158 protein-coding genes, 7 tRNA genes and 1 pseudogene (1 of these 166 running past the window's edge) are annotated in these 163,892 nt (G+C 74.5%); 68 read left to right on the top strand and 98 right to left on the bottom strand.

The features are described 5' to 3' along the window. Window position 1: 1 nt before the first annotated feature. From Ae331Ps2_RS20525 to Ae331Ps2_RS20500, 6 genes are all read left to right on the top strand, one after another. Window positions 2-74, top strand: a tRNA-Gly gene (locus Ae331Ps2_RS20525). A gap of 30 nt (window positions 75-104) precedes the next feature. Next, a tRNA-Cys gene (locus Ae331Ps2_RS20520) sits at window positions 105-176 on the top strand. Between the two features lies 1 nt (window position 177). Next, window positions 178-252, top strand: a tRNA-Val gene (locus Ae331Ps2_RS20515). Window positions 253-497: 245 nt separating this feature from the next. Continuing rightward, a tRNA-Gly gene (locus tag Ae331Ps2_RS20510) sits at window positions 498-570 on the top strand. A 30-nt stretch (window positions 571-600) separates the two neighbouring features. Further along, window positions 601-672: transfer RNA gene (locus tag Ae331Ps2_RS20505), tRNA-Cys, on the top strand. Window position 673: 1 nt separating this feature from the next. Further along, window positions 674-748 (top strand) — tRNA-Val (locus Ae331Ps2_RS20500). 67 nt (window positions 749-815) lie between these two features. Here the strand turns inward: Ae331Ps2_RS20500 and Ae331Ps2_RS20495 are convergent. Continuing rightward, window positions 816-1,562, bottom strand: a complete 747-nt coding sequence (locus Ae331Ps2_RS20495; protein ID WP_075307029.1) for an SDR family oxidoreductase — start codon at window positions 1,560-1,562, stop codon at window positions 816-818. 113 nt (window positions 1,563-1,675) lie between these two features. Here Ae331Ps2_RS20495 and Ae331Ps2_RS20490 point away from each other — a divergent pair. Beyond that, window positions 1,676-1,751, top strand: a tRNA-Gly gene (locus Ae331Ps2_RS20490). Between the two features lie 2 nt (window positions 1,752-1,753). Here Ae331Ps2_RS20490 and Ae331Ps2_RS20485 read toward each other — a convergent pair. The 3 genes from Ae331Ps2_RS20485 to Ae331Ps2_RS30560 all read right to left on the bottom strand — a co-directional run bounded on the left by Ae331Ps2_RS20485 (window position 1,754) and on the right by Ae331Ps2_RS30560 (window position 3,703). After that, on the bottom strand, window positions 1,754-2,572 hold the full coding sequence (locus tag Ae331Ps2_RS20485; protein ID WP_198932197.1) for an SDR family oxidoreductase: 819 nt from the start codon (window positions 2,570-2,572) through the stop codon (window positions 1,754-1,756). A gap of 59 nt (window positions 2,573-2,631) precedes the next feature. Then, window positions 2,632-3,225: a helix-turn-helix domain-containing protein gene (locus tag Ae331Ps2_RS20480; RefSeq protein WP_075329775.1), complete on the bottom strand. Its 594-nt coding sequence runs from the start codon at window positions 3,223-3,225 to the stop codon at window positions 2,632-2,634. Between the two features lie 73 nt (window positions 3,226-3,298). After that, the gene (locus Ae331Ps2_RS30560; RefSeq protein ID WP_139318757.1) at window positions 3,299-3,703 is read right to left on the bottom strand and encodes a hypothetical protein; all 405 of its coding nucleotides are present in this window, start codon (window positions 3,701-3,703) and stop codon (window positions 3,299-3,301) included. 74 nt (window positions 3,704-3,777) lie between these two features. Here Ae331Ps2_RS30560 and Ae331Ps2_RS20470 point away from each other — a divergent pair, with 74 nt between their 5' ends. Together Ae331Ps2_RS20470 and Ae331Ps2_RS20465 are read left to right on the top strand one after the other, a co-directional pair. Next, a complete protein-coding gene (locus Ae331Ps2_RS20470) occupies window positions 3,778-4,032 on the top strand; it encodes a type B 50S ribosomal protein L31 (RefSeq protein ID WP_020624102.1) in 255 nt (84 codons plus the stop codon). Window positions 4,033-4,052: 20 nt separating this feature from the next. Further along, window positions 4,053-4,349 carry a hypothetical protein gene (locus Ae331Ps2_RS20465; RefSeq protein ID WP_075307032.1) on the top strand — a complete coding sequence of 99 codons (297 nt, stop codon included), beginning with the start codon at window positions 4,053-4,055 and terminating at the stop codon, window positions 4,347-4,349. Between the two features lie 65 nt (window positions 4,350-4,414). Here Ae331Ps2_RS20465 and Ae331Ps2_RS20460 read toward each other — a convergent pair whose 3' ends face one another. Next, on the bottom strand, window positions 4,415-5,758 hold the full coding sequence (locus Ae331Ps2_RS20460; RefSeq protein ID WP_020624104.1) for an FAD-dependent oxidoreductase: 1,344 nt from the start codon (window positions 5,756-5,758) through the stop codon (window positions 4,415-4,417). Between the two features lie 56 nt (window positions 5,759-5,814). Continuing rightward, window positions 5,815-6,690, bottom strand: coding sequence for a metallophosphoesterase (locus Ae331Ps2_RS20455; protein ID WP_075307033.1), 876 nt, complete (start codon window positions 6,688-6,690; stop codon window positions 5,815-5,817). 123 nt (window positions 6,691-6,813) lie between these two features. Between Ae331Ps2_RS20455 and Ae331Ps2_RS20450 the strand changes: the two genes are divergently transcribed. Then, the gene (locus tag Ae331Ps2_RS20450; RefSeq protein WP_043278555.1) at window positions 6,814-8,154 is read left to right on the top strand and encodes a cytochrome P450; all 1,341 of its coding nucleotides are present in this window, start codon (window positions 6,814-6,816) and stop codon (window positions 8,152-8,154) included. 2 nt (window positions 8,155-8,156) lie between these two features. Here the strand turns inward: Ae331Ps2_RS20450 and Ae331Ps2_RS20445 are convergent, their stop codons facing one another. The 5 genes from Ae331Ps2_RS20445 to Ae331Ps2_RS20425 all read right to left on the bottom strand — a co-directional run bounded on the left by Ae331Ps2_RS20445 (window position 8,157) and on the right by Ae331Ps2_RS20425 (window position 11,890). Beyond that, on the bottom strand, window positions 8,157-8,642 hold the full coding sequence (locus Ae331Ps2_RS20445; protein ID WP_075307034.1) for a DUF6069 family protein: 486 nt from the start codon (window positions 8,640-8,642) through the stop codon (window positions 8,157-8,159). 102 nt (window positions 8,643-8,744) lie between these two features. Then, complete coding sequence (locus Ae331Ps2_RS20440) at window positions 8,745-9,872, bottom strand: phosphotransferase family protein (RefSeq protein WP_233147584.1); 1,128 nt, start codon at window positions 9,870-9,872, stop codon at window positions 8,745-8,747. A 95-nt stretch (window positions 9,873-9,967) separates the two neighbouring features. Continuing rightward, window positions 9,968-10,399 carry a DUF3037 domain-containing protein gene (locus Ae331Ps2_RS20435; RefSeq protein ID WP_083695807.1) on the bottom strand — a complete coding sequence of 144 codons (432 nt, stop codon included), beginning with the start codon at window positions 10,397-10,399 and terminating at the stop codon, window positions 9,968-9,970. Beyond that, complete coding sequence (locus Ae331Ps2_RS20430; protein WP_075307036.1) at window positions 10,396-11,277, bottom strand: HipA family kinase; 882 nt, start codon at window positions 11,275-11,277, stop codon at window positions 10,396-10,398. The genes Ae331Ps2_RS20435 and Ae331Ps2_RS20430 overlap by 4 nt, the downstream gene beginning before the upstream one ends. Before the next feature lie 145 nt (window positions 11,278-11,422). Continuing rightward, window positions 11,423-11,890, bottom strand: a complete 468-nt coding sequence (locus tag Ae331Ps2_RS20425) for a DoxX family protein (RefSeq protein WP_075307037.1) — start codon at window positions 11,888-11,890, stop codon at window positions 11,423-11,425. Window positions 11,891-12,360: 470 nt separating this feature from the next. Between Ae331Ps2_RS20425 and pgi the strand changes: the two genes are divergently transcribed. Next, window positions 12,361-14,031 (top strand): glucose-6-phosphate isomerase, encoded by a 1,671-nt coding sequence (gene pgi, locus Ae331Ps2_RS20420; RefSeq protein WP_075307038.1) that lies wholly within the window; start codon window positions 12,361-12,363, stop codon window positions 14,029-14,031. Window positions 14,032-14,078: 47 nt separating this feature from the next. Continuing rightward, window positions 14,079-14,750 (top strand): phosphatase PAP2 family protein, encoded by a 672-nt coding sequence (locus Ae331Ps2_RS20415; protein ID WP_075307039.1) that lies wholly within the window; start codon window positions 14,079-14,081, stop codon window positions 14,748-14,750. An 18-nt stretch (window positions 14,751-14,768) separates the two neighbouring features. On the opposite strand, the gene Ae331Ps2_RS20410 is transcribed toward Ae331Ps2_RS20415, so the two are convergent. Both Ae331Ps2_RS20410 and Ae331Ps2_RS20405 read right to left on the bottom strand, forming a co-directional pair. Further along, entirely contained in the window at window positions 14,769-15,347 is a 579-nt protein-coding gene (locus Ae331Ps2_RS20410) for a hypothetical protein (protein ID WP_075307041.1), read from the bottom strand. A 125-nt stretch (window positions 15,348-15,472) separates the two neighbouring features. Further along, window positions 15,473-16,279 (bottom strand): Fpg/Nei family DNA glycosylase, encoded by an 807-nt coding sequence (locus Ae331Ps2_RS20405; RefSeq protein WP_075311979.1) that lies wholly within the window; start codon window positions 16,277-16,279, stop codon window positions 15,473-15,475. A 77-nt stretch (window positions 16,280-16,356) separates the two neighbouring features. On the opposite strand from Ae331Ps2_RS20405, the gene Ae331Ps2_RS20400 reads away from it, so the two are divergent. Continuing rightward, entirely contained in the window at window positions 16,357-18,132 is a 1,776-nt protein-coding gene (locus tag Ae331Ps2_RS20400) for an NHL domain-containing thioredoxin family protein (RefSeq protein WP_075307043.1), read from the top strand. On the opposite strand, the gene Ae331Ps2_RS20395 is transcribed toward Ae331Ps2_RS20400, so the two are convergent. Continuing rightward, the gene (locus Ae331Ps2_RS20395; RefSeq protein ID WP_075311981.1) at window positions 18,129-18,770 is read right to left on the bottom strand and encodes a response regulator transcription factor; all 642 of its coding nucleotides are present in this window, start codon (window positions 18,768-18,770) and stop codon (window positions 18,129-18,131) included. The two genes, Ae331Ps2_RS20400 and Ae331Ps2_RS20395, sit on opposite strands and share 4 nt — an antisense overlap. Before the next feature lie 20 nt (window positions 18,771-18,790). Continuing rightward, window positions 18,791-20,230 carry a sensor histidine kinase gene (locus tag Ae331Ps2_RS20390; RefSeq protein WP_020628297.1) on the bottom strand — a complete coding sequence of 480 codons (1,440 nt, stop codon included), beginning with the start codon at window positions 20,228-20,230 and terminating at the stop codon, window positions 18,791-18,793. A gap of 140 nt (window positions 20,231-20,370) precedes the next feature. Here Ae331Ps2_RS20390 and Ae331Ps2_RS20385 point away from each other — a divergent pair, with 140 nt between their 5' ends. Further along, complete coding sequence (locus Ae331Ps2_RS20385; RefSeq protein WP_075307045.1) at window positions 20,371-21,528, top strand: acyl-CoA dehydrogenase family protein; 1,158 nt, start codon at window positions 20,371-20,373, stop codon at window positions 21,526-21,528. A gap of 36 nt (window positions 21,529-21,564) precedes the next feature. On the opposite strand, the gene Ae331Ps2_RS20380 is transcribed toward Ae331Ps2_RS20385, so the two are convergent. Beyond that, window positions 21,565-22,137 (bottom strand): TetR family transcriptional regulator, encoded by a 573-nt coding sequence (locus tag Ae331Ps2_RS20380; RefSeq protein ID WP_020628299.1) that lies wholly within the window; start codon window positions 22,135-22,137, stop codon window positions 21,565-21,567. Window positions 22,138-22,233: 96 nt separating this feature from the next. Here Ae331Ps2_RS20380 and Ae331Ps2_RS20375 point away from each other — a divergent pair, with 96 nt between their 5' ends. Beyond that, window positions 22,234-23,145, top strand: a complete 912-nt coding sequence (locus Ae331Ps2_RS20375; protein ID WP_075307047.1) for an SDR family oxidoreductase — start codon at window positions 22,234-22,236, stop codon at window positions 23,143-23,145. A gap of 68 nt (window positions 23,146-23,213) precedes the next feature. On the opposite strand, the gene Ae331Ps2_RS20370 is transcribed toward Ae331Ps2_RS20375, so the two are convergent. Both Ae331Ps2_RS20370 and Ae331Ps2_RS20365 read right to left on the bottom strand, forming a co-directional pair. After that, entirely contained in the window at window positions 23,214-23,612 is a 399-nt protein-coding gene (locus Ae331Ps2_RS20370) for a cytochrome c oxidase subunit 4 (protein WP_020628301.1), read from the bottom strand. 16 nt (window positions 23,613-23,628) lie between these two features. Beyond that, the gene (locus tag Ae331Ps2_RS20365) at window positions 23,629-24,579 is read right to left on the bottom strand and encodes a cytochrome c oxidase subunit II (RefSeq protein WP_020628302.1); all 951 of its coding nucleotides are present in this window, start codon (window positions 24,577-24,579) and stop codon (window positions 23,629-23,631) included. Window positions 24,580-24,873: 294 nt separating this feature from the next. Here Ae331Ps2_RS20365 and asnB point away from each other — a divergent pair, with 294 nt between their 5' ends. Beyond that, window positions 24,874-26,820 (top strand): asparagine synthase (glutamine-hydrolyzing), encoded by a 1,947-nt coding sequence (gene asnB, locus Ae331Ps2_RS20360; RefSeq protein WP_075307049.1) that lies wholly within the window; start codon window positions 24,874-24,876, stop codon window positions 26,818-26,820. Between the two features lie 66 nt (window positions 26,821-26,886). Here the strand turns inward: asnB and Ae331Ps2_RS20355 are convergent, their stop codons facing one another. The 3 genes from Ae331Ps2_RS20355 to Ae331Ps2_RS20345 form a co-directional block, all read right to left on the bottom strand. Next, window positions 26,887-27,822 (bottom strand): carbohydrate kinase family protein, encoded by a 936-nt coding sequence (locus tag Ae331Ps2_RS20355; RefSeq protein ID WP_139319023.1) that lies wholly within the window; start codon window positions 27,820-27,822, stop codon window positions 26,887-26,889. A gap of 124 nt (window positions 27,823-27,946) precedes the next feature. Further along, complete coding sequence (locus tag Ae331Ps2_RS20350; RefSeq protein WP_020628305.1) at window positions 27,947-28,318, bottom strand: iron-sulfur cluster assembly accessory protein; 372 nt, start codon at window positions 28,316-28,318, stop codon at window positions 27,947-27,949. Between the two features lie 125 nt (window positions 28,319-28,443). Next, entirely contained in the window at window positions 28,444-29,559 is a 1,116-nt protein-coding gene (locus Ae331Ps2_RS20345) for a glycerate kinase (RefSeq protein WP_075307053.1), read from the bottom strand. Window positions 29,560-29,597: 38 nt separating this feature from the next. On the opposite strand from Ae331Ps2_RS20345, the gene Ae331Ps2_RS20340 reads away from it, so the two are divergent. Then, window positions 29,598-30,263, top strand: a complete 666-nt coding sequence (locus Ae331Ps2_RS20340; protein ID WP_020628307.1) for a DUF3043 domain-containing protein — start codon at window positions 29,598-29,600, stop codon at window positions 30,261-30,263. A gap of 24 nt (window positions 30,264-30,287) precedes the next feature. On the opposite strand, the gene Ae331Ps2_RS20335 is transcribed toward Ae331Ps2_RS20340, so the two are convergent. After that, on the bottom strand, window positions 30,288-30,902 hold the full coding sequence (locus tag Ae331Ps2_RS20335) for a VOC family protein (RefSeq protein WP_075307055.1): 615 nt from the start codon (window positions 30,900-30,902) through the stop codon (window positions 30,288-30,290). A 42-nt stretch (window positions 30,903-30,944) separates the two neighbouring features. Between Ae331Ps2_RS20335 and Ae331Ps2_RS32615 the strand changes: the two genes are divergently transcribed. Next, window positions 30,945-32,807, top strand: coding sequence for a bifunctional adenosylcobinamide kinase/adenosylcobinamide-phosphate guanylyltransferase (locus Ae331Ps2_RS32615; protein ID WP_170918288.1), 1,863 nt, complete (start codon window positions 30,945-30,947; stop codon window positions 32,805-32,807). Further along, entirely contained in the window at window positions 32,804-33,628 is an 825-nt protein-coding gene (locus tag Ae331Ps2_RS20325; RefSeq protein ID WP_075307057.1) for an adenosylcobinamide-GDP ribazoletransferase, read from the top strand. The genes Ae331Ps2_RS32615 and Ae331Ps2_RS20325 overlap by 4 nt, the downstream gene beginning before the upstream one ends. 16 nt (window positions 33,629-33,644) lie before the next feature. Here Ae331Ps2_RS20325 and Ae331Ps2_RS20320 read toward each other — a convergent pair whose 3' ends face one another. Then, window positions 33,645-35,087, bottom strand: coding sequence for an FAD-dependent monooxygenase (locus Ae331Ps2_RS20320; RefSeq protein WP_233147585.1), 1,443 nt, complete (start codon window positions 35,085-35,087; stop codon window positions 33,645-33,647). Window positions 35,088-35,202: 115 nt separating this feature from the next. Between Ae331Ps2_RS20320 and Ae331Ps2_RS20315 the strand changes: the two genes are divergently transcribed. After that, complete coding sequence (locus Ae331Ps2_RS20315) at window positions 35,203-36,192, top strand: Lrp/AsnC family transcriptional regulator (protein ID WP_075307061.1); 990 nt, start codon at window positions 35,203-35,205, stop codon at window positions 36,190-36,192. Window positions 36,193-36,215: 23 nt separating this feature from the next. On the opposite strand, the gene Ae331Ps2_RS20310 is transcribed toward Ae331Ps2_RS20315, so the two are convergent. The 3 genes from Ae331Ps2_RS20310 to Ae331Ps2_RS20300 all read right to left on the bottom strand — a co-directional run bounded on the left by Ae331Ps2_RS20310 (window position 36,216) and on the right by Ae331Ps2_RS20300 (window position 39,906). Continuing rightward, window positions 36,216-37,337 carry a branched-chain amino acid aminotransferase gene (locus Ae331Ps2_RS20310; RefSeq protein ID WP_075307063.1) on the bottom strand — a complete coding sequence of 374 codons (1,122 nt, stop codon included), beginning with the start codon at window positions 37,335-37,337 and terminating at the stop codon, window positions 36,216-36,218. 63 nt (window positions 37,338-37,400) lie between these two features. Further along, the gene (gene gcvT, locus Ae331Ps2_RS20305; protein ID WP_020623028.1) at window positions 37,401-38,528 is read right to left on the bottom strand and encodes a glycine cleavage system aminomethyltransferase GcvT; all 1,128 of its coding nucleotides are present in this window, start codon (window positions 38,526-38,528) and stop codon (window positions 37,401-37,403) included. 19 nt (window positions 38,529-38,547) lie between these two features. Next, window positions 38,548-39,906: an amino acid permease gene (locus Ae331Ps2_RS20300; protein ID WP_139318758.1), complete on the bottom strand. Its 1,359-nt coding sequence runs from the start codon at window positions 39,904-39,906 to the stop codon at window positions 38,548-38,550. A gap of 215 nt (window positions 39,907-40,121) precedes the next feature. Between Ae331Ps2_RS20300 and Ae331Ps2_RS20295 the strand changes: the two genes are divergently transcribed. Then, window positions 40,122-41,630 (top strand): leucyl aminopeptidase, encoded by a 1,509-nt coding sequence (locus Ae331Ps2_RS20295; protein ID WP_075311985.1) that lies wholly within the window; start codon window positions 40,122-40,124, stop codon window positions 41,628-41,630. Between the two features lie 6 nt (window positions 41,631-41,636). On the opposite strand, the gene Ae331Ps2_RS20290 is transcribed toward Ae331Ps2_RS20295, so the two are convergent. Then, on the bottom strand, window positions 41,637-42,209 hold the full coding sequence (locus Ae331Ps2_RS20290) for a hypothetical protein (protein WP_212611727.1): 573 nt from the start codon (window positions 42,207-42,209) through the stop codon (window positions 41,637-41,639). A gap of 80 nt (window positions 42,210-42,289) precedes the next feature. On the opposite strand from Ae331Ps2_RS20290, the gene Ae331Ps2_RS20285 reads away from it, so the two are divergent. After that, window positions 42,290-43,138: an SDR family oxidoreductase gene (locus Ae331Ps2_RS20285; protein WP_075307067.1), complete on the top strand. Its 849-nt coding sequence runs from the start codon at window positions 42,290-42,292 to the stop codon at window positions 43,136-43,138. A gap of 26 nt (window positions 43,139-43,164) precedes the next feature. Here Ae331Ps2_RS20285 and Ae331Ps2_RS20280 read toward each other — a convergent pair whose 3' ends face one another. Beyond that, on the bottom strand, window positions 43,165-43,572 hold the full coding sequence (locus Ae331Ps2_RS20280; RefSeq protein WP_020623515.1) for a hypothetical protein: 408 nt from the start codon (window positions 43,570-43,572) through the stop codon (window positions 43,165-43,167). A 201-nt stretch (window positions 43,573-43,773) separates the two neighbouring features. Between Ae331Ps2_RS20280 and lpdA the strand changes: the two genes are divergently transcribed. The 5 genes from lpdA to lipB all read left to right on the top strand — a co-directional run bounded on the left by lpdA (window position 43,774) and on the right by lipB (window position 50,046). Next, the gene (gene lpdA / locus Ae331Ps2_RS20275) at window positions 43,774-45,165 is read left to right on the top strand and encodes a dihydrolipoyl dehydrogenase (protein ID WP_075329774.1); all 1,392 of its coding nucleotides are present in this window, start codon (window positions 43,774-43,776) and stop codon (window positions 45,163-45,165) included. Window positions 45,166-45,219: 54 nt separating this feature from the next. Beyond that, the gene (gene sucB, locus Ae331Ps2_RS20270) at window positions 45,220-47,022 is read left to right on the top strand and encodes a 2-oxoglutarate dehydrogenase, E2 component, dihydrolipoamide succinyltransferase (protein ID WP_075307071.1); all 1,803 of its coding nucleotides are present in this window, start codon (window positions 45,220-45,222) and stop codon (window positions 47,020-47,022) included. 138 nt (window positions 47,023-47,160) lie between these two features. Further along, the gene (locus Ae331Ps2_RS20265; RefSeq protein ID WP_075307072.1) at window positions 47,161-48,051 is read left to right on the top strand and encodes a TIGR01777 family oxidoreductase; all 891 of its coding nucleotides are present in this window, start codon (window positions 47,161-47,163) and stop codon (window positions 48,049-48,051) included. Continuing rightward, a complete protein-coding gene (locus tag Ae331Ps2_RS20260) occupies window positions 48,048-49,313 on the top strand; it encodes an NAD(P)/FAD-dependent oxidoreductase (RefSeq protein WP_075307074.1) in 1,266 nt (421 codons plus the stop codon). Before Ae331Ps2_RS20265 ends, Ae331Ps2_RS20260 begins: the two co-directional genes overlap by 4 nt. A gap of 10 nt (window positions 49,314-49,323) precedes the next feature. After that, window positions 49,324-50,046, top strand: coding sequence for a lipoyl(octanoyl) transferase LipB (gene lipB / locus Ae331Ps2_RS20255; protein WP_020623520.1), 723 nt, complete (start codon window positions 49,324-49,326; stop codon window positions 50,044-50,046). A gap of 16 nt (window positions 50,047-50,062) precedes the next feature. Here lipB and Ae331Ps2_RS20250 read toward each other — a convergent pair whose 3' ends face one another. Beyond that, on the bottom strand, window positions 50,063-50,995 hold the full coding sequence (locus Ae331Ps2_RS20250; RefSeq protein ID WP_075307076.1) for an LLM class F420-dependent oxidoreductase: 933 nt from the start codon (window positions 50,993-50,995) through the stop codon (window positions 50,063-50,065). Window positions 50,996-51,077: 82 nt separating this feature from the next. Between Ae331Ps2_RS20250 and Ae331Ps2_RS20245 the strand changes: the two genes are divergently transcribed. From Ae331Ps2_RS20245 to Ae331Ps2_RS20235, 3 genes are read left to right on the top strand one after another with little or no spacing between them, the layout of a single operon-like run. Continuing rightward, window positions 51,078-52,004 (top strand): SDR family NAD(P)-dependent oxidoreductase, encoded by a 927-nt coding sequence (locus tag Ae331Ps2_RS20245; protein ID WP_075307078.1) that lies wholly within the window; start codon window positions 51,078-51,080, stop codon window positions 52,002-52,004. Then, entirely contained in the window at window positions 52,001-53,005 is a 1,005-nt protein-coding gene (gene lipA, locus Ae331Ps2_RS20240; protein WP_020623523.1) for a lipoyl synthase, read from the top strand. The genes Ae331Ps2_RS20245 and lipA overlap by 4 nt, the downstream gene beginning before the upstream one ends. A 45-nt stretch (window positions 53,006-53,050) precedes the next feature. Further along, the gene (locus Ae331Ps2_RS20235) at window positions 53,051-53,788 is read left to right on the top strand and encodes a DUF4191 domain-containing protein (protein WP_020623524.1); all 738 of its coding nucleotides are present in this window, start codon (window positions 53,051-53,053) and stop codon (window positions 53,786-53,788) included. Window positions 53,789-53,879: 91 nt separating this feature from the next. Here Ae331Ps2_RS20235 and Ae331Ps2_RS20230 read toward each other — a convergent pair whose 3' ends face one another. From Ae331Ps2_RS20230 to Ae331Ps2_RS20185, 10 genes are all read right to left on the bottom strand, one after another. Continuing rightward, window positions 53,880-54,683 carry a (2Fe-2S)-binding protein gene (locus Ae331Ps2_RS20230; RefSeq protein ID WP_075307080.1) on the bottom strand — a complete coding sequence of 268 codons (804 nt, stop codon included), beginning with the start codon at window positions 54,681-54,683 and terminating at the stop codon, window positions 53,880-53,882. Further along, entirely contained in the window at window positions 54,680-54,898 is a 219-nt protein-coding gene (locus tag Ae331Ps2_RS20225; protein ID WP_075307082.1) for a hypothetical protein, read from the bottom strand. Before Ae331Ps2_RS20225 ends, Ae331Ps2_RS20230 begins: the two co-directional genes overlap by 4 nt. Beyond that, on the bottom strand, window positions 54,895-55,338 hold the full coding sequence (locus Ae331Ps2_RS20220) for a glycerol dehydratase reactivase beta/small subunit family protein (protein ID WP_075307084.1): 444 nt from the start codon (window positions 55,336-55,338) through the stop codon (window positions 54,895-54,897). Before Ae331Ps2_RS20220 ends, Ae331Ps2_RS20225 begins: the two co-directional genes overlap by 4 nt. Further along, entirely contained in the window at window positions 55,335-57,203 is a 1,869-nt protein-coding gene (locus Ae331Ps2_RS20215) for a diol dehydratase reactivase subunit alpha (protein WP_139318759.1), read from the bottom strand. Before Ae331Ps2_RS20215 ends, Ae331Ps2_RS20220 begins: the two co-directional genes overlap by 4 nt. Before the next feature lie 10 nt (window positions 57,204-57,213). Continuing rightward, window positions 57,214-57,804 (bottom strand): propanediol/glycerol family dehydratase medium subunit, encoded by a 591-nt coding sequence (locus Ae331Ps2_RS20210; RefSeq protein WP_233147586.1) that lies wholly within the window; start codon window positions 57,802-57,804, stop codon window positions 57,214-57,216. After that, window positions 57,801-59,522, bottom strand: coding sequence for a propanediol/glycerol family dehydratase large subunit (locus Ae331Ps2_RS20205; RefSeq protein ID WP_075307086.1), 1,722 nt, complete (start codon window positions 59,520-59,522; stop codon window positions 57,801-57,803). The genes Ae331Ps2_RS20210 and Ae331Ps2_RS20205 overlap by 4 nt, the downstream gene beginning before the upstream one ends. A gap of 3 nt (window positions 59,523-59,525) precedes the next feature. Beyond that, window positions 59,526-59,951, bottom strand: coding sequence for a diol dehydratase small subunit (locus Ae331Ps2_RS20200; protein ID WP_020626176.1), 426 nt, complete (start codon window positions 59,949-59,951; stop codon window positions 59,526-59,528). Next, window positions 59,948-60,808: an MIP/aquaporin family protein gene (locus Ae331Ps2_RS20195; protein WP_075307087.1), complete on the bottom strand. Its 861-nt coding sequence runs from the start codon at window positions 60,806-60,808 to the stop codon at window positions 59,948-59,950. The genes Ae331Ps2_RS20200 and Ae331Ps2_RS20195 overlap by 4 nt, the downstream gene beginning before the upstream one ends. Then, window positions 60,805-61,206, bottom strand: a complete 402-nt coding sequence (locus Ae331Ps2_RS20190; RefSeq protein ID WP_075307088.1) for a heme-binding protein — start codon at window positions 61,204-61,206, stop codon at window positions 60,805-60,807. Before Ae331Ps2_RS20190 ends, Ae331Ps2_RS20195 begins: the two co-directional genes overlap by 4 nt. A 245-nt stretch (window positions 61,207-61,451) precedes the next feature. Further along, a complete protein-coding gene (locus Ae331Ps2_RS20185; RefSeq protein ID WP_083695802.1) occupies window positions 61,452-62,522 on the bottom strand; it encodes a LuxR C-terminal-related transcriptional regulator in 1,071 nt (356 codons plus the stop codon). Between the two features lie 95 nt (window positions 62,523-62,617). Here Ae331Ps2_RS20185 and Ae331Ps2_RS20180 point away from each other — a divergent pair, with 95 nt between their 5' ends. Next, window positions 62,618-63,295, top strand: coding sequence for a GntR family transcriptional regulator (locus Ae331Ps2_RS20180; protein ID WP_075307090.1), 678 nt, complete (start codon window positions 62,618-62,620; stop codon window positions 63,293-63,295). A 10-nt stretch (window positions 63,296-63,305) separates the two neighbouring features. Here the strand turns inward: Ae331Ps2_RS20180 and Ae331Ps2_RS20175 are convergent, their stop codons facing one another. Then, window positions 63,306-63,776, bottom strand: a complete 471-nt coding sequence (locus Ae331Ps2_RS20175; protein ID WP_075307091.1) for an RDD family protein — start codon at window positions 63,774-63,776, stop codon at window positions 63,306-63,308. Window positions 63,777-63,960: 184 nt separating this feature from the next. On the opposite strand from Ae331Ps2_RS20175, the gene glnA reads away from it, so the two are divergent. Next, entirely contained in the window at window positions 63,961-65,382 is a 1,422-nt protein-coding gene (gene glnA / locus Ae331Ps2_RS20170) for a type I glutamate--ammonia ligase (RefSeq protein ID WP_020626170.1), read from the top strand. Between the two features lie 117 nt (window positions 65,383-65,499). On the opposite strand, the gene Ae331Ps2_RS34000 is transcribed toward glnA, so the two are convergent. From Ae331Ps2_RS34000 to Ae331Ps2_RS20135, 8 genes and pseudogenes are all read right to left on the bottom strand, one after another. Beyond that, window positions 65,500-66,219, bottom strand: coding sequence for a cold-shock protein (locus Ae331Ps2_RS34000; RefSeq protein WP_304442463.1), 720 nt, complete (start codon window positions 66,217-66,219; stop codon window positions 65,500-65,502). Window positions 66,220-66,249: 30 nt separating this feature from the next. Beyond that, window positions 66,250-66,447: pseudogene (locus Ae331Ps2_RS33430) on the bottom strand (cold-shock protein); the annotation flags it as partial. Between the two features lie 211 nt (window positions 66,448-66,658). Then, a complete protein-coding gene (locus Ae331Ps2_RS20160; RefSeq protein WP_139318760.1) occupies window positions 66,659-67,210 on the bottom strand; it encodes a barstar family protein in 552 nt (183 codons plus the stop codon). 182 nt (window positions 67,211-67,392) lie between these two features. After that, window positions 67,393-67,659 carry a GlsB/YeaQ/YmgE family stress response membrane protein gene (locus Ae331Ps2_RS20155; RefSeq protein ID WP_075307093.1) on the bottom strand — a complete coding sequence of 89 codons (267 nt, stop codon included), beginning with the start codon at window positions 67,657-67,659 and terminating at the stop codon, window positions 67,393-67,395. Between the two features lie 731 nt (window positions 67,660-68,390). Then, window positions 68,391-68,825: a heme-binding protein gene (locus tag Ae331Ps2_RS20150; RefSeq protein ID WP_020626168.1), complete on the bottom strand. Its 435-nt coding sequence runs from the start codon at window positions 68,823-68,825 to the stop codon at window positions 68,391-68,393. Window positions 68,826-68,857: 32 nt separating this feature from the next. Then, window positions 68,858-69,280 carry a nitroreductase/quinone reductase family protein gene (locus Ae331Ps2_RS20145; protein ID WP_075307094.1) on the bottom strand — a complete coding sequence of 141 codons (423 nt, stop codon included), beginning with the start codon at window positions 69,278-69,280 and terminating at the stop codon, window positions 68,858-68,860. Between the two features lie 12 nt (window positions 69,281-69,292). Continuing rightward, complete coding sequence (locus Ae331Ps2_RS20140; RefSeq protein WP_226361971.1) at window positions 69,293-70,006, bottom strand: M50 family metallopeptidase; 714 nt, start codon at window positions 70,004-70,006, stop codon at window positions 69,293-69,295. Window positions 70,007-70,032: 26 nt separating this feature from the next. Further along, a complete protein-coding gene (locus Ae331Ps2_RS20135; RefSeq protein ID WP_075307095.1) occupies window positions 70,033-70,926 on the bottom strand; it encodes a TIGR03619 family F420-dependent LLM class oxidoreductase in 894 nt (297 codons plus the stop codon). Between the two features lie 38 nt (window positions 70,927-70,964). On the opposite strand from Ae331Ps2_RS20135, the gene Ae331Ps2_RS20130 reads away from it, so the two are divergent. After that, a complete protein-coding gene (locus tag Ae331Ps2_RS20130; RefSeq protein ID WP_075307097.1) occupies window positions 70,965-71,933 on the top strand; it encodes a MerR family transcriptional regulator in 969 nt (322 codons plus the stop codon). Here Ae331Ps2_RS20130 and Ae331Ps2_RS20125 read toward each other — a convergent pair. Further along, window positions 71,912-74,947: a bifunctional [glutamine synthetase] adenylyltransferase/[glutamine synthetase]-adenylyl-L-tyrosine phosphorylase gene (locus Ae331Ps2_RS20125; protein WP_075307099.1), complete on the bottom strand. Its 3,036-nt coding sequence runs from the start codon at window positions 74,945-74,947 to the stop codon at window positions 71,912-71,914. The genes Ae331Ps2_RS20130 and Ae331Ps2_RS20125 overlap by 22 nt on opposite strands. A 67-nt stretch (window positions 74,948-75,014) precedes the next feature. Between Ae331Ps2_RS20125 and Ae331Ps2_RS20120 the strand changes: the two genes are divergently transcribed. Continuing rightward, complete coding sequence (locus tag Ae331Ps2_RS20120; RefSeq protein ID WP_075307101.1) at window positions 75,015-76,229, top strand: flavin-dependent oxidoreductase; 1,215 nt, start codon at window positions 75,015-75,017, stop codon at window positions 76,227-76,229. Here the strand turns inward: Ae331Ps2_RS20120 and Ae331Ps2_RS20115 are convergent, their stop codons facing one another. The 3 genes from Ae331Ps2_RS20115 to Ae331Ps2_RS20105 all read right to left on the bottom strand — a co-directional run bounded on the left by Ae331Ps2_RS20115 (window position 76,230) and on the right by Ae331Ps2_RS20105 (window position 79,780). Next, window positions 76,230-76,718, bottom strand: coding sequence for a cupin domain-containing protein (locus tag Ae331Ps2_RS20115; protein WP_020626665.1), 489 nt, complete (start codon window positions 76,716-76,718; stop codon window positions 76,230-76,232). Next, on the bottom strand, window positions 76,715-78,058 hold the full coding sequence (locus Ae331Ps2_RS20110; protein ID WP_075307103.1) for a glutamine synthetase family protein: 1,344 nt from the start codon (window positions 78,056-78,058) through the stop codon (window positions 76,715-76,717). The genes Ae331Ps2_RS20115 and Ae331Ps2_RS20110 overlap by 4 nt, the downstream gene beginning before the upstream one ends. A 93-nt stretch (window positions 78,059-78,151) precedes the next feature. Beyond that, window positions 78,152-79,780, bottom strand: coding sequence for an alpha/beta hydrolase (locus Ae331Ps2_RS20105; protein WP_233147587.1), 1,629 nt, complete (start codon window positions 79,778-79,780; stop codon window positions 78,152-78,154). Window positions 79,781-79,957: 177 nt separating this feature from the next. On the opposite strand from Ae331Ps2_RS20105, the gene panB reads away from it, so the two are divergent. After that, window positions 79,958-80,812, top strand: coding sequence for a 3-methyl-2-oxobutanoate hydroxymethyltransferase (gene panB / locus Ae331Ps2_RS20100; protein ID WP_075307105.1), 855 nt, complete (start codon window positions 79,958-79,960; stop codon window positions 80,810-80,812). A 184-nt stretch (window positions 80,813-80,996) separates the two neighbouring features. Here panB and Ae331Ps2_RS20095 read toward each other — a convergent pair whose 3' ends face one another. Continuing rightward, window positions 80,997-82,100 carry a glutamate-cysteine ligase family protein gene (locus Ae331Ps2_RS20095; protein ID WP_075307107.1) on the bottom strand — a complete coding sequence of 368 codons (1,104 nt, stop codon included), beginning with the start codon at window positions 82,098-82,100 and terminating at the stop codon, window positions 80,997-80,999. A 182-nt stretch (window positions 82,101-82,282) separates the two neighbouring features. Here Ae331Ps2_RS20095 and Ae331Ps2_RS32130 point away from each other — a divergent pair, with 182 nt between their 5' ends. Both Ae331Ps2_RS32130 and Ae331Ps2_RS20090 read left to right on the top strand, forming a co-directional pair. After that, on the top strand, window positions 82,283-82,450 hold the full coding sequence (locus Ae331Ps2_RS32130) for a hypothetical protein (RefSeq protein ID WP_020624352.1): 168 nt from the start codon (window positions 82,283-82,285) through the stop codon (window positions 82,448-82,450). A 4-nt stretch (window positions 82,451-82,454) separates the two neighbouring features. Continuing rightward, the gene (locus tag Ae331Ps2_RS20090; RefSeq protein WP_020624351.1) at window positions 82,455-83,255 is read left to right on the top strand and encodes a hypothetical protein; all 801 of its coding nucleotides are present in this window, start codon (window positions 82,455-82,457) and stop codon (window positions 83,253-83,255) included. Here the strand turns inward: Ae331Ps2_RS20090 and Ae331Ps2_RS20085 are convergent. From Ae331Ps2_RS20085 to Ae331Ps2_RS20075, 3 genes are all read right to left on the bottom strand, one after another. Continuing rightward, window positions 83,238-83,972: a maleylpyruvate isomerase family mycothiol-dependent enzyme gene (locus tag Ae331Ps2_RS20085; RefSeq protein ID WP_240051623.1), complete on the bottom strand. Its 735-nt coding sequence runs from the start codon at window positions 83,970-83,972 to the stop codon at window positions 83,238-83,240. The genes Ae331Ps2_RS20090 and Ae331Ps2_RS20085 overlap by 18 nt on opposite strands. A gap of 47 nt (window positions 83,973-84,019) precedes the next feature. After that, a complete protein-coding gene (locus Ae331Ps2_RS20080; protein ID WP_075307109.1) occupies window positions 84,020-84,859 on the bottom strand; it encodes a fumarylacetoacetate hydrolase family protein in 840 nt (279 codons plus the stop codon). Window positions 84,860-85,212: 353 nt separating this feature from the next. After that, complete coding sequence (locus Ae331Ps2_RS20075) at window positions 85,213-87,588, bottom strand: xanthine dehydrogenase family protein molybdopterin-binding subunit (RefSeq protein ID WP_075311998.1); 2,376 nt, start codon at window positions 87,586-87,588, stop codon at window positions 85,213-85,215. Between the two features lie 111 nt (window positions 87,589-87,699). Here Ae331Ps2_RS20075 and Ae331Ps2_RS20070 point away from each other — a divergent pair, with 111 nt between their 5' ends. Next, entirely contained in the window at window positions 87,700-89,349 is a 1,650-nt protein-coding gene (locus tag Ae331Ps2_RS20070) for a fumarate hydratase (protein WP_020624347.1), read from the top strand. Between the two features lie 345 nt (window positions 89,350-89,694). Here Ae331Ps2_RS20070 and Ae331Ps2_RS20065 read toward each other — a convergent pair whose 3' ends face one another. Genes Ae331Ps2_RS20065 through Ae331Ps2_RS20055 form a run of 3 tightly spaced genes read right to left on the bottom strand, consistent with a single transcriptional unit; the run spans window position 89,695 to window position 94,554 of the window. After that, on the bottom strand, window positions 89,695-92,421 hold the full coding sequence (locus Ae331Ps2_RS20065; protein WP_075307111.1) for a bifunctional GNAT family N-acetyltransferase/acetate--CoA ligase family protein: 2,727 nt from the start codon (window positions 92,419-92,421) through the stop codon (window positions 89,695-89,697). 8 nt (window positions 92,422-92,429) lie between these two features. After that, complete coding sequence (locus Ae331Ps2_RS20060) at window positions 92,430-93,602, bottom strand: acetoin utilization protein AcuC (protein WP_075307113.1); 1,173 nt, start codon at window positions 93,600-93,602, stop codon at window positions 92,430-92,432. Window positions 93,603-93,636: 34 nt separating this feature from the next. Beyond that, window positions 93,637-94,554: a sulfurtransferase gene (locus Ae331Ps2_RS20055; RefSeq protein ID WP_083695801.1), complete on the bottom strand. Its 918-nt coding sequence runs from the start codon at window positions 94,552-94,554 to the stop codon at window positions 93,637-93,639. A gap of 93 nt (window positions 94,555-94,647) precedes the next feature. On the opposite strand from Ae331Ps2_RS20055, the gene Ae331Ps2_RS20050 reads away from it, so the two are divergent. Both Ae331Ps2_RS20050 and galE read left to right on the top strand, forming a co-directional pair. Next, window positions 94,648-95,364 (top strand): metal-dependent transcriptional regulator, encoded by a 717-nt coding sequence (locus Ae331Ps2_RS20050; RefSeq protein ID WP_075307115.1) that lies wholly within the window; start codon window positions 94,648-94,650, stop codon window positions 95,362-95,364. Window positions 95,365-95,379: 15 nt separating this feature from the next. Beyond that, entirely contained in the window at window positions 95,380-96,348 is a 969-nt protein-coding gene (gene galE, locus Ae331Ps2_RS20045; protein WP_020623755.1) for a UDP-glucose 4-epimerase GalE, read from the top strand. 104 nt (window positions 96,349-96,452) lie between these two features. Here the strand turns inward: galE and Ae331Ps2_RS20040 are convergent, their stop codons facing one another. Next, window positions 96,453-97,586, bottom strand: coding sequence for a DUF4192 domain-containing protein (locus Ae331Ps2_RS20040; protein ID WP_075307117.1), 1,134 nt, complete (start codon window positions 97,584-97,586; stop codon window positions 96,453-96,455). A gap of 195 nt (window positions 97,587-97,781) precedes the next feature. Here Ae331Ps2_RS20040 and Ae331Ps2_RS20035 point away from each other — a divergent pair, with 195 nt between their 5' ends. Continuing rightward, on the top strand, window positions 97,782-99,275 hold the full coding sequence (locus Ae331Ps2_RS20035; protein WP_075307119.1) for an FGGY-family carbohydrate kinase: 1,494 nt from the start codon (window positions 97,782-97,784) through the stop codon (window positions 99,273-99,275). Between the two features lie 57 nt (window positions 99,276-99,332). Beyond that, complete coding sequence (gene sthA, locus Ae331Ps2_RS20030) at window positions 99,333-100,763, top strand: Si-specific NAD(P)(+) transhydrogenase (protein WP_139318761.1); 1,431 nt, start codon at window positions 99,333-99,335, stop codon at window positions 100,761-100,763. Window position 100,764: 1 nt separating this feature from the next. On the opposite strand, the gene Ae331Ps2_RS33425 is transcribed toward sthA, so the two are convergent. Continuing rightward, window positions 100,765-101,763 carry a M23 family metallopeptidase gene (locus tag Ae331Ps2_RS33425; protein ID WP_233147588.1) on the bottom strand — a complete coding sequence of 333 codons (999 nt, stop codon included), beginning with the start codon at window positions 101,761-101,763 and terminating at the stop codon, window positions 100,765-100,767. A 492-nt stretch (window positions 101,764-102,255) separates the two neighbouring features. Between Ae331Ps2_RS33425 and Ae331Ps2_RS20020 the strand changes: the two genes are divergently transcribed. The 3 genes from Ae331Ps2_RS20020 to Ae331Ps2_RS20005 all read left to right on the top strand — a co-directional run bounded on the left by Ae331Ps2_RS20020 (window position 102,256) and on the right by Ae331Ps2_RS20005 (window position 105,255). After that, window positions 102,256-103,074 (top strand): SGNH/GDSL hydrolase family protein, encoded by an 819-nt coding sequence (locus Ae331Ps2_RS20020; protein ID WP_158071505.1) that lies wholly within the window; start codon window positions 102,256-102,258, stop codon window positions 103,072-103,074. Between the two features lie 111 nt (window positions 103,075-103,185). Then, window positions 103,186-104,013: a glycerophosphodiester phosphodiesterase family protein gene (locus Ae331Ps2_RS20015; RefSeq protein ID WP_198932200.1), complete on the top strand. Its 828-nt coding sequence runs from the start codon at window positions 103,186-103,188 to the stop codon at window positions 104,011-104,013. A gap of 774 nt (window positions 104,014-104,787) precedes the next feature. Then, entirely contained in the window at window positions 104,788-105,255 is a 468-nt protein-coding gene (locus tag Ae331Ps2_RS20005; RefSeq protein WP_043279148.1) for a hypothetical protein, read from the top strand. Here the strand turns inward: Ae331Ps2_RS20005 and Ae331Ps2_RS20000 are convergent. Next, window positions 105,231-105,626 (bottom strand): YkvA family protein, encoded by a 396-nt coding sequence (locus tag Ae331Ps2_RS20000; protein WP_020624642.1) that lies wholly within the window; start codon window positions 105,624-105,626, stop codon window positions 105,231-105,233. The two genes, Ae331Ps2_RS20005 and Ae331Ps2_RS20000, sit on opposite strands and share 25 nt — an antisense overlap. Window positions 105,627-105,746: 120 nt before the next feature. Further along, window positions 105,747-106,190, bottom strand: coding sequence for a CBS domain-containing protein (locus Ae331Ps2_RS19995; RefSeq protein WP_020624641.1), 444 nt, complete (start codon window positions 106,188-106,190; stop codon window positions 105,747-105,749). A gap of 120 nt (window positions 106,191-106,310) precedes the next feature. On the opposite strand from Ae331Ps2_RS19995, the gene Ae331Ps2_RS19990 reads away from it, so the two are divergent. Beyond that, entirely contained in the window at window positions 106,311-106,808 is a 498-nt protein-coding gene (locus Ae331Ps2_RS19990; protein WP_075307127.1) for a MarR family winged helix-turn-helix transcriptional regulator, read from the top strand. A gap of 150 nt (window positions 106,809-106,958) precedes the next feature. On the opposite strand, the gene Ae331Ps2_RS32125 is transcribed toward Ae331Ps2_RS19990, so the two are convergent. After that, window positions 106,959-107,258 (bottom strand): hypothetical protein, encoded by a 300-nt coding sequence (locus tag Ae331Ps2_RS32125; protein WP_075307129.1) that lies wholly within the window; start codon window positions 107,256-107,258, stop codon window positions 106,959-106,961. A 291-nt stretch (window positions 107,259-107,549) separates the two neighbouring features. Here Ae331Ps2_RS32125 and Ae331Ps2_RS32120 point away from each other — a divergent pair, with 291 nt between their 5' ends. Beyond that, the gene (locus tag Ae331Ps2_RS32120) at window positions 107,550-108,248 is read left to right on the top strand and encodes a PadR family transcriptional regulator (RefSeq protein ID WP_170917048.1); all 699 of its coding nucleotides are present in this window, start codon (window positions 107,550-107,552) and stop codon (window positions 108,246-108,248) included. A gap of 249 nt (window positions 108,249-108,497) precedes the next feature. On the opposite strand, the gene Ae331Ps2_RS19975 is transcribed toward Ae331Ps2_RS32120, so the two are convergent. Beyond that, on the bottom strand, window positions 108,498-109,796 hold the full coding sequence (locus Ae331Ps2_RS19975; RefSeq protein WP_075307133.1) for a nitrate/nitrite transporter: 1,299 nt from the start codon (window positions 109,794-109,796) through the stop codon (window positions 108,498-108,500). 147 nt (window positions 109,797-109,943) lie between these two features. Here Ae331Ps2_RS19975 and Ae331Ps2_RS19970 point away from each other — a divergent pair, with 147 nt between their 5' ends. Next, window positions 109,944-110,921 (top strand): proteasome assembly chaperone family protein, encoded by a 978-nt coding sequence (locus tag Ae331Ps2_RS19970; protein WP_020624380.1) that lies wholly within the window; start codon window positions 109,944-109,946, stop codon window positions 110,919-110,921. Window positions 110,922-110,940: 19 nt separating this feature from the next. Here Ae331Ps2_RS19970 and Ae331Ps2_RS19965 read toward each other — a convergent pair whose 3' ends face one another. From Ae331Ps2_RS19965 to amiA, 5 genes are all read right to left on the bottom strand, one after another. After that, window positions 110,941-111,969, bottom strand: coding sequence for a hypothetical protein (locus tag Ae331Ps2_RS19965; RefSeq protein WP_075307135.1), 1,029 nt, complete (start codon window positions 111,967-111,969; stop codon window positions 110,941-110,943). Further along, window positions 111,966-113,327 (bottom strand): YcaO-like family protein, encoded by a 1,362-nt coding sequence (locus tag Ae331Ps2_RS19960; RefSeq protein WP_083695794.1) that lies wholly within the window; start codon window positions 113,325-113,327, stop codon window positions 111,966-111,968. Before Ae331Ps2_RS19960 ends, Ae331Ps2_RS19965 begins: the two co-directional genes overlap by 4 nt. Next, window positions 113,324-114,853 carry a CocE/NonD family hydrolase gene (locus Ae331Ps2_RS19955; RefSeq protein ID WP_075307137.1) on the bottom strand — a complete coding sequence of 510 codons (1,530 nt, stop codon included), beginning with the start codon at window positions 114,851-114,853 and terminating at the stop codon, window positions 113,324-113,326. The genes Ae331Ps2_RS19960 and Ae331Ps2_RS19955 overlap by 4 nt, the downstream gene beginning before the upstream one ends. Then, window positions 114,850-115,662 (bottom strand): hypothetical protein, encoded by an 813-nt coding sequence (locus Ae331Ps2_RS33995; RefSeq protein ID WP_283160282.1) that lies wholly within the window; start codon window positions 115,660-115,662, stop codon window positions 114,850-114,852. Before Ae331Ps2_RS33995 ends, Ae331Ps2_RS19955 begins: the two co-directional genes overlap by 4 nt. Before the next feature lie 100 nt (window positions 115,663-115,762). Further along, window positions 115,763-115,882 (bottom strand): streptamidine family RiPP, encoded by a 120-nt coding sequence (amiA, locus tag Ae331Ps2_RS33415; RefSeq protein ID WP_020625778.1) that lies wholly within the window; start codon window positions 115,880-115,882, stop codon window positions 115,763-115,765. Window positions 115,883-116,040: 158 nt separating this feature from the next. Between amiA and Ae331Ps2_RS19945 the strand changes: the two genes are divergently transcribed. Beyond that, a complete protein-coding gene (locus tag Ae331Ps2_RS19945; protein ID WP_075307141.1) occupies window positions 116,041-117,282 on the top strand; it encodes an MFS transporter in 1,242 nt (413 codons plus the stop codon). A gap of 156 nt (window positions 117,283-117,438) precedes the next feature. Here the strand turns inward: Ae331Ps2_RS19945 and Ae331Ps2_RS19940 are convergent, their stop codons facing one another. The 6 genes from Ae331Ps2_RS19940 to Ae331Ps2_RS19915 all read right to left on the bottom strand — a co-directional run bounded on the left by Ae331Ps2_RS19940 (window position 117,439) and on the right by Ae331Ps2_RS19915 (window position 124,570). Then, window positions 117,439-118,236, bottom strand: coding sequence for an ABC transporter ATP-binding protein (locus tag Ae331Ps2_RS19940; protein WP_020625137.1), 798 nt, complete (start codon window positions 118,234-118,236; stop codon window positions 117,439-117,441). Further along, window positions 118,233-119,312, bottom strand: coding sequence for an iron ABC transporter permease (locus tag Ae331Ps2_RS19935; RefSeq protein ID WP_075312008.1), 1,080 nt, complete (start codon window positions 119,310-119,312; stop codon window positions 118,233-118,235). The genes Ae331Ps2_RS19940 and Ae331Ps2_RS19935 overlap by 4 nt, the downstream gene beginning before the upstream one ends. Continuing rightward, window positions 119,309-120,322 carry an iron chelate uptake ABC transporter family permease subunit gene (locus Ae331Ps2_RS19930; protein ID WP_233147590.1) on the bottom strand — a complete coding sequence of 338 codons (1,014 nt, stop codon included), beginning with the start codon at window positions 120,320-120,322 and terminating at the stop codon, window positions 119,309-119,311. Before Ae331Ps2_RS19930 ends, Ae331Ps2_RS19935 begins: the two co-directional genes overlap by 4 nt. Beyond that, entirely contained in the window at window positions 120,319-121,416 is a 1,098-nt protein-coding gene (locus Ae331Ps2_RS19925; protein WP_083695792.1) for an ABC transporter substrate-binding protein, read from the bottom strand. Before Ae331Ps2_RS19925 ends, Ae331Ps2_RS19930 begins: the two co-directional genes overlap by 4 nt. Next, on the bottom strand, window positions 121,413-122,201 hold the full coding sequence (locus Ae331Ps2_RS19920; protein WP_075307143.1) for a sugar phosphate isomerase/epimerase: 789 nt from the start codon (window positions 122,199-122,201) through the stop codon (window positions 121,413-121,415). The genes Ae331Ps2_RS19925 and Ae331Ps2_RS19920 overlap by 4 nt, the downstream gene beginning before the upstream one ends. A gap of 68 nt (window positions 122,202-122,269) precedes the next feature. Beyond that, entirely contained in the window at window positions 122,270-124,570 is a 2,301-nt protein-coding gene (locus tag Ae331Ps2_RS19915; protein ID WP_075307145.1) for a pyruvate dehydrogenase, read from the bottom strand. 173 nt (window positions 124,571-124,743) lie between these two features. Between Ae331Ps2_RS19915 and Ae331Ps2_RS19910 the strand changes: the two genes are divergently transcribed. The 5 genes from Ae331Ps2_RS19910 (at window position 124,744) to Ae331Ps2_RS19890 (ending at window position 131,506) form a co-directional block, all read left to right on the top strand. Beyond that, entirely contained in the window at window positions 124,744-125,286 is a 543-nt protein-coding gene (locus Ae331Ps2_RS19910) for an Lrp/AsnC family transcriptional regulator (protein WP_020621786.1), read from the top strand. Then, the gene (locus Ae331Ps2_RS19905; RefSeq protein ID WP_020621785.1) at window positions 125,283-126,104 is read left to right on the top strand and encodes a DNA/RNA non-specific endonuclease; all 822 of its coding nucleotides are present in this window, start codon (window positions 125,283-125,285) and stop codon (window positions 126,102-126,104) included. The genes Ae331Ps2_RS19910 and Ae331Ps2_RS19905 overlap by 4 nt, the downstream gene beginning before the upstream one ends. A gap of 10 nt (window positions 126,105-126,114) precedes the next feature. After that, window positions 126,115-127,473 carry a serine hydrolase gene (locus Ae331Ps2_RS19900; protein ID WP_075307147.1) on the top strand — a complete coding sequence of 453 codons (1,359 nt, stop codon included), beginning with the start codon at window positions 126,115-126,117 and terminating at the stop codon, window positions 127,471-127,473. A 158-nt stretch (window positions 127,474-127,631) separates the two neighbouring features. Further along, complete coding sequence (locus Ae331Ps2_RS19895; protein WP_083695790.1) at window positions 127,632-129,422, top strand: BCCT family transporter; 1,791 nt, start codon at window positions 127,632-127,634, stop codon at window positions 129,420-129,422. Between the two features lie 287 nt (window positions 129,423-129,709). Next, entirely contained in the window at window positions 129,710-131,506 is a 1,797-nt protein-coding gene (locus Ae331Ps2_RS19890; protein ID WP_075307149.1) for a hypothetical protein, read from the top strand. A gap of 6 nt (window positions 131,507-131,512) precedes the next feature. Here the strand turns inward: Ae331Ps2_RS19890 and Ae331Ps2_RS19885 are convergent, their stop codons facing one another. The 3 genes from Ae331Ps2_RS19885 to Ae331Ps2_RS19875 form a co-directional block, all read right to left on the bottom strand. Next, the gene (locus Ae331Ps2_RS19885) at window positions 131,513-132,478 is read right to left on the bottom strand and encodes an NADPH:quinone oxidoreductase family protein (RefSeq protein WP_075307151.1); all 966 of its coding nucleotides are present in this window, start codon (window positions 132,476-132,478) and stop codon (window positions 131,513-131,515) included. 85 nt (window positions 132,479-132,563) lie between these two features. After that, a complete protein-coding gene (locus Ae331Ps2_RS19880) occupies window positions 132,564-132,872 on the bottom strand; it encodes a hypothetical protein (protein WP_075307153.1) in 309 nt (102 codons plus the stop codon). A 191-nt stretch (window positions 132,873-133,063) separates the two neighbouring features. Further along, on the bottom strand, window positions 133,064-133,489 hold the full coding sequence (locus Ae331Ps2_RS19875; protein WP_075307155.1) for a hypothetical protein: 426 nt from the start codon (window positions 133,487-133,489) through the stop codon (window positions 133,064-133,066). Window positions 133,490-133,774: 285 nt separating this feature from the next. Here Ae331Ps2_RS19875 and Ae331Ps2_RS19870 point away from each other — a divergent pair, with 285 nt between their 5' ends. Next, window positions 133,775-134,341, top strand: coding sequence for a hypothetical protein (locus Ae331Ps2_RS19870; RefSeq protein WP_075307157.1), 567 nt, complete (start codon window positions 133,775-133,777; stop codon window positions 134,339-134,341). Between the two features lie 40 nt (window positions 134,342-134,381). On the opposite strand, the gene Ae331Ps2_RS19865 is transcribed toward Ae331Ps2_RS19870, so the two are convergent. Beyond that, window positions 134,382-134,879 carry an ester cyclase gene (locus Ae331Ps2_RS19865; protein ID WP_075307159.1) on the bottom strand — a complete coding sequence of 166 codons (498 nt, stop codon included), beginning with the start codon at window positions 134,877-134,879 and terminating at the stop codon, window positions 134,382-134,384. Window positions 134,880-134,997: 118 nt separating this feature from the next. Between Ae331Ps2_RS19865 and Ae331Ps2_RS19860 the strand changes: the two genes are divergently transcribed. From Ae331Ps2_RS19860 to Ae331Ps2_RS19850, 3 genes are all read left to right on the top strand, one after another. Then, on the top strand, window positions 134,998-135,621 hold the full coding sequence (locus tag Ae331Ps2_RS19860; RefSeq protein ID WP_075307161.1) for a TetR/AcrR family transcriptional regulator: 624 nt from the start codon (window positions 134,998-135,000) through the stop codon (window positions 135,619-135,621). A 74-nt stretch (window positions 135,622-135,695) separates the two neighbouring features. Continuing rightward, window positions 135,696-136,052, top strand: coding sequence for a hypothetical protein (locus tag Ae331Ps2_RS19855; protein WP_020622387.1), 357 nt, complete (start codon window positions 135,696-135,698; stop codon window positions 136,050-136,052). Window positions 136,053-136,077: 25 nt separating this feature from the next. Next, window positions 136,078-137,457: an MFS transporter gene (locus tag Ae331Ps2_RS19850; protein WP_233147591.1), complete on the top strand. Its 1,380-nt coding sequence runs from the start codon at window positions 136,078-136,080 to the stop codon at window positions 137,455-137,457. A gap of 94 nt (window positions 137,458-137,551) precedes the next feature. Here the strand turns inward: Ae331Ps2_RS19850 and Ae331Ps2_RS19845 are convergent, their stop codons facing one another. The 3 genes from Ae331Ps2_RS19845 to Ae331Ps2_RS19835 are packed head-to-tail and all read right to left on the bottom strand — an operon-like array spanning window position 137,552 to window position 139,281. Then, window positions 137,552-137,920, bottom strand: a complete 369-nt coding sequence (locus Ae331Ps2_RS19845) for a hypothetical protein (protein ID WP_020622389.1) — start codon at window positions 137,918-137,920, stop codon at window positions 137,552-137,554. A gap of 52 nt (window positions 137,921-137,972) precedes the next feature. After that, window positions 137,973-138,797 (bottom strand): Fpg/Nei family DNA glycosylase, encoded by an 825-nt coding sequence (locus Ae331Ps2_RS19840; protein ID WP_075307163.1) that lies wholly within the window; start codon window positions 138,795-138,797, stop codon window positions 137,973-137,975. A gap of 28 nt (window positions 138,798-138,825) precedes the next feature. Beyond that, window positions 138,826-139,281 (bottom strand): DoxX family protein, encoded by a 456-nt coding sequence (locus Ae331Ps2_RS19835; RefSeq protein WP_075307165.1) that lies wholly within the window; start codon window positions 139,279-139,281, stop codon window positions 138,826-138,828. A gap of 150 nt (window positions 139,282-139,431) precedes the next feature. On the opposite strand from Ae331Ps2_RS19835, the gene Ae331Ps2_RS19830 reads away from it, so the two are divergent. From Ae331Ps2_RS19830 to Ae331Ps2_RS19820, 3 genes are read left to right on the top strand one after another with little or no spacing between them, the layout of a single operon-like run. Next, the gene (locus Ae331Ps2_RS19830) at window positions 139,432-140,658 is read left to right on the top strand and encodes a threonine synthase (RefSeq protein ID WP_075307167.1); all 1,227 of its coding nucleotides are present in this window, start codon (window positions 139,432-139,434) and stop codon (window positions 140,656-140,658) included. Further along, complete coding sequence (locus tag Ae331Ps2_RS19825) at window positions 140,655-142,178, top strand: AbgT family transporter (protein WP_075307169.1); 1,524 nt, start codon at window positions 140,655-140,657, stop codon at window positions 142,176-142,178. The genes Ae331Ps2_RS19830 and Ae331Ps2_RS19825 overlap by 4 nt, the downstream gene beginning before the upstream one ends. Window positions 142,179-142,197: 19 nt before the next feature. Continuing rightward, window positions 142,198-142,680: a hypothetical protein gene (locus Ae331Ps2_RS19820; protein WP_075550130.1), complete on the top strand. Its 483-nt coding sequence runs from the start codon at window positions 142,198-142,200 to the stop codon at window positions 142,678-142,680. Between the two features lie 3 nt (window positions 142,681-142,683). On the opposite strand, the gene Ae331Ps2_RS19815 is transcribed toward Ae331Ps2_RS19820, so the two are convergent. Beyond that, on the bottom strand, window positions 142,684-143,616 hold the full coding sequence (locus Ae331Ps2_RS19815; RefSeq protein WP_020622395.1) for a TauD/TfdA family dioxygenase: 933 nt from the start codon (window positions 143,614-143,616) through the stop codon (window positions 142,684-142,686). Between the two features lie 374 nt (window positions 143,617-143,990). Here Ae331Ps2_RS19815 and Ae331Ps2_RS19810 point away from each other — a divergent pair, with 374 nt between their 5' ends. Continuing rightward, window positions 143,991-145,970 (top strand): M13 family metallopeptidase, encoded by a 1,980-nt coding sequence (locus Ae331Ps2_RS19810; RefSeq protein ID WP_075307183.1) that lies wholly within the window; start codon window positions 143,991-143,993, stop codon window positions 145,968-145,970. A gap of 50 nt (window positions 145,971-146,020) precedes the next feature. After that, window positions 146,021-146,239: a DUF2945 domain-containing protein gene (locus tag Ae331Ps2_RS19805; RefSeq protein ID WP_020622397.1), complete on the top strand. Its 219-nt coding sequence runs from the start codon at window positions 146,021-146,023 to the stop codon at window positions 146,237-146,239. On the opposite strand, the gene Ae331Ps2_RS19800 is transcribed toward Ae331Ps2_RS19805, so the two are convergent. Both Ae331Ps2_RS19800 and Ae331Ps2_RS19795 read right to left on the bottom strand, forming a co-directional pair. Then, window positions 146,208-147,587 (bottom strand): amino acid permease, encoded by a 1,380-nt coding sequence (locus tag Ae331Ps2_RS19800; RefSeq protein ID WP_075307185.1) that lies wholly within the window; start codon window positions 147,585-147,587, stop codon window positions 146,208-146,210. The two genes, Ae331Ps2_RS19805 and Ae331Ps2_RS19800, sit on opposite strands and share 32 nt — an antisense overlap. A gap of 132 nt (window positions 147,588-147,719) precedes the next feature. Next, on the bottom strand, window positions 147,720-148,250 hold the full coding sequence (locus Ae331Ps2_RS19795) for a GNAT family N-acetyltransferase (RefSeq protein ID WP_212567638.1): 531 nt from the start codon (window positions 148,248-148,250) through the stop codon (window positions 147,720-147,722). 53 nt (window positions 148,251-148,303) lie between these two features. Here Ae331Ps2_RS19795 and Ae331Ps2_RS19790 point away from each other — a divergent pair, with 53 nt between their 5' ends. Beyond that, window positions 148,304-149,602: an MFS transporter gene (locus Ae331Ps2_RS19790; RefSeq protein ID WP_075550131.1), complete on the top strand. Its 1,299-nt coding sequence runs from the start codon at window positions 148,304-148,306 to the stop codon at window positions 149,600-149,602. A 122-nt stretch (window positions 149,603-149,724) separates the two neighbouring features. Beyond that, window positions 149,725-151,104 carry a ParB/Srx family N-terminal domain-containing protein gene (locus Ae331Ps2_RS19785; RefSeq protein ID WP_212567637.1) on the top strand — a complete coding sequence of 460 codons (1,380 nt, stop codon included), beginning with the start codon at window positions 149,725-149,727 and terminating at the stop codon, window positions 151,102-151,104. A gap of 50 nt (window positions 151,105-151,154) precedes the next feature. On the opposite strand, the gene Ae331Ps2_RS19780 is transcribed toward Ae331Ps2_RS19785, so the two are convergent. Beyond that, the gene (locus Ae331Ps2_RS19780; protein ID WP_075307189.1) at window positions 151,155-152,174 is read right to left on the bottom strand and encodes a hypothetical protein; all 1,020 of its coding nucleotides are present in this window, start codon (window positions 152,172-152,174) and stop codon (window positions 151,155-151,157) included. Window positions 152,175-152,344: 170 nt separating this feature from the next. Here Ae331Ps2_RS19780 and Ae331Ps2_RS19775 point away from each other — a divergent pair, with 170 nt between their 5' ends. Both Ae331Ps2_RS19775 and Ae331Ps2_RS19770 read left to right on the top strand, forming a co-directional pair. Beyond that, complete coding sequence (locus tag Ae331Ps2_RS19775; RefSeq protein WP_083695781.1) at window positions 152,345-152,686, top strand: PE domain-containing protein; 342 nt, start codon at window positions 152,345-152,347, stop codon at window positions 152,684-152,686. Beyond that, window positions 152,686-153,240 (top strand): DUF3558 family protein, encoded by a 555-nt coding sequence (locus Ae331Ps2_RS19770; RefSeq protein WP_075307191.1) that lies wholly within the window; start codon window positions 152,686-152,688, stop codon window positions 153,238-153,240. The genes Ae331Ps2_RS19775 and Ae331Ps2_RS19770 overlap by 1 nt, the downstream gene beginning before the upstream one ends. Window positions 153,241-153,242: 2 nt before the next feature. Here Ae331Ps2_RS19770 and Ae331Ps2_RS19765 read toward each other — a convergent pair whose 3' ends face one another. From Ae331Ps2_RS19765 to Ae331Ps2_RS19745, 5 genes are all read right to left on the bottom strand, one after another. Further along, complete coding sequence (locus Ae331Ps2_RS19765) at window positions 153,243-153,671, bottom strand: pyridoxamine 5'-phosphate oxidase family protein (RefSeq protein WP_075307193.1); 429 nt, start codon at window positions 153,669-153,671, stop codon at window positions 153,243-153,245. A gap of 17 nt (window positions 153,672-153,688) precedes the next feature. After that, window positions 153,689-154,084, bottom strand: a complete 396-nt coding sequence (locus Ae331Ps2_RS19760; RefSeq protein ID WP_020622404.1) for a transglycosylase family protein — start codon at window positions 154,082-154,084, stop codon at window positions 153,689-153,691. Between the two features lie 198 nt (window positions 154,085-154,282). Continuing rightward, a complete protein-coding gene (locus tag Ae331Ps2_RS19755; protein ID WP_233147593.1) occupies window positions 154,283-155,503 on the bottom strand; it encodes an MFS transporter in 1,221 nt (406 codons plus the stop codon). 160 nt (window positions 155,504-155,663) lie between these two features. Continuing rightward, window positions 155,664-156,578 carry an alpha/beta hydrolase gene (locus tag Ae331Ps2_RS19750; protein ID WP_020622406.1) on the bottom strand — a complete coding sequence of 305 codons (915 nt, stop codon included), beginning with the start codon at window positions 156,576-156,578 and terminating at the stop codon, window positions 155,664-155,666. Between the two features lie 41 nt (window positions 156,579-156,619). After that, entirely contained in the window at window positions 156,620-157,255 is a 636-nt protein-coding gene (locus tag Ae331Ps2_RS19745) for a YoaK family protein (protein ID WP_075307195.1), read from the bottom strand. Window positions 157,256-157,301: 46 nt separating this feature from the next. Between Ae331Ps2_RS19745 and Ae331Ps2_RS19740 the strand changes: the two genes are divergently transcribed. Next, window positions 157,302-157,796 (top strand): hypothetical protein, encoded by a 495-nt coding sequence (locus Ae331Ps2_RS19740; protein WP_075307197.1) that lies wholly within the window; start codon window positions 157,302-157,304, stop codon window positions 157,794-157,796. A 127-nt stretch (window positions 157,797-157,923) separates the two neighbouring features. Here the strand turns inward: Ae331Ps2_RS19740 and Ae331Ps2_RS19735 are convergent, their stop codons facing one another. From Ae331Ps2_RS19735 to Ae331Ps2_RS19710, 6 genes are all read right to left on the bottom strand, one after another. After that, window positions 157,924-158,415 carry a DNA starvation/stationary phase protection protein gene (locus tag Ae331Ps2_RS19735; protein ID WP_060714524.1) on the bottom strand — a complete coding sequence of 164 codons (492 nt, stop codon included), beginning with the start codon at window positions 158,413-158,415 and terminating at the stop codon, window positions 157,924-157,926. A 180-nt stretch (window positions 158,416-158,595) separates the two neighbouring features. Further along, the gene (locus Ae331Ps2_RS19730; RefSeq protein ID WP_075307199.1) at window positions 158,596-159,639 is read right to left on the bottom strand and encodes an LLM class flavin-dependent oxidoreductase; all 1,044 of its coding nucleotides are present in this window, start codon (window positions 159,637-159,639) and stop codon (window positions 158,596-158,598) included. Continuing rightward, entirely contained in the window at window positions 159,636-160,526 is an 891-nt protein-coding gene (locus tag Ae331Ps2_RS19725) for a hypothetical protein (RefSeq protein WP_233147594.1), read from the bottom strand. The genes Ae331Ps2_RS19730 and Ae331Ps2_RS19725 overlap by 4 nt, the downstream gene beginning before the upstream one ends. A 75-nt stretch (window positions 160,527-160,601) precedes the next feature. Beyond that, a complete protein-coding gene (locus Ae331Ps2_RS19720) occupies window positions 160,602-162,407 on the bottom strand; it encodes an NAD(P)/FAD-dependent oxidoreductase (protein WP_139318763.1) in 1,806 nt (601 codons plus the stop codon). A 197-nt stretch (window positions 162,408-162,604) separates the two neighbouring features. Beyond that, window positions 162,605-163,438 carry a DUF1684 domain-containing protein gene (locus Ae331Ps2_RS19715; RefSeq protein WP_075307203.1) on the bottom strand — a complete coding sequence of 278 codons (834 nt, stop codon included), beginning with the start codon at window positions 163,436-163,438 and terminating at the stop codon, window positions 162,605-162,607. Between the two features lie 50 nt (window positions 163,439-163,488). Next, window positions 163,489-163,892: the end of a hypothetical protein gene (locus tag Ae331Ps2_RS19710; RefSeq protein WP_075307205.1), read on the bottom strand. It continues 424 nt past the right edge of the window; 404 of the gene's 828 nt are visible here — the last part of the coding sequence; its start codon lies off the right edge, out of view — the gene reads right to left on this strand; the stop codon is at window positions 163,489-163,491.

The following is a 163,892-nucleotide window of genomic DNA, read 5'->3' as shown; positions in this document are numbered from 1 at the left end:
TGCGGACGTAGCGCAGCTGGTAGCGCATCACCTTGCCAAGGTGAGGGTCGCGGGTTCGAATCCCGTCGTCCGCTCTGCCGGGCCGCGACAGCAGGCCGGTTTCCGGCGGCGTGGCCGAGTGGCTTAGGCAAGGGCCTGCAAAGCCCTGTACGCGGGTTCGATTCCCGCCGCCGCCTCGCGCGATTAGCTCAGCGGGAGAGCACTACCTTGACACGGTAGGGGTCACTGGTTCAATCCCAGTATCGCGCACCATTTCCCAGATCCCCGGGGCCGCACGTCGGCCTCGGGGATCTTGCTTTTCCCGAACGTGACCGGATGGCCGACACGGCCCGCGAGAGGCCGGCAGCGCGCTCCCCCGGACGCCTCCGGCCGTCATAGCGCCGCCGACCTGGGCAGACGATCATCGGGTACCCCCTCGACAGCGGCCACGGACCGTGCGCTACTGTTCTCCCAACGCACCGGGAACTCGCGGAAACGCTTCGGGAACGGTGCGACATGCGGACGTAGCGCAGCTGGTAGCGCATCACCTTGCCAAGGTGAGGGTCGCGGGTTCGAATCCCGTCGTCCGCTCTGCCGGGCCGCGACAGCAGGCCGGTTTCCGGCGGCGTGGCCGAGTGGCTTAGGCAAGGGCCTGCAAAGCCCTGTACGCGGGTTCGATTCCCGCCGCCGCCTCGCGCGATTAGCTCAGCGGGAGAGCACTACCTTGACACGGTAGGGGTCACTGGTTCAATCCCAGTATCGCGCACCATGTCCCGGATCCCCGGGGCCGGAATCCCGGCCCCGGGGATTCTGCGTTTCCGGGCTCCGCGCCGAGGTCACCGCACCTGTTCCACCGGCCGCACCAGCACCTCGTTGACCGCCACGTGCCGCGGTCGGGTCACGATGTAGACGACGGCGTCGGCGATGTCGGCCGGCTGCAGCACCCCGCGCTCGCCCGTCGAGGTCACGTCCGGCGCGTACTGCGCACCCGAGGTCGTCATCTCCGAGGTGACGAGGCCGGGCTCCACGAGGCCCACCCGCACGTGGCGTTCGGCGTACTCCTGGCGCAGCGCCTCGCAGAACGCGCCGACCCCGTGCTTGGTGGCCGCGTAGACATTGCTGTGCGGGGAGGGGACCCGTCGTCCGGCCGCCGAGCTGATCGTCACCACGTCGGCGACGCCGCGCGGGCCACCGGCTGCCGACGCCAGGTGCGGCAGGGCCGCGTGCGTCGCCGACAGCACACCCATGAGGTTGACGTCGATCATCCTGCGCCAGTCCGCGACGTCGGCCTCGGCCGCCGGGCCCCAGGCCCCGACGCCGGCGTTGTTGACCAGCACGTCCAGCCCGCCGTGCTGCTCGACCACGGCCGCCACGGCGGCGTGCAGCGCGTCGTCGTCGGCGACGTCCACCGGGTGCACCGACGACCCCGGCAGCGAGTCCGCCAGCTCCTCGAGCCGCTCCCGGCGCCGGGCCAGCAGCGCCACCGTCGCACCCTCGGCCGACAGCGCCCGTGCGGTCGCCTCACCGATGCCGCTCGACGCTCCCGTCACGATCACCGTCGTCCCGTCCAACCGTCCGCTCATGACGGCGGTGTACCCGCACCCCGGGCGCAGTAATGATCATCGCCGGGGTGCGGCGCGGAGACCAGGATCCGGTGGGCTATCGTGGTCGGGCACGCACCGGGGACGGTGCGCATGCGGACGTAGCGCAGCTGGTAGCGCATCACCTTGCCAAGGTGAGGGTCGCGGGTTCGAATCCCGTCGTCCGCTCCACCTCACCCGGGGCGCCACCCGTTCCGGTGCCGCGCGAACCCACCTTCGGAGTCGATCACCTGTCCGGTGATCCAGGCCGCCTCGTCGGTGCACAACCAGGCGATTAGCCGGGCCGGGTCGTCCGGCTCACCGAACCGGCCGAACGGGAACATCGGGGCCATCTCGCGGAACGCGTCCGCGCCGAGGTAGCCGGTGTCGACCGGCCCCGGGTTCACCGTGTTGACCCGCAGCCGCCGGTCCGCGAGCTGGTCGGCCAGGGTCGGGGTGATCCCCGCGACGGCCGCCTTCGCCGCGGCGTAGGCCACCTCACCGGGCATCGGCCCGCGTGCCTGCCCCGAGGTGAGCAGGACGGCCGCGCCACCGGGACGGGTGTCGTCGTGCGCGTTCGCCCACGCCTGGACCAGCAGGATCGAGGCACGCGCGTCGACCGCCCAGTGCCGGTCCAGCTCCACGGACAGCTCCCCCAGCGGGCCGTCGGACCCCGACAGCGCCTGGTTGGCGACGAGCAGATCCACCGGCCCGGCGAGCTCACGGGCGGTGTCGAGCAGCCGCTGCGGCGCGGACGGGTCGGCGAGATCGGCGTGCACCCCGGCGACGGGCGCCGTCGCGTGCGTCCGCACCTCGGCCAGCACGTCGTCGACGTCGTCGGCGCCCCACGGCTGCGCCGCGTCGTGCGGGGCGAAGTGGTGCACGACCACGGCCGCGCCGTACGCGGCGAGCCGGCAGGCGGTCGCGTGCCCGATCCCGCCGCGACGGCCACCGCCGGTCACGAGCGCGGTCCGGCCGCGCAACGGCATCGGGTCCCGGCGCAGGGTGCTCACACCCCGACCCTGCCCGACCACGCCCCGGCCGCGCGAGGGAGAAAGTGGGCGGACCGGGCTCAGCGGCGGCCCGGACCCGCTGCGCCGTGGCTGAGGTGTGCGTGCTCGCTCTGCAGGCTGAACAGCGCGAGCGTCTCGGCGGGCCGGTCGTCGGCGCTGCCGATCCAGTGCGGTGTGCCGGTGTCGAACTCGACGACCTCGCCGGGGTCGAGGAGGTGCTCGGTGTCGTCGAGGACCAGCCGCACCCGGCCGTCGAGGACGTAGAACCACTCGTAGCCCTCGTGGGTCTGCAGGGCGGTCGTCGCGGACGCGGCCGCCGGAGGGTAGATCACCTTGAAGGCCTGGACCCCACCACCGCGCCGGGTCAGCGGGACGAACACCAGCCCGCGGTGACGCACCGGGCGCAGGTGGATGCGGGGATCGCCGGTCGGTGGTGCCTGCACCAGGTCGTCGAGCGGGACCCCGTGGGCCCGGGCCAGCGGCAGCAGCTGCTCCAGCGTCGGCCGCAGCTTTCCGGTCTCCAGCCGGGACAGCGTGCTCGCGGTCAGGGAGGTCTCCGCGGCGAGCTGGTCGAGGGTGGCGCCGCGGCGACGGCGCAGGTCCCGCAGCCGCGGGCCCACCCCGGCGAGCACGTCGCGTCCGGTGTCGTCCACACCGCCAGATTGCCGATCGGCAAGGTTCCTTGCAAGACGGAGCGGCGGGCCCGGCCTCTCGGAGAGGCAGGCATCAGCCCCGAGCCGTCTCCGGGGTGATCGCGCAACGCAGCCGTGCGGGCAGTGCCTGCGGGTCGGGCGCGCCGTCCTGGAGCCAGCGGGTCACCGCGCGGACGTCGTCGGTGCTGCGGACCGGGCCGACCGCGACCACCGGCGACTCGGGACGGGTGCGGGTCGCGTCGCAGGCCTGCACCAGCAGCATCAGCCCGGGCCGGCGGACCGCACAGACGCCCGGCCCGAGCCGGCACCCGGTGGTCACGAGCACCCCGTGGGCGCTGTCCTGCACCACCGCGCGCAGGCCCTCCACCAGCACCTCGTCGATGCCGGGCAGGGCCGCGACGGTGCCGTGCGCGTCCTCGTCGAATCCCGACGGCGCGTGGGCACAGGCCCCGCACCGGACCACCGTGAACCCGTCCACCGGCACCCCTTCCTGTAAACAGTAATCATTGTCGATTACTATGACGGTAACACCCGCGACGCAGGAGGAACACCGTGAAGCCCGGCATCCACCCCCCGTACGGCCCGGTCGTCTACCGCGACACGTCCACCGGCGACGAGTTCCTGACCCGGTCGACCGAAACCTCGCGCGAGACCGTCGAGTGGTCGGACGGGAACACCTATCCCCTGATCAAGGTGGACACGACCTCGGCGTCGCACCCGTTCTGGACGGGCAACGCGCGGGTGCTCGACGCCGCCGGCCAGGTCGAGAAGTTCCGCCGCCGCTTCGGGGAGCGCACGCGCGGCTGACCCCGCGTAGCGTCGCCGGCATGCGCCGCCGTCGCGAACGGGTCCAGGTCGTCACCGACCTGACCGAGCCGCTGGCGGTCGAGCACGGTCGTCGCATCCGGATCCGGCTCGTCGCGATGGCGGTGTGGATCGCGGGCTGGCTCGTCGCCGGCGCCCTGTGGCGCGACGGGTGGCTGGCCACCGCGATCCTGCTGGCCAGCGGCCCGGGAGTGTGGGTGCTGTGGCTGTTCGTCCCGTCCCGGGAGCGCGGACGGCGCGAACCGGTCGGCCGCCGGCCCCCGCGGGCACTGCCCGCGCCGCGGGAGCCGCGGGAGTGATCGGGTGGGCGGCCGCGGAGTTCCGCGACCACCCACCCCGGCATCCGGCGTCGTGGGCCGGAGGGTCATCCCGTTCTGCTGATCTCCACCATGTCCTCGCGCGGCACGACCTTCGTCCGCTCGCGGCCGCGCGCCTCGCCGAGGCTGCGCTCGTGCTTGTCGAGCGCGAGCCAGCCGCTCCAGGTCGTGTAGGCCACGCCCCGGCGCTCCAGCAGCGCCTCGACCTCCGCCGGATCGCGGCGGGGCGCCCGGGGCAGCTGCGGGGCGTCGGCCAGCAGGCTTGCGACGGTCTCCGACGCGCAGCCCTTGGTGTGCCCGATCAGCCCGACCGGTCCGCGCTTGATCCAGCCGACGGCGTAAACGCCGGGCAGCTCCTGGCCGTCGATGTCGTGCACCCGCCCCTTGCGGTGCGGCAGCACGCCGTGCTCGTGGTCGAACGGCAGATCGGCCAGGTGCGAGCCGGTGTAGCCGATCGCCCGGTAGACCGCACCGACCGGGAAATCGGTGAACCGGCCGGTGTCGCGGACGTCGCCGTGGCCGGTGTACTCGGTGCGCTCGATCCGGATGCCCTCGACGCGGTCGGTGCCGAGGATCCGCTCGGGGCGCGAGAGGAAGTGCAGGTGCACCCGGCGCGGATCGCCGCGCCGGTCGCGCAGCGCCCACCCCTGCAGGGTCCGCACCACCATCTCGACGTGCTTGGCGGAGCGGACCTCGGCGGCGGCGACGTCGTCGAACTCGACGTCGGCCGGGTCGACGATCACCTCGACACCCGGGACGTGGTCGAGCTCGCGCAGCTCCATCGGGCTGAACCGGGCGTGGGCGATCCCGCGACGGGCGAACACGTGCACGTCGGTGGCCGGGTTGCGGGAGAGCCCGGCGTGGACCGAGTCCGGGATCTCGGTGCTCGCCAGGTCCTCGGCGGTGCTCGCCAGGATCCGGGCGACGTCCAGGGCCACGTTCCCGGCACCGATCACCGCGACCGACGACGCGTCGAGCGTCCAGTCCCGGGGTACGTCGGGGTGGCCGTCGTACCATTGCACGAAGCTGGCGGCACCGTGGCTGCCCGGCAGGTCGATCCCGGGGACGTCGAGGTCCCGGTCCCGCTCGCAGCCGGTGGCCGCGACGACCGCGTCGTAGTGCTCGCGCAGGTCGGACAGGGTGATGTCGGTCCCGACGTGGACGTTGCCGAACAGCCGCACACCGGGGCGGTCCAGCACGCGGTGCAGGGCGTGCACGATCTGCTTGATCCGCGGGTGGTCCGGGGCGACGCCGTAGCGGACCAGCCCGAACGGTGCGGGCAGCTTCTCGAACAGGTCCACGGTGACGTCGGCGTCGGACTTCAGCAGGGTGTCGGCGGTGTAGACGGCGGCCGGACCGGCACCGATCACGGCGACGCGCAGCGCAGTCATCGTTCTCCTCGGGTGTCGACGGACCCCGAGGCTATAGCAAGGTAAGCCTTGCCTAACTATGATGCAGGCAACACCGTGCGCGGCAACTGGTCCGGGAAGTGCCCGCCGACCCGTTCGGAATGGCGTCGCCACTCCCGCGGGTAGCCCAGCGACACCTCGACGAACGGCACGCCGTCGACGGTGACCGTGCGCGGGATGTGCAGGTGACCGTGCACGACCGCCCGGGCCCGGTAGCGGCGGTGCCAGTCCGCCGTCGCCGTCGTCCCGCACCAGAGCGCGAACTCCGGGTACCACAGGACGTCGCAGGGCTCGCGGACCAGCGGCCAGTGGTTCACCAGGACGGTCGGCAGGTCCGGGTCGAGCGCGTCGAGGCGGGCGACGGTGGCGGCCACCCGGGCCGCGGACCACTCCGCCCGCGTCGCGTACGGGTCCGGGTGGAGCAGGTACTCGTCGGTGCAGACGACACCCGCGGCGTGGGCCGCGGCCAGCCCCTCCTCCGGGGTCGAGGTGCCGGCGGGCAGGAACGAGTAGTCGTAGGGCACGAACAGCGACGCGACGACGACCGGTCCGCCCGGCCCGTCCCACACCGGCCACGCGTCCTCCGGGGTCAGCACCCCGATCTCCCGGCAGCGGCGGACCAGCTCGTCGTAGCGGGCGACACCGGAGAGCCGCTCGACCGAGTCGGCCCGGACATTCTTGGCGCGGGTCCAGAGCTCGTGGTTGCCCGGTGTCCACAGCACCCGGGCGAAGCGGTCGCGCAGCGCGGCGAGCGTCGCGACGACGCTCTCGATCCGTTCGTCGACGTCACCTGCGACGATCAGCCAGTCGCCCGGGTGCGACGGGCGCAGCCCCGCGGCGATGTCACCGTTCTCCGCGTACCGCACATGCAGGTCACTGACCGCGAGCAGGCGCGGCTCCCCGACGGCGGTCACCCGTCATTGGTACCCGGTGACACCGGGGCCACCCCCCGCCGGGGCGGCGAAACGCGCCTACCCGCGGTAACTTACCCCTGGTAGCTTCGGATTCGAGCTCGACGACGAGGCGGGGAGGCCGGCATGGCGGCATCGCGAGGCGTACGACGGTGGATCCGGTGGGTGCTGCGGCACGGGGCGATGCGCCAGGAGGTGACCCGCCAGGCGGGCAAGGGCGACCTGGGCGCCCACATGATCATCAGCCCGGAGGTGGTCCGGGACCCGTACCCGGCCTACGAGCAGATCCGTGGTCAGGGCCGGATGGTGCGCTCGGCCCTGACCTGGACCACGGTCGACCACGAGATCACCACCGAGGTGCTGCGCAGCCCCGACTTCTGCGTGGGCATGCGCATGCCGGAGAACGCCCCGGGCCTGCTGCGCGCGCTGCTCGCGGCGGGCGGGACCTGGCCGCTCGGGCCGGCCGAACCGCCGTCGCTGCTGGCGATCGACCCGCCGGACCACAACCGGATCCGGAAGCTGGTCACCCGCTCGTTCAGTGCCAAGGCGATCTCATCGCTGCGCGGACGCACCGAGGAGATCGCGGCGCAGCTGCTCGCGGACCTCGAGGCCCGGGCCGGCGCCGACCGGCGCACCGACGTCATCTCCGGCTACGCCTCGCTGCTGCCGGCCACGGTCATCACCGAGATGCTCGGCGCTCCGGTGGAGATGCGGGAGCAGTTCCTCGAGTGGGGCGCCGGCGGGGCCTACTCCCTGGACATGGGACTGGACTACGCGAAGTTCCGCCGGTCCGAGCGCGACATCGACGCGCTCACCGAGTGGATGGCCGAGCACTTCGAGCGGCTGCGCCGCGAGCCCAACGACTCCATCCTGTCCTCCCTGGTCGCCACCTACGACGAGGAGGAGGGCCGGCTCACCCACGACGAGCTGCTGTCGCTGGCGATGCTGCTGCTCGCCGCTGGGTTCGAGACGACGGTCAACCTGATCGGCAACGGCACCCGCCTGCTGCTGACCCACCCCGACGAGCTCGCCCGGCTGCAGGCCGACCCGGCACTGTGGCCGAACGCCGCCGACGAGATCCTGCGCTACGACTCCCCCGTCCAGCGGACCGCGCGCGTCGCCGCCCGCGACACCGAGGTGTGCGGGTTCCCGGTCGAGCGGGGCGCGCTGGTGGTCACCCACCTCGGCGGTGCGAACCGGGACCCGGAGGTGTTCGCCGACCCGGCCCGCTTCGACGTCGGGCGCGAGGGGGCTGACCGCCACGTCGCGTTCAGCCAGGGCATCCACTACTGCCTGGGTGCGGCACTGGCGAAGATGGAGGGCGAGGTCGGGCTCCGGGCGCTGTTCGACCGCTACCCCGACCTGCGTGCCGACGGCCCCGCCGAGCTGCGCGGGACCCGGGTGCTGCGCGGCTACCGGACGCTGCCGGTCCGCCTGGGCGACGCCCGGGTCCCCGTCGACGTCTGAGCTCAGGCCCGGTTGGTGGCGCTGGTGACCGTCGTCGTCACCAGGCTGATGATCGACATCCCGATGACGAGGTGGATCACCGCGGTGGCGATGCGGACCGTCCAGGGCTGCTCGGTGAGGATCAGCGGCGACACCGCGGCCAGCGCGGTGAGCAGCCCGGCGATCCAGCCGAAGTAGGACATGGGGCTGGGCACCGCGACCAGCAGCAGGTGCGCGAGGCCGGTGGCCGCGAGACCGGCGACCGCCGCCCAGCTCGCGAGGCTCTGCGCCGCGGCCCACCCGTCGAGCGGCTCGGAGACGGCCGGGGCCAGGTACGGGATCTGCAGCAGGACCTGCAGGATCAGCAGCCCCACCAGGGCGATCAGCGCGGCGGTCACCGCCGTCGCCACACCGCCGGCCCACAGCCGGCCGGGGTTCACCCCGCTGCGGGGACGCGGCCGGGCGGTCTCCCGGCTCATCTCTCGGGTGCGGTCGTCGGCCTCGGACATCGTCGTACTCCCCCGGTCGCGGACGGGCCGTGCGCGGCGTCGGTGCGGCGCCGCGCGGCGGTGACCACCCGCGCCGGGTGATCACCTGTGGTGGGCAGAAGACTACGCCCCGCGACGACGCCCCGTCCGCCCGCGGCGCAACGCGGCGAGTGCGGCCTCCGCGTCGGCGACCACCCGCTCGCCACGGCGTTCCAGGGCCTCCCCCGACTCGGCGCCCGAGCCCATGTTGCCCTGGGCGTACCGCGTCCAGACCCCGGCCCCGATGCAGGCGCAGCGCCAGTGCGCGAACGCCACCCAGTACGGCAGCTGGTCCAGCGCCCGCCCGGAGCGGGCGGCGTAGCGGGCGGCGACGAGGTCACGGTCGGGCCAGCCGGGCGCCGCGGTCGGGCCGCTGGTGATCGCCGGCAGGGTGTCGCCGGGACGCTCCCAGGACGCCAGCAGCCACCCGAGGTCGGCCAGCGGTTCCCCCAGGGCCGCCAGCTCCCAGTCGAAGACACCGGTGATCCGGCCGCCGCGGAACGACAGGTTGCCCGGCCGGTAGTCGCCGTGCGCGATCCGCGGACCGTCGGACGGCTCCGGCGGCATCGCCTCGACCAGTGCGGCGTGCGCGGCGTCGAGCGCGGCGAGGTCGGTGAACGCGCCGGCGTGCGCCTGCCGGTGCCAGCGGCGCAGCTGCCGCTCCAGGTAGCGGCCGGGCCGCGCCAGGTCGGCGAGCCCCACCTCGGTGGGGTCGACGGAGTGCAGTGCGGCGAGCACCTCGGCGGTGTCGAGACCGCAGGCCCGCCGTTCCGGTTCGGGGACGGCCTCGCCCGCGGCGCGGTCCCCCGGGACGACACCGTCGACCCAGCCCATCAGGTAGAAGCCGGCGCCGAGCACCGCGGTGTCCGTGCAGAGGGCGACCGGCTCCGGCACCGGGACCGCGGTGCCGGCCAGTGCGGTCAGGAAGCGCCACTCCCGGCCCATGTCGTGCGCGGTGGCGAGCACACCCCCGGTCGGTGGGCGGCGCAGTGCGTACGGCGTGCCGCGGGCGTCGGTGACCCGGAAGGTGAGGTTGGAGTGTCCGCCGGAGATCCGCTCCACGGCCACCGGGCCGTCGCCGAGCTCGACCTGCGGCACCTCGGCCGCCAGCCAGCGGGTCAGGGCGACCGGGTCCACCCCGTCGTGTGCGTCGGTCATCCCCCGATGCAACATGATCGCCCCCGCGCCGACCAGCCCCCGGACGGAGAACACCGGCACGTCCTCCGGGCCGGACCGCGCGACCAGTGGCACCGGCGGCCCCGGCGGCACGGCCCTGGGTTTCCCGGCACCGGCCGAGGCGTCCGCTCCTAGGACGGTGGCAGGACGAGCCGGGCCAGCAGGCGTTCGGCCTCCGCGGCCGGGTCCGCGGTGAGCCCGGTGTGCACTGGGCCGGGGCACACGATGGTGCTGCGGGCGGTGGTGAGGCGCCGGAAACGGCGTCCGATGTCCTCCCCCGCGCCGGGGCCGCGGGCGGCCAGCGCGCCGGTGGCGTGCCGGTCCGACCGCGGCGGCTCGGGCACCGCGGCGACCGCGGCCACGGTCGCCAGCAGCTCGTCGACGGCGTCGGCGTCGGCGGTCGGGTCGAGCGCGGCCAGCCGGGCACGGTCGAGGTGGACGCGCACCGCGAGGACGTCGCGGGCCCGGCAGTGCAGCAGCACCCCGGCGTTCATCGACTCCCCGCGTTCCACCCGCGGCACGACCCGCAGCAGCGCGTACTCGTAGGGGACGAGGTCGCTCACCGGCCCTCCCCGCCGCCGACGCCACCGATCCGCAGCCACGGTGGACGGCGGGGCGCCCGGTCGACCGGCCGGGGTCTGCCCGCGGCCACCGTCGCGGCGACGCCCGGCAACCAGTCCCCGCGTGCCGCGACCCGGGCCAGCAGGGCCTCGGCGTAGGCGGCACGGACGGCGTCGGGACCGCCGACGCCGTCGACGTCGGCGATCCACTCGTCGGGGACGAGTGCCAGCACCTCGTCGAGCAGGGCCGGGGTGACCTGCGGGGCGAGCGCGGCGTCGGCGGAGTCGAGGTCGGGGTGCGCACCGAGCAGCACGTGGTCGCCGGCGTCGAACGGACGGTGGGCGAACCGCGACGCGGCCGACCAGTCGTGGGCGAAGGTGAGCGTCGCGCCGTGGTCGATCAGGTAGGGCCTGCGGTGCCAGAGCAGCATGTTCGAGTTGCGCCAGGAGCGGTCGACGTTCCCGACGAGCGCGTCGAACCAGAGCACCCGCCCGGCGAACCCGGGCCCGACGTCGAACGCGACCGGGTCCAGGTCGAGCGCCCCCGGCAGGAAGTCGACGGCGAGGTTGAGCCCGTCGGAGTTCCGGAGCAGCTCCTGGACCTCCTCGTCGGGCTCGGTGCGCCCGAGCGTCCCGTCGACGACGATCGTCGCGATCCGCGGGACGGGCAGGCCCAGCGCGCGGGCGAGCTCCCCGGCGACGATCTCGTTGACCAGCACCGGACGGCCCTGCCCGGCGCCGGTGAACTTCACCGCGTAGGTGCCGAGGTCGTCGGCCTCCATCAGTCCGGGCAGCGACCCGCCCTCGCGCAGCGGGGTCACGTACCGGATCGCGGTCAGCCGGGGCAGGGCCCGCTTCTCGGTCGTCGGCTCCTGGCTCACCCGCGGAGGTTAGCGCCGGACGTGCGAACGGCCCGCACCCCGTGGCGTCGGGGTGCGGGCCGTGGTCGCGCTCGCCGGCCGGGCCGGTAGGAGGATCACCGGCCCGCCCGGCTCCGGGGCGCGCGGGCGGGCCGGGAGGTACGGGTCAGACCGAGACGGTCTGGCGCGGGATCGCCTGGGTCTGCTCCATGCGGCGGGCCGCCTGGCGGGCCAGGAGCTCGTCGACGCTGAACCGGCCCGGGCCGCTGGACATGAGGATCAGCGTGGCGCAGATGATCGTGCCGACCGGCGCCCAGCCGTTGTCGGCCATGAACAGGCCGTTCTTGCCGTGGACGAACCAGATCGCGCCGGCCATCACGAAGGTCATCAGTGCACCGGGGACGACCATGCGGACACCGAGGGCGACCGACAGCGAGAACACGAGCTCGACCACGATCGTGAACGACGCCGCGCCGATGGCCAGCGGGATGCCGAACTTCGCGAACACGGCGGCGGTGTCGAACAGACCGGCGTCGATCTTCTTCCACGAGTGCATGACCATGATGTAGGCCAGCAGCAGACGGGCGACGAGCAGCGCGACGTCGCGCGGGGTTCCGGTCAGGGAGCGGTACACGGTTCCTCCAGGAGCGAGTTGGTCACCGCGGGTGAGCTCGTCACCACGGAATGCACAAGACCTAAGCGCACGAACGTGCTACTCCGCCGAGTTCAGCAACTCTGCGCGACGAAATGGCCGCACGGCGCGACGAGGCGCACCGGACGGCCGGTCACCCGACCGGGGAGCGCTGCGGCCGGTGCGTCACGCGGTACGACCGGACGAGCGGTCGCCGCACGGGCGCATCACCGCAGGTCACGAGCACGGAGGGTCGCACCTTCCGGGCGGCCATCACCCGTATGTCGCAGTGGTTCGACGACCACTCCGCAGGGGGTCACCGACGGTCGTCACGTCGTGCAGCCCGGCGTTCCGGACGTGCCGCTCGTCCCGCGGATCGTCGCGTACGACGGGCGGTTCGCCCGAGCGGCCCAGCGACGCGCCCCGGCTCGTGCCGGCGCGCTCGCGCCGGGGTGCTGCGCCATGATGGCCGCGTGTCCGACACGAACAGCCACGACATCACGGCGACCACGGAATGGACGGCGCTGACCGAGCACGCGGCGGAGGTCGAACCCCGACACCTGCGGTCGCTGTTCGACGACGACCCCGACCGCGCCGCCGCCCTCACCGCCACCGGCGCCGACCTGGTGCTCGACTACTCCAAGCACCGCATCACCCGAGACACCGTCGGTCTGCTGACGGACCTGGCGCGCGCGGCCGGACTGCCCGCGCGCATCGAGGCGATGTTCACCGGTGAGCACGTGAACACCTCCGAGGACCGGGCGGTCCTGCACACGGCCCTGCGGCTGCCGCGGGACGCGTCGCTCACCGTCGACGGCCAGGACGTCGTCGCCGACGTGCACGCCGTGCTGGACCGGATGGGCGAGTTCACCGACGCCGTCCGCTCCGGGGCGTGGACCGGGTTCACCGGGCAGAGGATCCGCACCGTGGTCAACATCGGCATCGGTGGCTCCGACCTGGGCCCGGTCATGGCCTACGAGGCGCTGCGGGACTACGCCCAGCGCGACCTCGAGTGCCGGTTCGTGTCCAACATCGACCCGACCGACCTGTACGAGAAGACCCGCGACCTCGACCCGGCGACGACCCTGTTCGTCGTCTCGTCGAAGACGTTCACCACGCAGGAGACGCTCACCAACGCCCGCAACGCGCGGTCCTGGCTGCTGTCCGGGCTTGGGACGGACGACACCGGAGCGGTCGCGAAGCACTTCGCCGCGGTCTCCACGAACGCCGAGAAGGTGGCGGAGTTCGGCATCTCCACCGACAACATGTTCGGGTTCTGGGACTGGGTGGGCGGGCGCTACTCGGTGGACTCGGCGATCGGCCTGTCGCTGATGTGCGCGATCGGCCGCGAGCACTTCGCGGAGTTCCTCGCCGGCATGCACGCCATGGACGAGCACTTCCGCCACACCCCGCTCGAGCAGAACCTGCCGGTGATCTCCGGGCTGCTCGGCGTCTGGTACTCGAACTTCTTCGGCGCCGACACCCGCGCGGTGCTGCCGTACTCGCAGTACCTGCACCGGCTGCCGGCCTACCTGCAGCAGCTCACCATGGAGTCCAACGGCAAGTCGGTGCGCGGTGACGGCACCCCGGTCACCACGACCACCGGCGAGATCTTCTGGGGCGAGCCGGGCACCAACGGCCAGCACGCGTTCTACCAGCTGCTGCACCAGGGCACCCGGCTCGTGCCGTGCGACTTCATCGGCTTCGCCCGTCCGCACCACGACCTGCCCGGCGAGGACGCGGCCGACTCCCACGACCTGTTCATGGCGAACCTGTTCGCCCAGTCCGCGGCGCTGGCGTTCGGCAAGACCGCCGCGGAGATCGAGGCCGAGGGCACCCCGGCCGACGTCGTGCCGCACAAGGTGATGCCGGGCAACCGGCCGTCGTCGACGGTCCTGGCCGAGAAGCTGACCCCGTCGGTGCTGGGGCAGATCATCGCCTTCTACGAGCACGTCACCTTCGTCGAGGGCACGATCTGGGGCATCGACTCCTTCGACCAGTGGGGGGTCGAGCTCGGCAAGGTCATGGCCAAGCAGTTCGGGCCCGCGCTCTACGGCGCGAACCCGCCGGACGCCGCCGAGTCCGGTCTCGACGCGTCCACCGCCGCGCTGATCGGTCGCTACCGCGCCTGGCGCGGTCGCTGAGACCCCTCGCCCGGCGGGGCCCCGTCCCGCCGGGCGAGAATCGCCCGGTGAACGATCCACGGTCGGCCCCGCTGCGGGCCCGCGTCACCGGTCCGGTCGCTGCGGCCCTGCTCCTGCTCGCCGGGGTGCTGATCGCCCTGGCAGCGACGGGGGTGCTGCAGAGCGGTGACACCGAGACCGCGATCGGACTCGCCGCGGACCGGATCCCGGGGGTCACGGTGGTGGCGCTGGTGGTCACCGAGCTCGGGAACACCGTCGGCAGCACCGCGGTCGCCCTGGTCGGCGCGGCCGTGCTCGGGCTGCGCGGCCGGGCCGCCGAGGGGCTGTGCCTGGCCGCGGTGCCGCTCGTCGCGAGCGTGGTGTTCACGGTGATCAAGCAGCTGCTCGACCGGGCCCGCCCACCCGCGGACCTGCAGGTCACCTTCATCGCGAACGAGTCCCTGCCCTCCGGACACGCGACGATGGTCGCCGCCGCCTGGACGGCGCTGGTGCTCGTGCTGTGGCCGGTACTGCGCCCGCGCGGCCGGGTGCTGCTCACCGCGTTCGCGGTGCTGTGGGCCGGAGCCGTCGGGTTCACCCGCATCTACCTGGGTGTGCACTGGCTGTCCGACGTGCTCGCCGGATGGACGCTCGGGGCGGCGCTCGCGTTCACCGGGGTGACGGTGCTGTCGCTGGTCCTCTACCGGCGGACCCGGCGACGGGACGTCACCGCGGCCTGACCCGGCCACCGGCGCCGGTCAGGCCCCGGGGTCGGCGTCCGGTGTCCCGGCGCCGGTCAGGGCGCCGGTGACGCGCGTGGCCCGCTCCCCCGCCGCGGCGAGGGTGCGGGCGTGGTCGTGCCAGGCACCGATGTCCTCGCGCAGCCACGCCGCGCGCAGTGCCTCCGTCGCCGTCGTCCACTGCCGCAGCAGCGCGACCCCCTCGGCGGCGCCCGCGGCCTTCCGGTGCGTGCGCAGCGCACCGGTCATCGCGAGCACGGCACGCGTCGCGGTCGCGACCTTCCCGGTGATCTCGATCGGCACCGGGAGTCCCGCCGTGGCCTGGGCGACGGCGGCGGCGCGGGTCAGCAGCAGCACCGCGGCCACCACCGCGACCAGCACGACGACCGCCGTCGCCCAGAACGCCGCGCCCGCCACCGGGGTGAACGCGAGCACCAGCACGACGAGCAGCAGCGCGGGGACCGCCCACCGGACCCCGCGGGCGGTCCGGGCCAGGAGGTGGGCCCGGCGCTGGACCCCGGGGTCGGGTGGGGTGTCGTCGGCGCGCACGAGGCCGCGGTCGACGTACAGCAGAGCGGTGTCGGACGCGTCCGGCATGGGGTGATTGTGCACGGCTCCCGGGAGGACGGAACCGCGGGATTCGCGTACCCGGTGAGCGAGCTCGCCGACGTCACGTCCGGCCGTGGGGACGGGGCGGGCACGTGCGGTCGCTCCGCCCGGGTTCAGACCTGCTCCCGCGGGCACCACCAGGTCGACCGCCCGCCGACGGTCCCGTGCACCATCTCCGTCCCGCAGCGCGGGCAGTGCCCGCCCGGACGCCGGTGCTCGACGACCTCACCGGTGTGGACGCCGCCGTGGGCGATGGCCCGCTCCAGCGTGCGGCCGAGGTCGCGGTGCAGCCGATCCAGGTCGGCGCGGGTCAGGTCGCGGACCGGGGCCGTCGGCGAGATCCTCGCCTGCCACAGTGTCTCGTCGGCCAGCAGGTTCCCGACGCCGGCCAGCACGGACTGGTCGAGCAGCCGGGCCTTCACCGCCGACGTGCCGCGCAGCAGGCGTTCGCGGAACTCGGCGGGGTCGATGCCCTCGGCGTCGGGTCCGAGGCCGGACAGGTCGGGGTCGAGCCGGACCCGGCCGAGACGGCGCTTGTCGAACAGCCGGAGCTGCCCGCCGTCGTCGAAGGTCAGGGTGAACCGGTCCCACTCGGCCTTGCGCGGCTGCCGGTCGAGGCGGGCGGGGCCGCCGCCGATGCGCTCACCGTCGGAGTCGGTGACCACGATCCGTCCGCCCATCCCGAGATGCACGCCGAGCGCGGGCCCCGCCTCGCCGTCGGCGGTCTCGGTGTCGCACCACATGGTCTTGCCGATCCGGTTCGCCCGGGTGAGCCGCCCGCCCTTCAGCGCCGAGGCGATGTCACCGGGCCGGTGCGGGCGGCAGACCCAGTCGTCGCGGTCGTCGACGGCGGTGATCGTGCGGCCGACGGCCTCGGCGAGGACGGTGCGTGCGTTCTCCACCTCGGGCAGCTCCGGCATGACGGTCAGTGTGGCGTGGCCGGGGAACACGCGCGCGCCGGTCCGTCGTTGGGGCCGGTGTGACTGCTGGTGAACGGATGAAGGTGCGGGCGCCCGAACTGCGCGGACGGCGGTGGCTCAACACCGGCGGCGAGGACGTGACCCTCGCCGGGCTGCGCGGGCGGATCGTGGTGCTCGACTTCTGGACGTTCTGCTGCGTCAACTGCCTGCACGCGCTCGACGAGCTGCGGCCCCTGGAGGCCGAGTTCGGCGACGTCCTGACGATCATCGGGGTGCACTCGCCGAAGTTCGTGCACGAAGCGGACCCGGCCGCCGTCGAGGCCGCGGTGGAGCGCTACGACGTCACCCACCCCGTCCTCGACGATCCCGAGCTCACCACCTGGGACGCCTACGCCGCCCGCGCCTGGCCGACCCTGGCCGTCGTCGACCCGGACGGGTTCGTCGTCGCCCGGATGGCGGGCGAGGGCCACGGCCCCGGCCTGGCCGCGCTGGTCCGGGAGCTGGTCGCCACGCACGGCGACCGGCTGCGCCGCGGGGACGACCCGTACGTCCCGCCGCCCGCGCCGGACACCGCGCTGCGCTTCCCCGGCTCGGCCGTCGCGCTGCCCGGCGGCACGTTCCTCGTGTCCGACACCGCCCACCACCAGCTCGTCGAGCTGGCGGGCGACCTGGAGACCGAGGTGCGGCGGATCGGGGCCGGGGAGCGCGGGTTCGCCGACGGCGCGGCGTCGGCGGCGCGGTTCTCCGAGCCGCAGGGGCTGCTGGTCCTCCCCTCCGGCGACGCCGTCCTGGTCGCCGACACCGTCAACCACGCGGTCCGGCGGGTCGACCTGGCCGACGGCACCGTGTCCACCCTGGCCGGGACCGGTGAGCAGCTGCGCGAGCGGGTCGCGGTGGGCGCCACGTCGACGCTGCTGTCCTCGCCGTGGGACCTCGCGTGGTGGGGCGGCACGGTCGTCGTCGCCATGGCGGGCCCGCACCAGCTGTGGACCCTCGACCCCGCCACCGGCGAGGCCCGGGTGCTGGCCGGGACCACCACCGAGGGGCTGCGCGACGGGGCGTTCGACGAGGCGTTCTTCGCCCAGCCCTCCGGGCTCGCGGTGGGCCCCGACGGGACGCTGTGGGTCGCCGACTCCGAGATCTCCGCGCTGCGACGGATCGGGGACGGCCCCGGGGCCGCGGTCGCGACGGCCGTCGGGCAGGGGCTGTTCGAGTTCGGGCACCGCGACGGCCCGGCCGCGCAGGCGCTGCTGCAGCACCCGCTCGGGGTGACCGTGCTGCCCGACGGCTCGGTCGCCGTCGCCGACACCTACAACGGTGCCGTGCGCCGGTTCGACCCGGCCACGAACCGGGTCTCGACGCTGGCCGAGGGGCTCGCCGAACCGTCGGACCTGCTCGTCGACGGCGAGACACTGGTCGTCGTCGAGTCCGCGGCGCACCGGCTGGTGCGGCTGCCCGTCCCGGCCGGGTCGCTCGTGGCCGGCGACGCCCACGTCGTCCGGCGTACCCCGACGACGCTCGCCCCGGACGTGACGCTGCGGATCGGGTTCACCCCGCCCACCGGCCAGCACCTCGACGACCGCTACGGCGACCCGACGTCGCTGACCGTGGTCGCCGACCCGCCGTCGCTGCTGCGGGGCGGCGGCGGCACCGCGACCGGGCTGACCCGCGAGCTGCGTCTGGACCCGTCCGTCGGCGCCGGGGTGCTGCAGGTCGCGGTGACCGCGGCGGCCTGCGACGACCCGTCGGACGGGTTCGCCGCCTGCCACCGCTACCAGCAGGACTGGGGCATCCCGGTGACCGTCGGCGACGACGGCCCGGCCGAGCTGGAGCTCGACCTGCGGTCGGTCTAGCCCTCCATCCAGGCGAGCACCGCCATCACGCGGCGGTGGTCGTCCGAGGACGGCGGCAGTCCGAGCTTGGTGAAGATCGAGGAGATGTGCTTCTCCACCGCGCCCTGGGTGATCACCATGAGCCGCCCGATCGCGATGTTGGTGCGGCCCTGGGCCATGAGCTCCAGCACCTCGCGCTCGCGCGGGGACAGCGCGGCCAGCGGGTCACGCCGGCGGCGCTTGGTGAGCAGCGCGGAGACGACCTCCGGGTCCAGCACGGTGCCGCCCGCGGCGACCCTGCCGAGCGCGTCGGACAGGTCAGCGAGCTTGGAGACGCGGTCCTTGAGCAGGTAGCCGACCCCGCCACCGGCCTCCAGCAGGTCGGTGGCGTAGGACTCCTCGACGTACTGGGACAGCACGAGGATCCCCACCGACGGGAACCTCCGGCGGATCTCCAGCGCGGCCCGCAACCCCTCGTCGGTGAACGACGGCGGCATCCGGACGTCCACGACGGCCACCTCGGGCTGGTGCTCCTCCACCGCCGCGACCAGCGCGGTGCCGTCCCCGACGGCGGCGAGCACCGTCGCGTCCGCCTCCTCCAGCAGCCGGACCAGGCCCTCGCGCAGCAGCACCGAGTCCTCGGCGAGCACCACCCGCATCGTCATGGACCCATCCTGGGTCACGCGTCGCCGAGGCCGGCGACCGGGACCTCCGCGGTCAGGACGGTCGGGCCACCGGGCGGGCTGTCGACCTCCAGGCGTCCCTCGACGATCTCCAGCCGGTCGGCGAGCCCGGCCAGGCCGTGGCCCTTGCCCGGGTGGGCGCCGCCGCGGCCGTCGTCGCGGACGCTGACCCGAAGCAGCGTCTCGTCGACGGTCACCGTGACGGTCACCGCGGTCGCGCCGGCGTGCTTGGCGATGTTGGTGAGCGCCTCGGTCACCACGAAGTACGCGGTGTTCTCGACCAGGGCGGGCAGCCGGGCACCGTCGTCGAGGCCGACGTCGAGGTCGACCGGGACCGGGCAGCGTCCCGCGGCGGCCCGCAGCGCCGGGCCGAGCCCGCGGTCGGCGAGGATCGGTGGTGCGATGCCCCGGGACAGCGCGCGCAGCTCCGAGAGCGCCTCACGGCTCTGTTCCAGTGCCTCGTGCAGCAGCGGGCGGGCGCGCTCGGGATCGTCGTCGAGGCGCCGGACGGCGGACTCCAGGTCCATGCCGAGCCGCACCAGCCGCTGCTGCGGCCCGTCGTGGATGTCGCGTTCGAGCCGGCGCAGGGTCTGTGCCTCGGCCGCGACGGCCGCCCGCCGCCCGGCGGCCAGAGCCAGCGCGCGGGCCCGCAGTGCGGCCGTCTGGTTGGTGAGCAGGCCGCGGGCGAGCAGTGCGCGCATGTCGGTCAGCCACCGCACGACCGTCGGCAGGGTCACGAGCAGCAGAACCCCGAGCCCGGTGTTGAGCGCGACGTCGCCGAGGGTGGAGTCGATGCCGGTGACGGACCCGAACAGCGTCCAGTTCTCCGGCCCGCGCGGCAACGACCACTGCCAGAACACGTAGAACAGCCCGCCGAGCCCGGTGACCGCCCACACCAGCGCGACCACCGCGGTCAGGATCCGGACCGGCAGGGCGGCGACCGCGTGCGCCACGTCGCGCCAGCTCTGGGGGTCGGCCAGCGCCCGGAACAGCCGTCCCATCAGCGAGCGCCCGCGGTTGGGCCGGTAGTGGTGCGGCGGGAGCGGACCGCCGGTCGCGCCCTCGGTGGCCCGGCGCTCCAGCTCGGCGAACCCACGCGCCGCGGCCAGCAGACCGACGGTGATGGGCAGCCCGATCCAGATGACGAACGTGCTCGCCCCCAGCACCAGCCCGACCAGCACCACCACCCCGCTGACGACCGCCAGCGGCAGCCCGGCCAGCAGGTAGGCCATCTGCGCGCCGAGCCGGGTGCGTCCCGGCCACGTCGACGGCCAGCCCGGCGCGTGCGGCAGGTGCAGGCCGCCGTCGCGCAGCAGGTACTCGCGCAGCGCGCCGTTGCCCCAGCCCTCCAGCGCACGGACCAGGTGCGGGTCCAGGTGGCTGCCGCCCGGCTCGTCGGGGTCCGGCCGCGGCCGGACGGCCTGCTCCTCCGCCATCACGGTCCACCTCCTCGCCTGCCGGTCGTCCCCTGCGCAGGATAGGCGGTGACGAACGCCGCGCCGGGGTCGCGTGGGGCGGGGGCGACATGGTGAGCTACCACTCGGTAACAGACGCGACGACGCGAGAAGGTGTGCCCGTGGACCCCGCCGACCTCACCGACGTCCTGGACTCCGTCCGTGACTTCATCCGCACCGAGGTGGTGCCGCAGGAGGAGCGGATCGACGCCGAGGACGCCGTCCCCGAGCGCATCGTCGCCCAGTGCAAGGAGATGGGCCTCTACGGCTTCACCATCCCCGAGCAGTACGGCGGCCTCGGTCTGACCGCCTCACAGGAGGTCCGGCTCGCGTTCGAGCTCGGCTGGACGACCCCTGCGCTGCGTTCGTTGTTCGGCACCAACAACGGCATCGCCGGGCACGTGCTGCTGGAGGGCGGCACCGAGGAGCAGAAGAAGCAGTGGCTGCCCCGGCTGGCGTCCGGTGAGGTCACCGCCTCGTTCGGGCTGACCGAGGCCGACGCGGGCTCCGACCCGTCGTCGCTCACCACCAGGGCCGTCCGCGACGGCGACGGCTGGGTCCTCAACGGCTCCAAGCGCTACATCACCAACTCCCCCGTCGCCGACGTGATCATGGTGTTCGCGCGGACCGACCCGGACGCCCCCGGCAACCGCGGCATCTCGACCTTCCTCGTCCCGAAGGGCACCCCCGGCCTCTCGGTCGGGCCGAAGGACCACAAGATGGGCCAGTTCGGCGCGTGGACCGCCGACGTGTACCTCGACGACGTCCGCGTCCCGTTCGAGAACGTCGTCGGTGGCGAGGACGGCATCGACAAGGGCTTCCTCGTCGCCGCCAAGTGCCTGGCCCACGGCCGGCTGCACATCGCCGCCGTCTGCGGCGGGATGGCCGACCGCCTGGTCCACGAGACCGTCGAGTTCGCCAGGACCCGGGAGCAGGGCGGCAAGCCGATCGCGCGGTTCCAGCTGGTCCAGGGCCTGGTCGCGGACTCGGTCACCGACGCGCGTGCCGGCCGCGGTCTGGTCCTCGACGCCGCTCGCAGCTTCGACGACGGCACCGACATGGTCTCCGGGCCCGCCGCCGCGAAGTACTTCTGCTCGGAGATGGTGGGCCGGGTCGCCGACCGCGCCGTCCAGGTGCACGGCGGGGCGGGTTACATGCGCGGGGTCGCGGTCGAGCGGTTCTACCGCGACGCCCGGCTCTTCCGGATCTACGAGGGCACCAGCCAGATCCAGCAGGTGATCATCGCCCGCGACGCGCTGGGCCGCGCCGCCCGCGGCTGACCGTTCGCCTGCGGTCCGGCCCGTCCGGGCCGCCGGTCACCCGCCGGCGAGCACCCGGCGCAGCGCCGCGGAGACCACCCGGATCTCCGCCACCAGGTCACCCGGCACCGGGGCGGAGACCCAGCGGGTGAAGGCCGTGCGGAACACCGCGACGCCCGCCTCGGCCGCCACGGTCGCACCCGGCTCGCCCACGCCCCGGTCACGCAGTCCCTCGGCGAGCACCCGCGTGACCGCCTCCATCTTCACCAGCTCCCGCTCGCGCAGCGAGACGTTCGCCATCAGCACCCCCTGCCGGCGCCGCGCGAACTCCCACCCCGGGTCGAACGCGCCGGCCGCGTGTTCCAGCGCGGCGCTCAGCGCACGCTCGGGTGGCACGTCCGGGCCCACGGCGGCCAGCCCCGCGGCGAACAGGGCCACGAACGACTCCCCCGAGTCCCCGCCGAACAGCACCTCCCGCTTGTCGGCGTAGTGCCGGAAGAACGTCCGCTTGGTGACCCCGGCCCGGGACGCGATGTCCTCCACCGTCGTGCCGTCGAAGCCGTGCTCCTCGAACAGGTCCAGGGCCGCTCCACGCAGCCGTCCGGCGGCGTCCGGCTCCCATCTGCCCATGCGCGCAGCCTACGTGATGACACCTCGTGTCATCCCGGTGTACGGTGATGTCATCAGGTGACATCACCTGGTCGTCATCACTCACGGAGGCACCACATGCGCATCCTCGTCACCGGGGCGACCGGCTGGATCGGCTCCGCCCTCGTTCCCGAGCTCCTCGGGGCGGGCCACCGCGTCGTCGGACTGTCCCGGTCCGACGCCGGCGCTGCCGCTCTCGACTCGGCGGGAGCCGAGGTCGTCCGGGGCGACCTGGACGACCTCGACCTGCTGTCCGCCACGGCCGCGCAGGTCGACGGCGTCGTCCACCTCGCCTTCAAGCACGACCTGGCCTTCGGTGGCGACTTCCCCGCCGCGGTCGCCGCGGACCGGGCGGCCGTCGCCGCACTCGCCGCACCGCTGAAGGGCACCGGCCGCCCGCTCGTCATCGCCTCCGGACTGGCCGGACACCATTCCGGCACGCCCGTCACCGAGGACGACCCGCCCGCCGCCGACAGCCCGGCGGCGCACCGCATGGCCACCGAGCGGGACGTCCTGGCCCTCGCCTCGGCGGACGTGCGCTCGACGAGCGTGCGGCTCGCCCCCACCGTGCACGGCGCGGGCGACACCGGCTTCGTGTCCGTGCTCGTCGAGACCGCACGCCGGACCGGGATCAGCGCCCAGGTCGGCGACGGGAGCACCCACTGGCCCGCCGTGCACGTCACCGACGCGGCACGGCTGTTCCGACTGGCCTGCGAGTCCGCCCCGGCCGCGACGGTGCTGCACGCCGCGGACGAGCAGGGCGTGCCGATGCGCGAGATCGCCGGCGCGATCGGCCGCGGGCTCGACGTGCCGGTGCGGGAGGTGCAGCCGGAGCACTTCGGCCACCTGGGCGCCTTCGCCGCGCTCGACATCGTCGCCCTCAGCGACCGGACCCGGGCGCTGCTCGGCTGGCGGCCGGAGGGGCCCACGCTCGTCGAGGACATCGAGCGGCACTACACCAGGGCCACCACGGCACAGCCGACGAGCTGAGGCACCGGCCAACGACGAACGGCCCCGCCCGGGATTCCCGGGCGGGGCCGTTCGTACGGTGCGGTGGATCAGTGGGCGGCGGGACCCCGGTGGTACTCGAACACCAGCCCGCCGACGGCGATCAGCACCAGCGTCATGCCGACGACGATCATCCAGGCGTACCAGAACGCCACACCCAGCGCGGCGAACGCCGCCGCGGCGGCCAGACCCAGGGGCCAGTAGCTGCCGGGCGAGAAGAAGCCCACCTCACCGGCGCCGTCGGACACCTCGGCCTCGGGGTTGTCCTCGGGACGCTCCTCCAGGCGGCGCGAGACGAACCGGAAGTACGTGCCGACGATCAGCGACAGACCCGCGGTCAGCCACAGCGCGGTCACGCCGACGACCTCACCGGCGATGAACATGTACGCCAGCGCGGCCAGGATGAAGAAGCCGGTGACGATCTCGAAGAGCCGGGACTCGATCTTCATGGGTGCGCGTCCTCCCTCAGCCCGTGACCTGCGCGGCGAGCTGGCCGCGGTCGGTCGAGAACGGCTGCGTGCTGATCGCCTCCGGCGCGCACCACTCGCCGCAGTTCAGCGCCTGCAGCGCCTCGCCGGTCGAGTAGGCCTGCCCGGTCTGCGGGTTGATCTCCTTGCGGAGCTGGATGTACCGGTCGAACAGCGCGGGCTCCAGGGCACGCACCTCGAAGTTCATCTGCGAGTGGTACGTGCCGCACAGCTCGGCGCAGCGACCGACGAACGCACCCTCACGGTCGATCCGGTCGATGATGTAGGTGTTGTCCTGCTCGTTCCGCTCCGGGAACGGGAAGACGTCGCGCTTGAAGAGGAACTCCGGCACGTAGAACGAGTGGATGACGTCGGGCGAGCGCTGCGTGAACTGGATCGACCGGTCGGTCGGGAGGACCATGATCGGGATCGTGTCGCTCGTGCCCAGCGTGCTCACCGGGCGTCCGCCCGGGCCGGCCTCGTCGGGGTAGGAGAACTCCCAGTTCCACTGGAACCCGACGATGTCGACCCGCAGGTCGGCCGGGCCACCCGCGGTCGGGTTCTCCTTGTCGACGAAGTTCTGCACGTTCACCGTGAAGCCGAAGAGCACGGCGACGATGACGGTCGGGATGGCGGTGAAGACGAGCTCGACCGGCAGGTTGTACTGCGTCTGGCGCGGCAGCGAGCCGTCGTCGTCCTTGCGCTTGCGGTGCAGGATCATCGCCCAGAACATCGCGCCCCAGGTGATGACACCGACGATCAGCGCCGCGATCGCGGACCAGGTCCACAGGTGGCGCATCGACTCGGCTTCGGGGGTCACCCCCTCGGGCCACCCGAACCGGATGACCTCCTGGACCGAGCAACCGGCCAGAGCCGGCGCCGCCAGCAGGCCGACCACGGCCACCTTCGCCGCCCGGGCGATCCGGGAGCGGCCTTCGGTTCGGGCCACTGCACGCCGCCTTCCTGTCGTCTCCTGCGTACGCCGCACTGCCAGCACGTTCTTCCTTGCTCCGCCGTCACGACACCGCGGCCGAAGGGGATCTTGTGCCACCCGTATGGAGCACCGTCTTCGACCTCGCGTAGAGCCTAGACGAACCCCGGTCGGGCCGCGCCCCCCGGGGGTTCCCGGCCGGCGAGTGAACGTCGTCACCGCCGCAGGGGAAACCGGCAGTCTCTCAGCGGGAAGACCGTTTCGCACCGGGGCGCGCGAGACCCGTCCGGCTGACTCGGCATACTGACCGGTGTGTGCGGACTGCTGGGATTGCTGACCGCCGGGGCGGACGCCGCGACCCGGGTCGAGCCGATCGCCGACGGGCTGCGCTGTGCGCGGCACCGGGGACCCGACGAGAGCGAGACGTGGAACGACCACGACCTCGTCCTGGGGTTCAACCGGCTGTCGATCATCGACGTCGACCATTCCCACCAACCCCTGCACTGGGGGCCGGTGCCGGGAGAGGACACCCGCTACACGATCGTCTTCAACGGCGAGATCTACAACTACCTCGAGCTCCGTGAGGAGCTGATCGAGACCTACGACGCGGCCTTCGCCACCGACGGCGACGGCGAGGTCATCGTCGCGGCGTTCCACTACTGGGGCCCCGACGCCGTCCAGCGCCTGCGCGGCATGTTCGCCTTCGCGATCTGGGACGTCGTGGAGCGCGAGCTGTTCCTGGCCCGCGACCCGTTCGGCATCAAGCCGCTGTTCCTGGCCACCACCCCGGTCGGCACCGCGTTCGCCAGCGAGAAGAAGTCGCTGCTGTCCCTGGCCGGTGAGCTCGAGATCGGGCTCGACCTGGAGCCGGCCGCGCTGCAGCACTACCTGACCCTGCAGTACGTGCCCGAGCCGATGTCGCTGCACCGGATGATCTCGCGCGTCGAGTCCGGCACGCACGTCACCGTGCGCCCCGGCGAGGAGCCGCTGCACCAGCGCTACTTCGCGCCGAAGTTCATCTCACTGCCCAGCCACGCCCCGGCCAGCGCCGAGGCGGAGGCGATCGTGCACGGCGAGATCGCCGACGTGCTGCGCGACTCGGTCGCCAAGCACATGCGGGCCGACGTCACCGTCGGCGCGTTCCTGTCCGGCGGGATCGACTCCACCGCCATCGCGGCGCTGGCCAAGGAGCACAACCCGAACCTGATCACCTTCACCACCGGGTTCGAGCGCGAGGGCTACTCCGAGGTCGACGTGGCCGCCGAGTCCGCCGCGGCGATCGGCGTGCGGCACGTGGTGCGCACCGTCAAGCCGGACGAGATGATGGAGGCCCTGCCGCTCATCATCTGGTACCTCGACGACCCGGTCGCCGACCCCGCGCTGGTCCCGCTGTGGTTCATCGCCCGCGAGGCCCGCCAGCACGTCAAGGTCGTCCTGTCCGGCGAGGGCGCCGACGAGCTGTTCGGCGGCTACTCGATCTACCGCGAGCCGCTGTCGCTGTCGCCGTTCGAGAAGGTCCCCGGCACGCTCAAGCCGCTCATGCGCCGGGCCTCGCGCAAGATGCCCGAGGGCATGCGGGGCAAGGACCTGCTGCGCCGCGGGTCGCTGTCGATGGAGCAGCGCTACTACGGCAACGCCCGCATCTTCCGTGACGACCAGCTCCACGAGGTCCTGCGCGGCTACGACCCGCGGGTGTCGCACCAGGACGTCACGGCGCCGCACTACTTCGCCAGCCACGACTGGGACCCGGTCGCCCGGATGCAGCACGTGGACCTGTTCACCTGGCTGCGTGGCGACATCCTGGTCAAGGCCGACAAGATGACGATGGCGCACTCGCTGGAGCTGCGGGTGCCGTTCCTCGACCCCGAGGTCTTCGACATCGCCTCGTCGCTGCCGCAGTCGCAGAAGATCACCCACGGCTCGAACGGCACCACGAAGTACGCGCTGCGCCGGGCCTGCGAGGGCATCATCCCGCCGCACGTGCTGAACCGGCCGAAGCTGGGCTTCCCGGTGCCGATCCGGCACTGGCTGCGCGACGAGATGTACGCCTGGGCGCGCGATATCCTGCAGAACTCCGGGGCCGGGCACCTGATCGACCTGCAGGCCGTGCACCGCATGCTCGACGCGCACCGCGAGGGCCCGGTCGACCACTCCCGCCGGATCTGGGCGGTGCTGGTCTTCCTGCTGTGGCACGGGATCTTCGTCGAGAAGCGGATCGTTCCCGAGGTCCCGACCCCGACCTACCCGGTCAAGATCTGAGCGGTCCCGCACGACGACGGGCCGGCACCCCTGGGGGTGCCGGCCCGTTCGGCCACTACGGCGGGGTCAGCCGGGCAGGACGGCCCGGATCTCGTCGGCGGCGGCGTCACCGAACGCGGCGCGCAGCCGGATGAGGGCAGCGTCGCGGTCCCAGGTCCACTCCTGCGGGCCGTCGGACTCCAGGACGTAGGTCGCGATGAGCGCGCCCAGCTGGGCCGAGCGCTCCAGCGACAGCCCGGCGCCGAGCGCGGTGAGGAACCCGGCGCGCCAGGCGTCACCGACGCCGGTCGGGTCGACCAGCTCGGTCGGCGGGACGACGTCGATCCGGGTCTCGGTGCCGTCGGCCTCGACGATCAGCGCACCCCGCTCGCCGAAGGTGGTGATCCGGGTGCCGACCTTGGCGCCGATCTCCTCGGCGGTCCAGCCGGTCTTCTTGAGCAGCAGCTCGAACTCGTAGTCGTTGGTGACCAGGTAGGTGGCGCCCTCGATGAGGCGCTTCACCTCGGGACCCTCCATGCGGGCCAGCTGCTGGGACGGGTCGGCGAGGAAGGGGTAGCCCTGGGCGCGGCACTCGTCGGTGTGGCGCAGCATCGCGTCGGGGTCGCTGGCGCCGATGAGCACCAGGTCGAACCCGCCGACGCGCTCGGCGATCGGGGCGAGCTCGATCTCCTTCGACTTGGCCATCGCGCCGGTGTAGAAGGACGCGATCTGCCGCATGTCGTCGTCGGTGGTGCAGACGAAGCGGGCGGTGTGGACGTCGTCGTGGGTGTGCACCCCGGAGGTGTCGACCCCCAGGTCGTCGAGCACCTTCCGGTACTCGGCGAAGTCGGCGCCGACGGCGCCGATCAGCACCGGGTTCTGGCCGAGCACACCGAGCGCGAAGGCGATGTTGCCGGCCACGCCGCCCCGGCGGATCGTCAGGTCGTCGACCAGGAAGCTGACCGAGATCCGGTCGAGCTGCTCGGCCAGGATCTGCTCGGAGAACTTCCCGGGGAAGTGCATGAGATTGTCGGAGGCGATCGACCCCGTCACGGCAATAGGCACACGGGGGAGCCTACGTCACCCGAGCCGAAGGGCCCCGCCGGAGATCACCGGCGGGGCCCTTCGGAGGTGCTGTCGTGCGACGTCAGTTGAAGCTGTCGCCACAGGCGCAGGAGCCGCCCGCGTTCGGGTTGTCGATCGTGAAGCCCTGCTTCTCGATGGTGTCGACGAAGTCGATCGTGGCGCCCTGCAGGTACGGGGCGCTCATCCGGTCGACGCCGACCTTGAGACCGTGGAAGTCACGGAAGAGGTCACCGTCGAGCGACCGGTCGTCGAAGAAGAGCTGGTAGCGCAGGCCGGCGCAGCCACCGGGCTGCACGGCGATGCGCAGGTGCATGTCGTCACGGCCCTCCTGCTCGAGCAGGGTGCGCGCCTTGACGGCAGCGGAGTCGGTCAGCTCCACGCCGTGCGTCTGCTCCGTGGTCGCGCCCGCGTTCACGGTGTTGTCAACGGTCATGACTCTCCCAACAACGTGCGTGGTCCGCCCTGTTCCCACCGGGCGTCGGAATCCATAGTACGACGTCCCGCAGGTCCGCATCCGCGCGGAGACCGTGCGATTCGTCGCCGGGAGGGTGACGGGGATCACCGACTCCAGCGCGGAGCGACACGTTCGGCCAGGTCGGCGAGGGTCCCGGCCGGGTCGGCCAGCGAGGCCTCCAGCCCGAACTCCTCGGCCACCCCGAACGCGGCGTCGACCCCCGCCGCGGCGGCCTCCCGGCGCCCGACGCTCACCTGACCGGCCAGCACCACGCACGGCGTGCCGCGCTCGGCCGCGCCCCGGGCGACCGCGGTGACGAGCTTGCCGCGCAGCGACTGCCAGTCGAAGCTGCCCTCCCCGGTCACCGCGACGTCGGCGGCGTCCAGCTCGGCGTCGAGCCCGACCAGGTCGCGGACCAGTCCGGCACCGGACTCGACCCGCGCGCCGAGGGCGAGCAGCGCGGCACCGAGACCGCCCGCGGCCCCTGCCGAGGGCAGGTCGCTCACGTCGCGCCCGGCCAGGCCGGCGAGCACCCCGGCAAACACGGTCAGCGCGCGGTCCAGCTCGGTGACCGCGGCGTCGTCGGCGCCCTTCTGCGGGCCGAACACCGCGGCGGCGCCGTGCGGTCCGAGCAGCGGGTTGTCGACGTCGCTCGCCGCGACCAGGGTCATCCCACCCAGGTCGGGTGTGCCGTCGAGGCGGGCACAGCAGTCCAGGGACGCGCCGCCGGGTGGGAGCGGGAGACCGTCCTCGTCGACGGGGACGGCGCCGAGGGCGGCCAGCAGGCCGGCGCCGCCGTCGGTGGTGGCGGACCCGCCCAGCCCCACGACGGCGGTGGTGACCCCGGCGTCCCGGGCGGCGGCGAGCAGCTCCCCCACGCCGGAGGTCGTCGCGGTGCGGGCGACCCCGGGGATCCGGTCCTCGCGCGGGACGTGGTGCAGGCCGCACGCCGAGGCGCACTCCAGGTAGGCCGTGTCCCCGACGCGCAGCCAGGACCCGGTCACCGGGTCGCCGAGCGGACCGGTGACCTCCTGCTCGTGCAGGGTCCCGCCGAGCGCGGTGTGCAGCACCTCCGCGAAGCCGGTGCCGCCGTCGGCGAGAGGGACGATCGCGACGTCGGCGCCGGGCACCCCGCGACGCCAGCCCGCGGCGATCGCCTCGGCCGCCTCCCGTGCGCTCAGCGTTCCGCCGAACGAGTCGGGAGCCACCACGATGCGCATGCGGGGCAGGCTAGCGGCGGCCCGTATTGTGGGCTCCTGTGAGGTTCCTGCGCCGCTCCGAGAGTTCCGACCAGGCCGGTCAGACGGCCGTCGAGTCCCCGGCGGACACGGACGCTGCGGAGACGGAGGACGAGGGCGCGACCCGCTCGCGTCCCCGCACCACCCCCGGCAAGGGCCGGGCGACGCCGAAGCGCCGTGACGCCGAAGGCAGGCGGCGCGGCCCCGCGCCGCCCCCGCCGCGCACCCAGCGGGAGGCCGCGAAGCTGGCCCGCGCCACCCGGCCGTCGAAGGACGAGCGCCGGGCGAAGGCGCTGGAGCGCCGCAAGCGGATGGACGCCGGTGACGACCGCGTGCTGCTCCCCCGTGACCGCGGCAAGGTGCGGGCGTACGTGCGTGACATCGTCGACTCGCGCCCGCACGTCATCGGGCTGTTCCTGCCGCTGGCCGCGCTCGTGCTGGTCGCGGCGCTGATCCAGAACCCGATGATCCAGCAGTACGTCACGCTGTTCACGTTCCTGATGCTGATCGTGATGGTCGTCGAGGGCACGCTGCTGGGCATGCAGGTCCTGAAGAAGGCCCGCGCGAAGTTCCCCGACGAGGAGATCAAGGGCCTCGGCACCGGGTGGTACGCGTTCTCCCGCGCCACCCAGCCGCGACGGATGCGGGTGCCCAAGCCGCGCGTCAAGCGCGGCGACACGGTCTGACACCGTCCCGGCGGGCCCCTGCTCTCAGAGCACGAGCGGCCCGCCGGGCAGGTCCAGCACGGCCTGCAGCGACGGCGTCTCCCCCGCGACGACCTCGGCCTCCCCGCCCGCGCCGAGCGCGTCGAGCAGCGCGGTCACCCGCTCCGGCTCGGGGTGGGTCAGGCGCAGCGTCCGCAGGCTCGCCGGGACCGGGAGGTCGGCGGCCGGGTGCCGGGTGGTGCCCCAGTCGATGAGGAACGGCAGCACCCCGCCCGCGTCGTCGGGCGGGAACGCGAGCCGCCACGCCAGGAGCGTGCCGTCCGGGCGTCTGCGGGACATGTCCCGGGCCGGTCCCGGGTCGTGCCCGGCGGCGCGGGCCGCGGCGAGCGCGGCGTCGAGGTCCTCGACGCGCACCGCCCAGGTCACCAGGGCGGGCGCGGTCAGGGTGTCGATCCGGAACGGGCGCGGTGCGCCCGGCTCGTCCTGGGCGGGGTCGGGGCCCACGACCTCCAGGTAGCGGCCCGGCCCGATCCCGGCCAGCCGGTTGCGGGTGCCGACACCGACGTGCGGTCCGCCCTCGATCGTGTGGAGATGACGTCCGGCCAGGTCAGCGGCGGTGTCGTCGACGTCGGGGGTGGCCAGGACCAGATGATCGAGCACCTTCGCGACGCTACCGGGGACCGGTAGGACACGATGTGCGGCGTGACTCCTCCCGTCGAACTGCGGACACTCGTCCTCGGGGGCACGCGCTCCGGCAAGTCGCGGCACGCCGAGGAACTGCTCGAGGGGCTGCCCTGCGACGCGGCGGTCCGCTACCTGGCGACCGGTCGGCGGATCCCCGGCGACACCGACTGGGACGCGCGCATCGCCGCGCACGCCGCCCGGCGCCCCGCGCACTGGACCACCGAGGAGGTCGTCGGCACCGAGCTGGCCACCGCGCTCGCCCGGCCCGGCCCGGTGCTGGTCGACGACCTGGCGACCTGGCTGACCGGTGTCCTGGACGACGCCGGCGCCTGGGCCGCCCCGGTCGTGCCCGCCGGCGTCGACGCCGCCGTCGACGGGCTGGTCTCCGCGGTCGCCGCCGCGCCCGGGCCGCTGGTGCTGGTGTCCGCCGAGACCGGGCTGGGCGTCGTGCCGGACACCCGTGCCGGGCGGCTGTTCCGCGACCGCCTCGGCGAGCTGAACGCCGCCGTCGCGCGGGTGTGTGACGACGTCGTGCTGGTGGTGGCGGGGCGGGCGCTCGCGCTGCCCCCGGGTGGCACCGCCGGGACTCCGGCCGTCGCTCCGGCTCCGGTCACCGAAGTCCCGGCAGCAGAGACCCCGGAGCCCGAGGTCCCCGCTGCCGGGATCGCCGCGACGGAGGTCGCGGATCCCGCCGGGGACGTCGCCGGCACCCCGGCCGGGGTGCCGGGTGCGGTCGTCCCCGCGACCGGAGCCGCCGCGGGCGCCGTCGCCGGGGCCGCGCCGACGCCCGACTCGGTGTCGGAGTCCGACGTCGAGATCGTCCCGGTCACCGTCGGGCGGCCGGACTCCCGCAGCCGCCGCGAGGCCGTCGCGCTGGTGGACGGGCTCGCGATGCCCACCGGTGGGCTCGGCAGGCTCGGTGAGCTGGGTGTGTGGCTGGCCTCCTGCCAGGGCGTCTGCCCGCCGCAGGCCCCGGTGCGCGCCCGGGTGCTGCTGCTCGCCGCCGACCACGGCATCGCCGCGAACGGTGTCTCGGCCTACCCGCCCGAGGTGTCCGCGGTGCGGGCGACCGCCGCCGCGGCCGGACGGCTGCCGGTGACCGTCGCCGCGCGGGCCGCCGGGGCGACCGTGCGGGTCGTCGACGTCGGGCTGGTGTCCGGGGCCGAGGGTGCCGAACCGGGCTGGCTGGTCGCCCACGGCACCGGCCGGATCGACCGCGAGGACGCCCTCGACGGTGAGCGCGCCACCACCGCGTGGCTGACCGGGCGCCGGCTGGCCGACGCCGAGATCGACGCCGGGGCGGACCTGCTGATCCCGGCGACGCTCGCCGTCGGCGTCACGACCCCGGCCGCGACGCTGGTCGCGGCCGTGACCGGGGCCGAGCCGGTCGCCGTCGTGGGGCGGGCGTCGGGGATCGACGACCGCGCCTGGATGCGCAAGGCCGTCGCGATCCGCGACGCGCTGCGCCGGGCCCGTCCGCACCTGCGCGATCCGCTGGCGCTGCTGCGCACCGTGGGCGGCACGGACCTGATCGTGCTCGCCGGGTTCCTCGCCCGGGCCGCGGAGCGGAAGGTGCCCGCGGTGCTCGACGGTCTGGCGGTCGGCGCGGCGGCGCTGCTGGCCGACGAGCTGGCCCCCGGGGCGAAGGACTGGTGGGTCGCGGCGCAGCCGTCGACCGAGCCGGCCGCGACGCTCGTCCTGGAGCACCTGTCGCTGGTGCCGCTGCTGGACCTGGCGGTGCGCACCGAGGACGGCACCGCCGCGGTGACGGCGCTGCCGCTGCTGGTGACCGCGGCGCGGCTGCTCGCCGAGACCGGGACGGCGCGCGACACCGGCGTCGTGCCGGGCGACGTGACCGCGGCGGCCGGCGCCGGGCGGTGAGCGGACCCCGGCCGGGCCCCCTCGCCGGGCTCGCGCTGGCGGTCAGCTGGCTGACCGTCGTGCCGGCCCGGGTGCGCACCGCCGACGACGGCGCGCTGCCCGACGGCGTCGCCGCGGCCGCGCTGCGCTGGGCGCCGCTGGTCGGTGCCGGGCTCGGCGTCGCGGGCGGGGCGCTGCTCACCGGTCTGGTCGCGGCCGGGGTGTCCCCACTGGTCGCGGGCCTGCTCACGGTCGGGGCGGGTGCCCTGGCGACGCGCGGGATGCACGTCGACGGCATCGCCGACACCTCTGACGGTCTGGGCAGCTACGGACCGCCGGAGCGGGCGCTGCGGATCATGGCCGACGGCGGGGCGGGGCCGTTCGCCGTCGTCACGCTGCTGGTGGTGCTGGGCGCCCGCGCCGCGGCACTCGCCCAGCTGGTGGCCGCGCCACCGGTCGTCGTGCTGGTGGTCTGTGCGCTGGCCGCGGCGACCGGGCGCGCCGGGTTCTGCTGGGTCGCGCGCCGCGGCACGCCCGCCGCGCGCCCGGGTGGTCTCGGTGCGACGGTCGCCGGGTCACAGCCGGTGTGGGTGGCGCCGCTGTGGTGGGCCGGGCTGGCCTCGGCCGCCACCGTGACGCTGGCCGCGACGGGTCCGGCGGGCACCGTCGTGACGACGGCGGCCGTGGTGGGGGCGGTCCTGCTCGCGGCGCTGCTGGTGGTGGGGCTGGCCCACCACACCCGGCGCCGGTTCGGCGGGATGAGCGGCGACGTGCTGGGCGCGGCCTGCGAGGTGGGCGGCACCGCCGTCCTCGTCGGGCTGGCGGCCGCGCTCCCGGGCTGACGGGCCGCCGAGCGGGTCACCGCGGTTCCCCGAACCAGCGGCCGAGGGCGACGTCGAGGGTCGAGGGGTCGCCGGCCCAGCAGACGTAGCCGTCGGGCCGGACCAGCAGGGCGTCGGTGTCGGCGCCCCGGCCGGCGCGCTGGATCCGGCCGCTCCAGCGGCGCTCCTGCTCGCCGTAGTGGCCCCGGGGATCGACGAGCACACCACGACCGGCGCGCAGGAGCTCGTGGAGCCGGGCCGGACCGAGGTCGACGTCGGGGGCGGGACGACCGACCAGCGGGTGCTCTCCCACGCCGGGCATCGGATAGCGGACGGTCCGGCCGGAGAGCGTCTCGGTCAGCCTCCGACGCACCTCAGGCAGCGCGGCCAGCTCGACGACGAGGTCCCGGGCCGCCGTGACGCCGGGGGTTCCGGTGCCGGCCCAGTCCATCAGCAGGCTCTGGGCCGCGACGTTGCGCAGGACCGCGGCGCCGACCGGGTGGCGCTCGTCGTGGTAGGTGTCGAGCAGTCCGGGCCCGGCCCAGCCGTGCACGGCGGCGCCGAGCTTCCACCCGAGGTTCATCGCGTCCTGGATGCCGGTGTTCATGCCCTGGGCGCCGAGGGGCAGGTGGACGTGGGCGGCGTCGCCGGCCAGGAACACCCGTCCGTGCCGGTAGCGGGCGGCCTGGCGGGCGGCGTCGGTGATCCGGTAGGCGTAGCTGGTCTCCAGCAGCTCCACGGCCGTCCCGTACACCGCCCGCAGGCCGTCGCGGATCTCCTCCTCGGTGACGGGGACGTCGCGGGGCCGCGAGCGTGGCCCGCCCAGGGCCAGGCGGTGCAGTGGGCGCCCCTGCCGGTCGGTGCCGAGGGGGAAGATCTCGGTCCAGGTCCCGTCGTCGCCACGGGTGTGGGTGACGAGCTGGTACTCACCGCTGAGCCGGACGTCGGCAGCGACGACGGTCACCGTCCCCGGAGTGCCGGGGAACCGCTCGTCGAGAAGGGAGCGCACGGTGCTGCGTCCGCCGTCGGCGGCGACGAGCCAGCGTGCGCGCAGTGTGGTGCCGTCGGCGCAGAGGGCGGTGACCGCGTCGTCGTCCTGGGTGAGCGCCGTCAGCTCGCACGCGCGCCGGGCACGTACGCCGTGCGTGGCGAGGTGCCCCTCCAGCAGCTTCTCGATCTCCACCTGCGGCGCGGTACGCCACGCCAGCCGCTCATCGGGGTCGTCGAGCCGGATGCCGGCGAAGTGGGCCGGGACCGGCCGGGCGAAGTCCTGGGCGAGCAGGAGCTCCAGCAGGCCTCGCTGGTCGAGCGCCTCCTGGGTGCGGGGCTGGATCCCCCCGGCCTTGGACAGCGTACTGCGCTCGGCCAACCGGTCGACCAGGACGAACGGCACCTGGGCGAGGCGCAGCTCCTCGGCCAGTACGAGACCGGTGGGCCCGGCCCCCACCACGAGTACCTCGGTGTCCACGGGGTCTGTCATCGGAAGCTCCTCGGGTCGGTGTGTCCGCGTCGAGCCGACTGTTCACCGTGTTCGGTGATCACCGCCGCTGAACCGCACGGATCCGGCGGATTCCGGCGCCGTAGGCTCCGAGGTGATGGATGACGACTTCGACGAGATCGACCGTCGGCTGGCGCACGCGCTGGCGCTCGACGGCCGGGCCCCGTTCAGCCTCATCGCGGAGGTGGCGGAGGTCTCCGAGCGGACGGTCGCCCGGCGCTACACCCGGCTGCGCTCGACCGGAACGATCCGGGTCGTGGGCCGCCCGGCCGCCGTCGCGACCGGCGCCGTGGAGTGGTTCCTGCGCGTGCGCTGTGCGCCGTCCGCCGCCGTCGCCGTCGCGGAGGCACTCGCGCGGCGACCGGACACCTCGTGGGTGATGCTCACCTCGGGCGGTACCGAGATCGTGTGCGCAGTGCGCGCCGAACACGACACGGACAGCGAGACGTTGCTGCTCGACCGGCTCCCCCGCACGTCACGGGTGGAGGCCGTGAGCGCGCACTCGGTGCTGCACACCTTCTACGGCGGCGCGGAGAGCCCGGTGGCCAAGCTCGGGCCGCTCGACGCGGCTGCCGCCGCCCGCCTGCGACCCGCACCGCCGGACGGACCGGGCGGGCCCGTCCGCCTCGACGACGGCGACCGCGAGCTCGTCGCCGCACTGGCCGACGACGGACGCAGCACCTACGAGCAGCTGGCCGCACGCACCGGCTGGTCCGCCTCGACCGTGCGTCGCAGGCTGCACGAGCTACGTCGCCGCGGAGCGGTTCATGTCGATCTCGATGTCGACCCGCGCCTGTTCGGCCGCGGTGTGCGCACCCTGTGCTGGTTCTCGGTGCCGCCGGCAGACCTCGCTCCCGTCGGCGAGGCCCTCGCCGGGCACGCCGAGGTCGCCTTCGCCGCCGCCACCACGGGCCCGACGAACCTGTGCGCCACGGTGCTCTGCGCCGACCAGCGGGGGGTCTACCGATATCTGACCGAGCAGGTCGCGACGCTGCCGTCCGTCGCCCACGTCGAGACGGCGCCGGTGATCCGGATCGTCAAGGAGGTCGGCGGCGGAACCGTGCCACGGGCACGGCCCCGCCACTAGACCGCGCCGCCCGACTGCGCGTCTCAGACCGACGCGGAGGCCGGCACCAGCGTGTGCATCCAGCCGTGCGGGTCCGGGGCCGCACCCCGCTGGATCGCGGTCAGCGCGTCACGCAGCTGCAGGGTGACCGGGCCGGGCTCACCGTTGCCGATGGCCACCTCGCCGCCGCTGTGCTTGACCGTCCCGATCGGGGTGATCACCGCGGCGGTGCCACAGCCGAACGCCTCGGTCAGCACGCCGCTCGCGGCACCACCGAGCCACTCCTGGCCGGAGATGCGGCGCTCGACCACGGACATCCCGAGGTCCTCCGCCACGGTGATCAGCGAGTCCCGGGTGATGCCGGCGAGCACCGAGCCGCGCAGGTCCGGCGTCGCGATCTCGACCGAGCCGTCGTCGCCGCGGAAGACGAAGAACAGGTTGTTCGAGCCCATCTCGTCGATCCACTGGCGCTCCTCGGCGTCGAGGTAGGCGACCTGGGCGCAGCCGTGCTGGGCGCCGACCGACTGCGGCAGCAGCGACGCCGCGTAGTTCCCGCCGCACTTGGCGGTGCCGGTGCCGCCGAGCGCGGCGCGGGTGTACTCGGTCTCCAGCCACACGTCCATCGGCTGGACCCCACCGGCGAAGTACGGCCCGGCGGGCGAGGCGATGACCGCGTAGAGGTACTCCGACGACGGCCGCACCCCCAGCCCGACCTCGGTCGCGATCATGAAGGGCCGCAGGTAGAGCGAGTCCTCGCCGCCCGCCTCGGGCACCCACTCGGAGTCCACGGCGAGCAGCTCGGACAGCGAGGCGAGGAACAGCTCCTCGGGGAGCTCTGCCATCGCGAGCCGGCGCGCGGAGCCGGCGAACCGGGCGGCGTTGGCGTCGGGGCGGAACGAGGCGATCGAGCCGTCGGGCTGGCGGTAGGCCTTGAGCCCCTCGAAGATCTCCTGCCCGTAGTGCAGGACCATCGACGACGGGTCCAGTGTCAGCGGGCCGTAGGGCACGACCGCCGGGTCGTGCCAGCCGGTCCCGGCGGTCCACCGGATCGTCACCATGTGGTCGGTCATGTACCGGCCGAAACCAGGGGCGGCCAGTACGTCGGCGCGCCGCTGGGGGGACGCCGGGGCGGGGTTGCGGGTCACGGAGAACTTCGGCGCGCTCATGACACGAACGGTATCGCCGGCGTCCATCCGGCAGACAGTCGGATTCCCGACCATCGGAACGGGTCACCGCACGTGCGAGGGCACCAGGGGCGGCTTCACGACCTCCACCGGCAGCGCACGGCCCCGGACGTCGATCACCAGCGTGTCCCCGACGGCCACCTGCGGTGCGGTGTCGACCAGGGCCAGCGCGATGCCGGTGCGCAACGTCGGCGAGAACGTCCCGGAGGTGACGACGCCGACCGGGTTGCCGCCCTCGCCGTCCAGGACGGTCATGCCCGCCCGCGGGACACCGCGCCCGGTCGCCCGCAGCGCACGTAGCCGCCGCGCCGGGCCCGCCGCGCGCTCGGCCAGCAGCGCGTCGCGGCCCCAGAACGCGGGCTTGTCCCAGCCGACCGCCCAGCCGCTCCCGGCCTGGACCGGGCTGATCTCGGTGGACAGCTCGTGGCCGTGCAGCGGGTAGCCCATCTCGGTGCGCAGGGTGTCCCGCGCGGCGAGCCCGCAGGGCCCGCCGCCGACCGCGCGGACGGCGTCGAGCAGGGCGTCCCACATCGCGGGGGCGGCCCCGGCGGCGAGGACGACCTCGTAGCCGAGCTCGCCGGTGTAGCCGGTGCGGCAGATCCGCACGCCGCCGTCGCCCAGGCCGCCCTCGATGTCGGTGAAGGCCATGTAGTCCAGCCCGGCGACGGCGTCGCCCGCGGCACCGAGCGCCGCGACCAGCGCCTCGCGGGACCGGGGGCCCTGCACCGCGAGCACCGCGAGCTCGCGGTGCCGGTCGGTGATCACGACCCCGGGCGGGGCGTCGGCGGCGAGCGCGGAGACGATCCGGGTGGAGTTCGCGGCGTTCGGGACGAGCAGCAGGTCGTCGTCGGCCGCCAGGTACACGATCATGTCGTCCTCGACGCCGCCGCGGGCGTCGCAGGCCAGGGTGTACTGGGCCCGGCCCGGGCCGATGCGGCCGAGGTCGTTGGTGAGGCAGGCGTTCAGGTGCGCGGCCGCCCCCGGCCCGGTGACCGGGACGGTCCCGAGGTGGCTGACGTCGAACAGTCCCGCCGTCTCCCGGACCGAGGTGTGCTCGGCGACGGTGCCGCCCGGGTAGGAGATCGGCATCGACCATCCCCCGAACTCGCCGAGGGTGGCGTCGAGGGCGACGTGCCGGTCGTGCAGTGGGCTGGGCAGGAGCTCGTCGGTCACGCGCCCGACCCTATCGGCCTCAGGCCGCCTGCTCCTCGGGATCGGTGCGGCGCACGGGTTCCTCGTCCGCGGCACGAGCACGGGAGCGCGCGGTGACCGCGCAGAGCAGCCAGCCCGCGGCGAGCGCCCCGACGGTCGCGAGCAGCGGCCACAGCGGCATCGCCGCGGCGACGACCAGGCACCCCACCCCACCGGCGACGGCGACGACCGCCGCCCGCACCGGGCGCCCCGGCAGCCGGAGCACCGCGGCGTGCACCACCGCGTGGTGGACCAGGGCCGCGACCACGGTGACCACGATCGCCGTCGTCGCGGACAGCAGCAGGGTCATCGCCAGGGTCAGCGCCCCCAGCGTCAGGTCGGCCACCCACGGCGTGCCACGCGACCCGCCCCGCCCCAGGAACGCGGGCAGCTCCCCCTCGCGGGACAGCCGGGCGGCCCCGGCCGCGGCCCGCGAGAGCGCACCGAGCAGCGCGGCGATCGTGGCGGCGGCGGCCCCGATCCGCACCAGCACCCCGACCTGGGCGCTGCTGCTGGTGTCCATCAGTGCGGCCAGCGGAGCCGACGCCGACGCCAGCCCGGACGCCCCGAGCCCGCGCAGCAGCGCCGCCGACAGCAGGAGCAGCAGCAGCGTCGTGATCATGACCGCGAGCGCGGGGGCCCGGCGGATCGCCCGCACCGGGTCCCGCAGGCTGCCACCGAGCTCGGCGACGCGCGACAGACCGGTGAAGGCGAGGAAGACGAACCCGGCGGCCGCGAGCACCCCGAGCGGGCCCGGTTCGATCGCGGCCTGCAGCGTGGCGACGGCCGGGTCGTCGGGCGTCCCGGCGCCGTCGCCGGCGATGCCGGCCCCGGTCGCCGCGGCGGGCATCGCCGAGGACAGCACCGCCTGCGGCCCCTCCGAGCTCAGGCCCACCGCGATCGCGACGGTCAGGGCGAGCAGCGTGCCCACCACCAGACCGCGCGCGGCGCCGTGCGAGATCCGCACCCCGAAGGCGTTCACCGCGACGACGGCGAGCACCGCCACCACCGCGATCGTCACCGGCTGGGTCGGCAGCACGTAGGCGCCGAACACCAGTGCCGCCGCCGACCCGGCGGCGACCCGCGAGGTCACCCGCGCGACCGCCCCGAGCCGCAGCGCCGGGGCGGGCAGGTCACCGCGGGCCAGCACCGGACCGGCCGGGCGGGCGAGCGACAGGTGCGCGGTCGAGGCGACCACGCCGAGCGCGAGCAGCGCGGCGAGCAGCACCCCGAGCGGGAACCAGGTGCCCGCCGACGCCGCAGCGGGCCCGAGCGCGGCGTACAGCCCGGTACCGAACGTCGCCGCGAGGGCGACGACGACCGCGGTCACGGTCGGCATCCGGTACGGGGGGCGAGGCACCCGTTCACCTTCCCATCCACCCCTGTGCCGCGCGGCGCCGCGGGGGTGTCATTACCATCTCGGTCCGGTCTCGTCGTCCCGCCCGCCACCCGGCTCCCCACCCGCCCGGCGCACAGGACACGCGCACCGGCCACGCAGGGTGAGATCGGGCGAGGCGGAACCACTCGTCCGATACCCACCGTTCCCGTCCGACCCGAGGAGTGCCACCCGTGCCGATCGACGTCCCGACCCTCCCCCAGACCGCCGCGCACAGCGGTGCCGAGACGGAGGCGGTCGTCGACGCCGTCGTGGTCGGTCTGTACGCCCCCGCGGCCGACGCCGCCGACGGCACCGGCCCGGCCCTGGCCGCGGGCGCCGACGGCGTCGACGCCGCGTTCTCCGGGGAGCTGCTGGAGCTGCTCACCACCGTCGGCGCGACCGGCAAGGCCGAGCAGGTCGTCTCGCTGCCGACCCGCGGGGCGCTGTCCGCGCCACGGCTGGTCGCGGTCGGTCTGGGCCGCCCGGCCGAGGGACCGAAGGCGTCCGAGGCGGTCCGGCGCGGCGCCGGTGCCGCCGCCCGCGCGCTGGCCGGGACCGGCTCGGCGCTGAGCACGCTGTCCGCGGTCGACGCCGAGGCCGCGGTCGTCGGCGCCGTCCTGGGCGGCTACCGCTTCGACCGGCACCGGACCTCGACCGACGCCGCGGCCGCCCCGGTCGGCAGCTGGTCGTTCACCGGCACCGACGACCGGTCCGTGCAGCGGGCGACGCTGGTCGCCGAGGCCGTCGTCACCGCGCGGGACCTGGTCAACACCGCGCCGAACGTGCTGGTCCCGGAGACCTTCGCGGCGCACGCGGTCGCCCTCGGCGAGCGTGCCGGCCTGGTCACCGAGGTCCTCGACGACGCGCAGCTGCGGGAGAACGGCTACGGCGGCATCACCGGCGTCGGGAAGGGGTCGGCGAACCCGCCGCGGCTGGTCCGCCTGACCTGGAACGGCGGCGCCGCCCCGTCGAAGCGGGTCGCGCTCGTCGGCAAGGGCATCACCTTCGACACCGGCGGCATCTCGCTCAAGCCCAACGCCGGCATGGCCGACATGACCTCGGACATGGGCGGGGCGGCCGCGGTCGTCGCGACCGTCGTGCTGGCCGCGAAGCTGGAGCTGCCGGTCACCGTGACCGCGACCGTGCCGATGGCGGAGAACATGCCGTCGTCGACGGCGTACAAGCCCGGCGACGTGCTGACCATGTTCGGCGGCACCACCGTCGAGGTGCTCAACACCGACGCCGAGGGGCGGCTGATCCTCGCCGACGCGATCGTCCGCGCCGCCCAGGACGACCCCGACTACCTGGTGGAGACCTCGACGCTGACCGGCGCGCAGCTGGTCGCGCTCGGCATGCGCACCGCCGGGGTGATGGGGTCGGACGAGCTGCGCGACCGGGTCGCCGCGCACGGTGCCGCCACCGGCGAGGACGCCTGGGCGATGCCGCTGCCGGAGTACCTGCGCAGCGACCTGGACTCGCGGGTGGCCGACATCAGCAACGTCAGCGGGCAGCGGTTCGCCGGGATGCTGCTGGCCGGGGTGTTCCTCAAGGAGTTCGTGCCCGCCGGGCTGCCGTGGGCGCACATCGACATCGCCGGGCCGTCGTTCAACACCGGCGGGCCGCGCGGCTACACGACCAAGGGCGGCACCGGTGTCCCGGTGCGCACCCTGCTGGCGTTCCTGGAGGACGTGGCAGCGAACGGCTGACCGGCCTCAGCGTTCCTGCAACGCGTCCAGCGCGACGGCGAACGCGGCGGCCAGGCGGAAGTCGACGCGCGGGTCCGGGACGGCGACGTCGTAGGAGTCGCGCAGCGACCACCGCCGGTCGCTGCTCATCAGCAGGGTGCCGTCGGCGTCGTCGGTGACGTCGAAGTGGTACGACAGCGGCAGGTTCTCCGCGACCCGGCGCAGCAGCGCGACGCCCAGGCTGCGTTCGCGCCCGGTCGCGGCGATCCCGGGCGCGGTCAGCGTCCAGGTCGAGCGCAGCAGGCTCGCCCCGAACCGCTTGCCGAAGGTGCCGATCACCTGGCCGTGCTCGTCGAACACGTCGTGCTCGGCGCGGACGTCGAGGCGTTGGCGGGCGCGGAAGGAGAACACCGCGCGGGAGCGGGTGTCGTCGGACCAGAAGGTGACCTGCTCCTTGAAGGCGAACCGCTTCTGCTGGGCGAACGCCATGAGCGCCCCCGCGCTGCCGTCGGGGTTCGCGGCGTGCACGTCGTAGCGGTTCACGCCGAGGGTGATCCGCTGGCGGACGAGGAAGCGGGGCAGGTGCATCGCGGCGGTCACGGGTCCGGAGTCTGGCCCTGCCGGGCACCGGCCGCGACACCGGGCCGGGGGTTACCCGCGGGTAGGGCATACTGCCGCGCATGAGCCGGCAGCGTCGTCGACACGAGGTCCCCGCGCACTCGCCCCGCTCCGCGGTGGTCACCGGCGCGGCCCGCGGCATCGGCGAGCAGATCGCCCGGGAGCTCGTCGGGCGCGGCTACCGGGTGCTGGTCACCGACCTCGACGAGGCAGCGGCACGGGCCACCGCGGCCCGGATCGGGGCGGCCGCCGGCACCGCCTGCGACGTCACCGACCCCGCGGCGTCCGCGGCGGCGGTGGCCCGGGCCCGCGAGCTCGCGCCGCTGGGCGCCTGGGTGAGCAACGCCGGCGTCGGGTTCGACGGCACCGGCACCGACATCGCCGAGGACCGGGCCCGCGCGCTGGTCGAGGTCAACCTGCTGGGCCCGATCTGGGGTGCCCGGGCCGCGGTGACCGCGTTCCGCGAGCAGGCCGACGCGGGGACCACCCGGGGCGGCGAGATCGGGGTGACCGTGTCGCTGTCCGGCCTCGGGCCGGTACCGGGACTGTCGGTGTACGCGGCGTCGAAGGCAGGCGCGCTGTCGGTGGTGTCCGCGCTGGCCTCGGAGGTGCGGCGGGAGGGCATCGGGGTGCACGCGGTGTGCCCGGACGGGGTGAACACCGAGCTGCTGCGGTCGATGACGCCCGGCGGCCAGGGCCAGGCGCTCGTGCGGTCCGGGGTGCTGGTCACCCCCGAGCAGGTCGCGACGGCGCTGGTCGGGATGTTCGGGACCGGCCGGGTCTACCGGACGCTGCCCGCCTGGCGGGGTGCGCTGCTGCGGCTCACCGCACTGGCCCCCGGGCCCGCGCTGCGCCTGGAGCCCGCGATGCGCGCGCTCGGCGAGCGACGCGCCCGCTCACTGCGCCCCTGACCCGGGTCCCACCTACATCCGCACCGTCAGGCGTCGCGGTCCTTGGCCCGCAGCTCGCGCAGCATCCGCTCCTGGCGCTCGCGCTTGCGCAGGGCGCGGTCGCGGGCGTCGTGCTCGCGCATCCGGTTCGGGTAGCCGACGAGCTGCACGTCGTAGATCGGCATCTGCAGCGACCGGGCCAGCTTCTTCGCCGCGTTCGGGCTCGCGACCCGCCTGCGGGTCCACTCGCCGTCGTGCGCGACGAAGACCACGGTCGTCTCCGTCACCGTGGTGCGGGGCTCGACGAAGGCCTCGACCCCGATCCGGGCGGCCGACCACGCACGCAGGTGCGCCTCCCCCTCCGCGTACGCGCCACGCCTCCCCCCGGAGCCGGATCCCCGGCCGGACCTGGCACCCGACGGTCCCCGTGACCGGAACAGGTCGAGCAGACCCATGCGCGTCATCCTCTCCTCGATCCGGTCCCACCCCTACGAACCGGACACGGTAGCTCCAGGTGCCCAACGAACGGGATCACCGTTTTGCTCCCGACACCCCAGTGGCGCAGCCGCGACCGGATGACAAGATGGTCGCCGCGTAGCGGGGTCCCGTCCGGCGGAGCCGGTCCACCGGCGGTGACCCCCGGAGGGAGCTGATCGGTGTCCGACCCGGGCGCTCGTTCCGCCGACCTGGTGATCCTGGGTGGCGGCTCCGGTGGCTACGCCTGCGCGCTGCGGGCCGCGGAGCTGGGCCTGTCGGTGGTCCTGGTCGAGAAGGACAAGCTCGGCGGCACCTGTCTGCACCGCGGCTGCATCCCGACCAAGGCACTGCTGCACGCGGCCGAGGTGGCCGACCACGCCCGGGACGGCGCGCAGGTCGGCGTCCGGTCCACCTTCGACGGCATCGACATGGCCGGGGTGAACGCCTACAAGGACGGCGTGGTCTCCCGGCTGTACACGGGACTGCAGGGCCTGGTCGCCTCCCGCGGGATCACCGTGGTGCCCGGCGCGGGCACCCTGGAGGGCCCCGGCACCGTCCGGGTGGGCGACGAGCGGATCACCGGCCGCCACGTCGTGCTCGCCACCGGCTCCTACGCCCGGTCGCTGCCCGGCCTGGAGCTCGACGACCGCATCGTCACCTCCGACGCCGCGATCTCCCTCGACGAGGCCCCGCGCCGGGTCGTGGTGCTCGGCGGCGGCGTGATCGGCGTCGAGTTCGCCAGCGTCTGGCGCTCGTTCGGGGCCGAGGTCACGGTCGTCGAGGCGCTGCCGCGGCTCGTGCCCCACGAGGACGAGTTCTGCTCGACCCAGCTCGCGCGGGCGTTCCGGCGTCGCCGGATCACCACCCGCACCGGGGTGCGGCTCGCGACGGCGACCCGCAGCGGCGACACCGTCACCGTGTCGCTGGAGTCCGGCGAGGAGATCGAGGCCGACCTGCTGCTGGTCGCGGTCGGCCGCGGCCCCAACACCACCGGTCACGGCTTCGCCGAGGCCGGCGTCGCGATGGACGGCGGATTCGTGACCGTCGACGAGCGGCTGCGCACCAACCTCGACGGCGTGTACGCCGTCGGGGACGTCACCCCCGGCCTGCAGCTCGCCCACCGCGGCTTCGCCCACGGGATCTTCGTCGCCGAGGACGTCGCGGGGCTCGCGCCCCGCCCGGTCACCGACGACCGCATCCCACGCGTCACCTACTGCGACCCCGAGGTCGCCTCGGTCGGGCTGACCGAGCAGGCCGCGCGGGACCGCCACGGCGAGGTGCACACCCTGACCTACGACCTGGCGGGCAACGGGAAGTCGCAGATCCTGAAGACCTCCGGGGCGGTCAAGCTCGTCGCCCAGGGACCCGCCGGACAGGGCGGACGCATCCTCGGCGTACACATGGTGGGCTCCCGGATCGGGGAGCTCGTCGGGGAAGCGCAACTGGTCTACAACTGGGAGGCTCTGCCCACCGACGTCGCCGCCCTGATCCACGCCCATCCCACGCAGAGCGAGGCCCTCGGAGAGGCCCACCTCGCACTGGCCGGGAGACCGCTGCACACCCACGGCTGATCCCGGCCCCCACGACCCGAACACCCACGCGGAACAAGAGGAGCTCCACCCGACATGGCCGTCACCGTTGAGATGCCCGCCCTGGGCGAGAGTGTCACCGAGGGCACCGTCACCCGCTGGCTCAAGGCCGAGGGCGACACCGTCGAGGTCGACGAGCCGTTGCTCGAGGTCTCGACCGACAAGGTCGACACGGAGATTCCGTCGCCCGCCGCGGGCGTGCTGAAGCGCATCATCGCGGGCGAGGACGACACCGTCGAGGTCGGCGGTGAGCTCGCCGTGATCGGCGACGCCGACGAGGCCGACGGCGCCGGTTCCGACTCGTCCTCCGAGAAGGCCTCCTCCGAGAAGGCCGAGGAGCCCGCGGAGACCGAGCCCGAGCCCGAGCAGGCCGAGGAGGAGGCCCCGAAGCCGTCCTCCGGTGGCTCGTCGTCCGGTGGGGGCTCCGGCACCCCGGTGACGATGCCCGAGCTCGGTGAGTCGGTCACCGAGGGCACCGTGACCCGCTGGCTCAAGCAGGTCGGCGACACCGTCGAGGTCGACGAGCCGCTGCTCGAGGTCTCCACCGACAAGGTCGACACCGAGATCCCCTCGCCGGTCGCGGGCACCGTGCTCGAGCACACCGTCGCCGAGGACGAGACCGTCGAGGTCGGCGCGCAGCTCGCGCTGGTCGGCGACGGCTCCGCCGCCCCGGCGCAGGACGAGGCGCCGAAGCAGGAGAAGGCGCCCGAGAAGAAGGAGGAGCCGAAGAAGGAGGCTCCGAAGCCCGAGCCGAAGCCCGAGCCCAAGGCCGAGCACCCCAAGGCCGAGGAGAAGCAGGAGAAGGCCCCGGCCGGCTCCGAGGACTCCCCCACCGGGAGCATCGAACCCTCCTCGAACGGCTCTTCGGGCGAGAAGCCCTACGTGACCCCGCTGGTGCGCAAGCTGGCCCAGGAGCACGGCGTCGACCTCGACTCGGTCACCGGCTCCGGCGTCGGCGGCCGCATCCGCAAGCAGGACGTCCTCGCTGCCGCCGAGCAGGCGAAGGCCCCCGCGAAGGAGACGCCGGCCGCCGCGTCCGCCCCGGCTGGGCAGCCCGCCTCCGGTGGCGCGCCGAAGACGCCGCAGGCCGTCCCGACCCGCGCGGACGACGCGCCGGAGCCGGGCACCACGGTCAAGCTCCCGCGCCTGCGCCAGGTCATCGCGCAGCGGATGAACGAGTCGCTCGCCACCTCGGCGCAGCTGACCACCGTCCAGGAGGTCGACCTCACCCGCATCGTCAAGCTGCGGAACCGGGTCAAGGAGGACTTCAAGCGCCGCGAGGGCGCCAACCTCACCTTCCTGGCCTTCATCGCCAAGGCGACCATCGAGGCACTCAAGGCGTACCCGTCGCTGAACGCCTCCATCTCCGAGGACAACAAGCAGGTCACCTACCACGGCTCGGTCCACATGGGCATCGCCGTGGACACCCCGCGCGGCCTGCTCGTCCCGGTGATCAAGGACGCCGACGACCTGTCGCTGGCCGGGATCGCCAAGAAGATCGCCGACGTCGCGGCCCGCACCCGGGCCTCGAAGATCGGCCCGGACGAGCTGTCCGGCGGCACCTTCACGATCACGAACATCGGGTCCGCCGGCGCGCTGTTCGACACGCCGATCATCAACCAGCCCCAGGTCGCCATCCTGGGCACCGGCGCGATCTCGAAGGAGCCGAAGGTCGTCACCGGCCCCGAGGGCGACGACGTCATCGCCGTCCGCTCGGTGTGCTTCCTGCCGATGACCTACGATCACCGCCTGGTCGACGGCGCCGACGCCGGCCGCTTCCTGTCCGCGGTCAAGGCCCGTCTGGAGGAGGGCGCCTTCGAGGCCGAGCTCGGCCTGTAGGCACCCCGCACGACACACGGCGGCCCGTCCCGGTTCCCCCGGGGCGGGCCGCCGTCGTCACCGGTCCGGGTGACCGGTGACGACGGTCGCGGTATGTCCGGCTCGCGCGTCCGCCCGGGACCGGGAAGGATCTCCGCCGTGCGAGTCGTCGTGGCCGGTTCGTCCGGACTCATCGGAACAGCCCTGGTCGCCCACCTGAGGGGCGCGGGGCACGAGGTGCTGCGCCTGGTGCGGCGCACCCCCGCCGCCCCCGACGAGCGCGGCTGGGACCCACCGGCCGGCACCCTGCAGGACGGCACCCTCGACGGTGTCGACGCGGTCGTGAACCTCAACGGCGCCGGCATCGCCGACCGGCCGTGGACCGGCGCCCGCAAGCAGCTGATCCGCGACTCGCGCAACGTCCCCACCGAGGTCCTCGCCGAGGCCGTGGCCCGGCATCGGGTCCCGGTGCTGGTCAGCGGCTCGGCCGTCGGCTACTACGGCGACACCGGCCAGGTCGTCGTCGACGAGTCCGCGCCGTCGGGCTCGGGGTTCCTCGCCGACGTCTGCCGCGACTGGGAGGCCGCCACCGCCCCCGCCGTGGACGCCGGCGCCCGGGTGGTGCTCGTCCGCACCGGTCTGGTCCTGTCCCCGTCCGGTGGGCTGCTCGCGATGCTGCGCCCGCTGTTCAAGGGCTTCCTCGGCGGGCGGATCGGCAAGGGCACCCAGTACATGCCCTGGGTCTCGCTCGACGACCAGGTCGCCGCGATCCGGTTCGCCGTCGAGACCGAGTCGCTGTCCGGCCCGGCGAACGTGACCGGCCCGGTACCGGTCACCAACGCCGAGTTCACCAAGGAGACGGCCGCCGCCGTCGGGCGTCCCGCGCCGTTCCCGGTCCCCGGCCCGGTCATCTCCACCGTGCTCGGCGAGATGGGCCGCGAGATGCTGCTCGGCGGTCAGCGGGCGGTGCCGGCGGCGCTGCTCGACGCCGGGTTCCAGTTCCGCCACCACACCATCGGCGACGCGCTCTCGGCCGCGGTCGGGTCATGACCCCGTCCGGGGTCGACGTCCTGGTGGTCGGGGCGGGCCTCGCCGGCCTGCGCGCGGCCACCGTCCTGCACCGGCGCGGGCTGACCGTGCGCGTGCTGGAGGCCGCCGACCGGCTCGGCGGCCGGATGGCGACCGACGTCGTCGACGGGTTCCGCTGCGACCGCGGGTTCCAGGTGCTGAACAGCTCCTACCCCGCGCTGCACGCCGCTCTCGCCCCGCACGGGCTCGACACCCTGGGCGCGCGGGCGTTCGAGCCCGGGGCCGCCGTCCGGGCCGGCGACGGCGAGCTGCACCGCTTCGTCAACCCGCTGCGCCGGCCCGCGTCCGCCCCGGCCACCGCGCTGGACGACCTGTTCGGCCCGATCGACAAGGCCAAGCTCGTCGCGTGGACGGCGAAGGTGCTGGCCTCGCCGCCGTCGCGGACCGCGACGCTCGTCGGCTCCTCCGCCGCCCAGGACCTCGACGCCGCGGGCCTCGGCGGCGCGGTCACCGACCGGTTCCTGCGCCCCTTCCTGTCCGGGGTGCTCGCCGAGACGGCGCTGGAGACCTCGACCGCGTTCGTGCGGCTGGTGTGGCGCAGCTTCGCCCTGGGCACGATCGTCGTCCCCGACGACGGCATGGAGGCACTCCCCCGGCGCCTCGCCGCGGCCCTGCCCGAGGGCACGGTGACGCTCGGGACCCGGGTGCACGCCGTCCGCGGCGGACCCGCGCCCGAGCTGGACACCGACGGCGGCACCCTGTCGGCGCGCGCGGTCGTCGTCGCGGCGGACCCGCGGACGGCCGCCGCGCTCCTGCCCGGGGTCGCCGAGCCGCGGATGAACGCGCTGACCACGTTCTTCCACGTCCCGCCGCAGGCCCCGACGGCCGCTGCGCTGCTGCACCTGGACGGCACCGGCGGGCCGGTCGTCAACACGATGGTGCTGACCGCGGCCGCGCCGGGCTACTCCGCCGACGGGCGCCCACTGGTGGCGTCGTCGATCGTCGGGACCCCGGGGTCCACCGGGCTCGACGAGCCCGCGGTGCGTCGCGAGCTGGCCCGGATCTGGGGGGTCGGCACCGACGACTGGCTGCACCTGCACACCGCCCAGGTCGACGAGGCGCTGCCGCTGTTCGAGGCGGGGCGCCCGGTCCGCCGCGACGTCGACCTCGGGGAGAACCTGTTCGTCGCGGGCGACCACCGCGACACCCCGTCCACCCAGGGTGCGCTGGTGAGCGGTCGCCGGGCCGCGCAGGCCGTCCTCGCCCGGCTGGGTGCGGCGTAGGCTCGCCGCCATGGCCGCTCCGCACCTGTCCTGCCGCGCCCGCACCGACGACGTCCGGGTCGACCGGCTCGGGCGGGTGGAGTACCAGGCGGCGTGGGACACCCAGAAGGCGCACGCGCAGGCCCGCAAGAACGGCGGGCCGGACGTGCTGATGCTGCTGGAGCACCCGCCCGTCTACACCGCGGGCCGGCGCACCCGGCCGGAGGACCGGCCCACCGACGGCACCCCGGTCGTCGACGTCGACCGGGGCGGGCGCATCACCTGGCACGGGCCGGGGCAGCTCGTCGGCTACCCGATCGTCGCCCTCGGCGAGCCGATGGACGTCGTGGACTACGTCCGCCGCCTGGAGGAGGCCCTCATCCGGGTCTGCCACGACCTCGGCGTCACCGACGCGGGCCGCGTCGAGGGGCGTTCCGGCGTGTGGCTGCCCGCGCAGGGCTTCACCCCCGAGCGCAAGGTCGCCGCGATCGGCGTCCGGATCGCCGGCGGGGTCACCCAGCACGGCTTCGCGATCAACTGCGACGCCGACCTGGGCGACTTCGGCAGGATCGTGCCGTGCGGGATCGCCGACGCCGGTGTGACCACGCTGAGCGCGGAGCTGGACCGTGCGGTGACCGTCGACGAGGTCGCCGGCCCGGCGGCCGCCGCCGTGCTGGACGCGCTCGACGGGCGGCTGCCGGTGACCGAGCACCCGGTCGTCCGCCAGGTCGACCTGATGTCCGGCCTGGGCTGACCCCGGCCCCGGTGCCTCAGGTCAGCTGCGGCATCACCGTCGCGGCGAAGTCCTCGATGTGGGCGAGGTCGGACAGGTCGAGGATCTGCAGGTAGAACCGGGTCGTCCCGGTGACCTCCGACCACCGGCCGAGCTGGTCGACGACCTGGCCGGGGGTGCCGGCCAGGCAGTTCTCCCGGACCTCGGCGGCGTCGCGGCCGACCGAGGCGGCACGGCGTTCGACCTCGGCGTCGTCCTTGCCCAGGCACAGCATCTGCGCGGTCGACCAGGTCAGCGTGCCAGGGTCGCGCCCGGCCGCGGTGCAGGCCTCGCGGACCCGCCCGAACTGGTCGGCGACGGCCTCGGGCTGCTGGAACGGCACGTTGAACTCGGTGGCGAACCGGGCGGCCAGCGCCGGGGTCTTCTTCTTCCCCATCCCGCCGACGATCACCGGCGGCGCGTCCTGCACCGGGCGCGGCAGCGCCGGGGAGTCGGTGAGCGTGTAGTGCCGCCCCTGGTGGGTGAAGCGCTCGCCGAGCGGGGTCGCCCACAGCCCGGTGAGGATCTCCAGCTGCTCGGTGAGGATCTCGAAGCGCTCGGCCAGCGGCGGGAACGGGATGCCCAGTGCCCGGTGCTCGGCCTCGAACCAGCCCGAGCCGAGCCCGACCTCGATGCGGCCGCCGGACATCTCGTCGGCCTGGGCGACGGCGACGGCGAGCGGGCCGGGCAGCCGGAACGTCGCGCTGGTCACCAGGGTGCCGAGCCGGATCCGCTCGGTCTCGCGGCCGAGCGCGGCGAGGGTCACCCAGGCGTCGGTCGGGCCGGGCAGGCCGCTGCCGTCGCCCATCGCAAGGAAGTGGTCGGAGCGGAAGAACGCGTCGTACCCGGCGTCCTGCGTGGTGCGCGCGACCCGCAGGAGGTCGGTGTAGCGGGCGCCCTGCTGGGGCTCGGTGAAGATCCGGAAGTCCACGGACGCCGACGCTAGCTGCCCCGCCCGGCGCCCGCCCGGCCGCCGTCGTATCGCTGTCGGGGTCTGCCGCTACGGTGCCGCCGTGCAGTCCTTCCCCGACCTGAGCGGCCGTACCGTCGTCGTCACCGGCACGACCTCCGGCCTCGGCCGCGCGCTGGCGGCGCGCTTCGTCCGCGCCGGGGCGCGGGTGCTGATGACCGCCCGCGACGACACGCGGGGCCGGGCCGCGGCCCGCGAGGTGGGCGGCGAGCTCGTGCTGCTCGACCTGGCCGACCTCGCCTCGGTGCGGGCCGCGGCGGCCCGGATCCGCGAGCGCACCGGGGACCGGCTGGACGTGCTCGTGAACAACGCGGGCGTCGCGGTGGGGCCCCGCAGCGAGACCGCGGACGGGTTCGAGCTCCAGATCGGCACCAACCATCTGGGCCCGGCCGCGCTGACCTGGCTGCTGATGCCCGCGCTGTGCGGCGCCGGGGACCCGGAGCGCCCGTCGCGGGTGGTGTCGACCTCCAGCATCGGGCACCGCAGCGCCCGTCTCGACCTCGACGACCTGCACTGGCGGCGGCGCCGGTACTCCCCGGTGTTCGCCTACGGCGCCTCGAAGCTGGCGAACCTGCTGTTCGCCGCCGAGCTGGACCGGCGGCTGCGGCTGTCCGGGCAGCCGGTGCTGTCGGTGGCGGCCCACCCGGGGATGACGGCGGCGCAGCTGCTGGCGAACTCCTACCGGCGTGCGGGCGGCGGCGGCCTGCGGGCCCGGGTGCTGCTCGCCGCCGAACGGCTGGTCGTGCAGCCGGTGGAGGACGGCATCGCCGCGCAGTGGGCCGCCGCGACCGGGCCGGTGCACGGTGGGGACTACCTGGGCCCGTCCGGTCCCCTGGAGGCGCACGGACCGGCCGGTCCGGCCCGCCGGTCCGCTGCCGCGCAGGACCCGGTGCTCGCCGCCCGGTTGTGGCAGGTCACGGCCGCCGCGACCGGCGTCACACCCGACCCCGGGCGTAGGCTGGGCGCGTGACCATCGCACCCGAAGGCCGCAAGCTCCTCCGCCTCGAGGTCCGCAACAGCGAGACCCCGATCGAGCGCAAGCCGTCCTGGATCCGCACCCGCGCCAAGACCGGTCCGCAGTACACCGAGCTGAAGGGTCTCGTCCGCTCGGGCGGCCTGCACACGGTGTGCGAGGAGGCCGGTTGCCCCAACATCTACGAGTGCTGGGAGGACCGGGAGGCGACGTTCCTCATCGGCGGGGAGCAGTGCACCCGTCGCTGCGACTTCTGCCAGATCGACACCGGCAAGCCGGCCGACCTGGACACCGACGAGCCACGCCGGGTGGCGGAGTCGGTGCAGCAGATGGGGCTGCGCTACTCCACCGTCACCGGTGTCGCCCGCGACGACCTGGACGACGGCGGCTCCTGGCTCTACGCCGAGACCGTCCGCAAGATCCACGAGCTGAACCCGGGTACCGGCGTCGAGCTGCTGGCCCCCGACTTCAACTCGATCGACGACCAGCTCGTCCCGGTCTTCGAGTCCCGCCCCGAGGTGTTCGCGCACAACCTCGAGACCGTCCCGCGGATCTTCAAGCGGATCCGTCCGGCGTTCCGGTACGACCGGTCGCTGGAGGTCATCGGCAAGGCGCGCGCGTTCGGTCTGGTCACCAAGTCGAACCTGATCCTGGGCATGGGCGAGACCCCCGAGGAGGTCACCTCGGCGCTGCAGGACCTGCACGACGCGGGCTGCGAGATCATCACGATCACCCAGTACCTGCGCCCGACCAAGCGCCACCACCCGGTGGAGCGCTGGGTCAAGCCCGAGGAGTTCGTGGAGCACTCGAAGGCCGCCGAGGAGATCGGCTTCGCCGGTGTCATGGCCGGTCCGCTGGTCCGCTCGTCCTACCGGGCCGGCAGGCTCTACGCGCAGACCGTGGCCCACCGCGGCGAGGAGCTCTCCCCCGCTCTGGCGCACCTGGCCGACTCCGGCCCGGCCGCGCAGGAGGCCAGCTCCCTGCTGGCACGCAGCTGACACCTGCTCGCACCGTCGATCACCGGTCGGACGTAGGCTGGTCACATGCCCGGCAAGCCCCGTAAGCCCTCGCCCGACGAGAAGAAGGCGCTCAAGGCCCAGAAGAAGGCCGCGTCGAAGCAACGCCGCCAGCAGATCTGGCAGGCGTTCCAGATGCAGCGCAAGGAGGACTCCAAGCTCCTCCCGATCATGATCGGCGTGTTCGTCGGGTCGATCGTGGTCGTCACGCTCATCGGCTGGCTGCTGGGCCTGGTCTGGTTCTTCGTGCCCTTCGGCATCCTGATCGGCGCGCTGGCGGCGTTCAGCATCTTCGGCCGCCGCGTACAGCGCTCGATCTACGTGAAGGCCGACGGGCAACCGGGTGCCGCGGGCTGGGCGCTGGACAACATGCGCGGGCAGTGGCGGATCACCCAGGGCGTCGCGGGCACCACCCACCTCGACGCGGTGCACCGGGTCATCGGGCGGCCCGGGATCATCTTCGTCGCCGAAGGGGCCCCGCACCGGGTGAAGACCCTGCTCGCGCAGGAGAAGAAGCGCACCGCGCGGGTCGCCGGCACCACCCCGATCTACGACGTGATCGTGGGCAACGAGGAGGGTCAGGTCCCGCTCAAGGGGCTGCAGCGCCACCTCATGAAGCTGCCCCGCAACATCTCCGCCGCCGAGATGGACTCCCTGGAGGGCAAGCTCAACGCCCTCGGCAGCCGCGCCGCGGCGATGCCCAAGGGGCCGATGCCCCAGGGCGCGAAGATGCGCAGCATCCAGCGCACCGTCCGCCGCCGCTGACCCTCCCGCTGCTGACCCGGCCGCCGGTCCCACCGCCGGCCGGGCCGCTCCGCGCCCGGCCGCGCGGCCCGCAGCGGCGACGGCCGTCGGCTCAGTCGGCCGTCTCGCCGGACGCCGGCTCGCCGCGCAGGTCCGCGAGGACGCAGTCGGCGCACGTGCTGCCGCCGGGCACCCGGTAGTACAGACAGCAGGACCGGCGCCGGAACGTCCAGGCGTGGTCCGGGGCCACCGGAGCGCGCCGCTCCCCGGTACCGGTGAGCCGCGGGTGCTCCAGCAGGTCGGTGGCGACGGCCGCGACGGCGTCCGCGGCGTCGGGGCGCTGGATGTCGAGCACCCGCTTCGCTCCCGCGACCGACGACGCGACGTTGCCCCACAGCACCGTCGCGGACACCCCGAAACGCTCGCCCGCGATCTCCACCAGCGGGGTGAGCACCTCGTCGACGAGCGGGGCCAGCGCGTCGGCCCCGGGGACCCGGCGGCGGACCATCCGCGGCGGGTCCAGCGCGACGACGTCGCCCAGCGGCGTGGCGGACCACCACAGCGTCTGCGGCCGCAGGTCGACCAGCACGCCGTACAGGGCGAGCGCCGCGACCGGCCCGGACAGCAGCTTCGCCGCGAGCCCCTGCACCGCGATCGACGCGGCGATCCGCCGGCCCAGCGGCGGCTCGGCCCCGAGTGCGATCCGGGTTCGTTCGACCCGGTCGAGCAGCGCGTCGGGGGCCAGGACGGCGGCGAACGGGCGGACCGACCGCCCTGCCGCCCGCTCCTCGGTGACGTCGAGGAGCTCGAAGAACGGTCCGACCGCCGCGAGCCCGGCCAGCACCTCGCTCACCTGCGGGGCGGTGGCCGGGCCCGCGAGGTCGGTGTGGTCGGTGCTGTGGGTCGGGCCGGTCACCGTGGCAGCCTCGCATCCCGGATCGTCCCGGGCGAGCCGTTCGCGAGGGTCCCGGCGAGCGGCCCGATCCACAGCACCGCCCCCGCCGCGGCGACGACCGCGACCGCCTGCGCCGCCGTCGACGACGTGACCAGCGCGGCGAGCACCGTCAGCCAGAGGAGGCCCCGGGCGGTCACCCGTCCCGTCAGCGTCGCCGACGGCGGCAGGTGCGTCACGGCCGGACACCGGCCGGTCCGGGCAGCGGCAGCCCGGTCACGATCCGGGCCGCCGCCGCGCCCGCGTGGCGCCCGTGCGGCCGGTCCCCCGAGCCCGACCCGCCCGGACCGCCCGACCCGGCCGGCGCGGCCGGGCCGTGTGCGGGTTCGGTGAAGGCGGGCCGGTCGGTGGGCAGCTTCGTGTGGTGCACGACCACCGAGCCGTCGGCGTCGATCCCCACGCCGACGTCGAGCCGGGACCGCTGCGCCGCCCGGTGGGCCAGTGCGACGAGCCCGTCGGGACCGCCGGCCGCGGCGGGGTCCGGCCAGGTCGTGACCGGGACGCCCTCCTCCTCGGCGCCGGCGAGGACCTCGCGCAGCACCGGGGCCGGGGTGTCCGGGTGGTGACCGACGACGACCGACGGCGGCTCCGGGGCCGACGCCGGGCCCGGCCGGCTCATGCCGCGGGCTCCCCGCTGCCGACCAGTGCGCTCGCGTGCGCGTCGACCAGCCCGGACGCGACGGCGTTGCGCGGCCCCTCGGTGCCGTGCACGTTGCCGGTCCCGCACACCACGCCCTGTCCGGCGAGGGCGTCGGCGACCATCTGCGGGATCTCGAAGTCCAGCGCGGACCCGCCGAGCAGCACGACGAAGTCGAGCATGCGCAGCGAACCGCCCGGCGCGACCTGGCGCAGCGCCCGCAGGGCGTTCACCACGAAGACCCGGCGCTTGGCCTCGCGGCGCACCCGCACGACGTGGTCGATGGAGTGCCGGGTCCTGATCGGGACCGGCCCGTCCGGGGTCATGACGACCACCCGGGCGAACACGTGCGAGGGCAGGGGCTCGGTGAAGAACTCGACCGAGCCGTCCTCGTGGCGGAGGTGGAAGAAGCTCTCCACCTTCGCCAGCGGGTACCACTTGACCTGCTCGGCGGTCTCCCGGTCCTCGAGCGCCAGCTCCGAGTCGATCAGCTTGGTGACCAGCTCGCCCGCGCCGGCCACGTGCACCGCGGTGCACGTGCCGTCCCGCAGGAGCAGCGCCGCGTCGGTGGAACCGCCGCCCATGTCGAGGATCGCGATCGGGGTGTCGGTGCCCGGGGTGGTGAGCGCCCCGCGGACCGCCATCTCGCCCTCGATGCCGCCGATCCGGGCCGAGCAGCCGAGGCTCTCGGCGACCCGGTCGGCGACGACCTGCATCCGGCTGCGGCTGGTGCGCACCATCGCGGCGAGCGCGACCGCGTTCTCCAGCGACACCTCGCCGGCCAGACCGCCCCGCACCTCCCGCGGGACGAACGTGTCGATCGCCAGCACGTCGCGGATCCGGATCTCCGCGGCCGGTTGCCCGGTCACGTCGGTCATCGTGTCCCGGACCTGCGCGAGCATCCCGCCGACGTGCGTGCCGGGCTGCCCGGTCGCGTCGTCGAGGGGCTGCACCCTGGCCAGGGTGTCCATGATCGCCTCGGCACCGGCGTCGACGTCGATCCGCAGGGTCTTCCCGGCCCCGGTCAGGACCAGCTCGCCGACCGGGACGCGCCGGTCGGTGACGTCACCGGCCGGGGTCCGGACGACGACCGCCGACCGGTTGCCGGTCAGCGCCCGCGCGACCGGGGAGACCTGACGGGTCTGGTCGGGGTCGAGCCCGAAGACCGTGGCCAGGCCGTAGGAGTCCGACAGGGTCCGGATGGTGCGGCCCGGCAGGGCGACCTCCACCGCCGCGACCATGTCCAGCGGCACCCGCTCGACCGCGCCGACCTCGTCGACGATCGGGATCGCGACCGGGACCCGGTTCGCGACGAGCACCGCGTCGTCCTGGGCCAGGACCGCCGCGACCAGCTCGCACCCGCGCTCGTGCGCCGCGGTGAGAACCTGCGCGACCCGGTCGAAGTCCCACCCCCGCCCGACGACGACGATCACCGGCCCGTCCGGGAGGGGGCCGTTGCCGGTGAGGTCGTCGATCGACACCGTGGTCCCGACCCCGAGGCCGCTACCCCCGGGCGTCGACGGGTTGTGCCCGATCATCGTGGACTCGGTGATGATCGTCTCGGTGATGGTCTCCATGGCGAGACCGCTGATCACCGGGGTCGCCTCGTTGAGCAGCACCTCGTCGAGGTCGGCCACGGCCCGCCGGGCCCCCTCCAGCGCCCGGCGGACCGCGGTCACCGCACCGGCGGTGTTGTCCGGGGTCCCCTTGACCCCGGTGGTGCGGGTCAGGGCGGTCCCGAGGTGGTCGACCCGGCCGTGCGCGTCGATCGAGGCCACGCAGGCCTCGGTCGTCGAGTTGCCGATGTCCACGCCCACGACCAGCCGCGAGCCGTCCGTCCCGTGCACCGTGTCTCCTTCAGCCCGCGTCGACCGACGTACCGAGGGTGACCTCGACCGGACGCACCCCGTGGCGGATCTGCTCGAACTCCTTGAGGTGCAGCAGCGCCGCCTTGGCCTGCCAGCGGGGACGGGCCATCTGGTCGTTGCGCGTCGGAACCGGCTGCGGCGACTCCCCCTTGGCGTACTGGGCGGCGTTGGAGCCGATGCCGCGGAACACCTCGGCGTCGAGCAGCGGCGACTGCGGGAACAGCTCCAGGTTCGACAGCCGTGCGAGGTCCTTCTGGTGGATCATCGTGGTGCCCCGCGACAGCAGGCCCACGCAGATCCCGGAGCCGGACAGCTTCGCGCCGGTGTGGGCGATGGCCGCCAGGTCGGCGGTGTCCCACACCCGGATCAGCCGAGAGATGACGCCCTGCTCCTCGATGCCCGCCATGAGCTGGCGCAGCACCTCGGCGTGCGGGACGTTCACGATCGTGCGGGTGAAGAACCCGGCGAACGCCGGGGACACCGCGATGACGACCTCGTCGGGGCGGGTGCCGCGCTCGGCGGGCCCGACCTCGGTCAACGACAGCGGGGTCGGGGCGGGGTTGTCGGTCGCGATGCTCACGAGACCTCCTCCTCGGGGTTCTCGGCACTGGTGACGTGACGCAGCTTCTTGAGGGCGTTCCACCGCTCACCGGTCAGGCGGTAGCCGGTGCCCGGGCCTGCGTAGTCGTTGGCGTCGTTGATGGCGGCCTGCGGGACGAAGTTCCCGTCGAGGATCGCCGAGGTCTGGAGCAGGTCGCCCGACACCCGCTGGCGCAGGACCTGCAGCAGGTTCTCCGCGACGTCGTGGAAGCTGGTGCGCTCCAGGATCTTGACCAGGTCGAGTCCGGTGATGCCGCGGTCCATGACCGACTGGGCGCCCTTGAGGTCCTCCAGGACCTCGCGCAGCGGGTAGTCGGCGCTGGAGTTGGCGTAGGTTGCCGCCTCGACCTCCTCGTCGGTGATCCGCGGCAGGTCCAGCTCGGCGAACACGGCCTGCATCGCGCGGGCGGCCTTCTCCCGCACGGCGAGGATCTCCGGCTCCCGGACGTGGCGCAGGCCGCCGTCGATCTGCAGGTCGCGCTGGATGGTGTTCCAGTCGTCGTAGTCCTCGACGTCGAGGTTCGACCCGGCGAACATGTTGTCCGAGTTCGGGACGCCGGAGAAGCCGGAGCACACCAGGTCCTGGCCGGAGAGCAGCTGCGGCATGAGCCGGCTGGTGCGGCGCATCGCCGAGTGCGAGAACGACTGGTCGTTGCCGGCCGCGCACTCCAGGTCGACCATGTTGCAGACCAGGTTCTCCGCGGCGACGGCGCGGATGCCGCCCGGGACCGCTCCCGGTACGCCGATGCAGCTGATCGAGCCGTTCTGCAGGCCCTGCACGCCAGCGCCCTTGGCCATCAGGATGCAGCGGATCTCGAGGAACAGCATGGAGCGGCCCTCGGCGTTGCCCATCTGCACCTCCGACCCGGTGCCCGAGGTGAAGCGCATCTTGATGCCGCGGGAGGCGTAGGCGCTGGCGAGGAACGACTTCGACCACGGGGTGTCGTCGCCGTCGACGAACACGGACTCGGTGCCGTAGACCGAGATCGTCTCGGCGTAGCCGGTGATGCCGCGCATGCCCAGGTCGAGCTCGGTGGCCTCCTCCAGCGCGCACTGGGTGATGACGCCGCCGCGCCCGGACTGGGCGCCGACCTGCAGGCCGATGGCGACGAGTGGGGCGTAGCGCAGGACCCCGAGGGTGGTCTCCATCTCGGCGAAGCCGCGCAGCGCGGCCTCGGCGGCGTCGGCCGCGACCTGGATGGGGTTGTCCCGGGCGCTGGTGGAGTGCGCCTGGTTGGCGGGGCTGCGGCGGGCCCGCATCTTCTGCATCGACATCATGATCTCGACGACGTTGAGCAGCTTGACGACGTCGAGGAGCTTGGCCGGGGTGAGGCCGCGGGTGATGTCGAGGAGCTCGGCCCGGGTCACGCCCGGGTCGACGAGCATCCGGGCGATGTCGGTCGAGGGGATCGCGGTGGCGCGCTCGGCGACCTCGACGTCGATCGCGTGGTCGGCGATGAAGGTGTCCATGAAGTCGAACGCGGCGCGCTCGCGACCGTCCATCTCGACGATCACGCCGTTCTCGACCCGCACGCTCGGCGCGGGGTCGAAGTCGCTCTCCATCGCGACGAGACCCTTCTCGGGCCACTCCTCGACGAACCCGTCGAGGTTGACCGGGCGGGACTCGAGCATGTCGGTGCGCTTGGAGGTCCTGGCCCCGGTCGCCGGGGTGGCCGCCTCGGGCAGGGTGCTGGTCATCGGTCAGTCTCCTTCGCGGGCGAGCAGGTCGCGGGCCGCGTAGACCTGTGCGGCCTCGCGGACGAGCGCGGCGCAGGTGGTGGCGGCGTAGTCGTTCTCCAGCCGGTCGGCGATCTCCGCGAGCCGGGCGGCCGACGACGCGCGGGGCCGCAGCGCGTTGTAGATCGCGAGGACCTCCTCGTCGGGGACGGTGGTCAGCTCCGCGGCGCGCCGCATGTTCTCGGCGAGCTGGCGGCGGCCGACGGCGTCGGAGATCTCGCCCTGCAGCGTCAGCGTCTCCGCCGAGATGCGGAGGTCCTCGTTGCGGATCTCCCCGGACACGACGGCGGCCATGGTGACCTCCGAGAGCGGCCGGCCGGTCGGGGTGCGCAGCAGGTCGGGCCGCTGCACGGACAGCGGGTAGTCGGCGGGGCCGAGGGTGGTGCTCATCGGGTCTCCTCCAGGCGGGACGCCACGGCCGGCTCGGCCGGGACCTCCGGGTGTGGGATGCGGCCGACCGGCACGTCGCCGGTGGCGGCGGCCTCCAGCTCGGCGGGGGCGAGGAAGCGCTCGACCAGCAGGACGAACGCGCCGCCCCCGATCAGGCCGCCGAGCAGCGGAGCGACGATCGGCAGCCACCAGTACGGGACGCCGGTGCCCGTGACGAACGCGGTGTCGTAGCCGGTGACGAACGAGGCCAGACGTGGGCCCAGGTCACGGGCCGGGTTGATGGCGTAGCCGGCGTTGGCACCGAAGGCGATGCCGATGCCGACGACCAGGAAGCCGATCATGAACGGGGCCATGTTGGCGCCGGGCGGGTTGTTGAGCGCGTTGGTCAGCGCGAAGATCACGAACACCAGCAGGGCGGTGCCGACGATCTGGTCACCGAACGCGGCGAGGATCGAGACGTGCTCACCGGGCAGGGTCGAGAAGATGGTCTGGGTGGCGACGGTGTGGCCGGGGTCGACCGCCGCGATCGGGCCGGCGTAGACGGCGCGCACGACCAGCGCGGCGAGGAACGCGCCCGCGGTCTGGGCCAGCCAGTAGGGCGCGACCTTGCGCCAGGCGAAGCCCTTGAACACGGCCAGTGCCAGGGTGACGGCCGGGTTGAGGTGGGCGCCGCTCACCCGGCCGGCGACGTAGACGCCCATGGTGACCGCGACACCCCAGCCCCAGACCAGGGTGCCCCAGTCGCCGTTGGCGCCCTCGGAGGTCACGACCTGCGCGACGGTGCCGCAGCCGATGAGGATCAGGACGAAGGTCCCGGCGAACTCGGCTGCGAGCTCGCCGGTGTCCCCGCGGCTCACGCGAGTGCCGTGACGGCGGCCTCGGCCACCGTCACGTCCTGCTCCACCGAGCCGGCGCTGACCCCGACCGCGCCGACGAGCTCACCGTCGCGGTGGATCGGGATGCCGCCGCCGAAGATGACCATGCCACCGGCGGTGTGCTCCAGGCCGTAGAGCTCGGCACCGGGCTGCACCAGCGGGGTCAGCGCCGCGGTCGGCAGGTCCATCAGGATCGAGGTGCGCGCCTTGCGCTGGGCGATGTCGATGCTCGCGCGGATCGCACCGTCCTGGCGGGCGAAGGCCAGCAGATGACCGCCGTCGTCGACGACCGCGACGTTCATCGGCTGGCCGATCTCGGTCGCCTTCGCCAGTCCGGCGGCCAGCGCCTTCTCGGCGTCCTGGAGGGTCAGTCGTGCCATCCGGGCCTCACTCCTCGTCGAGTCGGGCAACCCGGTCCGTACCGGGTACGTCGACGACGCTAGGAGCGCGAGCACCCGCGAGGTATGAGGACTCTCCCTACCTCACCCCCACCCCCACACCCTCCGGGGAGGGCCGTACGGCCCAGCCGTCCGGCGCGGACGCCTCGCTCGTGCGGGGTGACCCTGTGGAGTGTCGGAAGGGATCCGCGGCGGGGGGCCGGGCGTGCTCGGGGAGCTGGGAACGCTCAGGTGGCCGCACCGAAGCGGGCGAGCATCGTCCGGTTGCGGGCGCCGGTCTTGCGCAGCACCGCGCCGACGTGCTTCTCCACCGTCTTGACCGAGATGGCCAGCCGGGTGGCGATCTGCTTGTCCGCCAGGCCCTGCTCGACGAGCGCGCGGACCTCCCGCTCGCGTAGGGTCAGCAGGTGCTGGCCGCGGGCCGGCTGCAGACCCGTGGGGGGCGCCGCGAGCGGGCCGGCCGGATACGGGGTAGGTGGATCGGGCCAGCAGGCCCGCACCCGCGTCCCCCAGCCCGGGACGCTGTCGATCTCCAGCCGGCCACCCGCGGCGCGCACGGTGGACTCGACCCGGTCCAGCCCGGACCGGGGCGCGGTGACGGGGTCGAAGCCGCGGCCGTCGTCGTCGACGAGCAGGCGGACCTCGCCCGCCTCGAACGCCAGCCCCACCCGCAGCGTGCCCGCGCCGGAGTGGAGCACCGCGTTGTCGAGCAGCAGCCGCGCGACCTCGCGCACCCCGGTCGCGACGACCGGGTCCGGCACCCGCTCGGTGCCCAGGGTGACGACGCCGCCCCGGGCCCCGAGCGCGCGCAGGGCACGGTCCAGCTCGGCCCGCAGCTCGGGGAGCAGCCGGTGCCCGGCGTCCGCGGTCGTAGCGACCGGGGCCTCGGTGAGCAGCCGCGCCGCCATCACCGCGACGGCGGCCTGTGCGGCGAATCCCTCGACCGCGGCGACGTCGCTGGCGGAGAAGGATCCACCCCCACCGAAAGCACAGGCCCCGAGCAGTTCGTCGTCCCACCAGAGGGGGGTGCCGAGCACGTCCGACCTGCCGGGGCCGTCCCCCTCCATCAGGAGGGTGCGCGGTTCCCGGACCAGCCGCGCCAACACGTCGTCGACCGGGGGCAGGGGCTCACGGTGGACCACCGGCGCCCGGTCACCGAGCAGCGTCACGGCCCCGCCACCTCCGCCGAGGCGCTGGGTGGTGCGCCGGACGAGGTCGTCGAGGAGCGGCGTCACACCCCGGTCCTGCACCGCACCGTGAGCGAGGATCACCCGGTCCTCCCGGTATCCATCTTGCATCTATGCCGCGTCCTTGGGGATGAACGGTAGGGACGTCGACCGGGGCGGGCAAGCCTCTCGGATCCGGGGCGGTCGCGGTCAGGCATGATTCGGACGTGGACGACGGGTCACGGGCGGGCGGGACCGCCGCCGAACGGGCGTACCGGTTCACCAAGGCCGGCATCCTCGACGGGACCCTGCCCGCGGGCGAGCTCATCAGCGAGGGCCAGGTCGCACGGCCGCTGCAGCTGAGCCGGACCCCGGTCCGCGAGGCGTTCCTGCAGCAGCAGGCCGAGGGGCTGCTGAAGCTCTTCCCGAAGCGCGGCGCGCTGGTCGTGCCGGTCTCCCCCGGCGAGGTGGACGCCGTGGTCGAGGCCCGGGACGTGATCGAGTCGCACGCGATCGCCACCGTCGTCGGGGTCGACGACGAGACCCTCGCCCACATCGCCGCCGCGATGGACGCCGCGATCGAGGACCAGCTCGCCGCCGTCGCCTCCCGCGACGAGCTCGCCTTCGTCGAGGCCGACCGGGCGTTCCACACCGTGCTGGTGCGGGCCGGGTGCCGCAGCATCCTGCTGGAGGTCTACGGCTCGCTGCGCGACCGGCAGCTGCGGATGAACATGGGCGCCCTCGGCGGGCGCTTCCCCGGCCGCGCCGAGCGTCTGGTCTCCGAGCACCGGCAGCTGCTCGCCGGGCTGCGCGCCCGCGACACCGAGGCGGCGGTGGCCGTGCTGCGGGTGCACCTGGCCGGCACCCGGGCGTCGGTGCTGGGCACTCCCCCGGTGAGCGTCTGACCCGCCGGGGTCAGCCCCGCAGCACCCGCACGACGACCGTACGGCTGGCGCGGTCGTGCCAGCCGCGGCCGTCGGCGTCGCGCAGGAACGGCGGCAGCACCACCGCGATCATCGCGGTGCGCAGCAGCGCCCGCGGCACGCCGACGTGGGTCGCCATGTCGGTGCGCGCGACGCGCATGCCCAGCGCGAGGTGCCCCGGCGCGGTGCCGAGCACCGACACGGTCAGCGCGGTGATCACGAACCAGGTCCCGAGGACCCACCAGCCGAACTCCGGGGAGCCGAGCGCGTCGACCCCGGCGACCAGCAGCACCAGCAGGTAGGCCAGGAACCAGTCGAGGACGACGCCGGCGATCCGGCGCCCGAACCCGGCGACCGAGTAGTGGCCGGTCGCGGGCAGCCCGAAGCGCTCGCCGGGGTGTCCGGCAGGGGCGGAACCTCCTGCGGATGAACCGGGGAGCCAGGACTCGATCCAACGGGCCATGCTCTCTAGCGTAGGCGGCGTAACCGCAGCACCGAGCGGGACCGGACCGGACACCGATGACGAACGTGATCGATCTCGCGGTCGGGTCAGTTAACGTCGGTGAAACAGATGAGTGATGGGTGAGCAACACGCCGCTCCTACCGTCACCCACGATCTCCACCAGCGAATGAAGGAGCCCGAGAGAGTGTTCAGCAACGCCGAAGAGGTACTCAAGTACATCTCGGACGAGAAGGTCGAGTACGTCGACATCAGGTTCTGCGACCTGCCCGGCGTCATGCAGCACCTCACCGTCCCCGCCAAGACGGCCGGCGACCTCCTGGAGAACGGCGCCGCCTTCGACGGCTCCTCCGTCCGCGGTTTCCAGGCGATCAACGAGTCCGACATGGCGCTGTTCCCGGACACCACCACCGCGCGCGTCGACCCGTTCCGCAAGCACAAGACGCTGAACATCAACTTCTTCGTCCACGACCCGATCACCGGTGAGCCGTACTCCCGGGACCCGCGGAACGTGGCCCGCAAGGCGCAGGAGTACCTGGCCGCGTCCGGCATCGCCGACACCGCCTACATGGCGCCCGAGGCGGAGTTCTACGTCTTCGACTCGATCCGGTTCGGCACCGACCCGCACCAGGCCTACCACCACATCGACTCCGCGGAGGGCTGGTGGAACACCGGCCGCGAGGAGGTCGGGGGCAACCTGGGCTACAAGGTCAACTACAAGGGCGGCTACTTCCCCGTCCCGCCGGTCGACCACTACGCCGACCTGCGCGCCGACATCGTCACCGCGATGCAGGCGTCGGGCTTCGAGGTGGAGCGCGAGCACCACGAGGTCGGCACCGCCGGCCAGGCCGAGATCAACTACAAGTTCGACACGCTGCTGCGTGCGGCCGACGACGTCATGCTCTTCAAGTACCTGGTGAAGAACGTGGCGTGGCAGAACGGCAAGACCGCCACCTTCATGCCGAAGCCGCTCTTCGGCGACAACGGCTCGGGCATGCACGTGCACTCGTCGCTGTGGAAGGACGGCCAGCCGCTGTTCCACGACGAGTCCGGCTACGGCGGCCTGTCCGACACCGCCCGCTACTACATCGGCGGCCTGCTGCACCACGCGCCGTCGCTGCTGGCGTTCACCAACCCGACGGTGAACTCCTACCACCGCCTGGTCCCGGGCTTCGAGGCGCCGGTCAACCTGGTGTACTCCGCGCGCAACCGCTCGGCCTGCATCCGGATCCCGCTGACCGGTGACAGCCCGAAGGCCAAGCGCGTCGAGTTCCGCTGCCCCGACTCGTCGGGCAACCCGTACCTGGCGTTCTCGGCGATCCTGATGGCCGGTCTCGACGGCATCAAGAACAAGATCGAGCCGCCGGCGCCGATCGACAAGGACCTCTACGAGCTCCCGCCCGAGGAGGCCAAGGACATCGCGCAGGTCCCGTCCTCGCTGGGTGCGGTCATCGACAAGCTCGAGGCCGACCACGACTACCTGCTCGAGGGCGGCGTGTTCACCCCGGACCTGATCGAGACCTGGATCTCCTACAAGCGGGAGAACGAGATCGACCCGCTGCGGCTGCGCCCGCACCCGTACGAGTTCGCCCTGTACTACGACGTGTGATCCACACCTGACCCACGTCACACCGAGGCCCGGCTCCCGCGAGGGAGCCGGGCCTCGGCGCGTCCTGCCCGGTGCGCGACCGGTGGGCGGGCCGCCTCGTCGGAGGCGTTCGAGACGTCAGAGACGTTCGACGCGGTCGGCCTGCGGGCCCCGGTCGCTCTGGCGCACCGCGTACCGGACCCGGTCGCCCTTCTGCAGCGCCTCGGCGTCCCGGATCACGGACACATGGACGAACAGGTCGTCCCCGCCGGCGTCCGGGGAGATGAACCCGAAGCCACGCTCCTCGTCATAGCGCACGACGACGCCCTCGCCGCCCCGTGCCGGAACGTCCCGCGACGCCGGTCCGGCGGCGGGAGCGGGCCGGCGCGGCGTCGAGGGCTCGCCGCTGCGAACCAGGTGCACGTCACGGGCCTGGGGGCCCTTCTCCGCCTGCGCCACCTCGAAGGCGATGCGGTCGCCCTCCGCGAGCCAGGTCAGTCCCTCGGCCAGTGCCCTGGCGTGGACGAAGACGTCCTCGTCGCCGGAGTCGGGGGTGACGAAGCCGAAGCCCTTGCCCTCGTCGTACCAGGTCACCGTTCCGTCGGCGCCGTCGTCGCCGTCCGCCTCGCCGTTCGCGGCGGGCAGGCCCGCCCCCTCCCCCAGCGGGATCACGTGCCCGGCCTGCGGGCCGCGCTCACCCTCGACGATCAGGAAGGCCACCCGCTGGCCCTCGGCGACCACGCCGCCGGTCACGATGGCGGAGCTGTGCACGAAGATGTCGGCGCCGCCGCCGTCCGGCGTCGCGAAGCCGTAGCCCTTGGCCGGCTCGTACCAGCTGACGGTGCCGAGCAGGCCCACCGCGCTGCCGGCGGCCGCGTCGGCGGTGACCCGGACGCGCAGCGCCTGCGGGCCGCGGTCGTTCTCGCCGAGCTCGAACTCCACGGCCTGACCCTCGCGGAGCACGGGTGCGCCGCCGCCCCCGACGATCTCCGAGGCGTGCACGAACACGTCCGGCGAACCGTCCTCGGGGGCGAGGAAGCCGAAACCCCGTTCGGCGTCGAACCAGCGGACGGTCCCGTGCGGCATGAAGAGCTCCAGATCGGAAAGGCGGATACCGGCCCAGTCTCCCCGACGGCCCTCGCGGTGCGACGGGCCGGGCCCACGAAGAGGCGGGACGAGTCGGCCGCCGACACCCGGTACCGAGATGCCACGGGAGATGTCGGGCAGCACGCTCATCGACGCGAGAGCGACCGCACAGAGGAAGCGGGACCACCGAGGACCGGTCGACGAACGCCCCTCAGCTGTTCCTCTCCGACCCTCGACTGAACAGCAGGACGTCGAACGAACCGGTCCGCGGCTCAGGTCGACCCAGCGGATCCGGCAATGGATGCGCGGCCCGTTCGAGTACCGACATCAGCGTGGCGAGTTCCTGAGGGGGCTCCTCGGCCAGCAGGTTCTCGGCGTAGTCGATCACCACCAACAATCCGGAGGCCGGGCGCCCCACTCGATCCCCGAAGACGGCCCCCAGGTGACCATCGTCGATTTCCAGCAGCTCCCTGAGGCACTCGTCGAGCGCGTCGTAGTTCTGGCCGTAGTAGCCCGGCAGCTCGAGAGCGTCCCCCAGGCTGCGGAGCGCATCCTTGTACGTGCGACACCGTTGCCCCTGGACCAGGACCCGGTGAATCCCCTTCCGTCGCGCCACCCGTGCGACAGCAGAGTCGATCACCCGGTTGTACTGCGACCGGCGCAACCAGTCGCCGTCCGCCGCATCCTTCGTCGACAGCTCCATTCTTGCGACACGCGAGATCTCGGAGTGAACATCGAGCCAGAACTCCGACGTGGTCGACAACGCTTCTCCCTCCGACACGGCAAGCACAGAGAACTGGAGGACGTTCTCGCGATGACAGCACGGCACGTCGTCCTCGATCGACCGGACCGCTACCCGCCTCGCTCGCAGGATCGGGTCCGCACATACGTCGGAGCCCGCCCGAAGAGTTCCGGGCGGGCTCCGACGAGGGTGTTACGCGCGTGTCAGGCGCGGACCTTGCGGCCCACGATCACGCGGTAGATCGCCAGCAGGATCAGCGCACCCACGATGGCGAGCAGCCAGGTGGAGATGTTGAAGAACCCGCCGAGACCGACGCCGAACACGGCGCTGCCGATCCAGCCGCCGAGCAGCGCTCCGACGACACCCAGGATCAGGGTGACGATGATTCCGCCCGGGTCCTTGCCCGGCATGATGGCCTTGGCGATGGCGCCCGCGATCAGCCCCAGCACGATCCACGCGATGATGCCCATGTCTGTCTCCCTCGCTTACGGTCCGTTCGTGACGAACCGAATCTGACCGGTCGGCATCGAGTGACCCGTGGGGGTCGTGGCGAAACGTCCCCGGTGGTCACCGTTCGGATGCGATCAGGCGACGACAGGACGTCGGCCCGCTCCGAACGGCACCGTGGAGACGCCCGGTGCCGCCGGTGTACACCCGTCGCCACCACGCAGTTCCCGATGTCGTGTAGGACGTCGACGACGCTAACCACCGACGGTCACGGGAACATCGCGGAACACCCCTGCCCCACCATCAGGTGCCGGAGTTCCCACGGTCGGGGTCCTCCCCGATGCGCACGCGTCACGCGACCGGCACGACCGGGCCGGCGACACCCGCTCGTGGTCAGGGCCGCTCGGAGCATCCCAAACGCGGAATCGGTGCAGCGATCCTCTCACCGACCGCGTCCGCGGACTCGTTGACAGGAGTGGAACTCGGATGCTTGACTCAGACCTACCGTGTTCCAGGTCACACGGAGTGCGGGCCACACCGGCCCACCCACTCCGTTCGATGACATCGACCGGGTGTCCAAGGAACGGCACCGGCCACGCGCGCACCGCAGCCTCGCTCCGTGCCCTCCGGGGCGACCACGCACGTGCACGATCCTTCCTCGGCGGCAGGATCGTGTCCCCTCCGCGTCCCCGGGTTGACCTCGTCGCCCGGGGGCGCGGCACATAGAGGGACTCGTGGGAACAACCCGCGGGGACTACTCGGCGCCGGTGACCGCGACCAGACCGGCGGCCTCGATCCCCGCGACGGCGGCCGCCTCGTCGTTCAGCGAGGCGTCACCGGTCACGCCGACGGCACCCAGCAGCGTGCCGTCGGCATCCTTGACGAAGACACCGCCGGGCACGGAGAGGATCTTGCCGCCGGCGAGGTTCGCCACCGAGGTGAAGAACTCCGGGGAGTCCGCGGCGCGGGCGGCGATCGCGCGGTTGGTCATGCCGAGGGCGAGCACCCCGCTGGCCTTGCCGACGGCGAGGTCGGGACGCAGGAAACCCGAGCCGTCCTGGCGGGCCAGCGCGACGATCGCGCCGCCCGGGTCGAGCACGGCGACCGTGAGCGGGTTGAAGCCCTGCTCGGTGCCGTGGGCCAGGGCAGCGGCGGTGATGGTCTGGGCCTGCTCGAGGGAGATGGTCATGCCGGGAACCCTGCCATCACCACGGGCGGCGGTCAGCGCCGGGTGAGGCCGACCAGCGGGATCCTGCGGTCGGTCTTCTGCTCGTAGTCGGCGAAGCCGCCGTTGTTCTCCTTGATCCACGTCCAGACGCGGTCGCGGTCGGCGTCGTCGAGCTCGGCCGCGTGCACCTGGACGGTCTCGACCGCGCCGTGACCGTCGGCGATCTCGGCGGTCACGTCGGGGTGGGCGAGCAGGTTGTGGAACCACGCGGGGTGCTGCGGTGCGCCCGCCGCGGAGGCGACGACGACCCATCGGTCGCCGTCGGCGAACCAGCGCAGCGGCGCGATGCGCTCGGTGCCGCTCTTCGCGCCGATGTGGTGGAGCAGGATCATCGGGAGCCCGGTGAACGGCTCCCCGACCCGGCCGTCGTTCTCGCGGAACTCGCGGATCACCCTGGTGTTGAAGTCCTCTGCCATGACCCCATGCTGTCAGGCCGGTGCCCCGCCGGGGGCGAACACGACCCAGCACGCGGCGAGCGTGGCGGCGACCGCGAGGAGGACGAACAGTGCCGCCCACGCCCCGCCGCCGAGCGGGGTGAGCTCGGCGAGGCGGTCGGCGTCGGAGTGCCGCAGCCTGCCCCCGCGACGACCCCGGCGCAGCTCCAGGCAGGCCTTCACCCCACCGAACAGCAGGAACCAGGTCAGCGCGGCGGCGAACCCGGTGCGCAGGTCGGCCGGGGCGCGTAGCGCGACGAGCACGAGCACCGCCCCGGTGGCGACGACGGCCAGCCCGCCGTAGAGGTTGCGGATCTGCAGCAGCGTCGCCGCGAGCAGCACCACGGCGATCCACAGCATCGCCTGCGCGGCGTCGGCGGCGACCAGGACCGCGCCGCCGAGGCCGAGCAACGGAGGGAAGACGTACCCGGCGAAGAACATCGCGACCACGCCGGGCCCACGCCCGGCGCCGGTGGAGTGCGTGACCCCGGAGGAGTCGGCGTGCAGCCGGATCCCGGCCAGACCACGCCCGACCAGCACCGCGACGAGCGCGTGCCCGCCCTCGTGGGCGATCGTCACCGCGGTGCGCGTCAGCCGCCAGGTCGGCCGCCACGCGACGACCACCAGTGCCAGCAGCGCGGCCAGCAGCGACGCCGGCCGGGCCGCGACGAGCTCGTACCCGCGGGTGATCACGTCCAGGTCTGCCACGGCCCCAGTGAACCAGCGGGGTCCGGTCAGACCGCGCCGAGGATCTCCTCGACCGCCGCCAGCGCCGAGTCGGTGTCCTCGGCCAGGTACATGAGGTCGACGAAGGCGTGGTCGACGTCGGTGTCGGTGCCGACCCGGCGCACCAGCGCGGCCGCGTCGGCGGCGGTCTCCCCCGGCTTCGGGTTCACCCGCAGCACCGCGCCGACCGCGTCGGCGGGGCGGCCCGCCGCGGCCGCGGCGGCGCGCAGGTCCGCCCAGGGCGCCGAGACCGCGGCGTCGAGGTCGGTGACGTCGGAGGTGACGACCGGCAGGAACCCGTCGGCCCGTTCGGCGATCCGCCGCCGCGCCCGGGGGCTGAACCCGGCGAGGTAGACCGGCACGTGCCGCGGCCTGGCGTGCACGTGCGACGGTGCGACGCTCGCGAAGCGGCCGGTGAACTCCACCGGGTCGTCGTGCCACCAGGCGTCGAACAGGTCGAGAGTCTCGTCGAGCCGGGCGCCGCGCTCGCGCATCGGGACACCCACGGCGTCGTACTCCTCGGGTGACCAGCCGGTGCCGAGACCCAGCAGCAGCCGGCCGCCGGACAGGTTGTCGATCGTCGTCGCCTGCCGGGCCAGCAGCGCCGCCGGGTACCAGGGTGCGTTGAGCGTGCTGGTACCGAGCTGGACCCGCGCGGTGACCGCGGCCGCAGCGGTCAGCAGCGCCAGCGGGTCGTGCGCGGCGGTGAACTGCTCGGGCACGCTGCCCGGGCCGCCGGGCCCGCCGCCGTAGCCGACCGTCGGGTCGACGGCCACCAGCAGCCGGTCGCCGGCCCACAGGCTCGCCGCGCCGCGCTCCTCGGCGCCCGCGGCGAACCGCATGGTCCCGTCCACGTGGGCAGCGGCCGCACCGAACTGCGGGATCCCGAATCCGATTCGCACTTGACCTCCAGTCGCTGGAACCCCCGAGGCTGTACCCCGTGACCGCACCACGTACCGATGACCACCTTGTCACGCTGACGATCGGGCAGCTCGCCCGGCGCAGCGAGGTTCCCGTGCGCACGCTCCGCTTCTGGTCCGACGAGGGACTCGTCCCCGCCGACCGCAACGGCGCGGGCCACCGGGTCTACGGACCGGCCGCGGTCGCACGGCTCGACCTCGTCCGCACCCTGCGCGAGCTCGGGCTGGGCCTGGACGACGTGCGCGCCGTGCTGTCCCGCCGACGGGGGGTCGGCGAGATCGCGGCGGCACACGTCCGGGCCCTGGACGACCGGATCCGGGAGCTGCGGGCGCAACGCGCGGTGTGCACGTTGCTGGCCCGCACCGGAGACGGCGACACCCCACCCGACGAACGGAGCGTGACCCTGATGAACGACCTCGCCCGGCTGTCCGCGGCCCAGCGGCAGCACCTGATCGACGACTTCGTGAACGAGGCCTTCGCCGGCATCGACGCCGGCGCGCCCGGCGCGGGCATCGCCACCGCGATGCGGTCGATGCCGGCCGAGCTGCCCGACGACCCGACCCCCGAGCAGGTCGGGGCCTGGGTGGAGCTGGCCGAGCTCGTCGGCGACCCGGGCTTCCGGGCCCGCTGCCGGGAGATGGCCGTCGCCGGCGCCACCGTCTCCGAGCACCGCGAGCGGCAGGCCGACCCGGTCGCGGTGGCCGAACACGCCGGCGGCGCGCTCGCCGCGGGGGTCGACCCGGCCTCACCCGCGGCGGCCGCGGCGCTGGAGCGGATCCCCGGCGTCGCCGGGCTCTCGGTGGTCGACCGGGCCGCCTGGGCGGACACGGTCGACCTGTTCGCCGACCGCCGCGTCGAGCGCTACTGGACGCTGCTCGGTGTCCTCAACGGGTGGCCGCCGGCCCGGGAGCCGACGATCCCGGCGTTCGAGTGGTTCGCCGCCGCCCTGCGCGCCGCACCGGTCGGTCAGTCCTCGGACCAGCCGTAGAACACCCGCTCGACGACCGCGCGGGCCCGCCGGGTGACGCGCTTGTAGTCGTCGAGGAACTCCCCCGGGTCGCCGCCGGCGGGGTACCCGAGCGCGACGGCGACGGCGGCCAGCTCACGCCCCGAACGCGGGAGCTGGTCGCCGGGCTTGCCCTTCACCAGCATGATCGCGTTGCGGGCCGCGGTGGCGGTGCGCCAGCCCTCCTCCAGCTCGGCGGCGTCCTCGGCGCCGATCAGACCGGCCTCCGCGGCCTCGTGCAGCCCCTCCAGCGTCGAGGGGGTGCGCAGCTCGGGGACGTCGCCCGCGTGCTGGAGCTGCAGCAGCTGCACCGTCCACTCGACGTCGGCGAGCCCGCCCAGGCCCAGCTTCGTGTGGGTGGAGCGGTCCGCGCCACGGGGCAACCGCTCGGCGTCGACCCTGGCCTTGATCCGCCGGATCTCCGACACCGACGCCGCCGACAGCCCGTCCGCCGGGTAACGGATCGGGTCGACCAGCGCGGTGAACTCGCGGCCCAGCGTCCGGTCCCCCGCGATCGGCCGGGCCCGCAGCAGCGCCTGGGCCTCCCACACCTCGCCCCAGCGGGCGTAGTACTCGCGGTAGGAGGCCAGGGTGCGCACCATCGGCCCGGAGCGACCCTCCGGGCGCAGGTCCGCGTCGACCGGCAGCGCGGGGTCCGGGCTCGGCGAGCCCAGCAGCCGTCGCACCCGTTCGACGACGCGGGTCGCCCACCGCACCGCGGTGTGGTCGTCGACCCCCTCGGCGGGCGCGCAGACGAACATGACGTCGGCGTCGCTGCCGTAGCTCGACTCCCCGCCGCCGAGACGGCCCATCCCGATCACCGCCAGGGCGGCCGGGCGCTCGGTCTCGGCGCGGAGCACCGCGTCCAGGGTCGCGGCCAGCACCGCCTCGTTCACCGAGTTCAGCGCCGCGCAGACGGCGTCGACCGGCAGCAGGCCGAGCAGGTCGGCGCAGGCGACCCGCAGCATCTCGTGCCGGCGGTAGGACCGCGCCGACGCCACCGCGATCTCCGGTGTGGCCTGCCGGGCCACGGTGGTGCGCAGCGCCATCGACACCTCGGCCGGGTCCCGGGTCAGCTCCGGGCTCTGCACCCCCGAGGAGATGGCGAGCATCCGCAGCACCTCCGGAGCGCGGGCCAGCAGGTCCGGGACCAGCGCCGAGGTGCCGAGCAGGGTCATCAGGCGCTGCGCGACCGCGCCCTCGTCGCGCAGCAGCCGCAGGTACCAGGGGGTGTCGGCGAGTGCCTCGGAGACCCGCCGGTATGCGAGCAGGCCGCGGTCGGGGTCGGGGCTGGTCGAGAGCGAGTCCAGCAGCACCGGCAGCAGGGCGCGCTGGATCGACGCGGCCCGCGACACCCCGCCGGTGAGCGCCCGCAGGTGCCCCAGCGCCCCCTCCGGCGACGCCCAGCCCAGCGCCTTCATCCGTGCCTTCGCCGCCTCCGGGGTCAGCACGGCGTCGGCGCCGTCGGCGGCCAGCCGGGACACCGCCGACAGCAACGGCCGGTAGAACAGCTTCTCGTGCAGCCGGGTCACCCGGCGGGCGTTGCGCTGCCACTCGTCGACCAGCACCCCGACGACGTCGCGGCGCCCGTCCGGGCGGATCCGCGCGGCCCGGGCGAGCCAGCGCAGCCCGTCGGTGTCGTCGACGGCCGGGAGCAGGTGGGTGCGACGCAGCTTCTGCAGCTGCAGCCGGTGCTCCAGCAGGCGCAGGAACCGGTAGGACGCGGCGAGGTTGGCTCCATCGTCGCGGCCGACGTAGCCGCGCTCGGACAGGGCGGCCAGCGCGACCAGGGTGTTGCCCGAGTGCAGGGTGTCGTCGGTCCGGCCGTGCACCAGCTGCAGCAGCTGGACGGCGAACTCGACGTCGCGCAGCCCGCCGCGGCCGAGCTTCAGCTCGCGTTCGCGCTGATCGGAGGGGATGTTCTCGATGACCCGGGCACGCATGGCCTGCACCTCGCCGACGAAGTCGTCGCGGGTGCACGCCTGCCACACCATCGGGTCGAGGGCCTCGACGTAGGAGCGGCCCAGCTCGGGGTCCCCGGCGATCGGACGGGCCTTCAGCAGCGCCTGGAACTCCCAGGTCTTGGCCCACCGCCGGTAGTAGGACACGTGCCCGTCCAGGGTCCGCACCAGCGCACCCTGACGGCCCTCGGGGCGCAGGTTCGCGTCGACCTCGAAGCAGGCCTCCCCCGCGACGCGCATGACCCGCGACGCGAGCTTCGTCGCGGCCGGGGTGAGGTCCCCGCCGGGCTCGGCGACGAACACGACGTCGACGTCGGAGACGTAGTTCAGCTCCCGGCCGCCGCACTTGCCCATGCCGATGATCGCGAGACGCAGCTCGTCCGGCGGGTCCTGCTCGGCCGCGGCCACCGCCAGCGACGCCGCCAGCGCGGCCTCGGCGAGGTCGGCGAGCTGGGCCGCGACGTCGTCGACCTCCATCACCGGCAGCTCCGGGTCCCCGACGGCGGCCAGGTCGGCCGAGGCGAGGCCGAGCAGCTCGTCGCGGTAGGCCGTACGCAGCGCGGCGACGGCCTCGGCCCCGGTCAGCGACGCCCGCGCTCCCCCGACCGTCCCCGGCGTCGGCGCATCCGGGTCGGCGCCGACCGCGCGCAGCAGGTTCGCGGTGCGCCGGGCCAGGTCCGGCGGTGGGTCCCCGCGCTCGGCGGTGTCGGCCAGCAGCGGCCAGCGGTCCGGGTGGCGGACGAGGTGGTCGCCCAGCGCCGTCGACGATCCCAGGGTCGCGAACAGCCGCCCGCGCAGCCCCCGGTCGGTGCGCAGCGCCCGGTCGATCGCGGGCCACGGGGCGGTCTGCGCCAGCCGCTCGACCGCGCGCAGCGCGAGGGACTGGTCGGGGCTGCGGGCCAGCGCCCACATGATCTCCTCGCAGCCGGGCACCGGTCCGTCGGTCGCCCACCAGCCCAGACCACGCAGGGTCGTGGCCGCGTCCTCACCGGTGAGGCCGAGCCGGGCCAGCGAGGTCCCCGTGCGACGGTCCATGACCGGTGATCCTGCCCCATTGCGGGCGGCCCTTCCCTCAGGGGCGCTCAGCGGTCAGGCTCGGGGAATGCACGTCCTGATCGTCGGTGGGGGTATCGGAGGACTGACCACGGCCCTCGCGCTGGAGCGGGCCGGGATCAGGTCCACGGTCCTCGAGCAGGGCTCCGGCGCGGGCGAGCTCGGTGTCGGGTTCAACCTGCTGCCGCACGCCGTGCGGGTCCTCGACGGGCTCGGCCTGTCCGCGGAGCTGGCCGAGGTCGGGGTGGCGACCACCGACCTCACCTACGCCCACCGGCTCGGCCGGCCGATCCTGCGCAGGCCCTGCGGGGTAGCGGCCGGGTTCGCGTTCCCGCAGGTCGCCGGGCACCGCGGCCGGGTGCACCGGATGCTCGCCGACGCCGTGCGCGCACGGCTGGGGCCCGACGCGATCCGTACCCGGCACCGGGTCGACGGCGTCGAGCGGTCCGCGGACGGCGTCCTGGTCCGGTTCACCGACGACGCGCTGCCCACCGTAACCGGCGACGTGCTGGTCGGCGCGGACGGCATCCACTCCGCGGTGCGCGCGGGCCTGTTCCCCGACGAGGGACCGCCGCACTGGAACGGGGTGTCGATGTGGCGCGGCGCGACCGACTGGCCGGCGTTCCGCGGGGGCCGCTCGATGGTCGTCGCGGGCGGGAACGCGGCGAAGCTGGTGGTCTACCCGGTCGGCGCCGGAAGCGCCCCGGGGACGGTCCTCACGAACTGGGCGGTGTGCATCGCGACCGGGGCCGACGGCGACCCCGCCCCCCAGCGTCAGGACTGGTCACGGCCCGCCGACCGCGACGAGACCCTCGCCCACGCCCGCCGCTTCCACCTCGACGACGTCGACCACCTCGCGCTGGTCGCGGCGACACCGGAGATCTTCGAGTTCCCGATGTGCGACCGCGACCCGCTGCCGCGCTGGTCGCACGGCCGGGTCACGCTGCTCGGCGACGCCGCGCACCCGATGGTCCCGATGGGCTCCAACGGCGCCGGGCAGGCGATCCTCGACGCCGAGTCCCTCGCCCGGCACCTGGCCGCGGGCGACGACCCGGTGGCGGCGCTGGCCGCCTACGAGGCCGAGCGGCTGCCGATGACCGCCGACGTCGTGCTCCGCAACCGGGCGGGCGGCCCGGAGCGGGTCATCGACGAGGTCGAGCGCCGCGCGCCCGACGGCTTCGACGACCTCGACGCGGTGATCACGCCCGGGGAGCTGGAGGAGATCTTCGCCGGCTACCACCGGGCGTCGGGCAACACCCGCTGACTAGTCGGCGCCCGGGACGCTGCCCGGGGGCAGGAAGTCGACGTCGTGCAGGGCCGACTGCCGGACGACCTCGGCCGGGTCGGTCAGGTCGTGCAGCCGGTCGAACAGGTGGGCCAGCCGGCCGGCCGGGCTCACCCAGAACAGGGCGCGCGCGTCGCCCTGCTCCTTGTTGTAGTAGGCGTGCGGCAGACCCCTGGGCATGAGGACGGTGTCGCCCGGCCCGGCCTTCTCCCACTGCCCGTCCAGGTAGAGCGTGAACACCCCGTCCAGGACGTGGATGTGCTCGTCCTGGGTGGTGTGCACGTGCGGCGGCACCCCGGTGCCCGGCGGGTCGAGGGTCTCGAAGGCGAAGCTGGTCTCGCTGACCGCCTTCGCCCAGTAGGTGTGGCCCAGCACGTTCCACACCCGCTTGTACTGGCCCTCGCCGGCCCGCGTGATGCCCTTCGGCAGCGGGCCCAGGATGATCTCTTCTTCGTCGAAGCCGCTCACAGGACCGGAAGGTACGTGGCGAGCTCGTGCGGTGTCACGTTCCGGCGGTAGGCGTCCCACTCGGACCGCTTGTTGCGCAGGAAGAAGTCGAACACGTGCTCGCCGAGGTACTCGGCGACGAGCTCGCTCTTCTCCATGACGTCGAGCGCCTCGGTGAGGTTCTGCGGCAGCAGCTCGTAGCCCAGCGCCCGGCGCTCGGTGTCGGTCAGGGCCCACACGTCGTCCTCGGTGGGCGGGGGCAGCTCGTAGCCCTTCTGGATGCCGGTGAGGCCGGCGCCCAGGATGACCGCGTAGGCGAGGTAGGGGTTGCACGCGGAGTCCAGGGTGCGGACCTCCACCCGGCGCGACGACGACTTGCCCGGCGAGTACATCGGGACCCGGACCAGCGCGGAGCGGTTCGCGTGGCCCCAGGACACCGCGGTCGGGGCCTCGCCACCGGTGATGAGGCGCTTGTAGGAGTTGACCCACTGGTTGGTGACGGCGGTGATCTCCCGGGCGTGCTTGAGCACCCCGGCGACGAACGCCTTGCCGGTCGCGGACAGCTCGTAGGGGTCGTCCGGGTCGTGGAAGGCGTTGTGGTCGCCCTCGAAGAGCGAGAAGTGCGTGTGCATCGCCGAGCCGGGGTGCTCGGAGAACGGCTTGGGCATGAACGAGGCCCGCACGCCCTGGGTGAGCGCGACCTCCTTCACGACGTAGCGGAACGTCATGAGGTTGTCGGCCATGGTCAGCGCGTCGGCGTAGCGCAGGTCGATCTCCTGCTGGCCGGGGCCGCCCTCGTGGTGGGAGAACTCCACCGAGATGCCCATCGACTCCAGCGTCTCGATGGTGTTGCGCCGGAAGTGCGGGGCGACGTCGTGGCTGGCCTGGTCGAAGTAGCCGCCGGAGTCCGCCGGGACGGGCCGGCTGCCGTCGCCGGGCAGGTCGCGGAGCAGGTAGAACTCGATCTCCGGGTGCACGTAGCAGGTGAACCCGGCCTCGCCGGCCTTGTTCAGCGCGCGGGTCAGCACGTGGCGCGGGTCGGCCCAGGACGGCGACCCGTCGGGCATGGCGATGTCGCAGAACATCCGCGCCGAGTAGTGCTCACCCGAGGCGGTCTCCCAGGGCAGGACCTGGAACGTCGACGGGTCGGGCTTGGCGACCATGTCGGACTCGTAGACGCGCGCGAAACCCTCGATGGCCGAGCCGTCGAAGCCGATGCCCTCGGCGAAGGCGCCCTCCAGCTCGGCCGGGGCCACCGCCACCGACTTGAGGTAGCCGAGCACGTCCGTGAACCAGAGACGGACGAAACGGATGTCGCGTTCCTCGAGTGTGCGGAGCACGAACTCCTGCTGGCGGTCCATGCGGCGGAGCCTAGGAAGCCCGTGTTACACGGATGTTTCGGAAGTGTGCGGCCGACCCGGTCGTGGTCGCCCGCACACCCCCGGCGACGGCCCTCAGCTGGGCGCGAGCGTGCACTCCGCGCCCTGCGGCGGGAGCGTGAGGTTCACCAGATAGTCGATCGCGAGCTTGTCGGTGCACGCGTCACCCTGCAGCGATGCGGTGTGCTGATTGCCGTTGACCTTGATCAGGCTGCCGTTCAGCTGCTGCGCCAGGTCCACCCCGGCCTGGTACGGCGTGGCCGGGTCACCGGTGACCGACACCACGACGACCGGCGGGAGCCCGTCGACCTTCGGCGTGTGCGGCTCGCTGGTGGGCGGGACCGGCCAGAACGCGCAGGCGTCGCGGGCGCCGACCGGGCCGCGGCCGGTGGAGCGGAACGGTGCGGCCTCGTCGGCCCGCTTCGCCAGCTCCAGTGCCTGCGCCGGCTCCGTGATCGCCGGCTGGTTGACACAGCTGATCGCCTGGAAGGCCTGCAGCATGTTGGAGTAGCGGCCCTGCTCGTCGCGCTCGTAGTAGAGGTCGGCCAGGCGCATCAGCAGGTCGCCGTTGCCGTTCGCGACCTGCGAGATCCCCCGCTGCAGCGCCGGCCACAGCTGGGACACGTACAGCGCCTGGCTGACCCCGGTCTGGGCGTCGGCGAAGCTCAGGATGCGCCCGTCGCCCACCCGCGCGGGCCGGTCGATCAACGGGCGCATGATCGCCTGGAACGCCTGGGTCGCCTTCTCGGGGTCGGTGCCCAGCGGGCAGCCGGGGCGGCTGGTGCAGTCCTTGGCGAAGTTGTCGAACGCGAGCTGGAACCCGGCGTTCTGCTTGACCGCGGAGTCGATGGTCGACTGCGTGGGGTCGATCGCGCCGTCGAGCAGCAGCGCGCGGACGTTCTGCGGGAACGCCTCGGCGTAGGCGGTGCCGAGCTCGGTGCCGTAGGAGAAGCCGGCGTAGGTCATCTTCTGGTCGCCGACGGCGGCGCGCATGACGTCCATGTCCTTCGCGACGTCGCGGGTGCCCACGTTGGCCAGCACGTCGGCGCCGGTGCGCTGGGTGCAGCGCTCGGCGAACTGACGGCTGTCGGCCTCGGCGGCAGCGATCCCGGCGGGCGAGGGGTCGGCGAAGACCTTCGTGCGCTCCTCGTCGTTCTCGGCGTCGGTGAGGCACTGGATCCGCGGCTGGCTCGCTCCGGTGCCGCGCGGGTCGAACCCGACCAGGTCGAACCGGTCGCCCAGGCCGTTGGTGGCCCAGGTGGCGGCCTGGCGCGCGACGAACGAGGTGCCCGAGGCGCCGGGGCCGCCCGGGTCGGCGAACAGCGAGCCGATCTTCGCGCCGGTCGCCTTCTTGCGCAGCAGCGCGATCTGCATGGTCTTCCCGTCGCCGGGCTGCGCGTAGTCCTGCGGGACGGTCACCCGGGTGCAGTCGAACTGCGGGTCGGCGTAGGTCTGCGCGTCGGCCGCGGTGGGGGCGTAGTCGTTGCAGGGGCCCCACTGCAGCTGCTGGTCGTAGAACTGCGCGAGATCCGGCGGGTTCTGCGCGGCCTGCGACCGGTCACCGGTGCCCGCGTCGGCGCACGCACCGACCAGGACGAGGGTCGCCGCGCCGAGCACGGCGAGCGCGGCCGGGCGCATCCGCCGGCCGGCCGGGGCCGGTGCCTCTGGTCGGTGGGCACGTGGTCGCAACAGCCGAGGGAGCATGACCGTGAGCATGCCACCGACCTCCGACGGTGACCGGTCGCGGGTCACGGCGCGGGTGAGGGTGCCCACACCACGGGGCGGTCCGGGCCCTGCGCTGCCACCCTGGCGTCCGCCATCGACGGCGAACCCGGGGACCCACGACCAGCGTGGGCCTCGAGGCACGGAAGGAGCTCACCGGTGAGCACACAGGAGAGCGGAGAGGTGGCGGCCCCGTACCGGGCGCCCGCGACCCCGCCGAAGCGGACCCGCGTCCACCACCTGCTGCAGTGGAAGCAGGAGGGTCGGCGCTGGCCGATGCTGACCGCCTACGACGTCTACTCCGCCGAGATCTTCGACGACGCCGGCATCCCGGTGCTGCTCGTCGGCGACTCCGCGGGCAACAACGTGTTCGGCCACGACAACACCATCCCGGTCACGGTCGACGACCTGATCCCGCTGACCCGGGCCGTGGTGCGCGGCGCCCGCAGCGCGCTCGTCGTCGCCGACCTGCCGTTCGGGAGCTACCAGATCTCCCCCGCGCAGGCGCAGGAGACGGCGTTCCGGTTCATGAAGGAGGGCGGGGCGCACGCGGTCAAGCTCGAGGGCGGTGCGCGGTTCGCGCCGCAGGTCGAGGCGCTCACCGCGTCCGGTGTGCCGGTGATGGGCCACCTCGGGTTCACCCCGCAGAGCGAGCACGCGCTGGGCGGGTTCCGCATCCAGGGCCGCGGCGACGCCGCCGACCGGCTCGTCGAGGACGCGCTGGCCGTGCAGGAGGCGGGCGCGTTCGCCGTCGTGCTGGAGATGGTGCCCGCCGACGTCGCCAAGCGGGTGACCGGGGAGCTGCGCATCCCGACCGTCGGGATCGGCGCGGGACCCGACTGCGACGCCCAGGTGCTCGTCTGGTCGGACATGGCCGGGATGAACCGCGGGAAGGTGCCGCGCTTCGTCAAGAAGTACGCGGAGCTGGGCTCGGCGCTGCACGACGCGGCGGCCGCGTTCGCCGCCGACGTGGCGCACGGCGAGTACCCCGCCGAGGAGCACAGCTACCGCTGAGCCGGACCGGGGCCCCGGCGCGCGTCAGCCGGGGCCCCGCTGGTCCGCCGACCCGCTCCGGTCCGCGCCGACCCGCTCCGGCACGCGGCTCCGCCGTGTCCGCGTCGGCCCGCGGGTCAGCCGGTCCGCGGGTCAGCCGGTCCGCGCCGGCCCGCGGCTCTGCCCGTCTGCGCTGGCCCGCGGGTCAGCCGGTTCCGCGTGGCACCGGGTGCCCGAGACCCGGGATGCCGCCGCCCGCGCGGTGGCGGGCCAGCATCCGGTCCGCGGGGGTCTCCCGGCGCGCCAGCCGCCGGGCCAGCGACGCCAGCCGCGCGAGGTGGGCGTCGTCGCCGGCCAGCGCGGTCGCCGCGGCATCGAGGACGGCCTGGGACCCCACCCGGACCGCCGCGTCCGACCAGCCCCGCAGCGCCGAGCGGCGGTGCGCCGCCGCGTCCGGGGTGCGACGACGGCCGGGCAGCGTGTCGTCGCGCAGCAGGCCGGTCAGCAGGCTCAGCAGCGCCGCGGGCAGCTCGGTGCCCACACCCTCGGCGGGCTCCTCCCCCACGACCACCGGTACGGCGTCGAACGCCTTGAACTCGAGCCGCCCCACCTCGCCGGGGATGCCCGCGTGCCGCACCAGGCTGGGGTCGGTCGCCAGCAGCGGGGCGCCGGGCGGCAGCCCGCCCCACGGACGGCCGTCGCGGAACGGTGAGGAGAACGACCACGGCACCAGGTACGGGCTGTAGAAGGTCAGCTTCGCCGCCGCGTCGGCCAGCACACGGGGATCGGTCCCCGACTCCGGGAACGACAGGTTCAGGTCCGGGCCCCAGGTGACCATGTGCAGGTGGGAGGTCCGCTCCTCCGGCGAGGCCGCCATCAGGGCCCGCTCGTGGGCGTTGGGCGGCGGGTCCAACCGGTAGGCCGACAGCTCGGGGTGGTGGCCGAACGCGACCGGTCGCAGCCCGTGCCGGGCCGCGACCCCGGCCAGGGTGACGGCGTCGGCGGCCAGCGCGTCGACTGCGGCCTCGACCGAGTCGTGCACACAGGTCCGGATCTCGATGCCCTTGGGCTCGAACCGGAGCAGCTCGCCGTCGGGGTCGAGACGCTCGTAGCCCTCGGCGTACCAGCGCTTGCAGCGGATGCCGGCGGCGCCGATCCGCAGGTCCGACTGGTCGTCGGGCAGCTCCGGCAGCTCGTCGACGACGGCCGCGACCTCCGCGTGGGTCAGCGACCGGTGGTCGGCGACCGTCCCGTCGTCCCGCAGCAGCGCGAGCTCGTGCTCGAGCCCGTAGCGCGCCTCGCCCCGCATCGCTGACCCCCGGTCCCCGTCCCGGCACACGACGTTACCGACGCCGGTCCGGGCGCCGGCTGTGATCCGTCCCGTCTGCTCCTCACCCGTTCCGCCCTGGACAACCCCGCGACGAACGGTCAGCCTGGTGATGGCGGCCACGTCCACCAGGTGGCCGGGACCCGGAGCACACGGGAGGCGTCATGAGGCTGGGCCGCAAGATCTCCGAGGGATTCGCCGTGGACCACGAGGCCGACCGGGTGGCCGACGCCCAGGAGCGCCCGCGTCCGGGGCGCACCGTCGAGCCCGAGTTCACCGAGTGGACGCCGGCGCTCGAGCAGCCGGCGCACTCGGGGTCCCGCGAGGACTGACCGGGTGCGCGGGCTGTTCCGCCGAACCCCGCTGGAGTACCCGACCGGCCCGCTGGAGGGCCACAAGCTGGCCTTCCCCATGCTGTCCGCGGACGGCACGACGGCGGGCTTCAGCGGTGTGACACTCGGGCGGGCGCACGTCTACCGCACCGTCGACGACGCGGTGTGCGCGCACGGTTGCCGGCACGCCTGCCCGTCGCGGTGGTGCGACTGCGGGTTCTACTGCTTCCACACCGCCGACGACGCCCGCGAGCTGGCGTGTGCGCCCGAGCACCAGGGCGCGGTCCTGCTCGAGGTGGCCGCCTCCGGCCGGTTCCGCCGCTACGAGCTGGGCCTGCGTTACGCCCGGCAGCGGGTGCGCACGATCCGGATGCGACCGTGCCGCTGCGGGGCACGGGTCGCGGTGCTGGCCGACACCGGCTCCGGGCAGCACGGCTGGCGCCGGCTGGAACCGGTGTGCCTGCGCTGCGCCGGGGCGCGTCCGGTGCTGTCGGCGCAGCGCTTCGCCGAGCTGGCCGAGCTCACCCTGCTGCCCGACGACGTCGCGGCGGGCCCGCTGACCACACCCGACGCGGCGGGGTTCGGCGAGCGCCCCGACCCGCACGGGGACGAGGCGGCCGACGGGGTGATCGGCGACCCGGTCGCCGCCGCGGGCGCGGTCGCCGTGCTCACCGCGGAGATGGCGCTGTTGCAGGCCCGGCTCGACGAGATGGCCCGCCAGCTCGGCCGGGCCACCGCGCGCCTGGACGAGCTCGAGGGCCGCGACCGGCCCGCGGCGGAGCCGGGGTCAGAGCCAGACCGGTAGCGGCGGCGGGATCTTCCCGTCGGCGTCGCGCAGCCCCTTGTCGAACGGGCGGCCCAGCAGCCAGGCCATGATGTCGTGCGCCTTGCCGCGGACCGTGCCGAGATCCCGCGGCTCGGCCCCGTCCGGCCCGGCGGGCCCTGGACCGAACTCCAGCGTCGCGCCGGTGCGGACCTCCTCCAACCGCACGTGCGGACAGCCGGGCTTGCGCTCCAGCCGCGCGACCACGTCGGCGACCAGCACCTCCCGCATGGGGATCGGCAGGTCCTTGAACGAGGCGCCGACGTCGAGGTCGACGGCGTGGATCCACACCTCGCGGGCCCGGTTCCACGGCACCGCCGTCACCGGCATCTCGACGCCCTGCGGATTGCGCACGGTCGCCGACCACGCCTTCTCCGGCATCGCGCGGACCGCGTCGGCGAGCCGGTCGGAGGAGGCGATGACGTCGGCGCGGATCTCGTCGGAGCTGCGCCCGGCCCCGGCCTCGATGTCGGCGTCGCGGGACGCGAGGTCGGGGTAGGCCGGGGTCTCGACACCGGTCCGCGCCCAGGTCAGCAGGTTGACCATGGCGTCGGCGTTGCGGGCGAGGTGGGTGAGCACGTGCGCGCGGGTCCAGCCCGGCAGTGCCGACGGGGCGCGGAACGCCTCGCCCGCCATCCGGGTCATCAGCCCGCGCAGGTGGGCCTGACCGTCGCCGGCCCAGGCCAGTGCGTCACTCACTGGCGGCGGGACGACGGCACGGCCGTCCCCGGGTGGGTGTACGGACGTCACCGCACGGCCCGGCACACGTTGCGGCACTCGCCGATCCCCTCCACCGCGGTGACGATCTCGGCGCCGTCGGTGAGGTAGCGCGGAGGCGTGCGTGCGTCGCCGACACCGCCCGGGGTGCCGGTGGCGATGACGTCACCGGGGTTGAGGGTGAGGATCTCCGACAGGTAGACCACCAGGTCCACCGCGCCGAACACGAGCTGGTCGGTCGTGGAGTCCTGCATGGTCTCCCCGGACAGCTCCGAGGAGATCCGCAGCGCGCCGCCGGCAGCCGGGTCGGCGGGCAGCTCGTCGGGCGTGACCAGCACCGGCCCGAGCGGCGTCGAGTGCTCCCAGGTCTTGCCCTGCAGGAACTGCTTGGTGCGCCGCTGGTAGTCGCGCATCGACACGTCGTTGAGCACCGTGTACCCGGCGATGGCGGCGGCCGCAGCCTCGCGGTCGGCGCGGCGGACCGAACGCCCGATGACGACGGCCAGCTCGGCCTCGTAGTCCACGCGGTCGGACTGCTCGGGCAGCTCGATCTCGTCGTACGCGCCGATCAGGGCGGGCGCGTACTTGCCGAAGACCGTGGGGTACTCGGGCAGCTCGTTGCCCATCTCGAGCACGTGGTCGCGGTAGTTCAGCCCGATGCAGATGATCTTCTCGGGCGACGGCACCAGCGGCGCGTAGTCCAGGCCCGCGGTCTCGTGCACCGGGCCAGCGGCGCCCGCGGCGTGCTCGGCCCAGTCGGGACGCTCCAGCAGCGCCCGCACGTCCGCCTCCCCCGTCTCGACGGCGGTGTCGCCGTCGACGCGCACCGCCCGGTGCCCGGTCGCGGTCCGGATCGTCGCGAGCCTCATCGTGCGGGTGCCTCCCGGTATCGGTTGCCGTCCGGCGAGAGTCTGCGCCACCGGGGGGCCGCGGAACAGTCGGGGGGTGGGTTGGCGCGCATCCCGGCCGGTGGACGCGCCGAACTCACCCGTACGGGCGATTCCGCGACGGAGCGCGACCCCCGTTCCGCCGGCCCGGCGACGGACACCCCCGTCCGGGAACCGCCCCCGCCGGCGCGCCGCCACCCGCCCCGCCCCGCCCGGCGGCGTGGCGCTCCGCAACCACACCCGCTGTCCGGTGCCCACACCCGTTGCAGCAGGTGTGGATGCCGGACAGCGGGTGTGGATCCGCCACGGCACCACCGGCCTGGGCCGGTGCCGGGTCAGATCGCGGCGTCGTCCTCGGCGCCACCGCCGCGCACCGGCAGGTCGTCGAAGACCGCGGGCGGCTCGCGCCACGCCTGCTCCGGCTCCCCGGCGCGGGCAGCGGTGACCGCCCGCCACACCCGCTCGGGGGTGCAGGGCAGGTCGATGTGCCGCACCCCCAGGTCCGACAGCGCGTCGACCACGGCGTTCTGCACCGCGGGCGTCGACCCGATCGTCGCGGACTCGCCGATGCCCTTGGCGCCGAGCGAGTTGAGCGGGGTCGGGGTCTCGGTCGTCGAGGTCTCGAAGGAGAACAGGTCGGCCGCGGTCGGGATCGTGTAGGCGGCGAGGCTGGAGGTCAGCGGCTGGCCCTCGTCGTCGAACAGGACCTCCTCGTGCAGCGCCTGCGCGACGCCCTGGGCGAGTCCGCCGTGCTGCTGGCCCTCCACGAGCAGCGGGTTCAGGATCCGCCCGCAGTCGTCGACGGCGACGTGCCGGAGCGGCGTGACCCGCCCGGTCTCGGTGTCGACCTCGACGACCGACAGGTGCGCCCCGAACGGGAAGGTCGCGCCGTCCTGCGCGGAGTCGAGGCCGACGTGCAGCTCCTCCCCCGTGGCCTCGGCCTGCCGGTGCACGTCGCTCCAGCTCACGGTCGGCCCGCCGGGCACCCCGGCGACCCCGAAGGTGCCGTCGCCGGTGATCTCGACGTCCTCCGCGGCGGCCTCCAGCAGGTGCGCGGCGAGCTTGCGGGCCCGCTCGTGGAGCTCGTGCGCGGCCTCGGACACCGCGGTCCCGCCGAGCTGCAGCGACCGCGAGCCGCCGGTCCCGGCGCCGCGCGGGACGAGCGCGGTGTCGGACTGGACGTAGCGGATCCGGTCCATCGGGATGCCGAGCCGGTCCGACACCAGCATCGCGAACGAGGTCGCGTGTCCCTGACCGTGCGCCGAGGTGCCCGCCGACACCGTCGCCGAGCCGTCGGCGTGCACGGTCACCGAGCCGTACTCGCCGCCCCCGCCACCGGCGGTGACCTCGACGTAGACCGCGATGCCGATGCCCAGGCGCACCGGGTCGCCCGCCTCGCGGCGGCGGGCCTGCTCGGCGCGCAGCTCGTCGTAGCCGGCGATGCGCAGGGCCTCGCGCAGCGGCAGGTCGTAGTCGCCGACGTCGTACCGGGCGCCGGTCGGGGTGGTGTACGGGAAGACGTCGGGCGCGAGCAGGTTCCGCCGGCGCAGCTCGACCGGGTCGATGCCCAGCTCGACGGCGGCGAGGTCGACCAGGCGCTCCAGGTGGGCGGCGGCCTCGGGGCGGCCCGCGCCGCGGAAGGCGCCCATCGGGGTGGTGTTGGTCAGCGCGGAGACCGCGTCGTAGCGCAGGTTCGTGATGTCGTAGACGCCGGTCGCCATGAGGTAGGTCGTGCGCAGCGGGAGCGCGCCGCCGAACCCGGCGTAGGCCCCGGAGTCGCCGACGACCCGCACACGCAGGCCGGTCATCCGGCCGTCGCGGGTGAGGCCGAGCTCGTAGTAGCCGACCTGTCCGCGGCCGTGCGGCATCGAGACGAGGTTCTCCGAGCGGGTCTCGATCCAGGCCAGCGGCCGCCCGAGCGCCCGGGCGGCGACGACGGTCGCGGTGTGCTCGGCGAGCACACCGGCCTTCGCGCCGAACCCACCGCCGACGTGCGGGGCGACCACGCGGACCTGCTCGGTCTCCAGCCCGGTCAGCCCGGCGAGCTGGGTGCGGAAGCCGTGCGGCATCTGGGTGGAGACGTGCACGGTCAGCGGGAAGTCGGTGGTCGTCGGGTCGGCGGCGATCGCGTTGCCCTCCATCGGGACGGCCGCGACGCGCTGGTTCACCATCCGCGCGCGGACGACGACCTCGGCGCCCTGCAGCGGGTCGCCGGTCCCCCGCTCGCCGGCGGCGAGGTTGCTGCCCTGGTCGGGGAACTGCAGCGGGGCGTCGTCGGCGAGCGCGGCCTCGATGTCGGTCACCGCGGGCAGCGGGTCGTAGTCGACCTCGACGAGCTCGGTGGCGTCGACGGCGGCGGCGCGGCTCTCGGCGACGACCAGTGCCACCGCCTCGCCGACGAACCGGACCCGGTCGGTCGCCAGCGGCGGGCGCGGCAGCGCGGGGTTGAGGACCATCAGGCCGTGGTGGGCGGGCAGGTCGAGGTCGGCCGCGGTGTAGACGGCGAGGACGCCGGGCGCGGCCGCGGCCGCGGTGGTGTCGATGCCGGTGAGCAGCGCGTGCGCCACCGGCGAGCGGACGAACGCGACGTGGGCGAGGCCCGCCGGTGCGTCGGCACCGAGGACCAGGTTCCCGACGAAGGTGCTCGCACCGGTGATCAGGTCGGCGTCCTCGACGCGGCGGACGGAGGTTCCCAGGATCGAGCCAGGCATGTGGTCCACACTACAACACTAACCGGAGGGTCGTCCGGTTAGTGCGTCTCACACGTCGCCTGCGTCTCCACCTGCGGTGCCCGCCCGGCGACGGCCGGTAGCGTCCCCGCCATGCCCGAGTTCCACCACACCGATGTGCTCCCGCTCGGCCCGGACGACACCGAGTACCGCGAGCTCGACCTGCCCGCGGGAACCGTGACCGAGGCCGCGGGCCGCACCTTCCTCGAGGTCCCGCCGGAGACGATCACCGGTCTCGTCCGCGCGGCCGTCTCCGACATCCAGCACCTGCTGCGACCCTCGCACCTGAAGCAGCTGCGCGCCATCATCGACGACCCCGAGGCCTCCGGCAACGACCGGTTCGTCGCCACCGACCTGCTGCGCAACGCCTGCGTGTCCGCGGGCGGGGTGCTGCCGATGTGCCAGGACACCGGCACCGCGATCGTCGTCGGCAAGAAGACCGAGACCGTGCTGACCGGCGGCGACGACGAGGCCGCGGTGTCGCGCGGGGTCTTCGAGGCCTACCAGGAGCTGAACCTGCGCTACAGCCAGATGGCGCCGATCAGCTTCTGGGACGAGAAGAACACCGGCACCAACCTGCCCGCGCAGGTCGAGCTGTACGCCAAGCCGGGCCGGGACCCGTACTACGAGTTCCTGGTCATGGCCAAGGGTGGCGGCTCGGCCAACAAGACCTTCCTCTACCAGGAGACGAAGGCGCTGCTGAACCCCAAGCGGCTCGCCGCGTTCCTGGACGAGAAGCTGCGCAGCCTCGGCACCGCGGCCTGCCCGCCGTACCACCTGGCGATCGTCGTCGGCGGGATGTCGGCGGAGTTCAACCTCAAGGTCGCCAAGCTCGCCTCGGCCCGCTACCTGGACACCCTGCCGACCGAGGGCTCGCCGCTCGGGCACGCCATCCGCGACACCGACCTGGAGCAGCAGGTCCTGGAGCTGACCCGCAACTTCGGGATCGGCGCCCAGTTCGGCGGCAAGTACTTCTGCCACGACGTGCGCGTCATCCGGCTGCCCCGGCACGGCGCCTCGCTGCCGGTCGGCGTCGCGGTGTCCTGCTCGGCGGACCGCCAGGCCAAGGCCAAGATCACCCCGTCCGGGGTGTACCTGGAGCAGCTGGAGCGCGACCCGGCGCAGTACCTGCCCGAGACCACCGACGGCGACCTGTCCGACGAGGTCGTGCGCATCGACCTGAACCGGCCGATGGACGAGATCCGCGCCCAGCTCTCGCAGCTGCCGGTGCGGACCCGGCTGTCGCTGACCGGGCCGCTGGTCGTCGCCCGCGACATCGCGCACGCCAAGATCGCCGAGCGGCTCGACGCGGGCGAGCCGATGCCGCAGTACCTGCGTGACCACGCCGTCTACTACGCCGGGCCGGCCAAGACCCCCGAGGGCTACGCGTCCGGCTCGTTCGGACCGACGACGGCCGGGCGGATGGACTCCTACGTGAAGCAGTTCCAGGAGGCCGGTGGGTCCCTGGTGATGCTGGCGAAGGGGAACCGGTCGAAGCAGGTCGTGGACTCCTGCGCCGCGAACGGTGGCTTCTACCTGGGCTCCATCGGCGGCCCGGCCGCCCGCCTGGCGCAGGACTGCATCCGCAAGGTCGACGTGCTCGAGTACCCGGAGCTCGGCATGGAGGCGGTCTGGAAGATCGAGGTCGAGGACTTCCCGGCGTTCGTCGTGATGGACGACAAGGGCAACGACTTCTTCGCCGACACCAGCGCACCGACGCTGCAGGTCACCTTCCGCACCTGAGCCCGACGCTGCCCTGGCGTGCTCCGCCGGGGCGCTCCGGCACCGGGCGTGCCACCGCGCCGTGGGCACCGCGCCGTGGGCACCGCGCCGTGGGCACCGCGCCGTCGCACCCCGGGACGTCGTGTGGCACCCCTCGCGTGGGGTGCCGCGCGCGGTCGCGGGGTGCGGCGGCGTCATCTGGCGCGGTTGGCGGCGCGGCACGGTCGGCGGCGCGGCGTTCTCCGTGGCGCGGGGGTCTCCGTGGCGCGGGGGTCTCCGTGGCGCGGGGGTCCCCGGCACGGCGTCCCCGGGGCTGCGGCCTCCCCGGGGCCGCGGCTCGGCGTCCGCGCGGGCGCGCAGGCAGCGTCAGCGCAGGCGGCGGGGGCCCGCGTCGCGGCGGTCGGGCACCGGGCCGATCGTCACCCGTGCGCCGGCCACGAACGCGCCCTGCGGCGAGGCCAGTACCGGGTCGAGTGCGAGCGAGCGGACCTGCGGCAGGTCCTCGACGAGCCGTCCGATCCGCAGCACGACGTCCTCCAGCGCGGCGAGGTCGACCGGGTCGGTGCCGCGGTAGCCGGTGAGCAGCGGCGCCGCCCGCGGGGCCCGCACCAGCCGGGCCGCGTCCTCGGTCGAGACCGGCAGGACGCGGTAGGCACGGTCGTCGAGCAGCTCGGTCGCCATCCCGGACAGCCCGAACGCGACCAGCGACCCGAACGACGGGTCGTCGACGACCTCCACCGTGCACGAGGTGCCCTTCGGCGCCATCCGCTGGACGTAGACCTCGTCGGAGCCGGTGACCCGTGACAGCTCCGCGTGCGCGGCGCGCAGCGCCTCCTCCGAGACCAGGTCCAGGCGCACCCCGACGAAGTCACCGCGGTGACGCCACTGGTCCGCGGTCGACTTGATGACGACCGGGTAGCCGAGCTCCCCGGCGGCGGCGACGGCGTCGTCGGCGCCCTTCGCCCGGCGGAAGGTGATCACCTCCAGGCCGTAGCAGGCGAGCAGGTCGACCGCCTCGTCGTCGGTGAGGGGGTGCGTGACGTCCGGCCCGAACGACGCCACGAGGTCGCGCGCCCGGTCGGCGTCGATGCCCTCGGGCACGACGAACTCCCCGACGGCGGTGTCGCGCCACTGCGCGTAGCGGCTGACCCGGCCCAGCGCCGACGTCGCCCGCTCGGGACTGGCGAAGCTCGGCACCGACCCGCGGCCGGGGGTGCCGTCGGTCCCGGGGACCGACAGCTCGGCCGGGATGCCCTCCGCGGCCAGGAACACCGCGACGACCGGGACCCCGGCGCCGGCCGCCGCGTCACGCAGGGCGCGCGCGTGGTCCCGGCCCGCCACCGCGACCGGCGGGACGAACACCGCGATGAGTGCGTCCGGGCGGACGTCGCCGTCCAGGGTCGCGCGGACCGCGCCGGCGAACGCCTCCGGCGAGGCCTGGGTCCCGACGTCGACCGGGTCCCCCGCCAGCTCCAGTCCCTCGTCGAGCAGCCCGTCGAGGACCAGCAGGTTGACCGCGGTGGAGTTGCCGACGACGGCGACCCGGCGGCCCTTCGGCAGCGGCTGGTGGGCGATGAGCAGGGCGGTGTCGAACATCTGCGGCAGGGTCTGCACGCGGATGACGCCGGCCTGCTCGAACAGCGCCTGCACGCTGGACTCGTCGATCGGCGCCGCGACCGAGGCGAGCGACGGCAACGTCCCGGTGTGCCGGCCGGACTTCACCGCGATGACCGGCTTGGTGCGGGCGAGCCTGCGGGCGACCCGGGCGAACTTGCGCGGGTTGCCGAAGGTCTCCAGGTACAGCAGCACCTGCTCGGTGTTCGGGTCGGTCTGCCAGTACTGCATCAGGTCGTTGCCCGACACGTCGGCGCGGTTGCCCGCCGACACGAACGACGACAGCCCCAGCCCGCGGGTGCGGGCGTTGGCGAGGATGGCGCTGCCGAGCGCGCCGGACTGGCAGAAGAACCCGGTGCGCCCGTGACCGGGCATCCGCGGCGCGAGGGTGGCGTTGAGCCGCACCGCCGGGTCGGGGTTGGCGACGCCGAGCGCGTTCGGCCCGACCACCCGCATCCCGTGCGCCCGCGCCTCGGCCACCAGACGACGCTCGGCGACGGTGCCGCCGGCGTCACCGGCGTCGGCGAAGCCGGAGCTGATCACGACCAGCACCTTCACGCCCTTGGCCAGGCAGGAATCCATGACCTCGTCGATGTTCGCGGCCGGGACGGCGACGACCGCGAGATCCACCTCGTCCGGGATGTCGATCACCGACGGGTAGGCACGCACGCCCCGCACCGAGCGGGCGTCGGGGTTGACCGGGTACACCGGGCCGGTGAACCCGGCGCGCAGCAGGTTCAGCAGGACGGCGTGCCCGATCTTGGTCTCGTCCGCGGACGCGCCGATCACCGCGACCGAGGTCGGGTGCAGCAGGTTCGCGACGCTGCGGGCCTCGGCGGCCTGCTCGCGCGCGTAGCGGACCGCGATCGACTTCTCGGTCGGGTCGATGTCGAACTCGAGGTGCAGCACGCCCTCGGCGAAGGCCCGCGTGACGCCGTAGCCGGCCTCGCGGAACACCCGCACCATGGCGTGGTTCTCCACCAGCACCTCGGCCTCGAACCGGGACAGCCCGTTCTCCCGGGCGGCGGCGGCGAGGTGTTCGAGCAGGATCGAGCCGAGCCCGCGGGACTGGTGGTCGTCACGGACGACGAACGCCACCTCCGCGGAGGTGACCGGCTTGTCGGTGCCGGCCCCGTCCTGCGCGGCGGCTCCCCCGCCGGGGGTCAGCCCCTCGTAGCGGCCGACGGCGATGATCTCGTCGCCGAGCAGCGCCAGGAACGCGACCCGGGTCCGGTGGTCGACGACGGTGAACCGCTCGAGGTCCCGCGCCGAGATCCGCGGGTACGGGCCGAAGTAGCGCAGGTAGCGGGTGCGGTCGGACAGCTTGGAGTGGAAGTCGAGCAGCGCGTCGGCGTCGCTGGGCAGGATGGGGCGCAGGTGCACGATCCCGCCGTCGGAGGCGACGACGTCGGCCTCCCAGTGCCGCGGGTAGGGGTGCTCGGGGGTGGTGGCCGGGGTCTCGTCGGTCGTCTCGGTCATGGTCGGTCTCAGTCCCGCGGGTCGTCGGGGTCGAGGCCGTGCAGCGGGAACACCGCACGACGGGTCTCCAGGATCGCGGAGTCGACGCGCTCGCCGAACGAGCCGCCCCACCGCTCGAACGCCGGGTCGGCGCCGTCGGACATCGACACCGGCAGCGGCGACCGGGTCCGGGTCGCGGCGAGCGCCGTCCAGTCCGCGGGGATCGAGGTGTCCGGGTCCAGGTCGCGGTCCAGCGCCACCGCCATCAGGTGCGTCCAGGAGCGCGGGACCACCCGGTAGAGCGCGTACCCGCCGCCGCCGAGGACCAGCCACTTGCCGCCCGCGGTGGTCTCGGCCATCTCGCGCAGCGCGTGGTAGATCGCCCGGTGACCGTCGACCGACAGCTCCAGGTTCGCCAGCGGGTCCTCGGAGTGGGTGTCCGCGCCGCACTCGGTGACCAGCACCTGCGGGCGGAAGGACTCCAGCAGCGACGGCACGACGCCGTGGAAGGCCCGCAGCCAGCCCGCGTCGCCGGTGCCGGGGGGCAGCGAGACGTTGACAGCGTACCCCTCGCCGGCACCGCGGCCGGTCTCCCCCGCCCAGCCGGTGCCCGGCCACAGGGTGAGCGGATGCTGGTGCATCGAGATCGTCAGCACCCGGGGGTCGTCGTAGAAGCAGTCCTGCACGCCGTCGCCGTGGTGGACGTCGACGTCGACGTAGGCGATCCGCTCGTAGCCCTGCTCCAGCAGCCAGGCGATCGCGACCGAGCAGTCGTTGTAGACGCAGAAGCCCGCGGCGCGGTCGCGCATCGCGTGGTGCAGCCCGCCCGCCATGTTCACCGCGCGGTCCGCGCGGCCCTCGGCGATCTCCCGGGCGGCGGCGACCGAGCCGCCCGCGATCAGCGCGGACGCCTCGTGCATGCCGAAGAAGATCGGGTTGTCGGCGGTGCCCAGCCCGTGGCCGACACCGAACGGCGACTCGGGGGCTGACTTGACCGCCGTCTGGAAGCCGGGGGTGTGCACTCGGGTCAGGTCCACCTCGCCCGCGGGCTCCGGGACGACCAGGTCGACGCCGTCGAGCACGCCCAGCCCGCGGGAGAGCTCCATCATCAGCTCCAGCCGCACCGGGTTGAGGGGGTGGTCCTCGGACAGCTGGTAGGTCAGGAACTCCGGAGTCCACACCACCGACGTGCGAGCGCTCATGGGCCGGAACCGTATGCCAGGCCGGCGGGCGCGGTCACTCCCGCGCGGCCCACGGCCGGTCCCCGATCTCGGCCGGGCGGTCCGGGTCGGCGCTCCACTCCGACCACGACCCGGGGTACAGCGCGGCCGGGGTGTCCGGCGTGGTGAGGCCGGACTCCTCCAGCGCGAGCACCAGGGCGCAGGCGTTGACACCGGACCCGCAGTAGGCGCCGGTCGCGACGCCCGGTGCGACGCCGGCGGCGCGGAAGCGCTCGGCCAGCGCGTCGGCGCGGTGCCAGCGCCCGTCCGGGCCGGTGTTCGCCGCGGCCGGGGTGTTGCGGGCACCCGGGACGTGCCCGGCACGCGGGTCGACCGGCTCGGTCTCGCCGCGGAAGCGGGCGGCGGCGCGGGCGTCGAGGAGCACCCCGTCGCGGGCCAGCGCGGCGGCCCCGTCGGCGTCGACGACGGGCATCCCGCCCGGCCGGACCACCAGGTCGCCGGGCGGCAGGGGCTCCGGCTCCGGCGCCCCGGCACCCGGGGCGCTCCCCGCGACGGGCAGGCGTGCGGCCTGCCAGCCGGCGAACCCGCCGTCGAGCACCCGGACCCGGCCGGGCGCGACGCCGGCCCAGCGCAGCAGCCACCAGGCGCGGGCGGCGACCGAGCCGTCGAGGTCGTCGTAGGCGACGACGAGCTGGTCGCCGGTGTCGTCACGGACCCCGGCCCGGCGCAGGACCTCCTGCAGCGCACCGGTGTCGGGCAGCGGGTGGCGCCCGCCGGGCCCCGGGCGCGCGGGGCCGGCGGACAGCTCGGTGTCGAGGTCGACGAACACCGCTCCGGGGATCCGGTGCGCCTCGTGGTCCGCGCGGCCGGGCGGGCCGACCAGACGCCACCGGACGTCCAGCACCACCGGTCGCGCGGTGTCGGCGGCCGGGGCGGGCCCCAGCAGGCCGGCGAGTTCCGAAGGGGGGATCATGGATCCGGACACGCGCCCCATCCTGCCCCGGACGGGCTCGCCATGCGCGGGAGCCGCGCTGGGTAGACTGGACGTCGAACGAAGGGGCCCCATGTGAACGACCTCATCGACACCACGGAGATGTACCTCCGCACCATCTACGAACTCGAGGAGGAAGGCGTCGTCCCGCTGCGCGCGCGGATCGCCGAACGCCTCGGACAGAGCGGGCCGACCGTCAGCCAGACGGTGGCCCGCATGGAACGCGACGGACTCGTCGTCGTGGCCGGGGACCGCCACCTCGAGCTGACCGACGAGGGTCGCGGCCGCGCCGTCGCCGTCATGCGCAAGCACCGGCTCGCCGAGCGGCTGCTGATCGACGTGATCGGGCTCGAGTGGGAGCTCGTCCACGCCGAGGCGTGCCGCTGGGAGCACGTGATGAGCGAGGACGTCGAGCGCAAGCTGCTGCACCTGCTCGACAAGCCGACCGTCTCGCCCTACGGCAACCCGATCCCGGGTCTGGAGGAGCTGGAGCGCGGTGACGACACCTCGGCGTCGTCGTCGGTGCCGACCACCCTCGAGGTCGGCCTGCAGCGGCTCGACGAGCTGGCCCGCCGCGGCGGCGGTCGCGTGGAGATCCGGCGGATCGCCGAGCACGTGCAGCTGGACTCCGACCTCATGGGCGAGCTGAAGCTCGCGGGGATCGTGCCCGGCAACGCGGTCGAGGTGGGCCCGATCTCCCGCTTCGGCGACCCGGTGCCGGTGAGCTCGGACGACGAGAAGTCGACCGTCGCTCCGCCGGTCGCGCACGCCGTGCTCGGCCGCGCGATCTGAGGAGGATCCGGACACGTGAAGTTGCTCGTCACCGGCGGCGCGGGTTACGTGGGCAGCGTGTGCGCCGCGCACCTGCTCGACGCCGGCCACGAGGTCGTCGTGCTCGACGACCTGTCCACCGGCCACCGCGACGCCGTGCCCGCGGGGGCGGAGTTCGTCGAGGGTGAGCTCGGCGCCCGCGCCGGGGAGGTCCTGGGCCGCGGCGGGTTCGACGGCGTGCTGCACTACGCCGCCCGCTCGCTGGTCGGGGAGTCCGTCGAGCAGCCCGAGAAGTACTGGGACGGCAACGTCGTGGCCTCGTTCCGGCTGCTGGAGGCCGTTCGGGAGCACGCGGTGCCGCGGCTGGTGTTCTCCTCCACCGCGGCCACCTACGGCGAGCCGGAGCAGGTCCCGATCCCGGAGACCGCGCCGACCCGGCCGACCAACCCCTACGGGGCGAGCAAGCTCGCGATCGACCACATGATCACCTCCTATGCGCGGGCGCACGGCCTGGCCGCGACGAGCCTGCGGTACTTCAACGTGGCCGGGGCGCACCTGTCCGGTGACACCCCGCTCGGGGAGCGGCACGCGGTCGAGACGCATCTGATCCCACTGGTCCTGCAGGTCGCCGCGGGCACCCGGGAGTCGATCTCGGTCTACGGCGACGACTGGCCCACCCCCGACGGCTCCTGCGTGCGCGACTACATCCACGTCGACGACCTCGCCGAGGCCCACCTGCTCGCGCTGACCCACGCCGTCGCGGGCCGGCACGACATCTACAACCTCGGCAGCGGTCAGGGGTTCTCCGTGCTCGAGGTCGTGCAGGCCTGCCGCACGGTGACCGGGCACCCGATCCCGGCCGTCGTCGCGCCGCGCCGGGCCGGGGACCCGGCGGTGCTGGTGGCCTCGAGCGAGCAGGCCGCGCAGCAGCTGGGCTGGAAGCCGTCGCGCACCGCGATCGCCGAGATCGTCGCCGACGCCTGGGAGTTCGCCCGGTCCCGGTGACCCGGACCGCCGTCGGTGTCCCGGCCGGGGTGCCGGTCGGCGGGGTGTCGGTCGACCGGGGTGCCGGCCGGCCGAGCAGCGGCCCGCCGCCTCGACCGACGGGCTCACCGGGCGGCCGGGTCGTCGGTCGCGTCCGGGTCGAGCATCGCGGTGAGCAGCCGCCGCAGTCCGCGCGGGCCCGCCCACCGCGCGGCGGGTGAGCGCGGGTCACGCGTGCCGTGCAGGCTGCTCGCCACCACCCCGGCGAGCACGTGGTCGGGCCGCTCGGCCAGCGCCCGCTGCACCGCCCCGGTCGCGAGCGCGCCGTCACCGCGCAGCAGGGCGCACACCGCGAGCAGCGCCAGCGGGTGCGCCCGCTGCGGTGACGGCAGGGCCGCGGCCAGTACTGCCCACAGCTGTTCGGCGTCCGCCGCGCGGCCGCCCAGGCAGCGGCGCAGCGCCTCGTCGCGCACGTCACCGACGTCGAGGGCGCCGCACAGGGCCAGCGCCAGCCGGTCGTCGACGACGAGCCGGCTCGCGGCGGCCTCGTCCAGGCAGGCGTCGAGCAGCGCGGTGCCGACCGCGGCGGAGACCCTGGCGGGCGCGGCGCCGGTGTCGCGCAGCCGGGCCCGGCGGCGGCGGGCGCCGGCGTCGCCGTCGAGCGGGGCGAGCACCGCAGCGCGGTCGGGCAGGACGGCCCGGCCGTCGCGGACCGCGGCCGTGACCCCCAGGGCGGTCGACGCCGGGTCGGGCAGGATGCCGCCGCAGGTGCAGGGCTGGTCGAAACAGCCCCAGCGGTCCCCCGCCCCGGTGCCCGTCGCCCAGAGCACCGCGACGGGCTCGATCCCGGCGTCGAGCAGCGCCCGCCGCGCGGCGGACCCCATGTCCCGGCGGCTCCGGCGCGGGCTCGGCCCGCCCGGGCCCGGGTCGCGCACGACCAGTGCCAGTGCCCGGGCCGGCCGTTCACCGACGAGCACCCCGACCGCCTCCTGGCACACCCGGCGTGTCGAGGCCGACGAGCGCGGGAGGTCGACCCGCACGGTGAGCCCGACCCCGCCCCCGTGACGCGAGCCGGTGAGCGAGACGAGGACCAGCGAGTCCCGGGGGTGGAACCCGAGCAGCACCGGGATCGCGGCGATCAGCTCGGCGGGGCTCTCCAGCCGGGGCGGCGGGCCGAACGGCTCCGGTGGACCGGGGTCGGGCGGGTCCGCCGTCCCGGGCGGCGACGGGGCGGGTTCGGGCTGGGGGCAGGCGGTCATGGCACCACGGTCGGCCCGGGCCAGGGCGTGCGGAACACCGTCACCCGCCCGGCTGTGGACAGCCGGGCGTCACACCCCTTCCTGAGGGGGTGTCGTGGATGGTTCGGGGCGGCGCGGCGGTCGGCAGGTCGACCTGCACGAACGTTCTGCACCCGCACGGTGTGCACCACGGGCCGGGGGAGGTAGGAACGTCCCATGCGCGTGTATCTGGGCGTCGACATCGGCACGTCGGGTTCGAAGGGCGTCCTCGTCGACGCCGGCGGCCGGGTGCTGGCCCGGACCGACCGGGCACACGACACCGCGCAACCGGTGCCCGGCCACGTCGAGCACGACGCCGAAGCCGTCTGGTGGGGCGACTTCGTCGCGATCGTGCGGGAGCTGCTGCCCGCCCTCGACGACGGCACCGAGCTCGCCGGGCTGGGGGTGTCGGGGATCGGGCCGACCCTGCTCCCCGCCGACGGCGACGGCCGCCCGCTGCGCCCGGCCATCCTCTACGGCGTCGACACCCGCGCCGGCGCCGAGATCGACGAGCTGAACGCGGAGCTGGGCGTCGACGCGATCCTGGCCCGGGCCGGGACACCGCTCTCGTCGCAGGCGGTGGGGCCGAAGTGGCGGTGGCTGGCCCGGCACGAACCGGAGGTGTTCGCGCGCACCGAGATGTTCCTGATGTGCTCGTCGTACCTGGTGCACCGGCTCACCGGCGAGTACGTGCTCGACCACCACTCGGCCAGCCAGTGCGACCCGATGTACGACCTGACCGCCGCGGACTGGGCGCCCGACTGGGCCGAGCGCACCGCCCCGGGCATCACGCTGCCCCGGCTGCTGTGGCCGACCGAGGTCGCCGGGCGGGTGACCGCGGCGGCGGCCGCCGCGACCGGTCTGCCGGAGGGGCTGCCGGTCACCGCCGGCACCGTCGACGCGTGGGCCGAGGCCACCAGCGCCGGCGTCACCGGCGCCGGGGAGGTGATGGTCATGTACGGGACGACGATGTTCCTCATCGAGGTCATCGACCGTCCGCACCCGCACCCGGCGATGTGGACGACCCGCGGCGTCGAACCGGGGTCGTTCACCCTGGCCGCCGGGATGGCGACCTCCGGGGCGATCACGAACTGGCTGCGCGATCTCACCGGGGAGGGGTTCGCCGGACTGGTCGCCGAGGCCGCCGAGGCACCGCCGGGCAGCGGCGGGCTGCTGCTGCTCCCCTACTTCGCCGGGGAGCGGACACCGCTGTTCGACCCGGACGCCCGCGGGGTGGTCGCCGGGCTGACCACCGGGCACACCCGCGGCGAGGTGTACCGGGCCGCGCTGGAGGGCATCGCGCACGGCGTGCGGCACAACCTGGAGGTCATGCGGTCCGCGGGCGGCGGCACGAAGCGCCTGGTCGCCGTCGGCGGCGGGGTGCAGGGCGGCCTGTGGACCCGGATCGTCACCGACGTGACCGGGGTCCCGCAGGACGTACCGGAGCAGACCGTGGGCGCCGCTCTCGGCGACGCCTGGCTGGCCGCCGTGGCGACCGGGGCCGAACCCCGGCTGCGCGACTGGAACCCCGTCGCCCGCACGATCGAGCCGGACCCGGCGGCCCGCGAGGTGTACGACCGCTTCCACCCGCACTACCGCTCGCTCTACACCGCCACCCGGGAGACCGCGCACTTCCTCGCCGACGAGCGGAGACGCTCCTACCGGCCGTGACACGCTGTTCACACCCGCACGGTTGCCGCGCGGCACCCCGACCACCACGCTGTGCGGGTGAGTGCCGACGAGTCACCCGCCCACGACTACGACCTGCTGGTGATCGGCTCCGGTCCCGGCGGGCAGAAGGCCGCGATCGCCGCGGCGAAGCTGGGGAAGCGGGTGGCGATCGCCGACCGCGGCCACATGATGGGTGGCGTCTGCGTCAACACCGGCACCATCCCGTCGAAGACGCTGCGCGAGGCGGTGCTGTACCTGTCCGGGTTCAGCCAGCGCGAGATGTACGGCGCCAGCTACCGGGTCAAGTCCGAGATCACCATCGACGACCTGCTGGCCCGCACCCGGCACGTGATCGGCCGGGAGACCGAGATCGTCCGCAACCAGCTGCTGCGCAACCACGTCGACATCCTGACCGGGACGGCGCGCTTCACCGACCCGCACACCGTCGTCGTCGAGGGGTCGGGGCGGGGTGACCACAACCAGGTCACCGCCTCGCACTTCGTGGTCGCGACCGGGACCCGCCCGGCCCGGCCGGACACCGTCGCGTTCGACGGCGAGCGGGTCGTCGACTCCGACCAGGTGCTGCAGCTCGGCCGGGTGCCGGGCTCGATGGTCGTCGTCGGGGCGGGGGTCATCGGCATCGAGTACGCCTCGATGTTCGCCGCGCTCGGCACCCGGGTGACCGTGGTGGAGAAGCGGGACTCGATGCTCGGCTTCTGCGACCCGGAGGTCGTGGAGTCGCTGAAGTTCCACCTGCGGGACTCGGCGGTCACCTTCCGGTTCGGCGAGGAGGTGTCCTCGGTCGAGGTGAACGGCCGCGGCACGGTGACCAGCCTGGCCAGCGGCAAGAAGATCCCGGCCGACATGGTCATGTACTCGGCGGGCCGCCAGGGCATGACCGAGGAGCTGGGCCTGGACGCCGCGGGCATCCAGGCCGACGACCGGGGTCGCATCGAGGTCGACAAGCAGTACCGGACCTCGGTCGAGCACATCGCGGCGGTCGGCGACGTGATCGGGTTCCCGGCGCTGGCGTCGACGAGCATGGACCAGGGCCGCCTGGCGGCCTACCACCTGTTCGACGAGCCGGTCCGCGAGCTGCACGAGCTGCAGCCGATCGGCATCTACACGATCCCGGAGATCTCGTTCTGCGGGCGGACCGAGGCCGAGCTGACCGCGGCGGCGATCCCGTACGAGACCGGGCTGTCCCGCTACCGCGAGCTGGCCCGCGGCGCGATCGTCGGCGACTCCTACGGCATGCTCAAGCTGCTGGTGTCGCCCGAGGACCACCGGCTGCTCGGGGTGCACGTGTTCGGCACCAACGCCACCGACCTCGTGCACATCGGGCAGGCCATCATGGGCTGCGGCGGGACGGTGGACTACCTCGTCGACACCGTCCTGAACTACCCGACGCTGTCGGAGGCCTACAAGGTCGCCGCGCTGGACGCGACGAACAAGATCCGGGCGCTGGAGGCGGTCCAGAGCTCCTGACTCAGGTGTAGCGGAAGCCGTTCGCGTCGAGCCACGGCTTCGGGTTGATCTTGGTTCCGCTCGGGTCCACGACCTCGATGTGCAGGTGCGGGCCGGTGGACTGGCCGCGGTTGCCGACCTCGGCGATCTGCTGGCCCGCCGCCACCTTCTGCCCGACCGAGACCAGCGAGCGGTTGATGTGGCCGTAGACGGTGACCGTGCCGTCGGCGTGCCGGACCCGGACCCACATCCCGAACCCGCTGGCCGGGCCGGAGCTGATGACGGTGCCGGCGAGAGGCACGTGGATCGGGGTACCGATCGGCGCGGCGATGTCGAGCCCCATGTGCTGGGTGCCCCAGCGGGATCCGAAGCCCGAGGTGACCCGGCCGGTCACGATCGACACCGCACCGCCCGCGGACGCGGACTGCAGTGCGCCGGTGGCGCCCGCGGCGCGGGCGGCCTCCACTGCCCGGGCGCGCTCCTCGGCGGCCTTGCGGACCTGGTCGACCGAGGCGGTGGCGGCCTGGACCGCGGAGGCGGCCCTGGCGCGGCCGGTGTCCGCGGCGGCGACGGTGCGCGCGGCCACGGAGGGGGCGGCGGCCGGGGCGGCGAGCGAGGCGATGGTGGCCGGGTCCGCGATCGGGGAGGTCGCGGTGTCCGCGGCGGACCGGGGTGCGGGCACGGCGGAGGGAAGGGCGGCGTTCTGGTTCGACACCGAGGACGATCCCGCAGCCGACGATCCCGCCGTGTCGAACCAGGACGTCACGGCCGCGGACAGGTCGCCGGAGCCGACGGTCGCATGGGCGGTGGCCGCGATGCCGCCCACCGCGACGACGGCGGCGGCGATCCGGGTGGACGCCGACCAGCGCGAACCGTCCTCGGTCCGGATGTCACGGGCACGCCGGACGTAGGGACCTGCGGGGAACGAGCCGACCGGGGCCCCGATCCCGGCCACCGCGAGCTGCGGGGCCGGGATCGCGAGGCTCGTCCGACGGCTCCGGGGGGAGCGATGCCGTGCCACGACGATTCCTTCCGGATCGCGGAACGGCGGACAACCCGTGGGGAGCGGGCGGCCCCCTGGGGAGAAGCCGCGTCCGGTTCGTGACCGTTCCGTGATCTGATTCCGACGCTAGCCGGACGCACCGGACGGACAAACCCGAACGGGTGATCACGAGACCGACGGGACGTTGCGGGCGGTGAGCGGACGAGGCCGGCCACTCGCCCCGGCCACCTGCCGTTCACCGTGCCGCCGATCCGGTCGATCCACCTCGGACAATGCCCTGAGCTGGACTTTCCGCCTGTAGTGCGCCGGGGTCGAGTGGTCGTGGCCGGGCAGATCGCCTTCGACGCACTCACCCACAGTGATGACGCGTGCGCGGCGGCTCCGCGGCATGTCGTCCGCGGACGCGGCCCGGCCGGGACCCGTTCGGCGCACCTCGTCGTCGACGGCGCGTGCACCCCCTCACCCGGTGCCCGGATTGCCGCAGGGGTGCCGCCGGGGTTGTCTGAACGGGTGCGCCGCCTCCTGGTCCCCCTGCTGACGTGCGCGTTGCTGGTCGTCCTGGCACCGGCGGCACTCGCCGACCCGGCACCGGCCGTCGCGATCGCGGCCCCCGTCCGGTACGTCGCGCTCGGCGACTCCTACGCCGCGGGCGTCGGGGCCCGGCCGGACCCGGCCACCGGCGACTGCCGGCGCAGCGCAGCGTCCTACCCCGCGCTGTGGGCGGCCCGCCACGACCCGGCGTCGTTCGTCAGCGTCGCGTGCAGCGGCGCCACCAGCGGCGAGGTGATCGCCCGGCAGGTGCGCACCGTCTCCGCCGACACCACCCTGGTGACGATCACCGTCGGCGGCAACGACACCGGGTTCGGGCCGGTCCTGGCCGTCTGCAGCACCGCCCGCGACGACGAGACCTGTCTGCGCGCCATCCGGGGCGGGGAGCGCGCCGCCCGCTGGATCGCTCCCGGCGGGCTGATCTCGACGATCGTCGGTGTCCGGCTGCAGGCCCCCGGGGCGAAGATCCTGGTCCTGGGCTACCCGCGACTGTTCGAGCCGGGCCCCGACTGCGACGTCCCCGGCGTCCCGAACGCCGTCCGCCGGGAGGCGCTGAACCGGGCCGCCGACACCCTCGACGCCGCCCTCGCCGACGCAGCCGGACGCTTCCGGGGCCAGTTCGTCGACGTCCGCGCCGCGTTCGCCGGACACGGGGTCTGCTCCGCAGACCCGTGGATCACTCCCCCGCCGGCGTCGGCCCCGGCGATTTACCACCCGACCCCCCAGGGTTACCGCGACGGTTACCTGCCCGCGTTCGAGGCGGCCGTCACCCGACCCTGACCACCAGGTCCTCGCCGGGTCGTCCACCGGAGGACACTCGCGCGACACCGACCGGACCGGCCGCGCCACGATGGTTCCCAGGTACCGCCCCCGATCCTGAGGACTCACCTCGTGCGACGCCTGCTCGGTACCCTTCTCGTCCCCGCCGCCCTCCTCGCGACGGCCACGGTCGCCCTCGCCGACACCGACCGTCCCCGGACCGGCCCGGAGGTCGTCGCGCACCGCGGCGCCTCCGCCGACGCCCCGGAGAACACCGTCGCCGCCGCCGACGAGGCGCTGGCCCAGCGGGCCGACGCCGTCGAGGTTGACGTCCAGCGCACCGCCGACGGCCACCTCGTGCTCGTCCACGACGCCACGCTCGCCCGCACCACCGACGTCGAACGGGTCTTCCCCACCCGCGCCCTGGCACCCGTCGGCACGTTCACCCTCGCCGAGCTGCGCCGTCTCGACGCGGGGTCGTGGTTCTCCCCCGCCTTCGCCGGGGAGCGCGTCCCGACCCTCGCCGAGTTCGCCGAACGGCTCCGCGGCCGCGCGGACCTGCTGGTCGAGCTGAAGGACCCGGCGCGGTACCCGGGCGTGGAGAAGGAGGTCGCCTACGAGGTCGACGGCCTCCGCTCCGGCGTCGTCGTGCAGTCCTTCGACCACGACGCGATGCGCCGCTTCGCCGAGGCCGCCCCGGACATCCCGGCCGGATGGCTGTTCGGCGGGCGCCCGACCACGGCACGGCTCGACGACGCCGCCGCGCACGGGGTCACCCAGATCAACCCGTCGTTCCGGGTCGTCGACGCCGCCCTGGTCGCCGAGGCCCGGGCCCGCGGGATGCAGACCGGGGTCTACACGGTCAACGACACCGACGACATGCGGCGGGTCGCGACCACCGGGGTGGACCGGATCATCACCGACCGGCCCCGGGTGCTGCGGAAGGTCCTCGCCGGCTGACCCGGTCCGCACCGTCGGAGACACGTGGCGGAGCCGCGCTCACTGTCGGGGCAACGCGCGACAGTGACGGCATGGCGCACCTGGACCCCACCGTTGAGGATCATGCGTACTTCCTCGGCCTCTTCCAGACCGATGGTCACCTCAGCGCCGCCGACCGGAACCGTGGAGCGGCGACGATCGAGCTGGGCGTCCGCGACATCGCCGTGCTCGACGCCTTCGTCGGGCTGTTCGCCCCCGGTCTGCGCAGCACCGTGAGGACCCGCGTCCGGCGGACCAACTTCGCCGAACGCCACGAGAGCGCCACCTGGAAGACCCATGCGTGGAGCTTCCGGAAGGAGCTGCAGGCGCTCGGCCTCCCGGCAGGGCACAAGTCCGGGTCGGTCACGCCTCCGGCAGCTCCCGTGCATCCCCGGGGTTTACCTGAGGGGCGCGCTCGCGGAGTTCCTGTATCCCCCGGGAAGTCTTGCCCTGCCCCGCAAGCTCGTCGCAGCGGAGACCGTCGCGCGGTGGCGCCGTCCCGAGGGAATGCGAGCACGGAGCTCACCTCGTCGGTGGACCGAAGCGGAGGACCAGGTCGTCCTGGGTCTCCCGCCGACGGACGCCGCTGCCCAGCTGGGCAGAACCCTCTCGTCGGTGTCGATGCGCCGGTGGCGGCTGACCAGGGCGGGACAACGGAACGAGCCCCACCCACCGCCGACATCCACCTCACACCCCGCGACCTAGACTTCACTCACGGATCGGGCACCGTCCCGGCCGGTGAGCGGAGGATCGGGGATGACGGCTGTACGGCGGCCAGGACTGCTCGTCCCGGCGGTACTGGCCCTGCTCCTGGTGGCGGGCTGCGGCAGCTCGCTGGCGACCCAGCCGAGCTCGTCCCGCCCGGTCACCACCACCCAGAACCGTCCCTCCAGCCCGTTCTGCGACGCCGTCGAGGCCAGCCGCACCGCGACCCAGCCGTTCAGCGGGGTGGGCATCGGCCGCTCGATCTCCGACGTCGGCGAGGTCACCGCGAACGTGCGGCGGGCGAACCAGCAGGTCACCTCCCTGGCACCGCAGGAGATCCGCGCGGACTTCGAACGGGTGGACCAGCTCGTCGAGCGTCAGCTGGCGCTGCTGGAGGCCAACGGCGGGGACACCCTCGCCGTCGCCCGCGACCCGGGGATCGCCCAGGAACGGACGGACCCGGAGTACCAGGCCGCCGCACAGCGGATCCGGGACTACGTCCGGTCGACCTGCACCTGACCGTCGACGACCGCCGGTGCGGTCCGCCGCCACCCGAGGTAGCGGTCGGCCTCGACCAGCAGCGCCCCACCCAGCCACATCGCGACGATCGCGTCGTCGCCGAGGCCGAACACGGTCAGGAACGCCTCGGGCACCAGGTCGACCGGCGACACCAGGTAGGCCAGCGCGGCCAGGAACAGGGCGACCCGGCCCCTGCCCAGGTGCGGGTAGGTGCCGCGCCAGGCGTCGCCGACCATGGCGGGCAGCGCCCGGAACCGTTCGACGGGTCCGGGCTCGCCGGGGCGGCCACGACGGGTGAGGGCACGGAAGAGCGTCGCGAACGCGGCCGTGCGGCCGGCGCGGCGACCTGCGGTGGCACTCGCTGCAGTCATGTCCGGTCCAACGCACGGCTCGCCCCGGTCGTTCCCGGCGAAACGGTCAGGTCACACCGGGGACGACCGGGGCGGTCGTGCGGTCCAGGGTCAGTGCGGGTCAGTACGAGCCAGTGCGGGTCAGTGCGAGGCCAGGTAGATGTCGCGCAGCACCCCGGCCTCGGTGCTCATCTCGGCCAGCCGCTGCTTGACGACGTCACCGATGCTGATCATCCCGACGAGCCGTCCGCCGTCGACGACGGGCAGGTGGCGGTGCCGCCAGCGGTTCATCAGACCCATGGCGTCGGCGAGCGAGTCCTCCGGCGAGCAGGTCACGACGTGCCGGCTCATGATGTCGCCGACGGTGAGGTCGAGCAGGCCGGCACCGTCGGTGGCGAGTCGGCGCACGATGTCGCGTTCGGAGACGATGCCGTCGACGCGTTCGCGACGGCCGTCGTCGGAGACCACGAGCGCGCCGATCGCCGGCGGTCCGGCGAGCCGGGTCGCGGCCTCGGCGATGGTGTTCCACGACAACACGGTCTGCACCGTGTCGCCCTTGATCCGCAGGATGTCCGACACCTTCATGGAACTCTCCCTTCGACGGCCCCTATTGTTGCGCTTGCGCAGTAGTTGTGCAATGGCAAAGATTGATCGACGCAACGGTCAGTGCGAGGTAAAGATCGCTGGTGAGGGAGGTGGACGGGGATGATCGACACGGACGACCGAGATCGGGATCACCCGGACGGCGCGGCGGTGGAGGCGGGCCTGGCGCTCGCGCGCGCGTTCACCGGCATCAGCGTGCGCGCGGTGGCGGCGGCCGGGGATGCCGTGACCGTGCCCCAGCTGCGGGTCCTCATGCTGGTCGCCGAGGCGGGGCAGACCAACGTCGCCGCGGTCGGGCGCGAGCTCGACGTCCACCCGTCGAACGCCACCCGCGTCCTCGTCCGTCTCGGCCGGGCCGGTCTGGTCGACCGTCGACCCGACCCTGAGGACCGACGACACCTGCTCATCGAGCTCACCCCGGCCGGACGGGAGCTGATCGGCGAGATCGACGCCCACCGGCGCGCCGCGGTCGCCGACCTGCTGGACCGGGTGCCGCCCGAGCGACGGGCGGGTGCGGCGGAGCTGCTGAGCGCGCTGGCCGACGCGGCGGGCCCGACGACGCCCCCGACCTCGGCGCACCGGACCGCCGGCCAGGGCTGAACCTGACGGACTTCGCCCCGTTGCGGGTGTGCGCCGAGCTCGGCCGCCGCCCCGCAGCGGCCCGGGTCGGACCGCGCCGCACTACCCGACTGCGACCTACCGACTGCGGCGCGGACGGCGGACCCGACGCACCACCAGCACCGCCCCCACTCAGGTCGCGACGAGACCGCCGACATAGGGGACGGCAGCCCTGGCGATCTCCCCCGCCCGTCCGACGAGCGCCGCACGCCGTGCCGCCAGCCCCTCACCGAGGCGGTCCAGGCTCGCCCGCAGCTCGCGCGCGGCCTCGACGACCTGGTCGTCGCGGCCGTCGGACCGTGCGGAGAGCCGGTCCCGCAGCTGCTCGGCGGAGACCCCGCTGAGGTCGATCTCCTCGGCAGTGTCCTCCGGTGCCTCGCCGTCCTCCGGTGCCTCGCTGGCCGGACCGGCCCCTGCGTCGTGACGCCCCACGACTCCCCCTCACGTCCGGCGGGCCGCCCACCGGCCCGCCGGGACAGTGAACCCGCCACGGGCCGCCGCGCGCACCCTCAGGAGATTCGTGGGCAATCCATGTTGCATCGGCGAGCAGTCGCGATATATCGTGATGGCACACGAGCCGATCGAAGAGGGAGGCTCACGACGAGAGGACGACGCGTCATGACCACGCGCGACATGTTCCGGAGCCCGTTCGGGCCCCGCACCCACCGACACCCCCGGGGCCACCGCGGCGCCGGGTTCCCCTGCGGCCCGGAGGAGGCAGCCATGCACGACACCCCCGACTTCCACGGCGACGACCGTGACGACACCCGCCACGAGGGCGGACCCGGCCACCGCCGGGGCCGCACCCGCGGCCGAGGACGTGGCCCTGACGGGCGGGGCTTCGGCCCCGGCCGCGGGTTCGGCCCCGGTGGGCCGTTCGGCCCCGGCGGTCCCTTCGGCCCGGGCGGGTTCGGGCCCGGCGCCTTCGGCCCCGGGTTCGGCCCGGGTGGGCATCGCGGCCGCCGCGGCAAGCGTGCCCGCGGCGACGTGCGCACCGCGGTGCTCGCGGTCGTCGCCGACGGCCCGCGGCACGGTTACGAGATCATCCAGGAGATCACCGGTCGCTCCGGCGGGCAGTGGAAGCCGAGCCCCGGCTCGGTCTACCCGATGCTGTCCCAGCTGGAGGACGAGGGTCTGGTGCGTTCCGAGCAGACCGAGGGCCGCAGGGTCGTGCACCTGACCGAGGAGGGCACCCGGCACGTCGAGGAGCACCGCGCGGAGCTCGACGCGGTGTGGGCGCCGTTCGCCGAGGACGCCGAGGAGGCCGAGTCCGACCCGGCGAGCGGTCTGGTCACCGAGCTCGGCCGGCTCGCCGCCGCCGCGCGGCAGGTCGCCGAGGCCGGCTCCGAGGCACAGGTGGCGTCCGCGACCGAGGCGCTGACCGAGGCGCGCAAGGCGCTGTACCGGCTGCTCGCCGAGTGAGGCTTGCCGAACGAGCAGACCACACCGAGTGAGGCTCGCCGAACGAGCAGACCACACCGAGTGAGGCTCGCCGAACGAGCAGACCACACGGTGTGAGGCTCGCCGAACGAGCAGTTCGCACGGTGCGAGGCTCGCCGAACGAGCAGTTCGCACGGTGCGAGTCTCGCCGGACGAGCGGATCGCACCGGGTGAGCAGACCGCCCGGCGGGGACGGGGGCGGGACCGATCGGGTCCCGCCCCCGTCGTCGTCTACCGGACCCGTCTCCGGCGCCGGTTGCGGCGCAGCGCCTCCCGGAGCGGCGGGACGACGGTGCCCTCGGCGGCCATGACCCGGCGGGCCTTGCGTCGCGCGAGGACGACCGCGACGGCGGTCAGTGCCCAGATCGGGAACTGCACGAGCCAGGCCAGCCGGAACGCCTCGGGGGTGTAGCCGCCGGACATGCTGAGCACGAGCCCGACCAGCAGCGTGGTGGTGAGCGAGGCGGTGAACCCGCCGACGTTGACGATCCCGACGGCGGTGCCGCGCCGGTGCGCGGGGTTGGACGTCCGGGCGTAGTCGAAGCCGACCGCGGAGCAGGGGCCGTTCGCGGCGAGCACCACCACGAGCAGGACGAGCAGCCACAGCGGCGCGGGCGGCGGGACGAGCAGCACGACCGTCCACACCAGCGCGGTCGCGCCGATGACCGACAGCACGAGCCAGGACCGGCGCAGCGGGTGGCGGGCGGTGAACTCGCCGAACACCGGCCCGACGACGGCCCCGACGAGGACGAGCAGGGTCAGCATCACCGACGCACCGGCGGGGCTCATCCCCTGCCCGGCGACGAGGTAGGGCACGCCCCAGAGCAGCGCGAACACCAGGCCGGAGAACTGGGTGCCGGCGTGCGACCAGAGCCCGAGCCGGGTGCCCGGGTGGGCCCAGGCGCCCGTGAGGCCGTCGAGGACCTCGCGGGGGCTGCTTGCGGGGGCCGGGGCGGGGCTGCCGGGCGGGCGGTCGCGGAGCACGGCGAGCACCGCGAGCGCGGCGACGACACCGATCCCGGCGGCGGACAGGAACGCCGTCGTCCAGCCGTAGGCGTGCAGGACGGTGGCGAGCGGGATCGCGGAGAGCACCTGGCCGAACTGGCCGAGCAGGGCGGTGACCTGGGTCATCAGCGGTACCCGGCGCGGCGGGAACCAGGTGGACAGCACCGACAGCACCGAGATGAAGGTCAGGGCGTCGCCGACGCCGACGAGCACCCGGGCGGCGACGGCCAGCGGCAGCGAGGTGGCGACGGCGACGAGCACCTGCGCCGCGGTCATGGTGACGGCGCCGGCGAGCACCATGGTGCGGGCGCCGAAGCGGTCGAGGAGCAGCCCGACCGGCACCTGGAGGGCGGCGTAGACGAGCAGCTGCAGGACGAGGAAGCCGGCGAGCACGGTCGGGGACGCGTCGAACCGGTCGGCCGCCTCCAGCCCGGAGACGCCGAAGGAGCTGCGTTGCAGCACCGCCACGACGTAGGCGAACAGACCGACGGACCAGACGAGGTAAGCGCGACGTGACGAGTGCATGACGGACGGCCATTCTGGTCCATCCCGGCTGTCCGGGGCGTCCCGGCGGGGTCGTGTCACACGGGGTCGGTGATCACACGGTGACCGGGCAGCCCACAGGGGGCTCCGGATAGGGTCGCGGTGCACGCCACGACTCGGAGGACGCCGGTGCTCGATCCCGCTCAGCTGTACCAGGTCGACCCGGCCGCGCCGGCTCTCGACGAGCCGGTCCTGATCGTCGTGCTGGACGGGTTCGTCGACGCCGGCAACGCCGGTGCGCTCGCGGTCGGCGCGCTGACCGACGAGCGCGAGGCGGTCCGGGTGGCCCGGTTCGACGTCGACCAGCTCGTGGACTACCGGTCGCGCCGCCCGCCGCTGCGGTTCGAGACCGACCGCTGGGCCGACTACGACCCGCCGGAGCTCGATGTCGTCGCGCTGACCGACACCGGGGACACGCAGTACCTGCTGCTCGCCGGTCCGGAGCCGGACATGCAGTGGGAGCGGTTCGTCGCCGCGGTCGGGCTGCTGGTCGAGCAGCTCGGGGTCCGGCTGGTGATCACGTTGCAGGGCATCCCGATGGCCGTGCCGCACACCCGTCCGATCGGGGTGACCGCGCACGGCACCCGCCCGGAGCTGGTGGAGGGCCACACCCCGTGGTTCGCGACCGCCGACGTCCCGGGCAGCGCGGCCGCGTTGCTGGAGTACCGCCTCGGGCAGGCCGGGCAGGACGTGGTGGGTTACGCCGTGCACGTGCCGCACTACCTGTCGCGCTCGGCGTACCCGCAGGCCGCGCGGGTGCTGCTGGACCACGCGGGGCTGTCGGCGGGGCTCTACCTGCCGACCGAGACGCTGACCCGTGCCGCCGAGCAGGCGGAGTCCGAGATCGCCGAGCAGATGGCGGGGTCGGAGGAGGTCGGGCAGGTCGTGTCGGCGCTGGAGGAGCAGTACGACCAGGTCGTCGCGGCTCGGGAGTCCGGTGACCTGCGGGACGGCCTGGAGGGCGGCGAGCTGCCCAGTGGCGACGAGCTGGCCGCGGAGTTCGAGCGGTTCCTCGCCGGCGGGGGCGACGACAAGCCCGGCGGGAAGTCCGGCGACGACGAGCCGCCGCACGAGCCGCCCGCTCCCCCGCTGCCGCCCGCGACCTGACCGGTCCGCCCCGGCCGGTTCAGCCGCCGAGGGCGAGGGCGTGCTGCACCCGGCCCCGGCCGCCGGGGCCGCGCAGCACCGCCTCGACCCAGCAGCCGACCGGGCGGGCCGCGAGCCCGGCCGCGGTCGCGGCCAGCCAGGCGTCGTGGACGGCGAGGCCGGCCCGGACGTGCTGGGCGACGGTGTCCGGGCCGGGGTCGACGTCCCCGGTGACGACGAGCAGCCCGCCGACGCCGGTGAGGTCCGGCAGACCGCAGGCCCGCCGGGTCAGCGCGGCCAGCAGGGGGTGGCCCGCGCCGAGCACGGCGGCGTGCTGTCCCGCGCCGAGCCGGGTCCGGGCGACCCGGTCGAGTCCGGGGTCGGCGACCGGGGGGCGCAGGTTCTCGAACGGCGCCGACCGGCGCGCGCGGAGCACCGCCGCCGGGTGCGGGTCCGCGCTGGCGCCCAGCCCGACGGCGTAGGCCGGGGCGGGACCGGTCGTGAGCACGACGCGGGAGTGGGCGCCGTCGGGGACGAGGTGGGCGGTGCGCGGCCGGCGCAGGGTCGCCGCGGCGGCGAGGACGGCGGCGGCCGCGTGGCCGAGGTCGAGCAGCAGCACCGGCAGCGAGCGGGGGCCGTAGCGCCACACGGTCCGCTCGGGGACGAGGTCGAGGACGACATCGGCGTGAGCCCCCGGCTCGGCGCGGTCCGGTTCGGTCCGGTCGGGTGCGGCACGACCCGGGGCAGCACGGTCCGGGGTCGCGGGTCCGCCGTCGAGGGCGTGCGCGAGCGGGTCGTGGACACGGCCGCCGACCCGGGCGTCGACGGGGTAGCGGCCGCCCGCCGAGGGCACCCGGCGCAGCCGCACCCCGCCGACGACCCGGTCGGGGTCGGCGGCGAGCGACAGCGCGAGCAGCGCGCCGGTGCCGTCACCGTCGCGGGCCAGGGGCACCGGCCGGGTCGCGGTGGCCGCCTCGGCGGGCCGGGTGGTGTGGTCGGTGGGGCCCGGGTCGGCACCGGACCAGGCGAGCCGGAACGCCGCGGCGGTGTCCTGGGTCGGCGCCGTCACAGGAACGGCGTCGGGCAGTGCACCAGCCCGTCGGGCCCGGTGGCCGGGTCGAGGTCGAGGCCGTGGGCGCGGGCGGTGTCGCGCCAGCGGGGCAGCCCCCAGTACCGGAACGCGGCGGGTGCGTTCGGGACGAGCCCGGTGGCGCAGGTGCGGACCACCCGCCACGGGGTCTCGGCGACGTCGGGCGTGGTGAGGTCGACACGGGCGATGCGGTGGCCGTCGGCGAGCAGCGCCGAGGTCAGCGACGCGAGGTCCCCGGCGGGGCCGGTGCGCAGCGGACCGTGGGTCGCGGGCGCGGTGAACCGGGGCAGGTGCTCCTCCTGGACGCGGGGGTCGAGCCAGACCTGCACCTGGGCGCCGAGGTCGCGAACGGCGGCGTAGCGCTCGCCCGCGTCGTCGCGGTAGTGGCGGTCGGCGCGGTGGTCGAGGTAGAGGCCGCGGGCGAGGACCCCGGCGTCGATCGAGGCGTACACCCAGCCGTCGGGGTCGAGCAGGCCGCGGGTGAAGACCCAGGTGTGCACGGCCTCCAGCACCGCCTTGGTGGCGGCCTCGACGGCGTCGAAGCGGGCGGCGCCGCCCCCGGCGACGATCCCGGTCTGCGGGTCGACGACGACGGCCCCGACCACGGCGGCCGGGTACTCGGTGGGCAGCTCGACGAGGTGGACGTCGAACGCGGCCCCGGCCAGCGCGGCGTCGAGCCCGGGGACCGAGGCCAGGTCGATGCCGTGGGAGGGCAGGCCGAGGTGCCACCAGCGTTCCAGCGCGTCGCGTTCGACGAGCTCGAGCAGGCCGCGGCGGTGGGCGTCGGTGGCGCCGTCGCCGGTGGCGATGCCGGCGTAGTTGAGGTGGTGGAAGCGGGGCTCGTCGCGGCGGGCGCCGCTGTGGTGGTTGAGCAGCGCCCAGGAGGCGGGCAGCCAGGTCGGTTCCCCGTCGGCCTCAGCGCCGGCGATCCAGCGGATCGGCAGGTCGTCGGTGAAGCGCAGGTAGGGGCGTCCGTCCTGCCAGGGCGCGAGCAGCGGCAGTTCCTCGGGCCCCCAGCACCGGTCTCCCGCGGCGCGCAGCTCCGCGGCCGTGGTCAGCGGCAGGTCGCGCGGGACGCGGTTGCCGCAGTAGCGCTCGACCGCCTCGCCGAGCGCGGCGGTGCGGGCGCCGTCGCGGTCGCCGAAGGTGGTGCCGAGGCTGACCCGGTCCGCGGGCCAGGCGCCGAGCCGACGCGCGTCGGACACCTCCGCGGTGACGGCGGTGTAGGCCGCGGGCAGCCCCGGGACGGGGGCGACGTCGACCAGCCGGCGGACGATCCCGCTCAGCGGGTCGACCAGCGCCTCCACCGGCAGTACGGGAACGGTCGGTGCCGTCACAGGGTGACCTCCTCGGGGATGGCGGCCGCGGCGACCTCGTCGCGGCCGGGTCGGACGTGCGGCAGGTCCAGCCGCAGTGCGTGCACGGTGCGGTGGTCGGCGCGCAGTTCCGTCGCGGGCGCCGGGTCCTGCCCGGTGTGCGGGTTGCGGGCGTGCGCGGGCCAGTGGTGCCCGGCGATCTCGACGCGCAGCCGGTCGCCCTCGTCGAGCGCGGCACCGACCGGCGGGGTGGTGACGACGACCTCCCGCGTCGCCGGGCCGCGGTGCCGGTGCACGGCGGTGACCAGGTCGTGGCCGCGCAGCCCGATCCGCACGACCCAGTCGGCGTCGGGGGCGTCGCTGTCACCGGTGACGGTCACGACCAGCGGCCCGGCGAGCGCACCTGCCGGCAGCGGTGGAGTGTGGGCGACGACCCGGTCGCCGGGGTCGGCGTCCGGCCCGGGGTCCGGGGCGGCGGGGAGCGGCGCGCCCGGCGGCCGGGACCGCACGGGCCGCTCCGGGTCGGCGACGAACGCGACCGGGAACCCACCGGGCGGGACGGCGTCGACCGCGAGCGTCGGCCCGTCACCGGCGCGCACCCACCGCCCGCTCTCCCCCACCGCGACGAGTGCACCGCGCCCCCGCGGCGGGTTCCCGACCGCGGCGCGGGCCCAGGCGGCGTAGACCGCGCCGATCCGCCGGCCGGCCAGGACGGCGCCGGGCGCGGAGGCGTCGAGCTCGTGCCCCCACGGCCCGAGGACGAGCCGGGACGGCCCGCCCCAGCGCCGGGCGAGCTCCCGGGTGCGGGCGGCGAACGGGTCCGCGGTGCCCCCGACGGCGAGCAGCGGCATCGCGGCCCGCGCGATCCCGTCCCACAGCCAGGGCGTCTCCTCGGGCGCATCCCACAGCTCGGGCCAGCCGGTCGGGGCCGGCGCCAGCGCCGCGGTGACCGGCAGCGTCGCGGCCGCCGACGGGGCGACGCGCGGAGCACCCGCACCGTGTCCGGGTCCACCGTGTTCGGACCACCAGCCGATCCGGCAGGCCAGCCGGGCGGCGCCGCCGGGTTCGCGGGCGGTCTCCCCGGGCCCGAGCGCGGGGACCGCGGCGAGCACCCCGCACACGTCGGGGTCGGCGAGGGCGCCGGCGACCGCGCAGTGCGCCCCGTAGCTCGCGCCGGCCAGCACGATCCGCCCGTCGCAGCCGGGGATCGCGCGCAGCGCGGCGAGCGCGGCGACGCCGTCGTCGGTCTCGTGGGCGTAGGGCCGGAACTCCCCCGTCGAGCCGCCGCGTCCCCGGACGTCGACGACGAGGCAGCCGAACCCGTGCGCGGCCCAGCCGCGGGCCTCGGGCAGCAGCCGTCCGCGGCCGTAGGGGGTGCGGACGAGTACGGCGGGCCAGGTCGCGGCGGCGGGGCGGACGAGGGTCGCGGCGAGCCGGACCCCGTCCGCGCCGGGCAGGTCGAGCTCGGTCAGGTCGGGCCCGGTCGGGTGGGGCTCGGTCGGGTCGGGCTGGGTCGAGTCGGGCTGGGTCAGGCCGGGCTCGGTCACGGCGCGCTGTCGGGCACCGGCAGCAGTGCGTGGTCGGCGATCGCGGCGGTGTCGAGGTCGACCACCCGCAGACGGCGTCGTGCCGGCAGGGCGGCCGGCACGAGGTCGCCGGTCGCGGGGGTGTCGTGGCCCGCGATCCACGCCCGGATGTCGGCGGCGAGCAGCGCGGCCAGCAGGGCGTGGTCACCGGGGCCGGTCGGGGCGGCGGGGGCGGCGTCCCAGTAGGCGAGCAGGTGCGGGTGCCCGGATCCGGCCGCGGCGAGGCGGCGGGCGCGGACGTCGGCGTGCCCGGCGTCGCCGGGGTGCACGGCGGGGGGTTCGAGGATGCCGTGCCGTCCTTCGACGGCGAGCCGGAACCAGGCGGTCCCGTGCGCGGGCAGGATGTCCAGCGCGGTCCAGGCGGCCGGTGCGGGTCCGTCCGCGACGGCGCACACCGCATCGGTCCCGATACCAGTCTCAGTATCAGTCTCAGTGCCGGTCTCGCCGACGAGCACTGCGGCGAGGGAGTCCAGGTCCCGGCGCCGGACCTGCATCCCCGGCCCGGCGAGCGCGGCGGCGACCGCGTCGGCCAGCGCCCCCCGCCCGGCGACGGTCACGGTGGCGGTCCGCGGCGCCGGGGTCTCGTCCAGGTAGCCGGCCGCGGCGAACGCGCCCCGCTCGGGGTCGAGCCCCGGCGGCGGCACCGGGTCGACGCCGTCGAACCAGCGGGTCAGTGCCTCGACCGTGTCGCGCGGCAGGTCGACCCCGCGCAGCCGGCCGGACGCCTCCCGCAGCGCCGAGCCCCGTCCGGGGACCTCGAAGACGCTCACGCCCGGTCGCAGTCGTTCCACTGGCACTCCCTGGTCCGTCGGTCGGTCACGGCAGACCGCGGGCCCGGCACCGTCACCGGTGCCGGGCCCGCGGCGGGTGTCACTCCTGCTCGGCAGCCTGCTCGGTCGCGAACGGGTTCTCGACGAGGGCGTTGGAGTGGCTCGCGGAGTTGTGCGGCAGGGCGCGCTCGGCCTCGAGCTCGGTGAAGATGTCCTTCATCGTTTTCTCCTCCAGTGGGTGACATCGTCCGGTTCCGGACCGTCACATCCTGGTCACAATCGACATCGATTTTCAACAGTGGCGCATCTCTCGTCGCTACTATTGGAGATGACTCTCGTTTCACACTATGGTTCGCGCAACCCCGACGGAAGGACCTCGTGAGCGAGACGGCCCCGACCGCCCCCGCGCAGGAACGCACCGATCTCCGCCGCTACCTCACCGCCCGCGTCGTCGCGGTCGCCGGGTCGCTGGTCGCGGCGGTCGCGCTCCCCGTGCTCGTCTACCGGCTGACCGGCTCACCCGCCTGGACCGCGGCGATCGCGACCGCGGAGGCGCTGCCCTACCTGCTGTTCGGGCTGTTCGCGGGCGCACTGGCCGACCGGGTCGACCGCAGGCGGCTGATGGTCGGCGTCGACCTGGCGTGCGGGCTGGTGCTGGCGGGGATCCCGCTCGCGTGGTGGGCGGGGGTGCTCACCCCGTGGCAGGTGCTCGGCACGGCGGTCGCGGTGCAGACCGGCTTCGTCTTCTTCGACGCCGCGAACTTCGGCGCCCTGCCCACGCTGGTCGGCCCGGACCGGATCACCGCGGCGTTCTCCACGCTCTACGGCGCGACGACCGTCGTCGAGCTGCTCGTGCCGCCGCTGGCCGGGCTCGCGGTCGCGACACTGGCCCCGGCCGGGCTGCTGTCGGTCACCGCGCTCACCGCGGTCGCCTCCGCGCTGCTGATCCGCTCGATCGCCGGGAGCCTGTCCCCCGGGCCCGGCACCCGCGCACCGACCCGGATCCTCGCCGACGTCCGGGAGGGCCTGGGTCTGTTGTGGGGCAACCCGGTCGTGCGCACCCTGACCCTCGTCGGCACCACCCAGGCCGTCGCGGGCGGCGCCTGGCTCGCGATGACCGTCCCGTGGGCGGACCGGGTGCTCGGCATCCGCGCCGACGGCGACGCCCGGCTCGGCCTGCTGTTCGCCTGCTGGGGCGTCGGCGGGCTGGCTGCGGCCCGGCTGGTCCCACGGCTGTCGGAGCGCTGGGGCGGGGCCCGGCTGGCGCTGGCCGGACTGCCGGTGTCACTGGCCTGCGCGGTCGCCGTGGTCTCGGCGACGCACTGGGTCCCCGCGCTGCTCGCCGCCACCGCGTTCGGGGCGGCCTACTCGACGGTCGTGCTCAACGCCGTCACCTACCGGCTGCAGGTCACCCCCGAGCACGCCCGCGCCCGGGTCTCGACGACGGCGCGGATGCTGTCCTGGGGCCTCGGCACCCCCGCCGGCGCGGCGCTGGCCGGGGTGGTGGCGACGACGCCGGCCGGCCCGCGCGGTGGGCTGGCGGCCGGGGCCGCGGTGCTGGCCTCCGGGGTCGCGCTGGCCTGGCTCACGCCGCCGCTGCGCCGGGCCGCCCGCGGCTGACCGGACGCCCCCGTCCGGGACACCCCGCCCCGGTGCCGGCAGCGCCGATCCCGACGCGCGCCCGACCGGCGAGATGCACGTTTCCGCCCTCGCAGGGGCGGAAACGTGCACGTCGCTGCACCGGCGACCCGCCCGCCCGGCGGGGTGGGTGGGCCGTCAGGCGCTGACGGGCCGGGCCGGGGTGGAGTCCAGGTAGCTGCAGGTCAGCCGCCCCTCGTGGGTCGAGACGACCCCGCGCACCCCGAACACCTCGGCCAGCAGCCGCTCGTCGACGACGTCGCCGGGCGGCCCGTCGGCGTGCACCCGCCCGTCGCGCAGCGCGACGATCCGGTCCGCGCACCGCGCGGCCTGGGCCAGGTCGTGCAGCACCGCGACGACGGTCAGTCCGCGCTGCACCTGCAGCTCCCGGACGAGGTCGAGCACCTCCAGCTGGTGACGCACGTCGAGGTAGGTGGTGGGCTCGTCGAGCAGCAGCACCGGGGCGTCCTGGGCCAGGGCGAGCGCGATCCGCACCCGCTGGCGCTCCCCGCCCGACAACAGCTCGACCGGGGTGTCGGCCCACGCCCGGGTGCCGGTGGCCGCCAGCGCGTCGGAGACCGCGGCGTCGGCGCCGCCGCCGAGCATCCCCAGCGGCCCGCGGACCGCGTAGCGGCCCTGGGCGACGAGTGCCCGCACCGTGACCCCGCCCAGCGGCGGCAGTGCCTGCGGGAGCACCGCGACCCGCTTCGCGACCTCCCGGCGCGGGGTCCCGGCCAGCGGCCGGTCGACCAGGTGCACGGAGCCCGCATCGGGCCGGTGCAGCCCGGCGAGCACCCGCAGCAGCGTCGTCTTGCCGCAGCCGTTGCGTCCCACCAGCGACAGCCACTGTCCGCGGTCCACCGCCAGGTCGACGCCGTCGAGCACGGTGCGCCCGTCGAAGCGCACCGTCACCCCCTCGGCCCTGAGCACCGTCACAGCGCACCTCCCACCGTCGTGCGGGACCGTCGGCGGACGATCCCGATGAGCACCACCGCGCCGGCGACCGCCGTCACCGCTCCCGCGGGGACCCCGATCGGCCGGTCACCGACCGGGGCGAGCGCGGTCAGCAGCTGGGCGACGACGTCGGCCGCGGCGACCGTCCCGGCCCCGGCCAGCGCCGCCGCGGGCACCAGCAGCCGCGGATCGGCCGCGCCCCGCGACCCGAGCACCGCGCGGGCCAGGTGCGGGGCGAGCAGCCCGACGAACGCGAGCGCCCCGACCGCCGCGACCGCCCCGCCGGTGGCGAGCACGGCCAGCAGCACCGCGGCCGAGCGCCACCCGGACACCGCGAGGCCGACGCCGCGGGCGTGGTCGTCGTCGACGCCGAGCACGGCGAGCACCGGGCCGAGCAGCACCGCGAGGACCACCGCGGTGAGCGCGACCGGCCACAGCGCGTCCCAGTGCTCCCAGCCGCGGCCGTTGAGCGAGCCGACCAGCCACCGCACCATCGACCCGGCCAGCTGCGGGCGGGCGGTGAGCAGCAGCAACGTCGCCCCGCCGAGCACCGCCGACACCAGTACCCCGACGACGGCGAGCCGCAGCGGGTCCGCGGTGCCGGGCCCGGCGGCGCGGCCGGCGAGCAGCCACAGCACACCGCCGCCGAGGGTCCCGCCGAGCAGCGCCACGACGAGCACGCCCAGCGGGGTGCCGACCTGGCCGCCGAGCACCGTCCCCAGCACCGCGCCGAGCACCGCGCCGGACCCCACCCCGGTCACCTCCGGCGAGGCGAGCGGGTTGCGCAGGACCGCCTGCAGGACCGTCCCGGCGACGCCGAGGCAGGCACCGGCCGCGAGCCCGACCAGCACCCGCGGCATCCGCAGGCCCACGACGAGGTCGGTGGCCAGCGGGTCCGCGGTCCCGGCGAGCGCCGCGAGTGCGGTGCCGGGCCCGACCGCGGTGCCGACCATCAGCCCGGCCAGGGCCGCGGCCGCGGCGGCCGCCCCCAGGAGGGCGAACCGGGACGCGACCGTCGCGACCCGGCCGACCGTCCCCCGCCCGGCCGGCCGGTTCACCGGGCCACCACCGCGCCGGGACGGGCCGCGCGGACGGCCCGCGGACGTCGCCACGCCAGCAGCTGCCCGCCCGCGACGACCGCGACCCCGGCGGTGAACCCGCCCACCGGCAGCTCGACCGGGTACAGCACGGTGCGGGCCAGCAGGTCCGCGACGACGACCACCGCCGCGCCCGCCGCGGCGCAGCCCACCGCCCGCGGCAGCGGCCGGGCCGCCGGGTGCAGTGCCCGCACCAGCTGCGGGGCGAGGAAGCCGACCCAGGCGACCGGCCCGGCCGGGCCGACGACGGCGGCGACGAGCAGGCAGGCCACCCCCAGCACCGCGGCCCGGGCCGCACCGGTGCGCAGCCCGAGTGCCGCGGCGGCGTCGTCGCCGAGCCGCAGCGGCCCCAGCAGCGGCAGCACCGCGACGGCCGCGACGAACGCGACCGCCAGCGCGGGCAGCACCGGGGTCACGGTGGCCCAGGTGGTGCCGGTGAGCGAGCCGAGCAGGTAGCGCACGAGCACGCCCTGCTCGGTGGACCCGGTCATCGCGACCGCGGCGAGCAGCAGCGCCTGCAGCGCCGCGCCGACACCGGCGCCGATGAGCAGCACCGCGGCCGGACCGACGGCGCCGCGGATCGCGAGCAGGGTGAGCCCGCCCCCGACGACGGCCCCGACGACCGCGGGCAGCAGCGGCGCGAAGGGCACCGCGACCCCGGTGACGATCGTGATCGCCACCGCCGCGGCCGCCCCGGAGGAGACCCCGAGCAGCTCGGGGACGGCGAGCGGGTTGCGCAGGCCGTCCTGCAGGAGCAGCCCGGCCAGCCCGAGTGCCGCGCCGGTGAGCACGCCGAGCACGAGCCGCGGCACCCGCAGCTCGGTGACCACGACGTGCTCGACCCCGCCCGCCGCCCCCAGCACGGCCGGGAGCCGGTGCGGTGCGACGGCCGGGGTGCCGGTCCCGAGGACCAGCGCGGCGAGCAGCACCGCCCCGAGCGCGGCGGCGAGCAGGACCAGGAGCCGTCTCACCGGCCGGGGACCACGGCCAGCGACTGCTCGACCATCGCACCGAGGCTGCGGGTGCCGCGCCCGCTGCCCCACAGCCGCGGGTCCATCTCGTGCACCTGGCGTGCCTGCACGGCCGGGACCTGCTGCCAGACCGGGTTGTCGGCGAGCTGGTCGGTGAGGGTGCGGTCGGCGGAGGAGAACAGCAGCGAGAACGCGAACACGACGTCCGGGGCCTGGGCGAGGATCTCCTCGACGCTGTAGGTGCTGGCGGTCTCGACGTCGGCGCCACGCGGGACGAACGGGTAGTCGTAGAGCGTCGCGAGCAGGTTCCCGTTGACGGTGTCGGTGGTGTCGACGCCGATCGTGTCGGCGCTGCCGTACATCAGCAGCACCTTCCGGTCGGCCTGGCCGGTGGCGCGGGCCTGCTCGACGCCGTCGGCCAGGGTGGTGCGGAAGCGCTGCTCTCCGGCGGTGGCCTCGGCGGTGCGGCCGGTCAGCGACCCCAGGTTCCGCAGGTAGCCGACCGACTCCTCCCAGGTGGTGGGCTGCACCAGCCAGAGCGGGGCGAACCGCTCGATCGCCGCGCGCAGTGGCTCGTGCACACCGCCGAGCCCGATCACGAGGTCGGGACGCAGCGCGGCGATGGACTCGACGTCCTCGCTGCCGAAGCTGCCCTTCACCGTCGGGACCTGCGCGGCGCGGTCACCGAGCAGCACGGGGTTCTTCAGCAGGGCCGGGGTGGAGGTGCCGGCCGGGGTGAGGCCCAGCTCGACGACCATGTCGTCGCACAGGCCGGTCAGGCAGACGACGCGCTTCGGCGGGGCCGGCACCGTGACGGTGGTGCCACGGGGGTCGGTCACCGACAGCGCGGGCTCCAGCGGAGCGACGTCGCGGCTGACGGCGGGCCGGTCGGCGGGCGTCTGCGGGGCGGGCGTGGCCGACCCGCCGCAGCCGGCGAGCAGCAGCGCGACCACCGCGACCGGCAGCAGCGCGGCGACGCGGGAGAACCGGGCCGCGGTGGACCGGGCGGATCGGCGCGAGGCGGCGGCTCGGGTCGCGGCGGGCTGGTCGCCCGCACCGGCGGGCACGGGACGGGGGTCCGGGCGGGGGCTCATCGCGCACCGGCCAGGTCGCGTCCGGCCTGCAGGTCGCGCAGCGCGGCGGCGTCGCGGAGCAGGGAGGCGGCGGTGTCGCCGGGGACGAACTCCAGCAGCACCTCGGTGTCGGTGCCGTCCTCGCGGGACTGCGCGGAGAGCTCGGCGAGCACCGGGGCCCACAGGTCGGCGCGGTCGGCGAGTGGCAGCCGCTCGGTGTAGCCGTCGGCCCCCCAGGAGAACGCGTGCACGGTCCGCGGGCGCAGCGCGCGGACCTCGGCCAGGCAGGCGTCGGTGTCGGGCAGCTCGCGCGGCTGCCAGTGGGTCACCAGGGCGGGGTGGTCGACCTCGGCACGCAGCGCCAGCGCGGTGTCGAGCCCGTCGGTGAGGGACTCGACGTGGTGCTCCACGAGCAGCCCCATCCCCTGCTCGGCGACGGCGTCGGCGCAGCGCCGCAGCGCGTCCACCGTGGCGGCGCGCTCGGCGGGCGACACGTCGGCCGAGGCCGCGGTCCCGGCCCAGACCCGTACCCGCGGAGCGCCGAGCTCGGCCGCCGTCGCGACGACGGCGGCGAACGCCTCGGGGTCCGACGCCCCGGCCTTGTGGTAGCTGCCGTAGGTCCCGATCCGCAGCCCGGCGCCCGCGCACGCACCGCGGGCCGCCGACGCCGCGGCCCGGTCACCGGGACGGACGTGCCGGTCCCCGGCCCACTCCACGACCTCGGACCCGGCATCGACCGCCAGGCTCACGACGTCCGGTACGGATCTCTCACGGAAGGTGACCGACGCCAACCCCAGAAGCAGCATGGTCGGTAACCGTAGTCATTGTCGTTTGCGCGATCCAGCGACGTACGTCACCCGGTGTCCGATTTCTCCTAGAGCAGGTCCAGCCCGGCCGCCACGACCGTGTCCGCGTCGAGCCCGTGGTGGGCGTAGACCGAGGCCAGATCGCCGGACTGCCCGAAGCGGTGCACGCCCAGGTGCGTCGCCGGGACCTGGTTGACCCCGGCGAGGAACGCGAGGGTGTGCGGGTGCCCGTCGAGCAGGGTGACCAGCGGCGCGGCCCGGCGCGCGGGGAACGCCGACTCCAGGATCCACGGCTCGGCCTGCGGTCGGGCGGGGCGCCCGGAGCGGGCCTGCAGCGCGTCGAACAGCAGACCCGGGCTCGTCACCACGACGACGTCGACGTCGTGGCCGAGCTCGGCGAGCCGGTCGGCGGCGGCGAGCGCCTCGGTCGTCGGCGCCCCGGCCACCGCGATGGTCAGCGCGGGTGTCCCCGCGGCGCGGCGCAGCGGGTAGGCCCCGGCGACCACCTGGCGGCGGCGCCGCTCGCGCGCGGCCGGGTCGGCCGGGACCGCCGCGAGGCTCTGGTCCACCGGCCGCGTCGACAGGCGCAGGTAGGCGCTGGTGCCGTCCGGGCGACCGAGCCGGGCCAGCGACGCCAGCAGCGTCCACTCGGTGTCGATCGCGAACGCCGGCTCGTAGGTCACGCAGCCGGGCTGCTCCAGCCCGACCGACGGCGTCGTCACCGACTGGTGGGCGCCGCCCTCGGGCGCCAGCGACACCCCGGACGGGGTGCCGACCAGGATCGACTGCCCGCCGGCGTAGATCCCGAACGACCACGGCTCCAACGCGCGCTCGACGAACGGGTCGTAGAGCACCCCGATCGGCAGCACCGGACGGCCCCAGCGCGACCAGGTGGCGCCGAGCTCCCCCAGCGCCCCGACCAGGTTCCCCTCGGCGATCCCCAGCTCCAGGTGCTGACCGGTGGGCCGCTCGCGCCAGTGCAGGATCGTCTCGGGGTCGTCGTCGAACCAGTCCTTGCGCTCCGCGGTGGACCAGACGCCGACCTTGTTCACCCAGCCGCCCAGGTTCGTCGACGACGACACGTCCGGGCACAGCGTCACGACCCGCTTCGCCGCCTCGGGGGCCTCGCGGGTGAGGTCGAGCAGGGCCCGGCCGAGCGCGGCCTGGGTGGTGGCACGCCCGGTCGGGGTGCGCCCGATGTCGGTCGGCAGCGGCGGGACCGGCTGCTCGTCGACCGGGTCGCGGCGCAGCCGCGCCGCCGCGCGCGCCACGGCCTCGCCCGCCGGGGACTCCGGGTCGAAACGCCGCCAGGGGTCCTCGGGGTCGACGCCGACGGCGTCGGCCAGCTCGCGGACCTGGTCGGCGCCCAGGATCGAGCCGTGGTTCTGCGGGTGGCCCGCGGTCGCGAGGCCGTGCCCCTTCACGGTGTAGGCGAGGATCACCGTGGGCCGGGTGTCGTCGATCGCGGCGAACGCGTCGCGCAGCGCGGCGGTGTCGTGCCCGCCGAGGTTGCGCACCGCGGCGAGCAGGGTGTCGTCGTCGAGGTCGGCGACGAGCGAGGCCAGGTCCGCGTGTCCGTCGGGGAGCCGGGTGCGGACCTCGTCGGCGTCGCAGCGCAGCAGGCGCTGGTACTCCGCGTTCTGCATGGTGTCGATCCGGGCGCGCAGCGCGTCGCCGCCGGGCCGGTCGAACAGCTCGTGCAGCAGCCTGCCGTACTTGACGGTGAGGACCTGCCAGCCGGCCGCGGAGAACATGCCCTCGATCCGCGGCGCGCCGATCGCGGGGACGACCCGGTCCAGGGACTGGCGGTTGAGGTCGACGATCCACACCACCTCGCCGAGCTCGCCGACCATCGGGTCGAGGATGGCCTCCCAGACCGCGCCCTCGTCGAGCTCGGCGTCGCCGACCAGGGAGTACTGCCTGCCGTGGCCGGCACCCCCGAAGTGGGTGTCGACGTAGCGGCGGGCCAGCGCACCCCAGATCGGGGCGGTCGCGCCGATCCCCACCGAGCCGGTCGAGTAGTCGACCGGGTCGGGGTCCTTGGACCGCGACGGGTAGGACTGCAGCCCGCCGAACGCGCGCAGCGTGCCCAGGTAGCGCTCGTCGAGCTCGCCGAGCAGGTAGTTGATCGCGTGCAGCACCGGGGACGCGTGCGGCTTGACCGAGACCCGGTCCCCGGCCCGCAGGTGCTCGAACCACAGCGAGGTCATGATCGTCGTCATCGACGCCGACGACGCCTGGTGCCCGCCCACCTTCAGCCCGCTCGGGTCACCGCGCCGGTTGGCCGCGTCGACGATCGCGGTCGCCAGCCACAACACCCGCTTCTCGATCTCGACGAGCGTGTCCGTCGCCACCGCCTGAGTGCCCATCGCACACCACTCCAGCCTCGTCGCCCCATGCAGCCTGCTCCGTCAGCCCACCATCAGCTCGGACGAGTGCACAACCGGGTCGGTGAACACTGAGCAGACTGCACGGTCCGGGCGGGGCTGGATCGGTGCGGGCGCGGCATACTGCGCACCCACGGACACGACGGAGGCACCACGTGACGGGAACGACCGGCGACGGCCGCGCCACGCTCGACGGCCACGACGCCCGGCTGCTGCTGGCCCTGGCGCAGGACCCGCGCGCGACGGTGCTCGCCCTCGCCGAGCAGGTCGGCCTGTCCCGCAACACGGTGCAGGCCCGGCTGGCGAAGCTGGACCGGCTCGGTGCGCTGGACACCTTCGAGCGGCGCGTCGACCCGGCGGCACTGGGCTACCCGCTGACCGCCTTCGTGACGGTGCGGGTGGTGCAGCGCGAGCTCGCCGCCGTCGCCGACGCGCTGGACCGGGTACCGGAGGTGCTGGAGGTGCACGGCATCTCCGGCCCCGAGGACCTGATGGTGCACCTGGTCGCCCGCGACGCCGACGACCTCTACCGGATCGCCGGGCACCTGCTCGCGATCGACGGGGTGGAACGGACCTCGACGTCGCTGGTCATGCGCTCGCTGGTCGGGTTCCGCACCGCGCCGCTGCTGCGCCGCCTCGCCGACGGCGACGCAGCCGCACCCGTCGTTCACCCCGCACCGCTACCGTCACGACGATGAGCGCCCCCGCCTCCCCCGGCTTCGACCAGGACTTCCTCGGCGTCGCGACGCCGATGCCGACGCTCCCCGGGATCGACACGGTCCTGCTCCCCTACACCCACTTCTCGACGCTGCACCGGCCCGACCGGCGGCTGGCCGCGGCCACCGCCGTCGCGATCGACGGGGCGACCCTGCGGCAGCTGGAGCGATCCGACGACTGGCGCCTCGACGACCGGCTGCCCGCTGAGCAGCAGGCCGGCCCCGAGCTCTACGCCGACAACGACCTCGACCGCGGCCACCTGGTGCGCCGCCAGGACCCGGTGTGGGGCGAGCCGGCCGAGGCCGCGACCGCCGAGTCCGACACGTTCCACTACACCAACGCCGCCCCGCAGGCCGCCGCCTTCAACCAGGACAAGCAGACCTGGGGCGGCCTGGAGGACTACCTGCTCGACAACGCGGGCGACAACGACCGCCGGCTGGTGGTGTTCACCGGCCCGGTGCTCGCCGACGACGACCCGGAGTACCGCGGTGTGCTGGTCCCGCGGCTGTTCTGGAAGATCGGCGCCTTCGTCACCGGCGGCGCCCTGGGCACCACCGCCTACCTGCTCGACCAGACGCCCGAGCTCGGTGACCTCGCCGAGCCGCCGGCCGGGGACCCACCGCCGCTGGGCCCCTACCGCACCTTCCAGGTGCCGGTGGCCCGGATCGGCGAGCTCACCGGGCTCGACCTGGGCCCGCTGACCGCCGCGGACCGGATGCCGGTACCCGAGCCGGTGCCCGCCGCGCTGTCGGAGCGGGCGGTCCGGCTGCGGTCGTTCGCCGACATCCGGGGGATCTAGGCTCGCCCGCGTGACCGAGCTGCTCCCCAGCACCCAGCGCACCCTGCTCGCCCGCGTCGCCCGCGCCCAGCGCGACGGCCGCGTCCCCTCGCTCGTCGCCGGGGTGGTCCGCGACGGCGCCCTGGTCTGGCACGCCGGCCGCGGCGCCCTGCCCGACGGTGCCGACGGCCCGGCCGCCGCGGACGACGTCCAGTACCGGATCGGCTCCATCTCCAAGACCGTCTGCGCGGTCACCGTCCTGCGGCTGCGCGACGAGGGCCTGCTCGACCTCGACGACCCGCTGGACCGGCACGTGCCCGGCACCCCGCTCGGCGACCGCACCGTGGGCCAGCTGCTGTCCCACCTCGCCGGCGCCGGCTCGGAGAGCCCCGGCCAGTGGTGGGAGCGCACCCCCGGCGGCACCCTGGACGAGCTGGGCCTCGGCGACGCCGACCGGGTGCTGCCCGCGGCGCGCCGCTTCCACTACTCCAACCTCGGGTTCGGGCTGCTCGGCGAGGTCGTCGCCCGCCTGCGCGGCCGCGCCTGGACCGACGTCGCCCGCGACGAGGTCCTGCTCCCGCTCGGCATGACCCGCACCTCGCCCCGTCCTCAGCAGCCCGCCGCCGCGGGCCGGGCGGTGCACCCGTGGGCCGACCTCGTCCTGGCCGAGCCCGAGCACGACGCCGGGGTGATGGCCGCCGCCGGGCAGCTGTGGTGCACCGCGGCGGACCTGGCCCGGCTCGGCGCGCTGCTGCTCGGCGACACCGGCGGGGTGCTCTCGCCGGCGACGGTCGAGGAGATGACGCTGCCCGCCGGCGTCGACCCGTCGTCGCCGATCTGGGCGGGCTACGGACTGGGCGTGCAGGTCCAGCGGCACGAACGGCCCGGCGGCGGCACGACGACGCTGGTCGGGCACGGCGGCTCCATGCCCGGCTTCCTCGCCGGGCTCTGGGTGGACCGCGAGGAGGGCACCGGCGCGCTGGCGATGGGCAACACCACCTCCGGGATGGACGGTGGGCTGCCCGCCGGGCTGCTGAACGACCTGCGCGTCGCCGAGCCCCGCGTCGTCGAGCCGTGGACCCCGCAGCCCTGCCCGGTCGATCCGGAGCTGCTCGGCCCGTGGTTCTGGGGGCCGTCGCCGTACGTGCTGCGCTCGGTCGGCGGCGGTCTGCTGCACCTGGGCGGGCTCGGCAGGCCCGGGCGCGCGTCGCGGTTCCGGCCGGGCCCGGACGGCACCTGGATCGGCCTGGACGGCTACTTCGCCGGGGAGACCCTGCGGATCGCCCGCGACCACCTGTGGCTGGCGACGTTCGTCTTCACCCGCACCCCCTACGACCCGGCCGCGCCGGTCCCGGGCGGCGTCTCGGACGAGGGCTGGACCACGGTCTGACGTCGCCGACGTCGCCGGCCGACATCACGGTTCGGCTCGCACTGCGACACGGGGAGGGCCGAGTACCTACACTTTCGGCACACAAAACGACTTGTGCACCATTTCTGCACGAACGAGAGCGGAGGGGGGATGCGCCCGGCACGCGGGCGTGACCACGTATGACACAGGCCCAATCACCACCGGACGACCGTCCGGGCACGACCGGGGACGGCCGTCCCCGCACCGACTGGATCGTGTTCGGCGTCGGAGCCGCGCTCGCGCTGCTGTTCGTGCTGTGGGGGCTGCTCAGCGCCGACACCCTCGGTGCCACCGCCGAGGCGATGCTCGGCGGGCTGATGCGCGGCGGTGGCTGGGGCTTCATCCTCGCCGCGACCGCCTTCGTCGCCTTCGCACTGTTCCTGGCCTTCAGCCGGTTCGGACGCATCAAGCTCGGCGCCGACGACGAGGAACCCGAGTTCCGCACGGTCTCCTGGATCGCCATGATGTTCTCCGCCGGCATGGGCATCGGACTGATGTTCTTCGGCGTGAACGAGCCGCTGACCTTCTTCCGGTCACCGCCCCCCGGCTCCGCCGAGCCCGGTACCGTCGACGCGCTGCAGACCTCGATGGCGACCTCGCTGTTCCACTGGACGCTGCACCCGTGGGCGATCTACGCCGTCGTCGGCCTCGCCATCGCCTACTCCACCTTCCGCAAGGGCCGCCGGCAGCTCATCAGCCAGGCCTTCGTCCCGCTGATCGGCCGCAAGGCCGCCGAGGGCTCCATCGGCCGGGCCATCGACATCCTCGCGATCTTCGCGACGCTGTTCGGCTCCGCGGCCTCCCTCGGCCTGGGCGCCTTCCAGATCGGCGGCGGCATGCAGACCGTCGGCTGGGTCGACGGCCCGGTGAGCCCCTGGCTGCTCGCCGCGATCATCGTCGTCCTGACCGCCGCGTTCATCCTCTCCGCCGTCTCCGGCGTCGAGAAGGGCATCCAGTGGCTGTCCAACACCAACATGGTGCTGGCGGCGGTGCTCGCGTTCTTCGTGTTCGTCGTCGGCCCGACGGTGATCATCCTCGACCTGATCCCGACCTCGATCGGCGCCTACTTCTCCCAGTTCTTCGAGATGGTCGGGCGCACCGAGGCCGTCGGCGGCGAGCCGATGCTCGAATGGCTCTCCGGCTGGACGATCTTCTACTGGGCGTGGTGGATCTCCTGGACGCCGTTCGTCGGCATGTTCCTGGCCCGGATCTCGCGCGGGCGCACCATCCGCGAGTTCGTCGGCGGGGTCATCCTCGCACCCAGCCTGGTCTCGCTGGTCTGGTTCTGCATCTTCGGCGGCACCGCCATCACCCAGGCCCAGCAGGGCACACAGTTCTCCGACGACTCCAACGTCCAGCTGTTCCAGATGCTGGCCGCCTACCCGTGGGCCACCTTCACCGGCCTGCTCGTCATGGTCCTGGTCGCCATCTTCTTCGTCTCCGGCGCCGACGCCGCGTCGATCGTCATGGGCACCCTGTCCCAGCGCGGCACCATCGAGCCCACCAAGTGGGTCGTGGTCTTCTGGGGCTCGGTCATGGGCGCGGTCGCCGTGCTGATGCTGGTCACCGGCGGGGAGAACGCCCTGGACGGCATCCAGAACCTGACCATCCTGGTCGCGGCACCGTTCGTCGTGATCATGGTGCTGCTGTGCTTCGCGCTGTTCAAGGACCTGCGTCGCGACAAGGTCGTGCTGCGGGACGAGAAGGGCGCACAGGTGCTGGAGCAGGCGGTCGACTGGGCCACCGTCAACCACGGCGAGCACTTCTACGTCAAGGTCGGCGCGTTCGACCCGGACGACGAGAACGCCCCCGGCAGTGGCAACGGCAACGGTGCCGTCGCGACCGGGACCGACGGACCGGACGGATCGACCGGCGACGGGTCGACGCGGGCGACCGCCGAACGGCGCGACAGCCCGGTCGGCGGCGACTGAGCGCCTCTCGTCGCACACGACGGCGGCCGGACCCCCTCCCCGGGGTGTCCGGCCGTCGTCGTCCGTGGCAGGGTCGAGGGCTCACGGTCGCGGGGGCGGCCGGACGATCGGACGGCCCGTGACCGACCGCCCACCGATGGTGAGCGGTCGGGAAGTGACCCGGGCCGACCGCGCTCGTTGGACCTCCTGCGACCACCCGGTGCACGGCCCCCGCGCGCACCGACGATCATCGGAAAGTGCTGCGCCGCAGCCGGAGCGGATGGGAGGGACCTGACACAGTGGGCCGGATGCGTCTCGTCTTCACCCCGGGGGACGACCAGGGGTACGCCGAGGCCCGCAGCCGCCTGCTGGAGCAGTTCTCCCTCTGGGCCCGCCGCCGTCGCGTCGAGGTCGACACCACGCTCGTCGCCGCCGTGCTGGACTACAAGTACGCCCGCGACCGCAGGCTGGGCCGCTGGACCCGCTCGCACATCGCCGACGCGCTGGGCATGTGGTTCCCGCGCAAGGTGACCGTGCTCGAGCCCGACGACGTCGCCCCCGCCTTCCACGCGCTCATCGACTTCCTCGACGAGCACGACTGGTTCGACCCGCAGTCGCACCCGGCGGACGCGCTGCACCGTCAGGTCCTCGACTCCACCCCCGCACTGCACGACGGTCTCGCCGACGAGCGCAACTACGACCTGGGCAAGTTCTGGGGCGTGCAGCTGCACCGCCACGGCGTCGACCCGGCCGACCCGGCCGCCGTGCAGCGGTTCCTCGACCGCGCCGGCGCCGGGGAGACCGACGTCGACCGGCACGCGCTCGCCGAGATCATGCGGCGGGAGGCGCAGCGGCCCACCCGCACCGAGTGGAACCCCGAGCTGCCGCCGGTGCCGATGCCCGGCGCAGCGGCGCTCGTCGAGGCCGCGGAGCGCTCCGAGGCACTCGAGCTGCTCCGCAAGCTGACCCTGTGGGTGCGGGCCGGGCGCCGACTCACCTCCGACGGCCGCCTCGACCGCACCGACGCGCTCGACCTCGCCGCGCACCTGCAGCTCGACCACATCTACCGCGAGACCGCCCGCACCAGCGACGACCTGCCCGAGGTGTCGCTGCTGCTGCGCTGGGCCCGCTCGGCGCGCCTGGTCCGTGTGGTGCGCGGGCGGCTGCTCCCGGTCAAGAGCGCGGGCCCGCTGCTGAACCGGCCGATCGAGCTGTGGCGCAGGGTGTTCGAGTCGGTCGGCCGCCTCGGCGACAGCCTGGGCGGGACCGACGTGTTCGGCGCGCCGTCGCTGTTCGGGATGTCGATGTCGCAGGCCTTCCCGATGCTGTGGGTCGGCCTGTACGCCACCGGCGGCGGGCCGGTCCCGCTCGAGCACTTCCACCGCCAGGTCCGCGACGCCGTCAACGACGAGGCGGGCTGTGTCGTCGACGATCTCGCCGGCGACGTCGAGCAGCGGCTGTGGCGCCGCGACGTCACCGCCCTGCTGGACGCCTGCGAGCTGCTCGGCGCGATCGAGCTGACCGAGACCCTCGACGCCGACGAGCTCGACGAGCTGTCCCGGGTCGCGCACCGCGACGACCCGGACCCCACGGTGGTCGCGCTCACCCCGATGGGGCTGTGGGCGGTGCACGAGTACCTGACCGAGCAGGGCATGCACCTGCCCGCGCCGGGCGAGCTGGCCGACGAGGACGTCGAGTACGTGTGCGTGCGGATGAGCGGGGTGCGGACCGACGTCGCCGAGGCCGAGCTGGCCGCGTGGGCGCTGGCCCGCCACCCCGGCGACGCCGTACGCGAGCTGGACCGCTTCCTGCGCCGCTGCGAGGTGCCGGCCCACCGGGCCCTGGCGCTGCACGCGCTGTCCGTGACCGGCCCGGCCGGGCGGGCGGTGGCCGCCCGGCACCGGCTGCACGTCGCCGAGTCCGTGGCGGTGCCGGCGCCGCACCGCCACGTCGGCCCCACCCCGGCGCCGCGCAGGGCGGCCGCCGAGACGGCAGCGCCGCGCACGGCGGCCGCCGGGACCACGGCGCCGCGCACCGCGGCCGCCGAGACCACGGCGCCGTTGCCGCGCGCCGCGGTCCGGCACAACCTGGAGCCGGCCGGCTGACCCGGCTCAGGTCAGCAGCACGACCTTGCCGGTGACGGTGCGGTCGTCGATCCGGGACAGGGCGGTCGCGGCGTCGTCGAGGCCGAAGCGCTCGCTGATCAGCGGGGTGAGCGCGCCGGAGCGCAGGTGCGGGAGCAGGGCGTCCCACTCGGCGCGGATGAAGTCCGGGCGGCCCAGCGCGTAGGCGCCCCAGCCGACGCCGCGGACGTCGACGTTGTTCAGCAGCAGCCGGTTCACCTTCACCGTCGGGATGTCACCCGCGGTGAACCCGACGACCATGAGGCGGCCGAGCGGGCCGAGGCAGCGGACCGAGTCGGTGAAGCGGTCGCCACCGACCGGGTCGACGACCATGTCGACGCCCGCGCCGCCGGTCAGCTCCTTGACCGCATCCTTGAACCCGTCGACGCCGACGGTGTGCGCCGCGCCCGCGCGCCGCGCGACCTCGGCCTTGGCCTCGGTGGACGTGACACCGATGACGGTGGCCCCCATCGCGGCGGCCAGCTGGACGACCGCGGTCCCGACGCCGCCCGCGGCGCCCTGGACGAGCACCGTCTCCCCCGCCCGCAGGCCACCGCGGGTGTCGAGGGTGAAGTGCGCGGTCAGGTAGTTCATCGGCAGGCAGGCGCCCGCGGCGAACTCCACCTCCTCGGGCAGCGGGAAGACGTGCTGCTCGGGAGCGGAGACGGTCTCGGCGAACACCCCGGACATGGTGAACGCGACGACCCGGTCCCCGGCGGCGAACCGGCTGTCCGGGCCCGCTTCGCGCACCGTGCCGGCGCACTCGGAGCCCAGGGTGAACGGCGGCTCCGGCTTGTACTGGTACATCCCCTTGGTCAGCAGGACGTCCGGGAAGTTCACCCCGGCCGCGGCGACGTCGATGAGGACCTCGCCGTCACCGCGGACCGGCGGCTCGACCTCGGCGACGCGGACCGCGGACGGCCCGTCCAGCTCGCTGACCTGCACTGCACGCACGTGTGCTCTCCCTCGTGGTCCGACGGCGGTGTCCGCCGGTCATCGAACCACGGGCGCGGGTGATCCACACGGGCCGCGGGTACGGCTACACGGGCTGGGCGTCGCCGTAGCGCGGGGTGCGCGGCTCGGTGAGCGCGTCGCAGAGCTCGGAGAGCCGGTTGTCGATGCGGTCCTGCACCCGCTCGAGCGCGTCGAGTTCCAGCATGAGGTCCAGGGCGTCGCCGGTGGTGCCCCCGGCCAGGGCGCGCTCCAGCTCGGCGCGACGCTCGGCGGCGCGCCGACGGCAGGCGTCGGCGGTGGCCTTGTGGGCGCGCAGCCGGGCGCGGGCGGGGTCGGCGAGGTCGCGGCCGCCGTTGACGGTGGCGACGCGTTCCTCCAGCAGGTGCGGGTTCACGGGGCCCTCCGATGCGTGGTGGTGGGACGTCGGCTCGGCGGTGACGTGACCGCTGCCACACCCCACGCTAGACGATCAGCGTGTGCTGCGCATCACATCGGTGTGACATCCGCCGCGAACCGGCCGCGGACGCACGACGACCCCCGGCGCCATCGGCACCGGGGGTCGTCGTGGATCGGGTCGGGTCCGGCTCAGTCGCCGCGGCGCGGCTGCGGGATGAGCTGCGCCGGGTCGCGACGGCGCTGGGCGACGGCGTCGGTGGTCAGGTGGTAGTGCCCGCGGCGGGACCGCCGGCACAGGTAGGCTCGCTGCGGGCGCCCCCCGAGGGCCTCCAGCTCGCGGGCGGCACACTCGGCCGCGTCCCGGTCCGGGTAGATGACCTTGCCGTCGCTGCCGGTCGCGGAGGCGCCCAACCGCTCGCGGTCCTCGATCTCGCGCCGCCCGGGCAGGCAGACCTCCGGCCGGCCGGACCGCATGAGCCGCGCGTAGCGGGCCAGCACGCGGCCCCGCTCGCCGTCGACCACGCCTCGTCCGGACGGCAGGTTCTCCACCGACCGCCGTGCCGCGGGGATCATCCCCGGGTGCACCGCCGGAACCCTGTCGAACTGCCCGTCCATGTCGCCTCCACGTCGCCGTCACTTGTGGATCGCTCGACTCATCCTGCCTCGTTACCGCCTGCGGCGGACTCGCTCGATCGTGTCATCTGTCACGCAGACATCGGCAGATTCGCTCACGTTGCGTGACATCGCCTGCTGATCGGCGTGTCGGGGACGCCGCTCGTCGCCGCGTCGGTCGTGCCGTCACACCTGTGGGTACGGCCGTGTGCACCAGCCTGTACGCCCGTGCGGACCGTCCTATCCTGATCCCCCGGGACCGCGCGTGCCCCGGGTCGGGGGACGAAGATGGCGATCCAGCCCGAGACGGGTGTCGGGAACGGGGCAGCCGGCGGCCCGCGGTGGGACGAGGTGTTCACACCGTCCGACCTGGCCGAGGGCGTGTTCGACGTGCGCTGGGACCTGCGTCCGCGGCTGCGTCGCTGGCTGGCCGAGCAGGATCTGGCCACCGCGTCGGGCCGGGAGACGCACCGCCCCGCGATCGACGCGTGGGCCCTGCTCGACGGCGGCGTGATCGCGGTGTCCGCGGTGAGCCTGCCCGGCGTCCCGCCCGGCGCGGTCCCGCTGCCCGGACAGGAGTCCGCCGCCGGCGCCACTCCCCCGCGGAACTCGGCGCTGCTGTCCCCGGGCATGCGGCTGATCGGGCACCGCACGCTGCGGCTGGTCGTCGCCCGCCTCGGGCTGCCCGGCGGCGACGAGCCGTTGCCCGGGGAGCACCGCGACGTGCCCGGCCTGGTCGAGGACCTGTTCGACGCCCGTCGCCGCGACGCCGAGAGCATCGAGCAGGCCGAGCTGCTCGCGACCTGCACCGACCGGACGTCGCTGCGCTGGGTGGTCGCCGCGCTGCGGCCGTGAGACCACCGGCCGTCGGCCGCCCCGCCGTCGGACGGGCGGGTCAGCGGCGCCCCGAGCCACTGCGCAGGACCCCGGTCTGGCGCAGCAGCCCCATCAGGTCGTAGCTGGCGTGCAGTCGGTCGGCGCGGCCGTCCCGGAAGTCGAAGACCTCCAGGCCCACGAAGTCGAACGGGAGGCCGGTCCCGGGGATCCCGGGCGGGGTGAGCGTGCCGGTGAAGTGCCCGGTCCCGCGCCAGGTGAAGGCGGCGCGCGGGACATCGGGTGCGAGCAGCGGCGGCCCGGTGCGTTCCCAGGTCAGGTCCGGGTACGCGGTGAGCACGTAACGCATGTAGTCGGCGGCGGCGTCAGGTCCCCGTACGTCCCAGCCGGAGTTGCGCGTCGTCGGCGTCTCGAGCCGGAAGCCGTCGGTCACCAGCGGGCGGACCCGGTCCGGATCGTGGCTGTTCCACGCGTCGATCCAGCTCCCGTACCAGCCCAGCGCCTCGGTCGGGTCCAGTGGTGCGGCGTCCCGGGCGGCCGAGGGCGAGGGGATCGTCATGGCTCCTCCAGAAACTAATGGTCGTTAGTTTTTAAGCTAGCATAGAATGCTGGGGCAGCACTCCGGCAGCGCCGCGTTCCGGGGCGCTCCGATGTCGTCGTGGCGGTGGGAGGTGAGAATGGCGACCGTGCCCGCCGCGCCCGACCGCCCGTCCAAGGGGGACCGGACCCGACGCCGGTTGCTCGACGCGGCCGCGTCCCTGCTGGCCCGCGACGGGCGGGTCGGGGTCAGCCTCAGCGGGATCGCCGAGGCCGCGGGACTGCGGACCGGGAGCGTCTACTTCCACTTCGGCTCGAAGGACGAGCTGATCGCGACGGTGCTCGAGGAGGGCCTGCGCGAGTCGCTGCGCCACCTCGACGACGCCCTGGCCCCGCTCACCGCCGCCGATGCCGGGGCCCGCCTGTGGGCCGCCGTCCGTGCGCACCTCGACGCCCTGGTGGAGCTGAGCGACTACGCCGCGGTCGTGCTCACCATGCCCGAGCCGGGCCGGGACGCGTCGCTCGCGATCTACCGCGTGCTCCTGCACCGCTACCGGAGCCGGTGGACCGAGCTGGTCGACGACGCGCAACGCGCGGGGGCGATCGCCGCCGGGCCCGCTCCCCGGCTCGTCCGCGATCTGCTGTTCGGGGCGATGAACGCGGTCGCCGACCCCCACGGGCGGCCCGGCCGGACCCCGGCCGACTGCGCCGCCGCCGTGCGGGACCTGCTGGCAGGCCCCCTCGGTGCACCGCCGGGAGGATGACCGCGGTCGGACCGTTCCCGACCCCGCCACGGACCGACACCGCCGGGCCGGGCGGACCGTGGCACCCTCCTGTCGTGACGACCTGGACCAGCGACGAGTGCGCCGCCCACTGGGGCGTGCAGGTGGGCACCTGGAACTCCTACGTCTCCCGCGGCCAGGCACCGCCCCCGCTGCCCGACCCCGGCCCGGACGGCCGCAAGGTCTGGGACGCCGACGCCGTGCGCGCGTTCTCCCGGCCCGGGGTGGGCCGACGCCGGGAGTCCGCCGAGTCCGCGGCCGTGCTCGAACAGCTGCGGGCCGCCGCGGACGCCCCGCGCGAGCGTCGCCGTGAGCTGCTGCGGGCCGGGCGCGAGGCCGGCTGCGAGGTCAGCGCGATGGCGGCGGCGCTCGGTGTGTCCCGGCACACCGCCTACGCCTGGTTGAAGGACTGACCTCCGGCGGCGAGACTGCGCTGGCGTGCGCACCGCAACGGAGGGGGACGGCGTGCTGGTCTCGACGGCCGTACGGACGGCGACGAAGCGGCTCATCCCGCTGCTCGCCCTGGCCTATCTGCTGAACTACATCGACCGGGTCAACGTCGGGTTCGCGTCGCTGACGATGAACGCCGACCTGGGCCTGTCCGCGGCCGCCTACGGTCTGGGCGCCGGGCTGTTCTTCGTCGGGTACTTCTTCTTCGAGGTCCCGTCCAACGTGATCCTGCACCGGGTCGGGGCGCGGATCTGGATCGCCCGGATCATGGTGACCTGGGGCGTCGTCGCGTCGTCGACGGCGTTCATCCAGGGCGAGATCGGCTTCTACGTCGTGCGGGTGCTGCTCGGCATCGCCGAGGCCGGCTTCTTCCCGGGCATCATCCTGTATCTGACCTACTGGTTCCCGAGGGTCGAGCGGGCGCGGATCGTCGCCCTGTTCTTCCTGGCCGTGCCGCTGTCCTCGGTGGTCGGCGGGCCGCTGTCGACGTGGCTGATCTCGATCGGCGACGGCGCCCTGGGCTTCGACGCCGGCTGGCGTTTCATGTTCTTCGTCGAGGGCATCCCGGCGGTGCTGCTGGGCATCGCGGTGCTGTGGCTGCTGCCGGACCGTCCGACCCGGGCCCGGTGGCTGCCCACCGACCAGGCGGTCGCGCTGGAGGAGCGGATCGCCGCCGAGGACGCGGCGGCGGCCGGGCAGGACCGCGGGGTCGCCGCCGCCCTGCGCGACGGCCGGGTGGTGGCCCTGTCGGTCGTCTACTTCGGGATCGTGTTCGGGCTCTACGTCCTGGCGTTCTTCCTCCCCCAGATCGTCGCCGGGTTCGAGCAGCAGTTCGGCGCCGACTACTCGCTGGTCGAGGTCGGCCTGATCACCGCGGTGCCGTACGCGATCGCGTCGGTGACGATGGTGCTGTGGGCCCGGCGCTCCGACCGCAGCGGGGAGCGGCCGCTGCACGTGGCCGTCCCCGCCGTCGTGGGGGCGGTGGCGATCGCGGGCGCGCTGTACATGGACTCGCCGTTGCTGGTCATGGCCTGTGTGACCGTCTGCGCGATCGGGGTCTTCGCCGCGATCCCGCCCTTCTGGTCGCTGCCGAACGCCTTCCTCACCGGCGCCGGGGCCGCCGCCGGGATCGGGTTGATCAACTCCTTCGGCAACCTGTCCGGGTTCGTCGGTCCGTTCGTCGCGGGATGGCTCAAGGACCTGACCGGTGACTCGCGGGCCGGGATGTGGGTGGTCGCGGTGATGATGCTGATGTCGGCGGCGATCGCGATCGGCTTCCGCCGGACCGCGCAGCGCGCTGCGGCGGCAGAGGCAGAGGCGGCAGAGGCGGCGAAGGCGACCGACCGGACGGTCGACCCTCGACGGTGACCGACCGGTCGCGGCGGCACCGCGGAGCGCGCACCGGTACGGGCCGTGGGACCCGGCCCGGCGCACGCGCTCGGGGGATCGGCCCCCGAGCAGGTCAGTACCCGATCGCGCTCGCGTAGTGGACCGCGCCGAACGCGACGGCGGACGCGGCCACGGCAAGGGTGGCCAGCGCGAACGGCCAGGCCGGACGACGTTCGACGACCCGCAGCACGGTCATGGCGAGACCGGCCACGCCGGCGGCCGCGGCGACCACCAGCGAGCCGCCGACCGACACGAGCACGGCCGACGAGCTGCACGTGCGCGGCGGGCAGTACTCGAAGAAGGCGACCAGGAAGACGGCGCCGAAGATCCCGAGGGCGACCAGCATCCCGGTCACGACGAGCGCGGCCCCGGACAGCGCCGCGTCCCACCGGACGATCGGCCGGCGCCGCGTCTCCGGACGCACGGGACCGGTCGACAGCATGGCGCCAACGGTACCGCTACCGGCCGGTACAGGACAGATCGGACATCGGTCGTCACCGTTCGGTGAGCGGCCGCGCGGTGGATCCCGACTGGCAGCCGGGGCACCAGAAGAGGTTCCGCGTGCGGACCTCGGCGTGCGCGATCGGGGCGCCGCAGACCAGGCAGGGCTGTCCGGTGCGGCGGTAGGCGTAGACGACGCTGGCGCAGACCGCGCCGCGGTCGGGCGGCTCCAGCAGGGCCGGGTCGTGCTCGGGACGCAGCGTCTCGATCCGGCCGCGCCGCTCGCCGTCGTGGAGCATCGCGGTCAGGTCGTCCCAGAGCAGCGCGAAGGACCGGTCGTCGAGGTCACGGGCCGGGGTCATCGGGTCCAGACCGGTACGGAACAGCGTCTCGGCGCGGAAGACGTTGCCGATGCCCGCGATCACCGACTGGTCCATGAGCACCGCTGCCAGCGGGGCCCTGGAGCGGGCGAACCGTTCCCGGACGCGGGCCGGGTCGGCGTCGTCGCGCAGCGGGTCCTCGCCGAGTCGGGCCCGCAGCTGCGCCACCCCGGCGTCGTCGAGCAGCTCGCAGGCGGCCGGACCGCGCAGGTCGGCGTAGTGGGTCTCGCCGACGATCCGCATCCGGACCTGGCCGCGCGGCGGCTCCCGGTTCGGGAACCGGCCCCACAGCCCGAGGTGGACGTGCACGGTGGTGTCCGGACCGTAGTGCTGGAACAGGTGCTTGCCGTGGGCCTGCACGTCGACCAGCACCCGCCCGTCGACGATCTCGGCTCCGGTGCTGAACCGGCGCTGCGGACTGGACACCGCCACCGGCCGGCCCGCGGAGCGGCGGCGCTGGAGCCGCGCGAGCCGGTGCACGGTGTGTCCCTCGGGCATGCGGCGGGATCCCCCGCGGGGGCGGGTCCTACTCCCCCGATGAGACACCCACCGCGTGCCGGGCCGGGGTGCGGCCGCGTCCGGCGACGAGCGCGTCGACCGAGAACCGGCCCGGTCCGGCCGCGGCCAGCGCGAGTCCGCCCGCGGCGATCACGCCGACCAGCTCCCAGCCGCCCGAGTCGACGAACGGGTTCAGACCGGGGTGCGCGAACAGGTAGGCCCCCACCATCTCGACGGCGACGACGAGCCCGGCGACGGTCGTCGCGGCACCGGCGAGCAGCAGCACGCCGCCTCCGATCTCGACCGCGATCGCGAACAGCGCGGACACCGTCGGCAGCGGGATGCCCATGCCGGCGAAGCCCGACGCGACACCGCCGACCCCGTTCGAGAGCTTCTGCAGACCGTGGGCGACGAGGACGACGCCGACGAGCAGCCGGACCAGCAGGAGTGCGATGTCGGAGAACGGCGTGGGAAGCGGGCGCATGGATGCCTCTCGATCGTTGAACGTTCACGCTTTCGCAGTCCGAGGCTACCGGATCGTCCGAAAGGCGTAGTCGTGTCCGCGGTCACTTCCCGCGGGGACACTGTCGCCGTCCGGGTTGCGCCGCGGCACGGCGGGCGATCAGGTGGACCCGTGCCCGACTTCTCGACGCTGTCCCACCTGGAGTGCTCCCGCACCGGCGAGGTCCTCGACGCCGACACCGTGCAGGGCACCTCGGGCTCCGGCGCCCCGCTGCTCGCCCGCTACGACCTGGACCGCGCCCGCACCCTGGTGACCCCGGCCGACATCGCCGCCCGCCCGCCGGACCTGTGGCGCTACCACGAGGTGCTGCCCGTACGGGACCCCGCGCACGTGGTGACGATGGGCGAGGGCATGACCCCGCTGCTGCCGCTCCCCCGGGCCGGCGCCCGCCTCGGGCTGCCGGGCCTGCGGATGAAGGACGAGGGCCTGATCCCGACCGGGGCGTTCAAGGCCCGCGGTGCCGCCGTCGGCGTCTCCCGCGCCGCCGAACTCGGCGTCCGCGCGGTCGCGATGCCCACCAACGGCAACGCCGGTGCCGCCTGGGCGTGCTACGCCGCGCGGGCCGGGCTCGGCGCGCTGATCGCGATGCCGGTCGACGCCCCGGAGATCACCCGGCGCGAGGTCGCCGTCTCCGGCGGGGAGCTGTACCTGGTCGACGGCCTGATCGGCGACGCCGGGAGGCTCGTCGCCGACGCCGTCGCCCGTCGCAACTCCGACGGGGCCGGATACCAGGACACCTCGACGCTGCGCGAGCCGTACCGCATCGAGGGCAAGAAGACGATGGGCTACGAGATCGTCGAGCAGCTCGGCTGGCGCTGCCCGGACGTGATCCTCTACCCGACCGGCGGCGGCGTCGGGATCATCGCGATCCACAAGGCCCTGGCGGAGATGCGGGAGCTGGGCTGGATCTCCGGTCCGCTGCCGCGGCTGGTCGCGGTGCAGGCCACCGGGTGCGCCCCGATCGTCGAGGCGTTCGAGGCCGGGCTGCGCGAGTCGACCGCCCCGGCCGACCCGCACACGGTCGCGTTCGGGATCACCGTGCCCAAGGCGTTGGGCGACTTCCTCGTCCTCGACGCCGTGTACGACACCGGCGGGACCGCCGTCGCCGTCTCCGACGACGAGCTGCTCGCCGCCGAGCACGCCCTCGCCCGCGACGAGGGCACCTGGATCTGCCCGGAGGGCGCGGCCTGCGTCGCCGCGGCGGGCCGGCTGCGGGAGTCGGGCTGGCTCGACGGGTCGGAGACGGTCGTCGTGCTGAACACCGGCAGCGGGCTGATCTACCCCGACACCGTGCCCGCCGACGCGCCGGTGCTGGCGACCGACGGGCGCATCCCGTGACCGCGGCGTACCGGCCCGGACCGGTGATCCGGGGCATCGAGCGGGTCGGGAACCGGGTGCCGCACCCGTTCTTCCTGTTCTGGATCCTCCTGCTGCTGCTCGGGGTCGGCTCGGCGGTGCTGGCCGCGAACGGGGCGACCGCGCAGCTGCCGGGCGCCCCGCAGGCACAACCGGTCCGCGACATCCTGTCCGTGGCGGGCCTGCGGCAGCTGCTCACCACCATGGTGGACAACTTCATCGGCTTCCCGCCGCTGGGCGTGGTGCTCACGATGCTGCTGGGCGTCGGGATCTGCGAGCGCACCGGGCTGCTGCGGTCGCTGGTGAACATCGCGCTGACCCGGGTACCGCGGCGCTTCATGCCGTATGCGGTGGCCTACCTGTGCGTGCAGGGCCACTTCATGGGCGACGCGGCGATGGTGATCCTCCCCCCGCTGGCGGCGCTCGCGTTCGCCTCGGTGGGGCGGCATCCGGTCGCCGGGGCGCTCGGCGCGTTCGCGGCGACGGCCGTCGGCTACGGCTCCGGGCTGATCGTCGGTGCGCTGGACGCGAACCTGGCCGCGCTGACCGAGTCGGTGCTGCCGCCGGGGACGCCGCCGGACATCGGCGTCGGGGTGCTCATGAACTACTGGTTCCAGGCGGTGTCGGCGCTCGTGCTGCCCGCGGTGCTCGGCTGGATCCTGGCGCACCGCGTCGAGCCGGGGCTGCCCCCGGTCGACCCGGAGCCGGACGCGGCGGGTGAGCCGGACACGACGGTCACCGCGCGGGAGCGGCGCGCGCTGCGGGTGGCGGGCGTCGCCCTCGCGGTGTGGCTGGTCTGCGCGCTGGCGGCCTGGCTCGTGCCCGGCGGCCCGCTGCAGGGCGACGACGGGTCCCTGATCGACTCCCCGTTCCTCGACGGGATCGTCCCGCTGCTGTTCCTGACCTTCCTCGTCACCGGCCTGGCCTACGGCATCGCCGCGGGCGTGGTGACCCGCCCGTCGGACATGCCGGAGATGATGGCCGAGTCGCTGAAGGGGATGCTCGGGTTCGTCGTCATCGCCTTCTCCGCGGGCCAGTTCATCGCGATGTTCACCTGGAGCGGGGTCGGGACGTGGCTGGCGGTGGAGGGGTCGGCCGGGCTGCGCGCGATCGGCCTGACCGGGCTCGGCGCATTGCTGCTCGCGCTGGTGCTGTGCTCGGTGCTGGCGATGGTGGTGTTCTCCGGGGCGTCGCTGTGGACGGTGCTGGCGCCGGTACTGGTGCCGGTGTTCGTCGGGCTGGGCCTGCACCCGGCGGTCATCCAGGCGACCTACCGGATCGGTGACGCGATCACCAACCCGATCTCGCCGCTGAACCCCTACCTGTACGTGCTGCAGCTGACCTGCCGTCGCTACGACCGCTCGTTCACCCTGGGCGCGGTGTTCTCGCGGATGGCGATGTTCGTCGTGCCGGTGTTCGTGGTGTGGGTGGTCATCCTCTGCGTGTTCGTCCTGCTGGGGCTGCCGCTCGGCCCGGGGACGACGATCCGGCTGGCCGGGTGAGCACCGGTAGCCTGCGGGCGTGTCACTCCTGCGCCCCGGATCCGAGCCCTCCCCCGCACCGCTGTCGCGGTACTGGCGGACCTACGTGGCCGAGTGCGCCGAGCAGGTGCAGCGCTTCCACCGGATCACCACGGTGATCTCGGCGATGCAGGTGCGGACCTGGCTCACCGAGATCGGCAAGCGGCTGGACTCGGAGCTGGAGGCGGTGCAGCGCCTGGCCGCCGTCGGCGACTCGATCGAGCCCGCCCGGTTCCGGCTCACCGAACCGCCCGCCAAGCGGATCGCCGCCCGGCTGAACAAGGCCAAGGCGTCGCTGAAGCAGTCGGTCGACCAGGCCGCGGAGATCGCCGAGCAGGCGGTGCTGGACCCGACCCACGACGACGTCCGGGTGCACCTGAAGGTCCTCAACGAGCAGGTCGGGCGGCTGGCGATCGCCGCCCCGATGGAGGACGAGCCCGCCGACCGGCCGCGCCGCCGCCGGTGGGGCGGCGCGGCCTCCTGACCGTCAGAAGGGTCGGTCGCCCGCGATCGCGACGCGCTCCGCGACCCGGGTGTGCGGGTGGTAGTCGCCGACCGCGTAGTGCTGGGTCGCCCGGTTGTCCCAGAACGCGAGCGTCCCCTCGGACCAGCGGTAGCGGACCTGGAACTCGGGCACGTGGGCCTGGGCGAACAGGTGCCGCAGCAGCGCGTCGGACTCCTCGCGCGGGAGCCCGACGATCTCCGTCGTGAACGAGGCGTTCACGAACAGCGTGCGGCGCCCGGTCTCCGGATGGGTCCGGACGACGGGGTGGGTCACCGGCGGGAACAGGTCGCGGCCACGGGCCAGCCGCTCCGGGTCCAGGAACCGGGCGAAGCCGGGCACCATGTCGTGCACCGCGACGGCGTCGTCGATGCGCGCCCGCACCTCGTCGGTGAGGTTGTCGTAGGCGACGGCCATGTCGGCCCACACCGTGTCCCCGCCGAACGGTGGCGTCTGCACCATCCGCAGCATGGCGCCCATGGCCGGTGCGGGACGGAACGTGGTGTCGGCGTGCCAGATGTTCTCGTAGGTGCGCCTGCCGGTGCCGAAACGGACGACGTCGGCGGCGTCGCCGGTGTCGAGCATCGGGTTGGTCTCCAGGTCGCCCCAGAGCAGCGCGAGTTCGCGCTGCCGGTCGCTGGTGAGGTGCTGGCCGGGGAAGAACAGGACCTTCCACTCCAGCAGTGCCCGGTGCAGCTCGGCCCGCAGGTCCTCGTCGACGCGGTCACGCAGGTCGATACCGGTGATCTCGGCGCCCAGGGTGCGCCCGAGCGGGGTGAGGGTGAAGGCCTCGAAGTCCGCGCCACATCGGTCCGCCCCGTCGCCCGGGAGGCGGGCCAGCAGGCGCTCACCCTCCAGGAGGTCGACGGCGGGTGTGGAACGGGGCCGGGTGACCGGCGCATCGAGGTGGATCGTCACGTCCGCGATGGTGCGTCCGCCGTCCGGTGGTGGACAACCGGGCGTCCACTGCGCGGTGACCTGTCCGGTCAACTTCGGCGCGCACCGCCCCGGACCCGGTGGAGTCGACCAGCCGGCACCGGCCCGTCGCGCTCGTACCCGGTGCCGCCGCCGCACGGTGCCGCCGCTCGGTGCCGCCGCTCGGTGCTGTCGCTCGGTGCCGCCGCCACTCGGTGACGCCGATCCGCCCCGTCCGCCCCAAGGATGTGACGGTTGTGAATCCGCTTACCGGGTAAGCGGATTCGCAGCACCCCACTTCCGCGACGGACCGGGCGGCGCGGGCGTGCCGGCGTCGGTTGCTCGAAACCGTCGCACCCGGCAGGCAGGATGGACCCATGACGACCACCGAGTCCCCGACCGAGAAGCGCTCCGGTCTCGACCTCAGCTGGGTCGACCCGGACGTCCGTCCCCAGGACGACCTGTTCACCCACGTGAACGGCCGGTGGCTGGCGACCCACGAGATCCCCGACGACCGTTCGCAGGACGGTGCGTTCCGCGTCCTGCGCGACCGGGCCGAGGACCAGGTCCACGAGATCGTGGAGGAGTGCGCGGCCTCCTCGGAGCCCGGCACCGAGGCCCGCAAGATCGGCGACCTGTACCGCTCGTTCATGGACGTCGAGCGGGTCGAGGAGCTCGGCACCGCGCCGCTGCGCCCGCTGCTCGACGAGATCTACGCCGCCACCGACCGGGCCGCGCTCGCGACCGTGCTCGGCCGGCGTCAGCGCGAGGGCCGGGCCGCGCTGTTCGGCGAGTTCATCGCGACCGACCTCAAGGACTCCTCCCGCTACCTGGTGAACCTCAACCAGGCCGGGCTGGGCCTGCCCGACGAGTCGTACTACGGCGACGAGGGCGACCCCGAGATCCGGGCGAAGTACGTCGAGCACCTGCGGCGCCTCGCCGAGCTGGTCGGGCTGGCCGAGCCGGAACGCGTCGCCGAGCAGGTCATGGACCTGGAGACCGCGCTGGCCGACGCGTCCTGGGACCGGGTCCTCAACCGCGACGCCGAGAAGACCTACACCCTGATGACCCGCGAGGAGCTGCGGGCCGCTGCCCCCGGCTTCGACTGGGCCGAGTGGGAGTCCGCGCTGGGGGTGCCCGCGCACGCCTACGACGAGGTGATCGTCCGCCAGCCGAGCTTCGTCACCGCCGCCGGTGAGCTGTGGGCCGGGCGCCCGCTGGAGCAGTGGCAGGCGTGGCTCGCGCTGACCGTCGCCGGGTCGTGCGCGGAGTTCCTCTCCGCGGACCTGGTCGAGGCCGACTTCGACTTCTTCGGCCGCACCCTGTCCGGCACCCCGGAGCTGCGCGAGCGCTGGAAGCGCGGGGTGTCGCTGGTGGAGGGCGCGCTGGGCGAGGCCGTCGCGAAGATCTACGTCGAGCGGCACTTCCCGCCGCGGGCCAAGGAGCGCATCACCGAGCTGGTCGACAACATCGTCGAGGCCTACCGCCGGTCGATCTCCACCCTGGACTGGATGAGCCCGGCCACCCGGGAGCGGGCGCTGGACAAGCTCGGCAAGTTCACACCGAAGGTCGGCTACCCGGACTCCTGGAAGGACTACTCCGACCTGCAGATCGACCCGGCCGACCTGCTCGGCAACGCGGGTCGCGCGGCCCAGTGGCGCCACGACTCCGAGTACGCCAAGCTAGGCGGCCCCGTCGACCACGGCGAGTGGCTGATGACCCCGCAGACGGTCAACGCCTACTACCACCCGCGGCTCAACGAGATCGTGTTCCCGGCAGCGATCCTGCAGCCGCCGTTCTTCGACGCCGATGCCGACGACGCCGCGAACTACGGCGGCATCGGCGCGGTCATCGGCCACGAGATCGGGCACGGCTTCGACGACCAGGGCTCCCGCTACGACGGCGACGGCAACCTCACCGACTGGTGGGAGTCCGCCGACCGGACCGAGTTCGAGTCCCGCGCGCAGATGCTGATCGACCAGTACGACGGCCTGTCCCCCGCCGGGCTGCCCGACCACAAGGTCAACGGCTCGCTGACGGTCGGCGAGAACATCGGCGACCTGGGCGGGCTGACGATCGCGCTGAAGGCGTACGCGATCGCGCACGAGGGCTTCGAGCCGCCGGTGATCGACGGTCTGACGGGTGAGCAGCGGGTGCTGTTCGGGTGGGCGCAGGTGTGGCGGGCGGTGACCCGCGACGCGGAGGCGATCCGGCGGCTCACCACCGACCCGCACTCGCCGCCGGACCTGCGGTGCAACGCGGTCGTCACGAACCTCGACACCTTCCACGAGGCGTTCGGGGTGACCGAGTCCGACGGGCTCTACACCGACCCGGACCGGCGCGTCCGGATCTGGTGACACGGTCCCCCGCGCCGGGTTGACCGGCCGGCGCGGGGGTATCCGTCCCCATGACGCAGACGTTCGCCAAGGGCACGTGGGTGGCCTGGAACTGGGGCAACGGCACCCCGACCGGCAAGGTGGTGGACCACTCCACCGACCGGATCGAGAAGACGATCAACGGGTCGACGCAGTCCCGGAACGGGACCGAGGACAACCCGGCCTACGTGCTGGAGCAGGAGGACGGCCAGACCGTGCTCAAGCTCCACTCGGAGCTGAGGAAGGCGTGACCCGCCGGCGGCGGCGCCGCACCACCAGGTAGACCACGACGAGCAGGACCAGGAAGGGCACACCCGCCTGCGCCGCCGTCGCGAACTGGGTGGTGAACGGCGTCGTCGCCAGCACCGCGGCGACGAACAGCATCGCCGCGACCGTCGTGTACGGCGCGCCCCAGAGGCGGACCGGGGACGCCTCACCGGCGCCCGCCCGGCGGAACGCGAGGTGCGCGGCGAAGATCAGCAGCCAGGTCACCAGTGCCCCGAACAGGGCCAGCCCGACGAGCAGCGGGAACGCGGTGGCCTCGGCGAACACCGAGACCAGGGACGCGAGGGCCAGCCCGACCGCGGACAGCGCGAGTGCCCGCTGCGGGGCGCCGTGCCGGTTGACCCGGGCCAGCGAGCGGGGCGCGTAGCCGTCGCGGGCCAGCGAGTAGGTCATCCGCGCGGTCACGTAGAGGTTGGTGTTCATCGCCGACAGCGCCGCGGTCAGCACGACGAGGTTCATCACCGTGGCCGCCGCGGGCACCCCGGCCTGGGCGAAGAGCCGCACGAACGGCGACTCGCCGACGTCGTCGCCGGTGGTCACGGTGTTCCAGGGCACCAGGGTCACCACCACCAGCATGGCGCCGACGTAGAAGATCGCGAGCCGCACGACGGTGCGCCGGGCGGCCCGCGGGATGTCGCGCACCGGGTCCGACGACTCGGCCGCGGTGACGGCGACGGCCTCGGTGCCCAGGAACGAGAAGGTCACCACGGTCAGCGCGAGCCAGATCGCGCCGATCCCGTTCGGGGCGAACCCGCCGTGCGCGGTGAGCGCCCCGAGTCCGACCGGTTCCTGCCCGGGCAGCCCGAACACGATCGCGACGAGACCGACGGCGATGAACGCCACGATCGTCACCACCTTGATCATTGCGAACCAGTACTCGGTCTCGCCGAAGAAGCGGACCGCGCCCGCGTTGACCGCCAGCATCACCACGGAGAACCCGACGACCGGGATCCACAGCGGCAGGTCGGGGTACCAGAACGTCAGGTAGAGCCCGGCGGCGACGACCTCGCTGCCGATGTTCACGACCTGCGCGGCCCAGTACATCCACCGCTGCACGAACCCGGCGCCGGGCCCGAGGTAGCGCTGGGTGATGGGCCCGAACCCGCCGGCCTCGGGGTGGCGCACCACCATCTCGGCCAGCGCGTAGGCCAGGACCAGCGCGACGACCGCGGCGACGACGTAGGCGACGATCACCGCGGGACCGGCGAGGGAGATCGCGAGCCCGGAGCCGAGGAACAGCCCGGTGCCGATCGCGCCGCCCACGGCGATCATGCCGATCTGGCGCCCGTCGAGTTCGCGGCGCAGGCCGTCCATGGTGCTCCCCGTGCGGTACCGCTCCCCCGGCCCGGGATGGCGGGCGGGGCGCGCCGGCACGGCGCCCGGCCGGCTGGGCCGGGTGCGGTGCGTGGCGCAACGGGCGGTGATCCTCGCACGAACCCGACGGGCTCAGTCCCGGGGGCCGTCCGGCGGGGCCTCGACCAGCGCCCGCCGGAACCAGGTCACGTCGCGCCACGCACCGAGCTTCCAGCCGACCCCGCGGAACGTGCCGACCTCGGTGAAGCCCAGCGCGCGGTGCAGGGCGGCGCTCGCCTCGTTCGGCTCGGTCATCCCGGCGACGGCGACGACCATGCCGCGCGCGGCGAGCTCGGTGAACAGCGCCTCGTACAGCGCTCGGCCCACACCCCGGCCGCGGGCCTCGGGGGCCAGGTAGACCGAGACCTCGCAGGTCCGCCCGTAGGCTGCGCGGGACTTCCAGGGCCCGCCGTAGGCGTAGCCGAGCACCGCGCCGCCGGGACCGACCGCGACCAGCCAGGCGTGACGCTCCTGGGCGGCCGCGATCCGCTCGGCCATCTCGACCGGACCGGGCGGCTCGACCTCGAAGCTGATCGCGGTGTCGCGGACGTAGGGGGCGTAGACGGCGGCGCAGGCGTCGGCGTCCTCGGCGGTCGCCGGGCGGACGAGGGGTGGGGTCGGCACGGACACAGGGAATCACGGTGCATCGGTGGCCGTCGCGGGTGAGGATCGCCGGTGTGCTCCTGTCGATCGTGCTCGGACTCCTCTTCGGCCTCGCCGGCACGTCGACGTCCGGGGTGACGGTCGCGCTCCCGCACCTGGCCGCCGACCTCGGGGTCGGGACCGCGACCGCGACCTGGATGGTCAGCGGGTACGCCGTCGCGCTGGCCGTGGCGACGCCGGTGCACGGACGGCTCGCCGACGCCGTCGGGATCCGGGCCCCGCTGTGCATCGGAGCGGGCCTGCTCGGGCTGGGGGCGCTCGCCGCCGCGGCGGCGCCGAACTTCGGGCTGCTGATGACCGCCCGGATCGTGCAGGGGATCGGAGCCGCGGCGATCCCGGTGCTGGCCTCGGCGCTGCTCTCGGCCCGGATCCCGCCGGAGCGACGCGGCGGCGCGCTGGGACGGCTGGCCGGGACCTCCGCCGCGTTGTCCGCGCTCGGGCCGCTGATCGGCGGGGCGCTGACGACGGTGGGCGGGTGGCGGGCCGCGGTCGCACTGCCCGCGCTGGCGCTGCTCGCCCTCCCCTACCTGTGGCGGCACTCGGTGGTCCGTGGCGACGGCGCCCGGGTGGACCTGGCGGGCGCGGTGATCGTCGCGACCGCGGTGACCGGCCTGGTGCTGCTGGTGCAGTCGCCCGGCGCCGGTGCGGTCGCGGCCGTCGCCGGTGGGGTGCTGCTCGCCGTCGGCGTGCCCATGACGGCGCTGTGGGTGCGGGCCCGTCCCGACGGGTTCCTGCCACGCGGGGTGGTCGGGAACGCGACGGTGGTGCGCAGCTCGCTGTGCGCGTCGGTGGTGCCGGCCAGCTGGTTCGCGCTGCTGCTGGGCATCCCGCTGGAGCTCGCCGAGCGCGGCTGGAGCCCGCTGTCCACCGGGCTGGTGCTGGTGCCCTCGGCGGTGGTGGCGCTGGTGTGCCCGGCGGCGTCGGGGTTCCTGCAGACCCGGATCGGAGCACACCGGACACTCACCCTGGCCTGCGCGACGACCGTCGTCGGGCTGGTGCTCGGCGTGGCCGGGGTGGCGACCCACCTGCCGTGGGTGCTGGCGCTCGCCCCGATGCTGGTGACACTGGCGTTCGGCACCGGCCAGCCCGCGATGATCGCCTCGGTCGGTGCCGCGGTGCCGCAGGACCGGCGCAGCGGCGCGATCGGGGTCGCGACGCTGTGCTTCCTCACCGGCGCCGGGATCGGGGCGGCGGCGATCGGCGGGTTCGCCGCCGTCCTCGGGCTGAGCGCGGCGCTGGCGCTGCTGCTGGTGCTGCCCGTCGCCGGGACCGCGGTGCAGCTGGTCGCGGGGCCCCGGCCCGGGACGGCGTGATCGTTCACCCGCGCGCCACCCCGACGACGCCGGGTGGTCGCCGGGGCGTCCGCTCCGGCCGCGATCGTCCCCGTTCGGGTGATCACCGTGCCGGACCGGCCGGGCCCGAACGAGGAGTGCCCGTGTCCCGAACCGCCGTCCGCACCGTCCTCGTCGCGACCGTCGCGGCGCTCGTCGTGGGTGCGACGACCGGCGCCACCGCAGCGCCGCTCGCCGCGCCGGCAGCAGTGCCGTCCGCAGCACAGACAGCAGTGCCGTCCGCAGTGCCACCGACCGCCCCGTCCGCCGCGCAGGCCCGCGAGGGCGACCTGCTGGAGGTGCGCCTGCGCGACCTGCGGCCCACCCAGCCGAACATCGGCCACGACCAGATCCACTACAAGCTGGGCCGCTACGCGGGCACGAAGGACACCGACCGCGGCACGCCGAACAAGCGGTTCGACGACTGGTGCGAGGCCGACGGGCGGGGCGAGGCCGCCGAGGCCGGACCGGGCGCCACGCTGCGCGACCCGTCGTCGTTCCGGTGCACGATCGCGACCGGTGCGGAGACTCCGGCGTCGCTCGCGGCGATGAAGACCGTCGTCGTCGGGCCCGGGAACGCGCTGTACCTGACCGACGGCCACCACACGACGACGTCACTGCTGGAGACCGCCGACGGCGGACCCGACGTGCGGGTCCGGATGCGGGTGCAGGCGAACCTGTCCCGGCTGACGCCGGCCGCGTTCTGGACGCAGATGCAGGCCCGGTCCTGGGTGTGGCTGCGCACCGCCGACGGCACCACCATCACCCCGCAGCAGCTCCCCGACCGGATCGGGCTGGCGCTGCTGCCCGACGACCCCTACCGCGGGCTCGTCTACTTCACCCGCGACATCGGCTACGCCCCGCCTGCCGACGCCCCGGAGTACCTGGAGTTCTTCTGGGCCTCCTGGCTGCGCACCCGGATCGACCTGGGCCGCTACGACCTGCACGACCCGGCCTCGTACCTGCGCGCGGTGAAGGACGCCTCGCAGCTGATGTCCTCGACGCCGGGCGACACCGAGATCGCGCCCGGCCGGACCGCGGACCAGCTCGGCCGGATCGCCCGCTGGAACGACGGCAAGGCCGCCGACAAGGGCGAGTTCGGCGACCTGTCCCGCCCGATCACCGACCCGAAGCCCGGCAAGGTCGCCTACGCCGTCGACTCCCGCAACCGGGTCCCGGCCACGCCGGCGTGCACCCGCACCGTGACCGGGGCGTACACCGGCCCGCTGACCGTCGGCTCGGGGGTGCTCTGCCTGGATCGGGCGCGGGTCCGCGGGCCGGTCACGGTGACCGGCGGCGCGAGCCTGGTGCTGCGCGGGTCCGACGTGACCGGCCCGGTGACCGCGACCCGGGCCCGCGTCGTCGAGGTGTGCGGGGCCCGGGTGACCGGGCCGGTCGTCGTGCGGGGAAGCACCGAGCGGACGCGGGTCGGAGGCTGGGCCTGCACCCCGAACGAGGTGCGCGGCCCGGTCGTCGTCGGCTGAGCGTCACCGACGCCCAGCTCGGCGATCGGCGGCGCGACCCACCAGCGCGCTCAGCGCCCCGCCCCGATCGAGCGCCGGACCTCCTCGGCGTAGAGCCGGCGCAGCTCCGCGATCCGGGTGGCCCCGACCAGCCGCGGGTCGGTGCCGGGGTTCTCCCGGGTGACGACGTCGTCGAGCCACACCCGGAAGCAGCCGTGGAGCCCGCGGACCAGCCCGTCGAGCAGGCACGACGCCGGCTCGAGCGGGTCCAGGACGGTCGAGACCGCACGGTGGCCGTGCTCGGGGTGCGGGGCCTGCTCCGGGCACACGACGAACCACCCCTGCCGGGCCAGGACGGCCTCCTGGAACAGGTCGAGGACCACCTCCTCCTCGGCGGCCCCGGCGAGGGTGCACAGCACGTGCCGGGCCACCGCGAGGTCCTCGTGTCCGATGGCCTCGGCGAGCGCGACGACGTCGGGCACCGCATGCCCGACCCGCTCCGCGACGAGCGCGGCGGAGGCCCGCAGCCAGCGCAGGGTCGCGACGGCGGCCGCGTTCGGCTCGACCGACGTCACGATCGCGGGCGGCCCGAGCGGGTCGTCGTGCAGCAGCGAGTGGGCGACGAGGAGCTGCTCGGCCGGGGCGTCGCACCGCGGGTGGACGACGGCCTGGGCGGAGCGGCCGGTGAGGACGCCGTCGTCGGCGTCGAGGACGGCGTCGGTCTCGGCGCGGACGTCGGCGACGACGGCGTCGCGGAACGCCTGCCCCGGTGCCCGCGCCACGATCCGGCCGAGCAGGTGCGCGGTCTCGGCACAGCCGTCCTCCATGACGCGCAGCAGGTCTCCGACCGGCTGGTTCGGGTGGCGGACCGCCGCGGCCAGCTCCGCCGGGTCGATCTCGTGCGCGGCCTGGTCGGCGTAGGCGGCCCACAGGTGCCTCGACAGGGCGCTCAGCGCGGTCGCGGTGCGGCGGGCCAGGGAGTGGTCGAGGGTCCGCGGGACGCGGGCGGCCCGGTGGGCGACGGCGCCGTCGCCGGTGGGCCAGCAGGCGACGATCGTCGAGGCGACCGGGTCGTGGGCGTAGGTGGTCATGCGGCTTGGACGACGCCGGGTGCGACTCGGTTCCGCCGGGTCCGCGATCGGGCACCGTTGGCCGCGCCCGTGGTCGGTGGGTATCCGTGGATCAGGAGCGGCACCATCACTCTCGCCGGGAATCGGCTGATCCACCCCGGGCGAACACGAACACCGACTACGCTCGCCCGGTGACGCTCAGCCCGGAGCGGCAGCGGTCGTTCGAAGGCCTCATCTCCCAGGTCAGCGCGGACAACGTCCTCGCGGTGGCACGAGTGCTCCGTACCCGGGCCGACGACATGGAGTCGATGCTCAACGCCAGTCTCAACGGCCTCGACCTCAGACCCTGTGCCGAGGATCCTGTATCCCTCGACGCCCGCGACCTCTTCCAGCGGAAGATCGACCAGATTCTGGCCGGGCACTGGGCCCAGTGTGCCGAGCTCCGCGCAGCCCACACGGCCCTGCGCGCGACGGCGCTGGAGTACGGCGTCACCGACGCCGATCTTGCACGTGAGTTCGGGGACGACTCGTGATGCGCACCCGGCTGGTCATCGGGCTGGCCGTCACCGTGCTCCTCACCGGCTGCGGAGGCGCTGCCCGCCACGACGAGCAGGACCGGCCGGTGTCGTTCCCGCCTCGGCCGTTCGAACTGGACGTCACGACGGTGGACCCGTGCGACGGCCTCGCCCCATCGGATCGCGATCGCCTCGGCGTCCGGACGACGAAACCCGGCACGAGCCAGGACGGCACGTCGAACGACTGCACATGGAGCACCCGCGACGGTCTGGGCTACACACTCCAGACCTTCCACGTCGATGCAGCTCAGGCGTTCGAGCCCGGCAGCTCCGAGATCGTCGAGGTCGCGGGGTTCGGCGCCGTCCAGCGATCGCTGGCTGCCCCGGGGACGGGTCTACCGCTCTGTCAGCTCGTGCTCGACGTCGCCGACACCGCGTCGCTCCGTGCTCAGGTCCAGGTCACACCGCTGGCCGAGAGGGGCGGGGCGTACACCGGCAGGTCGATCTGTGACCGTCTCCGTGGCGAGGCCTCGCGGATGATGGCGAACCTGCGCGCGGCCCACGCCGGCTGACCTCAGCGGTTCCCGACCACCCGTTCCGGCGCCACGAGCACCGCCGCCCGCCGCTGCTCGGCCATCACCCGGTCGTACTCGGCCCAGTCGTCGTGGGTGCCGCCGCAGGCGACGAACACGTCCCGGAGAAGCTGCGGGACGTCGACGCCGTCGCGCGGGTCGTCCGGCCCGATGATCTCCGAGTTGCCCTCGACGGCCACCCAGCGCCACCCGGCCCGCCAGTGCAGCGACGTCGCGGGTCGCGCGCGCAACGCCGTCAGCTTGACGGGGCCGTAGGTGACGTAGGCGGCCACCGGGGTGCCGGTCACGGGGTGGTCGAGCACACCCGCGTTGACCAGCGAGGTGTGCGGGCGTCCGTCGGCGCGGACGACCGCGACGGTGCACAGCCCGGAGTCCTCGGCGACGATCCGCCGTACCGCGTCCAGATCCATGCGACCAGTGTGGCCGCTCAGCGCCAGCCGAGCTTCTCGGTGCACGCGGGCCAGGCCTTCCAGCCCTGCTCGTCCTGCACCTTCTTCGCGATCTCGATCTGCTGGGCCTTGGTCGCCTGCTCGGCGCTCGGGGCGTACTTCCGGCCGCCGAACTCCTTCCAGGTCGACGGCGTGAACTGCAGTCCGCCCTTGAACCCGTTGCCGGTGTCGGCGTCCCAGTTCCCGGTGCTCTCGCAGTGCGCGAGCTTGTCCCAGGTGGCGGTCCGCTCGACCGACGGCGCGGCCGACGACGTCGACTCGGCCGCCGCCGCGGTCCCGACGACGCCCAGTGGAGCCGCCGCCACCGCGGCGAACGCGCTGATCCGGGCGACCTTCCGGCCGGTCTCGGTGGGCTTGCGGTGTCGTCCAGCCATCGTCGTTCCTCTACCTCGGGGAGCAGGTGCCGCCCGGGCCGGAGTGCGGGGAGGGCCCGGAGCGGCCGACACCGTAACCACGCCGAGACCACTCGTCACAACCCGTGACACCCGCCGCCGCGGAGTAGGCGACGAGTGGTCGCCTGGCCGCGTTCACCGACGGACGGGGTAACGCATACCCGTCGGGCCGTCCGCCGATCAGCTGCCGCGGGTCGGCGCGGGGACCGGTTCGCCCGTCGCGGGAACGGGGACGCGACGGCCCAGCACCGCCGCGACGACGGCGAGCACCGCGACGACGCCGCCGTACACCAGCGCCGTGGGCCGCAGCTCCCCCAGCGTCGCGGCGACGCCCGCGACCATCGCCGGCACCGAGAACGCCAGGTAGGCCAGCGTGTAGAGGGCCGCGAAGAGCTCGCCGCGCTCGTGCGGGGCGGCGAGCGTGGACATCGTCCCGAACGTGGCGTAGGCGGCCGAGCCGAAACCCAGCCCGGCGACGACCGCGCCGACGGCGGCGAGCGCGAGCACTCCGGTGAGCACCCCGGCCAGTGTGACGACGGTACCGGCGGCGAGCAGCCAGGCCGCCGGGACGAGCAGCGTCACGGGGACGCGCCCGCGCAGCGCGAAGGCCGTCACCGCGCCGGTCCCGACGAGCGCGACGACGGTGAGCCCGCCGACCAGGTGGTCGCGCACGCCGAACACCTGCGCGACCACCGAGCCCCCGAGCGAGAGGTAGAGCCCGGCGAGCGCCCAGCTCGCCAGCAGGATCGGCACGATCACGGCGAACCCGGACCGCACCCGCGGCGGCACCCCGACCCGCGGGCGCAGCGACGCGAGCGCCCCCGGCCGACGGTCGATGGTCTCCGGGATCAGGGCGACCAGCACGGCGGCCAGGACCAGGCCGGCGAGCAGCAGCGCCCAGACCAGGCGGGTCGGCGCGGGCGCGTACTCGACGAGCAGGCCGCAGCCCAGCGCCCCGACGGCGAGACCGGACAGCGGCGCGGTGCCGTTGACCACGCCGGCGCGCTCGGGCCGGTCACCGCGAGCGGCGAGATCGACCAGCGTCGCGGGCAGCGTCGCCGTCGCCGCGCCGGTCGCGACGCCCTGGACGACGCGCGCGACCAGGAGCCAGCCGACACCGTCGGCCAGCAGGAACAGCACCAGGGACACGGCCTCCAGCGCGATCGCACCGAGCAGCACCGGCTTGCGCCCGATGTGGTCCGACAGCGACCCGGCGACGAGCAGGGCGGCGATCAGCGCGAGGACGTAGACCGCGAACACCGTGGTCAGCGTGAACTCGCTGAAGGCGAAGCTCTCCTGGTACACGACGTAGAGCGGGGACGGCGCGGACGACGCGGCGAGGAACCAGACGAACGTCGCGGCGACGACGGCGAACGCCACCGGCGGGGACAGGCGGGGCACGGTGCTCCTCGGGTCGGACGGCCTTCTGAGCATCCGCAACGACCGGCCCGGGACCCGCATTCCCCCGACCTCCCCGGCGCCCCCGCTCCCCCGTCCCACCCCGCCCAGCACGACGACGCCGCGGGCTCGGCGCGCGAGGAGGGGCGGGTGCGGGGGTGGGTCAGGCCAGAGCGGTGCGCAGGGCGGCGCCCGCCTCGTCGAGCAGGGCACGGCTGTCGTCGACCGCGGCGCCGAACTGCAGGAACCCGTGGATCATGCCCGGCGACTCGCGCAGCTCCGCCTTCACCCCCGCGGCGTTCAGCGCCGCGGCGTAGGCAGCACCCTGGTCGCGGAGCGGGTCGAACTCCGCGGTGACGACCAGCGCGGGCGGCAGCCCGGACAGGTCGGTGGCGCGGGCCGGAGACATCCGCGGGTCGCGCAGGTCCTTCTCGTCGGTGAGGTAGTGGCCCATGAACCACTCCATCATGGCCCGGGTCAGCAGCGGACCCTGTGCGTTCTCGGTCATCGACGGGCTCTCGTCGGCGCCGTCGACGGCCGGATAGACCAGCAGCTGGAACCGCAGGTCGGGACCGTGGTCGCGAGCGTGCTGGGCGACGACCGCCGACAGGTTCCCGCCCGCGGAGTCGCCGCCGACGGCGATGCGGGACGGGTCGCCGTCGAACTCCGCGGCGTGGGCGTGCACCCAGTCCAGGGCGGCGACGGCGTCGTCGACGGCCGCGGGGAACCGGTGCTCGGGCGCGAGCCGGTAGTCGACCGAGACGACGACGGCGCCGGACCGGTTGGCCAGCGACCGGCACACCGGGTCGTGGCTGTCGAGGTCGCCGATCACCCAGCCGCCGCCGTGGTAGAAGACCAGGATCGGGAACGGGCCGGTGCCCTCGGGCGTGTAGATGCGGACCGGTACGTCACCGGCGCGGTCGTCGCGGACCGCCGCGACCGGCTCGGGCGGGCCGGACACCGCGGCCATCCCCCGGAGCATGGCCCGGTTCTGCTCGACGGTCATGGTCTCCGGCGGGTCACCGCCCTGCTGGGCCAGGAGCGTCAGGAGGGCTTCCACCTGCGGGTGCAGCGGCACGGTCGGTACTCCTTCTACGTCGTCCCACGAGTGGCGGGGTCCTACGGGGCGGCGGACCCCACTCGACCATCCTGCACCCGCCGGGCACCGACGGCGTGGACGACGACGGCCGCCCCGGCGAGCAGCACCGCCACCGCGGGCACGGCGGGCCGCAGGTGCTCCAGCAGGAGCCCGCCCGCGACGGCCCCGAGCACCAGCGCGCCGAGCTGGCGCAGCGCCGACCACCGCCGCCCGTCGCCGGTGACCAGGTCGGCGACCGCACCGGTCAGGGTGCCGGTCATGTAGGTCGTGGACTCCCCGAGCAGCCGGGCGACGCTGCTCTGTCCACCCATCGCGACCGCGGCCCCGGCCAGCAGCGGCAGCGTCGCGGCGGGCGCGAGCAGCCACGCGACGGCGAGTGCGATCAGCACGACCAGCTCGGCCAGCAGCGGCGCGGACACCGCATCCCGCTGCCACCGCCGGTGCAGCGACCACAGACCGACCCCGGCGACGAAGCCCGCCACCGCGACCGCCGGTGGGAGCAGCTCGACCGGGTCGGCGACGGCGACGGCATGCCCCGCCGTCACGAGGTTGCCGGTGACGACGCCGGCGAAGGCGCCACCCAGGGCGACCACCGCCCAGACGTCCACCACCCCGGCGCAGGCGGCCAGCAACGCGAGGACGATCGCACGGTTCACCGGATGATCCTCCCGCGGCGGCCACCGGAGGTGGCACGCTGGGCGGGTGCAGCTGCGTGCCACCTCCGTTCCGGCCGGGCTGCTCCGCGTGCGCTACGAGGTCACCGCCGACGGCCGGGCCGTGACCGGGTGGAGCGCACGTGCCTGGCAGGCCCACCGGGACCTCGTCATCGACGGGCACCCCTACGCGCTGCGCTCGGAGGGGATCGCCCGGTTCGCGCTGGAGGGCGACGTCCGCGCCCGCATCCAGCGCTCGGTCGACCATCCGGACGGGCCGCTGTCGCGCCCTCGGTGGTCGGTCGAGGTCGGCGACCTGGCCTACCGGCTCAGCGGCTCGGGGGTCGGGCACCGGTTCGCGCTGCTCACCACGGCCGACGCGGTCAACGAGGCGGGCCGGGTGTGGCGGGCCGGCGCGCTGCGGCCGCGTTACGGCGCGGACCTGCCCGATGCGCTGCCGCTGCCGGTCGGGGTGTTCGTGCTGTGGGCGGCGATGGCGATCTGGCGGGCGACGGTCACCGCGGCCGCGACGGCGGTGCGGTGACCCACCGCAGACCTCACGCAGCAGATCTCACGGTCCCGGCCTCACGCAGCGGGCCTCACGCCTGCGGACGCACGACGGCCCCGGACGCCGTGGTGGGGACGTCCGGGGCCGGTGTGGTGGGTGCTGCTCAGACCTCGCCGCGGTAGCCGGCCGCCTGGGCCTGCCACATCCAGCGGGCCTCCTCCAGCGCGCGGCCCAGCTCGATGAGCAGGTCCTCCGTGAGCGGGTCGGCCTTGCCGGCCTGCTCGATCCGCGGACGCAGCCGGTCGACGACGGCGTCGACGGTCGCCGAGATGGTCAGCACCGTGTCCTGGTCGGACACGTAGCCCGCCGGGTACTCCGGCAGCCCGGTGTCGCGGCCGACCGTCCTCGCGCGACCGTCGGGGGCGACGCCGATGGCGGCGGCACGCTCGGCGACCGAGTCGCCGTGCTCGCGCGCGAGGTCGACGAGCTCGTCGAGGTGCAGGTGGATGTCACGGAACTGCTTGCCGACGAGGTTCCAGTGCGCCTGCTTGGCGACCAGGGACAGGTCGACGAGGTCGACGAGGGTCTCCTGCAGCACGCGGCCGGTGATGTCGGTGGCGCCGCCGTCGAGCGGGCTGGTGATCGGGGTGGCCATGGTGCTCACCGCTCCTTCCGATGTCGGTTCGGGACGTACCGGGAGTGCCCCGACCGTGGGGCGCCCACACCCGTTCGTGATCCGTCCGACAACCGGTGAGGCATGCCTGACCTGGGGAGAGTCGAGCCTACGAGCGCGCCGCGTGGGTAGTCCGAGCAGCGGCGCGCCGCCGCCGTGTGCTCACCCCGCGGCCCGGGCCAGCTCGACGGCCCGCGCCAGGGTGGTGAGTCGTTCGTCGAGCGTCTCGCCGGCGGGGTAGAGCCGGACGGTGTCGACGCCGGCGGCGGCCCAGTCCCGCAGCCGCGCGCCGGTCCGCTCGTGGGTACCGACCAGCGTCGTCCCCAGCACCATCTCGTCGGTCACCAGGGCCGCGGCGCCGGCCCGGTCCCCGCGCTGCCAGGCGGCGCGGACGGCGTCGGCGCGCTCGCCCCAGCCCTGGCGCCGGTAGGCGTCGTAGTAGAAGTTCCGCTCGGCGGTGCCCATCCCGCCGAGGCTGAACGCGATGCCGGGACGGCGGGCGTCGACCATCGCCGCCTGCTCGGCCTCGTCGGCGGCGAAGGCGACCTCGGCGCCCTGGCAGACCTCGATCGCGGACCGGGCCCGCCCGGCCGCGCGCAGACCGGTGTCGAGGTGGGCGAGGTAGGCCTCGGCGCCCTCCGGGACGAAGCTCGTGCCCAGCCAGCCGTCGGCGACCCGCCCGGTGAGCTCCAACATCCGCGGGGACAGCGCCGCGACGAACACCGGCAGGTCCGGCACGGGCGTCGTCGACAGCCGCATCGGGCGGCCCTCGCCGCCGGGCAGCGGGATCGCGACGGTCTCGCCGTCGTAGTCGATGCGCTCCCCCGCGCAGGCGGCCCGGACCACCTCGATCGTCTCGCGCAGCCGGGTGAGCGGGCGCGCGAACGGCACCCCGTGCAGGCCCTCGATCACCTGCGGGCCGGACGCTCCGAGGCCGAGCAGGAACCGGCCCTGCGACATGTCGTGCAGGGTCAGCGCCGCCTGGGCGACCGCGACCGGCGAGCGGGTGCCGACCTGGATCACCCCGGAGCCGAGCCGGATCCGCTCGGTGCGGGCGGCCAGGTAGCCCAGCGCCGACGGCGCGTCCGACCCCCACGCCTCGGCGACCCAGCAGTCGTCGAGACCGAGCCGTTCGGCCTCGACGACGAACTCGACGGTCTCGCGCCAGTCGCCGCCGGAGGCCTCCACCGTCGTGGCGGTCCTCATCGGGCGTCCCGGACGAGCCCGACCGGGCCGTGCGCGGGCACGTCCCCGGCCGCGAGCACCGCCGACGCCATCGGCGCCAGCAGCGCGGCGAGCTCGGCGGTCCGGTCCGCGCCGAGGGCGGCCCACGGGCGGGCGGCGGCCCGGTCGGTGAGCCGTTCGATCTCGTCGTGCTCGTGCGCGCCCGCGGCGGTGAGCGCACCGGTGGCGTCGACCCAGCCGCGGGCACGCAGGTCCTGCGCACCGGCCGCCCAGGTCTCGGGGTCGAACCCGCGGGCGGTGCGCAGCCACTCGCCGTCGGTCTCCCCGGCGGCGATCTTGAGGTGGTGCGCGGCGACCGGGCCGATGCCCCGCGCGACCAGGACGGCGACGTGGCCGTCCCCGCGGTGCTCGCGCAGCGTCGTCGTCGCCTGCCAGAGGGTCTCGAGGTCGCCGTCGGGCCGGGGCAGTGCGGCGTTCGCGGCGGCGAGGACGCGGCCGTCGACGTCGACCTCCCCGGCGGCCGCCCAGGCCAGCTCCGCGGCCCGGCGCAGCGCGGCCGGGTCGGCGGCCGGGCCGGCACCGTCGAGACCGGACCGGCGCAGTGCGGCGGCGGCACCGGCGAGGCGGGCCGCGAGCGCCGCGGCCGGGGTGCCGAGCGACCAGACCGCGGGCAGTGCGCGGGCGACCATCGACCGGTGGAATCCGTGGAACGCGGCCGTCACGGGTGCCGCGCCCACCGGCCCCAGTGGCGCGGCACGCATCGCGAAGTAGCCACGCCAGAACCCGCGGAACCCGGCGGCCCCGGCGGCGGCCTGCGCCTCGGGGGCGAAGTAGACGACGTCGTGGACCGGCTCGAGCTCGGCCCAGAGCGCCCGGGTGGACGGCACCGCGCCGTCGGAGGTGGTCACCGGCGCAACGCTAGTACGGGGTGGCCGCACGCGGTCCCGGCGCGCGGCCACCCCGGTGGCTCTCCTGCTCGGCGGTCAGGAGAGGTGGTGCCGCTCCTGCAGCCCGTAGACGGGGGTGTCGATGCCCGCCGCCCGCGCCGTGAGCTGCAGCGCCAGGTACAGCGAGTAGAACCGGCTCTGGTGCAGGTTCCCGCCGTGGAACCACAGGTTCTGCTGCTGGGTGGGCTTCCACATGTTGCGCTGCTCGCCCTCCCAGGGACCGGGGTCCTTGGTCGTGTCCGAGCCCAGGCCCCACACCTTGCCCACCGTGTCCGCGACGTCCTGGCCGACGATGTCGGCGGCGAGGCCGTTCATCGACCGGTAGCCGGTCGCAAACACGACGAGGTCGGCGTCGAGCTCGGTGCCGTCGGCGAGCTTCACGCCCTTCTCGGTGAACTCCTGCATCTGGCCGCGGACCAGCTTCACCTTGCCGTCGGCGACGAGCTCGGCGGCACCCACGTCGATGTAGTAGCCCGAGCCACGGCGCAGGTACTTCATGAACAGACCGGAGTCGTCGTCGCCGAAGTCGAGGTCGAAGCCCGCCTTCTCCAGCTTGGCGTAGAACTCGGCGTCGATCTCGCGGACCTTGTCGTAGTTCGGCTTCTCGAACTGGTTCATGATGCGGTACGGCAACGACGCGAAGATCATGTCCGCGGTGTGGGTGTCGACGCCGTTCGCGACCGCTTCCTCGGAGTAGAGGCCCTTGAGGCAGTACTCCAGCAGCGACTCGGACCGGATGATGTGGGTCGAGGAGCGCTGCACCATCGTGACGTCGGCGCCGACCTCCCACAGCGACCCGCAGATGTCGAAGGCGGAGTTGTTCGAGCCGATGACCACGACCTTCTTGCCCCGGTAGGCGTCCGGGCCGGGGTGCTGGGACGAGTGCTGCACCTCGCCGCGGAACTGCTCCTGCCCGGGGAAGTCGGGGATGTTCGGCTTGCCGGAGACGCCGAGCGCGATCACGAGCTGGCGCGGGCGCAGGGTGATCTGCTCGCCCGCCCTGTCGACGACGACGCGCCAGCGACCGGACGCCTCGTCGAACTCGGCGCTGTTCGCGGTGGTGGAGCCCCAGTAGTTCAGCTCCATGATCCGCGTGTAGAACTCCAGCCAGTCGCCGATCTTGTCCTTCGGCGCGAACACCGGCCAGTTGTCCGGGAACTTCAGGTACGGCAGGTGGTCGTACCAGACCGGGTCGTGCAGGGCGAGGCTCTTGTAGCGCTTGCGCCAGGAGTCGCCGGGCCGCTCGTTGCGCTCGACGATGATCGTGTCGACACCGAGCTGGCGCAGCCGGGCGCCCAGCGCGATGCCGCCCTGCCCGCCGCCGATGATCACGACCTCGGGGTCGCGGGTGTGGCCCAGCTCGGCCAGCTCGGCGTCGCGGCGTTCCTTCCAGGTGACCCGGGCGGGGTTGGCGCCGTGTTCGGTGCCGAGCGGCCGGTTCTCCCCGCGGGGCTCCTCGTGGCCTTTCAGCTCGTCGAGGGTGGTGAGCAGGGTCCACGCCTTCCCGTCGACGATGCGGACGTGCCCGGAGCCGCGCCCGACGGCGGTCTCGAACGTGAACCACCCCTCGGTGACGCCGCCGGCCTCGGTCGGCTCGGCGGAGAGCGCCCAGTGCGACGGGTCGGTCGGGTCCAGGGTGTGGGTCAGCAGGTCACGGATGCCGTCGTGGTGCTCGACGGTCTTCAGGTTCCAGGTGAACGCGACCAGGTCGCGCCAGTAGCTCTCGTCGGCGAACAGCCCGACGGCGCGGTCGATGTCGCGGGCGGACAGGGCGTCGGCGAAGGCGGTGAGCCAGCCCTCCGCGGTCGTGCGTGCCGCCGTCTTCTCCTGCGTGGTCGTCACGGGCACCTCCAGCGAGCGGTTCGCCACGACCGTGGCGGCGCTCGCCGTCCAGCCGCGGTCGTCGGGGCAACGACCGGAGTGAACACCACCCGCGTGACCCACGACACCGGTTGCGGGGAGGTTGCAACCGCCGCGGCATGGGGGCTCGCCGCCCCCGGCCCGGCACACGCTCCCCGTGTGCCGGGCCGCCCCTCGCCTCAGACCTGGTCGGGCCGCGACGGGGTCCGCTCACCCGCCTCCACCGGCACGTCCAGGGTGTTCCCGGCCGGCGGCAGCGGGCAGGTGGCGTACGCGGTGAACGCGCAGGGCAGGTTCACCACCCGGTTCAGGTCGAGGCGCAGGGTCCCGTCCGGGGCGGGGTCGTCGGCGCGCAGGATGCGCCCGCCGCCGTAGGTGGTGTCCCCGGAGGTGGCGTCGCGGAAGTGCAGGGACAGGCCCCCGTCCTTGCCCGCCAGCGCCACCAGTCGCTGCGGGCGGCCCGCCCAGGTGAAGGCGACCTCGCCGACCGCGGTCGGGAAGTGCTGCAGGCCGGCGACGACGGCGTCCACGGTGACGGTGCGCGGCGCGTCGTAGGGGGTGAACACCGCGTCGACGACCGCGGCCGGGTCGTAACCCCAGGCCGGGACACCGGTGAAGGCGGTCCGGGTGACCGCCCTCGGGTCGCGCACGCGCAGCGCGTAGGAGTCGGTGCGCCGCGCGATCTCGACGACCCGCTCCCCCACGGTGACCATCACCCCGGGTGCGCCGTCCACCGGGTGCAGGTGCGCCGTGCCGTCGAGCGGCGCGTCGGTGCCGGGCAGGACGACGCCGTCGGCCGCCTCGGCGGTGACCGCGACCGCGTCCGGGCCGGCGACCCGCCAGGTGCCGGGCAGCCCCGGCAGCCCGCCCTCGCCGTCGTCGAGCCAGTGCAGGGCGGTCAGCGACAGCCAGCCGTGCGGCTCGGCCAGGGTCCGCTCGCGGTCGGCGCGCCAGGTGTCGTACGCGGCGCGCTCGGTGCTCTCGGTCGTCGCGGAGGTCCAGGTGCTCGTCATGTGGGGGCAACACCGGCTCCGGCCGTGGCTGTTCCCGCTCGGGGCCCGGCTCAGTGCACCCGGCGGCGCACCGACTCCGGGTCGGGACGGGTCAGCACGACCACCCCGGCCAGCGCGACCAGCACCCCGGCCAGCGCCGCGCCCTCCCAGCCCGGCCGGATCCGGTCGCCGAGCAGCGCGAGCCCGACGACGCCCGGCACCACGACCTCGGTCACCGACAGCACCGCCGCCGCCGGGCCGACGGCGCCGTCCTGCAGGGCACGGGCGAAGGCCAGCACCCCGAGCACACCCATCGCGACGACGCCGTACACCAGCGGGTCGAGCAGCAGGCTGCCCGCGGTCTCCCAGCGCAGGGGCCCGGGGTGGATGGCCCGCACGGCCAGCGCGGTACCGCCGAACCCGAGCCCGGCCAGCAGCGCCAGCAGCATCGGCCGGCCGGCACGCCACACCAACG

It is taken from the genome of Pseudonocardia sp. Ae331_Ps2, from assembly GCF_001932405.1.
GTDB lineage: Bacteria > Actinomycetota > Actinomycetes > Mycobacteriales > Pseudonocardiaceae > Pseudonocardia.
Note: the sequence above shows the minus strand (reverse complement) of the source record. Positions and strands in the feature narration are given on the sequence as shown.

Excerpts from the sequence above, each read along its gene's own strand:
- Ae331Ps2_RS20495 (WP_075307029.1), bottom strand. The coding sequence starts at position 1,562 with ATGAGCGGACGGTTGGACGGGACGACGGTGATCGTGACGGGAGCGTCG.
- Ae331Ps2_RS20465 (WP_075307032.1), top strand. The coding sequence starts at position 4,053 with ATGCGCCGCCGTCGCGAACGGGTCCAGGTCGTCACCGACCTGACCGAG.
- Ae331Ps2_RS20460 (WP_020624104.1), bottom strand. The coding sequence starts at position 5,758 with ATGACTGCGCTGCGCGTCGCCGTGATCGGTGCCGGTCCGGCCGCCGTC.
- Ae331Ps2_RS20450 (WP_043278555.1), top strand. The coding sequence starts at position 6,814 with ATGGCGGCATCGCGAGGCGTACGACGGTGGATCCGGTGGGTGCTGCGG.
- Ae331Ps2_RS20445 (WP_075307034.1), bottom strand. The coding sequence starts at position 8,642 with ATGTCCGAGGCCGACGACCGCACCCGAGAGATGAGCCGGGAGACCGCC.
- Ae331Ps2_RS20410 (WP_075307041.1), bottom strand. The coding sequence starts at position 15,347 with ATGCCGGACGCGTCCGACACCGCTCTGCTGTACGTCGACCGCGGCCTC.
- Ae331Ps2_RS20405 (WP_075311979.1), bottom strand. The coding sequence starts at position 16,279 with ATGCCGGAGCTGCCCGAGGTGGAGAACGCACGCACCGTCCTCGCCGAG.
- Ae331Ps2_RS20400 (WP_075307043.1), top strand. The coding sequence starts at position 16,357 with ATGAAGGTGCGGGCGCCCGAACTGCGCGGACGGCGGTGGCTCAACACC.
- Ae331Ps2_RS20395 (WP_075311981.1), bottom strand. The coding sequence starts at position 18,770 with ATGCGGGTGGTGCTCGCCGAGGACTCGGTGCTGCTGCGCGAGGGCCTG.
- Ae331Ps2_RS20390 (WP_020628297.1), bottom strand. The coding sequence starts at position 20,230 with ATGGCGGAGGAGCAGGCCGTCCGGCCGCGGCCGGACCCCGACGAGCCG.
- Ae331Ps2_RS20380 (WP_020628299.1), bottom strand. The coding sequence starts at position 22,137 with ATGGGCAGATGGGAGCCGGACGCCGCCGGACGGCTGCGTGGAGCGGCC.
- Ae331Ps2_RS20375 (WP_075307047.1), top strand. The coding sequence starts at position 22,234 with ATGCGCATCCTCGTCACCGGGGCGACCGGCTGGATCGGCTCCGCCCTC.
- Ae331Ps2_RS20370 (WP_020628301.1), bottom strand. The coding sequence starts at position 23,612 with ATGAAGATCGAGTCCCGGCTCTTCGAGATCGTCACCGGCTTCTTCATC.
- Ae331Ps2_RS20355 (WP_139319023.1), bottom strand. The coding sequence starts at position 27,822 with ATGCACTTCCCCGGGAAGTTCTCCGAGCAGATCCTGGCCGAGCAGCTC.
- Ae331Ps2_RS20350 (WP_020628305.1), bottom strand. The coding sequence starts at position 28,318 with ATGACCGTTGACAACACCGTGAACGCGGGCGCGACCACGGAGCAGACG.
- Ae331Ps2_RS20345 (WP_075307053.1), bottom strand. The coding sequence starts at position 29,559 with ATGCGCATCGTGGTGGCTCCCGACTCGTTCGGCGGAACGCTGAGCGCA.
- Ae331Ps2_RS20320 (WP_233147585.1), bottom strand. The coding sequence starts at position 35,087 with ATGACAGACCCCGTGGACACCGAGGTACTCGTGGTGGGGGCCGGGCCC.
- Ae331Ps2_RS20315 (WP_075307061.1), top strand. The coding sequence starts at position 35,203 with ATGGATGACGACTTCGACGAGATCGACCGTCGGCTGGCGCACGCGCTG.
- Ae331Ps2_RS20310 (WP_075307063.1), bottom strand. The coding sequence starts at position 37,337 with ATGAGCGCGCCGAAGTTCTCCGTGACCCGCAACCCCGCCCCGGCGTCC.
- Ae331Ps2_RS20285 (WP_075307067.1), top strand. The coding sequence starts at position 42,290 with ATGAGCCGGCAGCGTCGTCGACACGAGGTCCCCGCGCACTCGCCCCGC.
- Ae331Ps2_RS20280 (WP_020623515.1), bottom strand. The coding sequence starts at position 43,572 with ATGGGTCTGCTCGACCTGTTCCGGTCACGGGGACCGTCGGGTGCCAGG.
- sucB (WP_075307071.1), top strand. The coding sequence starts at position 45,220 with ATGGCCGTCACCGTTGAGATGCCCGCCCTGGGCGAGAGTGTCACCGAG.
- Ae331Ps2_RS20260 (WP_075307074.1), top strand. The coding sequence starts at position 48,048 with ATGACCCCGTCCGGGGTCGACGTCCTGGTGGTCGGGGCGGGCCTCGCC.
- lipB (WP_020623520.1), top strand. The coding sequence starts at position 49,324 with ATGGCCGCTCCGCACCTGTCCTGCCGCGCCCGCACCGACGACGTCCGG.
- Ae331Ps2_RS20235 (WP_020623524.1), top strand. The coding sequence starts at position 53,051 with ATGCCCGGCAAGCCCCGTAAGCCCTCGCCCGACGAGAAGAAGGCGCTC.
- Ae331Ps2_RS20220 (WP_075307084.1), bottom strand. The coding sequence starts at position 55,338 with ATGAGCCGGCCGGGCCCGGCGTCGGCCCCGGAGCCGCCGTCGGTCGTC.
- Ae331Ps2_RS20205 (WP_075307086.1), bottom strand. The coding sequence starts at position 59,522 with ATGACCAGCACCCTGCCCGAGGCGGCCACCCCGGCGACCGGGGCCAGG.
- Ae331Ps2_RS20200 (WP_020626176.1), bottom strand. The coding sequence starts at position 59,951 with ATGAGCACCACCCTCGGCCCCGCCGACTACCCGCTGTCCGTGCAGCGG.
- Ae331Ps2_RS20190 (WP_075307088.1), bottom strand. The coding sequence starts at position 61,206 with ATGGCACGACTGACCCTCCAGGACGCCGAGAAGGCGCTGGCCGCCGGA.
- Ae331Ps2_RS20185 (WP_083695802.1), bottom strand. The coding sequence starts at position 62,522 with ATGCAAGATGGATACCGGGAGGACCGGGTGATCCTCGCTCACGGTGCG.
- Ae331Ps2_RS20175 (WP_075307091.1), bottom strand. The coding sequence starts at position 63,776 with ATGGCCCGTTGGATCGAGTCCTGGCTCCCCGGTTCATCCGCAGGAGGT.
- Ae331Ps2_RS20155 (WP_075307093.1), bottom strand. The coding sequence starts at position 67,659 with ATGGGCATCATCGCGTGGATCGTGCTGGGGCTGATCGCGGGCGCCATC.
- Ae331Ps2_RS20150 (WP_020626168.1), bottom strand. The coding sequence starts at position 68,825 with ATGACCATCTCCCTCGAGCAGGCCCAGACCATCACCGCCGCTGCCCTG.
- Ae331Ps2_RS20145 (WP_075307094.1), bottom strand. The coding sequence starts at position 69,280 with ATGGCAGAGGACTTCAACACCAGGGTGATCCGCGAGTTCCGCGAGAAC.
- Ae331Ps2_RS20125 (WP_075307099.1), bottom strand. The coding sequence starts at position 74,947 with ATGGACCGTCGCACGGGGACCTCGCTGGCCCGGCTCGGCCTCACCGGT.
- Ae331Ps2_RS20120 (WP_075307101.1), top strand. The coding sequence starts at position 75,015 with ATGCACGTCCTGATCGTCGGTGGGGGTATCGGAGGACTGACCACGGCC.
- Ae331Ps2_RS20110 (WP_075307103.1), bottom strand. The coding sequence starts at position 78,058 with ATGGACCGCCAGCAGGAGTTCGTGCTCCGCACACTCGAGGAACGCGAC.
- Ae331Ps2_RS20105 (WP_233147587.1), bottom strand. The coding sequence starts at position 79,780 with ATGCTCCCTCGGCTGTTGCGACCACGTGCCCACCGACCAGAGGCACCG.
- Ae331Ps2_RS20095 (WP_075307107.1), bottom strand. The coding sequence starts at position 82,100 with ATGCGGGGCGAGGCGCGCTACGGGCTCGAGCACGAGCTCGCGCTGCTG.
- Ae331Ps2_RS32130 (WP_020624352.1), top strand. The coding sequence starts at position 82,283 with ATGAGGCTGGGCCGCAAGATCTCCGAGGGATTCGCCGTGGACCACGAG.
- Ae331Ps2_RS20080 (WP_075307109.1), bottom strand. The coding sequence starts at position 84,859 with ATGAGGCTCGCGACGATCCGGACCGCGACCGGGCACCGGGCGGTGCGC.
- Ae331Ps2_RS20075 (WP_075311998.1), bottom strand. The coding sequence starts at position 87,588 with ATGCCTGGCTCGATCCTGGGAACCTCCGTCCGCCGCGTCGAGGACGCC.
- Ae331Ps2_RS20070 (WP_020624347.1), top strand. The coding sequence starts at position 87,700 with ATGCCCGAGTTCCACCACACCGATGTGCTCCCGCTCGGCCCGGACGAC.
- Ae331Ps2_RS20065 (WP_075307111.1), bottom strand. The coding sequence starts at position 92,421 with ATGACCGAGACGACCGACGAGACCCCGGCCACCACCCCCGAGCACCCC.
- Ae331Ps2_RS20060 (WP_075307113.1), bottom strand. The coding sequence starts at position 93,602 with ATGAGCGCTCGCACGTCGGTGGTGTGGACTCCGGAGTTCCTGACCTAC.
- Ae331Ps2_RS20055 (WP_083695801.1), bottom strand. The coding sequence starts at position 94,554 with ATGATCCCCCCTTCGGAACTCGCCGGCCTGCTGGGGCCCGCCCCGGCC.
- Ae331Ps2_RS20040 (WP_075307117.1), bottom strand. The coding sequence starts at position 97,586 with ATGACCGCCTGCCCCCAGCCCGAACCCGCCCCGTCGCCGCCCGGGACG.
- Ae331Ps2_RS20035 (WP_075307119.1), top strand. The coding sequence starts at position 97,782 with ATGCGCGTGTATCTGGGCGTCGACATCGGCACGTCGGGTTCGAAGGGC.
- Ae331Ps2_RS20005 (WP_043279148.1), top strand. The coding sequence starts at position 104,788 with ATGACGGCTGTACGGCGGCCAGGACTGCTCGTCCCGGCGGTACTGGCC.
- Ae331Ps2_RS20000 (WP_020624642.1), bottom strand. The coding sequence starts at position 105,626 with ATGACTGCAGCGAGTGCCACCGCAGGTCGCCGCGCCGGCCGCACGGCC.
- Ae331Ps2_RS19995 (WP_020624641.1), bottom strand. The coding sequence starts at position 106,190 with ATGAAGGTGTCGGACATCCTGCGGATCAAGGGCGACACGGTGCAGACC.
- Ae331Ps2_RS19990 (WP_075307127.1), top strand. The coding sequence starts at position 106,311 with ATGATCGACACGGACGACCGAGATCGGGATCACCCGGACGGCGCGGCG.
- Ae331Ps2_RS32120 (WP_170917048.1), top strand. The coding sequence starts at position 107,550 with ATGCACGACACCCCCGACTTCCACGGCGACGACCGTGACGACACCCGC.
- Ae331Ps2_RS19975 (WP_075307133.1), bottom strand. The coding sequence starts at position 109,796 with ATGCACTCGTCACGTCGCGCTTACCTCGTCTGGTCCGTCGGTCTGTTC.
- amiA (WP_020625778.1), bottom strand. The coding sequence starts at position 115,882 with ATGAAGGACATCTTCACCGAGCTCGAGGCCGAGCGCGCCCTGCCGCAC.
- Ae331Ps2_RS19925 (WP_083695792.1), bottom strand. The coding sequence starts at position 121,416 with ATGAGCCCCCGCCCGGACCCCCGTCCCGTGCCCGCCGGTGCGGGCGAC.
- Ae331Ps2_RS19920 (WP_075307143.1), bottom strand. The coding sequence starts at position 122,201 with ATGCTGCTTCTGGGGTTGGCGTCGGTCACCTTCCGTGAGAGATCCGTA.
- Ae331Ps2_RS19915 (WP_075307145.1), bottom strand. The coding sequence starts at position 124,570 with ATGGGCACTCAGGCGGTGGCGACGGACACGCTCGTCGAGATCGAGAAG.
- Ae331Ps2_RS19905 (WP_020621785.1), top strand. The coding sequence starts at position 125,283 with ATGAGCGCCCCCGCCTCCCCCGGCTTCGACCAGGACTTCCTCGGCGTC.
- Ae331Ps2_RS19895 (WP_083695790.1), top strand. The coding sequence starts at position 127,632 with ATGACACAGGCCCAATCACCACCGGACGACCGTCCGGGCACGACCGGG.
- Ae331Ps2_RS19890 (WP_075307149.1), top strand. The coding sequence starts at position 129,710 with ATGCGTCTCGTCTTCACCCCGGGGGACGACCAGGGGTACGCCGAGGCC.
- Ae331Ps2_RS19875 (WP_075307155.1), bottom strand. The coding sequence starts at position 133,489 with ATGGACGGGCAGTTCGACAGGGTTCCGGCGGTGCACCCGGGGATGATC.
- Ae331Ps2_RS19870 (WP_075307157.1), top strand. The coding sequence starts at position 133,775 with ATGGCGATCCAGCCCGAGACGGGTGTCGGGAACGGGGCAGCCGGCGGC.
- Ae331Ps2_RS19865 (WP_075307159.1), bottom strand. The coding sequence starts at position 134,879 with ATGACGATCCCCTCGCCCTCGGCCGCCCGGGACGCCGCACCACTGGAC.
- Ae331Ps2_RS19860 (WP_075307161.1), top strand. The coding sequence starts at position 134,998 with ATGGCGACCGTGCCCGCCGCGCCCGACCGCCCGTCCAAGGGGGACCGG.
- Ae331Ps2_RS19845 (WP_020622389.1), bottom strand. The coding sequence starts at position 137,920 with ATGCTGTCGACCGGTCCCGTGCGTCCGGAGACGCGGCGCCGGCCGATC.
- Ae331Ps2_RS19840 (WP_075307163.1), bottom strand. The coding sequence starts at position 138,797 with ATGCCCGAGGGACACACCGTGCACCGGCTCGCGCGGCTCCAGCGCCGC.
- Ae331Ps2_RS19835 (WP_075307165.1), bottom strand. The coding sequence starts at position 139,281 with ATGCGCCCGCTTCCCACGCCGTTCTCCGACATCGCACTCCTGCTGGTC.
- Ae331Ps2_RS19810 (WP_075307183.1), top strand. The coding sequence starts at position 143,991 with ATGACGACCACCGAGTCCCCGACCGAGAAGCGCTCCGGTCTCGACCTC.
- Ae331Ps2_RS19805 (WP_020622397.1), top strand. The coding sequence starts at position 146,021 with ATGACGCAGACGTTCGCCAAGGGCACGTGGGTGGCCTGGAACTGGGGC.
- Ae331Ps2_RS19800 (WP_075307185.1), bottom strand. The coding sequence starts at position 147,587 with ATGGACGGCCTGCGCCGCGAACTCGACGGGCGCCAGATCGGCATGATC.
- Ae331Ps2_RS19780 (WP_075307189.1), bottom strand. The coding sequence starts at position 152,174 with ATGACCACCTACGCCCACGACCCGGTCGCCTCGACGATCGTCGCCTGC.
- Ae331Ps2_RS19770 (WP_075307191.1), top strand. The coding sequence starts at position 152,686 with ATGCGCACCCGGCTGGTCATCGGGCTGGCCGTCACCGTGCTCCTCACC.
- Ae331Ps2_RS19765 (WP_075307193.1), bottom strand. The coding sequence starts at position 153,671 with ATGGATCTGGACGCGGTACGGCGGATCGTCGCCGAGGACTCCGGGCTG.
- Ae331Ps2_RS19760 (WP_020622404.1), bottom strand. The coding sequence starts at position 154,084 with ATGGCTGGACGACACCGCAAGCCCACCGAGACCGGCCGGAAGGTCGCC.
- Ae331Ps2_RS19735 (WP_060714524.1), bottom strand. The coding sequence starts at position 158,415 with ATGGCCACCCCGATCACCAGCCCGCTCGACGGCGGCGCCACCGACATC.
- Ae331Ps2_RS19730 (WP_075307199.1), bottom strand. The coding sequence starts at position 159,639 with ATGAGGACCGCCACGACGGTGGAGGCCTCCGGCGGCGACTGGCGCGAG.
- Ae331Ps2_RS19715 (WP_075307203.1), bottom strand. The coding sequence starts at position 163,438 with ATGACGAGCACCTGGACCTCCGCGACGACCGAGAGCACCGAGCGCGCC.